The organism is Hyphomicrobium sp. 01T421, from assembly GCF_056398805.1.
The window spans coordinates 687971-918656 of the sequence record NZ_JBFTQC010000001.1 but is presented as its reverse complement, the minus strand read 5'-3'; the positions used below and the strand labels follow the sequence as shown (position 1 = coordinate 918656).

Genomic DNA, 230686 nt, shown 5'->3' with positions numbered 1-230686 from the left:
TACAGCGGCAATGGCTATGACGATGGTGGCGAGAACGACGACCGTCGAGTGACCGAGCGAGAAGAAAAAGCCCGCGGAATACGGCGCTTTCCCGTCCTGCATCAGCTTTCGAACGACGTTATCGATGGCCGCGATGTGATCGGCATCAAATGCATGCCGGAGCCCAAAAACATATGCGAGAAGAGCCGTTCCAAGCAGCGCCGGGCGCTCCGAGAAGGCGATGAAGGCCCAAACCCACGCGCCGATGTTGGCCGCCGCCAAGACTGCGTAAATAAGCGCCGCCTTTGCGTTGTCGCGATCCGGTTGGTCGTCGAACGGGTTTACAGTGATGATCCGGAGTGCACCTCGATACAAGCTTGCCATGAGCGCATGTCCTCAAGCGGTTCGTGCAGTAGCATGCCGATGTCCGCCCGAAAAATATGAAGATCTGCTCTCTAGAATTGGTTGCAATATCGATTTCTGCGTACATCGAAATGATGCGCCCGGCTGCAACGTGCTTCATCAGTAGAGAACGCTGACTTCGAAAAATCTGGGAGCCAGTGGTCCGCTGTGGCTTCTCCGGACCGGAGCAAATTTACTGCTATTTTTCCGGGCATTGCTGCGTTCGAAGCCGCCGGAACGCGACAACGGTCGAAGGCCTCGACGGAACTGGGTCGTCGTCTCCGCGAGGAACGGCTACGCGCCTCGATCAATCAAACTCTGCGGTCAGGATAGCCCGGGCGTTTCGGCCGGCGGGAGAGCGAAGGGCCTGCGATCGATCGGAAAGGGCATATAAAGTTCTTCCGCGGGCACGGACTTGTGCCACGCCTTATAAGCTTCTCGATATTGCACGCGGGGCGACGAAAATTTCAGCCACGACGCCTCCGTCTCGGGATTACCCGTAAGCGTCGCACCGGCGAATTGGCCTATGGAAAGAATTTCACTAAGCTGTTGCTCCGCCTGCGTTCCAAATCGTCGTTTGATTCTCTCGCGATACTCACTATCGGCCGATGTGCGCACGCTGTCCCAATAGCCGATCGCGTCGAACACTTCCCTGCGAATGAGCAGCGAGGAATAATTGTCTTGAACAAAACTTATAATACTCGTCGGCATGACGCGCCCACTTCGCTCCATCCGGATCCAACTGGAAATATTGGACGCGGAATTCTCGCCGCCCGTAATGGCCTGCATCTGGAGCGCCAGCCTTTCGGGATGAGCGATGTCATCCGCGTCGTGGCATGTGATGAATTCGCCCGTTGCAGCTGAAAGGGCCGCATTGCGTGATACGTATGCGCCGGCGTTTCGATCATGGCGTCGAATTTTTACTCTCTTGTCCTCCTCGGCCAACGCCGCAATCAATGACCCCGTCTCGTCGGTGCTTGCGTCGTCCGTGATAATGACCTCGACGTTGCGCCAAGTCTGATTCAGGATTGATTTGGTCGCGCGACGGATGCTCGACGCCGAATTGAAGGCGCTGATCAGCACGGTCACCAGCGGACCGTTTTCGGATTTCTTGCACGTCCGAAATTCGAACGGAATCTGCGCTTCGACCGCAACGAGACCGGCCGAGACGCCACTTGCAGCAAAGGCGCTCTCGATCCAGTGTGTCCGTTGAGCAGCGCGCGTCGATAAATTTGCTGCAAGCAGAGAAATATCTTCCCTATCCGCGTTTTCTGCACTCTGGGTGCACACGTCCGCGAGGCGACGTCTCTTCGCTCCATTGGCTGGCTGCCGCGAAGCCCACTCATCGACTAAGCCCAGCGGAAAGACCGCAACAATCTCTTCGATGTTGCAACCGTTCGCGATCGCAAAGATATCGTCGAGCAGCGGACGCAGCGAGCCCCCGCCGCTATGAGCGATAACCCAACGGACATCTTGAGCAAGCAACTGGCGCAGGCGCTTTAAGACGGCATCGCGGCGAACGTCATTGTCGAACAGGCGTCGAAGCACCAAAAGAGTTTCGCGGAACTCCATTTCAGTTTTGGGTTTTCGGACCGGCGTTTGGGCCAGCGTGGTCCTGAAGGTCCATTCTTCGGAAAGGCGCTGAAGAACTCCAGATCGTCGAGCCGAACCAAGCACGTCCACCTCTGAAATTATCCGCGCCGAGGTCTCGTTCAGAACTAGAGATCGGATGTCTAAGCTTGAACAAACGCGCTGTGCCGCTATTGTTCGGTTTTCGCGTTCGAGTTTGAAACGATGTTGCCCCAACAGGAATAGCCGATGAGGTGATGCGAGAAGCTATCCACGGAAATTTTTCCTTGCGCCGCTAACTTTTGTAGATACCTGCTAAAGGATTGATCATGCTCGCTAGGTCCCATCATCAAAAGCTGTTCCCCCTAACTGGATCGGGCGAGCGAAAATAGCTGATACGATACTGTAAATGGCGCGTTTCACAGTTGCAGTATGCACCTCCAAGCGGCCCCAAATGCTTAGCCGCGCGCTGGAGAGCTTGAGTCGGCTTTCAATCCCGAATGAGTCTTCGCTTTCTATCGTCGTCGTGGAAAACGATCACGAACAACGGTCGCTAAGCGTCGTCGATCAATTTCGCCGCTCGCACGCCATCCCCATAAATTATTATTTCGAACCGAAAATCGGCATTCCTCACGCTCGAAATCGCGCGATTGAAGCCGCAATCGCCGGGAATTGCGACTGGATCGCGATGCTCGATGATGACGAATACGCTGAGCCGGATTGGCTGCTTCAGTTGTTCGATGGGTGCATCCGGTTCGACGCCGACGTTGCGACGGGCCCGGTAACGCAGGTGACCGATAGCGAGCCGCCTCACTGGTGGAAGCCGATTTCGCAGTCACGGCGGGTGACGGGTGAATTCCGGCGAGACGCTTATACGAACAACGTCCTGCTCAACTCCCGCATCGTTGCCCGCGATGGGCTGGGCTTGCGATTCGACGATCGTCTCACGTTCGGCGCCGAAGACGTCGATTTCTTCAGGCGCGCAAACGCGAAAGGCGCGCGCATCGTATTCATCGCGGAGGCGATGGTTATCGAAACCGTGCCCGCCTCCCGGCTGACGCTCAGGCGCATTCTGCAGCGCACTTACATGGTCGCGGCGGCGGCTGTGTTTCTCGACATCATGCGCGACGGCTACCCGAAAACCTTGGCCAAGCGCTTGCCGCATGGCGTGCGGCGGTTCTTCATCGGTATTTTATTGATGCTTGCGGGTGCGTGTCTCTGGCCCCTGCGGAGATTTGCCGGCGAAAAAACAATGCTGAAGGGCATGATCAGCGTCACCAAGGCGTGGGGAAACCTCTCGGGATTCTTCGGACGAACGTCGACCTATTACCGGCGTGTCGATGGCGCGTAAGCCAGCAGCGAACCCGCAACACACCGGCGGCCTCGCTAGACTGCGCTCCTGGTCAAGAGGGCCGATGCGTCCGGCCGAGTTGGGGACTTAATCGCAGATCACCCCCGGCCTCCCGATCCGAGTGCATCGTCTGCATCGCGCTAGACCTCGTTGATCAAAGTCGCGGCACTTTTCTCAATTGCTTCAGAGCGAATTGCGGCTAGTGTGCAGCGCCAATTACGGGAATGCCATGCGGACCAATCTCAGCATCAATTCACGACGCCTGTGGGACAGCTTGATGGAGACCGCCAAGTTCGGCGGCACCGACAAAGGCGGCATACGCCGTCTCGCCCTCTCGGATGAGGACCGGAAGGTCCGCGACTGGTTCAAAGCCCAGTGCGAAGCTCTTGGCTGCACGGTGCGCGCCGACGAGGTCGGCAACATGTTCGCCATGCGGCCCGGCCGCAACAACGACCTGCCGCCGATCGCCATGGGCTCGCATCTCGATACTCAGCCGACCGGCGGCAAGTTTGATGGCATTCTCGGCGTGCTTGGCGGGCTCGAGGTGATGCGTACGCTCCACGAACAGGATTATGAGACGAACGCGCCGATCGAGATCGTCAATTGGACGAACGAGGAAGGTTCGCGATTTGCACCCGCCATGATGGCTTCCGGCGTTTTTGCTGGCGTACTCACGCGGGAGCACGCCTACCAACAGACGGATCGCGAAGGCGTCACGTTTCTGGAAGAACTCGAGCGTATCGGGTATCGCGGTCCAATGAAGGCCGGAGATCACAGGTTCTCGGCCATGTTCGAGCTTCACATCGAACAGGGGCCGATCCTAGAGGACGAGAAGAAGATCATCGGAATCGTGACCGGCGTGCAGGGCATGCGCTGGTATGAGATTTCGGTTACGGGCGTCGATGCGCACACCGGCGCGACGCCAATGTATTTGCGCAAGAATGCGCTGGTCGGCGCCGCTCGCATGATAGAGGCGGTGGACGCAATCGGACAGAAGCATCAGCCCGGTGTCGCGACCGTCGGCCTCATCGAGAACAAGCCGAACAGCCGCAATGTCGTGCCGGGCGAAGTATTTTTCACCGTCGATCTTCGCCATCCTGACGACGATGCGCTCGACATCATGGAAGCGGAGTTGCGTGCGGCTCTCAAAGCCAACCTCCCTCCCCTGCAGCTGAGCTACGAGGAAAAACGGATCTGGTCATCGCCCTCGGTGAAGTTTGCGCCGGAGTTGATCGATTGCGTTCGCCGCGCTGCCGTGAAATCGGACTTCGGCATGCGCGATATGGTGTCGGGTGCAGGGCATGACGCGGCGTACATCGCCCGCGTCGCCCCGACGACGATGATCTTCGTGCCGTGCGAAGGCGGCCTCAGTCATAATGAGGCGGAATCGACAAGCATGGACGAGTGTGCCGCCGGCGCGCAGGTGCTGCTCGATGCCGTGCTCGCATACGATGATCTACTGGCTAGCGAAACGAGAAAATGATCGAGCGTCCGGTACTTCGTTAGGACCGGCATTTCGTTACACTCACTTGTCACAGAGTTGGGATAAGCGACCCCTAACCGATCATTACGGTCGGCTTTCTTTGGGGGACTTACTCATGAAACTCACGGCAGTGCTCGCTCTGGCCGCTTTCAGCTTCTGCGGGACGGGCTTGGCGACGACCGACGCCTTCGCAAAGGCCAAGCCGCACAAAGCTGCGCATCATCACAAGGCGAAAAAGGACAAGAAGAAAGACTGCAAGGGCGCTTTCAAGTACTGGAAGGGCGGCAAGTGCGAAGATTCGCGCAAGAAGAAGTAACGGCCAGATCGACCCCGGAGGCCACTCTCGGGGTCGATCGACCTTTCACAACCGGCGGCGGAAGAGCCGCGCAGTCGCTGGCGCTCGTCTCTCCGCCGATCAGGCTCGCCACAGGGCGCCGAGAATGAAGCCCGCCGCCGCCGCGATGGCGAGCGTCGTATAGGGCTCCTTCTTCATCGATTTATTGATCGCGCGCCTCAACTCGGCGCCGACGCTTTGGACATCGTCGAATGCCGAGACGGCGTAATCGGCGGTTTGATCGATATTTCGCTTAGCGACGCTCGTTGCGCTGCGGACCGTCGAAGAAACGTCCTGCTCAGTTGTAGGCATCAAGTCTCTCCCTAAATCTAGTGCCAGGAAAATGATTGATCCTGATGCTTTGTTCCCGGCTGCGAGCCAGTTCTCGTCAATACGAGTGACGAGGAGCCGTGAAGATCGGCGAACGAACTCGTCCGCGCAGGTCGCGTACACCGCTTCATCGACCGTCAACGCACGCAGTGCCGCAATTTGCGCCCGGCGCTAGAAATTAGGACTAGCACTTAAGTGTTATCTGCTTTAACGCTAAGCGATCGCTTCGCGCGCGATCGTGGGTCGTTGGAGCGGAGTTGAGTGGCCATCCCCCCCAGCATGCGGTTTGGCGGCACTGATCTGAGCTGAAAAGCTACCGAAAAAGTTTTCCGCGTCCGGCAGCAACCAATGGGGAATTGCTTTGGACAGGATTCGTTCGGGAGCCTTCGCGCTATCCGGAGGCCTATGCATACGCGCCGCATTGCTCAGTCTTTCTGTTTGCTCAATCACCTCGCACGCGGGTGCAGCTGACCGTACCTATACGACCTTGAATTTCGGCGACTACAGCACGTTCCTCACCGGCATCCGCGGGAATACAATCGTCGGCAACTACGCGATCCCGAACTCGACCGCGACTGGTGGTCTTCTCTACGATATCCCCAGCGGCACGTTCACGCCGTTTCCCATTTCGACGGAAGATGGCGTCAATTATCCGGAAGCAATCAGCGCATCGCCTTACGGTCCGAGCTTCGGCTCCCTCGATGGAATTTTGCGCACCGTCGGCAGCTATCAGACCAGCGAATCTGCGCCTTACGATTTGAGTTATCTCTACGACGGCGCTTTGGGGCCAGGCGCGAACCTGACGACACTCGTTTATCCTAGCACGCAGATCGACTCGACCCTTTTCACCATCGCGCACAGCACTTTCGGCGACACTGTCGTCGGCAACTACGACACGCAGCTGGCGACGGGAAATGCATTCATCTACTCGATCAGCACCGGGACCTATGTCACCAACAATTTTCCTGGCGCGATCAGCACCACGGCGTACGGCGTCTATGGCAACTTGATTGCCGGCGGTTACTCGCCGGTTGGAGTTGGCAATGGCCTCGGATTGGACCGCGGCTACATCTACAATATGACCACGGACACCTGGAAAACCTACAATCATCCGGATGCCGTCATCACGCATTTTGAAGGCATTACCGGCGGCGGGCGCGCCGGGACCTACAATCTGGTCAGCGACTGGGTGGACATTCACGGGGACGTTCATGCGGCCGTCCTGCACATCGCCGCCAATGGAGACGAGACCTGGATCGAACTCGGCGTCGGCGATTTCCTGACCTCAGCCAACTCCATGTATGGCGAGCAGGTGATCGGGGTCTACGTCGACGACGCTCATAAGATCAACGGCTACGTGGTCAACCTTCCCGAGTTCTACGATCCCATTCGCAATTCCAGCACACTCGCGACGACGAACGCCGACAGTCCGGCGCTATCGGGCGTCGAAGGCGACGATATCATCAACGACGGGGTCATTCGCACGACCGGTGCAAATGCGCCGGGCGTTCGGAGCGATTCCTATGGCGTCGTCACCAACAACGGCTCCATCGCCGTCAGTGGTTCGGGAAGTGCCGGCGTCGAGATGAATGGCGCGTACGGCACGCTTCTCAATGCCGGTACGATCACGGCGACGCCGGGTGCCTATGCGATTCGAACTGGTTCGACCGCGGAGGGCAGCGTCATCGCGAACGCGGGCGTAATCGACGGTAAGGTTTCGGTCGCGGGCTCGATCCCCGCCCGTTTTGAGAACGGCGGTTGGATGGGCATCAGCGCTGTCGGCGCGGGCACGACGCATTCAATCAGCGGAACATTCGTTCAAACGTCCTCGGGGACACTCGCGCTGCGTGCAGGGCAAGAAAATGATGTACTGAAGATCACCGGCGTGGGGCGTATAGCTGGCGCGGCGCTTACGGTGTTCGAGCCGGCTGGGTTGCGAAATCAATACACGCTCATGACCGCAAGCGAGGGCTTAAGCGGCACGTTCGACACGTTCACACCCGTCGGGCTTGGGAGTTATATTTCGGCGGGGCTTGCCTATGGCGAGAACGACGTCACGTTGCATCTCAGCTCTGAAATCACAAGTTTCGGCGGTTTATCACCAAACCAAAATGCGGTGAGCCGGACCCTCGACAGGGCGTTTAATTCCAATGGCCGCCTGCCGGGTGATCTCGGCGCGATTTACGGGCTGACTGACAACCAGCTGCCCGGCGCGTTGAATGCGCTTTCAGGCGAAGTGTACGCGAGCGAGCATTCTGCTTTAATCGAGCAAGCGTTCTATGCCCGTCAAGCGGTGCTGTCTCGCCTCCGGCAATTTGGCAATGCGGATGGCGGCAGCGCCCGGGGCGCGCTCGCTCATGGGGGTCCAGCATCGCTATCGCACCTCGGCGGACCTGACCGCGGCGAAGGCTCCAACTCCGTGAACGAAGCAGCAGGTATCCCGATCACGGGCCCCGCGACAACGTTCTGGACGCAAGCCTTCGGCGCGCGCGGCAGCATTGATGGCAACGGCAACGCTTCAAGCGTGCGTAGCAATCTCGCGGGAGTCCTTACCGGCGCCGATATCCAATTCGAAGGGAATTGGCGCGCAGGTCTGGCGCTCGGATATTCTTCGTCGAACACCCAAGTCAATGCACAGCGAAGTTCAGCAGACGTCGAAGGTGGCCTGATCGCGTTTTATGGCGGCACCCATTCCGGCGCGCTGAACCTTCGGTTAGGCGCGACCTTCGGGTTCAACAGCATCGACACGTCGCGCACGGTTGCTTTCCCGGGGTTCGTGGATCGCATCCGTGCCAATAATAACGCGTCAACCGCTCAAGCGTTCGGCGAACTTGGCTACGCGATGTCCTGGGGCGCGGTTGCGCTCGAGCCCTTCACCAATCTCGCGTGGGTGCATCTCGATAGCTCCGCATTTACCGAGGCCGGCGGCGCTGCTGCACTCGCAGGTTCGTCGAGCAGCGAGGACGTCGGCTACTCGTCGCTCGGCGTTCGTGCCGCCACCAATTACTCGCTATCGAACGGCATAGCCTTCATTCCGTACGTGTCGGTAGCCTGGCAATACGCCTTCGGCGACTTGACACCGGGAACGTCGTTGGCGCTGGCCAATGTTTCGGGATCGAACTTCAGCGTGTCCGGCGTCCCGTTGGCACGCAACGCCGCTCTTATCGATGCCGGAGCCGACTTACTCATCAGCTCAGACGCCAAGATCGGTGTTTCTTATACCGGGCAGCTCGCGAAAGATGCGCGCGAAAACGCAATCGCGGGCAACGTTCGGCTCAAGTTTTAAGACCGCATTCGAGCCGTCAAACAAAGCTGCGCGCCCTTCGTTGGCGCGCAGAGTTTTTCGCGGGCGTGGATACTGCTTACTCAGCGAATGAACTGATTGACGAAATCGGCTCCGAGACCGACCTCTTCGTAGTGCTTGCGGCAAGCTTCGATGAGTTGGAAGTTGTCTTCGACGAGCGTGACTTTGTCTTGTTCGTCGATGTAAAGCGTCGCGCCCTGAATGAAAAACAAAGTCTGCATTTCGTCGCCGCTGTCGCACGTCAGCGTGTGCGTTTCGCCGGGCGGCTCCATAACGTAAGAGCCTTCCGTCGCGCGCCACGTATGCTCAAGATATCGCCAGCTGCCTTTTAGGACATATCCGTGGACCGGCGACGGATGGCGATGACGCGATAGAACTCCGCCCTTTTTAACTTTCAGAACTTCTCCGTGGGCGCCGGAGTTCATGTCGAAGAACAACGGACGAAACCACACGTTCGGTTCGAGGAGCACCCAAATGCGTTCGTCCTTGACAGGCAATACGACGAGCTCCGGGATCATTCCGAGATGGGCAAACTGCGGAGGATCGAAGGTGACGTGTTCAGATTTAACCGGGGCGATAAGTGTCATCAGCAGAACCTCTCAGGAAACGCGTGGAGTGTCGGCAACAATCGGATGGAACTCGCCGCGGAAGAAGACCAACGGGTTGCCCTTCGGCGCGCGCCGCATTTTCACAACTTCGCCGACGACGATTTCGTGATCGCCGCCATCGTATGTGGTCCACAGACGGCACTCGAACGTCGCGATGGCGTCCGGCAGAACGGGGCACCCTAATGATCCGCGATGCCATTCGACGCCATCGAAGCGATCGGCGATCGGGGCTGCGAAACGCTTTGCGAGTTCAGCATGTTCATGGCGAAGCACATTCACGCAGAACGATCCGCTGCCCTTAACAAGGCCGACGCTCGCCGCCCCTTTCCGGACGCTGTAAAGTACCAGCGGCGGGGTCAGGCTGACGGGCTGGAAACTCGACGCGGTCAACCCGAAGCGCACACCCTCTTCCGTCGTTCCGGTGATGATCGTGATGCCCGTCGCGAAACAGCTGAGAGCTTGCCGCAGATCCAGGGGATCTTCGGGAGATATCCAATCGTCGGCTGCCATCATTCTGCGGCGACCTTCTTGGTCTGAAGCTCGGAAGTCAGCTTCTCAATGATTTTCTGTTTGCCCGCGTCGTCGAGCTTGCCCAGTTCAATCATCAGAACGGGCTCATCGACTTTCTGATTCCACCAGTCGATCGCTTCGGCGCCGAACAGGCCCCATTTGCCAACGAGCTGGGCGGTAACTTCGTTGGACGGCGCCATAATCCAACCTGCCTTCGAGTCTCGTAGGAGACGCTCAAGCTCAACGTCGCGCATGTAGCCACGGCCGCCGCAAGCCTGGAGCATCTTGTCCGAAACCTCGAACGAGAATCGCGTGGCAAGAAATTTTGCCTTGAAGCACCAGAGCGCGAACTCGGCGCGCGGCATTGCCTTGGGATCGTCGTAGTAGATGTCCCAGCGGCCACCATCCGTTGCGTCGTCCAAAGCCTTTGCAACAGAGTAGGCATACAAACGCGAGGCTTGGGCATCCATGATCGCGCGGCCGAACGTATCCTGAATCGTCGGATAATCGGCGACGCGGCGGCCATACTGGACGTGCGCCTTACGCGTCACATGTCTTTTGGCGACGTCGATACACGCGAGCCCGACACCGTTATACGAGCCGGCGTACATGAGCATCGCCAGCGGATCGATCGCCTCGTCGTTAGACATGGCTCCGTCACCAGGCCAGCCGACGATGCGGTTTGCGGGAACCACCGTGTCGATCTCGACGGGGCCGGACTGGTTGCCGTGCATTCCCAGCGCGTCCCACTTGCCTGCGGAACCTTTCACTTCGTTCTTGTAAAAGAGGAATACGGAAAGGTTGCCGTAGTTGCCGTCGAAGTCCGGGCTCGTCGTCTGAGAGATATACCAGTCGGCGTAGCCGGACGACGTCGTCCAGGCGGCTTTCTTGTGCACGTGCCAGCCGTCTTCGACGCGTTTTGCGCCGGACATTTTGGGATACCAGAAATGGCCGCCGGTTTCGGGATCGGTGTATGATGCGGTGCCGATGAGGCATTCGCTGTCGATCCGCGACAACAGACTCTCGATCTCGGTATTGCCTTTGGCGCGATAGACGAGCCCGGCGACGGCCACCATGTGCATCATGTAGATCAGCGCGGTGGACGGACACCCGTACCTTGCGATGGTCTCGGCGATCATCGTGATGCCGACGTGATTTTCGCCTCTACCGCCGAATTCCTTGGGCACGATCGCAGCCAGAAGCCGAAGCTTGGCTAGCGCTTCAATGTTGGCGCGCGGATAAGCATTCGTCTTATCGCACTCGATCGCGTTCGGCCGCAGGACGTTGTGGCAAACCTCGATCAGCTCACGGCGAAGCTGTTTTTGCTCTGTCGTTAAAAACCAGTCCGGATTGAACTCTGCATCCAGTCCGCAATAGGCGCTATCGCCCCACATTGTCGTCATGCTCATCTCCCGCGAGCGGCCACCTCGCCCTTGCGGGGGGAAGATGGGCGGGAGAAGAGGCGCCGGTCTCTCGGAATATTGCCAATTTTGCTCAGGAAAGGGCGCGGCGGCGCCATTCGCGGGGAGGCATGCCGACGTGGCTAAGGAAAACCTGGCCGAAATGGCTCTGGCTTTCGAATCCGACGAGCGAGGCGACGTCGATAATCGTCGTGCTGCGGTTCAAGAGCAATTCTTTGGCGCGTTCGATGCGCAGCCCGACGAGCCAACGGTGGGGCGGCGTCCCGATGGCCGTCTTGAATGCTCTCACGAAGTGGAAGCGGCTCAACCCCGCGGCGCCTGCCAGGTCGTCGAGCGAGATATCTTCCGAGAGGCGATCCTCGACCAGCGACAGCACGCGGCGCAGTTGACGCGCCGTTAACGCGCCAGCCGTGTTCGCAACGGCTTTTCCGTCTTTCTGGCAATGGCGGAACAGGATGCGGCGCGCGATGACATCGGCGGCCATATCGAAGAAAAGCGGCGAAATGCTTCCCGGACGCTGCATTTCTTCGGTGAGTGCCAGGATCGTATGGCGAAGCGGCGTGTCCGTGAACGCGAGGCGATCGGAGATGTCCGCGCGGCCGTTGCCGGCCTCAGCCGCAATCCTGTCGAGAAAATCGGCATGCAAAAATACGTGCGCTTCTTCCGTCGGCCGGTCCCAGCGCCACACGTTGCTGCGCTCCGCTGCCATGATCAGGGATTGACCGGGCAGAACACGTCCTTTGACCTTTGCGCCGCCGAGGCACGCTTCGATGACCAACGGTCCGCCGAGCGCAACCGAGATATAATGAAAAGGGAGCTTCGGACATTCGACTTCTTCCGCCAAGCCGTCGAAGCGGAAATGACCGATTGCTAGAACCGGCGAGGCCGCGAAGCTCTGAGGCCCCACGGGGCTGCCGCCGAGTTTGCCTATCCACGCCTTCGCCGACAAAATATCGGGATGGCCATCACGCGCGGGCGCAGAGCTATCGGGCAAATTCATCATTGCGAAATTATGCCTTGCAAATTTCGCCTGACAAGATGAAATTTTAGGCGTGACTAATCAATGGCCTGGGGGAACGCAAATGCCGGCGTCAAACGAGAAGGCGGCGACGGCTTCGGAGGACGCGGATCTGACGCCGACGCGCGTAGGTGCGGAAATTCGCGACCTGCGAAAAGCCAAGCGGCTGACGATAAAGGAGCTTTCCCTCGCGACATCGCTGTCGATCGGGCATCTGAGCGAGATCGAACGCGGTATAGCCTCCCCCGGCATCAAGACGCTGCATGATATTGCCAAGGCGCTCGGCGTCACCATCGGATGGTTTCTGCATAACGCGGAGGGTGGAGATCCGGACGAGCGCGATTACATCGTGCGCGCGGGCAACAGGCGTACGCTGCGCTTTTCATCGGGGATAACCGACGAGTTGCTGTCGCCCAATCTGCGCGGCCAGCTCGAGTTGCTGATGTCGCGATTTCCGCCCGGATCAACGGAGACCGGATCGCCCTATACGCATCACGGCGAAGAGGCGGGGCTCGTTATCGCCGGGTCGCTCGAACTCTGGATCGGCGAACAATCGTTCACGCTGCGCGAAGGCGATAGCTTCAGCTTTCCTTCGACAACGCCTCATCGCTACCGCAATCCGGGCAGCGTAGAGACCGTCGTCGTCTGGGCAATCACACCGCCGTCTTACTGACGCCCCAAAGTGTGGCGCTCGAAACGTTGCCGCTCAAAAGATGGGTGGCGTGCATGCGCAGGCCACAACCGCTTCGGTCTTGCCGACGTTGCGTAACCAATAGGGAACGCGCCCGAAGAGCTGATAACCACCACCCTTGCGCAGGCGGTAAGTCTCGCCGCCGACTTCGACTTCGATCGTCCCTTCAATGACCAAGACTGCGGTTTCCCCGTCGTAAATGATGGGATCATCGCCGGTGCCGGCGCCAGGCTTATAGCGCTCAATGAACATTTGAAGCCTCTTTTCCCGGCGCTCACTGCCGAGAACGCGAAGATCGGCAGCGCCGCGGGAGACGACGGCGAGATCTTCCGCATTGTAAAAAAGTGCGTTTTTCTGCGACACCGGTAGCGCGAAGAAATCCGCAATTGAAATCGGTATGGCGGTCAGCAGACGATGAAGCGACGCGAGTGATGGTGCGTGTGTTTCCTGCTCTATCGTCGATACGGTCGCGTTGGTGACGCCCGCACGCTTGGCGAGTTCGCGTTGCGAAAGGCCTGCCGCCTCGCGCACCTGCTTGAGCCGCGACCCGACGGCAAGTTCGCTTGCCTCCGCGCGGGCGCGGGCCTTTGCGGTCACTTCAACTACCGCTTTTTTTCGCTCAGCCATCGTCTTCCCATCCACGCGAATGTCCGTGTTTCGCAAATACGTTCCAGCGCTTGCGCGTTACCCACGTCATCACGTTTGGATGCCGGGTCGTCAACGCTCAGATTGACGTCGCGAAGCGCGATGCCGATCATATTTTTGTAGCGCACTGTTCGATAAATTTATACACTGAGCTTCTGAACTCAGCAACGGAGTAGAGACCAATGGCGGCTCTGGACGACTTCGCATTCCTGTCCGGCAAGATCTATGTCGGGGGCAAATATGTTGCCAGCCGCGCGGGCGAGCATTTCGACGTCATAGATCCGGCGACGGAGGATAAGCTCGGGTCGATCGCCGACTGTCCCGACGACGAAGTCGACAGCGCCATCGACGTTGCGAATGACGCGCGCCGCGTTTGGATGGCGATGGACGCGCGAAGCCGCGCCGTCATTCTGCACGACATTGCATCGACGCTTCGCCGTGGCAGCCGCCCGTTCGCCGAATGCCTGACGCGCGAAGAAGGCAAGCCGTTCAAGGAATCCACCGACGAGGTTTCCTGGTGCGCGACCGCAATCGATTATTACGCCGAGCTCGCACGGCACGAGACCGGACGCCTCGCCGGCGCTACGGTTCCTGGGCAATTTCATTTCAGTGTGAAGGAACCGCTCGGCACGATCGTTATCATTCTGCCGTTCAACTATCCGCTCGTTCTGTTGTGCTGGGAAGCCGCGGCGGCGCTTGCAGGCGGAAACTCCGTCATCATCAAGCCGCATGAACAAACAAGCCTGACGACGCTCAAGTTCATGGAGGTTTTCGCGGGTCTGCCGCCCGGATTGCTGCAGGTCGTGACAGGCGGCGCGCGCGTCGGCCAGCGCCTCATCGCGAGCCCGAAGACGCATGGCGTTGCGTATACCGGCTCCGTTGCGGTCGGTCAGGCCGTGGCGCGGACGTGTGCGGAGAGTTTCAAACCGAGCCTCATCGAAGCTTCCGGCAACGATCCGTTTATCGTCATGCCGTCAGCACCGCTCGACATGGCTGTCAGAGGCGCCGCCTTCGCTGCGTATCTCAATTGCGGGCAGGTCTGCACATCGGCTGAACGCTTCTACGTTCATGAAGACACTCACGACGCCTTCGTCGAGGGCCTCGTCGCCGAGGCACGCAAGCTTCGCATCGGCAACGGTCTCGGCGCGGTCGATCTCGGGCCGCTCGCGACCAGCCGTCAGCGCGATCGTTTCGAAGGACTGATCGCTCGCGCACGCCAACAAGGCGCCAAAGTGGAAACCGGCGGCGGACGCCCCGCAGCGCTCAACCGCGGCTGGTTCGTCGAGCCGACCGTTCTCTCCGGCGTCACTCCCGACATGGAGATTCTCAACGAAGAGCCGTTCGGTCCCGTCGCGCCGATCTGCAAGGTGAAGAGCTTCGATGAAGCCATCACGCTCGCCAATCGTTCGCGGTTCGGGCTCGGCGCCAATCTCTATTCGCTCGATATGGATGAAGCTTTCCGCGCAGTGCGCGAAATCGAATCCGGCATCCTCTGGGTCAACGCGCCTCTTCTGGACAACGACGCGCTGCCCTTCGGCGGACGGAAGCTCTCAGGAAGCGGTCGTCAGCTTGGACCGGAAGGCCTCGCGCAGTTCCAGAATACCAAGTTCGTGATGATCGATCCGAAAGCTTCGAACCAGGACTTCTGGTGGTTCCCGTATTCCAAGGCGGAAAGCTTCGAGCCGGCCAAGTCGTAACATCTCGGCCACTCGTCCTCCTTGCTAACGGAGCGGGGGCTTCATGCGGCCGGTCGTTGCCATGTTATGATGGCGCGCCGGGCCCGGGGCCCCCGCAGTCCTGCCCTTCCCTTCACCGAGGATTACGCACGGATGAAAGTTCTGCTCGTCACCGCGCATCCGCGCTCTGACTCGCTCACGCATGCCGTTGCCAAGGCTTTCGCCGAAGCCGCGATGAAGAACGGACACGAGATCGAAGTTGCCGATCTCATGGCTGAATCTTTCGACCCCGTTCTGCGTGAACCCGACGAGCCTGACTGGGCCAATCCCAACAAGGTCTATTCGGCTGCGGTTCAGAGCGAGATGGCGCGAATTGAGCGCAATGACGCGACCGTGATGGTCTTTCCGGTATGGTGGTGGTCGATGCCGGCTCTACTCAGGGGCTGGATCGACCGCGTTTGGAATAACGGCTGGGCCTACGGCGATAAGAAATATCCGCAGTCGCGCGCCTGGATGCTGGCCATTGCGGGCAATTCGGCCGAATCCTTCGCGAAGCGCGGCTATGATGAAGCCATGCGCACGCAGCTCGAAGTCGGCATTCTCGGCTATTGCGGCGTAGCGGATACGCGCCTCGAACTTCTCCACGGCGCGATCGATGGCGCGCCTCAGCCAGAAATCATTCTCGCTAGGGCGCGCCAACTGGGTGCAGAATTCTAGCCCTTAGGCTTTGATGCGTTCGCTCTTCGGGTCGTACCAGGGCCCCAGCTGTGCGCGCGCCGGATAGCGCTTCCACGCAACTTCGACTTCGAGCGGCGCGGCGGCGAGCCATGCAGCGTCGACGCCCTCTTCGCAGCGCACGTAACCCATCCCCAGCGAAGCGCCGATACGGTGACCGTAGCCGCCGGATGTGATCGAACCGATCACCTTGCCGTCGCGCCAGATCGGCTCCTCATGATAGAGCAACGGCGCGTCGTCGCCTTCGAGTTGGATTTGGACCAACCGTCTTTTCAGCGGACCGCTTTCGCGCTGCTTCAGGAGCGCCTCGCGGCCGATGAAACCACCCTTCTTGTCCCAGGCGACGGCAAACCCGAGCCCACCTTCGAGCGGCGTGTCATCCTCGCCGATGTCGTGGCCCCAGTGCCGGTAGCCCTTCTCCATGCGCAGCGAATTCATCGCGAAATAGCCGGCCTGCTTCAGGCCGAAGGCTTTTCCTGCTTCAACCAGAACGTCGAAGATGTGTTGGGCGAATTCGGCCGGCATCAGAATTTCGAAGCCGAGTTCGCCGACGAAGGTCACGCGGTTCACGCGCGCCTTCGCGTAGCCGATCTCGATTTCGCGGCTGGTGCCGAACGGGAATGCGGCGTTCGAGAGATCCGCATTCGAGATGGAACTCAGAAGCTCGCGCGACTTCGGACCCATGAGCGCCAGCATCGGCAGTCCGGAAGAGATGTCGCGCGCGAAGACGTGCGCATCTTTCGGGAGGTGCCGCGTCAGCCACGCAAAATCGCGAACCTGCGATACCGCAATCGAGACCACCATGAACGACGTCTCCGAGAGGCGCGTGACGGTTACGTCCGCCTCGATGCCGCCGTGCTCGTTCAGCCATTGCGTGTAGACGAGACGGCCGACCGGAACGTCGATATCGTTGGCGCAAATGCGATTGAGCGCGGCGCAGGCGTCGCGTCCGTCGACGGCGAATTTCGTGAAGCAGCTGTGGTCGAACAAGGCGACGGCGTCGCGCGTCGCCCGGCACTCTTCCGCCGCCAAGTTGAACCAGTTCTGACGCCCGTAGCTGTATTCGATTTCGGGCTTCGTGCCGGGAAGACCGAAGAAGCCAGGGCGCTCGAAGCCCGCAGCCTCGGTCATGAACGCGCCTTGCGCGATCAGCCTGTCGTGGAACGGACTGCGGCGGACGTTGCGGGCCGTTTCGAACTGCCGATAGGGCCAGTGCATATCGAAAAGCAGGCCGAGCGTTTCAGTCGTCCGGTCATACAGATACTTGCTGTTCGACTGGAACGGCATCATGCGGCGAACGTCGACGTCGGTCAGCTCGACTGGCGGACGGCCGTCGCGGATCCATTGCGACAACGCCTTGCCGACGCCGCCGGACGACAGAATGCCGATGGAATTGAAACCGCAGGCGCAGAAGAGGTTCTCGACTTCCGGCGTTTCGCCGAGCAAATACCGGTCATCGGGCGTGAAGCTTTCGGGGCCGCAGAAGAAGAGCTGAATGCCGGCATCAGCAAGCATCGGTACGCGGTTCATCGCCCTTTCCAATATCGGCTCGAAATGCTCGAAATCTTCGGGCAGCGAGTCGAAACAGAAGTCAGGCGAAATGCCTTCATGTCCCCAGGGCTTGGCGTTCTTCTCGAAGCAACCGAGCAAAATCTTGCCCGCGTCCTCTTTGTAGTAGGCCTCCTCGTCGGTGACGAAGAGAACTGGAAGATCGCGCGGCAGGTTCGGCAGCTGTTCGGTGACGATGTAGAAATGCTCGGCGGCGTGGAGGGGAAGCGATACGCCGCTCAGCGCCGCGAGATCGCGCGACCACATTCCGCCGGAGATGACAACCTTATCGGCGCGGACTTCGCCCTGATCGGTGATCGCGCCGACGGCGCGGCCGCCTTCGACGAGGATGCGCTCGACGCGGATGTTCTCGAGGATCGTGGCGCCGGCCTTGCGTGCGCCCTTCGCCATCGCAATCGTCACGTCGACCGGATTGACCTGCCCGTCTTTCGGAGCCCAAAGGCCGCCGACGAGTCCGTCAGTGTTCAGTGGCGACCAGCGCTCCTTGAGTTCTTCCGGCCGCAACACCTCAACGGGTAGACCGAAATTTCGCGCCATCGAGGCGCCGCGCTTCAACTCTTCGAAACGTCCTTCCGTCTTCGCGGCGCGGAGCGCACCGTTCTGACGGAAGCCGGTTGCCTGTCCTGTTTCAGCTTCAAGGCTGGCGAAGAGTTCGCCCGTGTACTTCGCGAGCTCCGTCATGTTGCGCGTGGCGCGGAGCTGAGTGACGAGGCCGGCTGCGTGCCAGGTCGTGCCGCACGTCAACTGCTTGCGTTCGCAAAGCATGACATCGGTGATGCCGAGCTTCGCCAAGTGATAGGCAATCGAGACGCCGGCAACGCCGCCCCCGACAATCAGAACCTCAACACGATTCCGGAACGACGACATCAAACCTACCTATCGACTGATTTTCCCTACGCAGAATTTCATCCGTCATCGTGAAATTTTCAATCGAAATTTTCACGTTAGTGATTTTTGTTGGGGGTTTTTATTTTTTGCGGCGACGGGAAAGTCCGTACCAGACGTAGGCGAGACCAACGGCCGTGAACACCGAAGCGGCCAACACGAACGACGCGACCGCGATCTGAGGCGTCGCGCTCGAACGGAGCGACAGCCAAAGCATGACCGGCAGCGTCTGCGTTTCGCGCGTCGTCAAGAACAGCGCCATGATGAATTCATTCAGCGACGTGATGAATGCAAACAGGCCGGCCGACACGATGCCGGTCATCGCGACTGGCATGATGACGTTGAAGAAGGCCTTGAGCGGCGGAGCACCGAGATCGCCGGCCGCCTCCATCAAGCTTTTGTCGAGCGTTTCAAACGTCGGCACGAGAACCGTGATCGCCAACGGTAGCGCCCAAAGCGTGTGAGCGCACGCGACGAGGAATTTGGAGCCGAACAGATCTTGGCCGAACAAACTGACGGAGCCGAGGCCCATAGCCACCGATATGCCGAGCACGACGCCCGGAACGAAGAGAGGCAAGATCAAAAGCGTTTGCAAGACAGGCCGGGCTTTTTTGCCATTCGCCAGTGCGTAAGACGCCGGCAGCGCCAGGACCATCGACATGAACGCGGTCAGAATCGCGATGTGGAGTGAGTTCCAGGCGGCGTTGATCCACTGCGCGTCGTTGAAGAATTGTCCGAACCAGCGTCCGGAAAAGCCGCGGATCGGAAAGCGGATGACGTTGTCGTCGCTGAACGCCATGACTGCGGTGATGCCGAGCGGAATCAGCACGTACAGAATGAAGAGTACCGCGAAAGCGCGATGGAGATATCCGAAGGCGCGGTCCTCAAACATGGCTCGATGCCTTTCGATGCCGGAGCCATTGCGTCACGAGCGCCGTCGTCGCGATGATCGCGATCAATACGACGGAAATCGCGGCGGCCATCGGCCAGTTGCGGCGCGTCAGCATCTGAAGCTGTATTTCGTAGGGCATCGTCCAGAGCGAATCCGGTCCGAGCGCGTTCGTGGTCGCGTAGATGCCCATCGTGAAGACGAACGCCTGCGTGAACGCCGCTGCTATGCCGCCTTTGGCGAGGGGCAAAAGGACCGTGAAGAAAGTTCGCAGTGGCGATGCGCCGAGATCACCGCTGGCGGTTAGAAGATTGCGATCGATCCCGTTTAGAACGCTCAGAATCGAGAAGAAGCAATATGAAATCGAGATGTAGGAAAGGCCGACGACAGCCGCGATTTGCGTGCCGAGAAGGTTGACCTTCTGATCGCTGAGACCCGTCGAGATCAGCGTATAAGATAGGAGACCGTTCGAGGGGAAGAACATCCGCCATCCGATGATGACCGAGACCTCGGAGATCAGCATCGGCGCGATGGCAATGGCGAGCAACATTAGCTTGTTGCGGCCTTCGCGTAGCCAAACATATTGTGCGAAGAAAAATGCCGCGAAGACGGTGACGACAGCGGTGACCAACGAGATGTAGATCGTTCTGCCGATCATGGCGAGCATGTTGGGCTCGGTCAGCACGACCAGATAGTTGTGCAGCGACCAGGCTTCCACATAGACCCCTTGTGCAGGATGTATGTTGAAACTCATGCGCAGCAGATAGAGCAGCGGCCAGCCGAAGGCGAAGACGATGAACACCAGCGTCGGCAGCATCAGCCATGGGATGCTCGGCAGTGCTGCAGAGACCTTTGAGCGGCTCGGCACGATGTCAGCCTCGACGCTCATGAGTTGGGAAAATAGGTTGCGTCGGCGGTCTTCCAACCGACCTTGACCATGTGGTCGGGGCCGACGGCCGGAGCGGCCGGGCTGTCGAAGAAAAGATTGCCGCGATCCGTCTCGGCATGAATGCGATATGTGCCGCCGAGGTACTCGACCGATGTGATGCGCGCCACCACCTCGTTTTCGGCGCCGGCTCCGTTGACCAATCCGAGGTTTGTCGGACGGATGAAGACTTTTCCGCTGACCGCGTCAGGGCCTGTTGCGCCGGTTGCGGGCGGCAGCCGCAGCGAGCAGGACTCGCCGACGAAGGTGTAGACGAATTCGCTGGCAGGTCTTTCAAATATTTCGATGGGCGAACCGATCTGCTCGATTTTGCCCTTGTTCATGACTGCGATGCGATCTGAGAGCGCCATTGCCTCGCTCTGATCGTGCGTCACGAAGACAGCGGTGTAACCGAGTTCTTCGTGAAGGCGGCGGATTTCGCTGCGCAACTCGAGCTTCAGCTTGAGATCGAGTGCGCTCATCGGCTCGTCGAAGAGCAAAATACTTGGTTCGACGACCATGGCACGCGCCAACGCCACGCGCTGGCGTTGGCCGCCGGACATCTCTGCCGGATAGCGTTGGCTGAAGCTCTCCATCCTCACGACGTCGAGGATGCGCTTCACGCGCGGGGCGATATCGCCCTGCGATACGCCGCGCATCTTCAATCCGTAAGCGACGTTCTCCGCCACCGTGAGGTGAGGAAACAACGCTCCGGATTGAAAGACGGTGGCGGTATCGCGTTTATAACTCGGCAGGCGATCGACTCTACGCCCCATGATTTCGATGATGCCGCCGTCAGGACGATCCATCCCGCCGATGAGACGGAGTGTGGTCGTCTTCCCGCAGCCGCTCGGGCCGAGAAGGGTGAGAAACTCACCCTTCTCGACCGAGAGATCGATCTCATCGACTGCGGCGTGATTTCCATAACGCCTGACGACACGTTCCAACCGAAGGGCGCAAACCATATTCAGTCTTAGCCCTTCGAAGTCTTGAGCACCGCTTGTTGGAAGCGGGCGCCCATTGCATCGAAGTTCGGCAACAACCGCTCCAGGCCCTGCATCGTCATCAAGCGCACATTTTTCACCAAGTCTTCGTTCGTTACTGGATAGTTGTTCCAGAAGGCCGGAACCGTTACGTCCTTACGCGACATCACCGACATCTGCACCTGAATGAAACGATCCTGCGTTTCTTTTTCAAGCAAATATCCGAGGAAGGCGTCGGACAGCGCATCGTGCTGCGTGCCCTTAACCTTGATGTACCAATCGCCGTAGGCGACGGTGCCGTCGGCCGGAATGCCGGTCTTGAAGGTGGGGCCGCCGTTCTGCATGAGCCCAAGAGCGTCCGCCGAATAGATCTGCGCAAACGACGCCTGCTCCTGCAGCATGAGGAACGAGAGTTCCGCGCCATCCTTGTAGTACTTAGCAGGACGCAGCCGTTCAACCGCGTCGAAGATGGGATCGGATGCCATTCCGGGCTTCCAGTCGTAGAAGGTGTCGAGATCTTTCTTGGCGCCCCAGATCGTCGAGATGGCGATGAGCCACCAATAGGCGCCGGCATCGAGAGCGAGCTTGCCCTCGAGTTCTTTGTCCCACATCGTCGCCCAACCGAGCGGCTTGTCGCCGGTGAGCGCAGTGTTCAAAAGCGGCAGAGAAAAGCCGAGACCCAATGGCACGCCGTAGTCGCGAGCGGATTCCGGCCGTGCCGTGAGATAGAACGGCTGCACTTCGGAAAGCTGAGGAAGCTTGGACCTGTCGGTCTTCGCGTAGAGACCTTCGGCGAGCGCGCCGAGCGTGGTGTATTCTTCGGAGACGGTGATATCGAACGGAGGCTTGCCTGCCGGCGCCGCCTTCATCTGCGCGACCATCTGATCCCAGCCGCCGACCAACGACACCTTCGTGCCGTACTTGGCGTTGAACGGATCAGAAATTGCGGTCTTGAACGAGTCCAGATAACCACCCGACCAAGCGCACACCGTCAACTCTTCGCCCTTGAAGGCATCCTTAGCGTCGAGTGCATAAGCGCGCCCGATAATTGCGGGCATCGGCAAAAGCGCGGCGCCGGCCAGGACACTGCCGTTCTGCAGTATCTGGCGGCGGGACAGAGTCTTCTTGTTGGTCTTACCTTCACCGTCATTCATTTCAGAAACTCCCGATGGCTGCTGGTGCTGTTGCGAAGTGGGTCAGGTGGGATCGCGTTTCGCCCGAGTTCGATGACCGGAAAAAGCCTCGTCGCGCCGGTGCCTGGATCGGCATGATGACGAAGCCCTGTATGACGAAGGCCTGTATGACGAAGGCCGGTGCGCTGATGAGCCGGCGCGCGTTCCGCGGAGCGAAGAAGACGAATTGCCCGGGCTTTTGAAAAAGCCACGGCCGGCGCATTGCGCGGCCCGATCGCCACTTCGGCATTCCAAGACTGCATCGTGCCCCCGCGGCGCTTGGCCGACATTGAAGACCGTTCAATTAGTCCGCTCAACGCGCGTTGCGTCTCACGTCCGTCGAATTGCGCCTCGATTGGAATGTTTGTCCAAGTTCGAGGCAGATTGCGCATCAGGTAAGCAGCTGCGAACCGTAAAGCGTATTTGTGAAGACTTTGACGACCGTATTTCGCAAATTGATCTAAGTCAACGACCTCCTTCCGCTCTTATGGGCTTTCTTTTTACAGTGGGCGCCCTGATACCGGTCGCGCGTCGTCACCTGATTTCCATACGCATCCTGAGCGGGACGACGCGAAGCGTCTCTCGAAATATTGCGCAATGGTGCGGGCGGCGGGTTTATCCGCGCGCCCTCAGGCTTAGGGCGCGCGGTCCGGCTCAACAGTCCGAGACCTACTTGTAGTCGCCCTTCCGCATGCGGATGACGAGCAGACGCGTTACGGCGACGAACACGATCCCGGCAACGAGAGCGGCCGGCAACGAAGCGGTCGTATATTCGTAAGGCCACCTGCTCGCGTACGAGACGGGATTCAAAAGATAGAGATACGTGGCGAAACCTGCCGCCATCGCGAGCAGAGCAGCCGGATTGAAGCCGCCCCAGAATTCGTAAGGCGTGCCTGGTCCGTCTTGATAGATCCCGCGGACGTTGAGCAAATTGCGGCGCAGCAAAAAGGTATCGGCGATTTGGATCGCGCATAGCGGCGCAAAGAAGACTCCGATGAACGCCAAGAACGTGCCGAAGTTCGAGAAGAACTCTTCGGGGATGAGAATGCCGACGGCCGCGACCGGCACGATCGAAAACAGAATGAGCGTGCCCCAGCGCGCATCTCCGAGAGCCGGCACGCGGCGCAGGCCGATGGCCGTCGAATAGACACCGGCGAGCGATGGCCCAAGATTGGCGGCCATGATCAAAAGCAACGCAATGAGGCCATAGAGCGGGCCGCCGAGAGACACGAGCCACGCGGTCGGGTCCGGCACCTGCAGCACCAACATCGCTGCGAGCCCGACGACGCTCAGCAATGGCAGCGACAATCCCATCGCCAGCATGGACGGCAAGACGGACTTCGACGGAGAGGGCGATTCACGGACGATTGTGCCGAAGTATGCCCAGAACCCCAGAAGCGAAACGATACTGATCTCGACGCCCGTGACGTAATTCCAGGCCAAGCTCGGCGAAGCCATCGACGGCTTCGCGACGGCCAGGGCTTCGGCGTTCGAGGAGAGCAGCTGGTAGAGCATCCAAATGCCGATGCCCACGACGACGACGAAGAGCACGTTGGAGGCGGCCTCGAGGCCCTTAAGCCCGCGCAGCAGCACCAGATAGACGACGATACACGTCACCGCCGATACGATCCTGACGATCGTGAGCGAGCTTTCCGGATCGGCCAATCCAACCGTGATCAGAGCTTGAGCAACGGCTTTTCCGAAGAATACGAGTAGCAGGGTATTCCAGCCGATGATCGACGCATATTGAAGGAAGACGGTGATCAACCAGCCGCGATTGCCGAATTGGGGCTTCGACGCCGCGATCGAGTCGATGCCGTATTTCGTCGACATCGGCACGACGGCAAGCGTGAGCATCAGCATCCCGATCATCGATCCTGCGATCAACGCGGAGACACCCATTTTGAAATCGAGATAGAAGGCGACGTACTGGCCAATGAGGTAGGACCAGTTCCCGCAGGCGGTCACGAGCAGAACGACCGTCAACTGTCTTGTCGTCCACGTCCGGTCTTTGACCGTCAGCGGCCAGCCGGATTCGGCTACGCTGTCCTGCGTCGAACTCATTTTCCCCCCTTACGATTTCTTCGCGATTTTCTTGATTCCAAAGTCCATCGAGAGAACCAGCACGGCACCGGCCAGCATGAAGACAGCCAACAGCGCGATGGCATACTGCGAGGACGCGCCGTGCTGCTTGGCGAAGCCAACCAGATACGGGCCGAAAAAACCACTGCTGTTTGCGACCGAATTGATGAGAGCGATCCCGGCTGCGGCGGCGGGTCCTGTGAGGATCGCTGCCGGTACGGTCCAGAAGACCGGGAAAATCGACAGTGTGCAAGCGGACGCGATCGTCAGCAGGACAAGCATCAGAATTGGTGAAGATACGAAAGCGCACAGCCCAAAGGCCGCCGCGGCGACAAAGCCCGGGATCGCGATATGCCAAATGCGTTCGCCCGTTTGATCCGAATGGCGCCCCCATGCCCACATAAAAAGCGCAGAGATCAAGTACGGCACGGCGACGACGAAGCCCGTTTCAGTATTCGTCAAGGACATGCTCTTGACGATTTGGGGCAGCCAAAAGCCCAACCCATAGAGTCCGATGCCTGTGCCGAAGCACGACGCGGCGAGGACGAGCACGCGCCGATCCGTTAAAGCCCCACGGATCGAGTGACTGTGACTTGGGATATCCACTTCGCGGTCGGCCTTGAGCCTGGCGAGCAGTGCATCGCGCTCTTCTTCGGACAACCATTTGGCCTTAGCGGGCGTATCCACAAGAACGAAGAAGCAGATCACGCCAAGGATGATTGCGGGAACGGCCTCGAGCACGAACAGCCATTGCCATCCACGGAACCCCCAGACGCCGTTCCACGCATCCAGGATCCAGCCCGACAGGGGAGATCCGATCACCGTGGATATCGGAACAGCCATCATGAAAATGGAGACGACGCGGGCGCGTTCCGCCGCCGGAACCCAATTGGTGAGATAGTAAATGACGCCGGGGAAGAACCCCGCTTCGGCCGCGCCAAGCGTGAAGCGTAGAACTGCAAGAACTTTGACATCGGTGACGAATGCAGTTGAGGCCGACAACAGGCCCCACGTAATCATGATCCGTGCTAGCCAAATTCGCGCGCCTACCCGCGACATGACGATGTTGCTCGGAACCTCGAAGAGGCAATAGCCGAGAAAAAACACGCCGGCGATGAATCCGAACGCTTCAGGCTGGATCGAAAGATCCGCATTCATTTGAAGTGCTGCGAAGCTGACATTGACCCGGTCCAGGTAGGCCGTGAAATAAGCCGCGATCAGCAGAGGCAAGACTCGATACTGCACTTTGGCGAGCGCACGAGAGAGCGGTGGCGACATATGATGATGATCCGTGATGCGGGTTCTGAGAGATCAGCCGAGAGGCGATGCTCTGCTCGAAAGGGCTCGCTGGGGGTTGGCGGAGAAGCAGGACATGCAGGGCCGTCAGGCGCCCGCCCGTTCCTGCTGGTCGGATATCGTCTCATCGCGGATGGTCGAGAGACGCTTGTAAAAGAGATTGCTGTAGATCGACACTTCGAGCCGAGCGACGCCCTGAAGCGACCGGACGCTCTGGTCGATCACATCAAGCAATTCGCGATCGGTCTGGCAGATGAATTCCGTCAGGATGTCATAGCGCCCGGCGCAGATGACGATGTAGGTTGTATTCGCCAATCGCGCCAATGCATCGGCGACGTCCTTCACGCTATGCCCGGCCGCCACGTTGATCCCGACCCACGCCATCGACCGGAACTCGAGGCTCATCGGGTTTATCAACGCGATGACACTGACGGTGCCGGTATCAGACAGATTCTTGAATCGTAAACGCACTTGGCCTTCGGAAACGCCGAGCTCATCCGCGACTTGCAAAAATGGCTTGCGTCCGTCCTCGCTCAGCGAGCGAATGATGCGAACATCCATTCCATCTATCTCGCGCGGCCGCACGCCCGTCTCGCTCTCGGCCTTGTTCTGCGCGGCCGCGAAGTGCGCGAGCTGATAGTGGAGACTGAGGTAGGGCACTATTTCGATCGTCTGAATGCCCTCGATCTTACCGACCTCGTTTTCGATCGTCGCCTGCAGTGCGGCCCGGTCGCGACAAAGAACTTCGGCGAAAAGAGAAAAATGAGATGCCGAAACGACGACGTAATCGATCGAGGGAATGCTCTGCAGCTGCCGCGCAATTTCACTCGCTGGACGGTCCGGCCGGTTCGTCATGCAGAGGAGCGCCGCCGAGCCATAGCCCAGCACGGATGGATCGGTAACCGCAGTAATCTGCATCACCCGCTGCTCGATCAAATCGAGGACGCGCGTACGCGCGGTCTTCTCGGTCACTCCGACTTCGCGCGCGATGCGTGAGAACGGCATGCGTCCGTCCGCTTGCAGCAGCGAAACGATGCTCCGGTCGAGATTGTCGAGCGATGCAACGAGCCGGAGATAATCCGGCGTCGTCATAGTTCCCTTCATTCAAGCCTCCCCAACCCTCAGCATACACCGCTCCTGCGAAAGAGCCGAACCTCACGATTGGATCAAGCCCGGAATGCGTTTCCCAGTCTTGACACGGAAGTTAGTACGAATTACAGCATTATCTCATGATATTTTGACGAATTACGGTTATGGGAGCGGCCATCGGTGAAAGTCGGGATCTTGCAGGAAGGCGAGGTGATGCCGGGCATGAGTTACGCCCAGCGCTACCGGGACATCATCGAAGAGGCTGCTCTGGCAGACAAGTTGGGGTTCTCGACCTGGGGAACTTCGGAACAGCATTTCAGCCCTCCCCGGTTCACCGTCTCCGCTCCCGAGGTGCTCTACGCCGCCGTCTCGCAGCACACCAAGCGCATCAAGCTGCGCGTCATGTGCTCGGTATTGCTGAAATGGAATCATCCCATCCTCGTCGCCGAGCGCCTTGCAACGCTCAACATCGTTTCCAACGGCCGCGCAGAGATCGGTACGGCGCGCTCCAACAATCTCACGACGCTCGGTGCCTTCGGCGTGAAGCCGACGGAGACGGTCGAGCAATGGAACGATTCCATGGAAGTGCTGGCCAAGATTTTCGCCAGCGACCAGCTCGAGCATGACGGTCCTGTTTGGAAAATCCCCAAGAGAACGATCGTCCCCTCGTTCGATAAGGAAACGCATCCTCCTGTGTCCGTCGCCGCCTCCAGCGTCAAGACCCATGCTTCGGCGGGCGAGATGCAGATCGGCGCAATGTGCTTCGAGAATTACTTCGGGTTCGATTACCTACAGGAATGCATCAACGCCTATCGCAATGCCTATTCGACCGGCCGCAACGCGATGCCTAACCCCAATTCCTACATGGGGCTTTACGTGGCGACTTCGTTCTGCGGGAAGACGCGCGAGGAAGCGGTCCGTGTCGCCCGCGATGTGACGCTCGGATATTTCAAGTTCATTCTCGATCTCTACGTGCCGCTGTCCAAGAAGCCAAGCTACGAATACCTCGACCGGATTCAGCTGCTCGAGGCCAACGAGACCAACCTCGACTTCCTGCTGAGCGAGACGGCTTCGGTTCTGGTCGGCTCTCCGGCAGACTTCATCGAACGGCTTCGCAAGCTTGAAGCAATGGGCATCGATGAGGTTTTGCTGCGCATCGATGGCGTTCCTCACGAAGATATCATGAAGTGCATCCACTTGATCGGCACCGAGGTCATTCCCRCTGTCGACCGCGAGCATAAGATTGCAGCTGAATGACCGGAACCGATAGCACTCCAGAACCAGCAGACATCGTCGTTCTCAGCCGTCGCATCATAACGATGGATCCTGAGACCGATCCGCGGATCGAAGCCGTTGCCGTGCGAGGCAAGCGCATCTTGCGCCTGCTCCGCCGGGACGAAATCTCAGCGGTCACCGACGAGAAAACGCGGATCATCGATGTCGGCGACCGTCCCGTCATGCCGGGTTTCGTCGATCCTCATGCTCATATCGAAGTCGCCTGCCGCTCATCTTTCGGCGTGGTTGATTGCCGGGCGCCTCAGTGCGGAACCATCGACGCCGTCGTTGCGGCATTGTCTGCGAAAGCCGTCGAGACGCCGCCCGGCGAATGGGTTGTCGGCCAGGCCAATCTCTTTTTCGACCGCAAGCTCGCCGAGAAGCGCTTCCCGACGCGCTACGAACTCGATCGCGTGAGCACCGCGCATCCGGTCGCGCTGCGTGCCGGCGGCCACCTCACCATTCTCAACTCGAAGGCGCTTGCGGTCTGCATGATCGATCGCAACTATTCCCCGCCTCCCTACTCGATCACTGGGCTTCCGAGCGTCGAGCGCGACGAGTCGGGCGAGCCGACCGGCATCGTGAAGGAGATGGATAATCTTCTACCGTTCTCGGCGATGGATCGCGAGCAGCTGGCCGCCGCGTTGCAGACGGGCATTCCGAAGCTCTTCACGCAGTTCGGCGTCACGACGATCGGGGAAATCTCCGAGACGGTCGACGGACAGCAGATCATGAACGATATGGCGGCTCGCGGTGACCTGCCGGTATCCGTGCGCACCTACCTTTGGGCACCGGGAACACTGGCGCTCGAGGCTGCCTGCAATTGGAAGAAGAGCATTTCCGTCACGGCGCCGGACGATCTCTTCCGTATTCAGGGCGTCAAGCTGTTCGCCGACGGTGGCTTCTCGGCGAAGAGCGCGGCCGTCAAATTTCCGTATCTCGTGTGTGGATGCCGCGGCGGCCATACATTCCGCGGCGAGGTCGCGCTCGATAAGGGCTTTGCACAGCGCGCGATCGAACTGACGCAGAATGCGGGCTTGCAGTTGGCCGTTCACGCCAACGGCGACCGGGCGCAGGAATGGGTTTGCGATACGCTTCTCGAAATGGGCGGCGCTCCTACAGGGCGGGTCCGCACGCGTATCGAACACGCGGGCAACCTGATGCCTTCCGAGGTGACGGCGGACAAATGGGCTGCGGCGGGCATCATCCCCGTTCCCCAGCCGGTGTTCCTCTATACCTTCGGCGAATACTTCCCCGATTATCTCGGCGAGCACGGCAAGATCGGCCGCTTCTCGTTCTCCACGCTCATGAAGCAGGGTTGGCGGTTGTCGGGCAGCTCGGATGTTTGGGTCGGCTCGGAAAGCGACGCGACGAATCCGCTTTTCAGCGTCTGGTGCTGTCTCAAGCGGCAAACGTATTCCGGCGCGACGCTCGACGCCGACGAAGCGATCACGCTCGATCAGGCGCTTAGACTGCACACGCTCGACGCCGCATCCGTGCTCGGCGAAGACGATGTTCGCGGCAGCATTGCCCCCGGCAAGTTCGCCGATCTGATCGTCTTGGATCGCGATCCGCACGCCGTTGCCGTCGACGAGTTGCCGAAGCTCAAAGTCGATCTCGTGTTCAAGAACGGCAAAGAGATCTGGAACCGTACGACGGCTCCGGGGGATGGCGGCGCTGATGCTTCACACTAGCGAGTTCGCGATGGAACGCCCGCGGCCTGTCGATCCTGGTGAGTTTCGCTCGGCGATGGGCGACATGCCGGGCGCGGTCACGGTCATCACGTCATGGGGGCCCGACGGCGCGCCATCGGGGGCGACACTTTCCGCGGTCGTTTCGCTGTCGCTCGACCCGCCGCAGATGCTGGCGTGCTTCGATCATGGATCAAACACGCTCGCGGCCATCCAGTCTCATGGCCGCTTTCTGGTGCACGTGCTGGCGCACGGCCAGCAAAGCGTCGCAATGAAGTTCTCCGGCAAATCGCCGGATAAATTCAGAGGCGTGGAATGGGAGGCCGACGTTTTCGGGCTCCCGCGGATCGACGGCTGCGTCGTCGCGGTCGCATGCGAACTCGATAAGATCATCGAATCCGGTGACCACAAGATCGTCATCGGCCGGGTGGTCGAAATCGAGCGCGCGGGCGAGTTGAACCCAATGGTCTACGCGCGCAGAAAAATGCTGCCATTCGAAAGCGACGGAGCGAACCAATGATACGCCTCACGGTCATTTACAATGTCCCAGCCAATGTGGCTGCGTTCGACGCCTACTACAGAGACGTGCATTGTCCGCTGGTCGACACAATGCCCAACGTCCAAGGCTTCAGCTATAGCCGCGGCGCCGTCACCAGCAGCGATGCCGCGAAGCCGGTGCATCTCGTCGCGTATCTCGACTATGCTTCCATGGCCGATCTCGAGGCGTCTCTCAACTCGGAATCCGGCAAGGCGGCGGTGGCTGACGTCGCCAATTTCGCCGACGGCGGCGTGACGATCTTGACGACTGAGATTTAAGGCGCAGCGAACTTGGCAGGCGCACAGATATAGGGAAACCGGCATGCGTGGCTTCGATCCAGAACTTGAACGGCGCATTCGCGCTTTCGAAAATGCGCCTGCAGATGACGCAAGCTTCACCTTTTGGGATTGGCTCGCGCTCGTGGCGCTTGGAATCGTCTTTCCCGTCGGCCTTCTGATCTGGGGATGGCCTTGGTGATGCCCGCGTCCCGGCAATCAGCGTTTTTTCGATGAGCAGGCATCCTCGCTCGCTCGCACTCAACCAGCGTAGGTGAACCCCTAAATGTTGAATTCCGCTTCGAAGCAGACGACCGATTTTCTGTCCACGCAGCACAAGCTCGTCATTGGCGGAGCGGAGATCGGCAGCGCGTCGGGAGAGAGTTTCGAAACGTACGATCCGGCATTCGGAAAAGTGCTGGCGTCGGTTCCGCACGCCAAGCAGGCGGACGTCGATGCAGCCGTCGCTTCGTCACAAGCGGCGCTGCTGGTGTGGCAGAGAATGGCGCCGAGAGAACGCGCGACACTCTTGATGCGGTTCGCTGACCTGATCGAACGCGATACTGCGTGGATTTCGGAAGTCGAGAGCCTGGATTCCGGAAAGCCCAAGTTGCACATCGCAGCGGTCGACATTCCGTTGGCCGTCGGCGCGCTTCGCTATAACGCCGGCTGGTGCACGAAGCTCGCCGGCGAGACCATTCCCGTCAGCGCTCCCGACATGCACGTCTATACGCGCCGTGAGCCGGTCGGCGTCGTTGCCGCCATCGTGCCGTGGAATTTTCCGCTCTGCCAAGCTTGCTTCAAGATCGCGCCGGCTCTCGCCGCCGGCTGCACCGTCATCCTGAAGCCCGCGGAGCAGACGCCGCTTTCCGCTCTCATTCTCGGAAAGCTTGCCCTCGAAGCAGGCATCCCGCCCGGCGTTCTCAACGTTCTGACGGGTGAAGGCGCGACGACGGGCCAGGCCCTCGTTGAGCATCCGGGCGTCGCCAAGATTTCGTTCACGGGCTCTGAAGAGGTCGGCAAGCACATCGCGCGCAGCGCTTCCAAGACGCTCAAGCATGTCTCGCTCGAACTCGGCGGCAAAAACCCGAACATCATCTTCGCCGATTGCGATGTCGACGCGGCCGCTTCGGTCGCCGCGGGCGCCATCTTCTTCTACAGCGGACAGGTCTGCTCGGCGGGCTCGCGTCTCATGGTCGATGCGGCCGTCTACGACCGTGTCGTCGATCGTGTCGTATCGGAAGCCAAGCAACTCAAGCTCGGCCACGGTCTCAACGCCGACACGACGATGGGGCCGCTGATTTCCGAAGACCAGCTCGCGCGGGTCAACGGTTTCGTCGAACTGTCGCGCAAGGGCGGCATCGACGTTGCCATCGGTGGAACACGCGGCAAAGGCGATCTGGCATCCGGTTCGTTCTACGAGCCGACCGTCCTCTGCGGAGCGGACGATAACGCCAGCGTCGTCAAGGAAGAGATCTTCGGACCGGTTCTTACGATCCAGAAATTCAATTCTCTCGACGATCTCGTGCCGCGGGCAAACAACAGCAATTTCGGCCTCGCGGCCGGCATCTGGACACGCGACATATCCAAGGCCCACGCCGCAGCCGCAGCGATCCAGGCCGGCACCGTCTGGATCAATACCTATAACCAGTTCGATGCGGCGGTCGGCTGGGGCGGCTTCAAGCAATCGGGTTACGGCAAGGACAACGGACGCGAAGGCCTCGATAAATATCTTCAGACGAAGACCGTTTGGGTCAATTACGCTTCATAACATTGCCAAGTTTGCCATAGACGGCCCGATAGAAGGCTGTTTTTAAAGCGGTCGCGTCCGGTGATACGGGCGCGCCCAAGAAGCCAAGGGAGTGCAAATGAAAAAGTACATCATCGAGCGGAACATACCCGGCGTCGGCGATTCAAATGCGGAGCAGCTCAAAGGCGCGGCCGCGACTTCCAACGCTGCCCTGGCGAAATTGCCGGACGTGCAGTGGCTTCATTCCTACATCGCCGGCGACAGCACGTTCTGCGTTTATCTTGCGACAGACGAAGCGGCGATCCGCAAGCATGCGGAACTCAGCGGCTTCCCCGCGAACCGCATCATCGAGGTCAAGACGGTCATTGATCCCTCGGCGGCAGGCTGAACCGGCATTTGGTTGGGGCACTATCGGGGCGCGCGGATGAAAGTCTGCGCGCCCCACTTCGTTACGCCGGCCGAAATTCAGTCTGAACTGCTTTACAATCTTTCATATTGGTGAAAATCTCCATTCCGCTTCATAGGAGGCCGCTTCATAGGAGGCCGCTTCACGGGAGGAGAGGGATGGTTTCCGGCTACCAAGCAAAGTCCGCGTGGGCCGAGCGAACTTTCGAGCCTCTGGCTTCCCATGCTCTGAAGCCCAGCGAAAAAGTCGATCTCGCCATCGTCGGCGGCGGCATTCTCGGTCTTTCCTCCGCCCTTCACGCGGCGCGTTCCGGACTTTCCGTCCGCGTTCTTGAAGCGGCGAATGTCGGCGATCGCGCGTCGGGCCTTAACGGCGGCCAAGTCATCCCCGGACTGAAGTACGATCCGGATTGGCTGCTCCAGCATTTCGGCGAGAAGCGCGGCGAGTCTCTCGTTCGCTTCGGGGCGTCGCTCGCCGACGGCGTCTTCGATCTCATTGCGCGCGAGAACCTCGATGTGCCCGTCCAGCGAGCGGGTTGGATCCAGGCGGCGCACTCAGAGACGGCGGTGCGCGCCGCCGAGCAGCGCGCCAAGCAATGGACCGCAAGGGGCGTACCGGCAAAGCTTTTGAGTGCGGACGATGTCAGCCGCCTCACCGGCGCACGCGGATACCACGGCGGTTGGCTCGACCCGCGCGGGGGCGCTATCCAACCGCTGGCTTATACGCGCGAGCTGGCGCGAGTGGCCATCGATGCAGGTGCTCGCATTGCCGAAAACACGCGGATAACAGCGCTAAAACGTGACAATGCCGCTTGGGTCCTCAAGACCGCCGACGGCCGTTCACTCTCCGCGAAAGGCGTCATCGTCGCGACGAATGCCTACGCGGATGCTCTCATTCCGGGTCTCGCGCGAACGCTTCTGCCGCTGCATTCGTTTCAAATCGCGACTGCGCCGCTCCCCGATGCGCTTCTCGCAAGCATCCTGCCGGAGGGGCAGGTCGTCTCAGATTCCCGCCGTATCGTCATCTATTATCGGAAGGGTCCCGGCGGCCGTATGCTACTCGGTGGCCGCGGGTCGATGGCCGATCCAACGGATCAGAAAGCGTGGGCTCATCTCGAGCACGCCTTGAAGCGGCTCTATCCGGCGCTTTCCAATGTCCCGATCGAAAAGCGATGGTACGGACGTATCGCGATGACGATCGATCACCTGCCCCACGTGCATGAACCGGAGCCCGGATTGCTCGTTGCAGCGGGGTGCCAGGGCCGCGGTATCGGCCTGATGACCGGCCTCGGTCCTCGCCTCGTCGACTATTTCGTATCGAGGGACCCTGAGGTTCTCCCGTTTCCGCCGATGCCGATCCGGCCAATACCGTTTCACGCTTTTCGGAATGTCGGAATCGGAGTGGCTATCGCCTGGTATCGCGTCGTGGACATGCTGGAAAAGTGAGGACACGGATTGACAATTTCTCAAATGTGAAAAACTATCACGCAAATTCAGGAATACGCGCACATGTCCGTTTCCGCCAAATCTGACCTCGCGTTGCCGGCCGCTTCCGAGCGGCATCGCCGGCTATTCGGGCTCGGCATGACGGCGCCGGGCGCGCTCGCAACGTCGGTGCTGGTGCTTTTCGCACTTGGCGTCGTCCTGTTTCTCGGCTTCCGCACGAATGACGGCTCGCTGCTCGGCGGCGCCTTCACGTTCGACAATTTCAAAGCCGCACTGACAGACCCGCTCTACGCGACGGTGATATTGCGTTCGCTAGCGATCGCCGGGCTCGTCACGCTCGCGACCGTCGTGACGGCATATCCGGTCGCCTACTATCTGGCGTTTCACGCCGGCAAGCATCGCGGCCTCCTACTCTTCATCGTGACGCTGCCGTTTTGGACGAGCTATCTTTTGCGCGTTTTCGCGTGGAAGGTCGTGCTGGCGTACAACGGCGTCCTGAACTCGGCGCTCATGACGGCCGGCATAACGTCGGAGCCGATCCTCGCATTCCTCAACACACCCGCGGCTGTCGTGATCACGCTCGCGCACGCTTATGCCGCGTTTGCTATCCTGCCGATCTATGTCGCGCTCGAGAATGTGCCCCGATCCCTGATCGAAGCAGCCGAAGATCTCGGCGCGCGTCCCGCATCGATATTCCGCAGGATCATCTTGCCGATTTCGATGCCGGGTGTCATGGCCGCGGCGCTCGTCGTATTCGTACCGACGGTCGGCGACTACGTAACGCCGGCGCTGGTCGGCGGTCCGAACAGCACAATGATCGGTTCGATGATCCAGGCGCAGTTCGGAAAGGCCAACGACTGGCCGTTCGGCGCCGCGCTCTCGGTCATCGTCATGCTCGTGATCCTTGCGGTCGTGATCGGCGCGCGCCTTGCCGACAAGCGTTTTGGGAGCAGAACGTGAAACCGGCAGGCATCTCTAAAGCGCCTTGGCTCACGGTCTACGTCGTCGCGTATGTTCTGTTTCTATATCTACCAATCGCGATCATTCCGCTCTTCTCCTTCAACAATTCGATCCAAGCCGCTTTTCCGCTGAGCGGGTTCACGCTCGAATGGTATCGAAGCCTTTTCGGCAATGACAACCTGCATCGTGCCTTCCAGACGAGTTTGATCGTCGGCGTTTCTGCGGCGTTCCTCGCGACATCGATCGGCGTCACGGTCGGTTACATGGAAGTCGCCGGGGGTAAGCGTACGTCGCAGGTGATATCGGCGCTCTGCCGTCTGCCGATATTGATCCCCGGCGTCATCGTCGGGATTGCGCTTCTGATACTGGTCAATCTCGCGGGCCTTGGGCCGTCGCGAATGGCCATCGTGCTCGGTCACACGCTCGTGGCGCTGCCGACGGCCGTCGTCATCATGCGGGGCAGATTTGCGTCGCTGCCCAGAAGTTTCAGCGAAGTCGCTATGGATCTCGGCGCGCATGAATGGACGACGTTCCGCCGCATCGTTCTGCCGCTCGCGGCACCCGCCATCACCTCATCGTTCATGCTGTCGTTTTTGACGTCGTTCGACGAATTCATCGTCGCGTTTTTTCTATCGGGCGCGGAGCCGACGTTGCCGCTTTACGTCTGGGGGCAGCTCCGCTTCCCGAAAGCGCTTCCGAGTGTCATGGCGCTCGGCACATTCATTTTGCTTGCGTCGATCGTGATCGCGACCGTCGCCGAGATCATTCGGCGGCGCGGCGCGGCCAGCGACGAACTTCCCGTCACTACACCAAGACCTCTGCCGATTTCTTGAGCGCGAACAGGGAGTATAGAATCATGGACGGTTCGACGACACGCACAATGCTTCGCAGGGCCGCCGGCCTTGCGACGATCATCGCCTCACTCGCAACGCCCGCACTCGCCGCCGACAAGCTGACGTACTTCACGTGGTCCGGTTACGAATTGCCGGACTTCAACAAGAGCTTCCTCGGCGCTCATCCCGATGGCGTCGAAACTTCCGTCTTCAGCGATGACGACGAAGCCTTCACCAAGGTCAAGGCGGGCTTCCATCCCGACCTCGCGCATCCCTGCTACGACAAGATCGCGCGCTGGAACAAGGAGGGCCTGCTGCAGCCGATCGATACGAAGCGCATCAAGAACTGGGATACGATTTTCCCGGTGTTCAAGAACCTAGCCGACATCCAGGCGGGCGACGGCAAGGTCTGGATGGTTCCGTGGGATTGGGGAAACACCTCCATTCTCTATCGCACCGATCTCGTGAAAGATCCGGCACCTTCTTGGAACCTCCTCTGGGACAAGCAATACAGCGGGCGCATCGCAACGATCGATGCCGTGCACGATACGCCTGTCGTTGCGGCCCTTCTTGCTGGCGTCAGTCCGTTCGACATGTCGGCTGCGGAACTCGAGAAGGTCGCGGCGAAGCTGCGCGAACAGCGGCCGCTCCTTCGCGCGTACACAACGGACATGACATCCGTCGAGCAGTCGCTGGCGAGTGGCGAGCTCGTTGCCGCGATGACGTGGAACGCTTCTGCCACCACGCTCAAGAAGCAAGGCGTCAAGGTCGAATTCATGAAGCCTAAGGAAGGCATGCTGACCTGGAGCTGCGGGTTCGTGATGCTGAAGGACGCCAAGAACGTCGATCTCGCCTACGACTTCATCAACAGCCGGCTCGAAGGCGCTTCGGGCAAAGAGCTGATCACGCAGTATGGCTACGGCAGCGCATCGAGCGCGGCGTTTGCTCTCGTTCCGAAAGAGGAACTCGACCGGCTGCAGCTTCCGGCCGATCCGGACGTCGTTTTGAAGAGCACGGTTTTCACCGGACCGATGAAACAGAACGACGATCTTGCTAAAATGTTCGAGAAGGTGAAGGCCGGCGGCTAAGCAATAAGCTAGCTGGGGTTTCGAGCATCCGCAGTCCAAAACTCTGAAACTTTCGAAGGAAAGGAAGCAACGTGGTTCGGACGAAATTGAGCGAAGGGCGCGCGGAAGTCTCAGAGCAAATACCACCAGAGGCCGATGTCCGTCTTGGCCGCCGCATCCGCGCGGCGCGTCTCGAGCGGAAATTGGGTCTCGCAGACGTTGCGCAGCGCGCCGGCATTTCTGTCGGCGCACTCAGTCAAATAGAGCGGGGCATATCATCGTTGCGCGTGCGCGTACTGTGGCCGCTTGCGGCGGCTCTTGGCGTCGAGCCGCACAGCCTGCTTGCGGAAAGCCAGGACGACGGCGGCGATCTCTATGTCGTTCGGGCTGCGCATCGAAAAGAAATACCAGTTCGATCGGAAGGCATCCACAAGGAGCTTCTTTCGCCACCCGGGTCGGTTTTGACCGGGCTCATCGTCTCTGTCGATCCCGACGGGGGAACGGGACATTCCTACAGCCACGCCGGCCACGAGTTCGGCATTGTGAGAAAAGGCCAAATTGAATTGACCATCGACAGCGTCGTTTATCTGCTCAAGACCGGCGATAGTTTTGCGTTCAAGAGCACGCTCGAGCACTCGTTCCGCAATCGCGGCAAAGAGCGGTGCGAGATCGTATGGATCAATACGGCGAAGCCGAATGAGATCACCAATGGTGCGTGATCCGCTCCTGCGCCTCGATGCGGTTTCGAAGGTGTTCGAGGGCGGCACGGTCGGTCTCGACAACGTCGATCTCGATATCGGGCATGGCGAATTCGTCAGCCTTCTCGGCCCGTCAGGTTGCGGGAAGACGACGAGCTTGCGGCTGATGGCGGGATTCGAGCAGCCGACGAGCGGGCGCGTTTTTCTCGATGGGCAGGACATCACTGCGCTCCGCCCTTATGATCGTCCGCTCAATACTGTGTTTCAGGATTACGCGCTTTTCCCGCACATGGATGTCGCGGAGAACGTTGGGTTCGGCTTGACGCTCCGCAAAGTTTCGGGCGCAGAGATCGGCCGAAAGGTGAAAGACGCGCTCGATCTCGTCGGGCTTGGCGACAAAATTCACGCGCGCGTTTCCATGCTGTCGGGCGGTCAGCGCCAGCGCGTCGCCCTGGCGCGCGCGCTCGTCTGTTCGCCGCGCGTGCTGCTGCTCGACGAGCCTCTTTCGGCTCTCGACGCGAATCTACGCGAGCAGATGCAGATTGAACTGAAGCGTCTCCAGGCGCGCCTCGGCACGACCTTCGTCATGGTTACGCACGATCAGACCGAAGCGCTTTCGATTTCCGATCGCATCGTTGTGATGAACCGCGGCAAAATCGAGCAAATCGCATCGCCCGCGGAACTCTACGACGCGCCGGTGACGCGCTTCGTCGCTCATTTCATCGGAACGATGAACCTCATCGAGGGCAAGGCTCTGGAGACGACGGGCGAGTTCCATCGCGTGTTGGCTGGACCGATGACGCTCGAAGTGCCGGCGGATCGGGCAGCTGCCCCAGCGCCGGGCGCACCAGTTCTCGTCTGCATTCGCCCTGAGGAGTTGTCCGTCCTTGCGTCTCCTTCGGACGACGCAGTCGCTGCGCAAATCATGTCGACCGTGTTCTATGGCCCGATGCTGCGCTTATTCGTGGAAATCGGCGGCGGCCAGAAATTGATGATCGATACGCCACGGCGCACGGCGGCGGCGGCGGCGCTCGAAACCGGCGCGCTCGTCCACGTGCGCCCCAACCGCGGAAGCGGGCGGATCTTAAACGGGGATTGAACTGGAACTTTTCGGCCACGCTTCGGCCGCTTCGCGAGCGATGCCCGGAACTATTCGGCGTGGTTGGGCGTCTTGCTTGGCGGTTGATAGATAGCGAGCGTCGAAATGCCGTTTCCACGTGGGGTCATAGACAGCGAACATCTCAACATCATGCAGCAGGCGATGGACCTCGCTTGCGGTGAACTCGCCGTCAAAGAGACCGACACGGCCAGTCGCGAGCGCATCGCCTTTCTGGTCACGGGCTTCATGAGGGCGGGCGAACATGACCCCAAGAAGCTGACGATCTACGTGGTCGATCAGTTCAAGCTCCCGATCTGACCGACGAGGGTTTATTCCGCCGCGGCGGCTTTAGCGGCGGGCTCCAATTTCGGGTCGGTTATTTGTGACGTAGGCGCAGCTCCGGAAATTCGCAGCAGGCGGCCAAGCCGAATAAGTGCTTCGGGCAAAACACCCAGATTGAGAAGCGTCGCCGTCGTCAGGCCTCCGAGCACGGTGATCGCCATCGGGGCTTCGATTTCGTGTCCCGGCCGACCAAGGCCCAAAGCCAAAGGTACAAGCCCGAGCGCCGCCATCAGCGCCGTCATGAAGACCGGCGCCATACGTTCGGATGCCGCGAGGCGGATCGTTTCGGGGCTCCAGCCCTTCCCTTCCGCGTCCGCCACATGCTCGACGTGCGCCAGCATCATGACGGAGTTACGCGCGCCAATGCCGAACACCGTGATCAGGCCCACGAGGCTTCCAAGCGTCATTCCGATGCCACTCACGACAATTGCCGCGATGCTGCCGATCAGACAGAACGGCAAATTTATCAGCACCAACACCGCGAGACCTCGGCGACGGAACGCCATCGTCAACGCCGCAATGATGAGCGCGGTGCTCATGGCGGTTAGACCGGCGAGGCGGATTTGACCCTCGCGCTCCGCCTCGGCCTGGCCCGCGAAGGCGACGTAAACATCCTTGGGCAGATGAAGCGCTTCGACGCGCTGACGCGCTTCGGCGACGATCTCGCGGAGCGAATAGCCCTTCGCGCCGTTGAAGGTCACGGCGACGCGACGTTGACCGCCGTCGTGCTGAATGTTCGACCGGCCTTCGGTGATCTCTATCGTTGCGACGTTCTTCAGAGGCGTTCTGGTCGTCGCGTTGCCGACCATCAGCTTGTTGAGTTCGCTGATGCGGTTGCGGTCATCCGGCGACAGAATGACGACGACGTCCACGGTGCGCGCGCCATCGTACGTCTGGCCGACGGTCGTTCCGGCGAATGCGGTCTGAATCGTATCGAGAGCGTCGCGCGCGGAAAGGCCGTAGCTTGAGAGCGCGGCCGGATCGAGCTTGACCGACAAAGTCGGCACCATCGCGCTTCTCGGCATTCTGAGATCGGTGACGCCTGGAACATCCGCGACGGCTTTCTGGATCTCGGCGGCCGCGCTTTCGAGCGATGCGAGATCGGTTCCGAGAGAGCTAATGACGACTTGAGCCGTTTCGCCGCTCAGGCTTTCGCTGATGCGATCGCCGAGGAACGTCAATGTCTCGCTTCTGACCTCCGGGAAGCCGCGGAGCGTATCGCGGATGATGCTCTGGGCTTCTTCCTCGCTTTTATCGTGCACCGGCTTCAGCTCGATGTGAAATTCGCTCTTGTCGACGCTCCAGGTATCTTCGCCCGCTTCGGCGCGGCCGATCTGATGGCCGACGGTGTCGACGAACGGTAGCTTCAAGAGTGCCGCCGTCACGCGCTCGCCGACAGCCACGACGTCATCTGTCGACGTCCCGGGAGACGCCATCGACATCTGCAGCACGAAATGGCCTTCGCGGAACTGGGGGATGAGCTCGCTGTGGAGAAAGGGCACGGCCGCCGCGGCCGCCAGCGCGCTCGCCGTCAGCAGCAGAACCGTCGTACCCCAAGCACGTTGAACACGCGCCAAGACCCACCGCTGAGCGGCTTTGAGACTTTTCAGCAGCGGCGATTCTTTCGTGTCCTCACTCTTCGTCAGCAGCAGCGCGCACAACGCGGGCGTGACGGTCAGCGCGACGAGCATCGAGGCCAGCACCGCGATCACGAATGTCAACGCCATCGGTCCGATGAACCGGCCCTGCACGCCGCCCGCAAAGAGCACGGGGAAGAATGCAAAGATCACCGCGAGCGTGCCGTAAAGCATCGAACCGCGAATTTCGATGGACGCATCCTCGATAATATCAAGCCGGTTGGCGTCTGGCCCGGCGAGGCGCAATCGTCTCGCGATATTCTCGATATCGATGATCGCGTCATCGACAAGGACGCCGAGCGCGAGCGCGAAACCGCCCAGCGTCATGGTATTCAGCGATTGCCCGAATTCGCTCAACACGACCACTGCTGCGAGGAGCGATAACGGAATAGCGAGAAACGAGATCAACGACGCGCGTACGCTTCTAAGGAAGGCGTAGAGCACGAACAAGATCAAGGCCGATCCAAGTGTCAGAGCGGTTTCGAGATTTTTCAACGCGCGAACGACGAACGATGCCGGGCGGTGCAATGCCGGATATATCGTTACGCCGCGCCGCTCGAGCGCGGGCGTCAGCTCGGCAAGTGCCGCCTCGGTCGCGTTGGTGGCTTCGAGCGTATTGGCGCCGAACTGCCCGGAGACCGTAATCAAGACGCCAGGCTGCCCCATGATCGTCGCATCGCCGATCTTCGCAGCCGGGCCGATCGTCACCGTCGCGACATCAGCAAGGCGGACCGGCCGGTTGTTCTGCATCGTGACGACAGCTTGGGATATCGCGCGGGGGTCGGGCGCCGGAGGCGGCGTTTCGATCGTGATCCGTTGGGCCGTCGTTTCCACGATGCCGCCACCGCGAAGCGCGATCGCGGCGCTGGCTGCGTCCATGACATCGGTTACGGTCAGGCCGAGCGCGGCGATCCGCTCGAGGCCAGGCTGAATCTGGACCTGTCTGATCGCGCCTCCATACACGGTGACGCGCGCAATTCCCGGCACGGCAAGCAGGCGCGGCTTGACCGTCCAATCGGCGATATCGCGGAGTGTATAGGGATCAACCTGATCGGAGACGAGGCCGAGCTTCAGCACATCCATTGTGCTTGACGTCAATGGCGTCAGCTTCGGCGGTCCGATGCCCGCCGGCAATTTGCCATTGAGCGTCGTCAGACGTTCAGCAATGCCTTGTCTCGCGGCGGTGGCGTCGGCACCTTCTTCAAATGTGACGAGCACGACCGACAGGCCGTAGATGGATTCCGATCGAACCGTATCTATGCCTGGACCGCCGACGATCGCCGCTTCGATCGGGCGGGTGACGATTTGCTCGACTTGCTCAGGCGCGAGGCCGGGCGTCTCGGTCTGGATCGTGACTTGCGGTGGAACGAATTCGGGGAAAACGTCGAGCGGCGCCCTTAGCGCGAGAATGCTTCCGGCGATGAACCAGACGACGGACAGCAGTGCGACGAAGCCACGATAGCGGATCGACCAGCGGATGAGCGCGTTCATGCCGGCTTAGTCCGGATCATTAGTTGGTGCGGAATGGCCTTGTGCCACGGACGACGCAGCTGGCTTTGCCGTCCCCGCTGTTGCAGGTGCTTGACGCGGGGCGTCATCATCGTCGTCGTCGAAGCTTCCGGGTGCCGCTTCGCGTGCGAGCAGAACGGACGCGCCTTTCACCACGACGCGCGTGCCGGGATCGAAGCCGCTTTTTACGAAAAAGCCATCGTCAACCGGCGCTTCCAACGACACGAGCTTGCGTTCGTATTTGCGCGGTTCCGTTTCGACGTAGCACCAGGATTTGCTGCCAAAGACGACCAGAGCGGCGCTCGGAATGACGACACCGGTCAGTCTCTCCGGACTATCGGCGACGATACGCGCCCGATCACCGGCGCGAAGCCCAGGGCCCGCGTTGATCAAGCCGAAGAAAGACACCCCAGGCATCGCGAGATTTCCCGAGGGCGCGGCCCACAGGACATCGACCTTCGTTTCCGAACCACCGCGAAGTGGAACGACACGAACATTCCGGGGCACTTCTGCCGCCATGTCGGAGAAGTCGAGACGAAGCACAGCGCGCGAGCCGTTCGCAATATCGGCCATCAATGTTTGGCGAGCGTCGGCGTTCAGAAACGGGGCCTTATCGCCCCATGATTGCTGAAGGCGCGTCAGCAACAGCTTCAGCTGGGACGCGTCGATACCTTCCTGACGGACGGCGTTTTCGAGGGTCTGCCTCGACAGCATGGTGGACGCTTTGAAGCGCTCGAGCTGTCCGTGACTGAAATTGGCCGCGACTGTTGCAGAGCGGATGTCGGCGTCGAGTTGTAGGAGCGCATCGGGATTGAGAACCATCCCAATACCCTCGAGCTTCACAGGTTCGTTCGACGCGGCGAGGACGATCGTATGCACGGGAGGGGAAACAACGTCGGGAACGTTGTTTCGTTCTTCGGCCTCTTCGGAATGCGGTGCGTTGCAGCCGGCAAGAAAGGCGAAGCTGCCTACCATTAGTAGTGTTCTTATTATTGCGGGGACCTGCAAGCTCTCCTCCGTCGTGCCAGGATTAACCCCCGCTAAAGTCGGGATAAAATCCGCACGTTTTCGGGAGACAATGCTCCAAAGATCCGGCTCAGACTAGCTGTATTTGTGGGGGCGTGGTTTCCGGCGGGTGCGCAGCTATGGGGTGGCCGCCACAACGATAAGCGTGATCACCCGAGAGCAAGGCCGAAGCGGCCAAAGACGAGACATGTAGAATAATCTGACAAGCCGAGAAGTCGCCCGGCGCTTACACATGCTGCACAGCATCATTTTAATCGAAAACCTGCGGCTCTCGTAGTTGTACAGCAACCTACATTTACAATGATCGGGGATCTATACGGGTTGAGCAAATTCACCTAACGTTACCCCACCGCCTTTATCCAATTTCTTCTAACATTGTGGGTTTCACTATGGGTGACGAATCCGTACTGCGATCGTCCGGGCGCAGCTGCATGCAAGCCATCTCGCGTTCGCCGGGCTCCGGCCGCGGATGGCGCGCGACCGTTGCGTGCTTCGTTGCTTCAACACTCGCGCTTTCAGCGTGCGGCGATAAGAATACGTTCGTTCCACCGCCTCCCCCGAAGATTGATGTGGCGCTGCCATTGAAGGAATCGGTGACGCGCTACCTGACCACCACCGGCAGCACCGCGGCGGTCAACAGCACGACACTGGTTGCCCGCGTTCAGGGTTTCATCGAAGCGATCAAGTATCAGGATGGCGACTTCGTAAAGACCGGCCAGGTGCTGTTCGTCATCGAGCAACAGCCCTATCAGCTTGCGCTTCAGCAGGCCGAGGCGGGGCTTGCGAGTGCGACCGCGTCCACAACGCAGACGACTGCCGATTACAATCGCCAGATGGATCTCGCCGCCAAGAATATTGCTAGCCAAGCGACGCTAGACACGGCGACTGCAAATAAAGCCGCGGCAATCGCGAAGCAGCAGCAATCACAGGTCGATATCGATCAGGCGAAGCTCAATCTCAGCTACACGGAAGTTCGCGCGCCATTCGACGGCATCGTGACGTCTCGCGAAGTCTCGTTGGGGCAACTCGTCGGCGCGGGCAGCCCGACGACACTCGCGACCATCGTTCAGCTCGAGCCCATTTACGTCAATTTCTCCATCAGCGAAGTCGATGTTCAGGAGATCCGCTCCGAGATGAAGGCGCGGGGCATAACCAACGAGGAACTCAAGAAAATCCCCGTTGAAGTCGGCCTGCAGAGCGAGAAGGGCTATCCACATATCGGCACGCTCGACTATGTCGCGCCGAGTATCACGGCCGCGACGGGAACGCTCGCTGTCCGTGGTGTGCTGCCGAACAAGGATCGCGCGCTGCTTCCCGGCTATTTCGTTCGCGTTCGCGTTCCCAGAGCCAAACAGCCTGACTCGCTTCTCATTCCGGACCGCGTCATCGGCAGCGATCAGAGCGGCCGGTACGTGCTCATCGTCAACAAAGACGACGTCATCGAACAGCGCAAAGTCGAGCTCGGCCAGCAGGTCGGCGATCTGCGCGTCATCGAAAAGGGCATCACTCCAGACGATCGCGTCGTCATATCCGGGTTGATGACAGTCGTGCCTGGCCAAAAGATCGAGCCTGAGCTGAAGACTATCGCTAAGCCCGAAGCCGAGCCGAAAGCGGATGGCGCCCCATGATCTCGAAATTCTTCATCGAGCGTCCGGTTCTCGCGAACGTCATCGCGGTTCTGTTCGTCGTGATCGGCCTCGTTTCACTAATTCGGCTCCCTGTTTCCCAATACCCGGACGTCGTTCCGCCGACCGTGCAGGTGACGACGCGCTATCCGGGCGCGAGCGCGCGTACGGTGATCGATACCGTTGCCTTGCCGATCGAGCAGCAGGTGAACGGTGTGGAGCGGATGCTCTACATGCAATCCTATGCGGCGTCGGACGGCAGTTACTCGCTGACCGTTACGTTCGACATCGGCACCGATCTCAACGCGGCGCAAGTTCTGGTGCAGAACCGCGTTTCGGCCGCGATGGCGTCGCTGCCGCAATCGGTACAAGTGCAGGGCGTCGTCGTTCAGAAAAAGTCGACGGCGATTTTGCAGATCGTCACGCTGACCTCGCCCGACAATAAATTTGATAGCCTTTATCTCAGCAACTACGCGACCATCCGGCTGAAGGATGAAATCGCGCGGTTGCCGGGTGTCGGCAACGTCAACGTTTTCGGGGCCGGTCAATATGCGATGCGTATCTGGCTCGATCCGGAAAAGATGCAGGCGCGCGGGCTCAACGCGCAGGATGTGATCCAGGCGCTGCAGCAGCAGAGCCAGCAGGTGACGGCCGGACAGATCGGGGCGCCGCCGGTAGCCGGCGCGCAGACGTTCCAATACACGGTTGACGTTGTCGGGCGCTTCGAAGATGCGGAGCAGTTCGCGAATGTCGTCGTCAAAACCGGTACGGCCGGCGATTTGACCCGGTTGCGCGATGTCGGGCGTGTCGAACTCGGCGCGCAGACCTATGCGCAGATTTTCAATCTCAATGGAAAGCAGGCCGCCGGCCTCGCGATTTTCCAGACACCGGGCGCAAACGCCCTCGACGTCGCCACCGAAGTCGCGACGAAGATGAAGGCGCTCGCGAAAGAATTTCCGGAAGGCATGGCGTACTCCATTCCTTTCGACACCACGATTTTCGTGCAGCAGGCGGTATCGGAGGTTTACAAAACCCTGATCGAAGCCGGTTTTCTGGTGCTGATCGTCATCCTCGCGTTCCTGCAGGATTGGCGCGCGATGCTGGTTCCGGCCACCACGGTGCCGGTGACGATCATCGGTGCCTTCGCCGCCATGGCGGCATTGGGCTTTTCGGTCAATCTTTCGACGTTGTTCGCGATCGTTCTCGCGATCGGCATCGTCGTCGACGATGCGATCGTCGTCGTGGAGGGCGCCGCTCACAACATCGAGAAAGGCATGTCCGGCCACGACGCCGCGATTGCCGCCATGAATGCGTTGATGGGCCCGATCATCGGCATAACACTGGTGCTGATGGCGGTGTTTTTGCCATCCGCCTTCCTGCCGGGGCTCACGGGGCAGATGTACGCGCAGTTCGCGCTCGTCATCGCCGCGACAGCGTTGATCAGCGCCATCAACGCGGCAACGCTGAAGCCGACCCAATGCGCGCTTTGGCTCCGGCGTCCGGTGCCGCCCGAAAACCGGAACTTCTTCTACCGCGGCTTCAACGCCGTCTATCAGCGCATGGAGGACCGCTACGCCGGCTTGATCGGCGGCATGGCTCGCCACAGCGGATTGATGTCTCTCATCGCGCTGGCGATCATCGGTGGCGCCATATACGGAATGTCGCGCGTCCCGACCGGCTTTCTGCCGATCGAGGACCAAGGATATATGATCGCTGCCGTGCAGCTTCCCGATGGTGCGGCGCTCGGGCGAACGCAGAAGTCGCTCGAGCAGGTCGAACAGCTCGCCAATGCGGTTCCGGGCGTCGAGCGCGTCATTACCATCGCGGGCATATCGGCTCTCGACAACAGCGCGTCGCTTGCCAATGCCGGCGTTGCCTACATCATGCTGAAGGATTGGGATGCGCGCGGTCCCGGCCAGGACTTGGCGTCCCTCTATAAAACTCTCAACGAAAAGCTCGCAGTCATCCAGGACGGTCACGTTCTGGTCGTGCCGCCGCCGCCGATCCAGGGCATCGGCAATGCGGGCGGCTTTACGATGCAGATCGAATTGCGCGACAGCAGCTTCGATTTGGCCAAGCTCGAGAGTTCGGTCAACGCCATGGTGAAGGCCGCCAGCACTCAGTCGAGCATTGCGCGTGCTTCGACCACCTTCCGCGCCACCGCGCCCCAATACAGAGTTACGATCGACCGCGAAAAGGTTCAGACACTTCTGCTGACGACCGATCAAGTGTTCTCGACGCTTGCGAGCTATCTCGGCTCGAGCTACGTCGACCAGTTCAACAAGTTCGGCCGCGTCTTCCAGATCTACGTGCAGGGCGACTCTGCATTCCGGATGTCGCCCGACGACATTCTTGCTCTCAGGGTGCGCAATCAGAACGGCGACATGATCCCGCTCGGTACCGTTCTGACGATCACGCCCCACATCGGGGCCTCACTCATCAGCCTTTATAATCTCTATCCGTCGGCCGCTATCGTCGGCGTGCCGGCCAAGGGCTTTTCATCCGGGCAGACCATCAAGCTCATGGAAGAGATTGCCGCGAAAACGCTGCCGCCCGGCGTCGGCTATTCGTGGACCGCGCTGTCCTATCAAGAGAAGCTCGTCGGCGGCCAAATCTATTACGTGTTCGCGCTGGCGATGCTTCTCGTCTACCTGGTGCTCGCCGGTCAGTACGAGAGCTGGTACGCGCCTTTGTCGGTTCTCCTGGCGGTTCCGTTATCGCTTCTCGGCCCGGTGCTGGTGCTGACGTCGGTCGGCGTTGACAACAACCTCTATGTCCAGATCGGGCTCGTGCTTCTGATTGCCCTTTCGGCGAAGAACGCCATTCTGATCGTGGAGGTCGCGCGCGAAATGCGGGCCGAGGGCAAGCCGATCTTCGATTCCGCGTTGGAGGCAGCGCGGGCCCGTTTCCGGCCGATCCTGATGACGTCGTTCGCGTTTATCCTGGGCGTCGCGCCGCTGGTCTTTGCGACTGGTGCCGGGGCGTCCGCGCGCAAATCGATCGGCATCACCGTTTTCAGCGGCATGCTCGCTTCGACGTGTCTCGCGGTGCTGTTCGTTCCCTCGTTCTTCGTCGTCATTCAGCGCTTCGAAGAATGGCGCCGGTCCCGGAAGAAGCCGGCGGAGCCTGCCATGATCGCACCGAAGAGCAACTAGCGTCGCTGACTGCAGGCCGCTTTATCCGCGCCCTCAGTGCCACCACAACGCCGGGTTGGTCAGCAGATCGATGACGCTGGCCTTGTGCCCTGCGGCTGCGAGCGCCATCGCAGTTGTCGTGCCCGTCTCGCGTTCTTCGCGTTCCGCCATCCGAGAGTTTCGCGTCGCTTTGGCGAGGGCTTTCTGTGGAATGCGGTGCGTGTTCCCGTTGCCTTTCACGCGATTGGGCGGCGGCGCCTCCTTCAGCGGAGGCGCGTTCTTTTCGATCGTATCCTCCGCCTGCTGGTTCGACGCCAGCATGATCGAGCGTCCAGCCTGAGCTTCGGGCATTTGCGGCGGCACAAGCTTTTCCGGATCCGGCATTGCGGGACCAGGCTCAGCCGGCTCATGCTTGGCCGGAGCGACATCGTCACTTTTAGAAATCGAACCGGTTGTCATCCCGGCGAAGAGGGCGCTGATTTTTTCCGCCTCCTGTCGCGCGGCGACAGTCTGGCCGCGTTTGGCGTGCAAGGCGGATGCATATTTTTCCTGTCCCGATGACGGGACGAACGACGGCAACGGTGTCGAGCCTTCGGATTGCGGCTCGGCCGCCGCTAATGCGGGATCTGCAAAAGCCGGCTGTCCATAGGCGGCGAGCAAGGCCACAACCGGCACAACGACTGACGCAACTGATTTCATAACTGACGCCCTTTACTCCCCAGGGGCATTCAGCAATCCCAACGACGGCAATAGAAAGGCTGGAGTTCTCGCAGCGATACTAACGGGCGAACACCGGCGCGCTCGGGCGGTCCCGTGCTTCCTCGTCCGGCCTCTGGGCCTATTCTGCACGCGCGAATGCATTCGTTAACTTTTCTGACCGAGAGGTTACGCGTTTTCAATTCCGGGGCCGCCAAAATGAATAGCGTTAATTCGATCGGGATGCAGACAGCCTCGGTTAAGCTCAGAGTAACGCATTGCAAGGATGATATTCCGGGGGTCGAACAAGCGTGCCCCGCGCTGTTGATGAAACAATCATTTGCCCCCAATGAAGTCTCCAAATCTCGAGGCCTTGATTATCGACGAAGGCAAGGTCCTGGATGCCGGAAAGCTGCTGCGTATGCGCGGCTATCTCGATTTGGTCGGCTTTCGCGACATCATCGGCGAATTCGAGACCGCCATCGAACAACGCCTTCTCAATCTCCAATCACTAGAGCTATCTCCGTCTCAGATTGAAGCGATCTGCCACGATCTCATCAATTTCACCGGCACGCTCGGAATGTGCCAGCTGATGTCGGCAGCGGAGAGATTGAGAGAATTCGCCCGCCATCATGCGCGGGCAGATATGCTTTCGGCGCAGGTAGAAATGAAATGCGCCGGTGAACGCGCCATGGCCGCGTTGAGGGCGTATATGGAGGTCGCCAGTGACTAAGCTGCGCCTTCATCGCGATCAGTTGGCCGCCGTCGCCCGCGTCACGCCCTATGCAATGGCCGGCTATGGCGTCAATTTGGCGCTCGCCGCGGCCGCATTTTGGAACACCTTCCCGGCTCACCATCTTTTTCTTTGGCTTCTCTTCTCGTTCTCCGTTTGCGGCTTCGTGGGGCTGCGGTCGTTGCCTCGCGCGCCCTCCAAGCGCCGCCGTAATATCGACGCGACACGGAGCGCCCGGAACGCTCTCGTATTCGCGACCCTGCTTGCACTTCCCTGGTCCTTCTTGGCGGCGGCATGGGCTGGCGCCGTAAGTGGGACCAGCGAGGCGATCCTTATGGCGTTCGTCGTCGGCATGGCTGCAAGCGGCAGCATTCTGCTTGCGCCGATCCCCGCGGCTGCACTCACCTACGCGGTGACCATCCTCGGCCCTCTCATACTGAAACTGCTCATTCTCGGCGGCAGAGAAAATTTGGTCCTCGGCGCGCTCGCAGTAAGTTTTCTATTTTTCTTAGTCGTGCTCGTCATGACAAACGCTCGCATGTTCATGGAGCGGCTCAGGGTTCTGGACCGGCTCAAAGTGTCCATTGCCGATGCGAAGGCCGCGAATGAGGCGGCGCAGCGCGCGACGTCGGCGAAGTCAGAGTTCTTCGCGACGATGAGCCATGAAATCAGAACGCCGTTGAACAGCGTCATTGGCTATACGAGCCTCGTGCTGGCGCGACGCGGCCTCAATACCGAAGATGCGCGCGATCTCGAGATCGTGCGGGATGCGGGACGGTCGCTCCTCAATACCGTGAACGACATCCTCGACTTTTCCGCAATCGAAGCCGGGCGCATGAAGCTGCTGCTTGCGCCCACCCTGCTCCGTCCGATCATCGAGAGCTGCCTGTCGCTGATTCAGGTCGACGCGCGGGCGAAAGGCCTCATTCTGAGCGCCGAAATCGATAGCGCGCTGGATGAGGTGGCAGTTGCGGCGGATGCGCAACGCGTCAGGCAGGTGCTCGTCAATCTCGTCGGCAATGCCGTCAAATTCACGTCGGTTGGCCGTGTCGATGTCCGGGCCAAGTGGGTGAAGCGGTCGGATGACGACGTCGTCGTTCGCTTCGTCGTCAAAGATACCGGCCCTGGCATACCGCAGAAGTCGATACCGGAATTGTTCAACAGATTCAGCCAGCTCGATGGAAGTTACGAGCGGCGTTTCGCCGGATCGGGTCTCGGGCTCGCTATCAGCAAGAGCATCGTCGTTGCCATGGACGGCCAGATCGGCGTCGACAGTGTGCTCGGCGAAGGGTCCGCTTTTTGGTTTGAATTGCCGCTCGCCGTCAGCCGGTCACAGCCTTCAGCCGAGCGCTCTGCGGATTCGAAGCCGGCCGGGCCCGGCGGCCTCAATGTTCTGGTGGTCGACGACATGGAGCCGAACAGACGGCTTACGTCCACCGTGCTGCGACGTGCAGGGCATCGCGCGGTGACAGCCGCGAGCGGCGCCGAAGCCATTCTGCTGGTACAGTCGGAAACATTCGATGTCATCCTCATGGACATGCAGATGCCCGGGATGAACGGCCTCGCGGCGACGAAGGAAATCCGGAAGCTGCCGCCAAATCAAAGCCAGGTTCCGATCATCGCCATGACGGCGAACGTTCTCCCCAACGAAATCGCGAGCTGTTATGCGGCGGGTATGACGGCACACATCGGCAAGCCGTTCGAGATCGATGTGCTGCTTCATGCAATGGAAGCCGTGTGCGACGGAGCAGGAATTAGCACGCGCCATCGCGTTCCGGTCGCCGCATCGGGCGGAAGAAATCCTTTCTGATCATCGTCCACGATTGATCAGTTCGCAGGCGAGCCGCCGTCAAAGCGTGGCGACTAAATCACAACCTGTTACACGTTGCGTCGGATTGTGAATTGTTTGTGACTACGATTTTCTGTATTGGCTGCCACCTTCAGCGGGAAGAGCGTCGCTGCTTGAACGGTCGGCACAGCGGGAGCCGATACCGCCAAGCGTGAGGGTGACGTGTTCCTGTCAGCCCTGCCAGCGATGGCAGGGCTCTCTATTTTTCTACGGCTCGCGCGCATAAAAAAGCCCCGGATAACCGGGGCTTTTTCGTCAATAGTCATAGCCATAGCCGCAGATGCGCCGTCCGTAGCTCCAATAGCAGTAGTAATCATCATCGTAATAGCCGTCATAGCCGTACGCGAAGAATGGACCACCACCACGTCTGAAATGACCGTGGTGATCGTGACGATCTCCGTGGAAGTTTCCGCCCATGCGACCGCCGCGGAATCCGTACCCGGGACCGGCGAAGCCGCCACGGCCCATTCCACCCATTCCACCCATGCCTCCGTGGCCCATGCCACCATGACCCATGCCACCACCGAAGCCGCCGCCTCCGTGACCCATTCCGCCGCCTCCCCCGCCTCCTGCCGAGAAGCCGCCGCCTCCCATTCCACCGCCTCCGCCGTGACCGCCTCCGCCTCCCCCACCGCCTCCGCCGCCGCCACCGTGGGCATCGGCAGAAATGGAGAATGCCGTGACCGCAAGCGCCGCGGCAGCGACAGTCGCCAACTTACGAAGTGTTTGCATTTGGGTTTTCCTCATTCTTTGAGGAGCTGAAACAGCTCCGACAATGGGCAAACCTTGGCAATAAATGTTTGTTGCGTGCCGGCGCTCGAATAACGCAGCCGGCTGAACAACCAGTCGCAGAGTTCAATTCGGCGCCGCACTTTGAATACGGTGATCGGCCAGCGACTTATGTTCGGAATGCGCTGTTGCGGACGCTCTGGGCCTGTTGACAGCAATGCAAAATGTGAAAAGCACATGCGCGTTGCGATCGCGTAAAAAGATGCCCCCTCGCCTCAAAAACATATGTGACCGAGATAGCGGAACTGCGCATTCCTCGCCGGGCTTTCAGCATAAGCCAGACTGCGCGGGCGTCGGAGGAAAACAAAGAAATGTATGAGGACGATTGGATCGCGGAGTTCAACAACCGCGCAACCCCGCGGCTGCGGGAAATGTTCGAAACGGAACTGGGCAGCCTGCCGCCGTTAGTATCGGACTTGCTCGTCCGCCTGAGGCAGGCCGAAGGAGACTGAGGAGACGATCGGACCCGGCGGCCACGTCTTCATTTCACGATTTTCGTTGGGGATATCAAACGAGAAGACGCCGGCTTCGGGGGAAAGCCGGCGTCTTAAGGGACGACGCTATCGGGGGGATTAGCGCCTAGACTACAATCTTGGGGGAGATTGTATGTGGAGAACGACAACAGCGATCTCAGGTTCCACATCGCGCGTAAAATTATCGCCCCGAACTTTGGGACGTGAGAAGGGCTGCACGGCAAAAGCTGGAGGAAGCCAGCTTTGGCGGGAAGGAAGCCTAAAGTTTTCTCTGACATAGGGTGCCCAGCAGATGGGCCGGCCTCTCCCGCGCCTCAATCCATAGGATGACGATGAAGATCGCCGAGTTTGCCCGGCGCGCACGTGCGCATCGATTGCATATTAAAAATGTCCTGATGACGGGGCTCGAAGGATCGTGTCCCGATCGGCGCGTATTCATTTCGGCAGCCGTGAACCGGACCTCGGCCGTTAAATTTGATTCACAAACGAAGTGCCGAACGGAAGCTCTGATCCCCTATCCCCACCTCGTCGCTTCACATCGCCGGTAAAGCTGCGTCAATGCCGCTGACATACGGACGCGCGGCGCTCTAATTCCCCTCAACGCTGCCTGCGTCTTTAAAGCGGCTGCCGTTGGCAATGCCGAGAACCCCAAAATCCTGCGATCGAGAGTGTTCGTCGACTGTCCCAGTCGGCGCACTGGTTAGCCCGCGTTTCAACAGCTCGCGGACGGCTGCGGCACGGCTCGGCAAGCGATATTTGTAACGGAAGTCATCGACAGCTTTAAGCTCTTCCGGCTCAAGCATAATCTGAAGTCGTTCGTCCCGGTTTGCAGCTGGGCTCATCGCGAACCTCCTTCGCGCATTGGATAATCTCGCGGGCTCAAAGTTAGTAAGTCGCTCAGACTGAGCAACGGCCGGTGATAACGAGGATGATGCCAATACCGTTCCCTACGCCTGCTAACAATTTCAGGGCGGCACTGTAAGTTGCTGTTTCAACGGATTGATTAATGCCGGGAACGGCATGAGGATGGATCGTGGTTTCGGGTTGGGCTATGAATTATTCTGGTTTGTGTAGCATGGTGGAGACGAAGGTCCTCGGACATGTGCGGGCGCCGCGCGTACTTCTTGTCGAGGACAACACGCTTATCGCCCTCGACCTTGAAGAGATCCTCAAGGGATATGGCTGCCGGGTCGTCGGGCCATCCATGACGGTGCGAGAAGCGCTCGAAGTGCTCAATCGGGAAGAAGTCGACATCGCTGTGATCGATTATCTTCTCGAGGACGGGGAAGCGGCGCCGCTCGCGCGTGCGCTTAACGTCATGGGCATCCCTTTCGCGATTTGCACCGGCGCGGGGGGAGCTGAACTCTGCTCCCTTTATCCGAATACACCGATCCTCGGAAAACCCTATAATCCCGACGACGTGTCGATCGTTGTGAACAGTCTCATCGCCAGCCGGCTTGCCGCCGTCTGAAATTGGCCCGGCGCCGATGAAATGAGGTCGCGCACGACAGCCCGACAGCCCGACTTCCAATTCGTTGCTTGGTTGCGCCCACTCTTCGCGTGCGGGTTGTCAGCGCGCGGAACTTTCGATCGAAGCTTGGCGTTGGCAGCAACGTCATTTTTCAGGAGGTTACGATGGGCAGTCTCAAGAGCAAATTCGATACGGCAGTTGGCAAGATGAAGGAAAAAATCGGATACGCTGTCGGGTCAGATAAGCTTCAGGCCAAGGGCGCGGCACAGGCCGTGAAGGGGAAAGTCGAAGGAGCGGTCAGCGACGCCGCAAATAAAGTTCGCAAGACCGTCGACGACCAGATCCAAAAGCACTAAGCCGCCGTACAGGGTCCTGAGCTTGGCGATTGCGCCGCGCGACCATCGATGTAACGGTTCCGTTTGAAGACTATCGCTGCCGCCACGAAAAGACGATGTCAACCCGAACCCCTGACGAATATTATACTGGAGGGGATCAGCGAGTGGTTGGGAGACCAGCCCGACGGAGTTAGGACTTTCATTCACGAACGATGGGCAGAATGGTTGGGAGCAGCGACGGTTGAGCGGCCCAAATTTCAATAAGCTGCCCTTCCTCGCAGGCGGTGGGGAAGCGTCGCAGATCATTTCGGATTTCGACTGGTCGCGTACGTCGCTGGGTGCCATCACGGATTGGCCGCCAACCCGGCGGTCGGCGATATCACTCGTTTTGCGTTCGCCTATTCCCATGGTGACGCTGTGGGGCGAAGACGGGTTCATGATCTACAACGACGCTTATTCCGCTTTCGCGGGAGAGCGCCATCCGGCCTTGTTCGGTTCGAAAGTTCGCGAAGGGTGGCCGGAGGTCGCGGATTTCAACGATAACATTCTCAAGGTCGTGCTTGCGGGGGATACGCTGGCCTACCGCGAATTTCCGCTCACGCTCTACCGGCGCGGCGGTCAAGCTGAGCAGGTCTGGCTCGATCTCGATTATTCGCCGCTGCTCGATGAGTTCGGAACGCCCGTCGGCGTTATTGCGATCGTCGTTGAGATCACCGCGAAGGTACAGGCAGAACGCGAACTGAAAGCGGAGCGTGAGAGCCTTAGGCGGATGTTCGAGCAGGCGCCCGGCTTCATCGCGGTTTTGAGCGGACCGCGGCATAAATTCACGATGATTAACGAGGCCTACAAGAAGCTGATCGGAAATCGTCCCGTGCTTGGCCAAGCCGTGGCAGACGCCATTCCGGAAGTGGAAAAGCAAGGCTTCATCGAGCTTCTCGACCGCGTATACAAAACCGGCGAACCCTTCATCGGCAGCAGCTTCCCAGTCGACCTTCAGCATTTGCCGGGTGGCTCGTTCGCTTCGCACTATCTCGATTTTGTTTATCAGCCGATCATCACGAGCGACGGCAAGACCACGGGGATATTCATCCAAGGTCATGACGTCACCGAGCAGAAGCTCGTTGAAGCCGCCATTCGCGCCGAGACGCGCAAGCTCGACGTGTTGAACCGGACCGGCGCGGCTGTTGCGGCCGAACTCGCCGTCGGACGGATCGTTCAGATCGTCACGGACGCGTGCACCGAATTGGCCGGGGCGCAGTTCGGTGCATTTTTCTATAATGTGATCGACGACAACGGTGAGAGCTATATGTTGTATGCTCTCTCCGGCGTCCCAAGGGAGAGCTTTGAAAAATTTCCGATGCCGCGCAACACGGCCATCTTCGAACCCACTTTCAGGGGCGTCAGCGTCGTTCGCTCGGACGATATCTTGAACGATCCGCGGTATGGGAAAAGCGAACCACACTTCGGCATGCCGAACGGTCATCTTGCGGTACGCAGTTATCTCGCCGTGCCCGTGATCTCGCGCTCAGGCAGCGTGATCGGCGGACTGTTATTTGGCCATGAGGCGCCGGCAAAATTCGTGACGGAGCATGAAGAGCTTCTCGTCGGCATTGCCGGACAAGCCGCGACTGCGATCGACAATGCCCGCTTATATCAGGCTGCGGAACGGGAAATCGGGGAACGCCGGCGCGCGGAGGCTGAGCTCCAAGCCCTCAACAACACGCTTGAGCAACGGGTAATCGACGAGATCGCCGCCCGCTCAAAAGCCGAAGAGCAGTTGCGGCAGATCCAGAAGATGGAAGCCGTCGGACAGTTGACCGGCGGGATTGCGCACGACTTCAATAACATGCTCGCCGTCATTCTCGGCGGGCTCGACCTCTTGAAGCGGCGGCTGGCGAAAGGTGACACCGACGTAGAACGCTTTGCCGACGCGGCGATTGACGGCGCCAAGCGCGCCGCGAGCCTGACGCAGCGGCTACTCGCCTTCTCTCGCCAGCAGCCTCTCGCTCCCGAACCTATCGACGCCAACAAATTCGTGTCGCGCATCAGCGAGCTTCTCGCGCGCACGCTCGGCGAGCCGATCAAGATCGAGACCGTTCTCGCGGCAGGGCTGTGGCGCGCAACGGCCGATCCCGCTCAGCTCGAAAATGCGCTCATCAATTTGGCGGTGAATGCGCGGGACGCGATGCCGAAAGGCGGGCGGCTGACGATTGAAACGTTGAACTCGCTCGTCGATGACGGCTACGCCAAGGAATATGCAGTCACTCCCGGTCAGTATGTGCTGATCGCGGTCACCGATACCGGCGAGGGGATGACTCCCGAAGTCATGGAACGCGCGTTTGATCCCTTCTTCACAACGAAGGAAGTCGGAAAGGGCACAGGTCTCGGGCTAAGCCAAGTTTATGGATTTGTCCGCCAGTCGGGCGGGCACCTCAAACTCTATTCCGAAGTTGGTGTCGGGACGACGGTGAAGGTTTATCTTCCGCGCTTCTATGGCGAAACCAGCGAATCCCGGCAGTCGACCGACACGCCCAATCTGCGGCAGGGTTCGCGAAAGGAGGTCATTCTCGTCGTCGAGGATGATATTCGCGTTCGTGCCGTGTCTGTCGAAGCGCTGAATGAGCTTGGCTACAGCGTGTTGGAAGCGGCTGGCCCGCATCAGGCGCTCGCTCTCCTCAATGCACATGACGACATCGCACTTCTGTTCACGGATGTCGTCATGCCGGATATGTCGGGCCGAGAGCTCTCGGATCGCGCGCGTCAGAAGCAGCCGATGCTGAAGGTGCTCTACACCACCGGATATACGCGAAATGCCATCGTCCATAATGGGGTTCTCGATCCCGGCACAAGTCTCGTCAGCAAGCCGTTCAACTTGGAAGAGCTTGCTGCGAAGATCCGGAAAATTCTGGACGAATAGATCCATCGTCCGCACTTTGCATTGCGGAATATCGCGCACACGACGCTCGGTACAATTTTTCACGAATAGATATCGCGTCCGAGCGTCGAACATCATCGGCCATTAACCGGCCCACTCGATCGTGCAGTCGTTTCACATCTTTCGGATGATGAAACTACGCGCGGTGTCGAGCGTAACTCCATCAGCTAGCCTGCTTGGTCTTTTTTTGCGTCGTCCAGCGCGCGCGGCCAGCACACGGCAATCGTTCCAAGCCCGGCCTTTTAACAGAGCCTCGCGCAAAGGAACCTAGAACAACATCATCCGTATTCTGACGTCTTTCTCCGACGAGTCATGAGGTTTTATCAATGAATAATTTTAAGCGGATTGCGATTGCGGCTGTGGCGTCTCTGGCCGTCATTTCGATGACGCCGGTTGCGGAAGCTGCCCACGGAGGATTTGGGGGAGGTGGCGGATTCCATGGCGGACTTGGGGGAGGTGGTTTCCGTGGATTCGGTGGCGGCGGGTTCCGCGGATTCGGCGGCGGAGGCTTCCGTGGCGGGTTCGGCGGCGGGGGGTTCCGTGGCGGAGGGTTCCGTGGCGGCGGTTGGGGATTCCGCGGTGGAGGCTTCCGTGGATGGGGACGACCGGGGTTCCACGGTCATGGGTTCGGATTCCGCGGTCCGCCAAGATTCCGTGGCCGACCGTTCTTCCGTCGCGGCTTCGTTGGTGCCGGCCTGTGGTGGCCGTGGTGGGGATGGGGAGGCGGTTACTATCCATATTATTACAGCAACTACTACGGTGGTTACGGTGGTTATGGGTTCTGCCGTCGCTGCAGGCGCTACTGCGGTGGCTACTGATTATTTGTTGAATGCTGAGGTGTTGAACAGTCGGCCTGTGGCCCCGCTGCATATTGGCGGGGCGCACCCTTTGAACGAAGCTTCAGCGCCGGTCCGCCCCGCGCGGCTCGTCGCTCTGCGCTTTGGAACGTCAACTCTTGACCAGGGTTTACCTTCCAAATCTTGGAGGCAAAAATGGCTATTACCCGCGATCCGACCTCGCTGGAAATGCTTCAAGAAGAAGGCATCGAGCATGCGGCTATAGAGAAGCAGCCTTATGCGCCCGATGCGCAAGAATTCGAACAGCACATCGACACCTATCGCGGTTTCCTGCGTGGAGTGATGCTTTTCGTGGCTCACATCGCGGTCATTCTGATCGCGCTGGCATATTTCTTTGGTTGACCGAGGAATGGCGCGGAAGACCCCAACAGAAGTAAGACAGGGCAGTTCGCGAACGACAAATTTTCGCGTTCTCATCTTGTCGATGCTGATCACAGTGCTGGTTCTCGGTGGCTTTGCGCTTGCGTTCATTTTGAAGACTCCCGCCCGGATGGAGGGGATCACGAACAACGCGGCGCAAGATCAGCCTTCGCGCGGATCACCACCGGAATCGAAGCCGCTTCCCAAATAGCTGGCGATTCAAAATCCCGGGCTCAAAAAATCCATTGTTAACTAGTTGCTTCGGTTGCGCTTCGGCATGCGGAACCGAGCTTTTAGCGGTCTGTTGCCGAAGCGGAGCGCTCGCTCCGGCAAAACAAAGGATCACCATCATGAAGAGAATTGCGATGCCTATTCTCGCTTGCATTGTGGCCGTCACCGCTATTGGCGCCGTTGCTTCCCCCGCCAGCGCATGCGGTTGGGGTGGGGTTCACCACCCGCGCGGATGTGGTTGGGGATGGTAAGGTAATTCTGCCGATTGAAGCGTCGCCGACGCACCAAGCCAAAGCTGCGCCGGCGAACTTTCTTTGATCAAATTCGCTCTCGAAACATATTGCGGTGTGGCCTGAGACCAATCGCAACGTGCAAAGCGCGGCGGCACGCTCGTGAAATCACAAGCAAAATCTGAAGATGTGGCATACGTGCCGGAGGTATACCGATTTTTGAGGTCCGCTTGGCCCCAAACTGGCTGACCGCGAGGTCAAGTTGTTATATTCGTTGCCGGTTGGCACGAGACTGCAGACCCTCACGTTCCCTTTGCAGATTCGTTTGCTCGGTTCGTTGCATCGGTGAGTCGGCTTCGGAGATCTGACGATGGCCGCCGCCCCAGTTGAGCGGTTGTTGTAATCCGCGTCGACGATTGTCGGTGGCCCTTCTCAGGTTGGATGTCGCATGCGACCACAATGGATTTTAGGCACTGCCGCCGCAGCTATCATAGCGGCGGGTGCCACCGTTTTGTCTCCCGCGTACGCGGATGATGCGTGCCCCGCCGGAACGCTTGGCGTTTCAAGAACGATTGAGGTCGACACGACCGGCGGACCCTGGATCGGCTCGCCCCATGGCGATCCGAATTTCCTTGCTCCGAACGAGGTCGTTCTCACATTCGACGACGGCCCCTCGCCGAAGGATACGCGTGCGATTCTCGCCGCCCTCGCGAAGGAATGCACCAAGGCTGTATTCTTCATGGTCGGCGAAATGGTCGTCGTGCATCCGGAGATCGTCAAAGAGGTTGCGGACCAGGGGCACACGATCGGGACGCACACGTGGTCTCATCCCAATCTCGCGCGACTTGCGTTGCCTGAAATCACGCATGAGGTCGAAGCGACCTTCGACACCGTGCAAAAGTTTAGTCCACAGCCGGTCGCACCGTTTTTCCGCTATCCCTATCTTTCGAGCAGCAAACTCGCCGAGGATTACTTCAAGAGCCGGAATATCGCGCAATTCGCGGTCGACGTCGATTCATCCGACTGGCGCATGCGTAGCTCTGCACCTGTCATCGCGAGGGTTATGGCGGGGCTCAAGGCGCGCGGGCGCGGCATCGTCCTGATGCATGACATCCACAAATGGACGGCTGACGCGGTGCCTGGGCTGCTCGCGAAACTCAAGGCGGGAGGCTACAAGGTCGTCCTTCTGAAGCCGAAAACCACGCTGCAGCTCGTTGCAGACGTTACACCGCCGGAGCCGCAGAAGAGTTCAATCAAATCCGCTTCACGAAAAGGCAAGCACCAGAGAACGTCATCGCGCGCCAGAAAAGCGGTGCTTCTCGGCAAGAGGTCAGCGGCAATCCAATAGGGACTGCGCCGCTCGCCGGACGCAAATGTGAAGTGGGCTTACCGGCCGAGCCGATCCAGATAGAATAACGGCGCCGACTGGTGAGACGGCGCCGTGTTTTATAGATTAAGCAGCCTTCGCGACGGCGCCAGCCGGCACCGCAGAGATCGTCTTCAGGATCTGCGAAGCGATCTGGTATGGGTCGCCCTGCGAGTTCGGACGGCGATCCTCGAGGTAACCCTTGTAGCTGTTCTTGACGAACGAGTGCGGGACGCGGATCGAGGCGCCACGGTCAGCAACGCCGTAGCTGAACTTGTTCCACGGCGCGGTCTCGTGCTTGCCGGTCAGACGCTTGTCGTTGTCCGGACCGTAGACGGCGATGTGGTCCATCAGGTTCTTGTCGAACTCCTTCATCAACGCTTCGAAGTAGTCCTTGCCGCCGACCGTACGCATATACTCGGTTGAGAAGTTGGCGTGCATGCCCGAGCCGTTCCAATCGGTGTCGCCGAGCGGCTTGCAGTGATACTCGATGTCGATGCCGTACTTCTCGGTGAGACGCTCCAGCAGATAGCGGGCCATCCACATCTCGTCGGCAGCCTTCTTAGAGCCCTTGCCGAAAATCTGGAATTCCCACTGGCCCTTCGCCACTTCGGCGTTGATGCCCTCGTGGTTGATGCCGGCTGCGAGGCAGAGGTCGAGATGCTCTTCGACAATGGTGCGCGCGACGTCGCCGACGTTCTTGTAGCCGACGCCTGTGTAGTAGGTTCCCTGCGGCGCCGGATAGCCAGCGGCGGGGAAGCCGAGCGGGCGCCCATCCTTGTAGAAGAAGTATTCCTGTTCGAAGCCGAACCAGGCGCCGGCGTCATCCAGGATCGTGGCGCGCTTGTTCGTGGCATGAGGCGTGACGCCGTCGGGCAGCATGACTTCGCACATGACGAGAACGCCGTTGGCGCGGGCCGGATCCGGGTAGTGGGCAACCGGCTTCAGAACGCAGTCCGAGTTGCTGCCTTCAGCCTGTTGGGTGGAACTGCCGTCAAAGCCCCAGAGCGGGAGGTCTGCGAGATCCGGAAAGGCGCTGTAATCCTTGATCAGCGTCTTGCCACGCAGATTCGGAACCGGCGTGTAACCATCGAGCCAGATATACTCGAGCTTATACTTCGTCATTCGTTAGTGCTCCCTAAGTTTGACGTCTGAGAATTCCGTACTGCGTGCGCGGCCTGCGGGGGCGCCGCGAATGCGCTCGGGCATCCGATGAGAAGCTGCTTCATCCGAAGGGCCGTCCTGACGCTGCCGACGGGTAGCGATGGCGGCTTGAGACATGCATGCGGACGCGAGCTCGGCGCAAAGTCTCGTGCTCTCAACTTGAGACGCGCCGGTCAGCATCCATTCTCCCTCTCGTTTGATGCAGGCCCATACGAAGCCTGGCGCAATGTGGGGGAACACGACGGTTGCAGCGCGCGTTCACCACGGCACGGATGCTATCCAAAGACGCAAAACCAAGCATGCCCATAATATGTGCAAGTGCTGATTTTTATTGAGGCATCAGAATTATCGGGCGAAAATGGATGTCGAACCGGCTATAATGTGGAGCCGGTGAGACGTGGAGAGATAAAGATGACTGAGACACAGTATCGACAATCGGCAAAGATCTACCAATTCCCGAAGGGCGGACGGGCGTCCCTGCATGGACAGCGGCTCGTCAAGAAAGCTGCTGCGATCGTGCCCTCGCGCCTCGCGCGACACGCTGAGTTCGGCAGCTGCTGGTATCACGAAGCAGCCATCGAAGACGATGCCGAGCTGGTGCGTTGGAGCTGAAGCTCGAAGTTCGTCGGCGTCATGCGTAACGTGAATTCCACCGACTGCAGACACTGATCTATATCGCGGGAAAGGCATTTTTGGCCCTTCCCCGCGCGGCGGGCGATGATTGCCGCCCGGTTACAAAAACGGTTTATATTCTGGACACTTCCGGGCTCGCGGTTCTCTCGTCATTGCGGCTGCACCGAGAACTTGCGCGCGAGAAAATTCGGGCTCTTCGAAGCGCAATGCGTCGCGCCAGCCCGTCCCCTAGTCCTCATGCGCCGAAGATCGACCAGCCCATCCGGTGGGTAAGATGCTCGAGTGCGATCTGCCCCAGCCGCGAGTTGCCTGTCGTATCCAAACCGGGCGACCAGACGGCAATTGAGGCCTTGCCGGGCGCTACTGCCAGGATACCGCCGCCTACTCCGCTCTTGCCCGGCAGGCCGACGCGGTAGGCAAATTCGCCCGATCCGTCGTAATGGCCGCAGGTCAGCATGAGAGCGTTAATCCGACGCGCCCTCTCAGGCTGCACAACTGCATGTCCCGTAGACGGATTGCTGCCAAATTGTGCAAGAAAGCGTCCCGCCATGGCCAATTGTCTGCAAGACATCGCGATGGCGCAGTGGTGGAAGTAGACCCCGAGCGTGAAGTCGACGGGGTTATCTAGATGCCCGAAAGACTTCATGTAGTTGGCGAGCGCGGCGTTGCGGAAGCCGGTTCGTTGCTCGGAGGCGGCCACCTGCTGATCGATGGTTATGGTCGAATCGTCGGCCAGGAACTGCATGAACCTCAGAATTTCGCCCAGCGCCTCACGGGGCAAATGGCCGGAGAGGATCAAATCCGTCACCGCGATCGCGCCAGCGTTGATAAAGGGGTTTCGCGGAATGCCCTTCTCGTTTTCGAGCTGGACGATTGAGTTGAAGGGGCTTCCCGAGGGTTCGCGGCCGACCCGCTTCCAAAGCCTGTCGCCGACCTTTCCCAAAGCAAGGGTCAGCGTGAACACCTTCGAGATGCTTTGAATTGAAAACGGCGTATCGGCGTCGCCTCCCACCGCGACGTTTCCTTCGGCGTCGATAACGGCGATGCCGAAAGCTTTGGGGTCGATGCGCGCCAATTCGGGAATGTAGGTTGCGACCTCTCCCCGTTCGGGCATGCGCCGCATCTCGTCAGCGACTTCTTTGACGACGTCGTCGAGCTTACTCACGGCGTGCCTATCTCATGATTGCGATCCTCCCACGTACTAGCGGGCATTTACTCAATCGCACAAGCGGGCACACAAGCAGGCGAAATTGCTTCCGGCTTTGAAACTGGCTCTGCTTGCTCGCGACGCGCACCTGGTGTTTCCTACGAGACGAGCAGATCGGATCGATAGCATGCAGGTTGCTGAGCGCGTTGCGCGCGACGCTTCACGCGCGGAATATGCGCAAGAACGTTGAATGTTGAAATCTAGGAAAACCGGCCCAAATAGCCGCTAAATCGCGTGCGTATCGGCGCTGAAATCGACGTCGGCGATTGCCGAATCGGAGCTGTTGTTTTAGGGTTTTTCCATTGTACGCTCCCGTACATTCATTAGATGATATTGTCTTGGCCCCGAAGCTTCCCACTTCGGGGCCTTTTTAATTTTGTACTTTCGGTGCTCTATAAAATCTCGTCACCGCTAGCTGTGTGACCGCATCTTGTCATTGAGATCTTTGGCCATCGCCAGATGATGCTCAAGTGTTGGCAACAATGCGACGGCAAAGGCCTTCACCTCAGGCGTCGGTCCGTTCGCGGCATAATCCTTGAACTTAGCAACCGCATCCTCGTGAGCTTTCAGCTGATCGTATGCGTAAGAGGAATCGAAGCCGTCGTTGGTCGTGAAGAGGCGAAGCTTCGCGTATTTAGCTTCGTGCGCCATATCGAGTGCATTCTCGGGCGGTTCTATCTTGGCTTCGTTAAGCGCCTTCTTCAGATCCTCACCGGCCTTCGTGTGATCGGTGATCATTTGATGCGCAAAGCTTTGCACCTCGGGTGACTTTCCGTATTTCAACGCAAGCTGACTTGTGTCGATTTCAAATTTATTGCCGACGGTCGCGTTGGATACGAAATCCTTGGTCTGGCTCGGGACCTCCGCAGCCAGCACCGGCAACGCAAAGCCCATTGCGATGATTGCTAAAATTGCTCTCATATCGATCTCTCCTATGGTCGTCATAGTCGCTCGACCTGTGGCTCGTAACCGCTGCCGCGCAGCCAGCGTTCCCGGTCGTCACGGATGTCTTCGCCGGGCTTCGACAGGAACTTTTGGGGTTTCTGGCGGGTTTTGTCGTCCGGGTGCGGAGATCTGGTCTGGAGATCTGGGCCGTGGACCAATATTTGAACGAATTGCTTTTGCTGCTGTCCGTCATTGGGGCGCCCATAGTTCTCGGAGCGCTGCTATTTTACGGCATGACGATTTCGGAGCGCAGACACCACTCGGAACGGGACGATAGCCCATCGCACAGGGTCACCATCGGCGGCAAACGCCGACAGGGTTGAGCCCTTTGTTTTTACCGAGTTACCCGGCCGTCCGTTACTGATGCGCCAGTCGCGGGAGCCCCAGTTACGCGGACCTCAATTGGTCGCCTGAAATCGCCAGAAGGTTCCCGCCGGCGACTCCACCGCCAAGATGCTTTTCACGCGTTTGTCCGGTGGGCGGATGCCGAATGCGACCAGCGCCTTGACGTCATCAAGCAAGGCGGGATTTTCCGCATAGCCCGAGTGGTTGAGGCCGAGCGCGTCCGTCGAAACTGCCGTTACGTCGATGGTGTCGACGCCCGGGATGATCAACGGTCCCTCTTTTGGAATATCGCCGGCGCGCGGGACGCCTCCCCAGAACCGCGCCGAATAACCGAGCGCGCGATCGTTGGACGCGGCGTAGAGCGTTACGCCCTTCGCGAAGCTCGTAATCTCGCGGGCGATGATATTGAACTTATCGCGGTCGACGTCGGGCGCGGCGAGAATGACTTGGCTGATCACCACACCGCTTGGAATTTTGGGCTTCAGCCTTTCCAGCACACGCAGCAACAGCTCGTTACCCATCGAATGCGCGATGAGGCTGATGGATTTCGCGCCGCTCTTCTGAATGACCATCGTCAGAAATTCAGCCAGCCTCGGCTCTGCCTGTTCGACGCTGCCGCGATCATAGGTATAGCTCGCGACCTTGCCGCCAGACGGCCAACTATAGACGAACGGCACGCCGTCGAAGCCGAGGTCGTAGGAGATCTGCGCGGTTCGAAAGAGGGCGCAGTCGAAGGACGTATTGAAGCCGTGCACGAAGACGAACGCGTGATCCTTGAAGGTGGAGGATTTCGCGAGCTGCTCTTTGACGAGCACGAGCATCTGCTCTTCGCTCAGGCTCTTGATTTCCTGCAGCGTGAAATGCTTGTTCGGATCCTCTTTCTCTTCGTAAATCTTGTATTTGAAATACGGGATCTCGTAGACCGTCGGCCGCTCGATGTGGGGCACCTTATGGCTGAGAGGCACTGAGATAAGCGCGCGCCCCAACTGCAGTTTGTGACCCCGCTCCGATCCGAATTGCAGGCGGGCCGGATCAGGCTCGATGGCGCGATCGGTTCCATAAAAAACGGGAACGACTTTGAACTTCTTCGAAGGATCGCTCTCGATAGCCGCGCGCGCTGCGGCCGTCGGCGCGACGGGCGGCTGCAGGACCGGAGCCGGAGCGGGCGGAGGCGGCGGAGCCGGCATGGCAGCCGAAGGCGCGGGCCGCCGCGCATAATTCTCGTAGGGCTCAGGGGCCGGTGCTTCAGCGGAAGCCGCTGGAGGTTCGGGCGGCGCGGCACCACCGGACGGCTCCGAGGGTTCGGGCGGCGGAGGCGGAGCAGCGCCGACCGCTTTGGGCTCGACCTCCGGGGGCGGGGGAGCCGGGGCTTCCGCGTCTTTGGGCTCTTCCGCCGGAGGCGAAGCCGCGCCGCCACCGGCGATGTCAGAAGGCTCATCCGAATCGGAGGCTGAGGGTTCCTCGGGCGATGATTCCGCGCCGGGGGGACGCGCCGCCTTCTTCTTTTTGTAGGAATGCTTTTGCGGCTCGACGTCCTCTCTTCTCGCGCCTTCGCTTTGCTGCTCCGCTGCGGGAGGGGGCGCCGCTTCCGGCCATTCGGGTGCGGTGGCTTGCTTTGGCGAGGATGGTGGTAATGTTTCCTCGATTTGACCCCGCTGGTCTTGGACGGTCTTGCCGACTTTCGGAGCTTCGCTACAGGCTGCGAGCAATCCGCAGGCTGCGAGTATCGTCAGCCCCAGTCCCGTCCGGCGAACTGGTCTACGCCAGCCTTCAGCAACCCAAATCACGCTACCCTCCCCTAGGACGCGGCCCGGCCACAAGCTAGGCAGCTTAGGGCCGCCAAGCAACCGGCTCTATGGCATGAGATTGTGACGGGGAAGAGCGTCGAATTCCCGGCTTGCGGGAAAGCGTCTTTCCTGCCCATCGTCTCCGCCGATGAACGAACAGGATTCAGCTTCGCAGCCATGGCCGTTACAGCCCTCCCAGCCCACAAAATTTCCGTCGCCGACTATGTCTCCGGGATCGCCAACGGCGACCGGGCGCTTCTCGCTCGCGCCATCACGCTTGTGGAAAGCTCGAACCCGGACCACGGCCGCCTCGCCCAACAGGTGCTACAGGAGCTGCTGCCCAAAACCGGCAAGGCCGTGCGGCTCGGCATCACCGGCGTTCCCGGCGTCGGCAAGTCGACGACAATCGATCAGCTCGGGATGAACCTGCTCGCCGAAGGGCATCTGGTCGCCGTTCTCGCCATCGATCCGACTTCCAAACGCTCCGGGGGCTCGATCCTCGGCGACAAGACACGCATGAGTTCGCTGGCGCAGGAGAAGAATGCGTTCATCCGGCCGTCGCCGTCGTCCGGCACGCTCGGCGGTGTGACGCGGCGCACGCGCGAGACCATGGCGCTGGTCGAAGCGGCAGGCTTCGATGTCGTCATCGTCGAGACGGTGGGCGTCGGTCAGTCCGAAGTTGCCGTCGCCGATATGGTCGATTTCTTTCTGGTGCTTCTGCTTTCGGGCGGCGGCGACGACTTGCAAGGCATCAAGAAAGGCATCATCGAGCTTGCCGACATGATCGCCATCAACAAGGCGGATGGCGACAACATCAGGCGCGCAGAAAGCGCGGCTGCCGAATACAAAAACGCGCTGCAGATTTTCACGCCGCATGGCGCGACGTGGTTTCCGCCTGTGCTGACAATGTCGGGACGGGATAACCGCGGGCTCACGGAGCTTTGGACAAAGGTTCTCGACCACCGGAAGAGGATGACGGCGACTGGCGAATTCGAAACGCGCCGGCAATCTCAGGCCGTGTCCTGGATGCGCGATATGCTCGAAGACCGGCTCATGAGTGCGCTGAGAGCCAATCCGAGCGTCGCGGCGGAGCTTCCGAAAATCGAACAATCCGTTCGCAACGGCACGCTTCTTCCGACGCTCGCGGTTGAACGCATCATGACGATGATGGGGATTTGAGATCTCGTACAATCGGGCCCGCGCTAGATCCGAGGGGGCCCGACGATGCGTTGCGCAAGCCAGTTATTATCGCGCGATGCTACCGGTCACGATGGAACTCTGGCGAGACTTGACCTCGGACAGCGAGACTTCGATTTCGGCGTTTCGCGCGGCGGCGAATTCCGCTTCCCGGCGCGCCGTCTCGACTGCGGCCACTGAGGCTGCAATCTCAGCATTGCGTTCGTCCGCGAATTTGGCGTCCTGGTAGACGGCCATAGCGGCGTCTATTTCACGATTACGGGCCATTTCGAATTCGGCTTCCCGAATAGCGGCGACGCGAGCTATTGAGGCGTCAGCTTCGGCGTTTTGCTGACGTTCGAATTCGGCTTCCGCGACGTCTTGCGCTTCGCGTGTGCGCAGGTTTGCAACAGCGGCCAGGGATGCGTTGATCTCGTCGTTGCGTTCGCGCTCGAACTTTGCCTCGGCGTATGCAGCGAACGCCTTTTCCATTTCGGCGTTCTGGGCGCGTTCGAATTCTGCAGCCTGCAGAGCTTCGACGCGAGCAACCGAAGCGTCGATCTCGGCGTTGCGCTCACGCGCAAACGCGGCATCGGATTGCGACGGCATGGCGGCTTCAGCGAAAGCGGAAATCCCCTCGACGGGGAATGCAAGTCCTGTCAGGACAATTGCAAGCACAATGCGCATGTATGACATTGGATATGATCCTCGCTTGGCGATTAATTTGCGATTGTCGCAGCAGCGGCAGGATCGTATTTGAATCCATTATGTTTAAAATTGCGTGCATTGAAAACACCCGATATATATGCTCATTTATGGCATGAGGGCGATATCGGCGATTGCGAACCGTGACGGTTTTATTTCAACCGACCACAATCTCTTTTGTGACTTCGCCCGAATATCAAGAGGCGAGATGAGCTTCGAAGAATTTCGCAATTTCGGCGAACGCCTCTTCCGACTCGGGCAATGACGGGGTCAGATATTGGGCGTGGCTCTGGCCTTCAAAAACCTGCAGCTCAGCGACGACGCCGGCTTGGCGAAGCTTTCGATGCGTGCGCACCGTATCGCTCAGCAACAAGTCACGCGTTCCCGACGTCAGGATCGCGGGCGGGAAGTCACTAAAGTCCCCGAAGATCGGCGACACCATAGGATCGCGCGGATCCCGCTGCCCCGCATAGAGGGCGCTTGCCGAGGTTGCCCAGCTCCGCCGCGAGACCAAGGCGTTATCGACAAACCCGTTGGCCATAATCGTATCTCCCGACCACGTGAGATCAGCTAGAGGACTGCCGGGTGCGATGGCACCCGGAAGCGCAAGCCCTTCCGCCTTTGCCCGGAGCGTCGCGCACAAAGTCAGCGCTCCACCGGCTGAGGTTCCGAAGATCGCCATCTTGCGAGGATCGTAGGCGGCCATCAAAACGCGCCACACGGCCATCACGTCATCAAGCGCCGCGGGATATGGAAAATCTGGCGCCATCCGGTAATCGATCGAGACGACTTTGAATTTGCCGTGGCCCGCCATCATCATGCCTTCACCGGCTCCGGCTTCGCCCGGAAAGAGGACGTAGCCGCCGCCGTGAACGTGGACGAGAAGCCGGTCGCGGTTCTGCGGCGCGATCTCTTTCGGCGTGATGACGAAGACAGGGACGCCGGCCATCATTGTCTTCTCGACCGTCAGGCCGAAATGTTCGCGAATTGCGGCCACTGCCGGGGCCGCGCTTTCCGCGCTCTTGGCAGCAAGATCTTTCCAGGCTGCGGAATCCTCGGGGAGTGCGTTCCATTCGGGCGCATATGGAGCGGCGATGACGGCTTGCAGCTCCTTGCTGACTGTCGTCGGCACCGGCAAGCTGCGAGCCGGAAGCTGGCGAGGCTGGAGATTTCCAATAGGCGCTGCGTCTTGTGCTCGGGCGACCGCGGGTAGAGTTGCGGCTGCGAGCGAACTTCCGAGAAACATACGGCGCGAGAGCGATAGCTGTTTGTTCATCGCGGCAAACGAGTGATCGCTCATGGTTTTTCTATTCTCCATCTTGGCGAGAGGCGAAGGGACTCGTGTATTCACCTCCCGCCGTCAAGACTGAAGTGCGGGAAGCGTCCACTTGATGGCAATCGTAGCGGTCAAAAGGTCGCTCGATGTTCTCGCTTGGATGCGGGACAATTTCCTGCGCCAGCGGCAGCTCGCGGTCACTCAAGCGACGGCGCGCGACTTTCTCAGCAGCGCGGCCTGATCATGCGTAATAGGTTCGAAGCGGCCGTCGCCATCGTATAGATAGGCGAACTGATCGGCGGATGCATGCCAAGTGCCGAGGTCGAACAGATGGAACTTGTAGCGTTGATCTCCGATAGGCAGGACATCCATGTCGGGGCGTTGGCGGGGGTCAGCGAGCCCGGCCACCGGAAGATAGATGGTCTTTGCCGATGAGAGCCAGCACCCAAGCCACGCAAACGAGCTTACCGATGTGGCGATGTGCGTTGCGCGCCTCAGAATTTCGAAATCAAAAACAGGTGACGCGCGCGGTGAGAATACCGCCTCCGGATAGTGCGAGCGAAGCCTGCGGCAATATTCGTTGTTGTCGTGCGTCTGGCCGATGAATACTGGCCACAGCCCCGTCTCTTCGATCAGCTTGTCGAAATAGGCAAAATGCAGAGGCCAATAATTCTTGTGGCTTCCGTCGAGGATGTCTTCTGCGCGAATGTGAATGACGAGCGTATCGTCTCCATAGCGCGGCGCGCTTATTTTGCTTCAAAGAGCGGTTGAACCCACTCTCTATCGTAATACCCGATCCGAAAGGCGAAGCCGGACCATTCTATGGCCTGGTATCCGCCCTCGTGGAATTCGCGCACGATTGCGTCAATGTCGAATTCATGACCGCCTTCGACCCTGAGAGTACGGTCCCGAGGCACGGCTGGATAACCGGCCGGTATGGACCATTCCGCCATGCTTCCATTGAATACCGCAGCGCCCAGTATCCGGCGAGCCCGGGCCGTGCAGAACATATACTGGAGCATCTTATTGCCGAGCCGTGCCCTCGGACGCACGATGATCGGGATGGGACGTCTCTTCAAACCAAGAAGTGCCAACACATCCATGCATAGTCCCCCGGGAAGCGGGCCAAGCGTAACCCGGGCGAAGATTCAGTGTCCAATGTACGGCATTCCGCGATCCTCTCGCGCTCGCCGTTTTCCCCGCCCGGAGCGGCGGTGGGGCAATTCTGTCAGATTGTAGATGCCGAAATTTTGGTGCCGGGGAACTCGGCCCTCGTCTGGAGGAGCGTGAACGGCTTTTTCTATTCCGACCGTGCAGGGAGGGAGCCGCGAGGGCGATCTTATTATTGAAGTGCTGCCCGCAATACGTCATCCAACACCGGCGAGCCGGACGTCATCCCTTGCCCGTCGGCAACCGCTTCGAGCGCGTTCAGATCTTTCAAGCGCAGCCCATGGAGGGGAGCCGCTTCGATCAGTCCGCGCGCTTCGAGCTCAGTAAGCGCGACCGTCAACGCCTCGATGTCGAGGCCGAGGAAATCGGCGATGACACCGCAGTTCACCGTATCGTCGATGAATGTCGGATCGGCACCTTCGGCTTTGCTGCGTTGGGAGACGGCCGTCAGAAATGCTGCGAGGCGTACCATCGGCTGATCGCGTGAGGATCTCGCCAAGCTTTCGCGGCGAAACACGAACTCGCGCTCCACGGCCTCGTCGAATCTCGCCTTGTTATGAGCGTCGCTGGCGATCAGATTGTCAGTTGCATCGAGACGAAAGCAGCGGACGACGGTTTTCACAGAAGCGCGCGCGCTGCAGGCATGCCGCTCCAAAAAGCCGATACCCACGAGATCTCCGGCGAGCGCGTATTCGACGATCTCCATCGTCCCGTCACGGCGGGTGCAAGAGATACAAAGCGCACCGGCTTCGACGCGATAAACGTTCGTCTTGAGATCGCCTGTTTCAAAAAGGAGTTCGTCGCGTACGAGGCTGCGAACCTTGCCCGCCTCGCGGTGGCGCCCAGGCGCTTTTCGAACGAGGATTTTGCTGCCGGCGTCACCGGATCCTGGTCGCAGCATACTCAAACTCCACACAACACAAACCCGGACGCCTCGATTAATACGGGGCGCAACTGGAAACGGACGTTCGCAGAAGGAATGGCAGCATCCGCCGAAGTACCGGCGTCGTGAACATCACGATGTAGAAAAGCGACTATAATCTGTCTCATTTCTTCAAATATGTCCAATTGTTTCAGAAAACCGTCCGTCAGCGCCCCAATTCTTGGTAAAGCTTCGGGTGAAGCTTCCGGTGCCCCGATCCGCTCAAACTTCTCGCGGCGCCAACGGGTTCCGAGCTGGACACACGTCTAAAGTGGTAGCCGCTATGACCTGAGGTCGCGCCACGCCTGAGCTATGGCCCGATGGTCAACCCGCTCGCCGAAAAGGATCGTCCGGGCGGTGTTGAGGAGGATCAGCATATCGAGGGCGAACGACGCGTTCCTGATGTACCACAGGTCCAGCGCGGCCTTGTCCTCTATGGAGAGGTGCCGGCCGCCTTTTATTTGCGCCCAGCCCGTCAACCCGGGCCGAAGCTGCAAACGCGCCGCCGAAAACGAGGGCTGGTCGACTGGCAACAGCGGTCGCGGTCCCACGAGCGACATATGTCCGAGCAGCACATTGTAGACCTGGGGCAGCTCGTCGAGCCGAAGGCGGCGAAGGAGAGTTCCGATCTTCGAGACACGCTCCGCATCGGTCAACACGCGTCCGTTCTGGTCGCGCGCGCGTCCCATCGTGCGAAACTTCAGTATGCGTATCGGTTTCCCCAATGCCCCCGGCCGCTGCTGCCAGAATATCAGCGGATATCCGACATCCAGCATCACGATAATGCCGATGACCACCATCGAAGGCGCTAAGCAAATTATGCCTATCACCGCCAGCGTCGCGTCGATCAGGCGCTTCCATCGCAAATACGAACTTGGCGCAAGGTTGCCGCCGCCGGAGACCGGCACTAGCGGTGTGTTGACCTGCTCGGTCGAAACATCATCAACAGCCGCCGCAACATTGGACGTTAGCTCCCTCAAACCATATTGCGCCGTGAGATGGTCCACGCGAATGCCGTGGCTCTTTTCCAAATGGGCCAACGACCTCTGCGAGGCCGCAGACAGCTGATCCAACGACGTTGCAAGCACGATGCTGTCGATGCGGACGCCGTGAACCGAGAGGTCGTGAAATACGTCTTCTACGGCTTCGGGGCGACCGAGGATCCTGCATGAGTGCAACAATCGGCCGTGGTGCCGCTCGGCGTCGGATAAAATGCCGGCGACGTGGATACGCTCGTGTGCATTCTCCGCGGCGCAACGCAGGAAAAGATCGGCGACCGGGCTCAGACCGACGAGCAGAACGCTCTGCCGTCCATCGCGAACGAGTTCTCTCGCCAGCCGCGCGCGGCGCCTCAGCGCGTGGCGCAGGCGCATCGCTGCCCGCACTCCCACGAGCAGGCATAGAATGAGCAGCCCGTGCATCACTGGCAATGAAAGGGGAATGGCCTGCACGCCATCGAACGAAAAAACCGCCGCCATCGCCAGCGCCACGATCCAAATGGAGACGGCGAGGATCGGCAAACAATCATTCAGCGACGTGAACCGCCAAACGGTGCGATTCAACCCGAAAATCAATAGCGCAGGGACTGCAACGGCGATCGTGAAAGGGAGATACGTCCCCGCGAGGGCGGATGATGCCTGAGGGCTGCACAGAGCAATTGCCATCAAGGTCGAAATTGCAATCAACGCAACATCAACTGACAGCAAAACGAAACGGTGCATTCAGCGGCTCCGGAGATGCGCGTCGCGGCGGTGGACAGCGCCAGTGATGGACTAGTTCTTATTGATCATTTCAGCAAGTTCGAGATCTTGAGCAATTGTGGATAAGTGGTCACCGCATATGGCCCGGCAACGCTCCGTGGTGCTAGTTCTTTCGTGCTATTTGCGGAGGTGACACATGAACTGCCTTGTTTCCGAACGCGGCTCCGATCCCATCTGGATTGCGGTCAGCACTCATCCGAACCGCGAGCGAACGGCGGAGTTCAATCTTCGAAATCAGGGATACGACGTTTATGCGCCGGTGATCCGAAAGCAAATTCGGCACGCCCGGCGCGTGAGCGACGTGCTTCGACCTCTCTTTCCCGGCTATCTGTTTGTGTGCTTGGCTTCGACGCAAAGCCGCTGGCGCCCCATCCTATCGACGGTCGGCGTAAGATCGGTCGTATGCACGCGCGACTTGCCCTGCATCCTCCCCAATCAATTCCTCGCCGATCTGATGGCGCGCGAGAAAGATGGCGTGATCGCGCGTCCTGCATCATCTCCCCGGGTCGGCGAAAGCGTGCGCGTGGGCCGCGGCGCCTTCGATGGCTTGGTCGGAAAAATCATCGACCTAGCGGAAAATGATCGTCTCGTCGTATTGATGGACTTCCTCAACAGGCCGGTCAGGGTCAAGATTTCCGGCGACTTGCTGTCGGTTGTCTAGGAGGCTCTCGAGCAGTTTGCTCCATGCGGCTATGGCTTGTTTCTTGCCGAAGCTGGCCTCGCACATCGCTCGCGCGCGCTCACCCATGGCGCGGCAACGCTCCGGATCGTTTGCAAAAATGGCGAGCGTCTCGGCGAGGCCGCGCCCATCGCCCGAGGCAATCGTCGCGCCGCATCCGAATTGATTTATCAGCCGCGCAACCTCTCCGTCGTCCGCTCCCACAAACACTGTCGGACGCCCTGACGCGGCGATGCCGTAGAACTTACTCGGCACGATAAGCCCTTCGAGTTGGGGCTTCAGCAGGACGATGTGGACGTCGGCCACCGACAAGCTTTCCGCGAGCTTTTCGCGAGATTGATAGGGCCGGAACACAACATTGGCGATGCCTTGCCGTTCCGTCTCGCGTCTCAACTGTTCAAAGCACGCGCCCCCGCCGATGAACAGCCAGCAGATCTTCGCCTCTTCGCCAGCCTGACCGGTTGCGGCAATCGCGTCGAGCAATGTCTCAATGCCGTGAGCGCGCCCAAGGTTGCCCGAATACCCAACGACGAACTTTGCCGATAAGCCCCATTCGGCGCGCAATCGATTTTTCTTCGAAGGCACTGGCCATATCGCTTCGATATCCGACCAGTTCGGAATGACGGAAATACGCTCTTCGTTGACACCGAATTCTCTAAGGCGCTCGGCCATACGCGTGCCGATTGCGACGTTCATCGATGCGCGACGCAACGAGAGATTACGCGGCAGACGAAACGGCGCGAACAACAGAGATGAGCGCCTTCCAGCGACTTGAAGCGCTTCGGCGACCTCGGGGAAAATATCCTGAAGCCAGTTGACGGAGATCGCACCGCGGGCCCTGGCGATGACCGACACCAAAATCGACAGGGCCGGAGGATCCGTCATCGCTACGACGATGTCGCCCCGACGCGCGATGCGCGCCAACATCCAGGCCGCGGAGATGTAAAACGTCAAATAATCGAACATTCGAAGCGCAAGACCTGCCCGTCCGAAACGCGATGTCCAGACCCGCTCGATCTCTACGCCTCTTTGCTTTTCGCGCGACGGCAGCTGCGCGTCTGGTTCGTCGTAACGCAGCCGGCTTGCGATCACGGAGACCGCCTCGCCTCGCTCTGCGAGACCGAAAGCCAAATCCGTCAGCATCTGGCCGGTCGCCGAATGGTCCGGATAGAAAAAGCGATTGATGAAGATGATGCGCAAGGTTGGCTCAACAATTGAATGAGGGAGAGACGATCACGTATGCGCGGCCTCGCGTAACGCCATCACCGGTGATGAACGGGGACGCGATTTGATCGGCTTCGCAGGGTTTCCGCTGTTGATGCTCCAAGGCGGCGTCGTTCGCGTCGCGATGCTGCCCAATGTAAGAATGCAGCCCTCCCCGATTGTCACGCCGGGAGCTACGACGCTGCGTGCTCCGATCCAAACGCTGTCGCAGATGCGGATCGGCTCCGCGCGGAGATCAAAGGTGACGGCTGTCCAATCGTGATTTCCGGAGCAGAGATGTGCCCCCTGCGATATGCAGCAATGCGAACCTATCGCGACGGCGGCGAGATTGTCGATCCACACGTCTTCGCCGATCCAGGAGTGGTCACCGATCGTCAGCCGCCATGGAAACTTTACGCGGACACCCGGCTTGATCGTCACGCCCCTTCCGATACGTGCGCCGAACATGCGCAGGATCAGGCGCCGCTGTGGCGAACCCGGAATCTGAGACCGCAAGAAAGCCCATTGTGCGAATATCCAGAGCGCCTCGAACCAAGTCGGTTTGCCCCGCGAAAAGCCGCGGTTGTCATAGGCGTCAAGCCGCATCACGCGCGCTCTATCAGACGCGAACGCATGAAGGCGGTGTTCCTCCGTCAAGCAGCCACGCGTAAACTTGGAGGAACTGATYGGCGACGCTACTCCAACAGAAGCTGCGCTCGGTGAGCCGACGGCCGTTTCGCCCCATCTCTCGCTGTGCCTCCGGCGTCATTCCCATGAAGGCACGAATCTCGCGAGCAATCCGATCTGGTTCAGGCGACAGCCGGAACGCCGCCTTTTCGCGAAATCCCTCCGGCAGATTGCACGCTTCGGTTTGCAGCACCGGGAGGCCATACGACCACGCTTCGAGGACCGCAATCGGCAACCCTTCGCTGAGTGATGACAACACAAATGCATCGGCAGAGCGGAAGGCGGCGTCCTTGTCACTGCCGAACATTGGGCCGATGAAGTGGATGCGGTCTTCGAGATGTCGCACTTTTACAAGTTTGCGAAGAACTTCTGTATAGCCGCCCTCATCCCATCCGGCGATCGCGAGATGCCAATTTGCATTCGCCGTATCGGACGGCCACGCATCGATGAGGGCTGCGATATTCTTCTTTGGATGCAATCGGCCGAGAAAGAGCATGACGCGATGGTCTTCGGGCATGAGGTTTCGCCAAGGAGCCGGTTTACGATCTTCGAGCGACGGCAGCGCGATACCATTCGGGATGACACAGATAGGATTTCTAAATCCAAGTTCGCGGATGGCTTGCGCTTCGGCTTCGCAGAGCGCGTGAAAACAACCCGCGCGGCGAAGATGGGCGTTCTCGTAGAGTCGCGCAGCGATTTTCTTCTTCCAGGCGGAATGCTTCAACGCCCATGCGTCCAGCATGCCATGAGGCGACACGACATACGGCCGGCCAGTCGACGCCCCCCATCTCGCGACGGCGCGGGATGGATATTTCCAGATCCCGTGCGTGTGGGCGATGTCCGCCCCCGATCGCTCCAAACAACCGCGCGCTTCCGGCGCGTATCCGATGGCTGACGGACCGAGCACGCGAAGCAGTGAAGCGGGAATGCCTTGCCATTCCTCCGTGTCGCTCTCCCAGCCACTGTCTCGCAAGCCGACGACGTTTACGTCTGCATTCGTCGCCAACAGGCTTCGCGAAAGGGCTTGGACAGCGGTCGCCACTCCGCCGCCCGATCGCGAAAGGCTGCTGGTCACGAGCAACACCTTCATACTACGGCGAGCTTCAAACCCGAAGCGAAAGCGCGGTGGCGACCGCGCTGCTGATGCAGAAACGCTTTCGAAAATGCGATCGCTTAGCGATCTCAGCGGCCACGACGAACCCCGTCGCGAAGCGGTCGAGATCCCAATTGGCAACGACGCGCCGACTCGCGTCGCCCATTTCCTTCCGTCTGGCGGACGTCGCGATAACTCCCATTAGTCTCGAGAGCTCGGCGACATTCATCGGATCGAAGACGAAGCCGTTCACGCCGTTTTCCACGAGATCGCGATGGCATCCTGCGCCTTTCGAAACAAGCACCGGGAGTCCGGCCGCCATGGCCTCGTTCACAACGAGCCCCCATTCGTCGACGGTGCTCGGAAGGACGAATGCGCCAGCTCTGGCATAAGCGGCGGGCAGGTCTGCGTAGCTGCGGTGACCTAAGAAATAGACGCCGGATGCAACAGAAAGCTCGGCCGCGCGGCGGGTGATGGTGTCGCGCAGCGGACCGTCGCCGGCCAGGACGAGGTCCCACGCACCTTCCCCTTGCTCGCGGCGATAAAGCGCGAATGCCTCCAACAGGCCGAGCAAGTTCTTTTTGCTGATGAATCGGGCGCTGCAAAAGAAGTAAGACTGCGGGAGGTCGCATCGGGTCGACGCGTTGTTCGCGCTGCCGCTAATGGCGTTCGCAAAATGCCGGTTGTCCACGACATCAAAGCCGGTTTCGATTTTGTTTTCTGGGAAGCCGAGCGACGCCAGATATTCCGCGTGCGGTGACCCTGCGACGAGAGCCGACTGATAGAGAGGCAGAAGCTGCCTCTTCAATATTTCACGACTGAGGCTTCCGCTAACGCTCCCCGCATGCGTGTCGCTCATCAGGACGGCCGGTATTCCAAGCGCGTGGCTCACGCGGAGTGCCGCCAAAGCAAACGGCTCGGAATATCCGGGAATAGCGATGACGTCCGCCGAGAACCGGACAAGTTCGTCCGCAAGACTGGCCATGAAAGATGAACCGGTCTTGCTCTTGCCTTCACCTTTGGACAGCGAGACAACGCGCGCTTCGTGCTTTTGCTCAATCGCGTCCCAATTGTAATCAGGATCGTTACTGGAATGCTCCAGCGCGACAACCGGATGGCATAGCCGGAGAGCCCTTAGGCGCGCGATGTGATACGGCCCGTAGCTCCGAAACAGCAGCGCTATTCTCACTGCCGCGCCTGACGCGTTCGCGTGAGCGGATGCGCGTGCCAGATCTGCGCCGGCGTTGCGCTTGGGCGGCGCGCCAACATTTTCAGAAGTAGCATCGCCGGCAAGCCAAACAGCAAAGCCCTGAACAGCCATGCTTCGATGGTCTGCGTCAGTATATATATCGAAAGCGCGGCCAGTACTGCGTACACCGGCTGCAGTCTCTGGTCGGCTCGGCTCGCGCGCCAGAGCTTGCCGTAGAGCCATCCGATGGCGAACGCCGCGAGAGGCGCGAGCATTCCGAATTCCATCCAAAAGTCGCCAACTAGGCCCGGAGCCGCGCCGTTTGCGACTCTCCAGCCGGTGATGGTCGCGATGCTGTCTACCGGAATGCCGGCCTGCTGCGTCAAGTCGATGTCGAGCCCCAACGCTGCGACGATGTCGGAGTACTTGGTTGGCCAAATGGCTGACGGAACGATCCGGCCCGCCATGTGCGCGAAAATGCGCTTGCCGTAGAATGGCTCGCCCACTTCGCCGACGTATCTGACGATGCCGGAAGAAAAGAGATACTCGTTGCCCGACCAGTTTTCGAGCATCTCAGATGCTGGACTGTCGAGCGGCTTGTCAGATCCCAGATAAATCGCGCCGCGATTGGCGACGAGCCATAACATCAATATGCCGATTGCGAGCGCTGCCGTCGACGCAAGCAGAAAAGGTATGCGCGGGCGAAACGCGAGAACATAACTTGCCGTCAGCCCCGTTATCGCGAGAAATGTCGGCCCTCGTCGAGCACCCAAAAGCCCTTGGACAAGCAGAGGAAGAAGAAAGACGAACACGAGTATCCAGTCTTGTGTTCTCATTCCACCCTTGCGGCGCGACAGGACGAGCAAAGGTGCGGCCACGAACCCGAGCTGAGCTGCTTCACGAACGTAGCCGCTATCGTCCCATCCACCGCCGTACGCCCGTCCATAGGCGGCACCGAATCCGCCGACATTAATGATACCGGCGATCCAAGCCACCGATCCCAATGCCCCGATAAAAGCCGCCACGGCGAATATGGCCTTCGCGTCCCGCTCCCCGATCGAGATCGAGACGCCGCCGGTATAGCGCGCGCCAAACCATATTCCGCCGACCAATGCCATGCTCATGACGGCGGCGATCAATTGGAACTCGATCAGTAGATCCCAATAGCCGGCGCGCGATACGAATTCGAACTCGTCTGTCGCAAGTCCGAAGAGCGGCATCGCGACGTAGAGGAACAACAACTGCGGCACGCAGAATATCGTCGGATGGAAGACGTCACGCCAGCGCGTCCAATCGCGGAATATCGCGAATGCGCCGGCGGCGGCCGACAAGCCTAAGAGTGCGTAATACACGCGATTACGGAAGGCAGGGCTTGAACAAGGCGGTTGCTCGCATTGTTTCTCGCGGCCTAATTAATTGGCTGCAATTTGCAAAGCGCCGAAACGAGCCTGTCGCCATACCGCTCTAATGTGAACTCGGCGGCACGTTCCCTGGCATTGCGCGACATGGATTCGCGCAACTTGCGATCGGTCACGATGCGTTCGATTGCGTCGGCAATGGCGGTTGCGGACCGTATCGGAACGACGATGCCGTCGACGCCATCGCGGACGACAGAACCGCAATTCGGTGTTGTGACGACAGGCACGCCACATGCCATCGCTTCGAGATGGACCAACGCGGAGCCCTCGCATAGCGTCGGCAACACAAAGACATCCGCGGTGGCGAATTCCTCCCTCACCTTGGTTCGGGGAATTTGACCGACATAGTCCGGACCAAAGAACAAGGGATCGCGCAAGATGCGACGATCGACCGGGCCGACGACACGCACATCGCAGGAAACGCTTCTTTGCGCCAGCAAGCGAGTGGCTTCTGCGAGATAGTGGCTGCCCTTACGAAGCCCGACGCTTCCGACGAACAACGCGCGTCCTCGTACTGGATGCGGATCGGCATCACGCCAACTTTCGTCGATGCCATATGGAACGACGGCCACCCGTGAAACATCGGCACCCAGATCGACAACCGCCCTTTTCACAAAGTCCGACGGCGCAATTATCAGATCCGCAAGCCGATATTTCGTCCGGTCTCGTTCGCGTCCCGCGTGTACCCGGTCAACCGAGAATGCGCCATGTAGGCGGCCGGGAAATCGCTTATGTTCTTCCTCCAGCCAGAGGCCGACGTCAGGACCAAGCATCGCCTCATGCACGATTGTGCAACCGCCGTCCTTCGCCTCGCGGCAGGCTTCGATATCTTCGTTCACGAGAACGGTATAGATGGCGTTCGCGCCACCGAAGCGCTCCTTGCGCGCGACGGAGAGCATCGACGCAGCGCTATTCGAGGCGCCGTTCGAGAGTAATCTCACCACGCGCTCGCGAACGATATCGGTGCGAACTTCCCTTACTTTCGAGCGCGGTATTTCCGCCGGGACTTTTCTGCCGAGCATGCGACGGACCGGCGCCGGCTGCAGTGAGCGCGGCAAGAGCTTCTCAAGGTGGCGCAAAGGGCCGACGTTGGCAAAGTCCGTATACAAACGCTGAAGCATTCCGGCGCGTTGCAAAACAGCAGGCAGCGCATAGTGCAGGCGCGCGCCAGGTTGCAGCACCGCAAAACGCAAGGACGCCTGATCATGCATAAGACTTCATCCTCGCATATGCGTGCCGATCCGAGCCGGACCAGATTGCCTGCAATTTCTGGACGGCGGCGGCCCAGGTGAATTCCTGGCTTCTCCCGGCGACGGCCTCGCGCAGCGCCCAATATCGATCGGGATCTTGGACGTACGATTGGATCGTGTCTGCGACATCGCCCGCAGGTGCGGCGCGATCGAAAAGATAGCCGCATCCTTCCGGTATCGAATCGGGAATTCCTCCGACGTCTCGCGCGAGAACCGGCACTCCGAGCTGCAAGCTTTCTCGATTGGAGATGCCGAGCGCTTCGGCGTTGGAGAAGAGGCATGTGAAATGGCAGGAGCGGATGAGCCGCGCGATGTTTTTCATGTCGTGGCGCTTGTCGATGAAGCCCATGGCTTTCATGAGGTGATGCCGCGGGCCAGAATTTGGATCGAAGCCGGCGGCCACGACTTCAACAGGGATGCGCCGTGCATGCAGAACGTCCGCGATTTCCAGCACGAACTGAAGATTCTTGCGTTTCCAATCTTTACCCAAAAATCCCAATCTGACTGGGAAAAGCGGTCCGGCAAAACTTGGAGCGAATGAACCGTCACGATCCAATTTCAAATTCGCTCCCGGCGATACGACGTAGACTTTGCGGCGCGGAATTCGATAATGCTCGACCACCGAACGCGCGGCCCAGGCGCTCATGCATACGACGCGCTCCGCCGCTTCGTATTGGTCGCGCTCTCGCGCTATGGCGTCAGCCACCATCGACTTTCCCACGCCACCTCGTCCGGCCAAGCCGTAATCGCGGAAGTTCTGAGTGAGCGTCGCGTCGATGTAGTAGCTCATTCTGCACAGCCCGCTCTCGATTGGCGGGAAGAGCGGAAAATGACTTATGATTTCGGCGAAAGGATCTATCGGTTCGACCTGCGCCATGAGGCGGCGGAGAAAAGACGGGCTGTACTGAAAGCCGCCCATCTCAAGTCGTTGCATCGTTCTAGCCGCATTCCACGCCAGGCGATGATAACGAAGCACGCTCGTATCCAAACGCCAGCCATCATCGAGGAAACCGGCGCTTTTTCCGGCTTCCAATAGGAAGAATGGCGTATTGCTCCACGTATCGATCGACGTTGCATCGCCGAGGCACGTCAGAATGCGCATTGGAGATCCGGGACACGGGCGGGTTCGGCATTTGGAAACAGCAGAGCTTCCCAACGCATAGCGCATTTTGCGATTGTGTATTCGCGCTCAACGCGCGCTGCGGCGCTTGCTATTTTATTCGCGCGCAAGGCAGGGTTCTGCAGGAATTGAACGATTGCCCAAGCAAGTGCGCCCGCATTTCCGGGAGGAACCAGAATTCCGCCTTCGCCGTCGCCCAGAACTTCACGGCATGCAGGCACGTCGGATGCCACGACGGCAACTCCTGCCGCCATCGCCTCAACGAGCGCGATGCCGAAGCCCTCATCGCGTGTCGTACTGAAGGCGTAGACGTCCATTTTCCCCAACAGTTCGGGAATATTGGCGCAATCGCCGAGGAACTTCGTCCAATCCGCGATCCCATAGGCGCGTGACTTCGTTTCGAGCGTGCCTCTCAGTGCGCCATCTCCGATGATCCAAAGGCGGCAATCCGGAATTCGTGAGCGGACGAGGCCAAATGCCTGCAAGAGCGTGTCGTGATCCTTGATCGCGTCCAGCCGCGCGACCATGCCAATAACCGGCGTGTGATCTGACCGCGCTTGCCGCGAACGCGAGGCTCTCGCGGCGAGCGAAACGATGTCGATGCCGTTCGGAAGCGCTCGTGAATTCTTCGGCATGCCGACCCTGAGCTTTCTGAGCTCCTCATCGACGACTACAGAGCAGGACGCGATCGGACAGCGAAGCAATTGCGAGCCCAACGCCACGGCTGCCCATCTGCGGCGCAGCGCCTTTTGCAACGGGGGCGGATTTCCGGCCTTCACCGCGAGCAACCTCACACCGACGCTTCTTGCCGCCGACGCGGCGACCAAATGCGGAATGCCGAAGACATGGATGATGAGCGCGTCCGGCGATTTGTCTCTCACGACATGTCGTAGCCGCCGCCACATCGCGATATGGTTCAGCGGTCTTTCGGCTGCGACTGTAAGCTCGCTATTTGCAAGCTGACGAAATGCCTGCTCCAACGCGCGCGTGTCCGGACCCAATGCAACGATGTGCTGACGAAATCGAGATTGCCAATGCTGCGCCAAGCGCAAGCATGTCATCTCGGTGCCACCTGCACCCAATCCCTGTACGACATGCGTGAGATGCGGGCGCGCCGTCACGCCGTTTGCCCGATAAGCGCGGATGGTGCGGATCTTTCGACTGGCGAGACGCCCAAGAATTCGCTGTATGCGCGCGCCATCTCTTGCCCGGAAAATTGCCTCAGGGCTTTTTCGCGCGCACGAATTGCGCGTATGTTCGCCGCTTGAGGATCGGCGCGCACTGCGTCGATTGCATCGGCGAGGGCAACCGGATCGGCGGGCGTGACAAGCAGCCCGAGGCTACCGTCGTCGAGCACTTCGCGGCATGCGCCGACGTCGCTCGCAACGATCGGCACGCGCCCGATCATGGCTTCTGCGAGCGCTATGCCAAAGCCTTCGTCGGGCGTTGTCGAAAACGCGAAGAGATCGAGACCTCCGATGATCGCGGGCACATCGCGGCGCGCGCCAAGAAGGCTCACTATGTCGGTGAGGTTTTCGGTCTCTATCATTTGCTCGAGCACGCGCCGTTGACTTCCGTCGCCGACGATCTTGACCTGCACGTTGCGGCCGCGGTTCTTCAGTATTCTTGCTGCACGGATCAGCGTCGCTTGATCCTTATGCTTTTCCAGCCGAGCCACCATGCCGATCGTGAACGGCTTGGCCGGGTCGCTTGGCCCTCGTGCTGCACCTGTAGCGAAAGCCTCGACCGGGACGCCGTTGTAGACCACGGCCGTTTCACTTTCTCGAACGCCGAAGTGTTTCGTCGCGCCCTGTTGGACATAGCGGCTGCAGCAAACGAGCCGATCGGTGAGAGGCCGGCCCAGCTGGACCAGGATCTTGAACTTTGCAAAGGCAAAGCGGTTAGCGATGTTCGGATAATTGCCGACGTGCGCGACGACGTACCGAACTCCGCCTAACCGCGCTCCCAATGCGATGAAGGCGTGCCATCCGAAGGGCATCGAGAGAAGACCTATCGCGCGGTGCTTGCGAGCCAGTGCAAACACGCGGGCGGCGAGAACAAAATATCGTGTGCGACCCGTTGGCGGAATGTCCAGTGTGATGCAATCAATGCCGAGGGCAGCGAAATCCGGTGCGAGATCTGCCGGTTCAGCGTGCAGGACGACGACGACCGGACGCATTCCCCACGACAGCCAATGCCGGCATAGGACGAGGCCCATTCGTGGCGTGCCTTCTGCCGCGAGGGTCGACACCACAATGAGAAGCGATCGGCCCTCGTCTGCTCGACGCGCGGTGCGTTCGCCATTGCTTCCGCAGCCCGGGTGAAGGCCAACAGTTTCGATATTTTGCTGCGTATTGATGATCCGTTCGGACTACCACCTTGGCGGGTGTTTCGCAATGACGTTGCGGCATCAGTTGATCGTTTTTGTGTGGAACATCTTTTCGTGGGCATCACTGCCCGTCTCTTGTGATCCTGAGATCTGCGAAAGCAAACGACCCGGAAGCGAAGGTCTCGGAAGCCGAGCGAGCATCAAGAACAAGCCGAAGAACCTGAGATTTGCAGCCTGCGTGAATTTCAAAAGCTGCCGTAAATTCCGTCCAGCCGGAAGATCCGGCAAGAAACGGCTCGCTTACGCCAACGGCCTCTGATCGCTTTTCGAGGCACGCGATCTGCCATTGCAAGCCACGTAGTCCTTTGAGGTGTCCTTTCGAGAGACCAACAAGGCGATACCGGCCCGGCGCCAATAGGATGAGTTGATAGATCGGCCGAAAGTCGACACGGCCTCCGCCGAGTTCCAACGACAGAGCGTTCATTTCTTTCGGTCCTTGGCGGACTGCTATTTCCGCGATCGCGCCGCTTCCTCCTTCAATCGTCCAGTCGAAGGGAAGTCCCGAGGGCGGGAAGCGGAAACCGCCATTGGAGAGCAGTCCCGCCGATCCGAGCTGCTCTGAGGGAAGAAGTTGGAGCCAGGAATAATATGCAATCTCGTAACTTCTGCCGTCTATCAGATAGCGGAGATAGGCGCCGATCTCGCGCGCAGTCGGCGGATACTCCGATTTCTTGAGGCCCGAAAGCAACGTGAGCGGCGTCTCTCGATTGCGCGTTTTTCCGTTGAGAGCGTATAGGACTTTTTCACGCCACGGCGGCCGCGTTGTGAGCGTGGCGATCAATTGATCCGCACCGCTTGGCATCTCGACAATTTGAGCGAATGCCGGCACGACGCCGGATATGGCTTCCGGCTGAATGCGAAGCAATGCATCGCCATAGGAGATCGCCGCTTCGGTGTCGCCCTCCAAGAGTTTTCGATGCATCAGCCAGAGGAGAGCGCCCGGCGTCCTTCGCGATCTCGCTGAGGCTGCCTGCATGAAGGTCGTCGCCGATGCGGTATCGCCGGCTTGTGCGGAAACAACGCCGAGAAGCTCAAATCCCGCGGCATTGAGCGGTTCGGCCGAGAGCGCACGAAGAAGCCGTTGCCGAATCTGCTCAGTCGTTTCGCGTACGTCGCCGTCGCGCTCTTCGGCACTCGCGAGCCGAAGTCTTGCGAGCTTCAGTTCGGCTTCCGCGTCAGAACCGCGGATGGCGAGCGTCAAGTCGGGAGCGACGCGGTTGAGATAGGAAACGAATGTTCGCGTCAGCACGAGGTAGCACAGCAAAACCGCCAATGCTGCCAGCGAAGCCCTCAGGCAAAGACGCGCAAAATCCGACATCGCCGCGCCGGATTTCGATTCGCCCTGCAAACCTGCACTCACAGCGGCCAGATCCGCCTGCGAAATAGGCTTGCGAAGCGGGCGGCGCTCGCCCACTCCTTCGTGTGGCGTTCGCCTGGTGGCCGAGTCGCTCGCAATGCGCGCTGCCGACAGCTAGAATTTGCGGCACGTGTCAGATGCGGCGTGGAATCCTTATGGCCTTCGCGCGCACGCTTCCCGGCCTTCAGCTCATTCCAGGCAATAAGGACACGCTGCGCGAGCCGCGCTTTATGAGGATCGCTGCTCAAGTCTGGGTGAAGCCATTTGAGCAGATACGCCATATGGCGACGGAGTTCAGTGAGCGTCGCCGTATCGTCGAGGCCCAGTACACGGTAGGCATCCGAATTAGACGAGAGCAGAACTTGCTCGATGAAGAATATTGCTGCCTCACGATTGGCATCGGGCGCGCGGTTATTGATCCTGCCAGCTTCGCGCTCCGCCTCCAATTCAGAGGCGGCGAGGCGCAACAGCAGCAGCACGCCCGGAGGCAACGGCGCTGATCGCATGACACGAACTTGCGACGGCATGCGGAGCAGATCGAGCGCAGCCTTCAGTGCCTGTGCCTTACTTGCGCTCATGCCGGACCGGCGATTGTCTGCGAGGTGCCGCGCGTGCTTGAAACCGACGCGCCGTAACAGAACGCTTCGGCGCCGTATCCGTAGCCGTATCCATATTCGTAGCCTGCTGTTCTCGCATCCAATTTGGTAATGACGCTGCCGATCAGAGGGCCTTTCGAAATTTCAAGACGCTTGAGAGCGCTTCGAACCGCGCCGCCGCGCGCCAATCCGCTTCCCATCACGAAAATCGTCGCCTCGGACGCGTTCGACAACAATAAAGCATCGGCTATGCCGAGCACCGGCGGCCCGTCGATGATTACGAGATCGAACACTTCGAGACTTCCCGAGAGCAGCGACATCAGATGCGGGCTGCCGAGCAGATCGGCGGCGTTCGGCGGCAGGGGGCCGGACGAGAGGAAAGCCAGGTTCGGATCTGCCGTTTTCTGAATGGCGTCCGGTGGCGCACATGCACCGGCCAAACACGAGCTCAGTCCAATCGAGTTGTCCGCTTCGAGATATCTATGGAGCGATGGATTGCGCATATCCGCGTCAATAAGAAGAACCTTCAGACCGAGCCGCGCGAAGTGCTGCGTGATCGCGATCGAGCTGACGGACTTCCCTTCTTTCGCCCCCGCGCTCGTTACGAAGAGCGTTTTCGGCATGCCGCGCGACGTCGTGAATTGCAGCGAGGTGCACAGCGAGCGATAGGCTTCGGCGACCGGAGACCTGACGTCGAGTAGTGCATCCGTTACTCCGACGCCGGATTTGACAAGGGGGATGATGCCAAGCGTTGCGAGCCCTCCGACACGCTCGGCTTCTTCGACGGAATCGATGACGTCGTCGAAATTCTCGATGACCAAAGCCAGCGCGATACTACCTCCGAAGCCGAGGAACAGCGCGAGCAGCATGGATTTGAAAAGCTGCGGCGAAGATGGCGATCCTGGCAGATTTGCAGCATCGACGACGAAGATGTTGTTGCTTCCAACGCCCCCGGCCACGTCGACTTCTTTATATCGTTGTAAAAGTCCGTTGTAGAGATCCCTGTTGGTGTCCACCTCCCTCTTTAAGATGTTGTACTCGATGGATCGCTTCTGAAAGTCGAGAACGTCGGTCCGGAGTTTCGCGACGCGCGCCGCGATCTCGCTTTCCTGGCCAAGCGAGGATTCGTAGCTATTTTTCAGCGACGCGCGGATCGTCTTTACCTCAGCGTTAAGTTGCCGGTCCACTTCCGCAATCTTGTTTTTGATCTGAACCATCGCCGGGTAATTAGGCTTGAACGTCTGAAGCCGCTCCTGATACTCGGTCACGAGGTCGTTGCGCTTGGCACGCAATCCATCTACGGCGCTGCTCGCGAGAAATTGCGGAAAGTTCAGCGCATCGGACTTTTCCACCTGCCTCCAGAGCTGCTCATTCTTAATCCGCTCGCGCGAAATGTTGCCGAGCGCGGCGCTGGAGTTTGCGAGGTCCGTTTCAACCATCGAGGAACTTGAGCCGATGGAGACGATCTGTTCCTTTTCCGCGAAGGCCAGCAACGTCTTTTCGGACTGCTCCAAACGCAATTTCAGCTGCTTTAACTGGTCCTCGAGAAACGCCTTGGCGTAGGCATTCGCCTCGAAGCGCTTATCGAGGTTGGATGCAATAAAGGCATTCGCGTAGGCGGCTGCAATTTTCTGACTGCGCGCCGGGTTCGGATCGGAGTAGACGATGTCCACCAGCCGCGAGCCGGGTACGGGCCGCACAGTGACGTTCTGCTGCACGATGCCGGCCGCGATATCTATGAGCTTTCTCTGGCTTTTCGGCGGTCCCGACTGGGCCGGCTGAAGGAAGCCCATAATCGCGTTCAGGAATGAAAATGAACGCTCGGCGAAGAAGTCCTTATCTTCAGCCAAACGCGCCATTTGCGCCACTCTCTCAGACAGGCTTCGACTGAGAAGTAGCTCATATTGCGTTCTCAAGAAGTCGGCGTCCGCTCCCTCGACGGGCGTAATGTTGCCGCCTTCGACAATCTTCGCGACGCTCCGATCGATTTGAAGCCGGATTTTTGATGTGTAGAGCGGCGTCATCATAAACGTCCGCACGGTGCCGAGAGAAAGCACCGCCATGGTGACGGCGAAAATCAACCCCTTGCGTCTGCGTAATAGCCGGATCGCTGCCCTTACCGTGGTGGCGAAGCGGGCACCATTAGGTGACGGCTGATCGAGCGCCCGACCGCCGTACATCTCATATGCGTCATTGGGCTCGAGTGCCCGGATATCGGCATGCGTGAGGGGCGTGCTATTTGCGTCGCTGGCAGAGGTCATGGAGCCGTCATCATTGGAAGCGAAGAGGGCGGCGATCGCACCGCTTACAGAAACGGAACAAAAAAGTTGGTGACCGGGAGAACTTTCAGTAACGCTTGATAGGATTCCTTCATCGCCGAGCTGCTGACGACGACGACATCGCCTTCGACGATCTGTGGATCCTTGGCTTTTCCGGACCGAATTTCCCCGACGTCGAATTTTGCGGCAGACCTCGCGCCATTCGAATTCCGGAATATCGCGACCGACGCGTCGGCAGTATCGGTGAAGCCGTCGGCGGTCGCGATGACCTGCAGCAGTGTCGTCGGTCCACGGAGCGGATATACGCCCGGCTTTTTCACCGAGCCGTCGACGGTGACGCGCTGGCTGTTGTATTCCTTGATGTAGACATTCACCTGGGGCGACTGGAGGTAGTCACGGCCGAGCCGTTTCGTCAGGTCGCTTTCTACGTCTCGCGGTGTTTTGCCGACCGCTTGGATTTCTCCGGCGAGCGGAAGGTTGATCGTGCCGTTGGCTGCGACCTGAACTGTTTTGGAAAGTTCGGGCACCTGAAAAACCGAAACCTCGACGACGTCCATCGGTCCGATTTTGTATCCGGCGTTGGCCGGGTTCGACATCGACGTCAGCTGCGCGGCTTGCCGAGATTCGGTTTCGCCAAGAGCGATAGCCGGATGAGATGACTCTCCTGATGCCTCGCTTTTATTCGCGACTGAGGCGGTGCCCGTGAGATGTGAGCCTTCGCTCAGCGAGGCGCCGCAGCCCCCGACCATCAGCCCGAGCATCAACGCGAGAGCCAACGCTCCGCGAGCCGGCTTCCTGTTTTTTACGGCATCGGCACGGTCAGGCGCTTTTTGGTATGGCATTCGATCTTTGGGCCAATGGCAAAGTTAAATTTGCTGGGGACTGGTTGGCGAGAATGGCGCGGGGGCGCGCCATAACCAGGTTGTTCGCTTCGTCTTCGCCGACGCGCGCCGCGGCGGCGTCGCGCCCCCTCTTCAGGTCGGGCGCGCGGCGGTTCATGTCGTGAGCGTCGGTTGCGAGAAGATGCACGATGCCGTCGTCGAGCAGCCTCTCCGCCCAATATTTTGCAGGGCGGCCGAACTTTCCGAGTAGCGATCCCGACGTCAGCTGCAGCCAAACGCCGGTCTGGACCCAACGTTCAATCAATTTGTATTGGACTTCGATCCAGGGAAGGCGCTCGGGATGCGAAAGGATCGGAACATAACCCGCCACGATCAGCTCGAAGAATATTTTGTTCAGCGGCTCAGGGCGGACATGCATCGGCAGTTCAACCAACACGTAGCGGCTATCGGCGAGCGTGAGGATTTCTCCGCTTCTCAGCTTCGACACGAAGTCCAAGGAGACATGGGCGTCGGAACCGCTGAACAGATTTAATCGTAATCCGGATCGGGAGAGTGCCGATCTCAGCTCCTCGGTCGCCGCGCGAATTTGTTGTCCGGTGTTGTGGTAGAGGCCAGGGAGGATATGAGGTGTGCAAACGACCGCCTCTACTCCGTCATCAATCAGGGCGGCGGCCATTTCGAGGGATATTTCGAGACCGGCTGCGCCATCATCGATACCCGGAAGAATGTGGCAATGAAGATCGATCAAACGCCGCCTCCGCGCCGAGGATTAGTTATTTGGTGTTACTTCCTATTTCAGCTATCGGCATTCTTCTGGTCCGTGTCAAGGCTCGGAATCGGTCTGCTGTGGGCCGTGTCATCCTTACATCATTGGCTTTCTAACCGTCATTTTCCCCGGGGGCGATCAGCCGAAGCGCTTTCCTTTAGGGACGGTGCAATGTAGTTATATCGTATTAGTTTGATACCCCGAGGCAACACATGATGCTATCGCGCGCTGGCTTATCGGCGGCTTCGCTTCTGGTGACGATTTCCATGGCGCAGGCGGCGAGCGTGACCTTGATCCGAGGAGAGGCGCTCGTCAGTCGAGGCGACGGCTACGAGGCGCTGAAGGGACCCGCAGTCGTCGATGCGGGGGACATTGTTGTCCCCTCACCCGGAAGCTCGGTGAAGGTAACGTTCTCGAATGGCTGCGACGTGTTCCTTGGAGGCGGTATGGTGTTCAGCGTGCCGGAGGTTCCACCGTGCGGTGGCCCGTCCACGCCCGCCAGCAACGGCCTGCCATCGGCGGAGGCCGCGCTCCCTCAGGATTGGTCCGCCGTGACGCAAACGACGGCCTTCAACGCGACGCAGCCCAATTTCGTGCCCTACCTCCTCGGCGCGGCGGCGATCGGGGGCATCACGGCTGCCGTTGCCGGTCTTGGCGGCGGCGGTAATGACAGTCCGGCAAGTCCTTAGCGGCTCTCCGGAAAGCTATCGCGATGGCTTCACATTGTGACCGATGATTTCAAACGCAGAAATATTCGGCTCGAGATCGTCGCCGCTAATCGGCACTCCTCGGCGCTTCGCGTGGCGGGAGATCGTTTCCGAGCACGGGCTAGCGTGTCTTACGGGTGGCGTTTTAGCTGCGTCGATTGCGCTCGGCGGAGCGACGCGGAGTGGATATCCCGGAGATGTCCTGCTTCAAGTTCTTGCCATCATCCTTCTGATCGCAGCGCTTCGTGACATCGTCCTCTCCGGTTCTGTTCGTCATTTCAAATTGCCCCTGATCTTTTTGGGCTCGCTCGCACTCGTGCCGATGGTCCAGCTTCTTCCTCTGCCCGTGGACCTATGGTCTCGGCTGCCCGGACGCGCGATCATTTCACAAACGTATGCTCTCATCGGTCAGCCTCGTCCCGCGTTTCCACTCTCCTTAACACCATCCGCAACTTACCTTAGCGGCTTGGCGTTGCTTCCTCCCGCGGCTGTGTTTCTAGGAACTTTGACGCTCGGCTACGCGCATAGACGAAGCGTCAGCTTTGTCCTTATCGCAATGGGAATCGTCGGCGTTCTTCTCGGTTTGTTGCAACTGGCGCAGGGGCCGAACAGCGCGCTACGGTTTTACGAGATCACCAATAAGACCGAGGCGGTGGGCTTTTTCGCCAATAGAAACCACTTCGCGGCTCTTCTCTATGTCGCGACACTCTTCGTCTCCGCCCATCTTATCGATGCGATCGGACACATGGGGCAAAGAACACCGCGACGCAGAGCAGACGCGAACATGGCCGTCCCTCTGCTGACGTGGCTAACGGCGCTGCTGATGCTGACCGCCGCTCAGCTGATGGTCCGATCTCGGGCAGGACTGGTTCTGATGGACTTGGCTTTGGCCGCTGCAATCGCCATCGGCATGACCGATCGGCGAATGGCAACTTCGAACCCCGGCTTCGGTCGATTGATCGTGGGAACCGCTACCGGAATTATTCTCCTTCTTCTGCCGCTTGCGCTCTACCGCATTCTCGACCGGTTCGGAGCCGATCCTTTCGCGGATGCGCGGATCGGCTTCGCACGCAAGACGATCTCCGCCGCCGCTGCATACATGCCGTTCGGTTCTGGCCTCGGATCGTTCGTTCCCGTTTATCAGCTCTACGAGAAGACTTCGGATCTGGGCCTCACTTACGCAAATCATGCTCACAACGATGTTCTCGAGGTTTGGCTGGAGACGGGAATATTCGGCATCGCGATGATGGGTGTGTTCGGCGTGTGGATAGTCCGGCGCACCGCCTCGCTGTGGAACGAGGGTTCGGGCGTTATCCACGGCATCGACCTTGGGCTTGCGCGTGCAGCCTCGGTGGCAGTGCTATTGCTTCTCGCTCATTCGTCCGTCGATTATCCGCTTCGCACGACGGCGATGATGACTGTTGCGGCGGTGGCGGTCGCGTTCCTCGTCAAGCCCGCAAAATTACTTGAGCGACAGAACCCGCGTCATGGCACGCGCCGGCGCCCGCGTAACAGTACTCCATCACAGGGTGGCAGCAACGACGGCTTGAGGCATGGCCATTCCATGCAATCGCCGAGCGCGCGCGAAGTCTGGGTGGCCCAGGGTGAGTGGCCCGAAGCGTGGCGACCCATAGCAGCTCAGAGTCGTCTCCCAATTGCAGCCCAACCGGAGGACGCAAAGACATTCGCTGAACGCCTCGAACGGGATCGAGCCGGAGGGGCCAGCAATCCGCGATTAAGGCAATAATAACCCTTTCGGACTACGTCTAAAGGCGCGGAATAACGGGGGGCTATTCAAACCTCGCGCCTGTCCGCAAGCTCCCGGGGAAGCCGATGCAGCCTCTTTCGCCAATAACCAGAGCGTTGTGGGCCGCCGGCGTCTCTGCCGCGTTGGGAGCGTCCCTTTTCGTCGCGATTATGATCTCGTCCGATAATTTCGTCGCGTTTCTGCCAGCGCACGTCGTTCTGTTGATGGCGCTCATCCTTTCATCCGACGCCAAGTTGCGCTTGGTAATGGTTGGGTTCGCAGCCCTCACCTCCCTGATGATAAGTAGCGCGCTCGGGGGATCGCTCGTCGCCGCTGCGGCCTTTGCCATCGCGAACACGGGAGAGCTGTTGATCGCAGCCCTTCTTATCGAGAGACTTCGCCGCCCATCCGTTGTGAAGACCGCATTAGAGACGGAGAAAGATCAGAAGATGGAGTGGCGGCCGCAATATTCCGCCGATCGCGATTGCTTAACCGGCCTCGCGAGCAGGGCCCTCCTCATCGAGCTCATCGGCGCCGCCAAATCCAGAAGCGACGAGGTTGCGCTTCTATTCATCGATCTCGATAATTTCAAATCCGTCAACGACACCTTTGGACATAATATTGGCGACCACCTGCTCAAAACCGTTGCCGGGCGATTGCGCTGTAGCGTGAAAGCTACCGACATTGTCGCGCGTCTCGGCGACGATGAATTCGCCGTGCTGTTGGACAGGGGCACACAGCCCGCTGCGGCGGAGATCGTCGCAAGGCGAATTTCGGATTTACTGAATGCGCCGACGACGGTTGGCGGTCATGACATTCGTGTCGGCGCGAGCATTGGCGTTGCATGCTGGCAGCCCGATACGAGTTCGGCTTGGGAACTCTTCAGGCGCGCAGATGCTGCTCTTTACAGCACAAAGTCGACGGGACGCGGGAATTACAAATTTTTTGAACCCGACATGGACCGGCGACTGCAACAGCGGCAAGAACTCGAACAAGAGCTTCGAAAAGCCGTCGCCGATCGCAGCTTCGACGTGCACTATCAACCGATCGTGCGGCTGGCGACGAACGAAGTGATTGGGCTCGAAGCCCTCATCCGCTGGAGCCATGCCAAGCGCGGGATGATATCACCTGCCGAATTCATTCCGATCGCGGAGGAGCTTGGCCTGATTGCGCCGATCGGCGACTGGGTTCTTCGGCGGGCATGCCACGACGCGGCCAGGTGGCCAGATCATTTAAAAATATCCGTGAACTTTTCGCGGGCCCAGTTCGAATGTCCGCACGTCGTGGATCGACTGAAGTCGGCTTTGTCCGAAACCGGTCTTGCGCCCAATCGGCTGCAGCTTGAAATAACCGAGACGACAATCATGTCAGACTTTGCCAAGGCCAATGCGCTCCTCGGCGAACTTCGCGAACTCGGCGTCGAGACCGCCATGGACGATTTCGGAACCGGCTATTCGTCATTGAGCTGCCTTCGAAACTGCTCTTTCGACCGGCTGAAGATCGATCGCTCGTTCATTAACGACCTGACGACGAGCCTGGAAGCGAGATTGGTTCTTTCGACCATCGTCAAACTGGCAAAGACGCTCGGGATGCACACGACCGCCGAGGGCGTCGAAACGATAGAGCAGTACGATATCGTGAAGGCCGAGGGATGCTCTGAGATCCAAGGCTATTACTTCAGCGCTGCGAAATCCGCGTCCGAGGTATCAGCCTATTTCGCATCCGGCGGGAACGGCGTCGCCGCATCATCCGGCATCAAGCCTGCGAGCTTTACTCAATCGCTATCATGACATTTCCGATCGTAGAAATGGTGCGCATGGCCCTTATTAACTAGTCTTCAAGGCGCTCCATTCGTTGCAATTTAAAGTGGAATTGCCGCTGGCGTTGATTAAGGGTGTTCATTTCCCTATTGCAACAATGCGCCGCTAGCCATGGCGACCGGGGTTCGCTAATCCCTGCTCGTCGATCCGGGAGGGATGATTCCTATTCGCTAGTCACAAGCGATTTCCCGGATGCCATTGGTACGGGACCGCGATGAAATCTTCCACCTCGAGCGAACCACCCGTCTACGTCGTCCTCGTCGACAGCCGAGGTATGATTATGGACGTGAACGCTAAAGCCGGAACGCAAGACGGCAATCACAAGATTGCCCTCGCCCGGTACCCAGTCGGCGACTCCTATTTCGATCACTGCGATGACGATCAGCATCGCTCCGAAATTCAATCGCTTCTCAAGCGGAAGCGCAGCCTCATCTCATTCGTCGTACCTTCGCGGCCGAAGCAGAAGCAATGGTTCGTCGTCATCGGAGTTCCGGTCAGCCAGGACGTCGGCAGCGGCGCCGTTCTCATGCATGTCGATATCGCGGCTTGGGTGCCCGATGCGAAAGAGACCGACGCCCATCCCAAGGAGCCGAAGACGCCGGTGACGCTCAATCCCGGTTTTATCCAGGACACCATCACGCGGGCTCTCTTTCAACAATTCGGCCCCGGTTTTGGCGAGGCGCCTGCAGCGCCAATGCTGCATCCTGACGTCGACTCCTTGAGTCCAAGACAGCGCGAAGTTTTGATGCTGCTCGGGGCCGGCAAGAGCAATGCCGAAATCGCCGAAGAAATTTCCTGCTCGTTGAATACCGTCAAGCGGCACGTGACGGCCGTATTGCAAAAGCTGCGTTTGCCGAACAGAACGCGGGCCGCAATGCTTGCAAATCAACTGAATATCCGCGTCAAGGATTAGCTCGGGCATCACGCCTGCAGACTCATTTTTGCCCTGACGTCTACGGGCAGCTTTGCTGTTGTCCTTCGCTTCTTTCGTGCAGACGACAGCACCGTTTCGATAATGTCGGGCATTCGCGGTTCGCTTATCAGATGGACGATCGTCCTCGCGAAGGAAGCATCATCTTTGGAACGATCAGCCGGCGGCGACACAATGGACATTCGTATCCGCGGCGCCGTCGCTCGCGCCGCAGCAAACTTGGCCGCGAGAAACGCCGTCGCGATCGGTATCGTGGCAGCACCGGAAGCTGGCGCTATACACAGAAAGTGCAGATCCCGGTCGATATAAGGAAGCACGGCATCAAGGCAATGAAGCAGACGGCGTGTCTCCAGTTCGATCGCTTTTTCCGTCGTCATCCTCTGGCGCTTCGATGCAGCGATCTCGAGGACGACGACATCCAGCCGTTCGAACTGGGCGAATGCGATTTGAAAGAACTCGCTCACGGACTTCGGGCGATCCAAATCTATCGGTTGGCAGTAGACGCCATCGCGGCCATCGATTTTTGCGTCGAGCATTTCGAACTGGGTAGCCGATGCACCGAGGGCCAGCCTACCGCCCTGCTCGAGAACCAGTTCGTTTAACGGCTCGTCATACCGGGCGTTGGCGGACGGAATCGCTATGACTTTTCCCGTTAGCGCCCGAGCCGCCTCGTCATATTCTTGCTTCAGGAGCATCGCCGACTCCCGGCATCTTTAAATTGCATCATACGAAAACTAAGTCCATTTATAGATAATCACAACCATTGGTTGTGTTTACCGGGTGAGAGAGCCAGCATCCGAGAGGCGCTATTTGCTTTCTTTCAGATAGCCCGCGCAGGCATCCGGGAAACCGCGCGTCGAGAACGTGAAGTCGAGCGCCTGCTTCGATGTGTTTTGGACGACGGCGGATATTTTTGGGGCCTTCCGTATCTGCTCAAGCAGTGGCTCGGTAAGATCGAAGGACGCGAAACATCCCGTGCGTTGGCATGCGGTATAGGACACGGCGAACGAATTTTCCCTCTCAAGACCCACGACGACGCCTGCCGGCAGCGATACACCAACGGGCAGATGGAAAGACCCTTTGAGTTTGCCGGCCTGATCCCTGTGTATCGTCAGCACGCCGACCGGCTTCTTGAGTTTGTCGCTCACGAGCGTCTGTGACATCACGCAAGATTTGTGGCCCTTCACCGGGGGCGTGCATGCCAAGACCCAGTCGCCGATGATCTGGCGCGTTGCCGGGGCGACAGCAGCCTCGGCTGTGGGCGGAACTTCCGCGGCATTCGCAATACCGAACACGGCCATCGACGCAGCCCAGGTAGCGAAAAGCGACGCGTATTTTTTCATCCGAATATCTCCAGTTGAAGAGAGCACACTTTGAAGATCGTAGATCTTTGAAAGCCGGATACTTTGAAAACTGGATACTTTGAAAACTGGATTCTGGGCCGCCGCATTGCGGCACCAGAACCCCGTTGTGCGGCCGAAGAACGATAGGGAGCCGTTCGTCCTTAGGCCTCACCTCACCAATCGACCCTGACGCCGAGGCTTCCGCCGTATCCGACGAAATCATCCTTTCCGAATTGCACGTTGCCCTTGGCAAAGGCGCTGACCCCATTGCCGGTAAGGCTGAACACGTTGACACCGCCGGTGACTTCACCGAGCGCGCCGGAGAGGTTGTCCGTTGTCTCGAGCACGTAATCTCCGCTCTTCACGTCTGCCGTGTTGTTACCGAGAAATTCGTAGATGGCGCCGACACCGATGAACGGCTCATACTTTGCTTGCTCCTTCGCAATCGTCGTTCCGACGCGCACACCGAGACGACCGCGCAAACTGTCTCCGCTCGAGAAATTTACGGACGTATCGTAGATTTCCATGGAGTCGATGTTCGCGTTGACATACGAGAGCGTGAAGCCAGGCTCGATAAACGCGTTGTTATACGTCGCTCGATATCCGGCATCGATAACGCCGCCGACGGCGGTCACGTTCGCGTGCTCGTTCGTGGATTGGACGCCTGAGTATTTGACGTTTCCAAGGTTGGCCATGAACTGGCCATCGATGAACCAACCGCCTTGCAGGTAGGTCACGTACGCACCCACGGCACCGCTCTGGAAATCGGCGCTGTTTGCGGAGCCTTCAAAATTGAGCTGGGACCTCAGATAGCCACCCATTACGCCGGCCATCCAGATTCCATTTCCGCCTTCAGTCGTGCGGATAACGTCGTAGCCCGCGATCACGCCGCCACCGTCCAGCTGCGAATTGACCGAATGCCGCTCGACGGTATTCATCAGCGTAAATGAGTGATCCGTCGATCGCGATTCCGAAGCGCCGAGAACCTTCGCCCAAGCGCCAGACGCCGGCTTTGCGCATCCTGCGGTCGAATCCTTGAGGCTGACTGGCGCACACGTCGTATTTAATGCCGTGCGCAAATCCGCCGTTCGGTCGAGCCAGGCGCCGGACGCGTTGTGCCAGATCGACTGCGCCGCAGACGTCAGGCTTGGGAGTTCGAAGAATGAATGGCTTGGACTGCTGGCAAGGACCCATTCGTTCTCGCCCTTGAGATAGAGATCATACTGGAACATTCCCGTATCGATCGGGCCGTTGGCCAGGTAGAAACTGCCTTTCGGTAGAGATCCCGTGGCATTCACGACATCAATACCAGTGGGATTGTAGGCGCCAAACCCGGCTTTGACGTTGTTGACGTAGATCGCGGTAGAGCCGGTCACATCGCCGTTGATGACAAGCGTATCCGAGCTCGAACTCGATGGGCCGGCAAGGAAGGCATCGACCTTCAATGCGCTCTCGCCATCAGCTCCGTGGAATGTCAGCGTGCCCCCATCAGTTGGAATGAGCGTAAAGGTATCGCCCGTATATCCGTCCTGAAGATCGATCGTCCCGGTACCACCGACGCCGCCGTTGTTGAAGAATTCAACGCCCGCGAGAACGGTGTTGTCGTTGTAGGACGGTGAGTCCGGGTCAGTTGTATAAATCGTTCCCGTGTTGTTGAAGGCATCCGCCAAACCGTCGCCAAGCTCACTGGTGCCGGTGAAGTGCCAGCTGTCGTTGCTGGTGTTATTGAAAGTGTTCGCTGCGTCCGTATTACCTGCTTCCGACAGATCGATGCGCCCGATCATCGTGCCACCATTGTTGATGGTTACGGCGCCGCCGCGGGCATCAACGATGAGATCCGACGTCGACTCGCGAGAACTGCGGATGAGGCCTTCGGCATAGTTGTTGATTGTCGCCCCGTCATCGGTCGAAAGATCGATCGTCGCGCCGTACCCGCCGGAGCTTTCGATCAAGCCCGACGAATCGACGGTTGCGGAATCCGATGCTATCGAAATGGCTTTCTCGCGGCCCTTGATCGTCCCGTCGCCATTATCGATGGTGACGGATCCATCCGCTTCGACATCGATGCCGGCGTCACGGCGGCCCTGGATGATTCCGCCGTCGTTGTCGACCGTCACGTCGCCATCGACGTTCCGGATTTCGATGCCGTCATCACGACCCTTGATCGACCCGCTCTTATTGTAGATTCTGACGTCATCATCCACATTGCGGATATTGATGCCGTCGCCCTTCTCGCCACGAATCCTGCCGCCGTAGCTGTTTGATATTTTGACGTCATCGTCCACGTCTTCGATCTGGATGCCGTTGTCGCGTCCGGTGATTTTTCCGCCGAAGCGGTTATCTATGCTGACCTCGTCTTCGACGTCTTTGATGTCGATGCCGTCGTCATGTTCACCCGTGATTCTGCCGCCAAAGCGGTTATCGATGGTGACATGATTGTCGACGTCGTGGATCTTCACGCCGTCGTCATGGCCGGTAATCCTGCCGCCGAAGCGATTGTCGATGCTGACGTCGTCATCCACATCGCGGATATCGACGCCGTCGCCCCGCTCGCCGCTAATTCTGCCACCGAACCGGTTGTCGATCTTCACATCATCATCGGTATTCTTGATGTGGATGCCGTCGTCACGTCCGGAGATCCGGCCTCCGCCCTTATTCTCGATGCTGACGTCGCCGTCCGTATCCTCGACGCGGATGCCGTCACCGCGGCGCCCCGTAATATTTCCGCCGTAGCTGTTTGATATTTCGACGTCATCGTCCACGTCTTCGATCTGGATGCCGTTATCGCGTCCGGTGATTTTCCCGCCGAAGCGGTTATCGATGCTGACTTCGTCTTCGACGTTTTTGATGTCGATGCCGTCGTCATACTTGCCCGTTATCCTGCCGCCAAAGCGGTTATCGATGGTGATACGATCGTCGACGTCTCTGATGTGCACGCCGTCGTCATGGCCTGAGACCCGGCCGCCGAAGCGGTTGTCAATCTCGACCCTGCCCTCGGCGTCGTCGATGTAGATCCCGTCATCCCCATGACCRATGATTTTGCCCTTGAAGCTGTTATCTATCGAGATTTTCCCGCCGACATCGGTGATCCTCACGCCCTCGTCGGAGCCCTCGATTCTGGCATCGTCCCAGTGCGTACCGTAACGGTTCTTAACCGACACGTTGCCACTGATGTTGTCGATCCGAACGCCCGGCCCCTCCTCGTTGGAGATGTGATCACGGTCGTTGTCGACCTTGGCTTTATTCTGGTCGTGAATATAGACGCCGCCGGTCGAGTCCGCGGCCACTACTCCGCTGCCGACCATCAAGCTCAGCGCCAACGCGGGGATGAAGCAGGGCGGAGGTGCGAATTGCTGAAAATGACGTCGCTTCGGCAGCCATCGTGCAATCCCGGATTGCCCGTCATTGCGATTACGGTCCATGCAATAAGTCCCCTGAATGTTAGGACGCAGCACACGCAACATCGCGTTCGGAAAAGCGGACGCCTTCCGTTCGAATTGGCGGGCGCGGTGAATGACACCACGAATCGCAAGTTGTAGTTCTTAGGTACTATGTGAGTAGTAGTCGTGAAAGGTGCCCGCACACCTGGACTTCGTTCCGATTCACATAAATCTGTGCGCTGACCGGTTATTCGGGGAACAGTGGCCTAATCACCTCAGCCGCAGTCGCTGCATTGGCGAACATGTCAGCACGCAGGGATTAGATAGCGGTTTTTTGACGAGAGCTTAGCGCCACACCCTTGCGCGTGCGCCGATTACGGGCAGCGGCGACGACCATCAACATCAACACAGCCGTCTGGGAATCAAGCGATCGCCCGCCGCGGGTCACGCAGATCGAGCGGACCGAAGTTGGAGTCGCCTCCGAGCCTCTGAACGGCATCGGCTACATTGGCTTCGAGTGAAGCGGATGATTTGTTCGCCTCGTAAGGCGCTATCGATCGATGAGGACTCGGGACCGCTGCGCTCTGTTCCACCGGGTGCTGATATCCGATTGCACAAGGCTCCGTCGGCAGCGAGACCAAGGCGGCGCGCCATTCCTCGAGCTCGGAACAAAAGCGCTGGACGTCAAATTCCGGCCTACTGCGATGCTCGATCGCGTATTCAGACGCGCGTGGCTGATGCTCAGATACCGCAGCTCGCCGCAATGCCGGTTGACGGCGAGGCTGGTCGTTCGCGCGGCTTTTCGCGCTGCCTGGGGCGTTTTTGGGCATTGGCTCGTCCGCGCGCGGGTTCCGTCGCGACGCGTGACGACGGACACCGTCTGCGATGTTGCCCGTCATCTCGACAATGCCTGCGCTTACGCGGGCGACGGGAGAAAGAGAATTTTTCATCTTTTCATTTCTCATCGCGAAGGCTGGCTGCTTTGCTCATGAAAGGCCGGAGCTCGCGGGAGGCTTCGCGAGACCGCACGCTCCGCGCCCGCGCTACATCTGCCGAAGCGGCTGATGAAAATCGTAGCGGGCCAACTCTTCCGAGTTCTGACGATAGTCGCGGTCTTCGGCGGCCTTGATGGTGTGACGACTGACGACCTGCGATAGCTCCTGGATAGTCCGCTTGCGCGCCGCGCCGGTTACGGCGAGCACGGTCAAGATCTCCTGGATCAATTGTTCCTCGACAGCTGCATCCTGCCGGTAGGCTTCAAGTACGGCCTCAAGTTCTGGTCGCATAAACTTCTCCTCGAATCGAGAGTATTAACCTTAATTAACTAGTCCCTCGGGAGAAATGCAACGTTTTGTCGTGCCGGGCATTGTCCGAAGATGTGGAATGGGTCGCGGACGCCGGTTTTTCGGAATCATCGTAACGATCCGATAATTCTTAGATAGTACTTTGTAACCACTTTGAATCAGGTTCAGAGCGCGCGGGGATGCGAATTGCGTCTGCCGGCACGGTTTGAAAGCTCAACGACTGGTTGGGGGGCACATGCGGCAGATGGCTTTGTCACGAAATTTCTTGCGTCGACGGGATCCGCGGCAGCGCGTGAGCTTTACTGCAATCCTCGAATGCCGGGGTGTTAGTCAGAACGTGCGGGTCGTGGATTTTTCCGCGTCCGGTCTCCGCGTTGACGGAATTCAGGGGCTTGCCACCGGAGATCCCATCCAGATCTCTTTTTCTCCCGACATGGTTCTCGCCGGCGAGATCGCGTGGTGCGTGTGGCACAAGGCAGGGATCAAGCTTCTACCCGCCCTCGACGAGGCACACCCGGCGTACCTCTTCCTATCGGACCAGGCCTCCGCCGTTGAGCAACTGCACGTTCGGGCCATCGCAGCCATCGCTAAGGAGCGAGCGGGCAGCACCGGTCATTCCGGTTCCGGATCGCTCTAGGCCTGCGCTCGGGCGACAGTCTCGCGCATGGTTCCCGGTCTAAATCTCAAAAATGCGCTCGGCGGCTCCGCTTTTCGGCGAGACCTCCGTTTGAACGTGTTTGCCCGGAGAACTCGATGGCGACGAATCAATGGCCTTCGCTTTCTGACCTGATCGATGACGGCGAGGCGCCGGCGGAAGGGCTTCACGGCAACGTCGCGGCATTCGATGCCGCTGCGGCCTCGGCGACGGAACTGCTCCTCGAAGGGTTGCAGGTGGCGCGCGCCGGCGATCTCGATGCCGCCGCGGAGCTCTTCGCCAAGGCGATCGTGAAAGAGCCCGACGCGGCCGAAGCGTACGAAGCGCTGGCGACGGTTCTCATCCCCATGGGCCAGCTTGAGTTCGCGGCGCGAGCCAAAGCAAAAGCCATCAGCCTCGGCTACAATTCCGCACCGTCGTGGGAAATGCTGGGCGACATATTCATCAACCTCGGGCAGTTCGACGAGGCTGCGGAAGCTTACACCACGGCACTCGGTCTCGAGCCGAGCGCACTGGAGTTGCACAGCAAGCTCCAGTCTGCCGTTTCGCAACGGTCGGCTCGTCTCAAGTCCGCGCCCGCCGCGCCGCCGGCCGTTCATCCGGCTGCGTTGCCCGATGCGGACTTGTTTGGGCTGGAGTTCCTCAGCAACGACCTCATCCCTCCGGCATGGCGCCAAGTTACCATCGTGACGATCACGCCTGAGGGCAATCCGCACTCGGCTGCGTTCGACGACCTTACGCTCGGCTTCGAGCGCGCATTCAAATCGCTCGGCGTCGACGTTCAGCGCAAAACCAATGCGCTAGGAAACTCCGGCATCAATCTGCTGCTCGGCGCTCATCTCATCGATACGCCAGAACTTGCGGACCGGATTCCGTCGAACACGGTGATCATCAATCTCGAGCAGGTCACTGGATTCGATGTGCGCTCGCAGCCCGTCTATTTGAGCCTTTTGAGCCGGCTCGCGGTTTGGGATTACAGCGTGCGGAACATCGAGGCGTTGCGCCGCCTCACGGGCAGCCGGTACGTCCGCCATTTCAGCATCGGCTACACTCCGGAGATGACGCGCAATCTGCCGCCATCCGAGCAGACGACTGACGTCCTCTTCTACGGCAGCATTAATCCTCGCCGCCAAGCGATCCTTGCGGGTCTGATGGCAGCCGGACTGAACGTCAAGCACCTCTTCAGTGTTTACGGAGAGGCGCGCGACCAGGCGATTGCGGAAGCGAAAGTCGTTCTGAACTTGCACTTCTACGAAGACAGCATCCACGAAATCGTCAGGACCTCGTATCTTCTCGCAAACGGCAAAGCGGTCGTGTCGGAGTGCGGCCCCCGCACGGAGATCGACGAGGACATCAGAAGCGCAATGCTGGCTGTGCCCTATGACGATATCGTCAGGAGCTGCGTGGCGCTCGTTCGCGACGAGCCGCGCCGTCAGGAACTCGAGCGACGCGGGTTCGAGGTGTTCGCGAAGCGCGATCAGGCGAGAATATTGCGCGAGACGATCGCCGCGACGGAAATGCCAAATTTCGGCTAGCCGCGCAGTCGCGGCGATCAGCGGTTCTAGGCGGCGTTACGTAATTTGCCGCTCAAGGGCCTGAGCTTCGACCAGCGCCCATCAAGCTCGGCGATGTCAGCCTGATGCTGCGCGCCGAAACCGTTCTTGACGTCGAAGCTATCGCGCCGGTCCGAAATCTGAATCTTGCGCGCCTTGAATGCATTCGACCACGGACTGAACCCGTACCACCGGATCGATCCGAGTTCGCGGCTGCCGTTACATTGGCGCGGCAAATGCGAAGCGTGACGGCCGGGTGTGTAGGCGCCGATCGCGTAGCGATGATAGAGCCTGCTTCGGGTCGGAAATGTCAGCCCCGGTATGGCCAGAGCGGCGAAGTCGATCTCGTCCTCCCAAATGCCCGTTGCCTTTTGCTCGACCAGGGACCGCGACGGATCGGGCGGATTGTTCGGGTCGGTATCGACCATCACGGCACCCGGCAGGCGCACGCCGGTCAAGTCGTGCTGGGCGACTACGCGCTCCATCTTTTCCAGACCGGGCGCCACAAAAAATTCCGTGGTGTTGAGCACGAGTTTCCAGGCGTCCGGAAAACGCTGCTCATGTTTCATCACTTCGAAATCGCACAGAAGCGCGGCGAACGTGGCGTTTTCGGAGGAGACGATTTCCCAATGGGGCACGAGTTCGCGGCAGATCGCAACGGAGGCATCGGTCGAATGATAATCGATCAGGACGCCGTGATCGAATATCTCGCGATGATGGCGGAGCCACCAGGGCAACAGATAAGCTTCGTTGAAGAAATGCGAGATGACGACCCGCTTGGCCATTGTAGTCTCACCCGATCTCAACAAGCTTCGGAAAATAGATCACGAATTTCGGCGAGACGCCGCCGCTGTGCCGCCTGATCTTCGCCATCAGCTCATCGGCGAAGTTCCAGGCTCCGATCAGGAACGTCGTGTCGCCCGCGATGTCGGCGGCTTTGCTGAATGGCTCGATCGCATGCGGCGTGCCTGGAATGGTCAGCCCGACCTTGAGGGAGGCTTCGTCGAGATAGACGTCCGGAACAATGCCTGCAGCGCGAACGAACGTCAGGGCTTTCGCGGCGACGCCGACGAGCGCGATTTTCCGGCCCGCGGCTCGATGCTTCTTCACGACGGCAGCGGCGGCGCTCATTGCGGTCTTCGCACCGTCGGCGAATGTTGCATATGCGCTCAAGACCTCCGAGCCTCTAAGGTCGCGGGACAGCGAGGGTGGCGTCGGCGACGGCCACGCGACGGAAAAGGGTTTGCTGCCATCAAAAGCGAACGGCGCGACGTGGTCTTCCGCTCGCCGGAGGAACGATAGCAGGCTTACGCCGTGCACGGAGGTCAGCTGCGAAGCTTCGACGCGCAAGCCGTTGTTTTCCGCGAGGCGCGCCATCGAAGCGACGGTGTAGAACGAATAATGCTCGTGATAGACGGTATCGAATTCACCGTTGGCGATCATCAATGCCTGGCTGGTCTGGATGATCGCGACGCCGCCCGGCGCCAAGCATTCTCGCACGCCGCGCATGAACGTCGCCGGGTCCGGCGTGTGGGCCGCGACGTTCATCGCGACGATGATGTCGAACTGCCCCTCTGGCCGGGCGTCAGGGAAAAAGCCGGTGACGACTTTTCTGCCGGCCGCGGTGGCGATCTTGTTGAGGTTTTCCGCGGGATCGACGCCGACAGCGTCGAAGCCTCGTGCTTCCAGGCTCCCCAGGAGGCTGCCGTCGTTCGAGGCGATTTCCAGAACGCGCGCGCCGGGCCTACTCGCGCGCAGCAACGTGTCTGCGAACCATTCGAAGTAAGCTTTGAGCGTTCCGCTCGTGCCGCTCGCATAGAGGTAATGCTTGAACAGCTTGGCCGGATCGACGAAGTGGGTCAGCTGCCCGTGCGTGCAGGTAGGGCAGATCGCGAAACCCAGAGGAAAGGCTTCGTGCAGCTCATCAGGCCCTGCGAGCAGCAGATTAGCGGGCGCCTGAACGTCCAAGTCGAGCAATGGCTTCGCTTCGCCGCCGCAAACAATGCACGTGCGCCGTCGTTCGCAATCTGCGGTCATGATGCTGCTTGTAGCTTAGGATGATAGCTCTCGCGGAACCGCTCACAGCGTTCGGCGATGCTGATGGGTCGCGGTGCGCCGCACAGCGACTGGATCTTTTGGCAGTTCATCTGGAAGGAGTAGGTGAGCGCGTTGCCGTGGTCGACGACCGGCACGCCGTGGAAGGCTGCGATGCTGTCAGCCAGCTGGCCGATGCTGACGTTGAGCGAACCCGTGTTGAGGATCGGCGGCAGATCATGGCGCAGCTCGACGATCCTCAGGACGTAATGCGCGAGGTCTTCGAGGAAGAGAATGTTGCGATAAGATCTGCGATTACGCACTTGAACACAGCCGTCGCGCATGGCTGCGATATTCATCGCGTTGAAGATCAGCTCCGGCCGCAGGAACGGACTCATTCCGCACACCGTTCCGAGGCGCAGACCCGTTATCGCGTTGGCGAAACAGCGGGCGAGCGCATCCATCGAAACCTTGGAGCAGTCATAGGGATTGACCGGATCTAGCCTCGTCTCGGATTCGTCGAGCGAGGGCGGCGCGATGCCGTTCTCCGACATCATCACCGAATAGACGCTCGCGGTGCTGGCGTAGATCAAACGCGCATTGAGCGGCTTGCGGCGCGCAAAATGGAGAAGGTCGAGACAGTTGTTGGCGAGCGCGCCATCGGGATCGCTGAGCGACATCGGAACGCTCGAATGTCCGGCGAACCAAAGGATGACCGAAAAATCCGCGAGATCCGTGATGGTCAGTTCCTGGTACCGGCAGCGCATCGCGTTCGGGACGCCTGCGAGGCGGTCGACGTTCTGATCGCACACCGAGACGTCATGTCCGGCCAGAACCAGGGCCGGTAACAGGTAGGACCCCACGTAGCCATGTCCGACGAGAAGAATTTTCATGGCCAGCCCCGAGTCATGTGCACAGTAGCTGATCTGTTCCAGGTTTGCCTTGCGCGTGCCTTGTGACGATTGCCGGACTGATCATCCGGCTGGCGGCTTCTCCTTCTCCTGGCGCCGTACGGGCGATGCGGGACCCGCCCCGACCAGCTCCAGAAGCGCCAATTCGGCTTGGCTGACGTAGCGCTGCTTGTGTTGCAAAACGTAGAAGGAGCGGCGCGGCAAGGGAAAATCCGGCGAAACGAGCCTGCCCGAAAGTAGCGCCGATTCTACGACCAGATTTGAAATGGCCGTCGCCCCGACACCGGCTTCGACGGCGGCACACACTGCCTCGTTCGACGGCAACTCTAGAGCGACATCGAGATCGGCCAAGGTCAGCGACAATGCTTTAAGCGCTCGCTCGAATTCGGTCCTCGTTCCGGAACCCTGCTCGCGCAAAACCCACTTGATCGACATGATATCGGAGCGGTCAAGATTGGGCTTCGCAGCAAGAGCGTGAGCCGGCCCCACAACAATGACGAGCCTGTCGCCTTCGATGCTGCGCACCGAGAGGTTAGGATTGTCGATTGCGCCTTCGATGAAGCCGATGTCGGCCGCGCCCTCATGGGTCGCGGTTGCCACTCGTTGCGTGTTGCCCGCGCTGAGCTTCAACTTGATGTCGGGATAACGCTGATGAAACGTCGCGAGAAAGGGCGGCAGCCAATAGTTGATGATGGTCTGGCTGGCGACGATCGACAGCGTGCCGCGCTTCATTCCGGCCAGATCCTGCAGCGCCTTTTCAGCCGTCGCAGCGCGCGCGAGCACGCCTCGCGCTTCGCTTAGAAATATGCGGCCGGCGTCCGTCAACTCGATGCGGCGGCCGACACGATCGAACAGCTTCACCGCATAGCGCTCTTCGAGCGCGGCGATTGCGGAACTCGCTGCCGACTGCGTGATGTTGATTTCCTGTGCAGCTTGCGTCACGTGCTGACGCTCGGCGACGGCAACGAAGATGCGCAATTGCTCGAGGGTCATGTGGGCCTCTTCACATTCAAGTCACCACTTTAATCAGAGCCAGGCTGAAGCCCGCAATGAATAGCGACGATAGAGCGCCGAGCAAAAGCGGCTTGAGGCCCTTGGCCTTCAGCTTCGCGAAGTCGGTCTCGAGGCCCATTGCCGCCAGAGATATCGACAGCAGGAAGGTCGTTGACGGAACGATCACGGCCTTAACTTCGGATGGAATGACGATCAAACTGTTCAATGCGACGAGCGCGATGAAACCTAAAAGGAACCATGGCATCGGCGCATTTCGCGTGGCGGCCGCCGTCCCCGAGTGTTTCTGGCGCCGTGCTGCGAGAAGGCCGAGGCCGATCACCATCGGTGCGAGCAGCATGACGCGGCTGAGCTTGGCTATGGCTCCAAATTCGCCGGACGACTGGCCGTCTTGAAAGGAAGCTGCGACGACCTGGGCGATCTCGTGAATCGAAGCACCAGCCCATAAGCCGAATGCGTGCGGACCGAGGTGCAGCAGACCCGGCAGGAGCGGATAAGCAAACATCGCGATCGACCCGAAGATCGTTACGCAAGCGACGGCGTAAGCGACGTCTTCGTCGTGACCTCTGGTGACGGTGTTTGTTGCGATGATGGCGGACGCACCGCAGATCGACGTTCCGGCTGCGATGAGTTGAGTGAGCTTGCGATCAACGCCAATCATGCGCCCTAACCAGGTCGTGAACGTGAACGTTGCCAACAACGTCGCAACAATGATTGTAAATCCGTGCGAGCCGACCTCGGCGATCTGCTGTGCCGTCAACTGAAAGCCGAGCAGGATGATCGCGAAGCGGAGGATGCGGCGAAGCGAGAACGCGACGCCGTCCTTGGCCTGCAGGGGCGTGCCCACGATATTGTGAAAAGCCATGCCAATGACGATCGCGAGGATCATCGGGCTGAAGGTCGCGACGCCCGGGATTTCGCGAAGGGCAAAGGCGGCGCAGGCGATTGCCGTCGTTAGAAAGAGCCCTGGCCAGACGCCTCGCACAAGTCTCGCACGCACGTGCTTCTCTGGCGAGACGGGCGGAATGACTGTTACGATTGAAGGCATGAAATTCTCCGGCTAAGCTTTGCCGTAGCATGCTTTCCGTCACAACATCATTCCAACGCGAAATCCTTCTCGATTCAATCGATTTTACTTATCGATTGCTGCAAGGGTTGTGTTTTTGCGGAGCATTCCAGACGTAGCCGGAGGCTTCATGCGTGCGCGCTATGGCTAGCCGGAGTGCCGTTGCCCGCGGTGCAGCCTGCACCCAGGCCACACGGGGCATCGCTGCTGACTTCGAATTGAAGGGTCGCGTGACGGATCTCAAATTGGTCGTGAAGCATTTTCGTCGCCATTTCGATGAAGGCGTCGCCCGGGTGCCCGTCCGGCATGACGAGGTGGCACGTCAACGCCGTTTCAGTGGTGCTCATCGGCCAGATATGGAGATCGTGGATGCTTACGACGCCGGGCAGCTGCAACAGCCGGTTCTGCACGTCCGCAGCATTGATGTTCCCCGGCACTCCGTGCATCGCGAGCCGCATGGAGTCCTGCAGCAGTCCCCACGTGCTCCAGACGATCACTGCAGCGATGATGAGGCTGACGATGGGGTCCACCCAGTACCATCCCGTCAGCAATACGGTGATACCAGCGATCACAACGCCGAGCGAGACGGCTGCGTCGGCCATCATGTGCAGATAAGCGCCGCGGATATTGACGTCGCGCTCGCCGCCTGACGAAAACAGCCAAGCGGTGAAGCCGTTGACCAGGACACCGGCGAACGCCACGACGATCATCATGCCGCCGGCAACGGGCGCGGGCTCGATCAGCCGCTGAACGGCTTCGAGTACGATGGCTCCGACGGCGACGAGCAGCAGAACCGCATTGGCGAGTGCGGCTAAAATCGTCGAAGATCCGAAGCCGTAGGTGAAGCTCAGGGTCGGCCGGCGCTTTACGAGGACGCTTGCGCCCCAAGCCATCAGAAGACCAAGCACATCTCCGAAGTTATGCCCCGCGTCCGCGACGAGCGCCATCGAGTTGGCGAAGAAGCCGGCAATCGCCTCGATGAGGACAAAGCCGATGTTGAGCCCCGCACCCAGCGCAAACGCGAAACCGAAATCCTTCGGCACATGACTGTGGCCGTGAGATCCGATCCCGTGATTGTGACCGGCGTGGTCGTGCCCGTCATCGTGCTCGTCATGCGACTTGTTATGCGACTCTGGCACTTCCGTCATGATCCACCGCTCGCAAGGGGAATTACCAAGTCAACGTAGCCTGCGCCGCCCGATAAAATGGGACGTACGGCTGACAACGCAATCCCAGAGAACGCCGTGGGCCCCAGTCCGATCCAATCGTTTCGATCTACTAGCGCTTATCGATACCGCTTATGCGCTCAAGAAGGCGCGGTCGATGGGGAGCGGCTGCGGGACTGTCCGCGTTTTTATCGGCTTCGCCGGCCGGTAATGGCGGGGGCCGGTCGGCTCTCTCCGGGGCCGTATCGCCGGGTCCGCCGGCACCATTGCCGTTCAGGGCGCGGAGGTATGATCCTTGTCGCTGATCGGGGCGTTGATCGGCGCGCTGTTCGGGCGTTTCTGTGCCGTCGCCGTTCGACGGCTTGTCGGCGACATTCCCCGACACATTCCCAGCGGGTCGCGACCCGCGAGGCGTCGAAATGCGTTCAGCGAGCGACGGCCTTGCCGGGTTTGCCCTATCGGATGGCGTTTCGACAACCGTCTCGGGAGTTATCCGGCGCAGCTCTTCGTGGAAGCGGAGGGCCTGGCGCGACAGGCGCTCCTGCCCCGCGGCGATCTCGGCGCGAAGTTCCGTAATGACGCGGCGCTGGTTTTCGAGTTCGGCCTGCAGAGCGCTAAAGTCGGCCTTCTCCATCATACCGGCGGCCGGCGCATCCTTTTCTTCGTAGACCTTGAGTGCGGCCCGGAGCTTCGCCATTTCGGTCGACTTGGTATCAACGGCCGCCTGAAGATCGGCAACGCGATCCTCAAGCGCCATCCGCTCGGCGTCGTCGCCGCCGATGCTCGACTTCAGCGAGGTGAGTTCGGCTTCCGTCTTGGCGAGCGCGAGCAGAAGCCTCTTGATCTCCGCATTCTGTTCGTCGCGATCGGGAGACGATTGAGCGACGGCGGCCGCACCTTTGAGGCGTTCGATCAGCGCTGCCTGTTCGCGCGTCTTCTCGCGCATCGCTTCAAGCTCTGTGCGAAGAGCGACGTTGCTATCGGCACTCGCGCCTGCGGCGGCGCCACGATTGCGAATGGCTCGCGTGTCGAGCGTCGTGCGCAGCTGCGCCAGCTCTCTCTCTCGCTGCTTGTTGAGTTGCGATGCCTCCTCGAGCGCGGCGGCTTGCTTGGCGCTCGTTGCAGACAACGTCTTGATTTCACGATCGCGCGTTGCAAGCAGCTTTCGCGTTTCGGCGAGACGCTGCTCGACCTTCGGGAGCCTATCGAGGATCGCCTGTTCGAGAACGCGGCGGGCATTTTCATGCTCCTCGACGCTCATCTTCTGGTCGGCGATCGCCTCGGACAATTCCTGAATCTTCGCATCGCGCCGATTGACCTCGACCCGCTGGCGGGCAGCCGAAAGACCGGCTTCCTCGAGCTTGGACTCGAGGCGGTGCAATTCCATCGCGAAGTCAGCGCGCAAGCGGTCCTTGTCGGCGCGAATTTCGGCTTCGGTGAGCGGGAGTGTCCGCTTCAATGCTTCGGAGGTGAAGCGCTCGACGCGGCGGCGGTACGCAGGCAAAAGCACAACCACGATCAGGGCCGCGATCAGAAAGCCCAACATCACGAGCATCGCGGCGGAAAGGGTTATCAAGAAAACTCGCCCTGCAATGAAAAGCTTCGCGGCCCCCGCCGACAGCAACGTTCCCTGACCGGCAGAGAAACCCCCTTTTGGGTCTCACTGCAATATCGAACCAGCACTGAGCCGACCACCGGCATCAGAAGGGGTTCCAGGTCGGACTCCTTGTATACTTCAAATAACCCACGTTGGCACCCAGTCGGAGGCCTACCCCCGCCCTAATTGGCGCTAACGAGACATGGCCTGACTTCTGAAACTGCACGCTCACGCCGCCTACAAGATACGCCGAACCCTCAACGCCGCCGAAACGATCGAATATGTCGTTCGGATCGCGAAGGTTGTAGACGAGCGTCATGACTTTAGATCCGTCAGCGCCGAAATCATAGCCGACAGAAGGACCTTGCCAGTAGACCCTAAAGGAGCCGGCATCCTTCGTGTAGAGAGTTCCTTCTCCGTAGGCCAGACCAGCGACGAACGCTCCGGCCGCATCTTGTCCCAGAATGTAACCATTTGGCCTACCAGCCTTCTGGAAGGCCCATTCGATTGCCGACGCCAGTCCGCCGCTGATTTTTCCGAAGAAGCTGTTCCCTGCGCGGATGATTTCATCTTCCGAATACGAACTTCTTTCGGACGCCCCTGGGGGCGGACCGGGTTCATAGCGTTCGTCCCTGCCCGCGCCTTGCGGCGGCGGAGCGTAAGGGGCGCCGTAGCCGCCCGGATCACCACCCTGGTCGGCACCCTGATTACGGGGGCCGTTGTAGGGGCCATAGGGATCGCCGCCTGCCGCGCCTCGCGGCGGAGGGGCGTAGCTATTGTCGGGGGGCGGCGGAGCTGAACGGTACGTGTCGACGCCGCTTTGGCCGGTGTAGGTGTCGGCGGGCGGCCTATAGGCGTCGTCTTGCGCCCCAGCGCTCGAGCCGCCTACGATCAGGCACGTTATGAGACTGAAGATCGATGCGCATGCCGCTTTCCTGGCCGCATTCCTGGCCGCACCTTTAGTTCGCGCTATTCCGTCGAAGCCGCGGCGCCGCATCGGCGTGACCCCTCACTTGTTCTTTTTCGCAACACGTTTTTTGGCAGGACCGAGTTTTGACAAGATCTGGCCCGGTCGTCGCACGCGATGCGTGCACCCTCCAGAAGACCGAGCGTGCGCCCGAATCCTATTCTACAGATTCGCCGCTATGTGTTGCTAAAGTATGGCCGCTTCGCGTTGCTTATGCCCTCGGCGCTGCCAATTCGGCCTCGCCGCCGCTCCACAGCGGCTGGCGTCCCCAGGCGATGAAATAGGGATTGCGGTAGCTACGCTCGAAATGCCCGTACGTCAGTAGCGATCCGTCCAATTTCGTGACCGATCCTCCGGCGCCCTCGAGTATGGCTTGGCCGGCGGCGGTATCCCATTCGTATGTTTCGCCAAACCGCGCGTAGAGGTCGCCTTCGGCGGCTGCGATGAGGCAGAACTTCATCGACGATCCGAGCGGTCTCGTGTCCTGAACCTTGAGCGTTGCCAAGAGCCCGGCGCTCGCACTTCCAACGCCCCGGCTATTGAACGCTACGAGCGCAGCCGGATCAGGTGTTCGTGTGACGAGGCGCTTGAACTGCATTGCTGCAAACGGCAGTTCGTCTTTCTGGGAAAGCTTGGCTTCGTAAGCGAAGCCATCCGACCTCGTCACGAACAGGCGCTCAGACGGGGGCAGATAGATCAAACCAAACCGCGTCTTACCGTCCTCGACCAAACCGATGTTGATCGAAAACTCCGGCTTGCCGCGGATGAACAGCCGCGTTCCGTCGAGCGCATCGACGAGAAAAAATCGCTTCGCGTATTCGCATTTGGCGCCGGCCGCGATCCGCTCTTCCGCAACGACGGGCACATCCGGCGCAACCGCCGTCAACGCTGCCACCAGAATGTCCTCGGCCTCACGATCGGCAGCCGTTACGGGCGACCTGTCGGCCTTTTGCTCGAACTTCACGCCGTTCGTGAAATGCGCCATCTCGAGGCGGCCCGCCTCACGGACAGCCGGAAGCAAGGCTGCGATCAGTGCATCGTGATCGTTGACGTCGATTGGCGACATCTTGAAGCTAACCCCGTTCGAATCAGTTGGCGCGGACAGAGCCCGCGATTACGAATACGCTTGACCGCGCCCCAGCTCTTACCGTGGCGCGTAAGACCCATGTCTTCCATGAAAATCCGGGCCTGGACGGCCCACCGGCCGCGAGACTTGGCAACCGTCGTTCGGCGCATGTATCAGAGCATGGGGCATTATCGCAAGCCGCCTCCGCCGGTTCGCGTCGCGCTGTCGCGCTTGAGCTGCGGCACACTCTCGATCGAGAGAATCTCAGAAAAGGGTCACTAATGAACCAGCGCGTTCCGCCGACCGATCTCGAACTCGCGGCAATGATCTCGAGCAAGATCTGTCACGACATCATCAATCCGGTCGGCGCTATCTTCAACGGACTGGAAATCCTCGACGAGGAGGATGACGAACAAGCGAAGAGCTATGCGCTGAACGTCATCCGGAACGTCACGGAACAGGCCTCCGCGCGATTGGAATTCGCCCGTTTTGCATTCGGCGCCGCCGGATCGGCCGGCAGCATGATCGACCTGACGACCGCCGAGAAAATTTCTCGCGGCTTCGTCGCCATCACGCAGGGCAAGCACAAGCTGATATGGCGTGGCGCGCCGGGTCTTGTCGCCAAAGACAAGGTGAAGCTTCTTCTCAACCTCATCGCTTCCGCTGTCACGGCCTTGCCGCGCGGCGGAGAGATCGACGTTTCCATCGGCGGCTCATTCGAGCAACCGACGTTCCTCATCAGATGCAAGGGCACGGCTGCGCGGCCACCTCAGTATCTAACCGACTTCGTCGCCGGCAAGCCGCTGGCGCTCGATGCCATCACGATCCAGGCGTACTACACGTGGCGTATCGCGCCGTCGGCTGGGATGAGGCTCGAGATTCTGAAGGACGGCGCGGATATTCTTCTCGTCGCGAAACCAGCGAGCTGAGGTTGACCAGAACGGCTTGAGCCAGAAGCGATCGGGCCAGAAGCGATCGGCCTTCCGATCGCGGCTGCCTTTCCGCCATACATCTTAAGAGCACGTTAGTATTTTACGTGCACTTTTCAGAACATCGTTTGCTCTGGTCGCCTTGCTGTCGGTTGGTGCAGCACTCTGCTTGCGAGACGCCCTCGAAATGCTTCACTGCTTCATCATCGATGATTCCGAGATCGTCCGGAAATACACCCGGCTTATTTTCGAGAGCTTAGGCTTTCGTGTGAGCGAGGCGGACAGCCCGATCGCCGCGATTGAGCGGCTGGGCTCGGAAGCGCCGGATTATATCCTTCTCGATTGGCGCATGCCGGGCTCGAACAGCATCGAGTTCCTTGGGAAACTACGCGCGCTGCAGCTGAGCGTTCGGCCCTATATCATTTATCTGGTCACCGAAAATGATCCGCTCGAAATTCAGCGAGCGCTCACGCACGGCGCCGATAATTTCCTGTTGAAGCCGTACAACCGGCAGATCGTTGAAATGAAGCTGCAAGAAATTCGAACCGCCGCTTGATCAAACGGCGGTTCGCGAAACAAGCCCGAACTTCAATTAGCCGTTGGCTTTACTGAGCTCCGTCGCCGTCCGTCGGCGGCAGCGGAGTCGGATAGCCGCCTGCGTCGCCAGCATCCGCCTTGGGCGGAGCCGCGGCTGCGGCATCGGCCGGCGCCTTCTGCGCTTTGTGCTTGGCGGGCTTCGCCGGAATATCGGGCAACGAGCCCGTCTCGACCTTCGAGACGTTGTGGATCGGCTTCACGACGGCGTCAGACGACGCAGCGTCAGCGGTCGCTGCGCTGGTGTCGGGCGACGGCGCCGCGGCTTCCTTCTTCTCCTCAGGCTTCTTCGCCTTGTGAGCGAGGACCGATTTCGGATCCGGCACCGCTTGAGCGGCCGTCTTGTGGGTTGGCGCAGCACTGTCCGTGTGGGCCGTTGCTTCCTTCGTTACGCTCTTTTTCGCCGGTTTTGCTTCGGCCGGCGTGACGTCGGACGCTGTTTTCTTCTCCGGCTCAGCAGCGACGTCGTCGGCTGAGGATTGTTCGGAACCGGGAAGGGATGAGCCGCCCCAGCAAACCGTCGCTTCCGCGGTGCAGGTGTGCTCATCGAAAACGATGAAATTTAGAAACAGCTCGCAAGACACGGTCTTCTTGCCGGTGCGGAAATCGCTGACGCCGCGCTCAGTCATTTTCGATTGAATGAGCTTGTCGAGCAGTTCTTTGGCGTCTTTGGTCGGGCCGTCTTTGCCGTAATCGTTGACCGTGAAGCCGTAACGCTTGCACTCCGCATTTGCCGAAACGGTCGTTGCAACAGCGAAGGTCGCGGCCAATGTGAATGCGGAAACGAGTTTGACCGAGAAGCGCATAACGTTAGTTCTCCCTCAAAGCCCCACCTTGAGATCAGGCTGCCTTTCTATTGTCAGCACAATGGCAAGACGAGGGCGAGTGGCGCATCGGCACCAGTTGACAGGTTTGTCGCCGGAGGAGGGAAAAACCCACAGCATCCCGGCCGCCGGTGTGACCAGGCGGCCATTATGCTCAGCAATACCAATGGCCTATGGCTAGTGCATGTAGGGCGAGTTGCCGCCCCAGATGCTGCCCACGCCCGAGTCGAAGAAGAAGCTGTTGTCGAAGGGGCCAGCTATCGTCTGCTCACGAAATGACGGCGGCCCGACGTGGCGCTTCCGGCTGCGGTTGGTGCCGTAGGTGTTGATGGAGTCCGCCTTGTCGTAGGAGTAGCCGCCGCGCTTGTGGCGAATTGCATATCCATCCGACGAAGATTGGCCATCCGCAGCGATCGCGGGAGCGGCTATGCCGAAAAGCAAAGCACTGGCGAAGATGGCCGAAATAATCCTGATTTTCATCGCTATAGCCTCTCTGCGCCGTTCAATACCGAGCAATTCTATAACCCATAGATACTGAAATTATCATTGCACGAGCCGAAGAAATGGTCGCGCGCCACAATTGGCGCAAGGCTGTAACATCTCGACAACGGATCTGTGAGTTTGGTGACCGTCGCGAAGCGAGGCTTGGCGATTTATTCGCCGGGTGTGGTACGATTCCCACTGTGGGAGCGCCAAACGGCGCGCGGCTTCTCCGATGCGGAAAACCGCACGGCTTTCGCTGTTGTCCCACTGGCCTCGTGGAGACAGCGCATGGAATATCTTCCACTGATCATCCAGCTCCTCAGCGGTGCTCTCGGCGGCAATGCCACCGGTGCTCTGATGAAGAACCTGAGCCTTGGGACGCTCGGCAACGCCATTGCAGGTATCGTCGGCGGCGGCATCGGCGGGCAAATTCTCGAGCAAGTTTTCCATACAGCAGTCGCTGGCGGCGCCATGGATCCGACTGCCATCATTACTCAAATTGTGGGATCCGGCGTCAGCGGCGGCATTCTGACAGCGATCGTCGGCGCCCTTCGCAACGCGATGGCGAAGTAACATTCCGCCAGCAAAAAAACTCGCCGGCATGACGTGCCGGCGAGTCATAATTTATTGAGGGCTCGTCTCAGAAAGAATGGCGGCTCAGCCGCAAGCCCTCTGACGTGCGGTGCAGTGCGGCAAGCCGACCGACGACGTATCGCACTTGACCCTTACGGCGCCGCGCGCGGTCCAGCCGTGGTTTTCAATCGAGTGCTTGAGCGCCTGGCCAGCCATGAACTTCGCGAGATCTTCCGTCACCATGACGGACTCGCCGCCAGCGAGAACGCAGCCGGCGTATGCCGAGCTCGAAGCCATTCCAACCGTGGCCGCGAACGCGATGAGCCCCGTACGAATAAGTGTCTTCATGTCTTTAGTCTCCCCTGGACCGGTGCGTGATACCGGCATCCGAAAACTCGCCGACGACGCGCACATGATGTTGCGCATCTGACGAGCCGCTCCCCATCCCGGATATTCGGCCGTCGTCACACCTTTGTTCAAAGCCTCGGTTTCGAAGCTCTCAATGCGGAACAGACCAAATGCTTCGAAGTGCGTCCCCGAATCGTTCGGACTGACCGTACGCATCATAGCGCCGATGCACGCGCAGCGCTGTTCCCCAACTGCGGCAAGCGACCAGCAAATCGCGAATGCGTAAGACTCATCGTACGTCAAAGCGACGCGGAATTCGCGCGAACTTACCGCGGAGAATGCTCAAGCCAACACTTACCCAGCGCCGCGACCGAAGCCGAGACGCGAGCAAGTCAGTCTTCAAAGAACTTCAGCCTGCTCTTTGGAGATCGACGGCTTTCGGACCTTTGCCGCGCTTATCGGGCTCGGTCTCAAATGAAATTCGCATCCCCTCATTGAGATCACCAATTCCGGATCTCTCAACTGCGGTCACATGCACAAAAACGTCATTGCCCCCTGCATCCGGCTTGATGAAGCCGTAGCCCTTCTGGGAATTATAAAATTTAACGGTACCTGTCTGGCGCATACATCGTCTCCTGGCGGCCCGGCATTCGATGCAAGCTTGATCTAAGCTTCGCATCGACACCGCGGCGAGCCTCGGAGCCGAATGATCCCAAGCGCCTGCTGCCGGATCGCACTAACTCGCGCCGGACCCGTAGAACGCATCGGGAGCTACCGTGCCGCTGCCCGCCTTAGCGTGCGGCAATTTATCCTGTAAATACGGGCACCTTGCAAGGTGAAATGCTGCACAGCAACTATATGACGGTTATTGAACGGCGGAACGCAGCTCGAAGTTCGCGCCGGAACCCTCCGCCAACAGATCTTTCAGAACGGGCAAAATCTCTTCGAGCTCTTCTCTCAGCCGGTACGGCGGATTGATCACGAGAACGCCGGACGCGGTCAGGCCAAGTCCCGCAAAAGACTTCGAGACTGCCAGTCTGACGTCGAGAAATTCGAGCCCGTCCCGCGACGTAGCAGTCGCCACGAAGCGGTCCGCTGCGGCTTCATCCTTGAGCGGATACCAGATCGCGTAGGTGCCCGACGCGAAGCGCGTCATTGCCTCGCCGACGGCTGTCGCCAAGTCCGCAAATTCGCTTCTCGCCTCGAAGGGCGGATCGATCAGCACGAGCCCGCGCCGTTCTTTCGGCGGCAGCAGCGACTTCACGGCGTGGCGGGCATCGATGTTGAGAACCGTCGTCGCCTTGAAGCGACGCAGCTCTTCCTTGAGCCTCGCAAAATCCGCGACGTTCAATTCGTTCGCGATCAGCACGTCGTCGGCACGCATAAGGTGCCGGGCGATCAGGGGGCTTCCCGGATAATATCGAAGCTCATCGCCGTTCATCGCGCGGATGCATTCGAGATAGGGCGCCACCAATTCCGCAACGGCCGGTGGCAACTCGGCGTCGATGAGGCGGGCGATGCCGTCGCGCCATTCGCCCGTCTTGCTCGCTTCCGTTCCTGCGAGATCGTAGCGCCCGGCGCCCGCATGCGTGTCGATCACGCGAAACGGCCGTGGCTTCTGCTTCATGTACGTCAGGATGCGCGTCAGGACGATGTGCTTCAGGACGTCGGCGAAATTCCCGGCGTGATAGTCATGGTGGTAATTCATGGTGCAGCGATCGAGTTCGGGGTGTGCGGCAAACCGCAATGGCGCGGGCCGACTGCGTCAGGCTTTCTGTTCCCATCGCCCGGTTTCAGACTGCTGCCAATACGTGACGGCGCAGCCTGCAGCTTTGGCGGCCTTCCATTGGGCACGCGCGATGGCGACGGCATCCGGATCATGTCCGTCGAAAACATAGACAAAGCGTTCGGCTCCCTTGAACTCGCTCGCTTCGGCGCCATCGACGAGGAAGCGTACACCCGCGCCGTTCGGCGTCTCGTCGGTCAACGTCAGATAGACCGGCTGTTCGCTCGCATGACCGATGCGCGCCGTGCCGTGCGGCAAAAAACTGTCGTCGGTGTAGGTCCACAGCGCCTGATCGAGCGCCTCCAACCGTTCCTCGTTGCCGACCTGGACGACGGCACGCCAGCCGCGCGCGAGCGTCTTCTCGAGGAGGCTCGGTAGAACGCGGTCCAGCGTTTGCTGCTCAAGATGGTAGAAAAAGACGTCCATCCCGCTTGCATGGCGCACTGGGCGCCGGAACGCAACAATTTGCGGGCAGGTCTTGAACCCGGGCGCGGAGCACCCATCTAACCCCGTCCGGAGCGGCGCCAGTTCAATCGGCTGACGCCCGTGCGGGCGGTGAGCATGCGGCCTAAGCCGTTCGCTCCCGCCCGCTGCGATCTTCTTTCAGATTTTATTTTTTCAGATATTTCGCGGGGACTTCGCCCGCGTCAATCAGAGCCGTCACGCAGGTATGCGTCAGGCCTTTTCTGTTGCTTTCAATGCACCGCCGCAGTTCGACACTTTCAGGCGAATATTGAGCGCAGAAATTCTGATAGTCTCCCGCGCAAGCCTGTCTGACTTTCGCGGTGTAGGCAGCAGCAGCCACGCCGGCGAAAAGTGCAGTGCCAGCTGCCAAAACAACTGACATCAGCGCCGCATCAAACTTTCTCATTCGTCGATCCTCGAAGTTTCGTGGTTGGCATCCTCTACGCAAACGAATCCGATTCGAAAATTAACTTTTTTCGACTCTGCGAGCACGAGGTTTTGCTCGCACGGCATCAATTTGCCGGACGGATGTTGCGCGGAACTGTCTACCGCTTCTCGGGAGCGAATGGGTTTTCGCTTTTGCGGAGGTGGAAGCGAACGGGAACACCGGGTAGATCGAACGTCTCTCGCAGAGAGTTCGTCAGGTACTTCACGTACGACTGCGGCAATGCTTCCGCGCGCTGCGAGAAGGCGACGAACGTCGGTGGACGCGTCGACAGCTGCGTGACGTAGCGGATCTTGATGCGCCGCCCATGCACCGCCGGCGGCGAGTGGCGGGTCAGCGCCCCTTCGAGCCAGCGATTGAGATGCGCCGTCGAAACGCGGCGATTCCAGGTTTCGTATGTTTTCGCGATCGCCGACATCAGATGATCGAGTCCGCTCTCGGAACGTGCCGAGATCGCGATAAGCGGAACGCCTGGAACCTGAGCCAGGCTTTCGGCGACGCGGGCCTTGAGTTCGCGCAACGTCTTCTGCTTTTCGGGAACGAGATCCCATTTGTTGATCGCAACGACGAGCGCACGACCTTCCTCGACGACGCGGTGGCCGATCGTCAGGTCCTGATGCTCGAAGGGACGTTCGGCGTCGATCAGAAGCACGACGACTTCGGCAAACCGGATGGAGCGGACCGCGTCGCTCGCCGAGAGCTTCTCCGCCGTCTCGGTGATCTTGGCTTTGCGGCGAAGCCCCGCCGTATCGAAGAGCCGTATCGCCTGACCTTTGTATTCGAAATCGCTCGAGACGCTGTCGCGGGTCAGCCCGGGTTCGGGGCCCGTGATCATCCGGTCTTCGCCGAGAAGTGCGTTCACCAGCGTCGACTTCCCGGCGTTCGGGCGGCCGACGATCGCAACACGGATCCGCTTTTCGCGCTCCGGCTTTTCCGCCGGCTTCTCCTCAGCCGCTGCGGCGTCGCCTCGGCGCCTTCTCGCTGTCGTCGGTGCCGCCTTCAGTCCGAGAGCGGCCAGGACGTCGTCCGAGAGATCTGCGATGCCTTCGCCGTGCTCAGCCGAGATTGCAATCGGCGAGCCGAGGCCCAGCGAAAACGCATCGAGCACGCCGTCGGTGCCTTTATGGCCTTCGGCTTTGTTCGCAACCAGGACGACAGGCTTTCCCGAGTTGCGAGCGATGCGGGCAAACTCCTTGTCGGAGCCGGTAACGCCGGCGCGCGCGTCGATAACAAAAAGGATGAGATCGGCTGTCGCGATTGCCTGTTCGGACTGTTTGCGCATGCGGTCCGCAATCGAACCGCGTTGCGCCTCTTCGAGGCCCGCGGTGTCGACGAGGCGAATTTCCGTTCCGAAGATGTCAGCGACGCCATCGCGGCGGTCGCGCGTCAAGCCCGGCAAATCGGAGACGAGCGCGGCGCGCGTTCCGGTCAGGCGGTTGAACAGGGTCGACTTGCCAACGTTGGGACGGCCGACGATTGCAACGACGGGAGTTTGAGAGGAGGGATTCAAAAGGGAGCCAAAAAGAACTGATTGCTGGGGGGCGCTGCCTTTCCGCATGCGAGCGGAGAGCCAACGCTGACCTCCTAGCCCAATTCTCAGTTCAGGGCGATGAGTTTTGCCGAATCGGTCAAAACGAACATTCGCCCCTGAGCCACGATCGGCTGAATATAGACGGTGTCGTTGACGCTCATCTGGCCGCCAACCTTACCGGTTGCTGCGTCAACGCTGACGATGTCGCCCTTGCTCGACACGAGCCAAAGGGTTCCAGCGGCCATGACGGGACCAGAATAGCTTTTTGCCGCGGGTAGCTGCGTGGTCCAGCGCGTTTTTCCATCGGCACGCGTCAGGGCCATGAGGCGGCCCCCCGTGTCGACGACGTAAACCGCGTCGCCGACGACGCACGGCGGCTCGGCGCCTGGAATGCTTACCGACCACAGCCGGTCGCCGGTTTTGGCGTGGGCGGCGATCATGCGTCCCGCATGGCCGATGGCGAAGACTGTCCCATTATCGATCGCGGGCCGCGCAACGTCGCTCATCGAGGCGATCTGCGAAGTCTGGCGTGTACGGGAAAGGTTTTCGGTCCAGGCGGTCGAACCGTCCGTCAATCTGAATGCCATGATATCCCCGGACGGGTATGGCACCACAACGACGTCTTGATCGACGGCAGGACTCGTCGACGTCATCAAGCTCGCGCTTTGCGGCAGTCCGCGAGCGGACCAAATTTCAGCACCATCGACGCCGTTCAAGCAAAAGAACTTGCCGTCGATCGTGATCACGTAGAGACGGTCTCCAGACGCGGTCGGAGCGGCGCGCACGGGAACGTCGAGACTTTTGGTCCAGATCGATTTGCCAGTCGCCGGATCGAGAGCGGCGACGACGCCATATCCGTTTGCGACGTAGAGGCGGCCGTTTTCGGCGGCGAGGCCGCCACCATAACCGCCGAGGCCGACGGTCGTGTCAGGCTTCGTCGAGATCTTGAAGACACTGCTGCCGGACAGCGAAAAGGCTGCAACGTTCGCTGCCGCGTCGAGCGTGTAAATGCGGCCATCGAATATGATCGGACTTGCGGTGACGCGGCCGGTCTTCGACGACCCCTGCCCAGCGTTCGCACTCCACGTCTGACGCAACGCACCGTTCAGCGCGAGATTGCCCGGTGCATTACCCGGTTCGCCGCCCGGCTGCGCCCACGCATCGTTCGTGCGCGGCGACGGGATGACGATCGGCGCGTTCGCATCGGCCAGATTGGCGGAAATGCTTTCCGTCGTCTCGACGATGGGGACGCGGCGGCCGGGTAACGGCGTCTGCTTTTCCTTGAAGGGATTTAGGTCGCTCATCTTCGGGAGAGATGGACCGTCTCCCGCACAGCCGGCGAGCAATAGCGTAACGACGAGCGCGAAAAGCGACGACGCGCCGAAACGTGTCTGCGATCCCCCGTTGCCCAACCCCATTCTCCCCTCACCGCTTCGCGGTTTTTACTTCTTATCGGCCGCCCCGCCCGCGGCGGGCTGCGCTTCCGTCTTTGGTGGCTCGACCGCCTTGGCTGGTTCGGCCGCCGCTGCCGGCGTCGTGGCCGGTGGCTCCTTCGCAGCAACTTCAGAGCCGGCTATGCCGGACATGAGGACCTTGATGCGTTCCTGCGTATCGTCAGGAACGTTCGGATCGACGAGCAGAGGTTCGAGATGCTTACGCGCGTCATCGAACTTCTTGGCCTTGTATGCAGCTACCCCGAGCAACTCGCGGGCGCTGTTCGCGAACGGCGCGCCCTCGGCGATTAGAGGTGTCAGGCGATTCTGGATTTCGTCATAGTCCGCATCCGCCATGCGTAGTGAGGCTGCCTGCAGCTGTGCGAAGTTTTTCAACAGATCATCTGCGCCCGTCTGCTTCGCGAGCGAATCATAGGTTGCAACAGCATCGGCCGTCTTGCCCTCTTTAACCTGGGCTCCGGCCAGTTGCAGCTTTGCGAGGGCCGCGTAGCCTGCGGGGCCGCTTTCCGCGATCGCCTTGAAGGCTTTGTCCGCCTCGTCCTTCTTTTTCTGGTCGCTCAGATTCTCGGCAGCCGCGAATTCGGCTCCGCCCGTTTCGGCGGCCGTAATCCGATGGTGTTCGAGCATTTTATAGCCCGCCACGCCGAGCACGATGAGCACCGCAGCGCCCAGGATCACGCCGTTGTAGCGCTTCCAGATTTTATGCATCTGTTCGCGGCGGAGTTCTTCCTCGACCTCGCGGAGCAGACTGTCATTGTTGTCGGCCATTAACTCTTAAACCTCATTCAGTCGCCGGAGCTGAGGAGAATATCCTCACGATCAGCCCGGCTGGCGGGGCATAGATAGCGGAGCGTGCGCTCCGGGCAAGCCCTGGCCCGAAGTTTCCTTTGTGTAAGCGTGGCCGAACCCCAGCACAATACAGCTAAGTGGTCGGAGTCTTGGGCTTTTTCGTGGCCCGGACAACGTCGACCGGCGCCTCGGCCTCTGGGCTCTTAAGATTGTAAACGTGCTCTTGCGCGGGGAACGTCCGGGCGCGGACCTCTTGGGCATAGGAGGCTATCGCGCGGTCGATGGCGGCTCCGATCGCGCCAAATTTCTTCACGAATTTCGGGACGTTCGGCGACAGACCGAGCATGTCTTCCATGACCAGGATTTGACCATCGCACCCGGGCGACGCGCCAATGCCGACCGTCGGGATGGGAATGGCGTCGGTGATGCGTTCGGCGAGCGGCGCCGTCATGGCTTCAAGAACGACGGCGAAGGCTCCAGCCTCTGCGACCAGACGCGCGTCCTCTTCAATCGCTTGCCAGTCATCCACCGAGCGACCTTGCGTGTTGAATCCACCCAGCACGTTCACGGACTGAGGCGTGAGGCCGATGTGCGCCATCACCGGAATGCCGCGATCAACGAGAAAACGGATCGTCTCCGCCATGCGCCTGCCGCCTTCGAGCTTCACGGCGCCGCAATCGGTCTCCTTCATCACTTTCGCAGCGTTGCGAAACGCCACGGAAGGACTTTCCTCGTAAGTGCCGAATGGCATGTCGACAACGACGAGGGCCTTTTTAGATCCCCGCACGACGGCCTGGCCGTGCATGATCATCAATTCGAGCGGTACCGGCACGGTCGTCTCGAAGCCGTGCATCACCATGCCAAGGCTGTCGCCCACGAGCAGGAAATCGCAGTGGTTATCGGCAATCGCTGCGGTGTGCGCGTGGTAGGCCGTTAGCGCAACGATTGGCTCGCCGCCTTTGCGGGCGGCGATATCGGGCGCCATGATGCGGCGGCGCTTGACGTGAATGGACATTATACTCCGATCGGCGGTAACGCCGTGCATTCTCAGGTGAGCCGTTGGGCCGACGCGGGGCCTCGGGTCATACCCGTATCGGGCCAAAACACAGTTTACGAAACCCCGGGCTTTGTCGCCAGCATAGACGCCCGCTCAAAACCGGATCGTTTGGTAAATTTCTCCACTGACTATCCACAGTTAATGGCGCAATATCGCCGAAAGCGTTGAATTAGCGCCACATCGCAACCCCCGAATCGCCGGCGGTGCGGCACTGTGGTTGCGCCTTCTGACTGGCCTCTGATAGCCAACTTATAGCGCAAGTTGAGGGTTAACCATCTGCCCAATGCTTGGCGCTCTGACGGGTGTGGTTCATTTCACGTCGGGTGGGTCGCGTGCGTTGTTCGACCAAGTTCAAAGGCAGAGTTCCGCCGGCGTCGCGCTCCATCGCGATAAGCGCCCTCATTTTGAGCATTTTCGGATTGAGCATGTTCGTCGGCCCGTCCGCGGTCGATGCAAAATCCAAATCCGGCGTTTTGAAATCAGCCAGCGAAGCTGCGATCATCACGCCGCCGACGTCTCCGCTTCTGGTCGTCGTTTCGATCAGGCGGCAGAAGGTTCGCGTCTATGACGCGAACGGCGAAATCGCATCGTCTCGCATCTCATCGGGCCGTCCGGGCTTCAATACGCCGACAGGTGTGTTCTCGATCCTCGAAAAGAATGTCTACCACACGAGCAACATCTATTCCGGCGCGTCGATGCCTTATCAGGAGCGCATCACATGGTCGGGCATAGCGTTTCATGCGGGTGACATTCCGGGCTTCCCGGCGTCGCACGGCTGCATTCGCCTTCCCTTTGCTTTCTCGAAGAAGCTTTACGGCCTCACCAAGCTCGGCACCCGCGTCGTCGTGACGTCTGAAGAAGTCGAACCGATCGCCTTCGACAGTCCAAAACTGTTCAAGCCTCTTCCGGCCGACGAAGCGTCGGCGATGAAATCCGATCGGTCGAAGCCGGCACAGCTCGCCGTGAACGACCAGCCGGACGACATTTCGACGTCCGACGCTTTGCAAGAATTACCGCTCTTTATCGGCGTATCGCCTGCGCTCATCAGAGCGGTCGCCGATATGCCGCGCGATCCGCAGCGCCGTCCGACGACGCGCGCCGAGGCGGATCAGATCATGCAGGAGAAGCTTGATCGCGCGCGCGTATCGATCAAGACCGCAGAGGCGGCACTCGCAACAGCGCAAGAACGGGCCACCGCTACCGCGAAAGACTTCGACGGTTCAAGCCAGCGGTACGAAATGGCGCGACGTTCGGTCGAGCCGATCCGTGAAAACCTCAAGGCTGCAGAAGCCCGCCAGCAGGACGCGATGAAGGCATTCGCGGCATACATGTCGGGTGCGACCACGACGCTGCAGCTGGCGTCTGCCGATGCGAACATCTCCCTTGATCGCGAAACTGCGCTCGAGGAGGCGTTGCTCGATCTGACTATCGAAGCCGATCGGGCGCGGACCCAAGCAGCTAAAGGTGAGATGAGCTTCGCGGAAGTCCAAGCGGGTTATTCCGCGGCGCAGACGGCTCGCGATACGGCGGCTGACGTGCTGCGCGATGCGCAATCGGATCTTACGTCGGCGCAGGCCGCGCTCACTGACGCCAACAAGGAAATGCGGCTCAGATCCAAACCGGTTTCGGTTCTGGTCAGTCTTCGCGCCAAGCGGCTCTATATCCGCCAGGGGATCGATCCGCTTCTCGAGGCGCCGATCACGGTCGCACCGCTGCCGCACAAGGTCGGAACGCACGTGTTCACCGCCATGCGTTACAGCACCGATCCCAATACCTTCGATTGGAGACTGGTCAGCGCCCAAACGCCGGTTGCAGGGCAGTCTTTCGAAGAGGGCAAGAAAAAGCGCAGCAGGACGGCGTTGGCGCAAGGACGCGCGCTCAACGTGCAAATGGCGACTGAAGCGCTCAGCGCCTTCACGATCCCGGACGATATTCTTGCGACAATTACAGAGCTCGCACGCCCCGGGTCGTCGCTGATCGTTTCCGACGGCGAACTGCCGCTCAACGAAAACGGAAACGGCACGGAATTCGTCGTGCTGACGCGATAACCACACCTCCGCGGCTGTTTTACGAACCCGCGACGGCATTCGAGTTCGATATCGTTTCAGTGTCGTTGAACGGGGGGCTTGATAGGGCTATATCCCCGGACGCGAACACTCCGGCGGGGACACAACTTTTGCTGAAAAATGCCGGAACCAGGGCCCTTGGGTGGGAAACTTGGGCGACGTGGGCGATGCTTCTTTGCTCGGCCGGTCTCATCGCCCTTCTGCTCAACAGGATGTCGCCGCGAAGCGAGCCGTGGACGTTCGCGGTCAACGTTCCTGAAACGCCGGTGCGTGGGCCTCTCGAAACCCAAGCCGAAATCATCACACCGGCGGACCAGAAAAAATTCGTCCACGGGGCGTCGGTCATCGGCACCCCAGACGGACTTCTCGCCACTTGGTATAGCGCGACCTACGAAGGCGCCGTGGATGGCGAACTCGTTTCGTCGCGCTTCGACGGTTCGCACTGGTCGCCGAACGCCGTCGTCACGACAAGCACCCGAGTCAGCCACGACTTCGGCATCACGATCAAATCGGTCGCCAACCCAGTTTCTTTCCGGCGCTCCGCGAACGAGATCTGGCTCTTCTTCGCGGCCTCGAGGCTTAGCGGCTGGGCGACTTGCGAGATCGGACTGATACGCAGCTTCGACAACGGGCAAACCTGGGGCCCGGCGGAGCGGCTTTATGCGTCACCCTTCTTGAACATGTCGCATCTGACGAAATCGGTTCCGATACTCTTTTCCGACGGCCGGATTGGCCTTCCCGCGTATCACGAGATGAACCGGAAATATCCGGTCTTGCTCGTGCTCGACCAAAGCGGGCGCGTCGTTGACCGGCGGCGCATGGGGCACGGCGGAAAAGTCGGGTATCAGCCGTCCATCGTTCCAACGGGTCCATCGACGGCCATCGCGTTCGTCCGGCGGCTGAAGAGCCGGCATCCGCACAGCATCTTGATCACCCGAACGGCGGATGGCGGCCAGAGTTGGACGCCACCAGCGCCCATAGATCTTCCGAACCCTGGCGGACCGATATCGGCGATACGTTACGACGCGTCCCACATCCTCATGGCGTTCAACGACGATCCTGAGATCGAGCGCAACATCACGCTCGCGCTCACCGATCTCGAGGGGAAAACGTATCAACGCGTCGGCGTTGTCGCGCAGATGAATTCTGAGATCAAAAAGAGCGCGGTGACGTACCCGTATCTTATCGCTTCGGCGCCAGGCCAGTTCGATGTCGTTTATTCGCAACCGATAAAATCCATCAATCACGTCCGGTTTTCGAGCGCCTGGGTGCAACACGGCGCGCAAACTCCGGCGGCTGGGCAATGACAATGACCCTCGATTTTTTGCTGAACCGGTCGAGCGCCGTTTTGATAATTTTCTCCCTGTCTGCGACGGCAGCGGGCCTCGTCACCAAATCTCCGGCGTGGCGCACCGCTTCCGGGATCGCGGGCGTCGTCGCCGCTTTCTTCATCGCGATTTCGACGCGATCTCTTCTCGAGTGGACGGCATCGGCGGTGGAGCGGCCGTCGCCGCCTGGACTGCTGCTGCTCGTCGTTCTGGCGATTGCGGCGATCATGAACCGGCAGCCCACGGCATCAGCCGAATTCCGCTTCGGAACGCTGATGCTCGCCGTTCTGGGCCTCGTCCTTTATCCGGCGGCCGTGGGCTTTCTCAATTACGACAGCTACGTGCTCGGCTATAGCGGATATCTGCTGCCGATTGCGATTGCTGTCATACTCGCCTACGCCATCTGCCGTGGGTATTTCATCACGGCGTTGGCGATCAATGCGGCGATCATCGCGTTTCTAGCGGGCGCGGGACAAAGCCTCAATCTCTGGGACTATGTCGTCGATCCGGTCGCCTGGATCATCGCGACCGCAACGTCGATTGCGATCGCCATTCGATTTCTCGTCGTGCGCTTCAGCACAAAAAAGGTATTGGCCCCGGCTCAGCCACCAAGCCCGGGCATCGGCGAAACACCGATCAGCCACTGATGGCCGCCCAGCAGCAGCCAGGCATAAAGCGCCAGTCCGACGCCGATGACGAGAACGTCATTGAGTGCACTGGCCGGAGCCGCCGCGCCAAGCGGCCCTAAAGCGCCCCGCTTCTTCACCGAAATGCGGTCGTAAACCGCGAACGCCAGGAAGGACCCGAAAAGCAAAAGCGAGGCGAGATCGCCATTCGCGAGCAAGTGCGCGAGCGCCCAGATCTTGATCGCAATTAGCATCGGATGGCGCGTCGCGGTGCGGATCCGCGAGGGGATGAGCGAGGCTACGAGCAGGATCATTGCCGGCAGCATCAAGGCGACTGCGAGGTGGCGCGTCCAGATCGGCGGTTCCCACAGAATGGGATTTTTCCCCGGATGGAGCTGCAGCTTGTGGAAGCCGAGCACGATGACAACGAGCCCCACGAGCGACAACAGCGCGAAGAGGATTTTATACGGTCCCTCGCCGATGCGCTCCTTCAGGCCGTCCCGAAGTTCGGGTTGCGTCGGAATGAGATGAACGCCCAGAAATAAAATCAATCCGACGATCAAGACCATCATGGCGTGCGCTCTCCCTCAAATTGGCTCGCCCGCATAGCATCAAAAAAGGGCCAGCACCAATCGCGCCGGCGGTCAGGGGATATAGCCTTTGTCGAGTTCGAGGGACTGGCGCGCGATGACCTTGCCTTCCGGGTTTTTATGAACGGCGGTCCAGCCCAGGTCGGTGCCGCCTTCTTCGGACGAACTCGAGCGCAGATCTATCGAGACGACATCGCTCGGGCGGGCATCGATCGGCGCCAGAAGCGGGAAGTACAGTTGCTCCCAATGCGTGCGCGGCGACAAAGGTCCCGTCGAAAATCCGATGCCGGGGACCAGCTCGACTTTCCACCAAGTCGCAAAGCCGTAGATCTTCGCGGGGCGCGGGAGACGCCACTCGGCATCGCCGCGCCGTTTCGATTTCGTTTCGGTCGTGAGGTCGACCTCGTCCCACACCATCGCGCTTCGGCAACCGTCGAGAATTTCGGCCGGCTGCAGATGGCGGACGTAGGCGTTGTTCAGCGACATCGTCTGCGCGACGGCGAGATCGAGGCCGTGGCCGACGCGCCCCCAGGCCCGGAGTTCTTCATCGATGCGTGGCGTCACGACCGGCGCGACGTACTGAATTATTCCGTCGGGAATGACGTGGCCGCCCGGTCTCAGGAAGCGTTGGCGCGCGTCGGCGAGCGTCGCGATGATGTTCTCTTCGAGCGCGTAGTTACCGAGCGTTTCCGAGACGATGACGTCGACTGCGAGCTTGTCCTGAAACTCCGTCGAGTGGCACGGGATCAAATGGCAGCGCTTCGCCTTGTTCGCCTTCAGCACAGCCGCCGCGACGCCCGCGACCTCCGCGGTCTCGAACAGAAAAACTTCGCGGGCTCCGAGCTTCGACGCCATCAGGCCAAGCAGGCCTGTGCCTGCGCCGATATCCGCGACGACCGATTTGCCGGGCACAATCACGGCCTTCAGCGCCGCGAAGAACGCTTCGTTGCGAACCTGATCGGCGATCAGCGTGCGATGATATTCGATGCGCATATCACAGCTTCAAATATGGGCCGCGGATCTGATAGAGCATCAGTGCGGTTGCGATGGCGAGATTGAGGGAATCAAGATCGCCGGCCATGGGGATTTTGACGAGGTTCGTGCATGAGGCTGATGCTCCCGGAGAGAGGCCCGGACCTTCGCCGCCCATCACCACCAGCACCGGATCCGTGTATTCGACTTTGCGGAAATCCTCGCGTGCAGCAAGGTGCGTTCCGATGACGTCGCCGGGCCAAGACCGCGCCAACGTGATGAATGCCTGCTGATCCATCTTGACGACGGGGACGGCAAAGATAGAGCCCATCGTCGCGCGGATCGTTTCCATGGCGTATGGATCGCACGTCGTGCCGACGAGAATGACGCCCGAACAGCCGACCGCATCCGCCGTGCGAATGATCGTGCCGAGGTTGCCGGGATCGCGCACTTCCTCGAGCGCCAGCCACGTCTCTTGTCCAAGCTTGGTCGCGTCGGGAGGTTCGACAAAACGCTGACGATAGACGCCGAGCAGCGTTTGCGGATTGTCCTTCGACGCAAGCTTGCCGAGCACGGCTTCGGAAACTTCGAGCACTTCCGCGCCCGCATCGAGCGCGTGCCGGACGAGGCCGCGTGCGATGCCGCTCGTCGCGGTGCCCGATTGGTAGACGAGCGTTTCCGGCACGAAGCCGCTGTCGCGCGCCGTCACAAGCAGCGACGTGCCTTCGGCGACAAACAGCCCCGTCTCCTTGCGGACCTTGCGCATGTCGAGCGCGCGGATGGCTTTGATCCGGTCGTTCGTCAGGCTGGTGATGACCTTCGGCTCGTTCATGCGCTCTGCTTCCAGCGCACGAAGAGCGACGTCGGCACGAGCGGGCCGGCTTGCGAGCGGATCGCCAATTCACCGCTGTCGAATTCGCCGCTCCGTCCGTTCAGCCGTTCCCGCATCAGTTGATTGAAGGCGAGCGACGACGCGCGGATGGCGTAGATCGTCAACACCATAGCGGCGTTCTTAGGCGCGAGGAGTTTCGCAAGATCGCCGAGGAGCGCCGGCAGGTTCTGGAAGAGATCCCAGATTTCCCCTTCAGGACCGCGCCCGAACTTCGGCGGGTCGACGATGATCATGTGATAGGTTTTGCCGCGACGGACATCGCGCGCGGCGAACTTCGCGGCGTCATCGAGCAGCCAGCGAATTTTCGCGGCAGCGAGCTTCGAAGCTTCCTGGTTTTCCTTGCCCCATTGGATGGCTTTTTTCGACGCGTCGACGTGTGTGACTTCGGCTCCGGCTTCGGCGGCGAGAAGCGAAGCCGCGCCCGTGTAGCCGAAGAGATTGAGGACGCGGGGCGTCTCGCCTTTCACGCTCGCCAAGTGGTCGAGCATCCAGCGCCAATGCGGCTCCTGCTCGGGGAAGAGGCCAAGGTGCCAAAGGCCCGCGAGCTTGCAGAGCATCGTGACGCTGTGCTTTTCCGCACCTTTTGAATTTTCCGATTTCGGCGAGCGCGGCAACGCGAGCCTCACGGGCCAAGCGTCGGGCACGGGCTTGTCGATCCGCCATTTGCCTTTTTCGTCGTCCTCGCCGGATGCGGAAAAGACGGCGTTCGCTTTCGCCCACTCGGATTTCCCGAGTTTCGGCTGCCAGAGAGCCTGCGGCTCCGGACGATCGACGACGATTTTTCCGAAGCGCTCGAGCTTCCGCCCCAGCCCGCTATCGAGCAGCGCGTAATCGGGAAATCCGTCAGACGTGATGAGGTGCAGGTTATGGAGCGGTGACATCGGAGGCGGTTTTCGAAGGAAACATCGGACCGCGCTTTAACACGAATGTCGCTTATGTCGAGAAATCAAACCTGATGGCCGGGTCTCAGCCACCGGCTCAGGCGGAGATCCGGGAGATCTCCGCCCTTTGCATTCATCATGCTGCCAGGCATCATGCCGCGAGGCTGGCGATGGTCGATTGGGCGGCCTCGATGGACTTGGCTCGCTGGTCGGGACCGAGGGCCACGCCTTCGGCGCGGATGAACGTCACGTCGGTTATTCCGAAGAAGCCGAAGATGTTGCGCAGGTAGGTTTCCTGGTGATCGAGGAACGCAATCGGCGTTTGCGGGCCATAGAAGCCGCCGCGCGACGAGGCGATGATCACTTTCTTGCCGCCTGCCAGGCCTTCGGCGCCCTTGTCGGTGTAGCGGAAGGTTTTACCCGCGACCGCGAGCCGGTCGATCCAGGCTTTCAGCTGGCTCGGAATGGCGAAGTTGTACATCGGAGCGCCAACCACGACGATGTCGGCCGCCAGAAACTCTTCGAGGGCCGCTTGGCCGGCCGCGACATCCTGACGAAGCGGCAGCGCGCTGTCCGCGCCTCCCTGGGCGGCCGCAAGGTGAGCGCCCGAGAGATGCCCGACCGGCTCGCGGCCCAGATCACGGTAGACGACTTCAAGGCCCTGATGCAGCCGCTGCTCGGCGGCGACGATCTCAGCCGAGAGCTGACGGCTTACCGAGCCCGGGCCGAGAATGCTCGAATCGACATGCAAAAGTTTCATGGGCAAAAGCTTCATGGGATGTATCTCCCTCCAACGGTTTAGCGAAGGCCGGGAGCGATGGTTGACATGCGTCTCAGCCAGTCACATTTTGTGACCAACGCTAAAATGTTCACTGGCCGAAACCGCGCAAGGAGGCACTTTTTTGGAAGTACGTATCAAAGAAGGTACCGAGAATTGCCGTGCCGTCGCGGACGTCCTGGCCCGGATCGGCGACAAATGGACGGTCTACGTGGTCCAGCTCTTGTCGAACGGGCCGATGCGTTTCAACGAGATCCGCCGGTCCGTCGGAAGCATTTCGCAGCGGATGCTCACGCTGACGCTTCGGGGCCTGGAACGCGATGGGCTCGTCACGCGCACCGTCTTTCCGACGATCCCGCCACGCGTTGATTACGAGCTGACCGAACTCGGCCGGACCCTCATCTGCATTCTGACGCCGCTCGGTCAGTGGGCTATCGCAAATCGGGGGACAGTCGAGCAGGCGCGAACACAATTCGATGCTCGGGCCGAGAACAACAGCGCGACAAAGACCGCGATCAAACGACGGCTGCCGGGCCTTTGGCGTAGCGCTTCCTGAAGATGCGCCGCGCGCATAACGCATGCATTCTTAGAGTAGTATCAATGCAACACAGTTTCAAAATCAACGAGTTGGCCTAGATCCGTCCGCAAATTGCAGATAGCCGGAAACACTGGGGTGCGCGTTACGTGACGATGCTGGAGGGTTCTTAATGCGATTTGATCGAGGTATTGCCGCCGCGGTCTTTCTGTCGATGATCTTGTCCACCGCCGGAGCCCAAGCTTTCGAAACGACGTCGATCGGCGGAACGAATGCGGATGGCTCGGCGCGTTATCAGGACCCGGACGAGGCGTCCGCGCTGCTGTCGCCGTTCGGCTCCGGCTCTACTCAATCGAGCACTGATCCCAGTTCAAACTGGCGGGGCTCTCTCGGCGCTGGCGTCGGCTCCGGGTCTGCCTTCGGATTTACGTCGTCGCAGAACTCGTCGAACGAGCCGAGCACGCCCTTCAACACGCCCCTCCTGCGCGAACGCAACTAAAAGCGAAGCGCGCGACGCGTCGTCGAGGAGCCGCATCGAACGTTAGCGGCTACTCGAGATCTTCGACCGTGACGGCCTCGCCGCCGCCCTTGATGCGTTGTGACAGAGCCGCTTCGATAAATTGATCGATGTCGCCGTCGAGAACTTCGTCCGGGTTCGTCGACTGGGCGCCGGTCCGCAAGTCCTTCACGAGCTGATACGGCTGCAGGACATACGACCTGATCTGATGTCCCCAGCCGATATCCGTCTTCGCGGCCTGCTCGGCGTTGGCCTTGGCTTCACGCCTCTTCAGCTCCATCTCGTACAAGCGAGCCTTGAGGCGCTTGAACGCGATGTCCTTGTTCTGATGCTGCGAACGCTGTTCCTGCGCAAAGATGACGATGCCCGACGGCCTATGGACGAGGCGAACGGCCGATTCCGTTCTGTTGACGTGCTGACCGCCAGCGCCCGACGAACGCGCGAATGAAATGTCGATGTCGCCCGGATTGACCTCGATGTCGATCGTGTCGTCGATCACAGGATAGACCGTGACGGAAGCAAAGCTCGTGTGGCGGCGCGCGTTGGAGTCGAACGGCGAGATGCGTACGAGGCGGTGCACGCCCGCTTCCGTCTTCAGCCAGCCGTAAGCGTTTTCGCCTTCGATCTCGAACGTTGCCGACTTGATGCCCGCTTCTTCGCCGGGGCTTTCGTCGATCAGCTTCACCTTGTAGCCGCGCCGTTCAGCCCAGCGGACGTACATGCGTGCGAGCTTCGACGCCCAGTCTTGGCTTTCGGTGCCGCCCGCTCCGGCGTGGACTTCGATGTAGGTGTTCATCGCGTCGGCTTCGCCCGACAGCATCGCTTCGATCGACCGGCGCTGCGCCTCGTGATCGATGCGCTTCAGCGCGGTTTCGCCTTCGGCCACGCTGTCATTATCGTTCTCGGTCTCTCCGAGCTCGATCAGAAACAGCGCATCTTCATAGTCGCGCTGGAGGCGCTTGAACTCAGACACGGCGCGCTCGAGCGATTGCCGCTGGCGCATGACCTTCTGAGCGTTCTTCGCGTCAGTCCAGAGATTGGGGTCTTCAGCTTTCGCGTTCAGCGAGGCGAGACGGTCTTCGGCCGTCTCCCAGTCAAAGAGACCTCCTCAGGAGGGCAAACGCCTCCTGGATGCCATCGGAAAGTTTTTGCGCTTCAGCGCGCATGGCGGCCTCCGGGACCGGCTCGCGCCGGCGAAAAGTGATGGATCAAAAAAACAGGTGCGGACCTATAGAGATGTGCGGCGGCGCTGTAAACGATCGCGGACGCTGCGCGGCAATCGGCGCAACGTTAATTACCACATCCCATTTGGGGAAAGTGTCCCGCTATCCGGCCGGGAGGGGGGCGGCGCGGGGCGCGCCATCCGATCCCCGAAGGGCGGCGGCGGAGGCGGCGGGGGCGAAGCGTCGGCCGTTGCGTTCGCGATACCGATCATCGCGTAAGCGTCGTCCGGCTCTTCGTCGGGCTTGAACGCTTCCATGATGGAACGCGGGTCGTCGGCCGAGGCTCGTAGTCCGGTCTTCGGGTTGATGCGCACGAACTTGATGCCGGGCGGCACGCGGAACGGTGCGGCAGGCGTTGCCCCCAGCGCGTCCTGCACGAATTCGCCGAACATCGGCGCCGCGATGGCGCCGCCCGTGTTGCCTTTTCCGAGCGGCTTCGGTGTGTCGTAGCCAACGAAAACGCCGACGACCATCGTGGGCGTATAGCCGAGGAACCACACATCCTTTTCTTCGTTCGTCGTGCCGGTCTTGCCCGCAACCGGACGGTTGAGAGATTTCAGAACCGTTGCCGTGCCGCGCTGCACGACGCCTTCGAGGATACTCGTCATTTGATACGCAGTGTGCGGATCGATGATCTGACGACGGCCATCGACCAGTTCCGGTTCGGGCTGTCCCGCCCACCGATCGGCCATGCAGCCCATGCACTGGCGCTCGTCATGCCGCCAGATCGTGCGGCCGTAGCGATCCTGAATTCGGTCGATGAGGGTCGACGTGACTTCCTTGCCGCCGTTCGCCAGCATGCAATAGGCCGTCGCCATACGCAGGAGCGTCGTCTCGCCTGCACCAAGCGACATGGAGAGCACCGGCAGGAGATCGTCATAGATGCCGAAGCGTCTCGCGTATTCGGTGATGACGGGCATGCCAAGGTCTTGCGCGAGACGCGCGGTCATCTGGTTGCGCGAATGCTCGATGCCGAAGCGCAACGTTTCGGGGCCTATGGTCGAGTTCGTCTCGTAGTTCTTCGGCCGCCAGACATCCTGGTTGGGGCCCTGATCGATCTCGATCGGCGCGTCCAGAATGATCGACGTCGGCTTGTACCCGTTGTCGATTGCCGAGGCATAGACGAAGGGCTTGAAGGCCGAACCAGGCTGACGCTTCGCCTGAATGACCCGGTCGAACTGGCTCATGTCGTAGGAGAAGCCGCCCGCCACTGCGAGGACGCGGCCGGTGTAGGGGTCCATCGCGACGAGGCCGCCGCCGACCTCCGGAATTTGCATCAGCGACCAGGCGCCCTGGATGTTGCTGGCATCCTTGGGAGCGACGTAGACCACGTCGCCGGGCTTCAAGATATCGTTGGTCGATTTGGCGTCGATTTTCTTGGCGCCGGGACGTTTGGCCGCCCATTTCATCTCGTCGAGCGAGACTTCGACTGCCTCGCGGTCTTTGACGAGCGTGGCATCCTGCTGGCGCGCGGGCTTGAAGCCGATGATGGCCTTCGCTTTTTGCGTTTCCAGCACGACGCCGAGGCGCCATGGCTGAATGTCGGACGGGCTCGGAATCTTGCCGAGCGCGATACCCCAGTCGCCTGAAATATCGATGTGGGAGACGGGTCCGCGCCAACCTTGCGTGCGGTCGAACTTCGCGAGGCCGTTGATCAGGGCTTTCTTGGCATATTGCTGCAGTTGCGGATCAAGCGTCGTGCGGACGGACAAGCCGCCACCGTAAAGCTTGTCCTCGCCGTACTTGGCGAGAAGCGAGCGGCGCACCTCCTCGGCGAAGAATTCGGCCGTCGAGATATGCACCGCGTTGGGGCGCAGGTTGACGACGAGCGGCTTCTTTCTGGCAGCTTCGGCTTCTTCCTTGGTTATGTAGCCGTTCTCGGCCATCTGCCCGATGATCCAGTTCCGCCGCTCGGTCGCCTTTTCCTTCTGGCGGAACGGGTGGTAATTGTTCGGTGCCTTGGGAAGCGCTGCGAGATAGGCGGCTTCCTCGATATCGAGATCCTTCAGCTCTTTGTTGAAATAGGTGAGCGCGGCGGCGCCGACGCCATACGAGTTCATTCCGAGGAAGATCTCGTTCAGATAAAGTTCGAGGATGCGATCCTTCGAATAGGCGCCCTCGATGCGAACCGCGAGGATCGCCTCCTTAATTTTGCGCTCGATCGACCGCTCGTTGGTCAGCAGGAAGTTCTTCGCGACCTGCTGCGTGATCGTGGATGCGCCCTGGGCCCGCTTGTTGGAGCCGTGGACCTTGGATTCGACGGCGGCGTAGACCGCGCGCAAAATGCCCTGAAGGTCGACGCCGCCGTGCTCGTAGAAGCGGCGGTCCTCGGCCGAGAGGAAAGCACCCAGAACGCGTTTCGGGACCGTATTGATCGGAACGAAGATGCGCCGCTCGCGGGCAAACTCCGATATCAGCGATCCGTCATGGGCGTGGATGCGGGTCATGACCGGGGGCTCGTATTTGGACAAGCTCTCGTAATCGGGCAGATCGCGCGAGGCTTGCCAGATCATGAACCCAGCGCCAGCAGAGCCCGCGATGAATATCAGTACGAAGGTTCCAAATGCGAACCCAAGGAAGTTGAGCAGCAGGCTCCGTCGCCGCTTTTTTCTTCTCTTTGGCGCCGTTGGTGGCGGCAGCGTTGGCGCGCGCATCAAATTCGTGATTCCGTCAGTCTGGCGCTGGCTTAGTTTTTTCGATCGATCGCGGGCCTACGTCTATTGCCGCACCGCAACAATGACAATACCCTCAGAGGCTGCGCACATTAGCACGGAATGTGGCAGCACGTCGTCCGTACCCTATGTGCCGACCTATTGCCTCACGGCTGTGAGGCCGTTCTCTTGTTGAAGTAAATTTGCACAGCCTCAGTGATGGCCACTGATACCCTCGATTGCCAATCGGCCGTCAACATCTGCTGTTCATCCGTCTGGTTGCTGAGATAGCCCAATTCAACGAGCACTGACGGCGCGTGCGTTTGTTTCAGCACCTTGAATGCGGCGGACCGGCGGGGAATGCGCGACATTGCAATCGTCTTGCCCAATCGCTTCGCCAAGACCTGCGAAAAATCTGCGGAGAAATTAGAAGTCTCTCTTTTGAGCAGATCTATCAGGATGTTTTTGACCTGATCGCCGCCGCCACGATCGAAGTTCTCAATGCCGGCGATGAGGTCGGACGCGTTCTCTTTTTCGGCCATGATGCGCGCCTGCTCGTCGGACGCCTGGCCCGAGAGCGTATAAATTGTCGCGCCGCGGATCGTGTCCTTGGCGGTTTTCTCCTCGATTGAATCGGCGTGTAGCGAAATGAACAGGTCGGCGGCGTTATCGGCGGAAAACTTGAGCCGATGATCGAGCGAGATGAATACGTCGTCGGCGCGGGTCATTTTGACTTCGTAAAGGCCCGTTTTCGTAAGCGCCTCCTTCAGCTGAGCCGCGACGGCGAGCACGATGGTCTTTTCGGTCACGTTGTTCGCGCCGATGGCACCGGGATCGATGCCGCCATGTCCAGGGTCGATCACGATGACCGGCTTGCTGTGGGGCTTGCGCTTTACTTCGGAATTTTCGGGCGTGGCGGGCTCCGCATCCGGCTCGTAGGCTGCGGAATGCGTCATCGCTCCGGTCCCCGCGCCGAATGTTTCGGCATCAATCGGCATCAGCGCGATCGCAAGCTTAACGGCGGACGTGCCCTTGAGCCTCGTCATGTTGGCTGAGTTGATCTTCACCGGCCCCTTGGTGTCGATGACGATCCGCGATTTGTTCTTAGCGAACTGGCCGTAGCGGAATGCGGAAACGAGCCCTGCCCCTTTTTGACCGGCCGATGGGTCGAGGCGGAACGAAAGATCCGGCAAATCGAGGACGACGCGGTAGGGATTGGCGAGGGTGAAGACTTGAGCGGTCAGCCCCTCGCTCATCGTCAATTCGAAGATCGTAGACCGCCCCGTGACGGTCAGATGCGCATCCAGCGCCTCGGCCGCATACGCCGACATGCCGGCAAGCGTCCACAGCACTGCTAACGCCGCCGCGAGGGCGTTCCGCAAAAGTTCTACCGGGTGGCGCATCGCCGAATTGCTCTCCCTCGTCACCCCAATCGCCTCGTCCCCGGCGTATCGTTAAAGCTTTGTTTTCATTCGTATTATAAAATACTCATTCGCACTACTCGGGGACGTTTCGGCTCTAGGTTTATAGCACTTGCCAGGGCGGGGGCGACCTCGTACAGTTTGAATTGTATTCGGTGGCGTTCGAGACACACGCCTAGATGGTGTTTGTCGAATGGGCGCTTGCGATACCTGATCGGCCTGCTGCGGGGATAAAAAGCTCTGCTTTCCCAGGTAATTAGGTGAGCACGGATGACGCCTGCTCGAGGCTAGCGTACGGAAGTATCACGTCGCTCAGCAGGTTGCACGGCCTTGGCTTCGGGACCCCCGGCGGTCCCTTTGACGGGGCGTTAAGACTTTGTACCGGTCGCCCCGATTTGTCAGTCGGGTAAAAGCGCGGATTGCCGGGCGACCATTGTTGATCCATCGCGATGCCGGAAGGCGTCGAATTTTTTCACCTCGGCTGGCCGTCCCCCAATTCTGGACATGCAGCCGGGCAATACACGACAGGCCATGACGACAGCTTGCATCATCCACCACGGCGCCGCCCAACGGACCTCGGTCCACTCGGCACCCCTATGCGTTCCCGCGCGCGCTTCGCGCAGTGGCGGGACCGGGATGATGCAGAAAGCGGCGCGGTCCCCCACCACGTTTTCAGCGCCATCAACCAAAAGCACGCGCCGCCGCGCGAATCTCGCAATCCGCTCCGTTGTTCGCGGTTCGAGATGCGAGCCGCCGCCCCGGCGCGCCAAGGAACATAAGCAATGTCCAGCACGAAAATGCTCATCGATGCCACCCACCCCGAGGAGACTCGGGTCGTGGTTCAACGGAATGGCCGGGTAGAGGAATTCGATTTCGAAAGTGCAGCCCGCAAGCTGCTTCGCGGAAATATCTATCTTGCAAAGGTGACGCGCGTTGAGCCGTCGCTTCAGGCCGCATTCGTAGACTACGGCGGGAACCGTCACGGTTTCCTTGCCTTCAACGAAATCCATCCCGACTACTATCAGATACCGGTCGCCGACCGGCAGGCGCTCCTCGACGAGGAAGCGGCAGCCGAAGCCGAGCTCGAAGCCGCCGCTGACCGGCGTGCCGAAGCGCTCGCGCGGCGCTCGTCCTCACGCGGCGGCTCGGAAGTCGCCGAGCGGAGCGAAAGCGAAGCCAACGGCGACGAAGACTTCGGCGACCACGGCCCCGATGAAGTTGGTGCCGAGACGGCGCATATCGTCGACGTCGAGGAAGACGAACACATCGAAGAGATTGGCGGCGACGAGGACGAGGAGCCGGTCAGCGTCATCGCTGCGTCGGTCGCGACCTCCGATGACGACGTTCGCTCCGAGCTTCCCGCCAAGGAACGCCAGGACGCGCCTCCCGCTGCGCGCAACGACAACGATGCCGACGCCGACGACGAGGCGGCCAGCGCGAGCGAAGAAGCTCATCACGACGAGGCGTCCAGCGACGAGGACGATCAGCCCGACCACGACGAGAGCGACGCTGGCAGCGACGCCGACGACGAAGATCATATCGAACACCATCATCATTCGGACCACGATCACTCCGAGCACGATCACTCCGACCACGACCATCCCGAGCAGCACGCCTTGCGCGACGAGCGCGGCGGAGACGCAGAGGAAGGCGGCTCGGGCCGTGAATATCGCGAGGAAGCTCCTCAGCGCCAGCGCCGCCGCCCGCGGAGCTACAAGATCCAGGAAGTCATCAAGCGTCGCCAGATCATCCTCGTCCAAGTCGTCAAGGAAGAGCGGGGCAACAAGGGCGCCGCTCTCACCACCTATCTGTCGCTTGCCGGCCGCTACACCGTTTTAATGCCCAACACCGCCCGTGGCGGCGGCATCTCGCGCAAGATCACCAACCCGCAGGATCGCCGCCGGCTCAAGGCCATCGCTCAGGAACTCGAGGTTCCGGAGGGCATGGGGCTCATCATCCGCACTGCGGGTGCTGCGCGGACGAAGCAAGAGATCAAGCGCGACTTCGAATATCTGCTCCGGCTCTGGGAAAGCGTTCGCGAACTGACGCTGCAGTCCACTGCCCCGAGCCTCGTTTATGAAGAAGGCGATCTGGTCAAGCGGTCGATCCGCGACCTTTATAATAAGGACGTGGAGGAGATCGTCGTCGCCGGTGAAGCGGGGCATCAGGAAGCCGCCGACTTCATGAAGATGCTGATGCCGAGCCACGCGAAGAATGTCGTTCCCTACCGGGACCCGACACCGCTCTTCACGCGCTACGGTGTCGAGCGCCAGCTCAACGCCATGTTCCAACCGCAGGTGACGCTGCGCTCCGGCGGTTACATCGTCATCAATCAGACGGAGGCGCTGGTCGCCATCGACGTCAACTCCGGCAAATCGACCCGCGAGTTCTCGATCGAAGAGACGGCACTCGCGACGAACCTCGAAGCCGCCGATGAAATCGCCCGGCAGTTGAAGCTCCGCGACCTTGCGGGCCTCATCGTCATCGACTTCATCGACATGGAAGAAAAGCGCAACAACCGCGCTGTCGAGCGACGTTTGAAGGACGCTCTTCGTTTCGATCGCGCGCGCATCCAGCTCGGCCGCATTTCGCACTTCGGCCTCATGGAAATGTCGCGGCAGCGGCTCCGAACGGGCGTGCTCGAGGGCTCGACCTCGCAGTGTCCGCATTGCCAAGGCACCGGCATCATCCGTTCGACCGAAAGCATCGCGCTCGCGGTGCTCCGCGGTCTCGAAGACGCAATCACTGCGGGCGCAACCGGGCCGCTGACGGCGACGACGACGCCAGCCGTCGCGCTTTACATCCTGAACAGCAAGCGTGCCTACGTCACCGACATGGAAGCCCGTCACGGCCACACGATCACCGTGCTCGGCAGCGATCGGATTCAGGGCGCGAACTTCACCGTCGAACGTGGCGGCGCGGCTGCACCTGTGCGGCGCGTCGAGCGTGCGGCCGTCAATATGGATTGGGGCTTCGACGGCGAAGAAGATGCGCCAGCCTTCGAGGGCGGCGAGATCGAAATTACGCCCAGCGCAGACGATGCCGACGACGAAGCCGTTGGCCGCGAAGGCAGCCGTGGTGACGGCGACGAAAGTGGCGGCCGGCGCGGCCGTCGCCGCCGTCGTCGTGGACGCGGCGGACGGGATCGCGGCGAAGGCCGTGAGCGCGAGTCGTTCGAGCCACGCGGCGGAGATGCCGAAGGCGCAATCGCTGCCGAGCCTCATTCCCGCTCACAGGCCCATCCGCAGGGCGACGACGATGTCGAAGCCGGCGGCGGCGACGATGAAGATCACGATGGCCAGCCGTCGGCGGACGAAGCAAGCTTCGGAGAGCAAGGCAGTGGCGACAAGCCGGGCCGGCGCCGTCGCAGAGGCCGCCGTGGCGGCCGTCGCGGTCGAGAACGTGGTGGTCGCGAGGGCTCGAGCCCGACGACCGAAGGCAGCGACGCCGTAAGCTACGGCGGAGAGCAGCCGGACATCGTCGATGTCGAGTCGTTCGAACCCGACGTTGAGGACGGTATCGAGGCTGGCGAACCCGCTGAGGTGAAAAAAGCGCCTCGCAGCGCACCCGCGCGGGGAGAGGGCAGGACCGGCGGTTCAGCTGACAGATCCAGCGGTGGAGGTCATCGGCCGCGCCGTATCTGGGACGTTGCATCCCAGCCCTCGGGCGAAGGTGAAGGCGAGCCCGTGGACGCCGCGGCTTCTGCTCCGGCTGTCGCGGCACCTGCGGTCATGGCTCCGGCTGTCGAAAAGAAGGTCGAGGCGCCTGTGGTTGAAACTCCGCGCGTCGCCGAAGAAAGCGCGCCCGCTCCGGTGACTTCGCTTCGGCGCCGTCACGAAGTCGGATCCAGCGAGCCGCGTATCGAGCGCGTTGTCGTTCGGCCCGGCGAAGAGACCGACGGTACGGTTGCGGAAGCTCAAGCTGTTCCGCAGCGCAAGGGCTGGTGGCAGAGAAAGTTCAGCGGCGAATAATGATCGGGAGAGGCTGAAGCACGTGCTTCAGCCTCTTTCCTCATGTCGAGTTGCTCATGGCCGAGTTCCTCATGGCCGAGCGTCACCCATCGGGCGTCAGAGATCGACGGCGCTGAAGGCGTTGGATAATGTCCATTCGGCTTTCGTTATTCTCACTTGTCACGCGAATGCCCTAAAGTGATGACTGATGCGGTAATCGTTTGCGTCGTATTTGACCCCGCCGGGCTTGCTGCCTAGTTTGACCGCGCGTGGCGTCTCGACAGGTTCATCGAGATCGGGGCACATCCAATGCCTGAACTTCCGAGGACATTTGCGGCGTTCTCGGCCGCCAAAAGCGGCTTGCTTGTGGCTGCGGTGTTTTTCGCTTCGCTGCTGACGTTTACTGGCGGCGTTCGCGCCCAAGGCCTTCCGCTCATCCGCGATGCGGAGATCGAGGCCCTGTTGCAGGACTATGCCAAACCCATTTTCCAAGCTGCGGGTTTCGGTGGCGGCCGGGTGACGGTCCGCATCGTCAACAACGATGCGTTCAACGCGTTCGTTCTCGATGGCGGCAACGTGTTCGTGCACACGGGAACGCTGATGCAGGCCAACACTCCGAACGAGGTCATCGGGGTGATCGCGCATGAAAGCGGGCATATCGCCGGCGGTCACATGGCGGCGCTCAGGGCGCGGATCGCGAAGGATCAGACGCGCGCGTTGCTCACGCAGGTTCTCGGCATCGGTGCAATGGTCGCGGGCGGCGTCTCAGGCGGCACCGGCGGCCGCGAGACGATGCAGGGCGGCCAGGCGCTGCTACAGGGCGGCACCAGCGTCATCATGAAGGGGCTGCTGGCTGAGCGGCGATCGCAAGAGTCGGCCGCGGACCAAGCCGGCATTCAATATCTCACCGCGACGAAGCAATCGGGCAAGGGAATGCTCGACACGTTCGAGCGGTTCAAGGAACAGGAATATCTGACGGATCAGTTTCAAGATCCGTTCGTGCGGTCTCACCCGCTTTCCGTCGACCGCTTAGCACGATTGAACCAACTCGCGACGACGAGCCCTTACTTCGCGCAGAAGGACCCGCCGTCCCTGCAGCTCCGCCATGATCTCATGCGAGCGAAGCTTTCGGGCTATCTTGAAAACCCGCAGACCGTGTTCAACCGATACCCCGAAAGCAATACGACGCTTCCGGCCCGCTATGCGCGGGCGATCGGGAAATTCTTCAAAGGCGGTCCTGGTGCTCTCGAAGCTGCCTTACAGGACACCGAAGGGATGATCCGCGAGAACCCGTCGTACCCCTATTTCCATGAGCTCAAGGCAGACTTCCTGATGAGGTCGGGAAAAATGGCCGCTGCGATCCCAAGCCTGCGACAATCTCTCAAGCTGGCGCCGAACAGCCCATTAATTCGCGTCGAACTCGCGACTGCGCTGCAAAGTGGCGATGGCGCCGAGGCGCAAAAGGAAGCAGTGGAGCTATTGCGTAAAGCCCTCATAGACGATTCCGAGAACGGCCGCGCTTACAGGCTGCTCGCCAATGTATATTATAAGCAGGGGAAGTCCCCGGAAGCCGACGCCATGACGGCGCAAGCCTACTTCTACGAAGGAAACGTCAAGCAAGCGCAGCTTTTCGCGAAACGCGCGCAACCCCAGCTACGGGCGGGTTCACCCGAGTGGCTGAAAAATGACGACATCATCAATTACAAACCGCAGACTTAAGCGGCTTTAAGTCTGCGACAACGCGAGATTAGATCAAATGACCTTGAAGACCACATTCCGGAATACCCTCAACTTGGCCTCGACCGGCAAAAGGTGCGCCGCAGCCTTCCTCGGATTGGCCCTGTTGGGATCGGCTTTTTCTCCCGCAGTTCACTTTGTGTCCGGAGCCGCGCGCGCCGATACGATCGCTCCGACGGCGGGTGGAACCGCTTTCACGGATGACCAGAAAAAAGCCCTTGGCGACATCATCAAAGACTACCTCGTCAAGAATCCCGAAATCATGATCGACGTGCAGACCGCGCTCGATGAGAAGTCGCAGAAGGATCAGGAGGCTCGGCTCAAGTCGTTCATGGCCGAAAATGCCAAGTCGATCTATCGCTCGCCGGACAGCTCGGTTGCGGGCAACCCCGACGGCGACATCACGGTTGTCGAATTCTTCGATTTCAACTGCGGCTACTGCAAGCACGGACTTCCCGAGGTGCAGAAGCTGATCGCCGCCGACAAGAATGTGCGCGTCGTCTTCAAAGAGCTTCCCATCTTGTCGAAGGGCTCGGAAGAGGCTGCGAAGGCCGCACTGGCCGCCAAGCGGCAGGGCAAATATTGGGAATTCCACCAGGCCATGCTCAGCTCCAAGGGGCAGGCCAATGAGGCGTCGTCATTGAAGGCCGCGGAATCGCTCGGCCTCGACATGGCGAAGTTCAAAGCCGACATGGCGAGCGACGACGTGAAGAACGAGCTTTTGGAAATGATGAAGTTGGCCAAGACGATGGGCGTCAACGGCACTCCGCACTTCCTCGTCGGCGACAAATCGATTCCGGGCGCGCCGGAGGACCTCCACGAACAGCTCGAAACGCTCGTTACGGATTTCCGCAAGAACAAGTGCGCAACCTGCTGAGCCTGCCTGCTCGAAATATCGAGTTGCCACAGCTAGTTACCATATTTGCACGTCAAAGTGCGCGGCCCCGCCCGCGCACTTTGCGCATTCGTAGAAAGCTGATAGACCCAGGGCTCCGCAATTGGCTCGGGCGTCAGTCCGGTGCCCGAACGGCCTCCAAAACATGACATCCCACGTTTACGTTCTGAACGGTCCCAATCTAAATATGCTCGGCGTTCGGGAACCAGAAGTCTATGGTACCGAGACGCTCGACGATCTTCGCGTCCGCACGGAAAAGGCGGCGGCGAAGAACGGGCTTTCCATAGATTTCCGGCAGTCGAACATTGAGGGGGAAATCGTGAGCTGGGTGCAGGAAGCGCGCGGCAAAGCGAAGGGCATCATCATCAACGCGGGCGGGTACACGCACACGTCCGTCGCCATTCTCGATGCCTTGCAAGCCGTCAGCCTTCCCGTCGTCGAGGTTCATCTCTCGAACATCTTCCGGCGGGATCAATTTCGCCAGCATTCCTACATTTCACTCGCCGCGACGGGCGTGATCTGCGGCCTTGGCGCCAAGGGCTACGAACTTGCCATCGAGGCGATGGCCAACATCGTGAACAAATCCACAAGCAAAGCGTGACGCCGAACCCCGAGCTTACGCTATAAGACGCACGCCAACAAAATCGAGGACACGGGACTGATGAGCGCAAAAGACCAAGGGCCGAAAGCGGGAAGCGCCGAAGGTCAGATGATCCGCGAGCTCGCCGAGCTTTTGAACGCTACGGGGCTGACGGAAATCGAGATCGAAAAGAGCGGTCTCAAGGTTCGCGTCGCGAAGACCATCTCAATTACGGCCGCGCCGCAGGCTTATGCCCCGGCTCCCGTCGCCGCTCCGTCGGCTGCTGCGAGCGATGCAAAGCCGCCAGCCGCCGCTCCCGGCGATTTGTCGAAGCATCCAGGCGCCGTAAAGTCGCCGATGGTCGGTACCGCCTACCGCTCGCCGGAACCGGGCGCGCCATTGTTTTGTGAAGTCGGCAGCAAGGTCAATCAGGGCGACACGGTGCTGATCATCGAAGCCATGAAGACGATGAACCAAATACCCTCTCCGCGCAGCGGCACCGTCAAAGCAATCCTCTTCGAAAACGCTCAGCCCGTCGAATATGGCGAGCCGCTGATCATCATAGAATAGAGCGCTACCGGTAACCCCGGCAAAGACGCCCTGGAGTGCAAATGTTCGATAAGATACTGATTGCCAATCGAGGAGAGATCGCGCTGCGGATACAGCGCGCCTGCCGCGAACTTGGAATCGCAACAGTCGCCGTCCATTCAACCGCCGATGCCGACGCCATGCACGTCCGGCTCGCGGACGAAAGCGTTTGCATCGGTCCGCCTTCGGCGCGCGAGAGCTATCTCAACATTCCGGCGCTCGTCACGGCTTGCGAAATCACCGGCGCGGATGCCGTCCATCCCGGCTACGGGTTCCTATCGGAGAATGCGCGCTTCGCGGAGATTCTCGAAGAGCACAAGATCACGTTCATCGGTCCGACGTCCGAGCACATCCGGATCATGGGCGACAAGATCGAGGCGAAGGAAACGGCGAAGAAGCTCGGCATTCCAGTCGTGCCGGGTTCGGCCGGCGCGGTGACGAGCGAAACCGAGGCGATGAAGATCGCCAAGGAGATGGGCTTTCCCGTACTCATCAAAGCGGCGGCAGGCGGCGGCGGCCGCGGCATGAAGGTCGCGACGTCGGCTGCAGACCTCGGCATGGCGCTTTCGACGGCGCGGTCGGAAGCCAAGGCGGCTTTCAACGACGATGCGGTTTACATCGAGAAATATCTGCTGAAACCTCGGCATATCGAAATTCAGGTTTTCGGAGACGGCAAAGGCGACGCCGTCCACCTCGGTGAGCGCGATTGCTCGCTGCAGCGCCGGCACCAGAAAGTTCTCGAGGAAAGCCCGTCGCCGGCTCTCAACGCGGCCCAGCGCCAGAAGATCGGCACGACCGTCGCGGAAGCGATGAAGAAGATCAAGTATCGCGGCGCCGGTACCGTCGAGTTCCTTTTCGAGGACGGCGAATTCTACTTCATCGAGATGAACACCCGCCTGCAGGTCGAGCATCCGGTTACCGAGATGGTCACCGGGACTGATCTCGTACTCGAGCAGATCCGCGTGGCGGCCGGGTTGCCGTTAAGCTTCACGCAGGACGACATCGAGCTCAAGGGGCACGCGATCGAGTGCCGTATCTGCGCCGAAAACCCGAAGGATTTTCGCCCGTCGCCGGGCCAGATCACATATTGGCACCCGCCGGGCGGTCTTGGCGTCAGAGTCGACAGCGGCGTTTACCAGGGTTACCGGATTCCGCCCTACTACGACAGCCTCATCGGAAAGCTCATCGTTACGGGCAAGACGCGCAATGACGCCCTGATGCGTTTGCGCCGCGCCCTGGCCGAGTTCGTCATAGACGGCATTGAAACGACGATCCCGTTGTTCCAGGATCTCGTTAGAGACCCCGACATCGTAAATGGCGTCTACGATATTCACTGGCTCGAAAAACATTTAGGGATGAAGTAGACTTTGCCTCTGCGCGATATGTTCCGCGCGCGTCCGAGAGTTCGCTTGGCAATTGGCAGTATGGCGTCGCGCGACGACCCAATGTTCGAGATCACGCCGCAGGTTCTCCTGAAAGCCTATAGCTGCGGCATTTTTCCAATGGCGGAAAGCGCGGACGATCCGGCGCTTTACTGGATCGAACCGCAGCAGCGGGGCGTGCTGCCCCTCGATGGGTTGCATATTCCCCGCCGTCTCCTCAGAACGGTCAGAACGACCCCTTTCAGGGTCACGGTCGACAGCGATTATGAGCGCGTGATCGATGGTTGCGCGGCGCCGCGCGCGGGCCGGATGTCAACCTGGATCAACACGCGCATCCGCACGCTCTATCGCGAGCTGTTCGACATCGGCGCGTGCCACACCGTCGAGGTTTGGAACGGCGACGAGTTGGTTGGCGGGCTCTACGGCGTGGCACTGAAGAGCGCGTTCTTCGGCGAGAGCATGTTCTCGACCGAACGCGACGCCTCAAAAATCGCGCTCGTCCATCTGGCGGCCCGGCTGATCAAGGGTGGCTTCACACTGCTCGATACGCAATTCGTCACCGAGCATTTGCGTCAATTCGGAACCATCGAGCTCGACCGGACAGCCTTCCAGAGGCAGCTCGAAATGGCGCTCGAGAAAAATGCGGATTTTTATGCCTTGCGGCCTGACGCGTCAGGCGCCGAGGTCGCTGAGATTTTCTCCTCCGCGCCCGCAACCCGCAAATAGGCCGATACTTCGCGCCAAGCGGAGCAGATTGTGCGCGATCACCGCTATACCTATGCGCAAATCATGATGCGAAGCTGGTGGAGCGAGAGAGCGCATCCCAAGCGGCGATCTCGGCTTTCATCCCATCGAGCTTCTGTTCGACCAGCCCCAAAGCGTCCTCGCCCAGGAACAGCCGTACTGGCGGGTTCTCGGCCTCGACCAACGCGAGCAGCGTCTGCGCGGCCTTCGCCGGATCGCCCGGTTGATTGCCGTTCTTAGCCTGCCGCGCGGCGCGGATCGGGTCCATAACCGCGTCGTAATCGGCGATGCTGCGCGGTGTCCGATCCATCGACCGCCCCGCCCAATCGGTGCGGAACTGGCCGGGAGCGAGCGCTGTCACCCGGATACCGAACCCCGCGACTTCCTTGCCGAGCGCTTCCGAGATGCCTTCCAGAGCGAACTTGCTGCCGCAATAGAAGGTGATCCCCGGCATGGTGATGAAGCCTCCCATCGAGGTGACGTTGACGATATGGCCGCGTCGCCGCTCACGCATCCCCGGCAGCACCGCCTTCACCATCGCGACCGGACCGAACACGTTGGCAGCGAACTGGCGCTGGAGATCGTCGATGGAGGACTCCTCCATCACTCCCTCATGGCCGTAACCGGCATTGTTCACCAGCACGTCAATTGCGCCGGCCTGTCGCTCGGCAGCCGCAACCGCGCCCGGGATCTTGTCGAAGTCGGTGACGTCCAGCACGATCGGGTGGGCGCGATCCGGTGCGAGCACTGCGAAGGCTTCGGCATCGGCGGCCCGCCGCACTGTGCCGATCACCACGTGCCCTGCCCTCAGCGCGCCCTCGGCGAATGCCCGGCCCAACCCCGAGCTGACGCCGGTGATGAGGAAAGTCTTGGACGGCAACCGTCATGATCAAACTCCATGCTGGCACGTTATTTATATCTTGATATAGATACGAGCATGGCACACAGCAAGACCAAAACTTCATCGAAGGGCATGAGAGGCGAGCCGCTTCGCCAGCGCGTGATTGACGCGGCTGAACGGCTGCTCCGCGACGGCAAGGCTGATTTCTCGATGCGGGACCTGGCCGCCGAGGCGGAGGTCAGCTTCGCGACGCCGTTCAACCAGTTCGGCAGCAAGGCGGCGATCATGCACGCTCTGTCCGGACGGCGAATCGAGATGATGGAAGCGCGCTACCTCGCCGCGCCGCCATTGGGGGACGCGTCTGATCGCGTGCTTCTGGCCGTCGATATGGCGGCAGCTGTGATGTTGGAGGAACCGGGCGTCAATCGCGCGGTGATGGGATGGCTTGGCACCCCTGGCCCTGTTTCCGGACAGGTGTTGGCGCGCTCAACGGCTCTATGGGCGCTGGCGCTCGGCGCGGGCGATGGGTTGATCGCGACTCGGCGGGCAGAGGCGGTGCGCTGCTTGCCTGGGCAGCTCGCCTTCGGCTTCCGTGGCGTGCTTTCGTTCTGGACTGCGGGCGAAGTGCCGGACGCGGCACTTGTCACGAGTGCGCGAGAGGTCGCGAGCACCTTGTTGCTCGGCTTTATCGACTAGGCTCTCGATACAGCGCGTCCGCAAAGCTTCTGTCCGGCTTCTCGGCCGCGTTGTCAGTCGGTGGCGGTCTTCAAGATGGAAGCGCAATTGTTTTCCGCGGGCTTGCCCGCGAAGCGCGCTTTGATCCAGTCCTTGGCGGTTGTGCCACCTGAGACCATCGAACCATTGTGATCGGCTCCGTCGACGACTTTGTATTCGACGACATTGCCACCGGCGCACATCTGCTGAACCAGCGCGTTCGTCGTCGAGGGAAATACCGTCACGTCCTGCGTCCCCTGGATTACGAGAGTGGGCGCGGAAATTTTCAAGGTGCCGGGTTCATTCTTGGCACCGAATTTCAGGAGCGGTTCGAGATCCGGATTAGCGACGAATTGATCCTTTGCAATCGCGGTTGACCAATAGCCGGTCGTCAAAGCGTGGCTCATGCACTGCTCATGCAGGTCCGGCAAATGCGCGATCGCTTCCGGAGTGAGGATGCGCTTGAGATCGATCGCCGGATCGGTCTTCGCGTAAGATTGAATCGTGTAGAGCACGTACGGAAGCGACAGCTCGGTCTTTGCCGATTTCATGACGGCGGCGAGGCGTTCGGCGATCTGCGATCCCGGCGCGAATGCGACGTCGCCCACGAGTTCTAATTCAGGAACATACGAGGGTCCTTCGGATGCCGCGAAGAGATCGACTTGCCCGCCCTGAGAATGCCCCATGACGGCGTAGCGCTTGCCGATCTTCGGCTCAAGGATGCGTCCGGCGCGCAGCACGTCGAGCGCGTTCCGCGCCGTCGGTATGCCTTGCAAGAACGGATGGAAGCCCGCGACGCCCAAACCTTGATAGTCCGTCGCGACGACTGCGAATCCGTCCTTCACGAAGCCGTCGAGCAGGTGCGATATCGTCTCGATGTAGGGATGCTCGGGGCCCTGAGCGGTATCGCGAGAAGGCGCGCAGATGGCGTTGAGACCCGTCGTGCCGTGGGTCCACGTAATCACCGGCCAGCCGCCTTCCGGCGGTTCACCTTTCGGAACCGAAACCGTTCCGGAAACGACCGTGCTCTTTCCATTTTCGTCGAGCGAGCGATAGAGGACCAAACTATTCTGCGCCGCACTGGGCAGCGCCATCGTGCCATCCAGCGCACGCGAATAGATCACCGAGCCGCGCTCTCCGTCCGGCAATTTCTCCGGCGGTGTGTAGAATGCGTCACCTGCGGGGCCTTGAGGAATTTCGCCGGCTGTTACAGCGAGCGCGGCGATGCCAGAAACGAACGCGCATGTGCTCACGATCACAAAGTTCCGCACGCTGGTCATGGTTAAATCTGCCCCCGATCTCAACCAGCCGCTCTTAACGGATGAGGGCCTAATGGCGCGTAAACTCGTTCGACGTCGAAGTTTGAGAGGCCCTTAGGTTTGTGCCTGGCGACTCCGACTACGCGGAGCCGGCCGCCAGGCAGCTTTGGTTGTGCCTGGCGACTCCGACTACGCGGAGCCGGCCGCCAGGCACGGAGACTCGATTTCGGCGCATGTCAGCTGCGGCAAAGACAAAGTGGAGCCGGTCCATGGACAAACCCAACTTCGTACAATCGGAAGGCGCTGAGATCGCATACGACGTCGAGGGGACAGGGCCTTTCCTGCTCCTTGTTGCCGGCGGAAATGGCGACAGCAAACAATTCGACGGACTGATGAGTGAACTCGCGCACCACTACACCGTGATCAAATACGACCGGCGCGCGGAGGGCCGCAGCACCGGAGACAAAGATGCGGACTTGAAAATGGATCAGGCGGCGCACGACGCTGCCGCGGTCATCAAGGCCGCCGGCGCCGGCCGCGGAGAACCGGCTTATGTGTTCGGCAATAGTGCGGGTGCCGACATCGCGCTGAAACTCACCGAGGATTATCCGCTGCTCGTCCACGGCCTAGTCGCGCATGAGCCCCCGGTCATCAATCTTCTGCCGCAGCCAGACGCTCGCGACTGGCACAAATTCGCCGACCAGGTCTACCTCAAGTATCTGACCGAAGGCCCCGCGCCGGCCTTAAGTCTTTTTGCGAGATCCTTAGTCGATACGGACAAGGACGAGAGCAATAAGGAACTCGAGCGCTTTGATCAGGACGGCGACGAATACGATCGCTTCTTCGCGCACGAGTTCCAGACCTTCAATAACTTCATTCCGGACCTCGACACGCTGAAGCGCAATCGCGTGYAGATGGTGACCGCCGTTGGTTCCGACAGCGGGAATACGTTTTGCGCGCAAGCCGCGCGGGAGCTAGCGCGTCGCCGGCCGTGCCGATGCGAGACGATGGTGGGCGATCATCTGGCCCCCATGCTTCATCCCGAAACCTTCGCCAAACAATTGCACGAGGTCATCGAGAGGCTGCCTCATCGCAGGGAGCAATAGCGTTGTGGATCGCACCGCTGAGGGGTCAGCTCACTCCCACTCGATGGTGCCGGGGGGCTTAGAGGTCACGTCGTAGACGACGCGATTGACGCCGCGGACTTCGTTGATGATCCGCGTCGCGACGCGGCCGAGGAAGGCCATGTCGAAGTGGTAGAAGTCGGCGGTCATGCCGTCGACGGACGTTACCGCGCGAAGGCCCAGCACATGATCGTAGGTTCTGCCGTCGCCCATGACGCCGACGGTGCGCACGGGCAGGAGAACCGCGAAGGCTTGCCAGATGGCATCGTAGAGACCGGCCTGGCGGATCTCATCGAGATAGACCGCGTCGGCCTTGCGAAGAATATCGAGCTTCTCGCGCGTGATCTCGCCCGGGATGCGGATCGCGAGGCCCGGTCCTGGAAACGGGTGGCGTCCGACGAAAGCTTCGGGCAGCCCAAGCTCTCGGCCCAGCGCGCGGACCTCGTCCTTGAAGAGTTCGCGTAGCGGCTCGACGAGCTTCATGTTCATGCGCTCGGGCAAGCCGCCGACGTTGTGGTGCGACTTGATCGTGACGGACGGGCCGCCCGTGAACGAGACGCTTTCGATGACGTCGGGGTAGAGCGTTCCCTGAGCCAAGAATTCGGCGCCGCCGATCTTCTTCGCTTCCGCCTCGAAGACGTCGATGAAGTGCTTGCCGATCGTCTTGCGCTTCGTCTCGGGATCGGAAACGCCCTCGAGCGCTGTCAGGAACTGCTCGGACGCGTCCACGTGGACGAGCGGAATGTTGTAGTGGTCGCGGAAGAGGCCGACGACCTCGTCCGCCTCGCCTTGCCGCATCAGACCGTGATCGACGAAGACGCAGGTCAGTTGCTCGCCGATCGCCTCGTGGATGAGGACGGCCGCAACGGCGCTATCGACGCCGCCCGACAATCCGCAGATGACGCGGCCCTTGCCGACATGGCGGCGGATCTTGGCGATCATTTCGCGGCGGTAGGCCGACATCGTCCAGTCGGACTTCAGGCCGGCGATCTTGTGCACGAAGTTGGCGATGAGCTTGGCGCCGTCGGGCGTGTGCACGACTTCCGGGTGAAACTGCACGGCGTAGAAGTGCCGCTTCTCATCGGCGACCGCGGCGAACGGAGCGTTTTGGCTGGTCGCGATGACTTTAAAGCCGTCGGGCAAGCGCGTGACGCGGTCGCCATGGCTCATCCAAACCTGATGGCGTTCGCCGGGCGCCCACGCGCCTTCGAACAGCGGGCTTGAAGTCTCGATTGAAAGGAAGGCGCGGCCGAATTCACGGTCGTGGCCGGTCTCGACCTTGCCGCCGAGCTGCTCGGCCATCGTCTGCTGGCCGTAGCAGATCCCAAGGACGGGGACACCGGATGAAAACACGGCATCGGGCGCGCGTGGGGAATTTTCCTCGGTCACGGACGCGGGTCCGCCCGACAGGATCACAGCCTTCGGCTTCAACTTGGCGAACGCTTCAGCGGCGTTCTGGAACGGGTGGATTTCAGAATAGACGCCCGCTTCGCGCACGCGTCGCGCGATGAGCTGCGTCACCTGGCTTCCAAAATCGATGATGAGAACGGCGTCGGTCAAAGTCAGGGCGAGCCTCTGTTCAGGGCCATCCCCTACGCGAAGACGGCGGTTGCCGCAACGCCTGCCTCACGCCTCACGCTGCGACAGTGAAGCCCGCGGGTGCGGACGGCACCATCAACGCCGAAAGCCGTTTCAATTCAATTGCCAAACAGCGAAGTTAAGATATGCGGCGAACGAGACCCAGGCGAGATAGGGCATGAACAGGTAGCTCGCTCGCGGATCGATGGGCCACGCCAGGGCTATGAAGGCTGCGACGGCGAGCCAGAGTGCGGCGATATCCACAAGTGCCAGGAAAATATCGTGGCGGCCGAACATCACGTACGACCAGAGGGCGTTGAGGATCAGGCCGGAGCCCCAAACGACGAGAGCCGGGGTGATGCCCGCGGCTCTCCATGTCAGCCACCCTGCGATGGCGATCATTATATAGAGGATGGTCCAGGCCACGGGGAAAGCCCAGTTCGGCGGGGTCAACGCCGGCTTCTCGAGTGCCGCATACCATTCGCCCGGCATGAACGACGCGCCGGACGATGCCGCGGCAGCCACGATCATCGCAAAAATTATCAGTGATCCAAAGTCTCGCAACAGCCCTGCTCCCAATTTGTTTGTTCTGATCTCTCTGGACGGGAGGCGCGGAACTCTTTCGCCTCAACGATTGAACGCATAACTCCGCTGTCCGGATGCGCTGAGACGCATCAGGACGGAGGGACTAGTGGCTCCTCGCCGAGCTCAGGGAATTTGATGAACCGCTCCAAAAGCTCGGACCCAAACTGATTGACGTGGCCGCCGTTCTTATAGAGCAAAATCCCATCCATCATCGGGGAGCATCGCTGCTCCTGACACATGAAATCGGACGGCAAGGAAACGCTTACGCGGGGGTTGGCGGCTGCGACGCGGAGCAATGCCGCATTGGAGAGCTTCAGTTCTTCCAGGGCCGCCGTCTTCAACTTGCCGCACGTTGCAGCGTCCCGGTGATTTTCAATCGCACTTATTATGCAGCGAACCGGCAGCGGATCGTACGTCGGGATTTGACCGATCATAACGACCACGATGCCGCGATCGGTAAATGCACGTATTGTCCTCTCCAGTGCGGCATCAAAATTGAACTTGGGACCTCCGGCATGATCTGCCGATTTTGCGTCCTCAGCCGCTGCGGAATTTATGAGCCGCAGCCACTTTTCCCAGAAGCCCGAGATGACCGCGATCTTCAGCTTTGGATTCAGCTCGACGAACTTTTCGGCCTCGGCTTGATAGGAAGCGCACTCGGCCGTCTTGTCGTCTGTTTCAGCAGGGATTGGAACGTCGAACAGCAAGGGGCAGCCGCCGTTCGTAACTTGGCGTCCGGCGAGATTGCGATGTTCCGCGTACTTGGCGACGAGCGGCGCCCAATGGTCTCCCATGGAGTCGCCGAATAGGGCGAGTTCATAGGAGCCGCCGGGGTCCCGCCTTTTTCCAAAATTGCAGACGTCGTCATTGGCGAACACGTTTTCGAAGTTATCGCATTGCATTCGAACCGGGTTGCCGGCGACGAGCTGGCTCAATACGCGCCGGGAGTCGGCTGCGTATCGATTGGGGAAACCCTTCATGCCTTTGATGGTGCCGGCGAACATCGCCATGATCGCGACGCACGACAGCGCCGCGACAACGAACTTCCCGTCGGACAAGCCCCATGTTGCCGAGCTTCCCCGAGGCGCATCCGCGATCCGGCGCGAACTGCGAAACGGCCGCTCGATCCAACGCCACGAAAAAATGGCGACGGCCACGCTGATGAAGACGATCAGAGATGCTTCGCCGGCATCCAGCGGCCGCTCAAGGCGATAGCTCGCGAGCGCGAGCAGCGGCCAATGCCACAGATAAAGCGAGTAGGAAATCAGCCCCACGAACACCAAGGGACGGTAGCTGAGCAGGCGCGTCAATAGCACTTTCTGCGACATGCAGCCGGCGATGATGGCAGCGGTGCCGAAGCAGGCCGGAGCGGCGCTTAAGCCCGGGAAATTCGAATGCGGACTGAGCAGGAGGAAGCTCGAAAGAACGGCGACGATGCCGGCGAGGCTCAAGGCTTCGCTTGCCGCCCGTCCAAGCTTTATTTCAGACGCGACCAGGGCCAGAGCCGCGCCGGTGAGAAGCTCCCAGGCCCGGGTCGGCAACATGAAGAATGCGAATTCGTGGTCGACCGAAACCTTTACTTCAGCGAACCACAGGGACGCGCCAAGCGACAGCAGCACTAAGCCGAGGATGGTGCGTTTCGACAGAAAGGGCGAAGCCAGCATCAAGATGAGCGGCCACGTCAGATAGAACTGGTCTTCGACGGCGAGCGACCAGGTGTGCAGGAGCGGCTTCTCAAGCGCGGGGGCCGAGAAATATCCGCCCGTCAGGTAGAAAAAGACATTTGAGAAAAGACCAATAAACGCCAGAAGACTGCGGCCGTAGTACCAGAATGCATCCGGCAGCAGGATGAATGCCGAGAGCACGGTCACCACGACGACGCAGGCAAATGCCGCCGGTAAGAGACGCCGGGCGCGGCGGACGAAAAAGCGATAAAGGGAAAATGTGCCGTCGGATATTTCGGTGACGACGAGCGATGTGATCAGGAATCCCGAGATAACGAAAAAAACATCGACGCCGGCGAAGCCCCCGGTGATCACGCCCGGAAAAGCGTGGTACGCGACGACGGCGATTATCGCCAACGCCCGCAACCCATCGACAAACGGTAGATAGACCATCCCCCGATCCCGCTCCGATGGCTGCCTCTCAGGCCTTCAGGACGATAAGAGTGGGCAGTCCGGCGGCAGTCAACCGTTCACTTCGGGTTCCCCCGAGAAACGGGACACGGGTGAGGTTTTTGCCAGGGGCGATGCGAGTTGGAGACGTTTGTGCATGCTAACGGTCAAAACACGGCTGGGCGTCAGCGCCATTGCAGGGATTGGTCTTTTCGCGGAACAGGATATTCCCAAGGGCACTGAAACGTGGCGGTTCATGCGCCATTTTGACAGGCTGCTGACGGAGCGCGAGATCGACAGCCTGCCGGAGCCCGCGCGCTCGAGCATTCTCGATCATACCTACCTCGATGCCACGAGCGGCTTATTCGTGCTCTGCGCCGACAACGCCCGTTTCATGAACCATGCGGACGAGCCCAACACGGCAGGCGTCCACGAGAAGGGTGCGATCGAGGGTTACGACATCGCCCTTCGCGATATTCGCGCGGGTGAAGAAATGACCTGTGACTACCGAACGTTCGACGCGCACGTCGGACAGAAGCTCGGCGGAAAATAGCGGGCGTCGGCCGGCTTACTCGCCGGGGGCGACAACGGGCTCGATGGATTTCCGCGCGGAACGCCGGCGCCTGGCGGCCAGCGCCCGCATGGCTTCGGCAGCCAAAATACGACGCTGCAGGTAGGGCGAGAAATAGCCCGCGTAGCGGCGCCAAAGATCCGACCGCATCCAATCGTCTCCCGACACGTGGCCGCGGCAGTGGGGCGCGCCGCAGGAGCACGAGAACTCGTCGTAGGGAGATCCGTCGCTCGTCGCGTAGTCGTAGGTGATTTCCTCGCCGGGCCCGATATCGCGCATGGCGACGAGCGTAATCTGGCCCGAGAGACCGGAATTTGGATCACAGCTGTGATTGACGTAATCCGGCGGCTCACAGTCAGAAAGCGAGACGAGGTACTGGTTTTCCTCGACTTGCAGCGAATAGCGCCGAACCGTCTGAGGCATCTCGTTCAATTCCTCGCCGGTGACGAGCGTGCCGCTCCAGACGACGATCAGTTCGCCCTTGGCGATCGCTTCCCGTGCGACGACGGTGTGGCCGCCGCGATCGGGTGTCGGATGAACTTCGCATTTGGGAGTGAGGAAAGAGTGGGGCCTGTCGCTCATTCAATGACCTCAATTGGCCTCACGAGCGTGGGCACGGCGCAACCGCAAAAAGCGAACCATGACACCTGTCCCTCGATTTGCTGCTAGCCGTCAGCAAACGTCGCATCAGATAGTTTCGTCGCGCGCGATGTCAACGGCGAAAAGTAGGCATTTGCATGATGAAAGTACGCGGACATTTTGTGTCTCGCGTGCGTGGGCGGAAAAAATGTTCCGAGAAAAGCTGAATACTGACGATATTCGGCATTCGCCGACTGGAGGGCGCAAGAGCGTCCCTCCACTGATCAATCCACAGAAACTTCGCTCACGCCTTGCGCGAGAGGACGGCGATGAAGAAGCCGTCGGTCCCGTGCTGGCCCGGCGTCAGCAGCAGCGAATCGGACCGGCCGTCGGCCGACGGCGGAAGTTCGCCCGAGGCCGCGTCCCAAAGTCCGGCGGCGGGGACGGGTGCGAAAGCGGGATTCTCCTCGAGAAAACGCGCGATTTGCACGGTATTCTCCTCGGGAAGAAGTGAGCACGTGACATAAACCAGCCGGCCGCCGGGCTTCACGAGTGCTGCCGCGCGCTTCAGAACAGTCCGCTGCTCATCCGTTCGCGCCTTCAGCGCTTCGGGCTTAACGCGCCACTTGGCGTCCGGACGCCGGCGCCATGTTCCCGTTCCCGTGCACGGCGCATCCACGAGCACGACGTCGAAGCGGGGACCGAGAGCATCGATCGCGGCTTCGTCTCCGGCTCTCAAAACCTGCAGATTGCGAACGCCTGCGCGCTTCACCCGTTCGAAGATGGGCTTCAGCTGGTTGCGGTCGTGGTCGTAGGCGTAGAGCTGACCGGTGTTCTGCATCAGCGCCGCAAGCGCCATCGTTTTGCCGCCCGCACCGGCGCAAAGATCGAGCACCTGCTTCCTCGGTCCGGCACCAGAGAGAAGAGCGGCGACCTGCGAACCCTCATCCTGAATTTCGAACCAGCCCGCCTGGAACGCCGCTTCGGCTTGCAGGTTGGGCGTGCGCTGCGCGCCGACGGGCGGCGGCACTCGGACGCCGATGGGAGAAATGGAGCACGGCTCGGCGCCGAAGCTTGCGAGCGCTTTCAGGACCTTTTCGCGCGTCGCCTTCAGGGTGTTGACCCGCAGGTCCGCGGGCGCGCGGCGCGCCATCGCTTGACCTTCCGCGACGGCGCGATCTCCGAACTGGGCGGAAAATGCAGGCCACAGCCATTCTGGAATGTCGGCTTTGACGTGGTCGGGTGCGTCGTCCAGAGGACGGGTCAGGCCAATCCGCTCGGCGTCGGTCAAGGGCTCCGGCGAATGATCCGCTCCATCGCACGCGGCGATGACAGCGTCCGTCGTCAGATCCAACGCCGACGACGCAGCGCCGATTGCGAGTGCGCGCGGCGTGTCCGATCCCAGCGCCCAGGCGATCGACGAGCGGCGGCGCAAAGCGTCATAGACCATTCCGCCTATGGCGTTACGGTCGCCGGAACCGGCAAAGCGGTGTGCCTTACCCCAGTCGGTCAACGCGATAGAAACGGGCTGATAGCGACTGAGGATGGATTCCAATACCTCGATCGCCGCGGCGATGCGGGCTCCGGCTTTCATTTGTGGTGCTTTCAAACGGCCGTGAGTATCTTCGTGGCGAAGATCACCCACATGACAATTAGGACAATCACCCCAGCGCCATACGCTCTAAAGCGCCAATTGAGGTCATTGCTGGTGGTGTGGATGTAGGCGTGCGCATAGCGCAAGAGCACGAAAGTCCAAGCCAACGCCAGCAGCAAGATGTCGCCCACTCGCGTGATCATGATGAAAGCGATCAACACGAAGAAGAGCATCGGCAATTCAAACTGATTGCGGAAGCAATTGCTGAACTGCCGCGCGCGAGGCGTGTAGTTCGTGTCGGTCAACAGAACATCGTCGGCTTTGACTTCGCCGCTCGCCAAGCTGCCGAGGCGCTCGCGGCCCATCCGGGCGAGAAGCAGGAAGATCAGTAGAACCTGGACGAAAACCGGCATCAAGAAATCGGTGACTGTCATCCTTGTCCCCCTCGCCGGCTTTGCTCGAACGTCCCTCTCATTATCTCAACTGCCGACGCCCGGATAGTTCGGACTTTCGCGGGTGATCATGACGCCGTGGGCGTGGCTTTCGCGAATTGCGGCTGGAGAAATGCGAACGAACTTCGCGCGCTTCTGCAGCTCGGGGATCGTCTTCGCGCCGAGGTATCCCATGCCGGCGCGCAAGCCGCCGACAAGCTGGTGAACGACGGCTTCCATCGGACCCTTGTAAGGAACCTGCCCCTCGATGCCTTCCGGGACGAGCTTCAGCGTGTCGCGCACTTCGGCCTGGAAGTAGCGGTCTGCCGAGCCGCGCGCCATCGCGCCGACCGAACCCATGCCACGGTAGGATTTGTAGGTCCGTCCTTGATAAAGGTAGGTCTCGCCCGGCGCTTCGTCGGTGCCGCCGAGAAGCGATCCGATCATGACGCAGGCCGCGCCCGCTGCAATCGCCTTCGCGATATCGCCGGAAAAGCGAATGCCACCGTCCGCGATGACGGGGACGCCGGAGCGTGAGGCTTCCTTCGCGCAATCCATAACGGCGGTAAGCTGCGGAACGCCGACACCCGCCACGATGCGCGTCGTGCAGATCGAGCCCGGGCCGATACCGACCTTGATCGCGTCGGCGCCGGCGGCGATCAAAGCTTTGGTTGCATCGGCCGTCGCGACGTTGCCGGCGATGACCTGGACGCTGTTCGACTGGTGCTTGATGCGAGCGACGGCCTCGATGACCTTCGCGGAGTGGCCGTGTGCGGTATCGACGACGATCACGTCGCAGCCGGCGGCGATGAGGCGTTCCGTACGCTCAAAGCCATCTTCGCCGACTGTCGTCGCGGCGGCGACGCGCAAGCGTCCCTGAGCGTCCTTCGAGGCGTTCGGGTGCTTCGCGGCCTTCTCAATGTCCTTGACGGTGATGAGGCCGATGCAATTGCCGGCGTCATCGACGACGATCAGCTTTTCAATGCGGTTCTGGTGGAGGAGGCGCTTGGCTTCTTCCTGCGAAACGTTGCGCTTAACGGTCACCAGATTTTGCTGGGTCATCAACTCCGAAACCGGCTGATCCAGTCTCGTTGCAAATCGGACGTCGCGATTGGTCAGGATGCCGACGAGCTTGCCTTTCCCGGCACTCCCGTCGTGCGCTTCCGTTCCGCCCGCAACGACCGGAACACCCGTGACACCCTTATCGGCCATCAGCTTCAGGGCTTGGCGCAGCGTTTTTTGGGGTGCGATCGTCACCGGGTCGAGGACGATGCCGCTTTCGTAGCGCTTCACCAGACCGACGTGGCGTGCCTGCTCTTCGATGGTGAGGTTGCGGTGGATCACGCCGATCCCACCCTCTTGAGCCATCGCGATCGCCAGCCTCGCCTCGGTGACGGTGTCCATCGCCGACGACAGAAGGGGAATGTTCAGGCGGATAGACTTGGTCAATTGGGTCGAGACGTCCGCCTGTCCCGGCATCACGTCGGACGGCCCGGGGACGAGCAACACGTCATCAAAGGTAAGCGCGATCCCCGAATCGAGCGCCGATAGGCTCGAAGTCATGCGGACTTCTCCAAATTTGGGGGGGCGACACGTTCGGGCCCCCTGGGGCGGAACATTGTCGCGGGGTCTATAGCACCAAGGTTCCGCGCTTGGAAGCGCCCCGAGCCGCGTCAAATGGGGATTGCGCTAACCAATTAACAGAGAGCGTAAACGCCGACCGTCATTGCGGTGTCGCAGGATGCTGCCAGATTGCTCTCACGGGGTTCAAAGCCCCCATGAGATTCGCTTCAAATTCGGGCTGTTGGCGGGCGCTGCACGCGTAATCCCACCTCCGGCCTGAGGTAAGCAAGCCAGCGTGAAGCCGTTAGTCGGCCTCTGGCTCCGTCCGTCCTCGAAAGCCTGTTGCCAGCACGTAAAGCTCCGAGCTTTCGGCGCGGCTTGCCGGCGGCTTGACGTGGCGCACCGTCTTGAAGTCGCGCTTCAAGGCGTCGAGCAGGTCACGCTCGGTGCCTCCTTGAAAGACTTTGCAGAGGAAGACGCCGCCGGGCTCCAGCACGTCGGCCGCAAAGGCGGCGGCGGCTTCAGCGAGTCCCATGATGCGCATGTGATCGGTCTTGGCGTGGCCGACAGTCGGCGCGGCCATATCCGACAGGACGACATCGGCCTTGCCACCCCGCAGGCGCGATTTCAGAAGGTCTTCGGCCGTCGGATCGGTGAAGTCCATTTCGATGATCTCGACGCCAGTGATCGGCTCGAAATTCAAGTAGTCGATGGCGACCACCTGCCCTTTGCCCTCAGCAGCCTTGACGCGCTCGGCCGCTTCCTGCGACCAGCCGCCAGGAGCCGCCCCAAGGTCGATGATCCGCTGACCTGATTTTAGAAAATGATATCGCGCATCGATCTCACGGAGCTTGAACGCCGCGCGCGAGCGCAGCCCTTCCCGCTTCGACGCGGTCACGTAGGGATCATTCAACTGGCGTTCGAGCCAGCGCGCAGACGAAACGGAGCGCTTGCGCGCCGTCTTGACGGTCGTGCGCATCTGGCGCTGACCGCCGCTCAGACTGCTCGCGCGATTGCCGCTGCCGCCCTTTTTGTTGCCTTTGTCTGCCACGATTATTTAACGCCGCTTGACTGCTTCGAACGTCCACGCCGGCGACGTCCGGCACGCCAGACACCGTCTTCCATCATCAGTCGCATCAAAATGCCTTCTCTAAGTCCGCGGTCGGCTACCCGCAGGCGCTCCGCGGGCCATTGCTTCAGTATCGCGTCGAGGATCGCGCATCCGGCAAGAACGAGATCGGCCCGTTCCCGTCCGATGCAAGGCTGCATTACGCGCTCTTCGTAGGTTTGTCCGAGAAGCGTCGACGTTACGTCGTCTATCTCGGGGACGTTCAACCAGATTCCATCGACGCGCTTGCGATCGTAGCGTTCGAGCCCGAGCTTCACGCCGGCGATCGTCGTGACCGTTCCGGATGTGCCGAGGAAGTGGATGGACTTGCCAGCCATCTGCTCGGAAAATCGATGCTTCGCTTCGAACGGGACGAGCAGCTCGGTCACGGCACGCGACATTGCCTTGAACGTTCCCGGGGTGACGTCACGGCCGCCGTAGTGCTCCGCCAATGTCACGACGCCCACCGGAAGAGATTCCCACCCGACGATCGCATCGTTCACGTCGGAGCGTCCGGTTAGCACATCGCGGCGGGTGCCGAGCCGCGTCATATCAAGCCAAATGATCTCCGACGAGCCGCCGCCGATGTCGAACACCAGAACATAATCCGCGGCGGCATCGATCAGCGTCGCGCAACCCGCGACGGCCAAGTGTGCTTCGAGTTCCGGCGTCAGTATCTCGATGTCGAGATCGAAGATGTCTTTGACCTTTTTGACGAAGGCGGCTCCGTTGTCCGCGACCCGGCAGGCCTGCGTCGCGACAAGGCGTGTCCGCGAAACATGATGACGTTGCAATTTGCCGGCACAGATCTTCAGCGCCTCCAGCGTGCGGTTCATCGCGAGCTCGGAAAGACGACCCGTCTGGCTGACGCCTTCGCCGAGACGAATAATGCGCGAGAAAGCGTCCACCACGCGAAAGCCGCGCCGCGACGGGCGCGCGAGAAGCAGGCGGCAATTATTGGTGCCGAGATCGAGCGCGCCGTAGATCTGTTCGCCGAGATGATCGGGTCCGACGGCGAAAGCCCGCTCATCGAAGCTCTGGCGCTGCCACTCGTTCGGGCTGTCGCGCCACGGCGACGACGCCAACCGGTTTGACAGCACGCCCCCCGGCGCCGCACGGTTTCTCTGGCGAAACTGGCGCTCGCCGCCGTTGATGACGCGCGTCACCGGCACTATCTTTTCGTGCCCCGCGGCAATGCCGACGTCGTCGTCAGAGCTGTCTGGGAGTCCTGCGCCGTCAGACCGGTCAGGACCTGAGTGTTCAGGCTTCAACGTCGTTCTCCAGGACCTGGTATAGCATCGGCTTGCCGCGGTGCAGCCGAGCTCGTCAGGCCGTTTAATCTGGACCTCTGTTGAGGCGAGTGTAGCAGGTCGCGCCCCGCCGTAAAGCTCTGGCGGGGCATTCCTTAACGATGCGAAGCAAGCGGAGCGTTATTTTGTCCGAACCGGCCACGTTTTATCGATGCTGAGGCGAAAGAGATTTTTGCTCGCTCTATTCGCCGCGGCGGGACTTTTCCGAGTTGCTTCGCCGACCTTGGCGGACAGCCTCGGCAATGGTGAAATCGCTTCTCATCTGCAATCGGCGTATCCCGCATTCGTCTCGGGCGTCGAAGGGAACGAGGTCGTCTTTAAAGATGGCTCGAGACTTCCACTTGCCGACGGCCGGGACAAACCGTTCGACGCGTGGCTCGCCAATCCCGATATCCGAGACATGTTCCGATTTAAGTATCCGCGTGGCGCACCGGCTCTTCCTCCCGCCCGCGACTTCGACCCCGGCCGCGCACGCAACGGCCAGTTCTTTTCGAAGATCTATGGCGACTGCCGAAAGCCGGAATTCGCTTCATCGCTGACGACGATCACGTGGCTCCCTTCGAAGGCCGCACAACATATCCATATTTCCCGGTTGAACGGCGTTGCTGAACATCTCAGCGCAGTCAGCCGCGAGCTCGATGCTCTTCCGGCGAAATTCGATGTGTTTCTCGTGCCCGCCGCCGGAGGCTACGTGTGCCGGCCGATCGCGGGGACCGAACGGCGCTCGGGTCACGGCTATGGCATCGCGATCGATATTGCGACGAGACGCTCTCACTACTGGCGGTGGGCCAGTGGTGGTCCGGGCGGTAGCCGCTACCGGAACGACATTCCGATGGAGATCGTCGACATCTTCGAGAAGCACGGGTTCATCTGGGGCGGCCGGTGGTTCCATTACGATACGATGCACTTCGAATACCGGCCCGAGCTGCTGCCGCCACAAAAGTAGCTTGGGCTGCGCCGGGGAGCCTCCCGGCGAGCCGCGGTTTTCCACTGCTGAAAGGTTGGCGCTCAAACCGTCGTCGCCACCATCACCCACCAAATTGCGGGCTTTGGCGCCGATCGGTCGCTCTCGATCTTTAAAAGACGGCCCGCGACGGGAAGACCATGGATGGCGAGCTTGCAGACATCGGAGGCTGCTGCTATGACCCGCGCTCCGGCGGCCAACGGCCCGTCCGATCCCGGCTTTGGGGGATCGTCTAATGGTAGGACTGCAGACTCTGACTCTGCCTGTCTAGGTTCGAATCCTAGTCCCCCAGCCAATCTCAAAAGTCTCCCGAACGATCAAAGCGTTAATGCGCGGTGATGGCCTCTTTTCCCAGAGTAGTCTCCCGCCATCGCGCCTTGTGAATCAAATAATCCTCGCGAAGGCCGCTGCTCCGGTAGAGAGTTCCACAGTCGGAGCCTGGGCTTTGACGGCACGCGGACTCGGCTGATCCTGTCGCTTTGCCGGCCCGACGATCTCATCACGACCAAACATCGCTTCGAGCGTACGCACGCAAAGCACCACGTTATCGCTCGCAAGGCGATAGTAGACGAGTTTCGCTTCGCGGCGCGTGACGACGAGGTCTGCACGGCGAAGCTCTGCGAGTTGCTGACTGAGCGTTGGCTGACCGATGCCCGTCGCTTTCTCGATCTCCGCTACGCCCCGCTCACCGCCGAGAAGATAAGAAAGGATCATCAGTCGCTGCGGCTGTGCGAAGACACGAATTTTTTCGGTCGCCGCATCCGCGAGTTCACGAGACTGGAAAAGCGCGGTCATCTGTCTGCTTTCAAACGATAGAACCAGTCGTGCGGAAGAGCCGCCGGTAAGCGGCCCTGCGGTACGACCAGCGGGACAAGAACATCGTCGCCGGGCTGCCAATCGGCAGGAGTAAGCGCGTCTCCGTTCTGCGACCGCCGAAGCGCCGCCACCGTGCGCAGCATCTCTTCGACGGATCGTCCGACGCTCATCGGATACCAGTTCATGGCGCGAATGACCCCTTTGGGATCGATGAAATAGACTGCCCGGACGGCGGAGGAATCCGCCGCATTTTCATCAAGCATCCCGTAAGCGCGTCCGACCGCCATCGACGGATCTTCGACGACAGGAAACGGAACCTCGACACCGGATAGCTCCCTGATCGCATTCAACCAGGCGACGTGGGAGAACAGACTATCGACTGACAATCCGAGCAAGGCACAGTCCATCTCGGCAAACCGCGGCGCCGCCTTGGCCAAGGCCACGAATTCGCTCGTGCACACCGGCGTGAAATCGGCGGGGTGCGAGAAGAACACCACCCATCTTCCGCAAAACTGATCGAGGGTCACCTCGCCCTGGGTCGTGCGCGCCCGGAAATTGGGCGCCAAATCTCCAATTCGAAGAGGCCTATCGCCCGTCGTCACTGTGTTTTCCATGGCGCCTCCTTGCCACATCAAGCCCCCTTGACGCAAGCAAAATACACAATTACATAAATTATGAAATTATAGGAGCTATGCCCATGGACCCCGTTGCCAGTCAAGCCGACGCCTTGATCCGCAGTTCGCGCGAATCCGCGGCGAAACCCGCGATTCAGGCCTTCTTCGACGAACCGACGAACACGGTGAGTTACATCGTGCATGATCCTGCCACCCGCGCGGCGGCGATCATCGACAGCGTATTGGACTTCGACCAAGCGGCTGGCCGCACCGACACGAAGTCGGCAGACGCGATCATCGCCTATGTCCGCTCCAACGGGTTGAAGGTCGAGTGGCTGCTGGAAACGCACGCGCACGCCGATCACCTCTCGGCCGCGCCGTATCTGCAGAATGTTCTGGGCGGCAAACTGGCGATCGGACGCGAGATCGTTCGTGTTCAAAACGTCTTCGGCAAAATCTTCAACGTCGGCACCGAATTCGAGCGCGACGGATCGGAATTCGATCGGCTGTTCGCCGATGGCGACCGCTTTCAGATCGGAGAGATCGAGGCCATAACGCTCCACGTACCGGGCCACACGCCCGCGGATATGGCGTATGTCGTCGGTGACGCTGTCTTCACGGGCGACACGTTGTTCATGCCTGATTACGGCACCGCTCGTGCGGATTTCCCGGGCGGCGATGCGCATCAGCTCTATCGCTCGATACGCCGCCTCATGACACTGCCGGACGATACCCGTCTTTTCCTCTGCCACGACTACAAGGCTGTCGGGCGGGATGAATATGCCTGGGAAACGACGGTCGGCGCCGAGAAAACCGGCAACATCCACGTCCACGAAGGCGTGAGCGAAGTCGAATTCGTGAGCATGCGAACGAGTCGGGACGCGAGGCTCGGGATGCCCAAGCTCATTTTGCCTTCGGTCCAAGTCAACATGCGCGGCGGCCGTCTCCCCGAGTCTGAGGAGAACGGGACGCGTTATCTCAAGCTCCCGCTGAACGTGTTGTGATGCCGGGCTTTCCTCAGGCTGCTCCGGTAGAGGGCCTCGCCGGCGGGCTTCTCATCGGTCTTGCTGCCGCAATCATGCTGCTCGGCAACGGGCGCATCGCTGGCGTTAGCGGGCTGTTCGCACGGGCGCTCGGCATATCGTCCGGTGAAACGCCGCGACAGCTGGCGTGGGCCTTCATCATCGGCTTGCCCATCGGGGCCGGATTGGTCGAGCTTGTCGTCGGCGTGAATGCGAAGTTCCCCACTCCGACCTTGCTGCTCATCGCGGGCGTGCTCGTCGGCTTCGGCACGCAGCTCGGATCGGGTTGCACGAGCGGGCATGGCATTTGCGGCCTTTCCCGGCTTTCCATGCGCTCGATATTCGCGACGCTCACCTTCATGAGCGCAGGCGTGATCACGGTCACGATGATGCGACTGCTGGGATTGTCCCCATGACCAGAGAGAACGTACTCGCCCTCCTTAGCGGCGTACTCTTCGGCGCCGGTCTTGCCATATCCGGTATGATCGATCCCGCGAGAGTCCGCGCGTTTCTCGACGTGACCGGCAATTGGGATCCGACCTTGGCATTTGTCATGGGCGGCGCGCTGCTTCCGATGACCGTTGCTTGGCAGGTGGTGAAGCGCCGCCAAAAGCCCCTTGTGTCGAATAGCTTTCATCTTCCTTCGGCGAGCAATGTCGATTTCCGATTGATCAGCGGTGCGGCGATTTTCGGAATCGGCTGGGGCGTTGCCGGCATTTGCCCGGGTCCCGGCATAGCAGCCCTCGCGGTCCAGCCGATGTCGGCGCTGCTCTTCTTGCTAGCCATGGCTGCAGGCATGCGACTGCACAGTTTCATTTTTTCAGCGCGAAGCCTCAGCCGAGCGTAGAGCGGGAGATTTTTTACATGTCCTTCAAGGAACTCAGTCCGACATTCTCGGTCGCGCCGCAATTGACGGAAGCAGACATTGCCGAAGCCGCAAAAATTGGCTTCCGCTCGATCGTATGCAATCGGCCCGATGGCGAAGAGATGGGACAACCCACGGCGTCGGACATGTCCCGCGTTGCCGAAAGCAACGGCATGGCGTTCGCGCATGTGCCTGTCGTTCCCGGGCAGATCACAAGCAACGATGTCGACGCGATGCGGGATGCACTCGCGCGTCTCCCTCGCCCGATATTGGCATTCTGTCGAAGCGGCACGCGTTCGGCGACGCTGTGGGCGCTAGCCGATTCCGACCCGAAAGAACCCGCAGTCGCAATCGAAACCGCGAAGCGCGCGGGTTACGACCTGAGTTCCATCATGCCGTCGCTCGAGCGACGCGCTAAAGCATCCCGCGCGATGACCTATGACATTCTCATCGTCGGCGGCGGATCGGCTGGAATTTCTACAGCGGCAAGCCTGCGCAAGCGCAACCGGAAAATTTCCATCGCCGTCATCGATCCTGCCGAGACTCATTACTATCAGCCGGGATGGACGTTGGTCGGTGCTGGCGTGTTCTCGCCCGAGCAGACGCGGCACAGCGAAGCCAGCGTCATTCCGAAAGGCGTCGAATGGATTCAGGCGGCCGTCACCGGCTTCCTTCCTGAGCAGAACCAAGTCCAGCTCGCCGATGGGCGCGTCGTGAAATATCACGTGCTGGTCGCCGCACCGGGCATCAAGCTTGCTTGGGACGCCATCCCAGGCCTTGCTGAAGCCCTGGGCTCCAACGGCGTGACGTCCAACTATCGCTATGATCTGGCGCCGTACACGTATCAGCTGGTGCGAGAACTGCGTCGCGGTCGTGCGCTATTCACTCAGCCGCCGATGCCGATCAAATGCGCAGGTGCGCCGCAAAAGGCGATGTACCTGTCTTGCGACATCTGGCGCGACGCCCGCCTGCTTCAGGATATCGACGTGGAATTTCATAACGCGGGCGCGGTGCTCTTCGGTGTTCCGGCCTATGTGCCGGCGCTCAAAAACTACATCGAACGATACGGCATAGACCTTCGCCTGGAATCAAAGCTGGTCGCCGTCGATGGCCAAAGGAAAATAGCGACCCTCGAAAGCAAAACCACCGATGGCACCGTTGAACGCATCGAGCGATCGTTCGACCTCCTTCATGCTGTGCCGCCCCAGGTGGCGCCCGAGTTCGTTGCCAGCAGCCCGCTCGCTGGTCCCGGTGGCTTCATCGAAGTCGACCCGGCGACGCTGCAGCACGTGCGCTATCAAAACGTCTTCGCCCTGGGCGATGCAGCAGGAACGAGCAACGCGAAGACAGCGGCCGCCGCCCGCAAGCAGGCGCCCGTCGTCGCCGTCAACGCGCTCGCTGTGCTGGAGGGCAAACAACCCGCCGCCGATTACAATGGCTACGGCTCCTGCCCTCTCACCGTCGAACGCGGCAAGATCGTGCTCGCGGAATTTGGCTATGGCGGCAAGCTGCTTCCAAGCTTCCCAACCTGGTTGATCGACGGCACGCGCCCGAGCCGCACCGCGTGGTTCCTCAAAGAGCGACTGCTGCCGCCGATTTATTGGCGGGGAATGCTCAAGGGGCGCGAATGGATGGTTCATCCGCACCTCATCGAGACGCCGGCGTGACGTTGGAGCCTCTCCAATATTTACTCGGCGCCGCTTCGGGATCACTGGTCGGCTTCACGCTTGCCCTTGTCGGCGGCGGCGGGTCCATACTCGCCGTGCCGCTGATGGTTTACCTCGTGGGCCTTGCCAATCCGCACGTCGCCATCGGAACGAGCGCGTTCGCCGTCGCCGTAAATGCGGCGACCGGACTCATAGGTCATGCCCGTGCGCACACTGTGAAATGGCGCTGTGGCGGAATGTATGCAACCGCCGGCGTGATCGGCGCCCTGCTCGGTTCGACCATGGGCAAGGCGATTGACGGCCACAAGCTTCTCATTCTGTTTGCGATTGTCATGGTGCTCATCGGCATTCTTATGCTGAGGGGGCGTGGCGATCCCGGCAACCCCGGCGCCGAATGCAATCGCGAGAAAGCTCCGAAGGTTCTGAGTTACGGCCTTGGCACCGGACTCTTCTCCGGGTTCTTCGGCATCGGTGGCGGCTTTCTGATCGTGCCGGGTCTCGTTGGCTCAACGGGAATGCCGATACTGAACGCGGTAGGCACGTCGCTGATTGCCGTCGCGGCGTTCGGGCTGACGACCGCGATAAATTACGCCTATTCAGGTCTCGTCGACTGGCCGCTCGCATTTGTATTCATCGCGGGCGGCGTTGCCGGAGGATTGGTTGGCACCCGCGTCGCCAGTCACCTAGCCAAAGAGCGGGGCATGCTGACGACCGTATTCGCAGCACTCATCTTCGTGGTCGCCGCCTACATGATCTGGAAAAGCCTTTCCGCGATAGGATTGTAGCGAGAGAAACCACAGGGCGCCTCATCACCGATTCCAAAGAACCGACGACGGAGAGAATCCACCAGAGGACGGGGGCGGAGATTGATTTCGATGTGCACTTACTCGACCAGTTCTGTTGCGACGTTCGCTGCAATCAGCTCCTTCGGGCTCGGATACCAAGCGCTCTCGGCCGGCGTCGCCAGCATTCGCTGAATGAATGGTTCAGGCACATTCGCCGTCCGATAAACCGACAACACTTTTTCGGTGCCTGCTGTAATCGAGTTGCCCGCCTCGCCACCGACGGCGTGGAACCCCAACTTCGCGCCCTTCTGCAGATACCTGTTGTTGCCCGCGAGGAACGGTATGATGCACGCGCTCGCACACTGCTCCGTCGTATAGGTATCGAGCCCGCGCGACTTGATCATGTCGTAGAGACGCGTACCGACGCCGACATGCCCGCCCGGACTGTTCAAGATAAACGTCTGAATGCCGGGATTAGCGGAGAGTTCACGCGACACGGCACTGAGCACGCCCCACGCGAGATATCCTGAGATGACGAGATTCTCATCCTCGATCGAAACCGAATAGCCGTTCTGGCCGATCCAGTCTTGATCCGTCGCCTGCAGATAGAGCGATGACATACCTCGAGGGATCGCGCTCAGCATCAATAGCCCGCCGATGCAAACGATGGCCGCCACCGAACGCGCGATCCAGCGGCTGATCCACCAGCGCTGCGGCGCCTTCGTGCTCACACTCGCCCGCCATGTGCCGACGAGCTGCCAGATCGCAACGCTTGCGATCAGCACCGCTACGATCACGCCCTGCGTCATGCGCGAGACGGGCGTATCCTGCAGCGACCATTGCGTCAGCCAAAGCGTGGCAATTATGTAGACCGATATCGTCAGCGCCAGCGTCCACCCGAGCAGGCTCAGCCAGAATGGCGCTTCGCCCTTCCAATGCCGGCCGATGAACGCCGACGGGAGACGCCATCGCGACCGGTCAGCGCTTGATCTCTGCAGCATCGTAGCGTCCCCCCATAAGGCTCGGCATCGATCACAATAATGTCTGCGGCATCATAGGCGTCGCGATAGCCGCGAACACTCCATAGATCGCAATTGCTGTCAAACCGCCAAAATCGATCGTCGCAATAAGTCAGCACACGATTGATATTTCACCCATTCGTCCGCGCTTTATGGAGTCTAGGGATAGATTTTTGAAGTCGCCCGCACAATCGGGCCTGGGAACCTCAATTGCGGGCAAGAGAACTGTTCGAGGGACGCAAAGACGAATAAGCCGTACCGAAACTAAACTGCACGGGGGAGAATTTCGGCCGACATTTGGTTTCATGTAGCTGCCGTAGAGCAGATACTCGACATCTATCGGGGTGAATATTGGGGTGAACATGCAATCGTCGAACGCACCATCTATCGTCAACGACGCCACCGAAATCGCGAGCGAAGCCGCAACGCACGGAACGGGCAATTGGCTGGCAGTTCTGATATCGGGATTGGCGCTGACCGGATCTGCCGTATCTTTGTGGGAGACCACGCTGAGGCAGCCGGAAATCAAGCTCTATGTTTCCGAAAACATTCAGTATACACGCGATCCCTATGGCCCTTTCGAGGTCCTAGCTGTACCGGTGACCATAACCAACAGCGGAGCGCGCGATGGCGCCGTTCTCTCGCTTCAATTTGAAGCGAAGAATCCAACGACTGGCCAAATAGAGAAATTCAAGAGCAGCTATGTGGCTGACGCCCAATATTTCGGGAGCCGAGATGACGTTGCGGAGCGCCTGAAGCGTCCGAAAGTTCCGTTTGCCCCGATCTCCGTGTCGGGCCGCAGCGCCTTCACCGGCACGATATTATTCTATCGTTCGGGCTCGAGCGGCAAAAATTTCATTGAACCCGCCTCGAAACTCGACATGACTCTTTCCGTCACGCTACCCGCCCAGAGCGGATGGCTAGACAAAGCCCTGGCTACCGACCCACCAGCCGTCACCATCAAAGCTGACGTGCCGACATTCTTCCCCGGCGCCCTGCTGAGCGGAGACAACGCGCCGCTGCTAGTAACATCAGGCGCGTTCTGAAGATTGATGCGGCCAGACTGCTCCGCTGCCGACTTGGCTCCTATTGGACTTTCACACCACGATCAGGGCACACAGGAAAATCCGTCATGAATATTCTGACGTGTACCGTCGCTTCCTTTCTCCTGGTCCTCGTAGGATTGCAAACGGCGACTGCACAGGCGGGTGACATCTCCGAGGCCGGAAAGCGGCTCGCTGAAAAGCTCGATAGCTTTGAAGTCGAGAAGCATTGGCCTGCCGGCCAACACATTAATTGGGAGACGGGTGTCCCAACCGGGGCGCCAGAAAAAACCGAGGGCAAGCATACGCACTGCAGTGCGTTCGTAGCATCAGCGGCGAAGCAATTCGGTGTCTACATTCTCCGACCACCTGAACACGGTCAAAAGCTTCTTGCCAATGCCCAGAGCGAATGGCTCGCGAGTGAAGGGCCGGCACAAGGCTGGCGTCCGCTCAAAGATGGTTTCGAGGCGCAGAACGCCGCCAATTCCGGCCAGCTCGTCATTGCCTCCTATCACAATCATCACGACGATAAGCCAGGCCACATTGCCATCGTTCGGCCCAGCGCCAAGAACACCGAAACAATTGCAGAAGAAGGCCCCGACATTGTCCAGGCCGGCGAGCACAATTACAACGTCGTCAGTACCAAGAAGGGTTTTTCCGGCCATCCCGCCGCGTGGCGGGACAATGAAATCGAGTATTACGCGCACAACCTCGATTGAAGCAGCAGATCTTCACGCCGGCGCCGTAAGATCAGGATCGAAAGCGGAAGTCGATTTGAGCTATTCGACGCCGGTCGCCGAGGTAACCTCGTTGACATAGTGGCGGCACAACGGCAGCGCAGCAAAACTCCCGTCGATTTACCAGATTCTTGGGCAGGGGGACCTCGAGACGACCTCCGTTTATGCCAACTCAAGCACCACGTGGGCGTAGTTAGAAAAAGAGATGCCACGTCTGGCTAATTCCCGATATCCTGGCGGCGTGGTGGGGGTTTCCTTAATCGGGTTATACCGCTCGCAAATTGCGTTGTGCCCTCCGTTGTCACCCATCTTGCAAGGTGGGCACCCAAGTTGTCGTGAGTAATGAAAAATGTCCCATATTAAAACGCAAATGGCCCAGTCAGGCGATGTGACGAAGGTCAGCCCTGGAAGAACACGGCGCAATGTCATTGCAATTGCGGGTATAGTTGGCTCTACGGCTCTCGCATCGACTATCACAGCGAAAAGCGCTTTCGCCGGATTGGCCAGTGCAGCCGACGGCCCTGGGAATAGCGCAAGCAAGAATGATCGATTTTGCGACACCCGTAGCGAAAGCGGCGGCAATTTGGGCGGCAATTCGGATTCTTCCCATCATGTCTGCCAAGGCGGCGGTGGTGGTGGCGGCAGTAATTCCGGCGGCGGTAGTGGCAACTCTGGCGGCGGGAGCTCCGGCGGTGGCGGCGGTGGTGGCGGTGGTGGCGGCGGCAATTCCGGCGGCGCCAGTGCCAACGCCGGTGGCGGCGGCAATTCCGGCGGCGGCAGCGCCAAGGCAGGCGGAGGGAAGTCCGGTGGTGGCGGTGCCAACGCTGGTGGCGGTGGCCATTCCGGCGGCGGCAGCGCCAACGCCGGTGGCGGTGGCAATTCCGGCGGCGGCAGCGCCAACGCCGGTGGCGGTGGCAATTCCGGCGGCGGCGGCGCCAACGCTGGTGGCGGGAATTCTGGCGGCGGCGGTGCCTGGGACTTTGGTTTTGGAGGTGACGGCCCTAGTTCCGGTGGCTCGGGCTGGGGCGGCGGTGGGGGCGGTGGCGGCCGGTTGGCTTGCTTTCTAACGGGCACCAAGATCCTCACGGCAAACGCCGAGAAAACGGTGGAGGACCTTCGACCGGGAGATACCCTCCCGACGATTTCAGGCGGCACCCGAGGAATTAAGAAAATTCGAAGTTGGACGGCTGAACGTCGTGGCGACGAGAAATGGAGTGACGACGTTGCTCCGATCAAGGTGTGTCAGGGTGCGCTTGGTCCGAATATCCCTCGGAGAGATCTCTACCTCTCGCCCAATCACGCTCTCTACGTCGATGGCGCTCTTATACCGGCCCGCAATTTGGTCAATGGCAGGTCGATCGTGCGGTGCTCGGATTATGACCGCGACTTGATCACGTATTTCCACATCGAGTTGGAAGATCATCATGTAATTTGGGCGAATGGCGCGCCAGTCGAGTCTCGGTTTGCAGAATCGATGACGCCATTCGCACCAATCTGGACTGGAGGCCGTCGCTTCGAATTAAATTCGCGGCTGAGAAGTGCAATTTCACCTTGGTTCGATACCCGCACGACATTCGATAAGATTCGCGATCGAATTGAAGATCGATCGGAATCCGACTTTGCGATTGCATAGTGCGGGCCGCCGAAAGGCGCCGCCTACCATCGTTCAGCCTACGATCGCACCGAAGCCATGATCGGCGAGAGAAAACGGGTCGCCAAGCCTATGCGCGGCAGTCTGGGAGTTTTCCTATGGTTGGTGGGTGATCACGGGCTCGAACCGCGGACCCGCTGATTAAGCGTCAGCGCTATAGCGATCCACTGGATACGCCGCGCGGTCACGGGGGAGCAGCGTGAACTTCACCAGCTCCTCCATTACGTCCACACGCGATCGTCGTGAGACGACGCCTTCATGCGGCAATCCTCATCGAATTCGTTGAAGGCCTTCGCCACCGACGATTGGATCGGCGTGCTCCGCACGCTGACCAGTTCGCTTGTGCACCTCCAGAGCATTTGCCCATATTTGCGGAGTGAACCAAGAAGGATTTCATCGCTGGGGACGACTGCATCTTCACCCGAGGATAGTGGCGGTCTGAGCCTATTCCTGCCGTTTGGCCTAAGCTAAAAGATATAGCTTGTCGTGGTTTCGCTAGAGGTCTCGGATGACAGGGACAAATGATCAGTCCGCGGATCCGCGCATCGAAGTCGAAAAGGCATACGAGTTAGCTGGGAAATTATTACGACAAAGAAAATTCAAGAACATTCAAGGTCTTCTCGCAGGGTTCAACGATTCAGTTGCCGAACTCGCGGAAGTGCAAAAGATCGGCGATCCACCGTCGACGCCGCTTTATTCGATTGTACTCGTCAGCCACGCGCACTCCCCTGATGTTGTTGAGATGCTCGAATCGGTCGCAGCGGATTCGAGTCATTCGGCACCCCGCGAAGTTGTGATTGTCGATAACGGCAATCAGAAGCTTTTTTCCGTAGCGGAAAAGATATTTCCAGATTTCACCTTTGTTCGCGCGCCGTTGCTACTGGGCGCGTCGGGCGGGCGTAACCTTGGTGCGAAAGTGTGTTCCGGTCGCTACGTCGTCTTCATCGACGATGATGGGAGCGTGTGTATCGGGTGTATTGGGTCTCTCATTCAGTCGCTAGAGGAAACAGGAGCCGTTGCTGTTCGGGGCCGTGTTATTCCCAAATCAAGTGGGATGAAGGCGCCTGGACATTATGATCTGGGAAGCCTTCGAATACCTGCGCTTACATCGTGTGAAGGCGTCTCCGCTTGGAGCCGCGAAGACTTCCTGAGATTTGATGGATTCGATGTCGCTTTGTTCGGGCATGAAGGGCTCGAGCTTTGTGCACGAATGTTTCCCTTCTATGGTCCACTCGGCTTTATTTATGAGCCGAAGGCGATACTCCGGCACAACCCGTCTGTTGGCGAGAAAGCCGCGGACAAAGAAAAACGCTATTCCATCAACAAGGATTACGTCGACTTCAAGTCACCCGAGACGTTCGGGATTGTCGGCAAATTCGATGCATACCGAAACCATCCAACAGATTTGTATTTGGCTCGGACGAGCGTTCTTCCCGGAGAGAAGTCAGTCCCCGATGCGCCAATATCGGTTTTGACGACGGCGCGGAATGCATCGCTGTTTTTGGACGACTACACGTGGTCGTGGAAGCGGGTGCTCCCTCAAAACGCAGAACTCGTTTACGTCGACGACAACTCGGATGATGGCAGTTTTGATGCCATCAAACAGTTATGGGACGGCGATCGCAGGTTCATAGCGATCAGTAATCCGCGGCGAGGGCGCGGGGCGGCATTGAATACCGCTCTTTCCTGCGCAAATAATGATATCTGTTTGATCGCAGACGTCGATGATATCAGCACGCGCGATCGCATACCGAGTACCATTCGCGCGTTCGAAAATGCGCCGGATTTAGACTATTTGTCGTTTCTGCTTTTTAACGAGAAGGATCTGTTCCGCGCTCCGCGAAAGAGTGCACCCCTGAACGCCGAGGTTGGTATTGAAGCGCTCTTCGGTATGCCGGCCCCCTTCCCGGCATTTGCGTTCAGAAGATCTCGTTTCGATCTTACCTTTGACGAATGCTTGAGCGGGGGCATCGACTGCGATTGGTTCCGCAGAAGCCTTGCGGTCGGAGGCCGTCGGGGTTTGCTCATACAGCGCCCGGTCACATATTATAGGCAGCATTCCGGGCAGATCACACGGAACCACAATCCGGTTCAGAAGACCGTTCGCAAAGAGCTAATCTATCAAGAGTTTGACCGTATCCTTGGCGGACTCGCCACTGCGGATCATCGCTTGATAGATATTCTGGTCGATCTCCGCGAGGCGACAGCTCCCGAGAAGAGCGAATTGCTCAAGTTCATTATTCGCACCATTGATGCGAATGGAGGCACGAGAATCCACGACCACGACGTCTTGGCTCAGACCCTTCTTGATGCGTTTAAATCGGTCAGGATGGTTGTCCCAAGTAAAAACATCCCGCCGGATGACAAATTGCGATTCGAGCAACTGTGCGCGGTCGCGCGACGGCACATCAAATTGGGGGAATTCAAGCAGGCGCGGCGTACTCTCCGCGAAGCTCTACAAATCCGTAAGGATCGAGAGGTGCAAAGGCAGTTGCTTGTCGCGAGCAAATACTTATTCATCCGAGCACTCGCCGGCAAGCTTTGGCGACAGCGCTCAGCACACATCGACGGCAGATAAATGTATCCATTTATGACTGATGCCGAGGCCGCCGTTCTCTCCAGGCATTTTCTTGGCGCAAGAAATATCATCGAGTATGGCTCGGGGGGCAGCACCTTTCTTGCCGTCACTCAGACTTCAGCGAACGTCTCATCCGTAGAATCTGACTGGGAATGGCTTGCCAAGATGCGCGAGATGCCGGAGATCGCCGCTGCGGAAGCTGAAGGCCGGCTCCGTCTCATGCACGTGGACATCGGTCCCACCAGACGCTGGGGATTTCCGATTGATGAAAGCCGACGCGATAATTGGCCGACCTATGCAGCATGCCCCTGGGATGCGCAATCGTCTGATACCGACCTTGTCTTCGTGGACGGGAGATTTCGTGTTGCGTGCATTCTGACGGCAATTTCCAAGGCGAAGTCGGGCACCCGCATCCTGGTTCACGACTTCTGGAACAGAGAACGCTACCACATCGTGCTTCCGTACCTAGTTGAGGTGGAAAGGGTCGATACGTTGGCCGTATTTCGAAGACCAGACGTGATCGATACACATGCGGTGAGCGAGATCATCGAAGAGTTCTCGCACTGCTTCGAGTGATTGGTCGCTCTGCCAGTTCATGCGGCCGACAACGTTGGGCCAATTCCGTGGATGAACGCGGGCCTGGCAAATGACAAATGCATATCGTCATCCTACCTTTCGTCTCGGATGAGTCTTCGTTGAGACCCCCAACCCATCGTTCTCCGCTCTACGGCTATCACGTGAAATGACCATGCCTCATCAGGAATCAGACCGCGTATTCTGGGTATCGCTGCTTGAAAAGCTTGCGCGACCCGTTTTGGAAGCGGCAAGCCAAGGAGCCCTGATATCACGGATGCCACGCGAAGGCGGACCGACGCTATCGGTCGCTCAGTTGGAGACCACATATCTCGAGGGCTTCGCGCGCCTAGTCTGTGGCATCGCGCCTTGGTTGGAATTGGATGGGGTAGATCCAAGTGAAGCACGATTGCAGTCCGAGTTTCGGGCGTTCGCCCAAGAAGGTCTCCGGCTTGCCGTCGACCCGAGTTCTCCCGGTTATCTCCGCATTGGCGAAACTCGACAGTCCTTGGTCGATGCGGCGTTCCTCGCACTTGGGATTTTAAGGGCCCCGAACTGCTTGTGGCGCAATCTCGACGGGGAAACGCGGTCGAGACTTGTCGAAGCTCTGATCCGCACAAGAGATATTCCTCCGTACTTCAACAATTGGCTTCTGTTTTCGGCGCTGATCGAAAGCGCGCTGCGTTTCATGGATGTAAATTGGGATAAGATGCGTATCGATTACGCTCTGCAACAGCATGAGCAATGGTACGCTGGTGACGGAACGTATTGCGATGGCGAAAAGTACCACTGCGATTACTATAATAGTTATGTGATCCATCCATTTCTGCTGGCCATCGTCGACCATTTGCCGGGCAATTGGCCCAAACTCGAAGACTGGAAGCGAAGGATCAACACAAGGGCGCTGAGATACGCAGCTATTTTGGAAAGAATGATTTGTCCTGAAGGAACCTTTCCTGTGATCGGAAGGTCAATCACATACAGATTTGGCGCGTTTCATCTTGTTAGTGATCTGTCCCTGCGCCGTAATTTGCCTGAGGGTGTCACACCAGCCCAAGTGCGGTCTGCGCTTACGGCGGTGATCAAGCGCACTATCGGCAACAGATCCACTTTTGATGATAAAGGATGGCTACGTATTGGGCTCGCCGGCCATCAGCCAGGACTGGCAGAATCCTACATATCCACCGGCAGCCTGTATCTTTGCTCGACGGTGCTGTTGCCGCTTGGATTAGAAGCGAAGTCTAATTTTTGGTCGGCGCCTCATGCGGCTTGGACATCAGCCAAAGCGTGGAATGGAGAAGCGGTTACGGCCGACCACGCGTTAATTGCCTGAGGTTTATTAGGCTCAATCGTACGTCGATCAAGATGCCTTCCAGTCCCGTTGGCCGTCCTCCGAGCCTGTAGTCAGACCTGCGCGGGCACGGCCCATTCTCTTCGCATAGACGGCAGCGAAATGCGCAGAAGGAGGAAGATTGCGCACCACCCTCGCGCGAATTCCACCGAGATTTATCCCTAACCGGGTGCGAGGACGGCGCAACCATTATCCAGATCTCCCCAAAACTGGGGATGGTCGGTCGACGCGGCATCGGAGACAAGCAATGCGGGTGAGCCCGATCACGGGGGTGGGGAACGCTATGCGGGCTCAAAGGCCGAGAGGTACGGAAAGGAGATTTTCTCCCATTGTCCCTCTCGGCTCTTCAAATGGTCCATTTCCGATGCAGGTGAGCAGCACCGAATGATAACTGACCTGAGCGTTTACCATCGAGCGCTCCTATACGAGATGCGTTGGCAGGGCGGTGTGCTTTCGGTGTCGAAAGACGTTGATGCCCATTTATTTGAAGAACTTGTTAAGGCTCGCTACGTTTTCAGAGAATCAGCAGGCCCCGGAAAATATCGCTACGAACTTACTCTTCGGGCTCGCAACGAGCTGTAAGGGATCGGCTTCGAAACGGCGTTACTACAAGCGTCAGGGAATAAGCCGTAGGCGAACTGCCTGAGCCACAGCATGGATCGGGGTCCGGACGCCTAATTTCGTCTGAGCCTTCTTGATATGGCTGCGCACGGTTTCCTCACCAAGTTCCAAATCTCTTCCGATATCTGCCGCACGCCTGCCGAGCGATAATGCGCGCAGGACGGCCAGCTCACGCGGGGTGAGGAATGCCCCGTTCCCAAGACGCGCGGCAAATGGCGGCGCGAGTTGCTGCAAACGCTTCGTTGCGAATGCCGCGCCCAGATACAAAAGCGATTTTTCAGATGCCTGAAGGTGCGTTACTTTTGGAGACCAAAAAGCGAAAATCCAACGCCCTCCGATCGGGCATCCAAGGCTGTCTCGGATACCATATTTCAAATTCAACTCCATGGCCCAACGGTCGATACCGATGGGTTCGAGCGATTTCATCAGATCTGAAAAAGTAAAGGGAGCCATCGCGAGTCGCGCTGCGATATCGCCGGGCGCCGGCGACCGCTTTGATAGCTCTACGCGCTCCTCCCACCATTCCTTCGGCACGCTTTTGTGAATGAATACGGTCTTTCCGACGCAGAAGGATTCAGTCGTTCCGAACTTGAGCGGCAACAAACAGCCGCCAAGGACATGCATGTGTGCGTGGGGCCAAGTAATGTCATCGAGCGAATTCAAAACCGCCGCCGGGTCCGGAAGGACATCGACTTGCTCCGTATAGTGGAGCATTTCAGTTGCAAGCGGCGTCGGCATTGGCTGCACCTTTTGCAAATATTGCCGGAAACGCTATTTCACTCGATAGCCGGCGCTGACGATCACATCCTGTGCTCTGTCTTAGCCGAGGGTAAAAAATTGACCTGTCGTCACCGGAGGCGGAGTTCGACTGGGTTGGCAGCTTGGAAACTTCCATGGTCGTGCGCCGTAATTGACCAAAAAGGCTTCGGAGCGGCAACTGCATGTCGATGCAATCACCCAATCGCCCTTTATTGCATTATATGATTTTGCGCGAAATTACGGATCGCGGTAGGGTGTATTTGCCTTCAATTTATTAATTTAATTCCGTCTGGAAAATGGGCACAACCGCGTATCGCGATAGTATTCGCCAAACCCGCATCTCGAATACAGGCGGCGTCGGGTCAGGGGGCGTCGGTTCTTGTCGCCGACGGTCCCCCGCCATTTCTTCGAGGCGCGTTCCGCGTTTCTGCCTATCCGGGCTACGATCGTTCCGGCGGCGCCGCTGCGCGGTCCGAGCCGGAGCTGTAAATCGATGGTGCGATAGAGGGCAAACCCGCATCACTTTTGTTGAGAAGCCGAATCCCAGACGGGCTCCTGCCAAAGCCGCACCCCGCCGGTGATGCCGGCATCGTTCGAAGCGATGTGAACGTTCGGAGGCAAATCGCGGGCTTCCACGTGAACCGAGTTTCCGCCACCGAGATACAGAACGTCGAAGTGAATGAGTGAAGAGACGACATCTACCATATGGCGAACGTGGCTATTCCATTTCTCGCGGCCGTGAGCTTTCCGGGCCGCCTCACCGGCATATTCGTTGTACGTTTCATCCTTGTGTATCGGGTGGTGAGCAAGTTCGAGATGTGGCGTGAGCCGTCCCTTGGAAAATATTGCACTTCCAATGCCGGTCCCCAACGTCAGCACGACTTCCAAACCCTTTCCGGTGACGATGCCAAGTCCCTGGACTTCGGCATCGTTGAGAACCCTTGCTGGCTTGCCGAACCGCTCCGACAGCGCTTGCGCAAGAGCGTAATTTGACCAGCCCGGTCCGTCGAAATGCGGCGCCGTCAGAATGTGACCGTCGCGAACGACCCCTGGAAAGCCTGCGGAAATCCTGTCGCTGGTCGGCAGCGGTGCGACCAGTCTCTCGAGCGCCGCCAAAAGAGATTCGGGTTGACACGGGTGAGGCGTGTCAACCCGAACTCTGGGCGCGATCATTCGACCGGCGCCGTCCAGAACCGATGCCTTGAGTCCGGTTCCCCCGATATCGATTGCAAGCGTGAGGGGACCGCTCGCCTCGGCGCGGCTCCGATCAATTTTGGGTGCGTTCATGCAGATCGCGTGCTCCGGCGGCCCTCTCGTCGGCAACGACCCGCAGTTCTCCGAGAGGCTTGAAATGCACTGCGGGTAGCGTTTCATCGTGGCGGCGAAACCGGCCCAGCATCTTACTTTTTTGGTCACCCGCGACGAGGAACGCGCTGTTTGCGCTGTTCTCGAGCGCAGGATAGGTCAGCGTGATGCGAGCTTCCGGCTTGACGCCCGTGACAGCGACGACCCATCGCTCCCTTTCCTGTAGTGCATCTGTTCCGGGAAAGAGCGACGCTAGGTGCCCGTCCTCGCCCAGACCGAGGAGCGTTACATCAAACAACCGTCGCATCGTCTCGCCACGGGTCGCTTCATAGAATGACTTCAGCTCCTGCTCGTATCGCCGTGCAGCTTCTTCCGGAGTGAGACCTTCCGTCGGGATTGGATGAATGTTGGCCGCCGGGATCGGCACCAGCGAGAGCAAGGCGTTATTCGCCATGCGATAGTTGCTGAGCGGATCGCCGTGAGGCACGAAACGCTCATCGCCCCAGAAGAAGTGCGTTCGTGACCATGGAAAGCGATCGCGGTAGGGCGCTTCGGCGAGGCGCTCATAGAGCTTTCGCGGCGTAGACCCACCGGACAAACAGATGCCAACCGTGCCCGAAGTTCCGGAGGCTATATCGAGAAGCCAGTCGGCAACATGCTTCGATAGCGCGCCGACATCCGCGACGGTCTCATATTTTATCTTCGGAAGCTCTGCCACGAACCTGCAGTCCTGTTGAGCAACGAAACACCGGATACTCGCCATGTCTCTTGGCCGCGAAGCCGATCATTGAACGCCTGTTTGAGCCAAGACATATCGACTTACAGCTTTAGCGAACCCGTCGTTTTCGTTGCTGTCGGTGACGGCATCCGCCTTGCCCTTCACGTCGTCGCTCGCCTGGCCCATCGCGATCGAATAGCCGCTTTCGTTGAACATCGGGATGTCGTTCGGCATGTCGCCAATCGTTGCGATCTCTGCCGCCGGAATTCCGAGAAGCCTCGATAACGTTTTGACTACGCTGCCCTTGTTGGCTTCAGAAGGCGTGATGTCGAGATAATAGGGTTGAGAATGCGCAACGCTCGCGTCTCGTCCCAAATCTTTTGCCAGAGCGCGTTCGCTGTCCGTGATGAGCTTCGGATTGTCGGACACACCGACTATTTTTGCGGCGTGCGAAAGATGATCGGCAGTAAAAGAGCTGACGACTTTCGGCCCGAATTTCACGGTGTTCGTCTCACGTTCGACGTGCGGAGCGCGGAGGTCCCGGATCAGCCATTCGTCCTCGGTGTAAACCCAGACGTCCGTTCCGCGATCAACGAGAAATTGAAGCGTATGCGCGGCCACTTTGGGCGGGAGGAGATGGGCTTCGATCACCGAGAGATCCGGCTTCACGAATATGCCGCCGTTGAATGCAGCTATTGGTGTGCGAAGCGCGAGAGGCGCGACGAGCATGGCCATTCCGCGGGGCGGACGGCCACTCGTTATTGCGAAGGTGATGCCCGCATCAGCGAGATCGCGAACGGCACGCTTGGCCGCCTCCGTCAGAACCTTCTCGGTTGTCACAAGAGTGCCGTCGACATCGGCAAGCAGCAGACGTATGGCGCGGTTCCCGCTCATGTCTTGCATTTCGCTGGTTGATCGATCGGACGCCAGGCGCGGTTGCCATCGCGTGCCAACAACTCGTCGGCAGCAACGGGGCCATTGCTGCCTGATGGATACGAGGGAATATCCGCTTGTTTCTTGCTCCACTCGTCGAGCACTGGTTGCACGATGCGCCAGCTATCCTCGATCATGTCTGCGCGCATGAAGAGCGTTTGATCGCCGATCATCACGTCATAGAGCAGCGTCTCGTAGCCGACATTCGGCTCCTTGGAAAACCAATCGTTGTAGCAGAAATCCATCTTGACCGCTGCGAGATCGACGACAGGCCCGCGACGCTTGACTTCGAATTGCAGAGAAATGCTTTCCTCCGGCGCGATGCTCAACACCAACCAATTGGGGCGCAGTGCATCGACAGGCGTATTCTGAAAAGCCGTATAAGGCGCCGGCTTGAAGCAAATGGCGATCTCCGTCATGCGCGCAACCAGATGCTTTCCCGTGCGAATGAAGAAGGGAACGCCAGCCCACCGCCAATTGTCGATTTCGACCTTCAATGCGGCGTATGTTTCGACATTCGACTGCGGCGCAACGTTCGGTTCCTGCCGATACCCGTTGACCGACTTGTCGAGCACTTTGCCGGCTGTGTATTGACCGCGCACTGGACATTTGGGATCGATCGCGGGGATGGCGGCAAGAACGTCAGCCTTCATATTGCGAATGGCGGCCGCGTCGAAGCCGACCGGCGGCTCCATGGCCACCATCGACAGAAGCGAGAATGCGTGGTTCGGAATCATATCGCGAAGGGCGCCAGTCGCTTCATAAAAGGCACCGCGTTGTTCCACGCCCAACGTCTCGGCCGCCGTGATCTGCACGTGATCGATGCGGTCACGGTTCCAGATCGGCTCGAAGATCCCATTGCCGAAGCGGAAGGCCATAATGCTCTGGACGGTATCTTTTCCGAGGAAGTGATCGATCCGGTAGATCTGGTCCTCCTGCAAAGTTCTGCGGATGCGCGTGTTGAGCTCCCGCGCCGAGTCGAGGCTATGGCCGAAGGGCTTTTCGATAACGACCCGGCGCCAACGGCTTCGTTTGCCGTCACGATCCTCGGACTGCTCCGCGAGTCCCGACTTGCCGAGTTGACCCACCGTCGGACCGAATAGTTGGTCCGCCACCGCGAGGTAAAAGATCGCATTCCCGTGTGTGTGGTGAGTTTTTTCGACCTTATCAAGTTCGCGACGAAGGCCGGCGTACATCTCCGGATCGTTCAAATCACCCTGCAAATATGAGATGGACCCTGAGAGGCGCTTCCATGCCGCCTCATCGACACGATCGATTTCGAACTCCCCGGCCGGATCCCCCACAAAATGCTTCAGCATGTCGTAGAGTTCGTTGCGCCAGCTTTCGGCGGTAATTTCCTTTCGCGCCACGCCTATCAAGGCGAATTGCGCCGGGAGCAATCCGGTCCGAGCTAAATTATACAGCGCGGGGACGATCAACCGCTTCGTCAGATCACCCGAGGCGCCGAAAATCACCATCGCGCACGGATCAGCCGGTTTCGGCTTGCGATACGGCGGGCACTTGATGAGAGCGGATGTTTGAGAAGGCCGGATGAGCGTGTCGAGTGTCATTTTCTACTCTGCCGCGTTTTGTGCCGTTGACTGACCTTCTGGTGCATGAGCTTCAAGCTCGCCGCCTTCGATGTGTCCGCCAAATCCGAGACGCATGGCCGACAGCATTTTCTCGGCGAAGGTGTGCTCCTGCCGCGACCGGAAACGCGTGTAGAGCGCGCTCGAAAGGACTTCGGCCGGCACTGACTGTTCGATTGCCGCCTCGATGGTCCAGCGGCCTTCGCCGGAATCCTGGACGAATCCGGAAAAGCTTTTGAGTTGCGGATCCTTCGCCAAGGCCGCTGCGCCGAGGTCCAAAAGCCAGGAGGATATGACGCTGCCGCGACGCCAAACTTCCGCGATATCCGGAATGTTGAGCGTGAACCGTTCCTCTTCGGGCAGCTCGGCCGAGTCCTTGCTCCGCAGGATATCGAAACCTTCGGCGTAGGCCTGCATCAGCCCGTATTCGATGCCGTTGTGGATCATCTTGACGAAATGTCCGGCGCCCGCGGGCCCAGCGTGGATGTAGCCGCGCTCGGCGCGTTGATCGTATTTGGCGCGGCCAGGGGTTTTCGTGATGCTGCCCAATCCAGGAGCGAGCGCCGTAAAAATTGGATCGAGGTGCTCGACAGCTTCCTTCGGGCCTCCGATCATCAGGCAATAACCACGATCCAAACCCCAGACGCCGCCGGAAGTCCCGCAGTCCACATAATGGATGCCGCGCTCGGCCAATCGCTTCGCGCGCCTGATGTCGTCCTTATAAAATGAATTGCCGCCATCGATGATGATGTCGCCGGACACGAGAATCCGCGAGAAATGCTCGACTGTCTCTTCCGTGATCGGCCCGGCCGGCAACATGATCCAGACAGCGCGCGGCTTGCCGGTTAACGCTGCGGCGACGCCCTCCAGCGATGCTACATCCTTGGCGCCCTCATGTGCGAGCGTGTCTCGCGCTTTGGAGTCGACATCGAATACGATGCAGCGATGGCCGGCCTTCATCAGCCGGCGTGCGATATTGCCGCCCATGCGGCCGAGGCCAATAACGCCGATCTCCATGACCACAAACTCCATTTGTCTCGCCCGGTTCAGGCGAGCGCTTCGGCGACGGCTCGCTCCAACTCGGCCAGACCGGCATCGACATCTTTCAGATGAATTCGCAAGGCACGCCGGCCACGTTCGACGAGAACATCGAGATCGCCCTGCGCCTGCGCGGCTTTGACGACGCCGAAACTCAAACGGTGACCCGGTATCTCGATATCTTCGGGGTCATCGGTCGTAATTTGCATGAAGACGCCGGTATTCGGTCCACCCTTGTAGGCTTGGCCTGTCGAATGCTGAAAGCGCGGGCCAAAGCCAAGACAGGTCGCAGCATGCGTTTTGTCGCGAATGCTTTCGCGCATCGCACTCATAGCTTTCGTGTGGGCTTTGTTGCGCTCGATATAGGCGAGGAGCGCAACATAATCGTTCGGCTCGACGCGATCGAAATAGCTCTTTAAAATGCCTTGAAGGGTATTGTGGCGACCGAGTGCCGACGCGTTATGTGGATCAACATAGACGGCAATTCCGTTCTCGCGAAAGAGAGGATGCTCGGCCGGAAGCTCTCGCGTTTTTTCGTACGCGCTAGTCAACGCCGCCGTCTTGACCTTGCTCGCCTCGACGTCCGGTTGATCGAACGGATTGATACCGATAACCGCGCCAGCAACCGCGGTCGCAATCTCCCAGCGGAAGAATTCCTGGCCGAGATGCCAGATGTCTTTGACCCTGATCCGTGCAACTGGATGACCGGCCTTTTCCAACGCCGATATCGCTTCGCGCTGATGCGTATCGGCCATTCCCTCAAGTTCGACGTAGACGAAAAACCGATCGGCGCTGTACTTGTCCGGCGTGCCGAGCGGCTCGTCCGTGAGCGGGATAAGTCCCCGTCCGCTTTTGCCGGTGCTTTCGGCGAGGAGTTGTTCGAGCCATGCACCAAGATCATCGATCTTCGGCGATGCGACGATCGTCACCTTGTTGCAGCCGAATGAGGCGGCCGCAACGCCGAGCGCAATGCCAAGTTCGACGCCGGGATTCTCTGACGGCGGAACATCAGGACCGCACGATCGCTCCATGACCGATGCTGTTTCAAGCAGGCGCTTGATATCTACGCCCATGAGAGCGGCAGGAACGAGCCCAAAATTCGATAGCACCGAATAGCGGCCGCCGATGCCCGGCAAGCCATAAAAGATGTGACGGAAGCCCGATCGCTTCGCACGTTGCTCCAGCGAGGAGCCCGGATCCGTCACGGCGACGAAATACTCTCCGGCGCGATCTCTGCCGACCGCTGCGCTGACGCGCGCGAAGAAATAATCGAGGAGAATATTGGGCTCGACCGTGCTTCCCGACTTCGACGAAACGATAAAGATCGTCTTATCCAACTGCACCGACTCTTCGATCGTGTGGATTTGAGCAGGATCCGTGCTGTCCAAGACATGCAGAAGCGGCCATCCTGATTGGCGGCCGAACGTCTCGGCGATCACCTCGGGTCCGAGACTGGACCCGCCCATTCCTAGAAGAACAGCATCACCGAAGCCTTCTCGTCTCACGTTGTTTGCGAAGGCCTCCAGTGCGCCGACGTCTCGAAGCTCGCGATCGACGATCTGCAGCCAGCCCACCCATTTTTCTTCGCCTTTGTTGGTCCAAAGCGCTGCATCGCCGGACCAAAGAGACCTTACAAGCCCCTTCCTGCGCCAATCGTCGCGTTCACGATCGATGGCTGCCTGCATCTCGGGGAAACCAGCGGAGATTTTTTGGCTAATGTGATCGCCTTCCATCAAAGCGAGGCGCCTTCGCGCGATGGCTCCGCAAAGCTTGTCGAAGGCGTCCGCAAACTGCTGCACTCCATCGACAACGAGCTGATCCGTAATGTCCTTGAGCGAAATCCCTTGTTTGCCGAGCGTCTCAAGAACCGAACGGGCGTCGGCAAGACAATCTTCGATGGCGTCCGCCTTCGCCTCACCATGATCGCGGAATGCATCCATCGTCGCGGGCGGCATCGTGTCGACCGTATCGCGCCCGATCAAAGCCTCGACGTAAACAGTGTCTTTGTAGGCGGGATTTTTCGTGCTCGTCGAAGCCCACAGCAAACGCTGGGTCTTGGCTCCGGCTCCTGCGAGCCGGTGCCAACGCTCGCTTGAGAAAATCGACTTGTATCGTTCGTATGCGAGTTTCGCATTGGCGATCGCCACTTTGCCGCGCAATGCGTCCGCTGTTTTTTTGTCCGGGAGAGGGTCCAATTTCTTGTCCGCAGCGACATCGATGCGGCTCACGAAAAAGCTTGCAACACTTGCGACGCGCGAGACGTCGCCGCCCGCCTTCGAAAAATTTTCGAGGCCCGCGATATATGCTTCCGCAACCTCCTCGTAGACGGCGATCGAGAAAAGCAACGTGATATTGATATTGAGGCCAGCGCCAACCAGAATGCGTATCGCAGGGATTCCGGCCGGCGTGCCAGGGACCTTCACCATCAGATTCGGGCGATCGACCGCAGCCCAGAGCCTCTTCGCTTCGGCAAGTGTCGCCTCGGTATCGTTAGCGATATAGGGCGAGCATTCGAGGCTAATATAGCCGTCTCGGCCGCCCGTCCGATCGTAGACGGGGCGTAAAATGTCCGCCGCGTCTCGAATATCGGCCAGCGCCAAATGCTCGTAGATGTCGATGACGCGATGATCGCCGCGCGACTGGAATTGCTTCAGCGCACTGGCGTATTCCTCAGTCTCGGCGATGGCTTTCTCGAAAATCGACGGATTCGATGTGATGCCCTTCAAGCCGTCGCGTTCGATCAGCGAGCGAAGTTTTCCGCTCGTGATGAGGTCGCGCTTCAAATCATCCAGCCAGATCGACTGGCCGAAGCTTTCGAGTTGTTTCAGCCGGTTCACTTCGCGCTCCCTTCCATCAGGGCCATCTGATGTTTGGCTGCGGCGACAACAGCTTCTGCGGCGAAGCCGAATTTTAGCATGACATCTTTGATCGGCGCCGACGCTCCGAACGTACGCATTCCGATCCGCGAGCCATCAGCGCCTACATACCGGTCCCAGCCGATCACCGAGCCTGCTTCGACGGAAACGCGCGCCTTGACGTCTCGCGGTAAGACGCTCTCGCGATACGCGGCGTCCTGTTCTTCGAAAAGCTCCCAAGACGGCATGCTCACGAGACGTGCGGCAACGCCCTTCCGCTTTAGCTCTTCGAACGCTTCCGCGCAGATCGATACCTCGCTTCCGGTGCCAATCAGGATCACGGCGGGAGTGCCCTGCTTGGCATCCGCCATCACATAGGCGCCGCGGGCAACGCCTGTCGCGGGAGCATACTTCTTGCGATCGAAGGTCGGCAGAGGTTGGCGGCTAAGAGCGAGGCACGCGGGGTGCTTCTTCAGCCGCATCGTCACGCGCCAGGCCTCAACCGTTTCGTTCGCGTCGGCGGGTCGCAATGTGACGAGCCCCGGAATGCTTCGCAAAGCCAGCAGCTGTTCGATTGGCTGATGCGTCGGGCCATCTTCGCCGAGCCCGATCGAGTCGTGCGTGAAGACGTATATCGCCGGAATTTCCATCAACGCGCTCAAGCGAATGGACGCTTTCATGTAGTCGGCAAAGTTGAGAAAGGTGGACCCGTATGCTCGCACGCCGCTGAGCACGAGCCCGTTGACGATGGCGCCCATTGCGTGTTCGCGAATACCAAAATGCAAATTGCGCGCGCCGTAGTTGTTTGCCTCGACGTCGCCACCGCCCTCGATGTTGGTTTTCGTCGAGGGAGCAAGGTCGGCAGCGCCGCCGATAAAGAGCGGATCGTGGGCGGCGATCGCGTTGAGGGCCTTGCCTCCGGAGGCTCGCGTCGCAATGCCTTTGGCGTCCGCAGGAAAGCTCGGCAGAGCCGCATCCCATCCTTCCGGCAACCCCCTGGATTCGAGCAGGTCGAATTCCGCAGAGAGTCCGGAATACTTGGATTTGAAGTCCTTGAGAATTTTGTTCCAAGCTTGCCAAGCTTGTTTGTTACGTGCGCCGATACCGGTCTCGAAATGTTTCGTGACGCCATCCGGGACAAGGAACGTCGCATCCTCGGGCCAACCGTAGCTGCGTTTTGCCAGACGAACTTCTTCCTCGCCCAGCGGTTCGCCATGCGCCGCGCTGGTGTCGTGCTTGTGCGGAGCGCCGTAGCCGATGTGGCTGTCGACGATAATCAACGACGGAACATCGGGCGTATCTCGGAATTTCGTCAGCGCCTCGGCAAGTCTCTCGGTATCGTTGACATCGCCTACGTGGTCGACGTTCCAACCATAGCTGAGAAAGCGGGCGCCGACGTTTTCACTAAAAGCGAGATCCGTGTGGCCTTCGATGGTCACGCGATTGTTGTCATAGATCCAGCAGAGATTGCCGAGCATCAGATGACCGGCGAGCGAGGCCGCTTCGCTTGCCACGCCTTCCATCATATCGCCATCGCCGCAGACGGTGAAAACATCGTAGTCGAATAAGGTGAGGCCGGGCTTATTGAACTTCTTTGCCAGCCATTTGCCGGCGAGAGCCATGCCCACACTCATGCCGCAGCCCTGGCCGAGCGGTCCCGTCGTCGCTTCGACGCCGGTTGTGCGGCCATACTCCGGGTGTCCCGGGCATTTGCTGTCGAGCTGGCGGAACGCTTTGATATCTTCCAATGTGACAGCTAAGCCGTTCGGTCTACCTCCTTTGGCGTCCCGCTCCTTGACTCCTGCAAGATGCAGAATTGAGTAGAGGAGCATCGAGGCATGGCCGTTCGATAAAACAAAGCGGTCGCGATTGGGCCAATGCGGATTATCGGGATCGAAGCGCAGAAAGCGCTGCCACAGAGTATAAACGAGGGGCGCCAGCGCCATTGGCGTGCCGGGATGACCAGAGTTCGCCTTTTGCACGGCGTCCATGGATAACGTGCGGATCGTATTGATGCACACATCATCGATATTCAGTTCAAACGGCGAAACTTGCGGTATTGTTGCGGTGCCGCGGCTCATCGGGCAGATCCAGAAGACTATTCGTCGAACGGCAGCAGTTGGAGCGGGTTAAAAACATAACTTACGAACAGGGCCGGCACGACAGCCGCCACAATGATCGACGTCGAGGGGGAAACGGATCGGCGCTCAACTCGTTCCGCAACAGATGTGGCGACTTTCAAAAAGCCACAACCTCTCTCGCTGGCTTCATCGATGTCGTTCAAAGTACAGGTTGGTCCGGCTCAAATTGCCATTCATCAGGGGCAGACGGTTTTCGTTACGCGTCCCGATGGCCAAGTAACATCTCCCGGCAACCACGGGCTCTATTTTCGCGACACCCGGCTCATCAGCACGTGGGCGATTTACGTAAACGGCGAGAAATGGGATCTACTCAACGGCGGCGCCGTGGCCTCCAACGCCGCGCGTATCCACGCGACGAACCCCAGCTTCATGAGCGAAGACGGACCCATCGCGGCCCGAACCTTGGGTTTGCTCATCGGCCGTCATATCGAAGGAGGAATGCACGAAGACATCTACGTCTCGAACAATGGGCTCGGAGCCGTCCGTTTCAATTTGGAAATTGCCATTCGCGCGGATTTTGCGGACATATTCGAAGTGAAAGCCAACGCTGTCGTCCGTCGCGGCTCTATAACGACGACGTGGTCGCCGCAGAGACAGATGGTTCACGATAGTTACCGGAATAAAGATTTCCATCGCGAAATTATCGTGCGAGCGGACGCCGGCGACGGTGAACATGCCGTCTACGCCAATGGCCGCCTGACTTTCGAGATTGCCCTAAAGCCCGGCGAGTTTTGGCATCGCTGTCTGTACTACGAATTCATAGACGGGAAAGAACGCATTCTGGCGCCGCGCGGGTGCATCGATACAAGCGGCGAGGAGCGACACTCCCAGAAAATTTCGGAATGGCAAACCACGGTTCTCAAAATCGTGACCAGCAACGAGGAATTCTACCGCAACTTCAATCAAGGCGTGCTCGATATGGCCGCGCTGCGGTTGCCGCTCAAGGGAACGAGCGGAATGGTATTCGTCCCCGCAGCGGGCCTGCCTTGGTTCTTGGCTTTATTCGGCCGCGATACTTTGATCGCTTCGTTGCAGACCATGATCGTCTATCCCGAATTCGCAGAAGGGACGCTCGACGTCTTGGCGCAATACCAAGCGCATGAACGTGATGATTACCGTGACGCCGAACCGGGGAAAATTCTGCACGAGCTTCGCTACGGCGAGCTCGCCCATTTCCGCCAAATTCCGCATACGCCGTATTATGGCACGGCCGACGCCACGCCGTTATATCTCGTGGCGCTGCATGCCGCCTGGCGAGCGACCGGCGACGCTGATCTTATCGAGCGGCTTCTCCCCACCGCAGAAGCCTGCCTCGACTGGATCGATAAATACGGCGATCGCGATGGCGATGGATTTCAGGAATACCAGACGCGGTCGCCCGCCGGTTACGAGAACATGGGCTGGAAGGACGCCGGAAATTCAATCGTCTATCCCGACGGCGCGCTTGTCGACGGACCAAAAGCACTGTGCGAATTGCAAGGCTATGTTTACGACGCGTGGCTCCGCATGGCCGAGATCTATGATGCTTTCGATAACAAACGGCGAGCCGGTGCCTTACGCCGAAAAGCGGAGCACCTGTTTGAAAAGTTCAACGAAGACTTCTGGGATGAGGAGTTGGGCTTCTATGCGCTCGCGCTCGATGGCACGAAGAAAAAGGTCCTGACGGTCGCTTCCAACGTGGGGCACTGCCTCTGGTCCGGCATCATCGCGCCGGAGCGAGCAGAGCAGGTCGTGAAACGTTTAATGCGCAAGGATATGCTTTCGGGCTGGGGCATCCGCACGCTATCGGCGGATCATCCAGCGTTTAACCCGTACGATTACCAGACAGGCGCCGTCTGGCCGCATGACAATTCCATCATCGCACTCGGCATGAAGCGATATGGTTTTCCGCGCGAAGCCGCCGTCGTCGCACGGGAACTGAGCGGCGCGGCGAGCCATTTCCTTCTGAACCAACTTCCAGAGCTCTATGGCGGATTGCAGCGCGAGGAGGATGGCTTCCCGGTCCAATATCTCGGCGCCAATGTCCCGCAAGCCTGGGCGGCGGGCACGCCGTTTCTGCTACTTCAAGCGCTTTTGGGACTGCAGCAGGATGCTCCTCGCGGAAAAATTTACGTCGATCCCGTATTGCCCGATTGGTTGCCCGATATCACGCTGATGGACCTACGGCTTGGCCGAGCGCGGTTCGATATCCACTTCTGGCGAGATGGACGAGAAACCCTGTTCGAGGTTCTCAAGGGGGATGCCGCAGCCATTGAAAAGGCCGCGCTCGCCGCACTCGTGTCCGTCGGAGGCGTGGAGCATGTCCCAACCTGATCAACTGTGGATTGAAGATTACGCGCTGATCAGCGATTGCGAATCTGCCGCTCTGGTCGGACGCAACGGTTCGATCGATTGGCTTTGCTGGCCGCGTTTCGACTCCAGCGCGTGCTTTGCCGCTCTCTTGGGAAACCCCGAGCACGGGCGATGGCTCATCGCGCCGAAGGATCCTGCCAAACGGATCATACGCCGGTACATCGACAGCTCCCTGGTCCTCGTCACGACATTCGAAATAGCGAGTGGGACCGCAGAACTGATCGATTTCATGGCGCCGCACGACGAGAGCGCGGATCTGGTCCGCATCGTCCGCGGTGTCGAAGGGCATGTCCCGCTGCATATGGAGTTCATTATTCGCTTCGAGTACGGCGCGTTTGTCCCGTGGGTCGAACGTCTCGACGGGGAAGGGCTCCGCGCGATCGCCGGCCCCGATATGGTCATTTTGCGCGCGCCGGTGGATTTGAGTGGAGAGGGACTGACGACCGTCGCAGACTTTAACGTTTCGGCCGGTGAAAATGTGCCCTTCGTTTTGAGCTACGGTCCCTCGCAGCGCAAGCTGCCCGAGGGCGTGGACCCGGAGGTCGCGCTCAAAAGCACGGAAGCGTATTGGCGTGGCTGGTCAGGCCACTGCGTATCGGCCGGACGTTGGACACCCCTCGTCAAACGCTCGCTCACCGTATTAAAAGGCCTGACCTATGCTCCAACCGGCGGCATCGTCGCTGCCGCTACGACGTCACTGCCGGAGGAAGCGGGCGGCGTTCGGAATTGGGATTATCGATACTGCTGGTTGCGCGACGCGACGTTGACTCTGCTCGCCCTTGGAAGCGCCGGCTACTACGAAGAAGCGCGCGACTGGCGAGATTGGCTTGTCCGCGCCATTGCAGGCAGCCCGGATCAGCTGCAGATCATGTACGGGATCAACGGCGAGCGCCGTCTGCAAGAATGGGAGGTCGAATGGCTGCCTGGCTTCCGGGGTGCGCGGCCGGTCCGGGTCGGAAACGCCGCCGCCACTCAACTCCAGCTCGACGTTTACGGCGAGATCGCCGACGCCATCTTCCAAGCGCGCGCGCACGGATTGCCCCCTGCGGATCGTTGGCACGCAATCTCTCTCGCACTCCTAGATCACCTCGAAACGGCCTGGCGCCAGCCCGACGAAGGGATTTGGGAAGTGCGAGGGCCGGCACAGCATTTCGTACATTCGAAAGTCCTGGCATGGGTCGCGTTCGATCGTATGGTGAGATGGGTCGAAGAGCACGGCGAAGAGGCGCCGCTGGATCGATGGCGCGCGTTACGCGACGAAATTCACAACGACGTCTGTTGCAACGGCTTCGACACCGAGCTGAACAGTTTTGTGCAGGCCTATGGCTCCAAGTTTCTTGACGCGAGCCTGTTGTTACTCCCCATCGTCGGCTTCTTGCCGCCGTCCGACCCGCGAATACAGGGCACTGTCAAAGCGATCGAGCACCGTCTTCTGCGCAACGGATTGATCTATCGCTACGCGACGACCGAGACCGAAGATGGCTTGCCAGCCGGCGAAGGGGCGTTCCTTGCATGCAGTTTCTGGTTTGTAGACAACCTTGTCATGCAGGGTCGCATCGACGAAGGGGAAGCAATGTTCGAACGCCTCGTCGCGCTCTGCAATGATGTCGGACTTCTCGCCGAGGAATATGATCCCGTCTCGAAGCATCAGATGGGCAATTTTCCGCAAGCCTTCAGCCACGTCTCCCTCATCAATTCCGCCTACAATCTCACGCTCTACAAGGGCATGTCCGAAGAATGCTCGGACTGGAACTCGCGACGAGCGACAATGCGGCGTGGCAGCTCATCGACCGGGTGTTGAAAGTTTCACTCACAATACGCTTGGAACTTTCTCAATTGCGATGGAGCCGCTTCGGGTTAGGATAGACGGTCATATCGCGGGGACGTTAGGGGGAATAGTTTGTTAGATACCGGCAAATTGGCGGGCGACGCATCACCATGATCGAGAACCCGGTTCCCTGGCCGAATGGTGCGCGATGTGCTGTCGCCCTGACGTTCGATATCGATTCCGAAAGCCCGCTGCACCTCGAACATCGCAATCGGGTCCCCGATCTCGTGGCGACCACGTCCTGGATGCGTTACGACGAAATTGCGGTGCCTCGCATCCTGCGCCTTTATCGCGATCTCGGATTGAAGCAGACGTTCTTCTATCCGGCGTGGTGCATGAAGACCTATCCGCATCTCGTCGAGCAGATCCTCGCGGGCGGTCACGAAATCGGCCATCACGGCTATATTCACGAGAACTACAATCAGCTGCCGCGCGACGAGCAGGAGGCGTTCTTCGTGCGCGCGCTCGAGACCATGGTCAGCATTACGGGAGAGAAGCCTCGCGGATTTCGCGCGCCCATTTATAATTTCTCACGCTACACGGCGGAGATGCTCGTTCGGCATGGCTTCGAATATGACGCATCGCTGATGACCGACGACGTGCCTCATCTCGTGGATGCCGCCGGCGGCTCGTTCGTGGAGATTCCATCCCATTGGTCGCTCGACGATTGGCCTCAATACGTCCACGCGACGGACTTCGGCTATCAGATGACGATACGGTCGCCGGACGAAGCGTGTGCGGTCTACATGGCCGATTTCGAAGCGGCGTATCGCTATGGCGGACTCTGGGTCGGGGTATGGCATCCGTGGGTCAGCGGTCGTCCCGCGCGTCTCGATGGCATTGCGCGGATGGTGAAGACGATGCAGTCGCGTGGCAACGTCTGGTTTGCGCGGCTGGACGAGATTGCGGCGCACGTCCGAAAAGTGACCGAAGAGGGCAGCTATCAACCCCGTCGCATTCGGCTTCCCTACTACGAGGAAGGTCTGCCGGAGAGTGAGTTTCCACGCTTGTAGAGACGTGTCTCGCGTGAAGCGGCGCGGAACGGCTCAGGCACCTAACGCCGGATGGGCGACGAAGGTCGCGCGCCCGGCTAGCGAATGATGTGGCCACCGTCGATCACAAGATCGCTGCCCGTCACGTACTTCGATTCATCCGATGCGAGATAGAGAATGCCGTCCGCGATGTCGCTGGCTTCGCCGATGCCCAACGGGCAGATGCGGCCCCATTCGCTTTCGACGGCGCTGGCATCGGGCAAGCCGCGATCGGCCGTCACCGCGGCGATCTCGCGCTCCAACATCGGCGTCATCACAACGCCCGGATGCACGGCGTTGACACGAATGTTGTATTTCCTGTCGGCACAGTAGAGAGCGGCGGCCTTCGTGAAATGCCGCGACGCGGCTTTGGACGCGCAATAGGCGGCGTTCAATCCGTCCGCCACCATCGAGTACGTCGAGGACACGTTCACAATCGAGCCGCCACGATCTTTCATGCTCTCGACTGCGATACGGGTTCCGATGAAGGTTCCCTCGGCGTTGACGCTGAACACTCGGCGCCAGTCGTCGAGCGTCGTCTCCTCCAAGCTTCGCGTGAGCTGGATACCGGCGTTGTTCACCAGAATATCCGGCGTTCCAAAACGCTGCATCGTCGCGTTGATGATCAGGCGCCAATTGGCTTCGCTTGCAACATCGTGCTGTTCAAAATGGACGGTGCCGACACGCGCCAGCTCCTTTGCGGCAGCGCTTCCCAAGACCGTATCGCAATCGGTCATCATCACCGAGGCGCCCTCGCGCGCGAAGACTTTCGCCGTCGCGAGGCCTATTCCTGCTGCCGCCCCCGTGATGATTGCGACTTTACCGCTCAACCGGTCCAAAGCTTCTCTCCCCTTCAACCAATGAAACTGCCGCGATCGACGCCGAAGCATTGGCCGGTGATATCCGCGGCCGCCTCTGAAGCCAGAAAAAGGTACGTCGGCGCGATTGCCGTTGTCGGCATGACGCCCGGTATCGGCTGACCGCGCAGATGGCTTTCGACCACGGCTTCTACCGAGGTGCCGGCTGCTGCGGCCTCGTCTCGTATGGTCCACATCGCGCCATCCGTCTCGACCAAGCCTGGGCAAACGGCGTTGACGGTGATGCCTTCGCGGCCGAGCTCCATGGCGAGCGATCGCATGAAACCCACAACCGCGTGCTTCGAGGCGGCATAGCCGGAATATCCCGCGGCCCCTGTGCGGCCCCATATCGAAGCGGTGATGATGATGGAGCCGCCGCGGGGAATACGCGGGAGCGCTTCGCGCGTGACGTAGTAGGTGCCCATGACGTTCACGTCGATGACTTTGCGAAATTCGGCATCGACTTTGTCATTGGCTGCTAAAATCGGCGTCGCGGGCTGATATCCGGCGTTGTTGATGACGACGTCAAAGCGTTCGATACCGGCAAGCGACGTTCGCACCTGCTCCTGATCGGAGATATCGCATTTCAGCGCCCGAACCGGCCGTCCGAAGCGCTTCTCGAGATCTGCACCTGCTTTGTGGATGCCGTCATTCTCGGCGAGTATGGAAATGTCCGCGCCGGCCTCTGCGAATGCTTCAGCGATTGCCAAACCAATTCCTTGGCTTGCTCCGGTGATCAGGACTGACTTTCCTTCAAAGGCGAATTTGACCATTCGTCAGCCTCTGTAGCGCGTGAGTTTGAACGCGATGACGCTGAGCCCGAGCGTCAGGACGAGCACCAGGGTGCCGAGAGCGTTGATCGTCGGGTCCAGGTGCGTTCGCAGCATTCCCCAGATCAAGGTGGGCAGCGTCATGCCGCCGCCGATCGTGAAGAACGTGATGACGAAATCGTCGAGCGAGATTGCCATCGCGAGAAGCGTCGCGCCGATGAGACTCGGTGCAATCAGCGGCAGCGTTATCGTGCAAAATATCTGTGGCGAGGAGGCTCCAAGATCTCGGGCGCTGTCGATGAGGGAGCGGTCGAACGCGGTCAGCCGCGCGTATATGATCAGGATAACGAACGGCTGGGTGAAGATGAGATGGCTCGGGATGACGGTGCCAAGTCCCAACGGGATACGGCTCGCCGAAAATGCCGTGGCAAGCGCTAAAGCGAGCACGAGCGGCGGCAGCATCACGGGAAGCGAGATCAATTGGACGCCCAGTCGCGACAACTTCCGATCGAGGGCGGTAAAGCCGAACGCGGCGGCTGTTCCGAGGACCGCTGAGAGCACGCCGACGCAGGATGTTACTATCGCGCTGTTGCGAAGCGCGGCCAGGAAATCGTCTCCGGCGAAGAGATCGCGATACCACTGCAGAGTGGGATTTCCGAAGGGCAGCGTCGCGTGCGGGTTCTCGCCGAACGAGAATGCGACGACCAACGCGAGCGGAGCGACGAGAAACGCCGCCGATAAGATCCCAAATGTCAACCAACAGGCGGCGCGCAGGGTCATGTTGCGCATGCCTTCAATATGCGCCGGTAAAGCAGCGAGGCCAGCGCCACAACGAGCAGCGTCATCAGAAGCGTGGCAAACGCGAGGGCTGCGCCGACCGGCGCGTTCATGCGGTTGACGAACTGGCTCTGAATGAAGTTTCCGATCATGAACGTATCCGTTCCGCCGACCAGTTGCGGCGTGACGTAATCCCCAGCGCTGACGAAAAACGCGAGCGCGAACGCTGTGAGAATTCCCCGCTCGCACTGAGGCAAGATCACATCGACCAGAATTCTCGAAGAGCGGGCACCGAGATCCCGCGCGGCTTCTATCGGCGCATCATCAACGCCGCGAAGCGCTGCATTGATCGGGAGTAGCGCATAGGGCAGCAGAAAGTGGACGAGCGTTATCACGACCGCGAATGGGCTATAGAGAAGCCACGAGATCGGCTCCGCTATGAGCCCGACGGCCAGCAGCGCCTGATTGATGATGCCGGTCGAACCCAGCAGTCCTTTCCACGCGTAGATTTTGACGAGGTAACCGCCAAACAGGGTGGTCAACGCGATAAACAGCAGGACATTTCCGAAGCGGCCCGCGTGAAAGCGGATCATGTAAGCCATCGCGAACGCGAATATCGTTGTGATGACACCGACGACTGCGGCGAGAGCCAAGGTGAAAACGATCGCGTGACGATATTCGCCGGCGGCGAGAAGATAATTGTCGAAACTCGCGTCGGTCACGAGTTTGTACTGGCGAACGCTCCAGAAGCTCACAACGAAGAGATAGAGGATGGGCGCGAAGAAAAATCCTGTCCAGACGAGGAAGGACGGAGCAACGGCTGCCACATCTCGCGACCGTATGCTGCTCATGACTCTTCCAGAATATGGCAAGCGTCGCGCGACCAAGACGCAAACACTCGCTTGCCACTTTCGAGCGGGTCGCTGTGCCATTCCTGACGAGACCGATGCACCGTGAGCATATCGCCTGTCTCCGCCGCAATGATCAGCTTCACATGGTCGCCCATGAAGACGGCGTCGGTGAGTTGTCCGTATAGCGAGATATCGGCCGCGGGCTTGACCTCAACCAAGCTTATGTCGTCGGGTCTGATCATCATCGCGACCGTGCCATCTGGCCCGGACGATGGAATGATATTGCCCGCCAGCCGGCAGCTTCCAGATTGCCGTGTCAGTGAAAGAATATTGCTTTCGCCGACGAAGCCCGCAACGAAGGCGTTCGACGGGCGCTGGTAGATATCTTCCGGTGTTCCCTCTTGAACGATCCGCCCCGCGTTCATCACGGCAACGCGGTTGGCCAGCGCAATCGCCTCACCCTGGTCATGGGTCACGCAGATGAACGTGCCGCCGATCTCGCGATGAAGATTGCGCAACTCGATTTGCATGGACTTGCGGAGTTGTAGATCGAGTGCGGCCAGCGGCTCGTCCAGCAGAAGAACGCTCGGCTTCATGACGAGTGCGCGCGCCAGCGCGACGCGCTGTTGCTGACCGCCGGAAAGCTCGCGCGGCAGACGGTCGGAGAGCCCAGAAATGTGCATCATTTCGAGTATCTCGCCGACGTTCCGGTTCCGCTTTTCCGCCGGAACGCGCGCGATCTTCAAGCCGTAGGCAACATTCTCCCGCACGGTCATGTGGGGAAAGAGCCCGTATCCTTGAAACACCATATTCGTTGGCCGTTGCTCGGGACCGAGATCCGTCACATCCGCGCCGTTGATCTCGACCCTTCCCTGGTCGGAACGAAGAAAGCCACCGATGACGCGAAGAAGTGTGGTCTTGCCGCAACCTGAAGGCCCAAGCAGCGCCACGAAATCTCCGCGAGCGACCGACAGATCGAGCGGATGAAGCGCCACTTGGGTGCCGAAGGACTTGGAAATTCCAGTTAAGCGCAACAGCTGCGTGTGCTCACTTGCAGACGATATCAACTCTTGAGCACCTTCTCCCATGCTTCCTGATAATTGTCCCAGATTGCCAAATCACCCTTGCTCTCGAGCGGGTACATCGGAACGATCATCGTCTTTTGGGCTAGATAGTCGTCAAGATGGTCGTAGTCGTAAATGGCTTTGTTGGCGGCGTCTGCGGCCTGCATGGCTTCATCCGTTACGACCGGCATCGAGTTTGCGGTCGCACCGGCGAGCTGTCCCTCCTTCGTAAGGGCATTATTGATGAAGCGGTGTGCTTCGTCGACGTGAGCAGCACCCTTGCCGATCGCATACCCTTCGATAAAGCCCATGCTCTTTTCCTTGGGATAGGCGACCTTGATGTTCGCGGCCGCACCGACCCACGTCGGTACGGGCTCCCAACCCTGACTGATGACCACTTCCTTGCTCGACAGAAGCTGAACCAGATCGCCGTAGCTTGGCGCGATGGTGCGCAGGTGATTGCGTTTCAGATCGATCAGCAGGTCGGTGACCTTCGTCAGCTCGGCTTTCGTCATCCGGTTCGGTTGCTCGATGCCCGCGACGCGTGCCCAAGCAAAGATGTTACCGACGTAGTCAGCGGTGATCGCGCATTTTCCTTTGTATTCCGGCTTAAGCATGTCTGCCCAAGACGTCGGCGTGGCTGCGAGATCTGCGTTGTAGAGCATGCAAATCGAGCCATAGGTCATCGGCACGGCGTACCAATGATCCTTTACTTTCATGTTCGGTTCGCAATAGCGGAGGATCGTGGCGTTGATCTTCGAAAAGTTCGAGATCTTGGCGAGATCGATCGGCTCCAGCAGTCCCTGCTCGGCGAGAAATCCATCGTGAATGAAGTAAGGCGTGCAGATGTCGAGCTGAGATGAGCCGAGCCGCAGCTTTGCGACGACCTCGTCGGCACTCGATATGAACGTCTTTTGCAACGCCAGACCGTCGGACTTGCCGAAATCGCCCGCGGCCAGAAAAGAATCGTATCCTTCCCAACCAACGTACTTGAGCGCTGTCGCGGCAGATGCCGTGCCGCTCCGCAATCCTGCCGCCCCCACAATGCCGAGACCAGCGGCGCCTTTCAGCAGCTGTCGGCGATCGAGAGAGACGTATTGCAGAACGCGCGTTACACCGTCAGGCTTTGCTGTATCCGACTTCATCTGTCCCCCTCGTCACCAAGATTTTCGAAGACTCTTGCGTTAGACTTGCGTGCTTGTTTGCGCCGACCTCATTCCGGGAGCCGTCTCAGCTCATGGCACGAGCAGTGGACGCCGCCACCGCCGAGCGCGAACATGTCATAGTCGACCGCGAACACCTCGAAACCTTCGTCCTTGAGGCGCGCGTTGACGTTGAGATTGTGTGCCATCGAGAGCACGCGCTTGTTGCCCAAGCTGACGAGATTGCCGCCAAGCTGGACGCAGTCAGCGTATTCGACGCGAATGGATTTGATCCCGTGCTTCGATTTGATGAACTCGAGCGCATACGCCGGTAGTGCGTCTTCGCAGATCAACGCGAGGTCTTTCTCGAGCATCACAACAACGGCATCCATATGCACGAACTGGTGCGGGATGGGCACGACGAAGACTTCCCATCCTTTATCTCTTATCCAGCCCGCGACCTGCTCGGCGCCTTCCTTGGTCGAGCGGCTACCGGAGTAGCCAAGAAGAGCGACGCCCGGCTTCAGGATGACGAAATCGCCGCCTTCGAAATGTCCGGCTGTCACCCATTTCCAAATCGGGATGCCGGCGTTGCGGTAGAATTCGGAGACGACGGCATAGTCCCGGCGCCGCGGCGGCGTCTGGATGCTTGCGACGACGGCGCCCCATGGCGTCATGAAGCTCGAATCGCGGGTGAACACGCTCGCCTTCAGGCCCTCGTCGGCTTCAACGAAATGACAGCGGACGCCATTCGCCTCGTAGATGTCGACCATCTGGCGGTGCTGGCGCATCGCCTTCTGCTTGTCGAAGACGTAGCCCATGCGCTCCTGGTTTTCCTGGGCGACATCAGAAATTGCGTTGAGCTTGGTCCATTCGAAATAGTCGGGCTTTCCGAGCAGGACGTCGGTCAGCACTCCGGTTTGCGCCGTGATGCCCCACTTGAGTTCCGTGCCGGCGGTGTTGCCCCGCTTCTCCTTCGTCGACGTCTCACTCAAATGACCGTCTCCTGGCATGTGCGGACCCGGTCCGCGTTTTCTTCATGCGCAGGCTAAATGCAAATGAACTTGCTGCAATTGAGAAAAATATCCGTCTTGTGTAAGCTGAACTTACAATGGGCCATCTGCGGGGAAACTATGCAGGCACATTTCGTCGATGCCCGGAGAATAGGCAGATGAAGAGATCGCGACTGCCCCTTCACGCTTTCCGGGCTTTCGAGGCCGCTGCGCAATTCAAGAGCCTCACCTTGGCCGCCGACGAACTTGGCGTAACGCACGCAGCGATCAGCCATCACATCAGGGGCCTCGAAGACCAACTCGGAGTGACGCTCTTCGATCGCTCAACGCGTCCGATGAAGCTGACGGATGCGGGTGACCGGCTTCTAGAGGCGGTTCAAACCGGATTTGATCGCATTTCCGGAGCCATCGCAGAGTTCAGGGGCCAAGAATTCGAGGGCAATCTCGTCATCGTCAGCGTGCCGGGTCTCGGCGCGAATTGGCTGGCGGAGCTCATCGGCGAGTTCATCCTGATGTTTCCGCGGGTCAAGATAAGGATGATGACTACCCCCTGGCATCAGCCGAGCCCCATCGAGCATCCGGATATCACGATCTCATACGGCAGCGCGGAGCAGGCGGGACGGCGCGTGACGCTGCTCGGACAGTCCGATTTTTTTCCGGTCTGCAGTCCGCGGCTCTCCATCGCGCATCAGAAGAATGTCCGGCCGAAGGATCTACTCGAATACACCATCATCCACGAGCACAACACCGATACGTGGACTCGGTGGTTCATCAGCTGCGGCGTCGCCATCCCAAGCCTGATGAGGGGCATCTATTTCGATGGCGCACACTTGACGATCCAGGCTGCCCGCGCCGGAGCCGGGCTCGCCATGGGCGACATGCCGACGATTGGCAACGATCTCAGAGAAGGCCGTTTGGTTCGATTGACGAACCTATCCGTGCCGATGGCGCATCCTTATTACGTTACGACGCCGCCGATCGAGCGGCTGAAGCCCGCAGCGAAGGCCTTCGAGGCATTCATTCTCGAACGCTACAAGAAGTTCGAATTGGGCCAAGGCTGAAGGCGTCAACCGAAGAAGGAGTGTCGAGCGATCCCCTCAGCTCTTTCCACCCTCTCGCGCGCGGCGGAGAGCTGCGGCAAGTGCCGATTCTCCCTCGGGGGCTTTCGTGCTTGGCGCCGGAGCGCTTGAACGACGGACATCAGAACGGAGATCGCGCGGGGGCGAGTGACTCTCGATTGCTCCGGACTTCATGGTGAGCGCCACGCGCTTGCGGTCGACGTCGACGTCCTTCACCCGCACCTTGACGACGTCGCCTGCTTTGACCACCTCGCGCGGATCCTTCACGAACTTGTCGGCGAGTTCCGATATGTGGACCAGCCCGTCTTGATGCACGCCGACGTCGACGAAGGCGCCGAAAGCCGTCACATTCGTCACCACGCCTTCGAGCATCATGCCTGGACGCAAATCGGCGATTTTCTCGACGCCCTCCTTGAATTCGGCCGTCTTGAACTCGGGACGCGGATCGCGGCCGGGCTTTTCGAGCTCGGTTAGAATGTCCACGACAGTCGGAGTACCGAAGCGTTCGTCGGCGAACTGTTTGGGGTTCAGCGATTTCAGAAAGGCGCTGTCGCCAATCATGGCCTTGATCGGTCGCTTCATTTCTTTGGCGATGCGCTCGACGACCTCGTAAGCCTCCGGGTGAACCGCGGAAGCATCGAGCGGATTGACGCCATTCGCGATCCGCAAGAAGCCAGCGGCCTGCTCGTATGCTTTGGGCCCCAGGCGCGCGACCTTTTTGATTTCTGTACGTCTCTTGAAGGCGCCGTTCTCATTCCGGTGCAAGACGATATTGCTTGCGATCGTCGCGTTCAGTCCGGCAACGCGCGCCAGCAGCGGCGCCGACGCCATGTTGATATCGACACCGACGGAGTTGACGCAGTCCTCGACCACAGCGTCGAGTGAGCGTGCAAGTTCGGTCTGGTTGACGTCGTGCTGATATTGGCCAACGCCGATGGCTTTCGGTTCAATCTTGACGAGTTCCGCCAACGGGTCCTGCAAACGGCGCGCGATCGACACGGCGCCGCGCAGAGAAACATCGAGGTTCGGAAACTCTTGTGCACCGATCTCGGATGCGGAATAGACCGACGCGCCCGCTTCCGAGACCATCACTTTCGTCAGCTTGAGGTCCGGCATTTTCTTCATGAGATCGCCGGCAAGCTTGTCGGTTTCGCGGCTCGCGGTTCCATTGCCGATGGCGATGATATCAACCTTGTGTTTCATGCTGAGCGCGGCCATAGCCGCCAGCGCGCCGTTCCAATCGTTGCGCGGCTCGTGCGGATAGACGGTTGCGGTATCAAGGACCTTGCCGGTCTGATCGACGACGGCGACCTTGACGCCGGTGCGTATGCCCGGATCAAGCCCCATCGTCACGCGCGCGCCGCCCGGAGCCGCCAGCAAGAGATCCTTGAGGTTCGTCTTGAATACGCCGATGGCGGCGGTGTCGGAGTCTTCCTTGATGCGCGCCAGAAGATCGGATGCAAGCGATCCATGCAATCTGGTTTTCCAGGCGAGCTTGGCTGTTTCGATCAGCCATTTGTCGGCCGCGCGATTGCGCTCGGCAATGTTGAACGCCGTCATGATTTTCGCTTCGGCGGGATGCGCCTGCCCCGGCGCCAATTCGACATCAAGATCGAGGCCGAGAAACCCTTCGTTGCGGCCACGCAAAAGAGCCAAGGCGCGATGCGACGGGATCTGGCGGGCTGCCTGACGAAAATCGAAATAATCGGAAAATTTGGCTCCCTCGGTCTCTTTGCCTTTCAGCACTTTCGACGTGACGAGCCCTGTCGACCAAAGCCACTGGCGTAAATCGCCGACGAGCTTGGCGTTCTCGGTCATCCGCTCGATCAGAATGGAACACGCGCCCTCCAGCGCCGTCTTGGCATCGCTCACGCCCTTATCGACGGCGACGAACTTTTCGGCCTCTTTCGATGGATCGAGCGTGGGATTGGCGATCAGCGCGTCAGCCAGCGGTTCAAGTCCGGCTTCGCGTGCGATCTGAGCTTTTGTTCGCCGCTTCGGCTTGAATGGCGCGTAGAGATCGTCCAGGTCGACCTTGGTATCTGCCGCGCGGAGTGCGCGCTCGAGTTCCGGCGTCAGCTTGCCTTGTTCGGTGATCCTCTTGAGCACAGCCGTGCGCCGGCCTTCGAGTTCGGTCAGGTATCCAAGGCGTTCGTCAAGCTTGCGCAACTGCGTGTCATCGAGGCCGCCGGTCTTCTCTTTGCGATAGCGCGCGATGAACGGCACAGTCGCGCCATCGCCGAGGAGTTCGACGGCTGCCGTTACTTGGGCAACCTGAACGTTTAGCTCTTTGGCGATGCGGGTGTTGATCGAGTCCAAGCGATATCCTCTAGCGCAGTTTGGTTCGGACGATACGCGGCCGGACGGCGGAACGACGAAGCGCTCGCCCCAGCGGTGATCGATTGAAGAAAGTTATAGCACCCGATCGCTCACATCAAAGCGGGCAAAAGACTACTTGCCGCTTTGGCGCGCTATTCTGCCAGCCAGCGTGGGCGATCCTTCAGCGCGTCATCTCCAAGCAAAAACCTGGAAGAGCTTGTTGCGGCTCGGTGGATGTTGGGCGTCATCGCGAGTGCCCCGAAAGCGGAGACGGACGTTTCGCACGATCAAAGAAATTTTCTTACGTAACGGCAGTTCTTTCCAAAGCACTTTGTTTTGAAGCAAAAGGCCCATGCTCCGTTTCGATGTTCCGATCCTTTTGACAATCCTGTAAAGGTCCGTTGCATCTATGCATGAGGCGACAATTGCGGGTTCGCGCGCCAACACCTTCGCGAATTCCTCATTCATAGCGTCGATTTGTTCGGTGGAATTCTTAGCGCCCTTGATCCGATCGCCTAGGATTTCAAACCGCGAAAAGTTGTTATTGCCGTGAATCCTGTAGAATCCGAGGACCGTCGGGATAACCAACGATCCCCCCACGACGTGCGCGAAGCGCGCGAAATAGTTGTCGGCCGATATTCTGATCATTTCGGGCCGCTCGGGACGGATGAGCTTTATCACTGACGTTCGGAACATCATTCCCGACGTCGCCGACCAAGCCCAATTCCGATATCCCTTTGGAAGTAAAACCGCGGTCTCCGGCTCCCGATCGTGCGAGAGGGGCCGAATTTCGATATCTCCACTTTGCGGTCTCAAAACGAAACTGTTCGACAGAAAGGGAACCGCACCAGAAATCATTTGGCCGCGAAAATCTATCACCGCCATATTCGAACTCGTAAAGGCGCATCCAGCCGTGGCGTTCAAATGATACCGGATATGCGTTTGGACGAAATCGGGCTTCAGCAGATCGTCGCCATCGACCCAAACAATAAACGGAGAGGTCGAGGCCGCCAAAGCGTCGAGCATTGCAGCCATCTGGCCGCCGTTACTTTTGCGCCGAATGAATTTCACATTCATTTCGGTCGCGTCGAGAACCTCTTGGATTTTGTTCGGCGTTCCATCCGACGAGTGATCGTCGACGACGACGAATTCGACATTTTCGTAGGATTGGCCGAACGCAGAATTCAGGGCCGCTTCGACATACTGCGCCTGATTGTACGCGCAAACGGCGACGGTCACGCGCGGCATCGTGTATTGGCTTCGGTCGACGATGTTCGTCATGCGCTCTATCTCGAAGGTGCCCGGGCCGCACGGCCTTTAACAGTCTTCCGATGCGGCTCATCGAAACATTCGATCGCCGTCAAAAGCCTTTGTCGAGTTGCATCTTCGAGCCAGCAAAGTCCAGATCTCAGCTCGTCGCACTGCGATGCTTCCACCGAATTCGCAGAAGATGCCGTTTAGACGATGTGGAGGACTCTCGTTACGCCCCAGAGGATAACGACAACGGCGAGGATGCCCAGCCAGATGTTTTCGCGCCGGACAAACGCCGCAAGAACCAGCGCAACGCACGCGATGATCGCGATAACGTCAATTGCTTCGAAATAGTCGGTGAAAAATGTCATGTGAGATTCGCCGCGTTTGCCCATTGATAATTGCATTTACTGCGCATGCCCGATCGTTCGCAAGGAGCGATGATACAGTCATCCACCATCGTGAAGCGATTGATCAATCCGTGCCACGCACGAAGAAGTGCTCGGCCGCGGGGAGCTTTTTGACGTCATCCATCGGGAGACCGAGATTGGTCGATATGACGTCGGGCGGGTTCGAGCTAATCCACGCGGACAGGTCATTGGCTTGATAGCGGCCATTGTTGAATCCAACGAGGACCCTCAACAGGCCGCCTCCGGTATTCTTGATGTAATGGCCGGTCCCCATCGGGGCGTACCCGACATCACCTTGTTCGAACTCGTTCATGACGACGCTTCCTTCGGCGAGGAACACTGCCATCTCTGCCGATCCTTCAAGATAGTACTGCCATTCATCGGCGCTCGGATGCCAGTGGAGGTCTCGCATGCCGCCCGGTTCGATTTCGAGGACGGAGCCTGCCATCGTCGCGGAGATCGGGAACTCATCGACGGTCACCGTGCGCTGCGTGCCGCCACCGGGAGAACGCCGCGGCTGCTGCGCCATGAGTGGATAGCGATGCGTGCTCAATAGCGCCGGATCATGACGAGGGGCTGCATGTGGAGAGACATCGTTTGGTATGGGGCCCGGTCCTCCGAAGTAGACCTCGCCTTTCGGAAGCTTGGCGACGACGTCGGCGCCGACACCGAGGGCCTGCGCGGCGATCGCGGCTGGGGTTCGCGACAACCAGTCGGTTATGCTGAATGTGTGATCTTCGGAGAAATATCCGTTATCGAAGATGAGAATGAAATGGCACTCGCTGGGGCCGAGACATTGGATCGAATGGCCATACCCGCGCGGAAAATACCAGACATCGCCCGGATTGAATGTGTCGATGTATGATGTGCCGTCCGGATGCAAGCACGTCGTGCGGACGCTGCCTTTGACGACAAATCCCCACTCGGCTGCATTGGCGTGCCAATGTAATTCCCGCATACCGCCCGGGGCGAGCCGCATCGAGACTCCGGCAATTCCCTGGCTGACGGGAAATTGCTTCGCGGATGCTTCGCGCGTGCTTCCACCCGGCTTGACGTGAGTTGCCGCCTCTTTTTCCAGGCGATAGCGGTATACGTTTTTCGGGGTGTCCACGTCCCTTTCCTCCGCGCTGTCAAAGATCCAGCACCTAGAAAACACCGCGTCGGGTTAGTGGATGCTTTAGTTTCGCTGATAAAGTCGAAGCTTCGAGCTGTCGCCCGTCCGGTGGACACCGATAGTATCGCTAGCTGGACTCCTCGACGCTTTGAAGGGCTAACAACCGGCGAATATAGTCTTCGACGACCTCCGGTTCGTAGGGCTTTGCAAGATGGGGGCCCTCTTCGCAGAGCTTGCCCGCCGCTTTTGCAGCGGTCTTCGGAGAACCTGCCAAAACGACTTTTATCTGCGGACGGTTTTTCCGTGCCCATTGAGAAAGACCAAACGCGTCGTCGGCGCCAGCCACATTGACGTCGCTCAACAGAACATCGACAGTCGTATGGTGTTGCAGAACAAGCAGAGCCTCGTCGCTGCTCGCGGCCTCGATTACCCGGTATCCGCAATCGCGAAGGTAAGTCGCGATCGGCATCCGAATCAGAACGGCTTCCTCAACGATCAATACCGTCGCGGGGCCGGGGGTTTTGGCTTCAGTTTTCACGCATCTTTAACGACTGCGCGAATCGCCGTGTTCCGCCTGAGGTAGCAATTGCCGCACGTGACGGACCAGTTCGTTGATACGGACCGGTTTCGTGAAACCGCCGTCGAACTCCATGAAATTCTCGGAATAGAATTCCGCAGAGACGAGCACGATTTTGATGTCAGGGAACTTGGTGCGGATCCAACGGCCAAGAGCCACGCCGTCGATGCTGCCCGGCATTCGTATATCCGTCAGCACAAGCCCAATATCATCGCGGTTCGTCAACACGAGCATCGCTTCACGGCTGTCGGTTGCTTCGACGACCGCGTATCCAGCGGCTCGCAATTCCTCAGCCAGGTGCAGCCGAATAAGGATCTCATCCTCTACAACGAGGATAGAACGCTGTGTCAGCCCTTCGCTCTTTCCTGCAGCTGCCAGTTCGATTGCAGTTCTCCCGCGCGCGTGACGCTCAACGGCGTGGCGCCAAATCAGTTCCAGTAAATGGAGCGTGCCGCGGGATAAAACTAGACCATCCCCGCGGACGCGAGATTGTCGCTTTATGCGTCGCGGCCGTCAAATTCCATAGAGGTTGAAAGCCGGCGATTACTACGGGAACACATATGCCAGCGGATCACTTGCCCTCAACGCGACCGACCAATACCCGCCGCCCCTTCCTATTCTCAATCAATGCGTTGGAGCATTCCATCGGGACAACACGGCATCGTTGTGCCGGAGGACGATATAACGGTCTGGAAATTCGACCGTTGCCGCATGATACGCGGCATATCCGATACTGCCGCTAACCGTCATGGCAAGGACAAGCTCTACGTTCGCTTTTGCCTGATCCCACAACTCGACCCGATAGGGAAGATCTCGCAAACGGGACGAGCCGCGGGATGAACATATGGGCCCCTCCGGTCCGTCATCCCGGTTACCGGCGGCCGAAAGACGATAGAAGGCTCGTGTGCCCATAGTTAGGGGTCCGCGACGAAAAAAGGGAGGGAGATAGTGAGGTTTAACCGGTACTTACCGTAGATCCGTGTCGGGCTTGACGCAGCAAAAAGTATTCCCGGCTCGCTCGAGCGCATGTTATATTCTAAAGCTACGAACTCGTTCAAGACATCGCATATCGAAGTAGTATAGCCACCGATGCCGACGCCCGATATTGCAGGACTTCGTCAATTTGACCATGGCCGGCAATTCGAATTGCTGGTTAAGACGCTTAGCGATTATGCAATTTACATGGTCGATCCGGATGGCTTCATCTCCACCTGGAACGCTGGCGCCCGGCTGATCAAAGGCTACGAAGAGCAAGAAATCATCGGGCAGCACTTCTCGCGCTTTTTTTCCGAGGACGATCGACGGCAGGATCTCCCGCAGAAGATTCTATCCATTGCACGGGGAGCCGGGCGCTATGAGGCGGAGGGCTGGCGGGTCCGCAAGGACGGAAACCGGTTCCGGGCCCTTTCCGTCATTCAAGCGATCAGGGACGACGCGGGAACGCTTCTCGGCTTTGGCAAAGTAACCCGCGATATCACCGACAAGTATGAGAGCGACAAAGCTCTCATGGAGAGCGAACAGCGCTTCCATCTGCTCGTCGACAGCGTCGTCGATTACGCCATTTACATGCTGGATCCGAGCGGGGTGATTACCAATTGGAACGCGGGCGCCGCTCGTATCAAGGGGTTCCCCGCCAAAGAGGTCGTGGGCACCCACTTCAGCAGGTTTTACACGAAAGAGGATCGCGCACGGGGTCTACCGGCGATCGCGCTCGAGACTGCCCGGGTCGAAGGAAAGTTTGAAACCGAAGGCTGGCGCCTGCGCAAAGACGGAGGCCGTTTCTGGGCTTCGGTCGTCATCGAACCCATTCGCAACGAAGCCGGCGATCTCGTCGGATTTGCCAAAGTCACGCGTGACATCACGGAGCGTCGAAGCGCGCAAGAAGCGCTGCGCGAGAGCGAGCGGCAGTTTCGCATGCTCGTCTCAGCCGTTATCGATTACGCGATTTTCATGATCGATCCGAACGGCGTGGTCGTGAGCTGGAATGCCGGTGCCGAAAAGATCAAGGGCTATAGCCCCAAAGAAATCATCGGAAGTCACTTCTCCCGGTTTTATACCGAGGAAGATCGATTAGGCGGCGGCCCAGCCCGCGCGATCCATGCGGCCGCCCACGAGGGCCGGTTCGAGGGCGAAGGCTGGCGCGTTCGCAAAGACGGCACGCGGTTCTGGGCGAACGTCGTTCTCGATGCCATTCGCGACGAAGCCGGCCATCTCATCGGGTTTGCCAAGATCACGCGCGACATCACCGAACGCCGCGATGCGCAAATCGCCCTCCAGCGCGCCCAAGAGCAACTCGCTCATGCGCAAAAGATGGAAGCGTTAGGACAGTTGACGGGTGGCATCGCGCACGACTTCAACAATCTGCTGACGATCGTCGGCGGGCAAGCCCGCATCCTCAAGTCGCAAGTGACAGAGCCCCGAGGCACCAAGGCGATCGAGAGCATTGAGGCGACCGTCCAACGCGGCGCTTCCCTCACGCGACAGTTGCTGGGCTTTTCACGCATGCAGCGGCTGGAACCTCAGCCCGTTTCGTTCTCAGAGCGCCTGCCCGGTCTACAGTCCATGCTCGCCACCTCGCTGCCGGCCAACACACGCCTCATCGGTGCGGCGCCGCCCGACACCTGGAGGGTGATGGCGGACCCGAACGAGCTCGAGCTCGCAATCATGAACCTTGTGCTGAATGCGCGAGATGCACTGACTCTTGGTGGCTGCATCACTATTTCGGCTGAAAACGTCTCGCTCCCGGCAGAGGGGAGTTTGGAAGGCCTGCGAGGCGAATTCGTTGCGCTCAGCGTTTCCGATACGGGCATGGGCATCCCCAAGGACGTCATCAACAAAGTGTTCGATCCGTTTTTCACGACCAAGGCGTCCGGCAAGGGGACGGGCCTCGGCCTCTCGCAGGTTTACGGCTTCGCGCACCAATCCGGCGGCACGGTTTCAATCGACAGCGAAGTTGGGGCCGGGACGCGCGTGACGATGTTCCTGCCGCGCGCGTTCCCGGAAGCTCAGAAGGCTGAGGTGGCAAAGGATCAGCCCGGCCCGCGCGGAAAGGCGCGTATTCTCCTCATTGAAGACAATCCCGACGTTACCGAGGTTACGGCCGCGCTCATCATGCAACTCGGTCATACGGTTCAGCTGGCCAGCAATACAGACGACGCGCTGCGCATCCTCCAGGAAGAGGCGTTCGATCTTGTTTTCAGCGACATCATGATGCCCGGCGCCATGGATGGATTGGAATTTGCAAAATACATCCGCCGGGCTTGGCCGGGCCTTCCCGTCATACTCGCAAGCGGCTCCAACAAGCGCGTGGAAGAAGCGCAAGGCCAGTTCGTCACCTTGCAAAAGCCGTATCAGATGGCGGAACTCGATCGAGCAGTGCAGAACTTGTTACAGGCGCGCAGCGAGCAGCTGCAAAATCGGAATTTGGTCGACCTCCAAGACGCCAAGCGGCTCCGCGCCGCGAAGACGGACAAATCATAAATGAACTCGCCTTCGGCACTCTCTTCCGAGATGGCCCGGGGCCGACCGAGCGAGAGCTGAACAGTTTGGCACGCATTCTGATCGTCGAGGACGAGGCTCTGATTGCAGAGATTCTCGGAATGTATGTCGAAGAGCTGGGGCACGAGATCGTCGGCCCTGCGTCGACTGTCGAGCATGCGCTCTCGCTGTTGAACGACGGCCGCCCGGATTGCGCAATTCTTGACTGCGCGCTCGGACCGCAGGAGAGCACGCCGGTTGCGGAAGAACTTGCGAAAGCGGCGGTTCCTTTCGCATTCGCGACGGGGCGCGGCGCTGACTCCTTGCCGAAGGACTTCAAGCAACGTCCGATGATCGCCAAGCCCTACATCTTTGAAGATGTGGAGCGGGTGTTGGCGGCTATGATTTCATAACCGTTATTCGATGAGCGGGATTTCATAAAGGGAACGAAAGCGTGGCGCGGGTGCCTTGCGTCCCGGCTGTAAATCGCAGCTCTCCGCCGAGGTTCGTTGCCATCGATGCAATAACCTTCGAACCCAGGCCCGTGCCGCTCGGCGCCTGCGCATTCAGCCCCACGCCATCGTCTTCGACGGCGAGCGAGCCCCGGCCACCTTCCGTAGTAACAATGATGCGGATTTCGCCCATGCGGTTTTCCGGATACGCATATTTATAGGCGTTCGTGACAAGCTCGGTCGTTATAATCCCGAGCGAAACAGCCTTGTCGGTCGGAAGAAGCAGTTTTGTGCAGTCGAGCCGAATGGAATGGTTCCGGCCCTCATCAGCCATCGCGGCTTTGAGATCCTCGACCAAGCCGTCCAGGTAATCGCATACATCGACGTTACGAACGTCCGGCGACGTGTAAAGCCGGCGGTGGACACTGGCGATGGCGATTATTCTTGCCTGCACGCGGGCGAGAAGATCGCGCGCGGATGAATCCTTTATCGAGTTGCGTTGAAGCCCGACGAGGCCCGCCACGATTGCAAGCGAATTAGCGACCCGGTGATTGACCTCCTTCAGCAATAGTTCCGCCCGGTCACGCGCGAGGCGAACCTCCTGATCGGCGGCCTCCTTTTCGCGGCGCAGCTTTTCCTGATCCAGCGCCGTTGCTATGGCCTTCGCAAGTAGCTCGCGAAAGTGGCCTTGCACGTCCTTCCAGACGTAGTCTACGGCGCCCGATTTCAAGGCGGTGACGGCGATGTGGCTGTCTTCCGACCCTGTCACATAGATCACGGGGGGAGCGCCAGGGAGCGTGCGGATGTCTTTCAGGACTTCAAGGCCCGTATGGCCGGGCATATGATGGTCAAGCGCAACAATATCGAAGAGCTGGCTCGTCAAAAGCTCCAAGCCCTCGGGGCCGGACGCTGCGATCACGACGTCGTAACCGCGCGTTTCAAGCGTCTTTTGGATCAGCCTCGAAATGCCGGGATCGTCATCGATGTACAGGACCTTCGAGCGTGACATTGTCACTGGGTTTCCGGAACCTGTATTACAGAAAAGAACAATCCGAGCTGCCGAATGGCGTTGGAGAAGTTGTCGTAGTCGACCGGCTTCGTAATGTAAACGTTCGCCCCCAGATCATAGCAGCGCTTGATTTCGCGCTCGTCGTCGGTCGTTGTCAGGACGACCACCGGAATGCGGCGGGTATGCTCATTCGCTTTGATTTTTTCGAGGATACCGACGCCCGTCATGTCCGGTAGATTGAGGTCCAACAACACCAACAAATGCCTCTTGGAGCTGACTTCGCCAGTGCCGTCAGCTCCAAACACGTAATCCAGGGCATCCGTTCCTGTCGTGAACGGAATAATTTCGTTGTTAACGCCCGCCCGGCGAATATTCCGCTCGATGAGCCGGGCATGTCCCGCGTCGTCTTCGATCATTACGATCCGCACTGCGTCGCCGCTGTTGGTCATTGGATCATTATCCCCGGATATTCAACTTACTCGGCAGCGTCACACGGAATGTGGTGCCACGACCTAATTGCGATGTCATCGTTATCTCACCGCCTAGCCTTCTGACCAGGGTCCGGACGTGGGCAAGGCCTATGCCCTCCCCCTGCTGATCCTGGGGTCCGGCCCGGCGGAACAGGTCGAATACCCTCTCGCGGTCGTCGTCGCCAATGCCGCGGCCGTTATCTTGCACCTCAATGTCAACGGCGCCCCAGCGGTTCGAGACCTGGCTGATCTTAATGACCGGCGGGCGATCCTTGGCGCGGTATTTGAGGGCATTGTCCACGAGGTTTCCGAAGATTTGTTCCAGGGCGAGGCGATCTCCCTCGATGGAGGCGAGAGGCTTCACAACGCGAATTTCTCCCCCGGCAGACGAAACGCGGTGCTGCACGCTGTCGGCGACGGAATCGAAGAACTCGGCAAGGTTTATCCGTTCCGGCGCCAGCACCCGCTGCCCCTCACGGGAAAGCTTCAATATAGCTTTTATGAGGCCATCCATTTTCTGGGTAGAGGTGCGGATGAAGCCGATCGATTCCGGCAGATCCGTTTCCACTGCCGCTTTCGCCGCCCCGGCAGTCGCCAGGTGATTGATCTGAGGATCGTTCGTTAATGCCCGCAACGTCTCGAGGCTGGCCTCCAGCTCGCTGGTGTACCCCATAACATTGACCAGCGGCGCCCGCAGGTCATGGCTTACAATGTAGGCGAAGCGTTGGATCTCTTCGTTGGCGCGCTGCAGATCGCCTGTTCTCTCAGCGACGCGATTTTCCAAACCGGTGTTGAGCTCTTGAAGTTCGTTGCGAGCCGATACAAGCTGCCGCGTATACCTGACGATGGTTGCGATTGCGCCCAAGGCCGTGAGCAGAATGAACATGCCGGCTAAGACCGAGAACTGCCGCGCGGCAGCCGCGTCGAAGCGCTGTTGCTCGACGCCTTTGCTCAGCATCTTATCGACGCGCTGGAACGCCTCACCGATCGAGACGCGGATGTGGTCCATCAGGTCCTTGCCGCGATCGGTTTTGACGATATCCAAAGCTTCGGACGGTTTGCCCGCTTTGAATGCGGTAATGGTCTGCGCTAATTCCTCAAGCTTTTGATCAATCGCTTTATCGATTTCCTCGATCGCCGGGCCTTCCTCCGGATTTTCCTTGAAAGCTGCCCGAACATCCCTGAGGCGTTGGTCGATATCCGCGATGGCGGTCTCGTAGGGCTTGAGATAGCGATCTTCGCCCGTCAGCAAATATCCGCGCTGCCCCGTTTCCGCGTCTTGCACCGTCGAGAGCAACCGCACGAGGACCGTACGCTGTGCGCGGGCCTTCAAGACATCCTCGGTCGTCGACTGGGTGCGCTGAGCAAGCCAGAACGATGCTAACATCAACAGCAAGAGGGCCGCGAACCCCGCGGCGCCAAAGGCATATGTTGTACGAAGAAGTCTTTTAGGGTCGGAGGGCATTTCGCTCTTGGCGATACTTCAGAGGGAAGCCTTATTACCAAGCGCATTTCCCGGTGGCTAGCCGCCAAGGATCGGGCGGCCGAACAATATTAATTACGGCAGGATAACGGCGCGAGGCCGGGCTCCCAGTCGCGGCGTCCGTGCAGGAACCAATTCCCTCGCTCCCTTGTTTTCTTTGTAGGTTGGGGTTGCGCCGCGAGGCTGTAGCTTATGTCGCGTAGGTCCGGCGAGCGGAACTGGTCGGGCGCCCTGAGGATCTAACTGTCATGAGTGAGTGCGACCAGGACGACGCCCGGAAGGCGTTTTTATTCGTCAATTCGGCTCGCACACTGAGCGCCGTCACGCTCGATCGCGAGGGGCGCAACTTACCGCATCCCGCAATTTGCCGATGGAATTTTAAGGGTGAATTCCCGTTGGGCGTACAGGAAGTAACGCCCTTTGGAGTGGACCCGGAGCCGATACTTCGCGGAGTTGCCGCAAATGGCTATTTCGTCTGGCCCGTTGAAAATTTGCAGCCGTTTGGAACATCCCAGTGAGCTTGAGTAACTTGAGTGACCGGCGTCTTCCGCGAAAGCGTTCGGAGTTCGCTCCCGCTGACGAGCATCAGAAACACTGGGTCGAGATCTTCAAAGATCGCGTGACCGAACCTCTGAAGGAAGTCCTGCAAGAAGATATGGATTGGATGACGTCTCGGCCGATCCTTGAGCGGCTCAACCGCTTGCACGATGTCGAACAGGCGCACAGAGGCGATACCCTCCCGGATATCATCCGTCCTTCGACCCGAAGACCAGGATCCAGCAAATAATTGCGCCCGCTATCGACTGCAGGGCGAGGATGATTTCAAGCGGCAAGAGGTTGGGCGTCATGGCGGTTTTCCTTCTCCGTTCCTAAAAAAAAACGGCACGGCGCCATGACAGTTCCTACTCCGACAAAAGGCGGTTGTGGATAAGCGCTTCCGTCTCGAAGATCCCGAAGGGCTACCTGAATAAAAAAAAACGCGCGGCCGATATTTTCGTCCGCACGCTTTCATTCACTGGTCGATCGCTTTTATGCGCGCCGCACCAAGCCCACGACAAAGAGAAGGATGAGCGATCCGACGACGGCGGCCACGATGTTTCCGGCCGTCGATTCCGTATAAAGCCCCATGCTTTGCGCGAGAATGCCGGCGATACCGGCGCCAAGAATGCCGATGATGATGTTGCCGATCAATCCGAAGCCATACCCCTTGACGAGAAGTCCCGCGAGCCACCCCGCGATTGCACCGATGACTATCCAGGCAAGAAGCGATTCTGGGGCAAGCATATATGTTTCTCCGTGCTGTGGGCTGTTCCCGATAAGCCTCCATCAATGCTTGACGCGTCATTAAGTTCCACAACGCAGGGAACCGGCGGCTCTGCGCAGCGTATGCGACGCAAATTATCTGCGCGCGCCCGACGGCTCCGTAACGCGCACGACGACTTCAGCAAAAGTAGGGAAATAGCTTTCGTGCGGCCCGCTGAACGATCATCAAATCAGCTCGTGAACGCTGAATTGATTATCGGCGTCGGTCCAAACGCGATTGGTTTTCCAACCGGCCTTCTCGGCAAGCTCGCGAAACTCGGGAACAGTGTACTTATAGGAATTCTCGGTGTGGATGCTTTCGCCCTCAGCGAAATGAAACGGACGGCCGCAAACCATGATGTCCTGCGCGCGATCCGTCACGAGGTGCATTTCGATGCGGCCCGCGCGCGGATTATAGAGCGCCTTATGGCGGAATGCTTCCAGATCGAACGTGCCGCCAAGCTCGCGATTGATGCGCACAAGCAAGTTCAAATTGAAGTCTGCGGTGACGCCGGCCGCGTCATTGTAAGCGCGGATAAGGACGCGCGGATCTTTCTTCAGATCGACGCCGATGATCAATCGTCCGCTCTGTCCCAGAACTTTCCTGAAGTTCGACAGCAGCCCGACCGCTTCCTTTGGCGGAAGGTTTCCGATCGTCGATCCCGGAAAAAATCCGGTTATGCGCGAATTCGAAAACTCCTTTGGAAGCGTCACCAGCTTTGAAAAATCGGCAACGATCGGCCGGATTTCGAGCGCAGGATAGCGCTCCACCAGTCGAGCGGCGGCGTCGGCCAATGCCGCTTCGGAAACATCGAGCGGAACATAGACGACGCGATCAGCGATGCGGTCGAGGAGAATTTCCGTCTTGATGCTCGAGCCTGAGCCGAACTCGAGAAGTACGTCGCCGGCCGAAAATCCCTCAACGATCTCAGAAGCACATGCTTGGAGGATTCCGATCTCGGTCCGCGTCGGGTAATATTCAGGAAGTCGCGTGATTTCTTCGAAAAGGCTGCTCCCGCGCGCATCATAAAAGTAGCGGCACGGAAGTGTTTTCTGCGTTCGCGACAATCCTTCGATGACGCTCAGCCCGAAGTCGTCCGCAATCGTCGTATCGCTTGCGGACAACCTCTCAAGCGTTGGCATGTGACGCATTACTCGACCTCCGCCGCGAGGCGCAAGCCGAGGAACTGCCAGCGCTGATGTGGATAAAAGAAGTTGCGATAGGTCGCGCGGGAATGACCCGACGGCGTTGCGCACGACGACCCGCGCAGGACGTGCTGTCCAACCATGAATTTGCCGTTGTATTCGCCTATCGCGCCGGCCGGCGGCCGATACCCCGGATAGGGAAGATACGCGCTCGCGGTCCATTGCCAGACCTGGCCGAAAAGCTGGTTCGGCCCGGTGCCCTGCGAGGCATCGCTTCTTTGTGGCCGTAGCACGCCGGGCGATTTCGCCGTCTGTTTGGAAGTCGAATTGGCTGCGACTTCCCATTCGAATTCCGTCGGCAAACGCTTGCCCGCCCACCGCGCGAAGGCATCCGCCTCGTAATAGGAGATGTGCGTAACGGGCTCGGCACGTGCGACGGGAAGCAACCCCTGGAGCGACATCTGCGACCAGCCGCCGACTGTCTTTTCCCAATAGAGCGGGCTGTCCCAGCCCTCGCGATTGACTGCCGACCAGCCGTCCGCCAGCCACAACGTAGGCGTCGCGTAGCCGCCGTCTTCCATGAATGCCAGCCATTCGGCGTTGGTCACCAGCCTATTCGCGAGCTTGAACGGCTGCACCAGCGCGTCGTGCGACGGCAGCTCGTTGTCCCATGAATAGCCTTCACCGGAATGGCCTGTTCGTACGATGCCGCCCGGGAATTCCGTCCAGCTCAGCGGCGTTGGTTCCGCGCTGTCGAGCCCGACGGGTTGCGCCTGATAAGCGGGGCGCAACGGATTAGATGCAAAGAGCGCAAGAATATCGGTGAGTAGCAGTTCTTGATGCTGCTGCTCGTGATTGATGCCGATTTCTATGAGCCGGCTAACTTTGTCACGATCGATATCGTCTCGCGCAAGAAGTCGGCGAAGACCATCGTCGACGTGCCGACGATACGCGAAGACCCTCTCCGACGTTGGCCGCGTCAGCATCCCGCGCTTAGGACGCGGATGACGCGGCCCTAGCGTTTCGTAATAAGAGTTAAAGCAGTAATTGAACTTGTCGTCGAAGACCCTGTAATCGGCCAAGTGCGGCGTTAAAACGAAATTCTCGAAAAACCAGGTTACATGCGCCAGATGCCATTTGGTGGGACTGGCATCGTCGGACGCTTGTACCACCATATCTTCAGCCGACAGCGGTTCGGCGAGGTTAAGAGAGTGTTGCCGCGTCTCGAACAGACGAGATTCCAACGCTTCGCTGATAGGCGCACTCGCCTCGCCGTCAGATTGCGAAAACGAGACGTTGCATTGGTTTGGGGGAGCCTTATCGGCCGCAGGATGTTCCAAACGAAATTCTCTGGATTTCTAACCCGCGCCGCCGCGCGCAGACCACTGAGACCAAACCGTCAAACGCCATCCCATCCTGGATGGTTCCCTCGCTCGCTGCAATAGCGAACAAACGGTGCGGCTTCATTTCTTGGCCGCTGCATTACTCCCATGTTTCGTCTCGGTTTTTTCGTGTTTCTCGCCGTACTTCATGCCCTCGAGCTTGATGCCGTCGGGGTCGAGAAAGAAAACCGCGTAGTAATCGTCGTAATACTCATCGGCAGGATCCACGATCGTGACGTGGTGCTTCTTCAAGTATGTTTGGAGTTCATCGACGTCTTTTCTGTTGCGAAGCTGGAACGCGTAGTGGTGCAGACCCACGTCGCCGGTTCTGTGCTTGTGCTTTCGTCCGACGGCGTCGGCTTGGGAAATCCAATATCTCGTTTCCCCGTTCGTCCAGCCAATCGAGTCTTCGTATTCGTCCAACACTTCGAATCCGAGAAAATCGAAAAGCCCGCTGTAGAAGGCCTTCGATTTCGAAAAGTCGCTCACGCGGACGGAGATATGGTCGATCCCGACGACACGCGACATGGGTGCTTCAGATCCTTTCGAGTGCGCAGATCCGCTCTAACGAATCCGGCCGGCCTCAATCGATCTGCAAACCCTTCGGCCACGGCGGAGTTCCGAGGCAGCGCCGGGAATAAGCCCAGCTTTTTTAGTTGCGGCGCAGGTAGATCGCATCGAGCTCCCGCGCCATATCATCGAAGGTCCGTTGCGGGCGAATATTGCTGCGAAGCCTGCGGAGCTCGCTCGGGGCGGCGAGAACGTACTCAATCGTCTTCGCTAGGTCTGTTGCGTTTCCGGGCGAGAATAGCAATCCATCAACGTCATCGCGAATTCGCTCCGCGATCCCTCCGAGGCGACTGCCGATCACTGGAAGTCCCGCGGCCATAGCCTCATAGACGGCAAGCGGCCCCGTCTCGAGGCACACCGACGGCACCAGGCAGGCATCATGCGTGACGAGTTCGGGGAGCATTTGCTCCGCAGCAACGACCCGCGGCGCGCGTAGTCTTTTGTCTCCTGCAAACGGCCCGAGCAGGCGCCTGCCGTAATCGGAGTTCCAGCCCGATCCAAGCAGCGAAATCGATATGGGCGCCCGTTGATCGATTTGTTTCAAGGCGCCGAGGATCGTCTCTATTCCCTTGACGTCGCTGCATCGCCCCGCGAACGCCAGCCGCAATGGCCGCGCATCAGTGAACGTCTCGCACTTCCGATCGCCGATCGCGACAGGCTCTTGCGAGACGCCCATTTCGACGAAGGCCATTTTCTTTTCGGGCACGCCGTTTCGGCGGAGGACCTCAGCGATCCACCGAGACTGGATGTGGAAGACATCTATCAACTCGATTGCCGATTGAAACGACGCGATAAAGGCTTTGGTCATCGAACGCGACGAGATGAGGCGACCGATGAGGGTCCCATCGCCTCCGCTGCTGTCTCCGACTTCGATCCGCGCGAGAAGGTCCGCAAGCCTCACCGGCATGCCGCGATTTGCCAGCCGGCAGCGCGTGCAGCGAGCGACTTCAAGACGTCCGTCGCAAGGCGAGAAGCCGTTTTCCAGCAAGCCGGTTTGCGGGCATGATATGCCTCCGGTGTGGTAGGTTACGACTGTCCGAGCGCCAATCGCCTTCGCGGCCTCGAGGTGCAGTATGCCCGCCGCGAGACCGAGCGTATGAAAGTGCACGACGGCCGGCATCGTTTCTGCAAATAATTCGCGAACGCCGGGCGCGGCCTCCGGACGGCGCGCATAATATGCTTTTCGGCCCGTGCCCAGAACGGGCGGCAGGACGCGTATGTCCAGCGTTGAGATATTTTGCTGCGGCGACGCGATAAGAGGAGATGGCGCCTCATCATCTCCGTGAGCTTGATTGACGACAATGATGGGTTTCCAACCGAGATTGGCCTGTCGCCTTGCCAGCGCACGCACGAATGTATTCGAGCCTCCGCCGCCTGTGACGCTCGAAGCACCAACCAAGTGAAGACAGGTCAGAGGCAAAGCGCCAGATGGCTGTTCGACGTCGAGGACGTTCAACGTTACGTATATCTACGCGGCGCTAAGCCAGGTTTTCCGAGGCTACGTTTCGCAGTGCCGGCCGCGCTGACTTATGCGGCACTGAACCCCGCGCACGAACGCTCTGTACCGTCCGATAAATTTGCCTCTGATCACTCGTCATCAATCCGGGCAGGCGCAGCGCCGTGAGCAGCGAGAGGAACGATTCTCGATTCAATCGGCGAAGCAGAACGTGTTTGACGATACGCGCGCAGCCAACAGCCGCCGCGCGCGACGGAGATTGGAAAGCTGCGATGATCTTCGTGTATTGACCGGTGACCGCAAAGCCCTCTTCGAAGCTTGCGAATAGGCGTTTCGCATACGCCGTCGTCAGCCGTGACGGCGCGATGGCGTGCTTGAACCGTAGTCTTTCGCTGAAAATCAGTTTGTATCCAGCGCACGCTACGCAGGCGGAGATCTCAATATCTTCTCCGGACAGGAGCTTCCCGCCTTTGCGCCCGCTCAGCACGGGAAACCCTGGCAACGTGTATAGAAATGCGATGAGATCTCGCCGCGTGACGAGGCCGGCACCCCAAAGGACATCAACCTGTCTTTCCGTTTCCGGTGCATCAGGCAGAAGCGCAATTCTCGATATCGGAACACCAACCGCGAAGCCCCAGGAGAATGTATAAAACCAGGGCGGCAGGCCATCCGGGTTCGCCGGAGTCGAGCAGCCGCCTGCCGCCCCGATTGTGGGATCCTGCATGATCCTCACGGCGTTGATCAGGTAGTCTTCGGCGAGCCAATTATCGTCGTCACAGAATAGAATGACGTCGAATGATGCGGCGCGCGTTCCCGCGCGGCGCGCGTACGATAAGCCAGCCTGCGGTTCCCTGATGATCGTGAAAGAGTAGCGGACGTTGCCGCAATCGTTCCAAGCGGCTTTCGCCCGCTCTGCCGTGTCGTCGCTCGAATTATTGTCGACGAGAATGATCTCGACGGGAAACTCCGCCTTGCATCGGGCGAGCGCCTGGATCGTTGGAGCAAGACGCTCGCCGCTATTATGCGCGCAAATAACGACGGAGATGCCGTTCGACACTTCGTGTTCCTCTCCGGCGACGCGGCGCTCGTACGTCAGCGAATGGGTAGCCGCATTCCGAAGCGCTTGCCGACCGATCGGTTGAGCAGTCGCAAATAATGAGACGGATGATATTTGCCCTGAGAGAGGTCCAGATGCCGCTTCGCGATGGGCGAATCGGGGAAATCCATATGCGGTGTCATTTCGGGATGAATGAGATGCTGGATGCGCGGCTCCCTGCCTGCGTTTTCGGGATCGAAGCGCGCGGAAAAGATATTCTGCCGGTACCAAGGTTCGATCATACCGTCGTTCCAGATCATCGGACGCACATCATCTTGGCAGACGAAGCCACGCTCGTTGAATAGGGCTTGCCAGTATGTCGGCCAACGGCAGTTCACGTGATGCTCGCCGTGCTGGCCCGGCGCTGCACCGGAGAAGAATATGAGCTCTCCGTGCGTGCAGAGCGTCCGCACCAGCGTACTGGCCCATTCCTCGTGAAGATGTTCTGCCACCTCGAGACAAAGTACGATGTCGAAGCGCCTGCCGAGCCACACGGGTTCGCGCAGGTCAAACATCTTGATGGAACTGGCTTCGACATGAAGCTCCGTCAAATCAGCTGCAACGCCGTCGATGCCGAGCACGTCGTCGATGCCCATCTCGCGCGCAGCACGCAGCCAGTTTCCGACCCCCGCTCCAACATCCAGAAGGCTCGAATATTCGTTCCCGGAAAGTAGATAGGCCAGCGCGTGTCTCGCGCCGGAAAGCGAATGCAGGTTGCTGTGAAAGTTGTAGGGAACGTTTCTCATGGGAAGATCTCGACCGGATATGATGGTGGGAGAATTCTCGATTGACGGACTTCGGGTAGCTTACACGCGCGCTTAGAAATTTGTGGCGACACACGGCTCAAGCCGCTGAAGCGCGGACGCTGCGTCGGCCGTGCCCCATTCCGCGGGCCAATCGAGGTGACCCACCGCGGACACTGGCGGACGCAGAACGTGCGCGTCATCTTCTCCGATGACGAAACTCAGAACATCGATCCTGGCGTCGTAGTCTTCGTGCCAGTCGCCGAGCCATGCCGACAGGGAATATCGGCCGGGGCGAAGCGGTAGTTGGCGCGCCTCGCATCGCAGAACTCCGTGCGTGAGGCCCTTCACGAGCTTCACGTTCGGATGAAACCGCCCATTGGAGCCCCAGACGGGCTCGCCGGTATCGGCTCGCAGCACAACGCCGCCGACCGCGGTGTGCAGAGGCCGAGGCGACGCAAAATGGATGTCGACGATCAAGTCGCGTTCGATGAGTGCTTCACCATTTACCTCGATCGCCGAGATCGCGGGCCGCGCTTTATTCTCGTCGAACGAAATCGAATGGGCGGAATCGCTCGCACTAACGTATTGCTTGATGACGGCGTCGACTGAACCGTCGCACTCGACGCGGCCGGCTGCGAGGAGAATGCTTCGGGTACACAGCGCTTTGACTGCCGCGAGGTTGTGGCTGACGAAGATGACCGTTCTCCCTTGTCCGGCGACGTCCTTCATCTTGCCGAGACACTTTCTCTGAAATTCCGCGTCGCCGACCGCCAGCACTTCATCAACGACCAGAATCTCCGGCTCCAGGTGGGCTGCGACAGCGAAAGCCAAGCGCACATACATGCCGCTCGAGTAACGCTTCACAGGCGTGTCGAGGAATTTCTCCACTTCCGCGAACGCGACGATTTCATCGAACTTTCGTTCGATCTCAGCGCGCCTCATGCCGAGGATGGCGCCATTGAGGAAGATGTTTTCTCGCCCTGTCAGTTCGGGGTGAAAGCCGGTGCCGACTTCCAGAAGGCTCGCGATGCGACCCTTGATTTCGACCCTGCCGCTCGTCGGTTCGGTAATGCGTGACAGGACTTTCAGAAGCGTCGATTTGCCTGCTCCGTTACGACCGATGACGCCGACGACATCGCCGCGCTTGAGCTCGAACGAGACATCTTTCAGCGCCCAGAATTCCTCGATTTCGTCGCCTGAAATGAGCTGACGACCCCGCGCAACGTCGAAGGCGGTGCGCAAAAATCGCGTCGTCGTGCGCGCTACCACATCACGCAGTGAGGTGTACCGCTCGCGCTTGGCATGGTGTCCGATGACGTAGCGCTTGCCGAGATGTTCGGCGCGAATGATGACGTCCTTCATCAACGGAACGACGCCTACACGAGATCCGCGAACGCACGTTCGGCGCCGCGAAAGTACCTGAGCCCGTACCACATCATAAAAGCCGTAACGCCGAGGCTCGCCAAAATGCCCGGGATGTAGAGTTGGCTCTCGCCCCCGAGAAGGCACCAACGAAATCCATCGATAACGCCGACGACCGGGTTGAGGCTGTACCAGAACCGCACGTCGGCGGGGATGATCTCGCTCGAAAAGCCGACGGGCGAAACATAGAGGCCGAATTGAATCACAAAGGGGATCGCATAGCGGACGTCTCGGTATTTGACGTTCAGCGCGGTGATGAAGAGGGCCGGCCCAAGGCTCGCCACGACGGCAAATGCGATGAATGCGGGAAGAAACACAATGTGCCAGCCCGGTACAAATTCATACCATGCCATCAAGCCAAAGAGGATGACGAGGTTGATCATGAAATCGACGAGCGCGACGACGCCTGCGGACGCCGGCACGATCAGGCGCGGGAAATAGACCTTGCTGATCAGGCTGGCGTTGCTGATGAGGCTGTTCGAAGCTTCGCTGAGAATGCTTGAAAACAGGAACCACGGAAGCATCCCGGCGAACACCAGGATGGGATACGGCACATCCCCGTCGCTCGGCAGTTTTGCGAGCTTGCCGAACACGACTGTAAAGATGATCATCGTCACCAACGGCCGGACGATTGCCCAGGCGATCCCCATGACGGTCTGCTTGTACCGCACCGCGACGTCGCGCCAAGCGAGGATGGCGAACAGCTCGCGGTAATGCCAAATGTCGGACCAGTAATTCCGCTCGCTTCGCGATGCTTCGAGAACAAGGACGCGCGTTTGCTCAGATTGTGAAATAGGACAATCCACTCGCTATCAGCTTGTTATGTTTGATGAGCACAGACGGCGGGTTTTGGGCCTGCCAAACGGGCAAGCGAATGCGTCACAACGTTTGACTAGGGAGAAAATCTTCCGAACGACGGGTGAAGCATGTTCACCCGCTTTCAGGTCAGCGGCTATTCAACCGCAGATACGAACAATTCTTCATTCGCTGACAGCGCTTGTCGCAGATAACAACCTCTGCGGTCAACCATATTTTGGCGCCACCTGTGGACACTCCAATCGGCCCATCGGTGACCGGTTTCAACTTCTGATGTGCGGGAATGGCTTCGCTGAACATCCGTCAGATGCCTGATATTGGCCTTTGAAATTAATTATCTGCCGTACACTGAACGTTGGCAAGATTCCGTCAACCCTGCTGAGTAATACATCTGCAACGATCTATTCCGCGGTCTATTGCTTTCAGAAGCGCATCGGATTTTTCGCTAATTTACAGCCCAATCGAGCATTTCTTTAATCAGGAACCACCACGTGGCGGCCGACGGTCATAAAGGCGATGGCAGCGACACCGTGCGGCGGCTTCGCAAGCTGCGCTTCGCGCAATCGGCGGAATCCAGCGAATTCCAGCCGGAGCGCCGCGACCTTCCTGTTTTTCTCAGCGCCTCTACTGATGTTCCACAAGCTGATCCACGAGCCGATGTTCCGCCGTCGGCCGCCGTCGCTGGCTTTGCAGAGACCTTCGCAAAAATCTTCGACGGCTGGAGTGTCGACGCTTGGAGAGATCATCTAAGCCAACGCTTCGCCGGTCTTTCGTTCGAGCGGTTGCGCCCCAAAGATGCGGAGCTTACCGCGCGGGTCGCGCTCATCTTACTATTGGTTCCGCTCGCATTCGCTTTCACGCCAACCCGATTGCCTCGAACGGTGAAAATCGAGCCACCCAATTTTATATTGGAAGATCGCCTGAGTTTTGCCGAGGGCTTGCGGCAGCGATTGGCGTCGCAGACCGTCTCCTTTCGCCCGGACCGCGAAGGCTTCTCTTCGGTAACGGCTGAGGCAGCGACGACCGAAGCACCGCCCGCCGCTTATGAAGGTTCGGCGGGGGCTCCTTCGCCGGAGGCCCACGAGACGGCGGCTAGGACAGCGACCGAAACAAGCAGCCCCGCGTTGCCGGCGATTGTAATGGACGAAAGACGCTGGAGCCTGCCGTTCAACAGCCAGGATTACGCGATCGCCGATTTGCCCGCGAGCCCCCAGGCGTCATTCAAGACGGAGGTCGCGCTTTCGAGCTTTCCAGAAGGGTTCGGGAGTATTGTTTCTGACAACGATGATCCGGCCGTTGATCCGCTCCTCCAGAGCAAGCGTTCCGCTGAAAGGCGGAAAAGTCGGGTTCTTGCCTATTCCCGGCGTGTTCCCCGGATCAATCGGCCGGCGCCGGTCGTTGTCGAAACAGTGATCGTCCAGCAAGAGAAGCCTGCACTTCCGCCGCTGCTCTTTTTCCTGGGCAATCCGCCGCCGCCGCCGGAGGGACCTGTTGTTCAGGAGATCGAGCCGCCCAAAAGCGAACCGTGGTTCCCACAATCGCTTCAGGATATTATCAAGAACCAGTACTGAGGCTTTCGCGCGCGATTGGAGCAGCCTCAGTTCCGAGAAGCTCTATCGATTTCATCATCGCCTGGTGTTCCGTTGACGCGGAACTCATCTGGAACGTGAAACGCGAAACGCCGCCGAGATCGGCGCTCGCTTCGATCATCTTCCGCGCAACGGTTTCGGGATCGCCAATCAGAAATGCGCCGCCGGGACCGCACATGGCATCGAACTGAGCGCGCGTAACGGGCGGCCATCCTCGCTCGCGTCCGATTTGGGTGAACATGTGTGACCACCCGGGAAAGAATGTGTCTCTCGCTTCGGCCGAACTCTCCGCGACGAAGCCGAGAGCATGAACTCCTACTCTTTGGCGTTCTACCGGATGGCCGGCGCGGCGCCACGCCTCGCGATAGAGATCGACGAGCGGGCGGAAACGGCGAAATTCGCCGCCGATGATTGCAACCATCAAGGGCAACCCGAGGAGACCGGCACGAACGAAGGATTGCCTCGTGCCGCCGACACCCAGCCACACAGGAAGTTCCGCTTGGTAGGGCCGCGGATAGATGCCCTGCCCAGTAAGTTCGGGGCGAAATTTTCCGGACCAATGAACTTGGGTGTTGGCGCGTATTTGCAACAGCAGTTCAAGCTTCTCGACGAACAACGCATCGTAATCGTCGAAGCGCAGCCCGAACAAGGGATAAGCCTCGCCGAACGAACCCCGGCCGACGACGAGTTCTGCGCGGCCTTTTGAAATCAGATCGAGCGTTGCGAACTCTTGAAAAACCCGCACCGGGTCTGCCGCGCTTAGAACCGTGACGGCGCTCGTCAGCCGGATCGTTTTGGTTCGCGCTGCGGCGGCGCTGAGGATAACGGCTGGCGCTGAATCAAGAAATTCGGGGCGATGGTGCTCGCCGATGCCGAATACGTCGAGCCCAGCCCGGTCGGCCGTCTCGATTTCTTCGATGAGATTGGCGATCCGGCCGGCAGGCGACAGTGTCTCAACCGAAGCGCCCGGCATAATTGCCGCAAAACTGTCGATGCCAACTTCCAAACGAGAGTCTCCGATCATCTGTCTTTGCCGGAAAATATCATGTCGAGTTGTGCTTCAAACATCTCTCCGATATCGACCGGATTGGACTTATCCAAAAATTTGTTGATGACGATGCCCGCCCAAATCGGAGCCAGAAGAAAATGCGGATTTTTTATGAGGTGATCGTCGACCATCTCTCCTGACTTTTTCGCCGAAAGCGCAAGGCGCTTGATCTTCTGCACGAGCGGATCGATCACATCGCGGCGATAAATTTCGACGAGCGCGGGAAATCTCGCGCCCTCCGCAATTACGACGCTGGCTATGACCGCGCGGCTCTTCTTGTCGATGTTGTGAATAGACGGGACAAGCGTCCGACGCAGGAACGCCTCGACGCTCTCGCCGGC

The 230686-nt window shown here is 59.6% G+C and carries 207 protein-coding genes, 1 tRNA gene and 1 pseudogene (2 of these 209 cut by a window edge); 81 read left to right on the top strand and 128 right to left on the bottom strand.

Annotated elements, in window-relative coordinates:
• Both AC1DK3_RS04225 and AC1DK3_RS04220 read right to left on the bottom strand, forming a co-directional pair.
• Nucleotides 1–330, bottom strand: the beginning of a protein-coding gene (locus AC1DK3_RS04225) for a HoxN/HupN/NixA family nickel/cobalt transporter (protein WP_477192867.1). 765 nt of this gene lie to the left of the window's left edge; the window shows 330 of its 1095 coding nt (coding positions 1–330); the start codon lies at nt 328–330; its stop codon lies off the left edge, out of view.
• Nucleotides 331–705: 375 nt separating this feature from the next.
• Nucleotides 706–1953 (bottom strand): glycosyltransferase family 2 protein, encoded by a 1248-nt coding sequence (locus tag AC1DK3_RS04220; RefSeq protein WP_477191031.1) that lies wholly within the window; start codon nt 1951–1953, stop codon nt 706–708.
• A 406-nt stretch (nt 1954–2359) separates the two neighbouring features.
• Here AC1DK3_RS04220 and AC1DK3_RS04215 point away from each other — a divergent pair, with 406 nt between their 5' ends.
• The 3 genes from AC1DK3_RS04215 to AC1DK3_RS04205 all read left to right on the top strand — a co-directional run bounded on the left by AC1DK3_RS04215 (nt 2360) and on the right by AC1DK3_RS04205 (nt 5100).
• Nucleotides 2360–3301 carry a glycosyltransferase family 2 protein gene (locus AC1DK3_RS04215; RefSeq protein ID WP_477191030.1) on the top strand — a complete coding sequence of 314 codons (942 nt, stop codon included), beginning with the start codon at nt 2360–2362 and terminating at the stop codon, nt 3299–3301.
• A 229-nt stretch (nt 3302–3530) separates the two neighbouring features.
• A complete protein-coding gene (locus AC1DK3_RS04210; protein WP_477191029.1) occupies nt 3531–4784 on the top strand; it encodes an allantoate amidohydrolase in 1254 nt (417 codons plus the stop codon).
• A 115-nt stretch (nt 4785–4899) separates the two neighbouring features.
• Complete coding sequence (locus AC1DK3_RS04205) at nt 4900–5100, top strand: hypothetical protein (protein WP_477191028.1); 201 nt, start codon at nt 4900–4902, stop codon at nt 5098–5100.
• A 99-nt stretch (nt 5101–5199) separates the two neighbouring features.
• On the opposite strand, the gene AC1DK3_RS04200 is transcribed toward AC1DK3_RS04205, so the two are convergent.
• Entirely contained in the window at nt 5200–5430 is a 231-nt protein-coding gene (locus AC1DK3_RS04200) for a hypothetical protein (protein WP_477191027.1), read from the bottom strand.
• A 379-nt stretch (nt 5431–5809) separates the two neighbouring features.
• Between AC1DK3_RS04200 and AC1DK3_RS04195 the strand changes: the two genes are divergently transcribed.
• Nucleotides 5810–8734 (top strand): autotransporter outer membrane beta-barrel domain-containing protein, encoded by a 2925-nt coding sequence (locus AC1DK3_RS04195; protein ID WP_477191026.1) that lies wholly within the window; start codon nt 5810–5812, stop codon nt 8732–8734.
• Nucleotides 8735–8814: 80 nt separating this feature from the next.
• Here the strand turns inward: AC1DK3_RS04195 and AC1DK3_RS04190 are convergent, their stop codons facing one another.
• From AC1DK3_RS04190 to AC1DK3_RS04175, 4 genes are all read right to left on the bottom strand, one after another.
• Nucleotides 8815–9339, bottom strand: a complete 525-nt coding sequence (locus AC1DK3_RS04190) for a 2,4'-dihydroxyacetophenone dioxygenase family protein (protein ID WP_477191025.1) — start codon at nt 9337–9339, stop codon at nt 8815–8817.
• 12 nt (nt 9340–9351) lie between these two features.
• On the bottom strand, nt 9352–9873 hold the full coding sequence (locus AC1DK3_RS04185) for a flavin reductase family protein (protein WP_477191024.1): 522 nt from the start codon (nt 9871–9873) through the stop codon (nt 9352–9354).
• Nucleotides 9870–11273: an acyl-CoA dehydrogenase family protein gene (locus AC1DK3_RS04180; protein ID WP_477191023.1), complete on the bottom strand. Its 1404-nt coding sequence runs from the start codon at nt 11271–11273 to the stop codon at nt 9870–9872. The genes AC1DK3_RS04185 and AC1DK3_RS04180 overlap by 4 nt, the downstream gene beginning before the upstream one ends.
• Nucleotides 11274–11364: 91 nt before the next feature.
• Complete coding sequence (locus tag AC1DK3_RS04175) at nt 11365–12294, bottom strand: helix-turn-helix domain-containing protein (RefSeq protein WP_477191022.1); 930 nt, start codon at nt 12292–12294, stop codon at nt 11365–11367.
• A gap of 79 nt (nt 12295–12373) precedes the next feature.
• Between AC1DK3_RS04175 and AC1DK3_RS04170 the strand changes: the two genes are divergently transcribed.
• Nucleotides 12374–12982, top strand: a complete 609-nt coding sequence (locus tag AC1DK3_RS04170; protein ID WP_477191021.1) for a helix-turn-helix domain-containing protein — start codon at nt 12374–12376, stop codon at nt 12980–12982.
• A gap of 33 nt (nt 12983–13015) precedes the next feature.
• Here the strand turns inward: AC1DK3_RS04170 and AC1DK3_RS04165 are convergent, their stop codons facing one another.
• The gene (locus AC1DK3_RS04165; protein WP_477191020.1) at nt 13016–13627 is read right to left on the bottom strand and encodes a helix-turn-helix domain-containing protein; all 612 of its coding nucleotides are present in this window, start codon (nt 13625–13627) and stop codon (nt 13016–13018) included.
• 200 nt (nt 13628–13827) lie between these two features.
• Here AC1DK3_RS04165 and AC1DK3_RS04160 point away from each other — a divergent pair, with 200 nt between their 5' ends.
• Both AC1DK3_RS04160 and AC1DK3_RS04155 read left to right on the top strand, forming a co-directional pair.
• Nucleotides 13828–15342, top strand: a complete 1515-nt coding sequence (locus AC1DK3_RS04160) for an aldehyde dehydrogenase family protein (protein ID WP_477191019.1) — start codon at nt 13828–13830, stop codon at nt 15340–15342.
• A gap of 132 nt (nt 15343–15474) precedes the next feature.
• Nucleotides 15475–16038: an NAD(P)H oxidoreductase gene (locus AC1DK3_RS04155; protein WP_477191018.1), complete on the top strand. Its 564-nt coding sequence runs from the start codon at nt 15475–15477 to the stop codon at nt 16036–16038.
• Nucleotides 16039–16041: 3 nt separating this feature from the next.
• On the opposite strand, the gene AC1DK3_RS04150 is transcribed toward AC1DK3_RS04155, so the two are convergent.
• From AC1DK3_RS04150 to AC1DK3_RS04130, 5 genes are all read right to left on the bottom strand, one after another.
• Nucleotides 16042–18492 (bottom strand): GcvT family protein, encoded by a 2451-nt coding sequence (locus tag AC1DK3_RS04150; protein ID WP_477191017.1) that lies wholly within the window; start codon nt 18490–18492, stop codon nt 16042–16044.
• Between the two features lie 100 nt (nt 18493–18592).
• A complete protein-coding gene (locus tag AC1DK3_RS04145) occupies nt 18593–19402 on the bottom strand; it encodes an ABC transporter permease (RefSeq protein ID WP_477191016.1) in 810 nt (269 codons plus the stop codon).
• Nucleotides 19395–20267, bottom strand: coding sequence for an ABC transporter permease (locus tag AC1DK3_RS04140; protein ID WP_477191015.1), 873 nt, complete (start codon nt 20265–20267; stop codon nt 19395–19397). The genes AC1DK3_RS04145 and AC1DK3_RS04140 overlap by 8 nt, the downstream gene beginning before the upstream one ends.
• Nucleotides 20268–20284: 17 nt before the next feature.
• Complete coding sequence (locus AC1DK3_RS04135) at nt 20285–21289, bottom strand: ABC transporter ATP-binding protein (protein ID WP_477191014.1); 1005 nt, start codon at nt 21287–21289, stop codon at nt 20285–20287.
• 8 nt (nt 21290–21297) lie between these two features.
• Complete coding sequence (locus AC1DK3_RS04130; RefSeq protein ID WP_477191013.1) at nt 21298–22461, bottom strand: ABC transporter substrate-binding protein; 1164 nt, start codon at nt 22459–22461, stop codon at nt 21298–21300.
• Nucleotides 22462–22475: 14 nt separating this feature from the next.
• On the opposite strand from AC1DK3_RS04130, the gene AC1DK3_RS04125 reads away from it, so the two are divergent.
• Entirely contained in the window at nt 22476–22682 is a 207-nt protein-coding gene (locus AC1DK3_RS04125) for a hypothetical protein (RefSeq protein WP_477191012.1), read from the top strand.
• Nucleotides 22683–23148: 466 nt separating this feature from the next.
• On the opposite strand, the gene AC1DK3_RS04120 is transcribed toward AC1DK3_RS04125, so the two are convergent.
• The 3 genes from AC1DK3_RS04120 to AC1DK3_RS04110 all read right to left on the bottom strand — a co-directional run bounded on the left by AC1DK3_RS04120 (nt 23149) and on the right by AC1DK3_RS04110 (nt 26961).
• The gene (locus tag AC1DK3_RS04120; protein ID WP_477191011.1) at nt 23149–24543 is read right to left on the bottom strand and encodes a cytosine permease; all 1395 of its coding nucleotides are present in this window, start codon (nt 24541–24543) and stop codon (nt 23149–23151) included.
• A 9-nt stretch (nt 24544–24552) separates the two neighbouring features.
• Nucleotides 24553–25839, bottom strand: coding sequence for an MFS transporter (locus AC1DK3_RS04115; RefSeq protein ID WP_477191010.1), 1287 nt, complete (start codon nt 25837–25839; stop codon nt 24553–24555).
• A 105-nt stretch (nt 25840–25944) separates the two neighbouring features.
• The gene (locus AC1DK3_RS04110) at nt 25945–26961 is read right to left on the bottom strand and encodes an Lrp/AsnC family transcriptional regulator (RefSeq protein WP_477191009.1); all 1017 of its coding nucleotides are present in this window, start codon (nt 26959–26961) and stop codon (nt 25945–25947) included.
• 165 nt (nt 26962–27126) lie between these two features.
• Between AC1DK3_RS04110 and AC1DK3_RS04105 the strand changes: the two genes are divergently transcribed.
• From AC1DK3_RS04105 to AC1DK3_RS04040, 14 genes are all read left to right on the top strand, one after another.
• Nucleotides 27127–28203: an LLM class flavin-dependent oxidoreductase gene (locus AC1DK3_RS04105; RefSeq protein ID WP_477191008.1), complete on the top strand. Its 1077-nt coding sequence runs from the start codon at nt 27127–27129 to the stop codon at nt 28201–28203.
• Entirely contained in the window at nt 28200–29915 is a 1716-nt protein-coding gene (locus tag AC1DK3_RS04100; protein WP_477191007.1) for an amidohydrolase, read from the top strand. Before AC1DK3_RS04105 ends, AC1DK3_RS04100 begins: the two co-directional genes overlap by 4 nt.
• Nucleotides 29902–30432 carry a flavin reductase family protein gene (locus tag AC1DK3_RS04095; RefSeq protein ID WP_477191006.1) on the top strand — a complete coding sequence of 177 codons (531 nt, stop codon included), beginning with the start codon at nt 29902–29904 and terminating at the stop codon, nt 30430–30432. Before AC1DK3_RS04100 ends, AC1DK3_RS04095 begins: the two co-directional genes overlap by 14 nt.
• Nucleotides 30429–30728: an EthD family reductase gene (locus AC1DK3_RS04090; RefSeq protein WP_477191005.1), complete on the top strand. Its 300-nt coding sequence runs from the start codon at nt 30429–30431 to the stop codon at nt 30726–30728. Before AC1DK3_RS04095 ends, AC1DK3_RS04090 begins: the two co-directional genes overlap by 4 nt.
• 43 nt (nt 30729–30771) lie before the next feature.
• On the top strand, nt 30772–30927 hold the full coding sequence (locus AC1DK3_RS04085; protein ID WP_477191004.1) for a hypothetical protein: 156 nt from the start codon (nt 30772–30774) through the stop codon (nt 30925–30927).
• Between the two features lie 84 nt (nt 30928–31011).
• Entirely contained in the window at nt 31012–32496 is a 1485-nt protein-coding gene (locus tag AC1DK3_RS04080) for an aldehyde dehydrogenase family protein (protein ID WP_477191003.1), read from the top strand.
• Between the two features lie 97 nt (nt 32497–32593).
• The gene (locus tag AC1DK3_RS04075; protein WP_477191002.1) at nt 32594–32863 is read left to right on the top strand and encodes a DUF4242 domain-containing protein; all 270 of its coding nucleotides are present in this window, start codon (nt 32594–32596) and stop codon (nt 32861–32863) included.
• 176 nt (nt 32864–33039) lie between these two features.
• Nucleotides 33040–34326, top strand: a complete 1287-nt coding sequence (locus AC1DK3_RS04070; RefSeq protein ID WP_477191001.1) for an NAD(P)/FAD-dependent oxidoreductase — start codon at nt 33040–33042, stop codon at nt 34324–34326.
• 63 nt (nt 34327–34389) lie between these two features.
• The gene (locus tag AC1DK3_RS04065; protein ID WP_477191000.1) at nt 34390–35286 is read left to right on the top strand and encodes an ABC transporter permease; all 897 of its coding nucleotides are present in this window, start codon (nt 34390–34392) and stop codon (nt 35284–35286) included.
• Nucleotides 35283–36119 (top strand): ABC transporter permease, encoded by an 837-nt coding sequence (locus AC1DK3_RS04060; protein WP_477190999.1) that lies wholly within the window; start codon nt 35283–35285, stop codon nt 36117–36119. Before AC1DK3_RS04065 ends, AC1DK3_RS04060 begins: the two co-directional genes overlap by 4 nt.
• Before the next feature lie 47 nt (nt 36120–36166).
• On the top strand, nt 36167–37207 hold the full coding sequence (locus AC1DK3_RS04055; protein ID WP_477192866.1) for an ABC transporter substrate-binding protein: 1041 nt from the start codon (nt 36167–36169) through the stop codon (nt 37205–37207).
• 71 nt (nt 37208–37278) lie between these two features.
• The gene (locus AC1DK3_RS04050; RefSeq protein WP_477190998.1) at nt 37279–37905 is read left to right on the top strand and encodes a cupin domain-containing protein; all 627 of its coding nucleotides are present in this window, start codon (nt 37279–37281) and stop codon (nt 37903–37905) included.
• Nucleotides 37895–38983, top strand: a complete 1089-nt coding sequence (locus AC1DK3_RS04045; protein ID WP_477190997.1) for an ABC transporter ATP-binding protein — start codon at nt 37895–37897, stop codon at nt 38981–38983. The genes AC1DK3_RS04050 and AC1DK3_RS04045 overlap by 11 nt, the downstream gene beginning before the upstream one ends.
• 105 nt (nt 38984–39088) lie before the next feature.
• Entirely contained in the window at nt 39089–39301 is a 213-nt protein-coding gene (locus tag AC1DK3_RS04040; RefSeq protein WP_477190996.1) for a hypothetical protein, read from the top strand.
• A gap of 11 nt (nt 39302–39312) precedes the next feature.
• On the opposite strand, the gene AC1DK3_RS04035 is transcribed toward AC1DK3_RS04040, so the two are convergent.
• Both AC1DK3_RS04035 and AC1DK3_RS04030 read right to left on the bottom strand, forming a co-directional pair.
• A complete protein-coding gene (locus tag AC1DK3_RS04035) occupies nt 39313–42453 on the bottom strand; it encodes an efflux RND transporter permease subunit (protein ID WP_477190995.1) in 3141 nt (1046 codons plus the stop codon).
• Nucleotides 42454–42459: 6 nt separating this feature from the next.
• Complete coding sequence (locus tag AC1DK3_RS04030; protein WP_477190994.1) at nt 42460–43446, bottom strand: efflux RND transporter periplasmic adaptor subunit; 987 nt, start codon at nt 43444–43446, stop codon at nt 42460–42462.
• Between the two features lie 482 nt (nt 43447–43928).
• Here AC1DK3_RS04030 and AC1DK3_RS04025 point away from each other — a divergent pair, with 482 nt between their 5' ends.
• Complete coding sequence (locus tag AC1DK3_RS04025) at nt 43929–45125, top strand: efflux RND transporter periplasmic adaptor subunit (protein ID WP_477190993.1); 1197 nt, start codon at nt 43929–43931, stop codon at nt 45123–45125.
• Nucleotides 45122–48277, top strand: a complete 3156-nt coding sequence (locus AC1DK3_RS04020) for an efflux RND transporter permease subunit (protein ID WP_477190992.1) — start codon at nt 45122–45124, stop codon at nt 48275–48277. The genes AC1DK3_RS04025 and AC1DK3_RS04020 overlap by 4 nt, the downstream gene beginning before the upstream one ends.
• 33 nt (nt 48278–48310) lie before the next feature.
• Here AC1DK3_RS04020 and AC1DK3_RS04015 read toward each other — a convergent pair whose 3' ends face one another.
• Nucleotides 48311–48955 carry a hypothetical protein gene (locus AC1DK3_RS04015; RefSeq protein ID WP_477190991.1) on the bottom strand — a complete coding sequence of 215 codons (645 nt, stop codon included), beginning with the start codon at nt 48953–48955 and terminating at the stop codon, nt 48311–48313.
• Nucleotides 48956–49301: 346 nt separating this feature from the next.
• Here AC1DK3_RS04015 and AC1DK3_RS04010 point away from each other — a divergent pair, with 346 nt between their 5' ends.
• Together AC1DK3_RS04010 and AC1DK3_RS04005 are read left to right on the top strand one after the other, a co-directional pair.
• On the top strand, nt 49302–49685 hold the full coding sequence (locus AC1DK3_RS04010) for a hypothetical protein (protein WP_477190990.1): 384 nt from the start codon (nt 49302–49304) through the stop codon (nt 49683–49685).
• The gene (locus tag AC1DK3_RS04005) at nt 49678–51495 is read left to right on the top strand and encodes an ATP-binding protein (RefSeq protein WP_477190989.1); all 1818 of its coding nucleotides are present in this window, start codon (nt 49678–49680) and stop codon (nt 51493–51495) included. Before AC1DK3_RS04010 ends, AC1DK3_RS04005 begins: the two co-directional genes overlap by 8 nt.
• Nucleotides 51496–51789: 294 nt before the next feature.
• Here AC1DK3_RS04005 and AC1DK3_RS04000 read toward each other — a convergent pair whose 3' ends face one another.
• A complete protein-coding gene (locus AC1DK3_RS04000; RefSeq protein WP_477190988.1) occupies nt 51790–52266 on the bottom strand; it encodes a hypothetical protein in 477 nt (158 codons plus the stop codon).
• Nucleotides 52267–52634: 368 nt separating this feature from the next.
• Here AC1DK3_RS04000 and AC1DK3_RS03995 point away from each other — a divergent pair, with 368 nt between their 5' ends.
• Nucleotides 52635–52775: a hypothetical protein gene (locus AC1DK3_RS03995; protein WP_477190987.1), complete on the top strand. Its 141-nt coding sequence runs from the start codon at nt 52635–52637 to the stop codon at nt 52773–52775.
• A 608-nt stretch (nt 52776–53383) separates the two neighbouring features.
• Here AC1DK3_RS03995 and AC1DK3_RS03990 read toward each other — a convergent pair.
• Complete coding sequence (locus AC1DK3_RS03990) at nt 53384–53638, bottom strand: hypothetical protein (RefSeq protein WP_477190986.1); 255 nt, start codon at nt 53636–53638, stop codon at nt 53384–53386.
• Nucleotides 53639–53871: 233 nt separating this feature from the next.
• Between AC1DK3_RS03990 and AC1DK3_RS03985 the strand changes: the two genes are divergently transcribed.
• The 5 genes from AC1DK3_RS03985 (at nt 53872) to AC1DK3_RS03965 (ending at nt 60563) form a co-directional block, all read left to right on the top strand.
• Nucleotides 53872–54267 carry a response regulator gene (locus tag AC1DK3_RS03985; protein WP_477190985.1) on the top strand — a complete coding sequence of 132 codons (396 nt, stop codon included), beginning with the start codon at nt 53872–53874 and terminating at the stop codon, nt 54265–54267.
• 164 nt (nt 54268–54431) lie between these two features.
• On the top strand, nt 54432–54623 hold the full coding sequence (locus AC1DK3_RS03980) for a CsbD family protein (protein WP_477190984.1): 192 nt from the start codon (nt 54432–54434) through the stop codon (nt 54621–54623).
• A gap of 220 nt (nt 54624–54843) precedes the next feature.
• Nucleotides 54844–57519 (top strand): ATP-binding protein, encoded by a 2676-nt coding sequence (locus tag AC1DK3_RS03975; RefSeq protein WP_477190983.1) that lies wholly within the window; start codon nt 54844–54846, stop codon nt 57517–57519.
• 1010 nt (nt 57520–58529) lie between these two features.
• The gene (locus AC1DK3_RS03970; protein ID WP_477190982.1) at nt 58530–58736 is read left to right on the top strand and encodes an aa3-type cytochrome c oxidase subunit IV; all 207 of its coding nucleotides are present in this window, start codon (nt 58530–58532) and stop codon (nt 58734–58736) included.
• Nucleotides 58737–59663: 927 nt separating this feature from the next.
• Nucleotides 59664–60563: a polysaccharide deacetylase family protein gene (locus AC1DK3_RS03965; protein ID WP_477190981.1), complete on the top strand. Its 900-nt coding sequence runs from the start codon at nt 59664–59666 to the stop codon at nt 60561–60563.
• 105 nt (nt 60564–60668) lie between these two features.
• On the opposite strand, the gene AC1DK3_RS03960 is transcribed toward AC1DK3_RS03965, so the two are convergent.
• Nucleotides 60669–61706, bottom strand: coding sequence for a glutamine synthetase beta-grasp domain-containing protein (locus AC1DK3_RS03960; RefSeq protein WP_477190980.1), 1038 nt, complete (start codon nt 61704–61706; stop codon nt 60669–60671).
• A gap of 450 nt (nt 61707–62156) precedes the next feature.
• On the opposite strand from AC1DK3_RS03960, the gene AC1DK3_RS03955 reads away from it, so the two are divergent.
• Nucleotides 62157–62357 carry a DUF2735 domain-containing protein gene (locus tag AC1DK3_RS03955; RefSeq protein WP_339085328.1) on the top strand — a complete coding sequence of 67 codons (201 nt, stop codon included), beginning with the start codon at nt 62157–62159 and terminating at the stop codon, nt 62355–62357.
• A gap of 256 nt (nt 62358–62613) precedes the next feature.
• Here the strand turns inward: AC1DK3_RS03955 and AC1DK3_RS03950 are convergent, their stop codons facing one another.
• From AC1DK3_RS03950 to AC1DK3_RS03940, 3 genes are all read right to left on the bottom strand, one after another.
• On the bottom strand, nt 62614–63501 hold the full coding sequence (locus tag AC1DK3_RS03950; protein WP_477192865.1) for a glutaminase: 888 nt from the start codon (nt 63499–63501) through the stop codon (nt 62614–62616).
• 495 nt (nt 63502–63996) lie between these two features.
• Nucleotides 63997–64506 carry a DUF4142 domain-containing protein gene (locus AC1DK3_RS03945; protein WP_477190979.1) on the bottom strand — a complete coding sequence of 170 codons (510 nt, stop codon included), beginning with the start codon at nt 64504–64506 and terminating at the stop codon, nt 63997–63999.
• Nucleotides 64507–64928: 422 nt separating this feature from the next.
• Nucleotides 64929–66662 (bottom strand): alpha/beta hydrolase, encoded by a 1734-nt coding sequence (locus AC1DK3_RS03940; protein WP_477190978.1) that lies wholly within the window; start codon nt 66660–66662, stop codon nt 64929–64931.
• Nucleotides 66663–66839: 177 nt separating this feature from the next.
• Between AC1DK3_RS03940 and meaB the strand changes: the two genes are divergently transcribed.
• Nucleotides 66840–67841 carry a methylmalonyl Co-A mutase-associated GTPase MeaB gene (gene meaB, locus AC1DK3_RS03935; protein WP_477190977.1) on the top strand — a complete coding sequence of 334 codons (1002 nt, stop codon included), beginning with the start codon at nt 66840–66842 and terminating at the stop codon, nt 67839–67841.
• 66 nt (nt 67842–67907) lie between these two features.
• Here meaB and AC1DK3_RS03930 read toward each other — a convergent pair whose 3' ends face one another.
• The 6 genes from AC1DK3_RS03930 to AC1DK3_RS03905 form a co-directional block, all read right to left on the bottom strand.
• Nucleotides 67908–68534, bottom strand: coding sequence for a hypothetical protein (locus tag AC1DK3_RS03930; RefSeq protein ID WP_477190976.1), 627 nt, complete (start codon nt 68532–68534; stop codon nt 67908–67910).
• Nucleotides 68535–68739: 205 nt separating this feature from the next.
• Nucleotides 68740–69843 carry an alpha/beta hydrolase gene (locus AC1DK3_RS03925; protein ID WP_477190975.1) on the bottom strand — a complete coding sequence of 368 codons (1104 nt, stop codon included), beginning with the start codon at nt 69841–69843 and terminating at the stop codon, nt 68740–68742.
• A 177-nt stretch (nt 69844–70020) separates the two neighbouring features.
• The gene (locus AC1DK3_RS03920; protein WP_477190974.1) at nt 70021–70191 is read right to left on the bottom strand and encodes a hypothetical protein; all 171 of its coding nucleotides are present in this window, start codon (nt 70189–70191) and stop codon (nt 70021–70023) included.
• Between the two features lie 374 nt (nt 70192–70565).
• Nucleotides 70566–70922, bottom strand: a complete 357-nt coding sequence (locus tag AC1DK3_RS03915) for a hypothetical protein (RefSeq protein ID WP_477190973.1) — start codon at nt 70920–70922, stop codon at nt 70566–70568.
• A 239-nt stretch (nt 70923–71161) separates the two neighbouring features.
• Nucleotides 71162–71890, bottom strand: a complete 729-nt coding sequence (locus AC1DK3_RS03910; protein WP_477190972.1) for a Crp/Fnr family transcriptional regulator — start codon at nt 71888–71890, stop codon at nt 71162–71164.
• A 302-nt stretch (nt 71891–72192) separates the two neighbouring features.
• Nucleotides 72193–73632 carry a sugar transferase gene (locus tag AC1DK3_RS03905; RefSeq protein ID WP_477190971.1) on the bottom strand — a complete coding sequence of 480 codons (1440 nt, stop codon included), beginning with the start codon at nt 73630–73632 and terminating at the stop codon, nt 72193–72195.
• Nucleotides 73633–73807: 175 nt separating this feature from the next.
• Between AC1DK3_RS03905 and nusG the strand changes: the two genes are divergently transcribed.
• Nucleotides 73808–74332, top strand: coding sequence for a transcription termination/antitermination protein NusG (gene nusG / locus AC1DK3_RS03900; protein WP_477190970.1), 525 nt, complete (start codon nt 73808–73810; stop codon nt 74330–74332).
• Here nusG and AC1DK3_RS03895 read toward each other — a convergent pair.
• From AC1DK3_RS03895 to AC1DK3_RS03830, 14 genes are all read right to left on the bottom strand, one after another.
• The gene (locus tag AC1DK3_RS03895) at nt 74240–75550 is read right to left on the bottom strand and encodes a glycosyltransferase family 4 protein (RefSeq protein ID WP_477190969.1); all 1311 of its coding nucleotides are present in this window, start codon (nt 75548–75550) and stop codon (nt 74240–74242) included. The genes nusG and AC1DK3_RS03895 overlap by 93 nt on opposite strands.
• 33 nt (nt 75551–75583) lie before the next feature.
• Nucleotides 75584–76159 (bottom strand): WcaF family extracellular polysaccharide biosynthesis acetyltransferase, encoded by a 576-nt coding sequence (locus AC1DK3_RS03890; RefSeq protein ID WP_477192864.1) that lies wholly within the window; start codon nt 76157–76159, stop codon nt 75584–75586.
• Between the two features lie 13 nt (nt 76160–76172).
• The gene (locus AC1DK3_RS03885) at nt 76173–77330 is read right to left on the bottom strand and encodes a glycosyltransferase (protein ID WP_477190968.1); all 1158 of its coding nucleotides are present in this window, start codon (nt 77328–77330) and stop codon (nt 76173–76175) included.
• A 13-nt stretch (nt 77331–77343) separates the two neighbouring features.
• Nucleotides 77344–78522: a glycosyltransferase family 4 protein gene (locus AC1DK3_RS03880; protein ID WP_477190967.1), complete on the bottom strand. Its 1179-nt coding sequence runs from the start codon at nt 78520–78522 to the stop codon at nt 77344–77346.
• Nucleotides 78519–79853: an oligosaccharide repeat unit polymerase gene (locus AC1DK3_RS03875; protein WP_477190966.1), complete on the bottom strand. Its 1335-nt coding sequence runs from the start codon at nt 79851–79853 to the stop codon at nt 78519–78521. Before AC1DK3_RS03875 ends, AC1DK3_RS03880 begins: the two co-directional genes overlap by 4 nt.
• 77 nt (nt 79854–79930) lie before the next feature.
• Entirely contained in the window at nt 79931–81151 is a 1221-nt protein-coding gene (locus AC1DK3_RS03870; protein WP_477190965.1) for a glycosyltransferase family 4 protein, read from the bottom strand.
• Complete coding sequence (locus AC1DK3_RS03865; RefSeq protein WP_477190964.1) at nt 81144–82292, bottom strand: glycosyltransferase; 1149 nt, start codon at nt 82290–82292, stop codon at nt 81144–81146. Before AC1DK3_RS03865 ends, AC1DK3_RS03870 begins: the two co-directional genes overlap by 8 nt.
• The gene (locus AC1DK3_RS03860) at nt 82280–83431 is read right to left on the bottom strand and encodes a glycosyltransferase (RefSeq protein ID WP_477190963.1); all 1152 of its coding nucleotides are present in this window, start codon (nt 83429–83431) and stop codon (nt 82280–82282) included. The genes AC1DK3_RS03865 and AC1DK3_RS03860 overlap by 13 nt, the downstream gene beginning before the upstream one ends.
• Nucleotides 83428–84528: a glycosyltransferase family 4 protein gene (locus tag AC1DK3_RS03855; protein WP_477190962.1), complete on the bottom strand. Its 1101-nt coding sequence runs from the start codon at nt 84526–84528 to the stop codon at nt 83428–83430. Before AC1DK3_RS03855 ends, AC1DK3_RS03860 begins: the two co-directional genes overlap by 4 nt.
• 232 nt (nt 84529–84760) lie before the next feature.
• On the bottom strand, nt 84761–86047 hold the full coding sequence (locus tag AC1DK3_RS03850; protein WP_477190961.1) for a tetratricopeptide repeat protein: 1287 nt from the start codon (nt 86045–86047) through the stop codon (nt 84761–84763).
• Nucleotides 86048–86055: 8 nt separating this feature from the next.
• On the bottom strand, nt 86056–86634 hold the full coding sequence (locus tag AC1DK3_RS03845; RefSeq protein ID WP_477190960.1) for a J domain-containing protein: 579 nt from the start codon (nt 86632–86634) through the stop codon (nt 86056–86058).
• Entirely contained in the window at nt 86631–88913 is a 2283-nt protein-coding gene (locus tag AC1DK3_RS03840) for a GumC family protein (protein ID WP_477190959.1), read from the bottom strand. The genes AC1DK3_RS03845 and AC1DK3_RS03840 overlap by 4 nt, the downstream gene beginning before the upstream one ends.
• A gap of 44 nt (nt 88914–88957) precedes the next feature.
• Complete coding sequence (locus tag AC1DK3_RS03835) at nt 88958–89773, bottom strand: polysaccharide biosynthesis/export family protein (RefSeq protein WP_477190958.1); 816 nt, start codon at nt 89771–89773, stop codon at nt 88958–88960.
• The gene (locus tag AC1DK3_RS03830; protein ID WP_477190957.1) at nt 89751–90521 is read right to left on the bottom strand and encodes a tyrosine-protein phosphatase; all 771 of its coding nucleotides are present in this window, start codon (nt 90519–90521) and stop codon (nt 89751–89753) included. Before AC1DK3_RS03830 ends, AC1DK3_RS03835 begins: the two co-directional genes overlap by 23 nt.
• A 230-nt stretch (nt 90522–90751) precedes the next feature.
• Here AC1DK3_RS03830 and AC1DK3_RS03825 point away from each other — a divergent pair, with 230 nt between their 5' ends.
• The 4 genes from AC1DK3_RS03825 (at nt 90752) to AC1DK3_RS03810 (ending at nt 95726) form a co-directional block, all read left to right on the top strand.
• Nucleotides 90752–91228 (top strand): hypothetical protein, encoded by a 477-nt coding sequence (locus AC1DK3_RS03825; protein ID WP_477190956.1) that lies wholly within the window; start codon nt 90752–90754, stop codon nt 91226–91228.
• A gap of 43 nt (nt 91229–91271) precedes the next feature.
• The gene (locus AC1DK3_RS03820; protein WP_477190955.1) at nt 91272–92993 is read left to right on the top strand and encodes an O-antigen ligase family protein; all 1722 of its coding nucleotides are present in this window, start codon (nt 91272–91274) and stop codon (nt 92991–92993) included.
• An 86-nt stretch (nt 92994–93079) separates the two neighbouring features.
• A complete protein-coding gene (locus tag AC1DK3_RS03815; RefSeq protein WP_477190954.1) occupies nt 93080–94783 on the top strand; it encodes a putative bifunctional diguanylate cyclase/phosphodiesterase in 1704 nt (567 codons plus the stop codon).
• 244 nt (nt 94784–95027) lie between these two features.
• Nucleotides 95028–95726, top strand: a complete 699-nt coding sequence (locus AC1DK3_RS03810) for a response regulator transcription factor (RefSeq protein ID WP_477190953.1) — start codon at nt 95028–95030, stop codon at nt 95724–95726.
• Nucleotides 95727–95734: 8 nt separating this feature from the next.
• On the opposite strand, the gene AC1DK3_RS03805 is transcribed toward AC1DK3_RS03810, so the two are convergent.
• From AC1DK3_RS03805 to AC1DK3_RS03790, 4 genes are all read right to left on the bottom strand, one after another.
• Complete coding sequence (locus AC1DK3_RS03805) at nt 95735–96439, bottom strand: SDR family oxidoreductase (protein WP_477190952.1); 705 nt, start codon at nt 96437–96439, stop codon at nt 95735–95737.
• Between the two features lie 111 nt (nt 96440–96550).
• On the bottom strand, nt 96551–97087 hold the full coding sequence (locus AC1DK3_RS03800) for an invasion associated locus B family protein (protein ID WP_477190951.1): 537 nt from the start codon (nt 97085–97087) through the stop codon (nt 96551–96553).
• A 173-nt stretch (nt 97088–97260) separates the two neighbouring features.
• On the bottom strand, nt 97261–100509 hold the full coding sequence (locus AC1DK3_RS03795; RefSeq protein WP_477190950.1) for an autotransporter domain-containing protein: 3249 nt from the start codon (nt 100507–100509) through the stop codon (nt 97261–97263).
• 1001 nt (nt 100510–101510) lie between these two features.
• Nucleotides 101511–101753 carry a hypothetical protein gene (locus AC1DK3_RS03790; protein ID WP_477190949.1) on the bottom strand — a complete coding sequence of 81 codons (243 nt, stop codon included), beginning with the start codon at nt 101751–101753 and terminating at the stop codon, nt 101511–101513.
• 253 nt (nt 101754–102006) lie between these two features.
• On the opposite strand from AC1DK3_RS03790, the gene AC1DK3_RS03785 reads away from it, so the two are divergent.
• Together AC1DK3_RS03785 and AC1DK3_RS03780 are read left to right on the top strand one after the other, a co-directional pair.
• Nucleotides 102007–102408 (top strand): PilZ domain-containing protein, encoded by a 402-nt coding sequence (locus tag AC1DK3_RS03785; protein ID WP_477190948.1) that lies wholly within the window; start codon nt 102007–102009, stop codon nt 102406–102408.
• A 116-nt stretch (nt 102409–102524) separates the two neighbouring features.
• A complete protein-coding gene (locus AC1DK3_RS03780; protein ID WP_477190947.1) occupies nt 102525–103961 on the top strand; it encodes a tetratricopeptide repeat protein in 1437 nt (478 codons plus the stop codon).
• A gap of 26 nt (nt 103962–103987) precedes the next feature.
• Here AC1DK3_RS03780 and AC1DK3_RS03775 read toward each other — a convergent pair whose 3' ends face one another.
• The 9 genes from AC1DK3_RS03775 to AC1DK3_RS03735 form a co-directional block, all read right to left on the bottom strand.
• Entirely contained in the window at nt 103988–104764 is a 777-nt protein-coding gene (locus AC1DK3_RS03775; protein WP_477190946.1) for a glycosyltransferase family 2 protein, read from the bottom strand.
• A 7-nt stretch (nt 104765–104771) separates the two neighbouring features.
• Nucleotides 104772–106016 carry a class I SAM-dependent methyltransferase gene (locus AC1DK3_RS03770; RefSeq protein ID WP_477190945.1) on the bottom strand — a complete coding sequence of 415 codons (1245 nt, stop codon included), beginning with the start codon at nt 106014–106016 and terminating at the stop codon, nt 104772–104774.
• Nucleotides 106013–106906: an NAD-dependent epimerase/dehydratase family protein gene (locus tag AC1DK3_RS03765; RefSeq protein ID WP_477190944.1), complete on the bottom strand. Its 894-nt coding sequence runs from the start codon at nt 106904–106906 to the stop codon at nt 106013–106015. The genes AC1DK3_RS03770 and AC1DK3_RS03765 overlap by 4 nt, the downstream gene beginning before the upstream one ends.
• An 81-nt stretch (nt 106907–106987) precedes the next feature.
• Entirely contained in the window at nt 106988–107917 is a 930-nt protein-coding gene (locus AC1DK3_RS03760) for a LysR family transcriptional regulator (protein WP_477190943.1), read from the bottom strand.
• A 16-nt stretch (nt 107918–107933) separates the two neighbouring features.
• Nucleotides 107934–108983 (bottom strand): YeiH family protein, encoded by a 1050-nt coding sequence (locus AC1DK3_RS03755; protein ID WP_477190942.1) that lies wholly within the window; start codon nt 108981–108983, stop codon nt 107934–107936.
• Between the two features lie 146 nt (nt 108984–109129).
• Nucleotides 109130–110149, bottom strand: a complete 1020-nt coding sequence (locus AC1DK3_RS03750) for a cation diffusion facilitator family transporter (RefSeq protein WP_477190941.1) — start codon at nt 110147–110149, stop codon at nt 109130–109132.
• 130 nt (nt 110150–110279) lie between these two features.
• Nucleotides 110280–111743, bottom strand: a complete 1464-nt coding sequence (locus AC1DK3_RS03745; protein WP_477190940.1) for a coiled-coil domain-containing protein — start codon at nt 111741–111743, stop codon at nt 110280–110282.
• A 124-nt stretch (nt 111744–111867) separates the two neighbouring features.
• Nucleotides 111868–112761, bottom strand: coding sequence for a DUF1134 domain-containing protein (locus tag AC1DK3_RS03740; RefSeq protein ID WP_477190939.1), 894 nt, complete (start codon nt 112759–112761; stop codon nt 111868–111870).
• Between the two features lie 181 nt (nt 112762–112942).
• Nucleotides 112943–113797: a 3'(2'),5'-bisphosphate nucleotidase CysQ family protein gene (locus AC1DK3_RS03735; protein WP_477190938.1), complete on the bottom strand. Its 855-nt coding sequence runs from the start codon at nt 113795–113797 to the stop codon at nt 112943–112945.
• A gap of 99 nt (nt 113798–113896) precedes the next feature.
• On the opposite strand from AC1DK3_RS03735, the gene AC1DK3_RS03730 reads away from it, so the two are divergent.
• From AC1DK3_RS03730 to AC1DK3_RS03720, 3 genes are all read left to right on the top strand, one after another.
• The gene (locus tag AC1DK3_RS03730) at nt 113897–114079 is read left to right on the top strand and encodes a hypothetical protein (protein ID WP_092867886.1); all 183 of its coding nucleotides are present in this window, start codon (nt 113897–113899) and stop codon (nt 114077–114079) included.
• Nucleotides 114079–114726 carry a histidine phosphotransferase family protein gene (locus AC1DK3_RS03725; protein ID WP_339085371.1) on the top strand — a complete coding sequence of 216 codons (648 nt, stop codon included), beginning with the start codon at nt 114079–114081 and terminating at the stop codon, nt 114724–114726. Before AC1DK3_RS03730 ends, AC1DK3_RS03725 begins: the two co-directional genes overlap by 1 nt.
• A 187-nt stretch (nt 114727–114913) precedes the next feature.
• Nucleotides 114914–115282 (top strand): response regulator, encoded by a 369-nt coding sequence (locus tag AC1DK3_RS03720; RefSeq protein WP_092867888.1) that lies wholly within the window; start codon nt 114914–114916, stop codon nt 115280–115282.
• A gap of 49 nt (nt 115283–115331) precedes the next feature.
• On the opposite strand, the gene AC1DK3_RS03715 is transcribed toward AC1DK3_RS03720, so the two are convergent.
• Together AC1DK3_RS03715 and AC1DK3_RS03710 are read right to left on the bottom strand one after the other, a co-directional pair.
• Nucleotides 115332–116126 carry a hypothetical protein gene (locus tag AC1DK3_RS03715; RefSeq protein ID WP_477190937.1) on the bottom strand — a complete coding sequence of 265 codons (795 nt, stop codon included), beginning with the start codon at nt 116124–116126 and terminating at the stop codon, nt 115332–115334.
• A 195-nt stretch (nt 116127–116321) separates the two neighbouring features.
• Nucleotides 116322–116624, bottom strand: coding sequence for a hypothetical protein (locus AC1DK3_RS03710; protein WP_477190936.1), 303 nt, complete (start codon nt 116622–116624; stop codon nt 116322–116324).
• Nucleotides 116625–116915: 291 nt separating this feature from the next.
• On the opposite strand from AC1DK3_RS03710, the gene AC1DK3_RS03705 reads away from it, so the two are divergent.
• Nucleotides 116916–117200 carry a hypothetical protein gene (locus AC1DK3_RS03705; protein ID WP_339085374.1) on the top strand — a complete coding sequence of 95 codons (285 nt, stop codon included), beginning with the start codon at nt 116916–116918 and terminating at the stop codon, nt 117198–117200.
• An 84-nt stretch (nt 117201–117284) separates the two neighbouring features.
• Here AC1DK3_RS03705 and AC1DK3_RS03700 read toward each other — a convergent pair whose 3' ends face one another.
• From AC1DK3_RS03700 to panB, 9 genes are all read right to left on the bottom strand, one after another.
• A complete protein-coding gene (locus AC1DK3_RS03700) occupies nt 117285–117548 on the bottom strand; it encodes a hypothetical protein (RefSeq protein ID WP_477190935.1) in 264 nt (87 codons plus the stop codon).
• A gap of 409 nt (nt 117549–117957) precedes the next feature.
• Complete coding sequence (locus AC1DK3_RS03695) at nt 117958–118173, bottom strand: cold-shock protein (RefSeq protein ID WP_477190934.1); 216 nt, start codon at nt 118171–118173, stop codon at nt 117958–117960.
• A 240-nt stretch (nt 118174–118413) separates the two neighbouring features.
• Nucleotides 118414–119256 carry a 23S rRNA (adenine(2030)-N(6))-methyltransferase RlmJ gene (locus AC1DK3_RS03690; RefSeq protein WP_477190933.1) on the bottom strand — a complete coding sequence of 281 codons (843 nt, stop codon included), beginning with the start codon at nt 119254–119256 and terminating at the stop codon, nt 118414–118416.
• 57 nt (nt 119257–119313) lie between these two features.
• Entirely contained in the window at nt 119314–119760 is a 447-nt protein-coding gene (locus tag AC1DK3_RS03685) for a DNA polymerase III subunit chi (RefSeq protein WP_477190932.1), read from the bottom strand.
• 184 nt (nt 119761–119944) lie between these two features.
• Nucleotides 119945–120205 carry a hypothetical protein gene (locus AC1DK3_RS03680; RefSeq protein ID WP_477190931.1) on the bottom strand — a complete coding sequence of 87 codons (261 nt, stop codon included), beginning with the start codon at nt 120203–120205 and terminating at the stop codon, nt 119945–119947.
• A 139-nt stretch (nt 120206–120344) separates the two neighbouring features.
• Nucleotides 120345–121754, bottom strand: a complete 1410-nt coding sequence (der, locus tag AC1DK3_RS03675) for a ribosome biogenesis GTPase Der (RefSeq protein ID WP_477190930.1) — start codon at nt 121752–121754, stop codon at nt 120345–120347.
• Between the two features lie 86 nt (nt 121755–121840).
• Nucleotides 121841–123193, bottom strand: a complete 1353-nt coding sequence (locus tag AC1DK3_RS03670) for a PQQ-binding-like beta-propeller repeat protein (protein ID WP_477190929.1) — start codon at nt 123191–123193, stop codon at nt 121841–121843.
• A 24-nt stretch (nt 123194–123217) separates the two neighbouring features.
• Complete coding sequence (locus AC1DK3_RS03665) at nt 123218–123997, bottom strand: tetratricopeptide repeat protein (protein ID WP_477190928.1); 780 nt, start codon at nt 123995–123997, stop codon at nt 123218–123220.
• Nucleotides 123998–124151: 154 nt separating this feature from the next.
• Nucleotides 124152–125033 (bottom strand): 3-methyl-2-oxobutanoate hydroxymethyltransferase, encoded by an 882-nt coding sequence (panB, locus tag AC1DK3_RS03660; protein ID WP_477190927.1) that lies wholly within the window; start codon nt 125031–125033, stop codon nt 124152–124154.
• A gap of 467 nt (nt 125034–125500) precedes the next feature.
• On the opposite strand from panB, the gene AC1DK3_RS03655 reads away from it, so the two are divergent.
• The 3 genes from AC1DK3_RS03655 to AC1DK3_RS03645 all read left to right on the top strand — a co-directional run bounded on the left by AC1DK3_RS03655 (nt 125501) and on the right by AC1DK3_RS03645 (nt 129116).
• Nucleotides 125501–127123, top strand: a complete 1623-nt coding sequence (locus AC1DK3_RS03655; RefSeq protein ID WP_477192863.1) for a L,D-transpeptidase family protein — start codon at nt 125501–125503, stop codon at nt 127121–127123.
• Between the two features lie 185 nt (nt 127124–127308).
• The gene (locus AC1DK3_RS03650) at nt 127309–128448 is read left to right on the top strand and encodes a sialidase family protein (RefSeq protein ID WP_477190926.1); all 1140 of its coding nucleotides are present in this window, start codon (nt 127309–127311) and stop codon (nt 128446–128448) included.
• A 2-nt stretch (nt 128449–128450) separates the two neighbouring features.
• Nucleotides 128451–129116 carry a hypothetical protein gene (locus tag AC1DK3_RS03645; RefSeq protein WP_477190925.1) on the top strand — a complete coding sequence of 222 codons (666 nt, stop codon included), beginning with the start codon at nt 128451–128453 and terminating at the stop codon, nt 129114–129116.
• Here the strand turns inward: AC1DK3_RS03645 and AC1DK3_RS03640 are convergent.
• The 5 genes from AC1DK3_RS03640 to AC1DK3_RS03620 all read right to left on the bottom strand — a co-directional run bounded on the left by AC1DK3_RS03640 (nt 129071) and on the right by AC1DK3_RS03620 (nt 133190).
• On the bottom strand, nt 129071–129667 hold the full coding sequence (locus tag AC1DK3_RS03640; protein WP_477190924.1) for an NnrU family protein: 597 nt from the start codon (nt 129665–129667) through the stop codon (nt 129071–129073). The two genes, AC1DK3_RS03645 and AC1DK3_RS03640, sit on opposite strands and share 46 nt — an antisense overlap.
• A 72-nt stretch (nt 129668–129739) precedes the next feature.
• On the bottom strand, nt 129740–130678 hold the full coding sequence (locus AC1DK3_RS03635; protein WP_477190923.1) for a 50S ribosomal protein L11 methyltransferase: 939 nt from the start codon (nt 130676–130678) through the stop codon (nt 129740–129742).
• 1 nt (nt 130679) lies between these two features.
• Nucleotides 130680–131489 (bottom strand): TrmH family RNA methyltransferase, encoded by an 810-nt coding sequence (locus AC1DK3_RS03630; protein WP_477190922.1) that lies wholly within the window; start codon nt 131487–131489, stop codon nt 130680–130682.
• Nucleotides 131486–132430, bottom strand: a complete 945-nt coding sequence (locus AC1DK3_RS03625) for a class I SAM-dependent methyltransferase (protein ID WP_477190921.1) — start codon at nt 132428–132430, stop codon at nt 131486–131488. Before AC1DK3_RS03625 ends, AC1DK3_RS03630 begins: the two co-directional genes overlap by 4 nt.
• 151 nt (nt 132431–132581) lie before the next feature.
• On the bottom strand, nt 132582–133190 hold the full coding sequence (locus AC1DK3_RS03620; RefSeq protein WP_477192862.1) for an FMN-dependent NADH-azoreductase: 609 nt from the start codon (nt 133188–133190) through the stop codon (nt 132582–132584).
• A 142-nt stretch (nt 133191–133332) separates the two neighbouring features.
• Here AC1DK3_RS03620 and AC1DK3_RS03615 point away from each other — a divergent pair, with 142 nt between their 5' ends.
• Together AC1DK3_RS03615 and AC1DK3_RS03610 are read left to right on the top strand one after the other, a co-directional pair.
• A complete protein-coding gene (locus AC1DK3_RS03615) occupies nt 133333–133764 on the top strand; it encodes a winged helix-turn-helix transcriptional regulator (protein ID WP_477190920.1) in 432 nt (143 codons plus the stop codon).
• Nucleotides 133765–133915: 151 nt separating this feature from the next.
• Nucleotides 133916–134242, top strand: coding sequence for a hypothetical protein (locus AC1DK3_RS03610; protein WP_477190919.1), 327 nt, complete (start codon nt 133916–133918; stop codon nt 134240–134242).
• A 49-nt stretch (nt 134243–134291) separates the two neighbouring features.
• Here the strand turns inward: AC1DK3_RS03610 and prfB are convergent.
• From prfB to AC1DK3_RS03595, 3 genes are all read right to left on the bottom strand, one after another.
• Nucleotides 134292–135426, bottom strand: a protein-coding gene (prfB, locus tag AC1DK3_RS03605) for a peptide chain release factor 2 (RefSeq protein ID WP_477190918.1) whose coding sequence is annotated in 2 segments (ribosomal slippage) — nt 134292–135356 and nt 135358–135426 — 1134 coding nt in all. Because the reading frame shifts where the segments join, the coding sequence is not laid out codon by codon here.
• A gap of 128 nt (nt 135427–135554) precedes the next feature.
• Complete coding sequence (locus AC1DK3_RS03600; protein ID WP_477190917.1) at nt 135555–138137, bottom strand: penicillin-binding protein 1A; 2583 nt, start codon at nt 138135–138137, stop codon at nt 135555–135557.
• A gap of 164 nt (nt 138138–138301) precedes the next feature.
• Entirely contained in the window at nt 138302–139537 is a 1236-nt protein-coding gene (locus tag AC1DK3_RS03595) for an N-acetylmuramoyl-L-alanine amidase (protein ID WP_477190916.1), read from the bottom strand.
• Nucleotides 139538–140337: 800 nt separating this feature from the next.
• Between AC1DK3_RS03595 and AC1DK3_RS03590 the strand changes: the two genes are divergently transcribed.
• The 7 genes from AC1DK3_RS03590 to aat all read left to right on the top strand — a co-directional run bounded on the left by AC1DK3_RS03590 (nt 140338) and on the right by aat (nt 149413).
• Nucleotides 140338–143526 (top strand): Rne/Rng family ribonuclease, encoded by a 3189-nt coding sequence (locus AC1DK3_RS03590; RefSeq protein ID WP_477190915.1) that lies wholly within the window; start codon nt 140338–140340, stop codon nt 143524–143526.
• A gap of 288 nt (nt 143527–143814) precedes the next feature.
• On the top strand, nt 143815–145224 hold the full coding sequence (locus AC1DK3_RS03585; RefSeq protein ID WP_477190914.1) for a M48 family metalloprotease: 1410 nt from the start codon (nt 143815–143817) through the stop codon (nt 145222–145224).
• A gap of 37 nt (nt 145225–145261) precedes the next feature.
• Entirely contained in the window at nt 145262–146119 is an 858-nt protein-coding gene (locus AC1DK3_RS03580) for a DsbA family protein (RefSeq protein WP_477190913.1), read from the top strand.
• Nucleotides 146120–146282: 163 nt separating this feature from the next.
• Nucleotides 146283–146738: a type II 3-dehydroquinate dehydratase gene (gene aroQ, locus AC1DK3_RS03575; RefSeq protein ID WP_477190912.1), complete on the top strand. Its 456-nt coding sequence runs from the start codon at nt 146283–146285 to the stop codon at nt 146736–146738.
• Between the two features lie 60 nt (nt 146739–146798).
• Nucleotides 146799–147287, top strand: coding sequence for an acetyl-CoA carboxylase biotin carboxyl carrier protein (gene accB / locus AC1DK3_RS03570; protein ID WP_477190911.1), 489 nt, complete (start codon nt 146799–146801; stop codon nt 147285–147287).
• 41 nt (nt 147288–147328) lie between these two features.
• Nucleotides 147329–148669 carry an acetyl-CoA carboxylase biotin carboxylase subunit gene (accC, locus tag AC1DK3_RS03565; protein WP_477190910.1) on the top strand — a complete coding sequence of 447 codons (1341 nt, stop codon included), beginning with the start codon at nt 147329–147331 and terminating at the stop codon, nt 148667–148669.
• 60 nt (nt 148670–148729) lie between these two features.
• Nucleotides 148730–149413 carry a leucyl/phenylalanyl-tRNA--protein transferase gene (gene aat / locus AC1DK3_RS03560; RefSeq protein ID WP_477192861.1) on the top strand — a complete coding sequence of 228 codons (684 nt, stop codon included), beginning with the start codon at nt 148730–148732 and terminating at the stop codon, nt 149411–149413.
• A 61-nt stretch (nt 149414–149474) separates the two neighbouring features.
• Here aat and AC1DK3_RS03555 read toward each other — a convergent pair whose 3' ends face one another.
• Entirely contained in the window at nt 149475–150311 is an 837-nt protein-coding gene (locus AC1DK3_RS03555; RefSeq protein WP_477190909.1) for an oxidoreductase, read from the bottom strand.
• 57 nt (nt 150312–150368) lie between these two features.
• Here AC1DK3_RS03555 and AC1DK3_RS03550 point away from each other — a divergent pair, with 57 nt between their 5' ends.
• The gene (locus AC1DK3_RS03550) at nt 150369–150968 is read left to right on the top strand and encodes a TetR/AcrR family transcriptional regulator (protein ID WP_477190908.1); all 600 of its coding nucleotides are present in this window, start codon (nt 150369–150371) and stop codon (nt 150966–150968) included.
• A 53-nt stretch (nt 150969–151021) separates the two neighbouring features.
• Here the strand turns inward: AC1DK3_RS03550 and AC1DK3_RS03545 are convergent, their stop codons facing one another.
• Complete coding sequence (locus AC1DK3_RS03545; RefSeq protein WP_477190907.1) at nt 151022–152266, bottom strand: alpha/beta fold hydrolase; 1245 nt, start codon at nt 152264–152266, stop codon at nt 151022–151024.
• Nucleotides 152267–152514: 248 nt separating this feature from the next.
• On the opposite strand from AC1DK3_RS03545, the gene AC1DK3_RS03540 reads away from it, so the two are divergent.
• Nucleotides 152515–153351: an alpha/beta fold hydrolase gene (locus AC1DK3_RS03540; protein WP_477190906.1), complete on the top strand. Its 837-nt coding sequence runs from the start codon at nt 152515–152517 to the stop codon at nt 153349–153351.
• 30 nt (nt 153352–153381) lie between these two features.
• On the opposite strand, the gene guaA is transcribed toward AC1DK3_RS03540, so the two are convergent.
• The 3 genes from guaA to AC1DK3_RS03525 all read right to left on the bottom strand — a co-directional run bounded on the left by guaA (nt 153382) and on the right by AC1DK3_RS03525 (nt 157649).
• A complete protein-coding gene (guaA, locus tag AC1DK3_RS03535; protein WP_477190905.1) occupies nt 153382–154929 on the bottom strand; it encodes a glutamine-hydrolyzing GMP synthase in 1548 nt (515 codons plus the stop codon).
• Between the two features lie 132 nt (nt 154930–155061).
• On the bottom strand, nt 155062–155478 hold the full coding sequence (locus tag AC1DK3_RS03530) for a TspO/MBR family protein (RefSeq protein ID WP_477190904.1): 417 nt from the start codon (nt 155476–155478) through the stop codon (nt 155062–155064).
• A 143-nt stretch (nt 155479–155621) separates the two neighbouring features.
• The gene (locus AC1DK3_RS03525; RefSeq protein ID WP_477190903.1) at nt 155622–157649 is read right to left on the bottom strand and encodes an acyltransferase family protein; all 2028 of its coding nucleotides are present in this window, start codon (nt 157647–157649) and stop codon (nt 155622–155624) included.
• 154 nt (nt 157650–157803) lie between these two features.
• Between AC1DK3_RS03525 and AC1DK3_RS03520 the strand changes: the two genes are divergently transcribed.
• Nucleotides 157804–158199: an SET domain-containing protein gene (locus AC1DK3_RS03520; RefSeq protein WP_477190902.1), complete on the top strand. Its 396-nt coding sequence runs from the start codon at nt 157804–157806 to the stop codon at nt 158197–158199.
• 15 nt (nt 158200–158214) lie between these two features.
• Here the strand turns inward: AC1DK3_RS03520 and AC1DK3_RS03515 are convergent, their stop codons facing one another.
• The 6 genes from AC1DK3_RS03515 to AC1DK3_RS03490 form a co-directional block, all read right to left on the bottom strand.
• Nucleotides 158215–158799, bottom strand: coding sequence for an SET domain-containing protein (locus tag AC1DK3_RS03515; protein WP_477190901.1), 585 nt, complete (start codon nt 158797–158799; stop codon nt 158215–158217).
• A gap of 301 nt (nt 158800–159100) precedes the next feature.
• Entirely contained in the window at nt 159101–160390 is a 1290-nt protein-coding gene (locus AC1DK3_RS03510; protein ID WP_477190900.1) for an RsmB/NOP family class I SAM-dependent RNA methyltransferase, read from the bottom strand.
• Nucleotides 160391–160401: 11 nt separating this feature from the next.
• Nucleotides 160402–160824 carry an MAPEG family protein gene (locus AC1DK3_RS03505; protein ID WP_477190899.1) on the bottom strand — a complete coding sequence of 141 codons (423 nt, stop codon included), beginning with the start codon at nt 160822–160824 and terminating at the stop codon, nt 160402–160404.
• 45 nt (nt 160825–160869) lie between these two features.
• The gene (guaB, locus tag AC1DK3_RS03500) at nt 160870–162384 is read right to left on the bottom strand and encodes an IMP dehydrogenase (protein WP_477190898.1); all 1515 of its coding nucleotides are present in this window, start codon (nt 162382–162384) and stop codon (nt 160870–160872) included.
• A 304-nt stretch (nt 162385–162688) separates the two neighbouring features.
• Entirely contained in the window at nt 162689–163363 is a 675-nt protein-coding gene (locus tag AC1DK3_RS03495; RefSeq protein WP_477192860.1) for an RlmE family RNA methyltransferase, read from the bottom strand.
• 74 nt (nt 163364–163437) lie between these two features.
• Complete coding sequence (locus AC1DK3_RS03490) at nt 163438–164763, bottom strand: Ppx/GppA phosphatase family protein (protein ID WP_477190897.1); 1326 nt, start codon at nt 164761–164763, stop codon at nt 163438–163440.
• A 211-nt stretch (nt 164764–164974) separates the two neighbouring features.
• Here AC1DK3_RS03490 and AC1DK3_RS03485 point away from each other — a divergent pair, with 211 nt between their 5' ends.
• Both AC1DK3_RS03485 and AC1DK3_RS03480 read left to right on the top strand, forming a co-directional pair.
• Nucleotides 164975–165748: a M15 family metallopeptidase gene (locus AC1DK3_RS03485; RefSeq protein WP_477190896.1), complete on the top strand. Its 774-nt coding sequence runs from the start codon at nt 164975–164977 to the stop codon at nt 165746–165748.
• Nucleotides 165749–165987: 239 nt separating this feature from the next.
• Nucleotides 165988–166061 (top strand) — tRNA-Gln (locus AC1DK3_RS03480).
• An 89-nt stretch (nt 166062–166150) separates the two neighbouring features.
• On the opposite strand, the gene AC1DK3_RS03475 is transcribed toward AC1DK3_RS03480, so the two are convergent.
• Both AC1DK3_RS03475 and AC1DK3_RS03470 read right to left on the bottom strand, forming a co-directional pair.
• Nucleotides 166151–166561 (bottom strand): ArsR/SmtB family transcription factor, encoded by a 411-nt coding sequence (locus AC1DK3_RS03475; protein ID WP_477190895.1) that lies wholly within the window; start codon nt 166559–166561, stop codon nt 166151–166153.
• A complete protein-coding gene (locus AC1DK3_RS03470) occupies nt 166558–167196 on the bottom strand; it encodes a peroxiredoxin (protein ID WP_477190894.1) in 639 nt (212 codons plus the stop codon). Before AC1DK3_RS03470 ends, AC1DK3_RS03475 begins: the two co-directional genes overlap by 4 nt.
• 77 nt (nt 167197–167273) lie before the next feature.
• Between AC1DK3_RS03470 and AC1DK3_RS03465 the strand changes: the two genes are divergently transcribed.
• The 5 genes from AC1DK3_RS03465 to AC1DK3_RS03445 are packed head-to-tail and all read left to right on the top strand — an operon-like array spanning nt 167274 to nt 171535.
• Nucleotides 167274–168200 carry an MBL fold metallo-hydrolase gene (locus AC1DK3_RS03465; protein WP_477190893.1) on the top strand — a complete coding sequence of 309 codons (927 nt, stop codon included), beginning with the start codon at nt 167274–167276 and terminating at the stop codon, nt 168198–168200.
• Nucleotides 168200–168634, top strand: coding sequence for a YeeE/YedE family protein (locus tag AC1DK3_RS03460; RefSeq protein ID WP_477190892.1), 435 nt, complete (start codon nt 168200–168202; stop codon nt 168632–168634). The genes AC1DK3_RS03465 and AC1DK3_RS03460 overlap by 1 nt, the downstream gene beginning before the upstream one ends.
• Nucleotides 168631–169065, top strand: a complete 435-nt coding sequence (locus tag AC1DK3_RS03455; RefSeq protein ID WP_477190891.1) for a DUF6691 family protein — start codon at nt 168631–168633, stop codon at nt 169063–169065. The genes AC1DK3_RS03460 and AC1DK3_RS03455 overlap by 4 nt, the downstream gene beginning before the upstream one ends.
• A gap of 17 nt (nt 169066–169082) precedes the next feature.
• Nucleotides 169083–170750, top strand: coding sequence for a bifunctional protein tyrosine phosphatase family protein/NAD(P)/FAD-dependent oxidoreductase (locus AC1DK3_RS03450; protein ID WP_477190890.1), 1668 nt, complete (start codon nt 169083–169085; stop codon nt 170748–170750).
• Complete coding sequence (locus AC1DK3_RS03445) at nt 170747–171535, top strand: sulfite exporter TauE/SafE family protein (protein ID WP_477190889.1); 789 nt, start codon at nt 170747–170749, stop codon at nt 171533–171535. The genes AC1DK3_RS03450 and AC1DK3_RS03445 overlap by 4 nt, the downstream gene beginning before the upstream one ends.
• Before the next feature lie 98 nt (nt 171536–171633).
• Here the strand turns inward: AC1DK3_RS03445 and AC1DK3_RS03440 are convergent, their stop codons facing one another.
• A complete protein-coding gene (locus AC1DK3_RS03440; protein WP_477190888.1) occupies nt 171634–172536 on the bottom strand; it encodes a COG3904 family protein in 903 nt (300 codons plus the stop codon).
• Nucleotides 172537–172916: 380 nt separating this feature from the next.
• Here AC1DK3_RS03440 and AC1DK3_RS03435 point away from each other — a divergent pair, with 380 nt between their 5' ends.
• The 3 genes from AC1DK3_RS03435 (at nt 172917) to AC1DK3_RS03425 (ending at nt 175967) form a co-directional block, all read left to right on the top strand.
• A complete protein-coding gene (locus tag AC1DK3_RS03435) occupies nt 172917–173600 on the top strand; it encodes a hypothetical protein (RefSeq protein ID WP_477190887.1) in 684 nt (227 codons plus the stop codon).
• 86 nt (nt 173601–173686) lie between these two features.
• Complete coding sequence (locus tag AC1DK3_RS03430; protein WP_477190886.1) at nt 173687–174316, top strand: hypothetical protein; 630 nt, start codon at nt 173687–173689, stop codon at nt 174314–174316.
• A gap of 367 nt (nt 174317–174683) precedes the next feature.
• A complete protein-coding gene (locus AC1DK3_RS03425) occupies nt 174684–175967 on the top strand; it encodes a Hint domain-containing protein (RefSeq protein WP_477190885.1) in 1284 nt (427 codons plus the stop codon).
• Between the two features lie 159 nt (nt 175968–176126).
• Here the strand turns inward: AC1DK3_RS03425 and AC1DK3_RS03420 are convergent.
• Nucleotides 176127–176299: pseudogene (locus tag AC1DK3_RS03420) on the bottom strand (arsenical resistance protein ArsH); the annotation flags it as partial.
• Between the two features lie 194 nt (nt 176300–176493).
• Here AC1DK3_RS03420 and AC1DK3_RS03415 point away from each other — a divergent pair.
• The 3 genes from AC1DK3_RS03415 (at nt 176494) to AC1DK3_RS03405 (ending at nt 180469) form a co-directional block, all read left to right on the top strand.
• Nucleotides 176494–178563 carry a glycosyltransferase gene (locus AC1DK3_RS03415; protein WP_477190884.1) on the top strand — a complete coding sequence of 690 codons (2070 nt, stop codon included), beginning with the start codon at nt 176494–176496 and terminating at the stop codon, nt 178561–178563.
• Nucleotides 178564–179139, top strand: a complete 576-nt coding sequence (locus tag AC1DK3_RS03410) for a hypothetical protein (RefSeq protein ID WP_477190883.1) — start codon at nt 178564–178566, stop codon at nt 179137–179139.
• A 166-nt stretch (nt 179140–179305) separates the two neighbouring features.
• Nucleotides 179306–180469, top strand: coding sequence for a DUF2264 domain-containing protein (locus tag AC1DK3_RS03405; RefSeq protein WP_477190882.1), 1164 nt, complete (start codon nt 179306–179308; stop codon nt 180467–180469).
• Nucleotides 180470–181102: 633 nt separating this feature from the next.
• Here the strand turns inward: AC1DK3_RS03405 and AC1DK3_RS03400 are convergent.
• From AC1DK3_RS03400 to AC1DK3_RS03360, 9 genes are all read right to left on the bottom strand, one after another.
• Complete coding sequence (locus tag AC1DK3_RS03400) at nt 181103–181561, bottom strand: response regulator transcription factor (RefSeq protein ID WP_477190881.1); 459 nt, start codon at nt 181559–181561, stop codon at nt 181103–181105.
• 825 nt (nt 181562–182386) lie between these two features.
• Complete coding sequence (locus AC1DK3_RS03395; protein WP_477190880.1) at nt 182387–183154, bottom strand: ROK family protein; 768 nt, start codon at nt 183152–183154, stop codon at nt 182387–182389.
• Nucleotides 183135–183890: a 6-phosphogluconolactonase gene (gene pgl / locus AC1DK3_RS03390; RefSeq protein ID WP_477190879.1), complete on the bottom strand. Its 756-nt coding sequence runs from the start codon at nt 183888–183890 to the stop codon at nt 183135–183137. The genes AC1DK3_RS03395 and pgl overlap by 20 nt, the downstream gene beginning before the upstream one ends.
• 66 nt (nt 183891–183956) lie before the next feature.
• Complete coding sequence (locus tag AC1DK3_RS03385; RefSeq protein WP_477190878.1) at nt 183957–184784, bottom strand: Cof-type HAD-IIB family hydrolase; 828 nt, start codon at nt 184782–184784, stop codon at nt 183957–183959.
• Nucleotides 184781–186301 carry a glucose-6-phosphate dehydrogenase gene (gene zwf, locus AC1DK3_RS03380; protein WP_477192859.1) on the bottom strand — a complete coding sequence of 507 codons (1521 nt, stop codon included), beginning with the start codon at nt 186299–186301 and terminating at the stop codon, nt 184781–184783. The genes AC1DK3_RS03385 and zwf overlap by 4 nt, the downstream gene beginning before the upstream one ends.
• A 96-nt stretch (nt 186302–186397) precedes the next feature.
• Nucleotides 186398–187429 (bottom strand): phosphogluconate dehydrogenase (NAD(+)-dependent, decarboxylating), encoded by a 1032-nt coding sequence (gnd, locus tag AC1DK3_RS03375; RefSeq protein WP_477192858.1) that lies wholly within the window; start codon nt 187427–187429, stop codon nt 186398–186400.
• 29 nt (nt 187430–187458) lie between these two features.
• The gene (locus AC1DK3_RS03370) at nt 187459–190287 is read right to left on the bottom strand and encodes a bifunctional transaldolase/phosoglucose isomerase (RefSeq protein WP_477190877.1); all 2829 of its coding nucleotides are present in this window, start codon (nt 190285–190287) and stop codon (nt 187459–187461) included.
• Entirely contained in the window at nt 190284–192386 is a 2103-nt protein-coding gene (gene tkt, locus AC1DK3_RS03365; RefSeq protein WP_477190876.1) for a transketolase, read from the bottom strand. The genes AC1DK3_RS03370 and tkt overlap by 4 nt, the downstream gene beginning before the upstream one ends.
• 17 nt (nt 192387–192403) lie before the next feature.
• Nucleotides 192404–192589, bottom strand: a complete 186-nt coding sequence (locus AC1DK3_RS03360; protein ID WP_477190875.1) for a hypothetical protein — start codon at nt 192587–192589, stop codon at nt 192404–192406.
• On the opposite strand from AC1DK3_RS03360, the gene AC1DK3_RS03355 reads away from it, so the two are divergent.
• From AC1DK3_RS03355 to AC1DK3_RS03345, 3 genes are all read left to right on the top strand, one after another.
• A complete protein-coding gene (locus tag AC1DK3_RS03355) occupies nt 192579–194759 on the top strand; it encodes an amylo-alpha-1,6-glucosidase (protein ID WP_477190874.1) in 2181 nt (726 codons plus the stop codon). The two genes, AC1DK3_RS03360 and AC1DK3_RS03355, sit on opposite strands and share 11 nt — an antisense overlap.
• On the top strand, nt 194746–196599 hold the full coding sequence (locus AC1DK3_RS03350) for a glycoside hydrolase family 15 protein (RefSeq protein ID WP_477190873.1): 1854 nt from the start codon (nt 194746–194748) through the stop codon (nt 196597–196599). Before AC1DK3_RS03355 ends, AC1DK3_RS03350 begins: the two co-directional genes overlap by 14 nt.
• 137 nt (nt 196600–196736) lie before the next feature.
• Nucleotides 196737–197639: a polysaccharide deacetylase family protein gene (locus AC1DK3_RS03345; protein WP_477190872.1), complete on the top strand. Its 903-nt coding sequence runs from the start codon at nt 196737–196739 to the stop codon at nt 197637–197639.
• A 77-nt stretch (nt 197640–197716) separates the two neighbouring features.
• Here AC1DK3_RS03345 and AC1DK3_RS03340 read toward each other — a convergent pair whose 3' ends face one another.
• The 7 genes from AC1DK3_RS03340 to AC1DK3_RS03310 all read right to left on the bottom strand — a co-directional run bounded on the left by AC1DK3_RS03340 (nt 197717) and on the right by AC1DK3_RS03310 (nt 204113).
• Complete coding sequence (locus AC1DK3_RS03340; protein ID WP_477190871.1) at nt 197717–198496, bottom strand: glucose 1-dehydrogenase; 780 nt, start codon at nt 198494–198496, stop codon at nt 197717–197719.
• A 14-nt stretch (nt 198497–198510) separates the two neighbouring features.
• Nucleotides 198511–199287 carry an SDR family NAD(P)-dependent oxidoreductase gene (locus AC1DK3_RS03335; protein WP_477190870.1) on the bottom strand — a complete coding sequence of 259 codons (777 nt, stop codon included), beginning with the start codon at nt 199285–199287 and terminating at the stop codon, nt 198511–198513.
• Between the two features lie 3 nt (nt 199288–199290).
• Nucleotides 199291–200064 (bottom strand): ABC transporter permease, encoded by a 774-nt coding sequence (locus AC1DK3_RS03330; RefSeq protein ID WP_477190869.1) that lies wholly within the window; start codon nt 200062–200064, stop codon nt 199291–199293.
• A complete protein-coding gene (locus AC1DK3_RS03325) occupies nt 200061–200912 on the bottom strand; it encodes an ABC transporter permease (RefSeq protein WP_477190868.1) in 852 nt (283 codons plus the stop codon). Before AC1DK3_RS03325 ends, AC1DK3_RS03330 begins: the two co-directional genes overlap by 4 nt.
• The gene (locus AC1DK3_RS03320; protein ID WP_477190867.1) at nt 200909–201979 is read right to left on the bottom strand and encodes an ABC transporter ATP-binding protein; all 1071 of its coding nucleotides are present in this window, start codon (nt 201977–201979) and stop codon (nt 200909–200911) included. The genes AC1DK3_RS03325 and AC1DK3_RS03320 overlap by 4 nt, the downstream gene beginning before the upstream one ends.
• On the bottom strand, nt 201976–203121 hold the full coding sequence (locus tag AC1DK3_RS03315; protein WP_477190866.1) for an ABC transporter substrate-binding protein: 1146 nt from the start codon (nt 203119–203121) through the stop codon (nt 201976–201978). Before AC1DK3_RS03315 ends, AC1DK3_RS03320 begins: the two co-directional genes overlap by 4 nt.
• Nucleotides 203122–203189: 68 nt before the next feature.
• Nucleotides 203190–204113: a dimethylarginine dimethylaminohydrolase family protein gene (locus tag AC1DK3_RS03310; RefSeq protein ID WP_477190865.1), complete on the bottom strand. Its 924-nt coding sequence runs from the start codon at nt 204111–204113 to the stop codon at nt 203190–203192.
• Between the two features lie 176 nt (nt 204114–204289).
• Between AC1DK3_RS03310 and AC1DK3_RS03305 the strand changes: the two genes are divergently transcribed.
• Nucleotides 204290–205192, top strand: coding sequence for a LysR substrate-binding domain-containing protein (locus AC1DK3_RS03305; RefSeq protein ID WP_477190864.1), 903 nt, complete (start codon nt 204290–204292; stop codon nt 205190–205192).
• Nucleotides 205193–205228: 36 nt separating this feature from the next.
• Here the strand turns inward: AC1DK3_RS03305 and AC1DK3_RS03300 are convergent, their stop codons facing one another.
• The 6 genes from AC1DK3_RS03300 to AC1DK3_RS03275 all read right to left on the bottom strand — a co-directional run bounded on the left by AC1DK3_RS03300 (nt 205229) and on the right by AC1DK3_RS03275 (nt 211166).
• Complete coding sequence (locus AC1DK3_RS03300) at nt 205229–207529, bottom strand: Tex family protein (protein WP_477190863.1); 2301 nt, start codon at nt 207527–207529, stop codon at nt 205229–205231.
• A gap of 189 nt (nt 207530–207718) precedes the next feature.
• A complete protein-coding gene (locus AC1DK3_RS03295; protein WP_477190862.1) occupies nt 207719–208810 on the bottom strand; it encodes a glycosyltransferase in 1092 nt (363 codons plus the stop codon).
• A gap of 176 nt (nt 208811–208986) precedes the next feature.
• Nucleotides 208987–209151 (bottom strand): hypothetical protein, encoded by a 165-nt coding sequence (locus AC1DK3_RS03290; RefSeq protein ID WP_477190861.1) that lies wholly within the window; start codon nt 209149–209151, stop codon nt 208987–208989.
• Between the two features lie 103 nt (nt 209152–209254).
• The gene (locus tag AC1DK3_RS03285) at nt 209255–210301 is read right to left on the bottom strand and encodes a cupin domain-containing protein (RefSeq protein ID WP_477190860.1); all 1047 of its coding nucleotides are present in this window, start codon (nt 210299–210301) and stop codon (nt 209255–209257) included.
• Between the two features lie 130 nt (nt 210302–210431).
• Nucleotides 210432–210842 (bottom strand): response regulator, encoded by a 411-nt coding sequence (locus tag AC1DK3_RS03280; protein WP_477190859.1) that lies wholly within the window; start codon nt 210840–210842, stop codon nt 210432–210434.
• 6 nt (nt 210843–210848) lie between these two features.
• Nucleotides 210849–211166 (bottom strand): response regulator, encoded by a 318-nt coding sequence (locus AC1DK3_RS03275; protein ID WP_477190858.1) that lies wholly within the window; start codon nt 211164–211166, stop codon nt 210849–210851.
• A gap of 861 nt (nt 211167–212027) precedes the next feature.
• Between AC1DK3_RS03275 and AC1DK3_RS03270 the strand changes: the two genes are divergently transcribed.
• A complete protein-coding gene (locus AC1DK3_RS03270) occupies nt 212028–214361 on the top strand; it encodes a PAS domain S-box protein (protein WP_477190857.1) in 2334 nt (777 codons plus the stop codon).
• Between the two features lie 65 nt (nt 214362–214426).
• The gene (locus AC1DK3_RS03265; protein ID WP_477190856.1) at nt 214427–214771 is read left to right on the top strand and encodes a response regulator; all 345 of its coding nucleotides are present in this window, start codon (nt 214427–214429) and stop codon (nt 214769–214771) included.
• 22 nt (nt 214772–214793) lie between these two features.
• Here AC1DK3_RS03265 and AC1DK3_RS03260 read toward each other — a convergent pair whose 3' ends face one another.
• The 3 genes from AC1DK3_RS03260 to AC1DK3_RS03250 are packed head-to-tail and all read right to left on the bottom strand — an operon-like array spanning nt 214794 to nt 217676.
• Nucleotides 214794–215819, bottom strand: coding sequence for a response regulator (locus AC1DK3_RS03260; RefSeq protein ID WP_477190855.1), 1026 nt, complete (start codon nt 215817–215819; stop codon nt 214794–214796).
• Between the two features lie 2 nt (nt 215820–215821).
• On the bottom strand, nt 215822–216268 hold the full coding sequence (locus AC1DK3_RS03255) for a response regulator (RefSeq protein WP_477190854.1): 447 nt from the start codon (nt 216266–216268) through the stop codon (nt 215822–215824).
• A gap of 7 nt (nt 216269–216275) precedes the next feature.
• The gene (locus AC1DK3_RS03250; RefSeq protein ID WP_477192857.1) at nt 216276–217676 is read right to left on the bottom strand and encodes a sensor histidine kinase; all 1401 of its coding nucleotides are present in this window, start codon (nt 217674–217676) and stop codon (nt 216276–216278) included.
• A gap of 610 nt (nt 217677–218286) precedes the next feature.
• Between AC1DK3_RS03250 and AC1DK3_RS03245 the strand changes: the two genes are divergently transcribed.
• Nucleotides 218287–218559, top strand: coding sequence for a hypothetical protein (locus tag AC1DK3_RS03245; protein WP_477190853.1), 273 nt, complete (start codon nt 218287–218289; stop codon nt 218557–218559).
• 242 nt (nt 218560–218801) lie between these two features.
• On the opposite strand, the gene AC1DK3_RS03240 is transcribed toward AC1DK3_RS03245, so the two are convergent.
• The 9 genes from AC1DK3_RS03240 to AC1DK3_RS03200 form a co-directional block, all read right to left on the bottom strand.
• On the bottom strand, nt 218802–219056 hold the full coding sequence (locus AC1DK3_RS03240) for a GlsB/YeaQ/YmgE family stress response membrane protein (protein ID WP_477190852.1): 255 nt from the start codon (nt 219054–219056) through the stop codon (nt 218802–218804).
• A 204-nt stretch (nt 219057–219260) separates the two neighbouring features.
• Nucleotides 219261–220226, bottom strand: a complete 966-nt coding sequence (egtD, locus tag AC1DK3_RS03235) for an L-histidine N(alpha)-methyltransferase (protein WP_477190851.1) — start codon at nt 220224–220226, stop codon at nt 219261–219263.
• A complete protein-coding gene (gene egtB, locus AC1DK3_RS03230) occupies nt 220226–221476 on the bottom strand; it encodes an ergothioneine biosynthesis protein EgtB (protein ID WP_477192856.1) in 1251 nt (416 codons plus the stop codon). The genes egtD and egtB overlap by 1 nt, the downstream gene beginning before the upstream one ends.
• A gap of 207 nt (nt 221477–221683) precedes the next feature.
• Nucleotides 221684–222130: a VOC family protein gene (locus AC1DK3_RS03225; protein ID WP_477190850.1), complete on the bottom strand. Its 447-nt coding sequence runs from the start codon at nt 222128–222130 to the stop codon at nt 221684–221686.
• 124 nt (nt 222131–222254) lie between these two features.
• The gene (locus AC1DK3_RS03220) at nt 222255–223628 is read right to left on the bottom strand and encodes a glycosyltransferase (RefSeq protein ID WP_477190849.1); all 1374 of its coding nucleotides are present in this window, start codon (nt 223626–223628) and stop codon (nt 222255–222257) included.
• Nucleotides 223629–223650: 22 nt separating this feature from the next.
• A complete protein-coding gene (locus tag AC1DK3_RS03215; protein ID WP_477190848.1) occupies nt 223651–224685 on the bottom strand; it encodes a glycosyltransferase in 1035 nt (344 codons plus the stop codon).
• Nucleotides 224686–224720: 35 nt separating this feature from the next.
• Nucleotides 224721–225470 carry a class I SAM-dependent methyltransferase gene (locus tag AC1DK3_RS03210; protein WP_477190847.1) on the bottom strand — a complete coding sequence of 250 codons (750 nt, stop codon included), beginning with the start codon at nt 225468–225470 and terminating at the stop codon, nt 224721–224723.
• 72 nt (nt 225471–225542) lie between these two features.
• Nucleotides 225543–226832, bottom strand: a complete 1290-nt coding sequence (locus AC1DK3_RS03205; protein WP_477190846.1) for an ABC transporter ATP-binding protein — start codon at nt 226830–226832, stop codon at nt 225543–225545.
• A 14-nt stretch (nt 226833–226846) separates the two neighbouring features.
• The gene (locus tag AC1DK3_RS03200) at nt 226847–227698 is read right to left on the bottom strand and encodes an ABC transporter permease (protein WP_477190845.1); all 852 of its coding nucleotides are present in this window, start codon (nt 227696–227698) and stop codon (nt 226847–226849) included.
• Between the two features lie 501 nt (nt 227699–228199).
• On the opposite strand from AC1DK3_RS03200, the gene AC1DK3_RS03195 reads away from it, so the two are divergent.
• Nucleotides 228200–229279 (top strand): hypothetical protein, encoded by a 1080-nt coding sequence (locus AC1DK3_RS03195; protein ID WP_477190844.1) that lies wholly within the window; start codon nt 228200–228202, stop codon nt 229277–229279.
• On the opposite strand, the gene AC1DK3_RS03190 is transcribed toward AC1DK3_RS03195, so the two are convergent.
• The gene (locus AC1DK3_RS03190; RefSeq protein ID WP_477190843.1) at nt 229263–230303 is read right to left on the bottom strand and encodes an LLM class flavin-dependent oxidoreductase; all 1041 of its coding nucleotides are present in this window, start codon (nt 230301–230303) and stop codon (nt 229263–229265) included. The two genes, AC1DK3_RS03195 and AC1DK3_RS03190, sit on opposite strands and share 17 nt — an antisense overlap.
• 14 nt (nt 230304–230317) lie before the next feature.
• Nucleotides 230318–230686 carry the 3' portion of a TetR/AcrR family transcriptional regulator gene (locus AC1DK3_RS03185; protein WP_477190842.1) on the bottom strand. Its footprint extends 303 nt past the window's final position, so the window shows 369 of its 672 coding nt (coding positions 304–672); its start codon lies off the right edge, out of view — the gene reads right to left on this strand; it ends in the stop codon at nt 230318–230320.

Excerpts from the sequence above, each read along its gene's own strand:
- AC1DK3_RS03735 (WP_477190938.1), bottom strand. The coding sequence starts at position 113,797 with ATGTCGCCAATCGACGTCAACGATCACGATGCACTGATCGCAGCCTTG.
- AC1DK3_RS04175 (WP_477191022.1), bottom strand. The coding sequence starts at position 12,294 with ATGATGAATTTGCCCGATAGCTCTGCGCCCGCGCGTGATGGCCATCCC.
- AC1DK3_RS03805 (WP_477190952.1), bottom strand. The coding sequence starts at position 96,439 with ATGCTCCTGAAGCAAGAATATGACGAGGCGGCTCGGGCGCTAACGGGA.
- AC1DK3_RS04025 (WP_477190993.1), top strand. The coding sequence starts at position 43,929 with ATGCAAGCCATCTCGCGTTCGCCGGGCTCCGGCCGCGGATGGCGCGCG.
- AC1DK3_RS03290 (WP_477190861.1), bottom strand. The coding sequence starts at position 209,151 with ATGACATTTTTCACCGACTATTTCGAAGCAATTGACGTTATCGCGATC.
- AC1DK3_RS03750 (WP_477190941.1), bottom strand. The coding sequence starts at position 110,149 with ATGACGGAAGTGCCAGAGTCGCATAACAAGTCGCATGACGAGCACGAT.
- AC1DK3_RS04045 (WP_477190997.1), top strand. The coding sequence starts at position 37,895 with ATGGTGCGTGATCCGCTCCTGCGCCTCGATGCGGTTTCGAAGGTGTTC.
- AC1DK3_RS03635 (WP_477190923.1), bottom strand. The coding sequence starts at position 130,678 with ATGCGCATCGAATATCATCGCACGCTGATCGCCGATCAGGTTCGCAAC.
- AC1DK3_RS04015 (WP_477190991.1), bottom strand. The coding sequence starts at position 48,955 with ATGAAATCAGTTGCGTCAGTCGTTGTGCCGGTTGTGGCCTTGCTCGCC.
- AC1DK3_RS04100 (WP_477191007.1), top strand. The coding sequence starts at position 28,200 with ATGACCGGAACCGATAGCACTCCAGAACCAGCAGACATCGTCGTTCTC.
- AC1DK3_RS04035 (WP_477190995.1), bottom strand. The coding sequence starts at position 42,453 with ATGAACGCGCTCATCCGCTGGTCGATCCGCTATCGTGGCTTCGTCGCA.
- AC1DK3_RS03980 (WP_477190984.1), top strand. The coding sequence starts at position 54,432 with ATGGGCAGTCTCAAGAGCAAATTCGATACGGCAGTTGGCAAGATGAAG.
- accC (WP_477190910.1), top strand. The coding sequence starts at position 147,329 with ATGTTCGATAAGATACTGATTGCCAATCGAGGAGAGATCGCGCTGCGG.
- AC1DK3_RS04150 (WP_477191017.1), bottom strand. The coding sequence starts at position 18,492 with ATGTCGTCGTTCCGGAATCGTGTTGAGGTTCTGATTGTCGGGGGCGGC.
- AC1DK3_RS04180 (WP_477191023.1), bottom strand. The coding sequence starts at position 11,273 with ATGACGACAATGTGGGGCGATAGCGCCTATTGCGGACTGGATGCAGAG.
- AC1DK3_RS03210 (WP_477190847.1), bottom strand. The coding sequence starts at position 225,470 with ATGAGAAACGTTCCCTACAACTTTCACAGCAACCTGCATTCGCTTTCC.
- AC1DK3_RS03820 (WP_477190955.1), top strand. The coding sequence starts at position 91,272 with ATGATTTCAAACGCAGAAATATTCGGCTCGAGATCGTCGCCGCTAATC.
- AC1DK3_RS03495 (WP_477192860.1), bottom strand. The coding sequence starts at position 163,363 with ATGCGCACGACCGTCAAGACGGCGCGCAAGCGCTCCGTTTCGTCTGCG.
- AC1DK3_RS04085 (WP_477191004.1), top strand. The coding sequence starts at position 30,772 with ATGCGTGGCTTCGATCCAGAACTTGAACGGCGCATTCGCGCTTTCGAA.
- AC1DK3_RS03815 (WP_477190954.1), top strand. The coding sequence starts at position 93,080 with ATGCAGCCTCTTTCGCCAATAACCAGAGCGTTGTGGGCCGCCGGCGTC.
- AC1DK3_RS03680 (WP_477190931.1), bottom strand. The coding sequence starts at position 120,205 with ATGAGAAAGTTTGATGCGGCGCTGATGTCAGTTGTTTTGGCAGCTGGC.
- AC1DK3_RS03550 (WP_477190908.1), top strand. The coding sequence starts at position 150,369 with ATGGCACACAGCAAGACCAAAACTTCATCGAAGGGCATGAGAGGCGAG.
- AC1DK3_RS03970 (WP_477190982.1), top strand. The coding sequence starts at position 58,530 with ATGGCTATTACCCGCGATCCGACCTCGCTGGAAATGCTTCAAGAAGAA.
- gnd (WP_477192858.1), bottom strand. The coding sequence starts at position 187,429 with ATGGAGATCGGCGTTATTGGCCTCGGCCGCATGGGCGGCAATATCGCA.
- AC1DK3_RS04090 (WP_477191005.1), top strand. The coding sequence starts at position 30,429 with ATGATACGCCTCACGGTCATTTACAATGTCCCAGCCAATGTGGCTGCG.
- AC1DK3_RS03355 (WP_477190874.1), top strand. The coding sequence starts at position 192,579 with ATGTCGTTCAAAGTACAGGTTGGTCCGGCTCAAATTGCCATTCATCAG.
- AC1DK3_RS03865 (WP_477190964.1), bottom strand. The coding sequence starts at position 82,292 with ATGCGCATTCTGACGTGCCTCGGCGATGCAACGTCGATCGATACGTGG.
- AC1DK3_RS03695 (WP_477190934.1), bottom strand. The coding sequence starts at position 118,173 with ATGCGCCAGACAGGTACCGTTAAATTTTATAATTCCCAGAAGGGCTAC.
- AC1DK3_RS03685 (WP_477190932.1), bottom strand. The coding sequence starts at position 119,760 with ATGGACGTCTTTTTCTACCATCTTGAGCAGCAAACGCTGGACCGCGTT.
- AC1DK3_RS04185 (WP_477191024.1), bottom strand. The coding sequence starts at position 9,873 with ATGATGGCAGCCGACGATTGGATATCTCCCGAAGATCCCCTGGATCTG.
- AC1DK3_RS03205 (WP_477190846.1), bottom strand. The coding sequence starts at position 226,832 with ATGAAGGACGTCATCATTCGCGCCGAACATCTCGGCAAGCGCTACGTC.
- AC1DK3_RS03620 (WP_477192862.1), bottom strand. The coding sequence starts at position 133,190 with ATGAAACTTTTGCATGTCGATTCGAGCATTCTCGGCCCGGGCTCGGTA.
- AC1DK3_RS03790 (WP_477190949.1), bottom strand. The coding sequence starts at position 101,753 with ATGCGACCAGAACTTGAGGCCGTACTTGAAGCCTACCGGCAGGATGCA.
- AC1DK3_RS03835 (WP_477190958.1), bottom strand. The coding sequence starts at position 89,773 with ATGCCATACCAAAAAGCGCCTGACCGTGCCGATGCCGTAAAAAACAGG.
- AC1DK3_RS03715 (WP_477190937.1), bottom strand. The coding sequence starts at position 116,126 with ATGCGCTTCTCGGTCAAACTCGTTTCCGCATTCACATTGGCCGCGACC.
- AC1DK3_RS04040 (WP_477190996.1), top strand. The coding sequence starts at position 39,089 with ATGCCGTTTCCACGTGGGGTCATAGACAGCGAACATCTCAACATCATG.
- AC1DK3_RS03840 (WP_477190959.1), bottom strand. The coding sequence starts at position 88,913 with ATGACCTCTGCCAGCGACGCAAATAGCACGCCCCTCACGCATGCCGAT.
- AC1DK3_RS03930 (WP_477190976.1), bottom strand. The coding sequence starts at position 68,534 with ATGTCATACATGCGCATTGTGCTTGCAATTGTCCTGACAGGACTTGCA.
- AC1DK3_RS04020 (WP_477190992.1), top strand. The coding sequence starts at position 45,122 with ATGATCTCGAAATTCTTCATCGAGCGTCCGGTTCTCGCGAACGTCATC.
- AC1DK3_RS03725 (WP_339085371.1), top strand. The coding sequence starts at position 114,079 with ATGAACCAGCGCGTTCCGCCGACCGATCTCGAACTCGCGGCAATGATC.
- AC1DK3_RS03910 (WP_477190972.1), bottom strand. The coding sequence starts at position 71,890 with ATGCTGCGACCAGGATCCGGTGACGCCGGCAGCAAAATCCTCGTTCGA.
- AC1DK3_RS04130 (WP_477191013.1), bottom strand. The coding sequence starts at position 22,461 with ATGAATGACGGTGAAGGTAAGACCAACAAGAAGACTCTGTCCCGCCGC.
- AC1DK3_RS03325 (WP_477190868.1), bottom strand. The coding sequence starts at position 200,912 with ATGAGCAGCATACGGTCGCGAGATGTGGCAGCCGTTGCTCCGTCCTTC.
- AC1DK3_RS03630 (WP_477190922.1), bottom strand. The coding sequence starts at position 131,489 with ATGAACGAGCCGAAGGTCATCACCAGCCTGACGAACGACCGGATCAAA.
- AC1DK3_RS03655 (WP_477192863.1), top strand. The coding sequence starts at position 125,501 with ATGTTCGTCGGCCCGTCCGCGGTCGATGCAAAATCCAAATCCGGCGTT.
- AC1DK3_RS03920 (WP_477190974.1), bottom strand. The coding sequence starts at position 70,191 with ATGGATGTCCTGCCTATCGGAGATCAACGCTACAAGTTCCATCTGTTC.
- AC1DK3_RS03515 (WP_477190901.1), bottom strand. The coding sequence starts at position 158,799 with ATGAGCGACAGGCCCCACTCTTTCCTCACTCCCAAATGCGAAGTTCAT.
- AC1DK3_RS04165 (WP_477191020.1), bottom strand. The coding sequence starts at position 13,627 with ATGGCTGAGCGAAAAAAAGCGGTAGTTGAAGTGACCGCAAAGGCCCGC.
- AC1DK3_RS03385 (WP_477190878.1), bottom strand. The coding sequence starts at position 184,784 with ATGAGCGGGAACCGCGCCATACGTCTGCTGCTTGCCGATGTCGACGGC.
- AC1DK3_RS03945 (WP_477190979.1), bottom strand. The coding sequence starts at position 64,506 with ATGAGAGCAATTTTAGCAATCATCGCAATGGGCTTTGCGTTGCCGGTG.
- AC1DK3_RS03315 (WP_477190866.1), bottom strand. The coding sequence starts at position 203,121 with ATGAAGTCGGATACAGCAAAGCCTGACGGTGTAACGCGCGTTCTGCAA.
- AC1DK3_RS03530 (WP_477190904.1), bottom strand. The coding sequence starts at position 155,478 with ATGATCGTGGCTGCCGCGGCATCGTCCGGCGCGTCGTTCATGCCGGGC.
- AC1DK3_RS03255 (WP_477190854.1), bottom strand. The coding sequence starts at position 216,268 with ATGACCAACAGCGGCGACGCAGTGCGGATCGTAATGATCGAAGACGAC.
- AC1DK3_RS04155 (WP_477191018.1), top strand. The coding sequence starts at position 15,475 with ATGAAAGTTCTGCTCGTCACCGCGCATCCGCGCTCTGACTCGCTCACG.
- AC1DK3_RS04200 (WP_477191027.1), bottom strand. The coding sequence starts at position 5,430 with ATGCCTACAACTGAGCAGGACGTTTCTTCGACGGTCCGCAGCGCAACG.
- AC1DK3_RS04160 (WP_477191019.1), top strand. The coding sequence starts at position 13,828 with ATGGCGGCTCTGGACGACTTCGCATTCCTGTCCGGCAAGATCTATGTC.
- AC1DK3_RS03545 (WP_477190907.1), bottom strand. The coding sequence starts at position 152,266 with ATGACCAGCGTGCGGAACTTTGTGATCGTGAGCACATGCGCGTTCGTT.
- AC1DK3_RS04190 (WP_477191025.1), bottom strand. The coding sequence starts at position 9,339 with ATGACACTTATCGCCCCGGTTAAATCTGAACACGTCACCTTCGATCCT.
- AC1DK3_RS03990 (WP_477190986.1), bottom strand. The coding sequence starts at position 53,638 with ATGAGCCCAGCTGCAAACCGGGACGAACGACTTCAGATTATGCTTGAG.
- AC1DK3_RS04135 (WP_477191014.1), bottom strand. The coding sequence starts at position 21,289 with ATGGTTTGCGCCCTTCGGTTGGAACGTGTCGTCAGGCGTTATGGAAAT.
- AC1DK3_RS04080 (WP_477191003.1), top strand. The coding sequence starts at position 31,012 with ATGTTGAATTCCGCTTCGAAGCAGACGACCGATTTTCTGTCCACGCAG.
- AC1DK3_RS03450 (WP_477190890.1), top strand. The coding sequence starts at position 169,083 with ATGTCCTTCAAGGAACTCAGTCCGACATTCTCGGTCGCGCCGCAATTG.
- AC1DK3_RS03765 (WP_477190944.1), bottom strand. The coding sequence starts at position 106,906 with ATGAAAATTCTTCTCGTCGGACATGGCTACGTGGGGTCCTACCTGTTA.
- AC1DK3_RS03455 (WP_477190891.1), top strand. The coding sequence starts at position 168,631 with ATGACCAGAGAGAACGTACTCGCCCTCCTTAGCGGCGTACTCTTCGGC.
- AC1DK3_RS04115 (WP_477191010.1), bottom strand. The coding sequence starts at position 25,839 with ATGTCGCCACCGCTCTCTCGTGCGCTCGCCAAAGTGCAGTATCGAGTC.
- AC1DK3_RS03780 (WP_477190947.1), top strand. The coding sequence starts at position 102,525 with ATGGCGACGAATCAATGGCCTTCGCTTTCTGACCTGATCGATGACGGC.
- AC1DK3_RS03640 (WP_477190924.1), bottom strand. The coding sequence starts at position 129,667 with ATGATGGTCTTGATCGTCGGATTGATTTTATTTCTGGGCGTTCATCTC.
- AC1DK3_RS03870 (WP_477190965.1), bottom strand. The coding sequence starts at position 81,151 with ATGCATGATCAGGCGTCCTTGCGTTTTGCGGTGCTGCAACCTGGCGCG.
- AC1DK3_RS03720 (WP_092867888.1), top strand. The coding sequence starts at position 114,914 with ATGCTTCACTGCTTCATCATCGATGATTCCGAGATCGTCCGGAAATAC.
- AC1DK3_RS03590 (WP_477190915.1), top strand. The coding sequence starts at position 140,338 with ATGTCCAGCACGAAAATGCTCATCGATGCCACCCACCCCGAGGAGACT.
- AC1DK3_RS03825 (WP_477190956.1), top strand. The coding sequence starts at position 90,752 with ATGATGCTATCGCGCGCTGGCTTATCGGCGGCTTCGCTTCTGGTGACG.
- zwf (WP_477192859.1), bottom strand. The coding sequence starts at position 186,301 with ATGGTGATTTTCGGCGCCTCGGGTGATCTGACGAAGCGGTTGATCGTC.
- AC1DK3_RS03350 (WP_477190873.1), top strand. The coding sequence starts at position 194,746 with ATGTCCCAACCTGATCAACTGTGGATTGAAGATTACGCGCTGATCAGC.
- AC1DK3_RS03240 (WP_477190852.1), bottom strand. The coding sequence starts at position 219,056 with ATGCTTGCCCCAGAATCGCTTCTTGCCTGGATAGTCATCGGTGCAATC.
- AC1DK3_RS03710 (WP_477190936.1), bottom strand. The coding sequence starts at position 116,624 with ATGAAAATCAGGATTATTTCGGCCATCTTCGCCAGTGCTTTGCTTTTC.
- AC1DK3_RS03965 (WP_477190981.1), top strand. The coding sequence starts at position 59,664 with ATGCGACCACAATGGATTTTAGGCACTGCCGCCGCAGCTATCATAGCG.
- AC1DK3_RS04075 (WP_477191002.1), top strand. The coding sequence starts at position 32,594 with ATGAAAAAGTACATCATCGAGCGGAACATACCCGGCGTCGGCGATTCA.
- AC1DK3_RS03305 (WP_477190864.1), top strand. The coding sequence starts at position 204,290 with ATGAAGAGATCGCGACTGCCCCTTCACGCTTTCCGGGCTTTCGAGGCC.
- AC1DK3_RS03520 (WP_477190902.1), top strand. The coding sequence starts at position 157,804 with ATGCTAACGGTCAAAACACGGCTGGGCGTCAGCGCCATTGCAGGGATT.
- panB (WP_477190927.1), bottom strand. The coding sequence starts at position 125,033 with ATGTCCATTCACGTCAAGCGCCGCCGCATCATGGCGCCCGATATCGCC.
- AC1DK3_RS03510 (WP_477190900.1), bottom strand. The coding sequence starts at position 160,390 with ATGAAAGCCGGAGCCCGCATCGCCGCGGCGATCGAGGTATTGGAATCC.
- AC1DK3_RS03610 (WP_477190919.1), top strand. The coding sequence starts at position 133,916 with ATGCGATTTGATCGAGGTATTGCCGCCGCGGTCTTTCTGTCGATGATC.
- accB (WP_477190911.1), top strand. The coding sequence starts at position 146,799 with ATGAGCGCAAAAGACCAAGGGCCGAAAGCGGGAAGCGCCGAAGGTCAG.
- AC1DK3_RS03925 (WP_477190975.1), bottom strand. The coding sequence starts at position 69,843 with ATGAGCGATCACTCGTTTGCCGCGATGAACAAACAGCTATCGCTCTCG.
- guaB (WP_477190898.1), bottom strand. The coding sequence starts at position 162,384 with ATGACTTCGAGCCTATCGGCGCTCGATTCGGGGATCGCGCTTACCTTT.
- AC1DK3_RS03800 (WP_477190951.1), bottom strand. The coding sequence starts at position 97,087 with ATGAAAAAATACGCGTCGCTTTTCGCTACCTGGGCTGCGTCGATGGCC.
- AC1DK3_RS04055 (WP_477192866.1), top strand. The coding sequence starts at position 36,167 with ATGCTTCGCAGGGCCGCCGGCCTTGCGACGATCATCGCCTCACTCGCA.
- AC1DK3_RS03430 (WP_477190886.1), top strand. The coding sequence starts at position 173,687 with ATGAATATTCTGACGTGTACCGTCGCTTCCTTTCTCCTGGTCCTCGTA.
- AC1DK3_RS03985 (WP_477190985.1), top strand. The coding sequence starts at position 53,872 with ATGGTGGAGACGAAGGTCCTCGGACATGTGCGGGCGCCGCGCGTACTT.
- meaB (WP_477190977.1), top strand. The coding sequence starts at position 66,840 with ATGGCCGTTACAGCCCTCCCAGCCCACAAAATTTCCGTCGCCGACTAT.
- AC1DK3_RS03730 (WP_092867886.1), top strand. The coding sequence starts at position 113,897 with ATGTCTTCCATGAAAATCCGGGCCTGGACGGCCCACCGGCCGCGAGAC.
- AC1DK3_RS03460 (WP_477190892.1), top strand. The coding sequence starts at position 168,200 with ATGCCGGGCTTTCCTCAGGCTGCTCCGGTAGAGGGCCTCGCCGGCGGG.
- AC1DK3_RS03665 (WP_477190928.1), bottom strand. The coding sequence starts at position 123,997 with ATGGCCGACAACAATGACAGTCTGCTCCGCGAGGTCGAGGAAGAACTC.
- AC1DK3_RS04125 (WP_477191012.1), top strand. The coding sequence starts at position 22,476 with ATGGCTGCTGGTGCTGTTGCGAAGTGGGTCAGGTGGGATCGCGTTTCG.
- AC1DK3_RS04145 (WP_477191016.1), bottom strand. The coding sequence starts at position 19,402 with ATGTTTGAGGACCGCGCCTTCGGATATCTCCATCGCGCTTTCGCGGTA.
- AC1DK3_RS03400 (WP_477190881.1), bottom strand. The coding sequence starts at position 181,561 with ATGGCTCCCTTTACTTTTTCAGATCTGATGAAATCGCTCGAACCCATC.
- AC1DK3_RS04205 (WP_477191028.1), top strand. The coding sequence starts at position 4,900 with ATGAAACTCACGGCAGTGCTCGCTCTGGCCGCTTTCAGCTTCTGCGGG.
- AC1DK3_RS03395 (WP_477190880.1), bottom strand. The coding sequence starts at position 183,154 with ATGAACGCACCCAAAATTGATCGGAGCCGCGCCGAGGCGAGCGGTCCC.
- AC1DK3_RS03905 (WP_477190971.1), bottom strand. The coding sequence starts at position 73,632 with ATGCACCGTTTCGTTTTGCTGTCAGTTGATGTTGCGTTGATTGCAATT.
- AC1DK3_RS04215 (WP_477191030.1), top strand. The coding sequence starts at position 2,360 with ATGGCGCGTTTCACAGTTGCAGTATGCACCTCCAAGCGGCCCCAAATG.
- AC1DK3_RS04030 (WP_477190994.1), bottom strand. The coding sequence starts at position 43,446 with ATGGTAGGCAGCTTCGCCTTTCTTGCCGGCTGCAACGCACCGCATTCC.
- AC1DK3_RS03760 (WP_477190943.1), bottom strand. The coding sequence starts at position 107,917 with ATGACCCTCGAGCAATTGCGCATCTTCGTTGCCGTCGCCGAGCGTCAG.
- AC1DK3_RS03415 (WP_477190884.1), top strand. The coding sequence starts at position 176,494 with ATGACAGGGACAAATGATCAGTCCGCGGATCCGCGCATCGAAGTCGAA.
- AC1DK3_RS03440 (WP_477190888.1), bottom strand. The coding sequence starts at position 172,536 with ATGCTGCAGAGATCAAGCGCTGACCGGTCGCGATGGCGTCTCCCGTCG.
- AC1DK3_RS03960 (WP_477190980.1), bottom strand. The coding sequence starts at position 61,706 with ATGACGAAGTATAAGCTCGAGTATATCTGGCTCGATGGTTACACGCCG.
- AC1DK3_RS03295 (WP_477190862.1), bottom strand. The coding sequence starts at position 208,810 with ATGACGAACATCGTCGACCGAAGCCAATACACGATGCCGCGCGTGACC.
- AC1DK3_RS03915 (WP_477190973.1), bottom strand. The coding sequence starts at position 70,922 with ATGGATGTGTTGGCACTTCTTGGTTTGAAGAGACGTCCCATCCCGATC.
- AC1DK3_RS03595 (WP_477190916.1), bottom strand. The coding sequence starts at position 139,537 with ATGCGCCACCCGGTAGAACTTTTGCGGAACGCCCTCGCGGCGGCGTTA.
- AC1DK3_RS04120 (WP_477191011.1), bottom strand. The coding sequence starts at position 24,543 with ATGAGTTCGACGCAGGACAGCGTAGCCGAATCCGGCTGGCCGCTGACG.
- AC1DK3_RS03955 (WP_339085328.1), top strand. The coding sequence starts at position 62,157 with ATGACTGAGACACAGTATCGACAATCGGCAAAGATCTACCAATTCCCG.
- AC1DK3_RS04210 (WP_477191029.1), top strand. The coding sequence starts at position 3,531 with ATGCGGACCAATCTCAGCATCAATTCACGACGCCTGTGGGACAGCTTG.
- AC1DK3_RS03690 (WP_477190933.1), bottom strand. The coding sequence starts at position 119,256 with ATGAATTACCACCATGACTATCACGCCGGGAATTTCGCCGACGTCCTG.
- egtD (WP_477190851.1), bottom strand. The coding sequence starts at position 220,226 with ATGCGTCACATGCCAACGCTTGAGAGGTTGTCCGCAAGCGATACGACG.
- AC1DK3_RS03855 (WP_477190962.1), bottom strand. The coding sequence starts at position 84,528 with ATGGGCCTCGTCCTATGCCGGCATTGGCTGTCGTGGGGAATGCGTCCG.
- AC1DK3_RS03645 (WP_477190925.1), top strand. The coding sequence starts at position 128,451 with ATGACCCTCGATTTTTTGCTGAACCGGTCGAGCGCCGTTTTGATAATT.
- AC1DK3_RS03670 (WP_477190929.1), bottom strand. The coding sequence starts at position 123,193 with ATGGGGTTGGGCAACGGGGGATCGCAGACACGTTTCGGCGCGTCGTCG.
- AC1DK3_RS03785 (WP_477190948.1), top strand. The coding sequence starts at position 102,007 with ATGCGGCAGATGGCTTTGTCACGAAATTTCTTGCGTCGACGGGATCCG.
- AC1DK3_RS03425 (WP_477190885.1), top strand. The coding sequence starts at position 174,684 with ATGTCCCATATTAAAACGCAAATGGCCCAGTCAGGCGATGTGACGAAG.
- AC1DK3_RS03950 (WP_477192865.1), bottom strand. The coding sequence starts at position 63,501 with ATGCGGCGCATGCCCGAACGGGGAGAGGTCGCAACCTACATTCCCGAA.
- AC1DK3_RS03740 (WP_477190939.1), bottom strand. The coding sequence starts at position 112,761 with ATGCGGCGCCGCGGCTTCGACGGAATAGCGCGAACTAAAGGTGCGGCC.
- tkt (WP_477190876.1), bottom strand. The coding sequence starts at position 192,386 with ATGAGCCGCGGCACCGCAACAATACCGCAAGTTTCGCCGTTTGAACTG.
- AC1DK3_RS03345 (WP_477190872.1), top strand. The coding sequence starts at position 196,737 with ATGATCGAGAACCCGGTTCCCTGGCCGAATGGTGCGCGATGTGCTGTC.
- AC1DK3_RS03845 (WP_477190960.1), bottom strand. The coding sequence starts at position 86,634 with ATGAGCGCAAGTAAGGCACAGGCACTGAAGGCTGCGCTCGATCTGCTC.
- AC1DK3_RS04095 (WP_477191006.1), top strand. The coding sequence starts at position 29,902 with ATGCTTCACACTAGCGAGTTCGCGATGGAACGCCCGCGGCCTGTCGAT.
- AC1DK3_RS03260 (WP_477190855.1), bottom strand. The coding sequence starts at position 215,819 with ATGTCACGCTCGAAGGTCCTGTACATCGATGACGATCCCGGCATTTCG.
- AC1DK3_RS04010 (WP_477190990.1), top strand. The coding sequence starts at position 49,302 with ATGAAGTCTCCAAATCTCGAGGCCTTGATTATCGACGAAGGCAAGGTC.
- AC1DK3_RS04065 (WP_477191000.1), top strand. The coding sequence starts at position 34,390 with ATGTCCGTTTCCGCCAAATCTGACCTCGCGTTGCCGGCCGCTTCCGAG.
- AC1DK3_RS03475 (WP_477190895.1), bottom strand. The coding sequence starts at position 166,561 with ATGACCGCGCTTTTCCAGTCTCGTGAACTCGCGGATGCGGCGACCGAA.
- AC1DK3_RS03410 (WP_477190883.1), top strand. The coding sequence starts at position 178,564 with ATGTATCCATTTATGACTGATGCCGAGGCCGCCGTTCTCTCCAGGCAT.
- AC1DK3_RS03600 (WP_477190917.1), bottom strand. The coding sequence starts at position 138,137 with ATGCGCGCGCCAACGCTGCCGCCACCAACGGCGCCAAAGAGAAGAAAA.
- AC1DK3_RS04070 (WP_477191001.1), top strand. The coding sequence starts at position 33,040 with ATGGTTTCCGGCTACCAAGCAAAGTCCGCGTGGGCCGAGCGAACTTTC.
- aroQ (WP_477190912.1), top strand. The coding sequence starts at position 146,283 with ATGACATCCCACGTTTACGTTCTGAACGGTCCCAATCTAAATATGCTC.
- AC1DK3_RS03505 (WP_477190899.1), bottom strand. The coding sequence starts at position 160,824 with ATGACAGTCACCGATTTCTTGATGCCGGTTTTCGTCCAGGTTCTACTG.
- AC1DK3_RS03580 (WP_477190913.1), top strand. The coding sequence starts at position 145,262 with ATGACCTTGAAGACCACATTCCGGAATACCCTCAACTTGGCCTCGACC.
- AC1DK3_RS03755 (WP_477190942.1), bottom strand. The coding sequence starts at position 108,983 with ATGCCTTCAATCGTAACAGTCATTCCGCCCGTCTCGCCAGAGAAGCAC.
- AC1DK3_RS03405 (WP_477190882.1), top strand. The coding sequence starts at position 179,306 with ATGACCATGCCTCATCAGGAATCAGACCGCGTATTCTGGGTATCGCTG.
- AC1DK3_RS03770 (WP_477190945.1), bottom strand. The coding sequence starts at position 106,016 with ATGACCGCAGATTGCGAACGACGGCGCACGTGCATTGTTTGCGGCGGC.
- AC1DK3_RS03705 (WP_339085374.1), top strand. The coding sequence starts at position 116,916 with ATGGAATATCTTCCACTGATCATCCAGCTCCTCAGCGGTGCTCTCGGC.
- AC1DK3_RS03775 (WP_477190946.1), bottom strand. The coding sequence starts at position 104,764 with ATGGCCAAGCGGGTCGTCATCTCGCATTTCTTCAACGAAGCTTATCTG.
- AC1DK3_RS03810 (WP_477190953.1), top strand. The coding sequence starts at position 95,028 with ATGAAATCTTCCACCTCGAGCGAACCACCCGTCTACGTCGTCCTCGTC.
- AC1DK3_RS04000 (WP_477190988.1), bottom strand. The coding sequence starts at position 52,266 with ATGCAAACACTTCGTAAGTTGGCGACTGTCGCTGCCGCGGCGCTTGCG.
- AC1DK3_RS03700 (WP_477190935.1), bottom strand. The coding sequence starts at position 117,548 with ATGAAGACACTTATTCGTACGGGGCTCATCGCGTTCGCGGCCACGGTT.
- AC1DK3_RS03995 (WP_477190987.1), top strand. The coding sequence starts at position 52,635 with ATGTATGAGGACGATTGGATCGCGGAGTTCAACAACCGCGCAACCCCG.
- AC1DK3_RS03625 (WP_477190921.1), bottom strand. The coding sequence starts at position 132,430 with ATGTCACCGCTCCATAACCTGCACCTCATCACGTCTGACGGATTTCCC.
- AC1DK3_RS03650 (WP_477190926.1), top strand. The coding sequence starts at position 127,309 with ATGCTTCTTTGCTCGGCCGGTCTCATCGCCCTTCTGCTCAACAGGATG.
- AC1DK3_RS03250 (WP_477192857.1), bottom strand. The coding sequence starts at position 217,676 with ATGTTAGCATCGTTCTGGCTTGCTCAGCGCACCCAGTCGACGACCGAG.
- nusG (WP_477190970.1), top strand. The coding sequence starts at position 73,808 with ATGAACTGCCTTGTTTCCGAACGCGGCTCCGATCCCATCTGGATTGCG.
- AC1DK3_RS04170 (WP_477191021.1), top strand. The coding sequence starts at position 12,374 with ATGCCGGCGTCAAACGAGAAGGCGGCGACGGCTTCGGAGGACGCGGAT.
- AC1DK3_RS03585 (WP_477190914.1), top strand. The coding sequence starts at position 143,815 with ATGCCTGAACTTCCGAGGACATTTGCGGCGTTCTCGGCCGCCAAAAGC.
- AC1DK3_RS03335 (WP_477190870.1), bottom strand. The coding sequence starts at position 199,287 with ATGGTCAAATTCGCCTTTGAAGGAAAGTCAGTCCTGATCACCGGAGCA.
- AC1DK3_RS03465 (WP_477190893.1), top strand. The coding sequence starts at position 167,274 with ATGCCCATGGACCCCGTTGCCAGTCAAGCCGACGCCTTGATCCGCAGT.
- AC1DK3_RS04110 (WP_477191009.1), bottom strand. The coding sequence starts at position 26,961 with ATGAAGGGAACTATGACGACGCCGGATTATCTCCGGCTCGTTGCATCG.
- AC1DK3_RS03225 (WP_477190850.1), bottom strand. The coding sequence starts at position 222,130 with ATGTCGCGTGTCGTCGGGATCGACCATATCTCCGTCCGCGTGAGCGAC.
- AC1DK3_RS04220 (WP_477191031.1), bottom strand. The coding sequence starts at position 1,953 with ATGGAGTTCCGCGAAACTCTTTTGGTGCTTCGACGCCTGTTCGACAAT.
- aat (WP_477192861.1), top strand. The coding sequence starts at position 148,730 with ATGGCGTCGCGCGACGACCCAATGTTCGAGATCACGCCGCAGGTTCTC.
- AC1DK3_RS03435 (WP_477190887.1), top strand. The coding sequence starts at position 172,917 with ATGCAATCGTCGAACGCACCATCTATCGTCAACGACGCCACCGAAATC.
- AC1DK3_RS03890 (WP_477192864.1), bottom strand. The coding sequence starts at position 76,159 with ATGCGGCTTGACGCCTATGACAACCGCGGCTTTTCGCGGGGCAAACCG.
- AC1DK3_RS03330 (WP_477190869.1), bottom strand. The coding sequence starts at position 200,064 with ATGACCCTGCGCGCCGCCTGTTGGTTGACATTTGGGATCTTATCGGCG.
- AC1DK3_RS03470 (WP_477190894.1), bottom strand. The coding sequence starts at position 167,196 with ATGGAAAACACAGTGACGACGGGCGATAGGCCTCTTCGAATTGGAGAT.
- AC1DK3_RS03525 (WP_477190903.1), bottom strand. The coding sequence starts at position 157,649 with ATGGTCTATCTACCGTTTGTCGATGGGTTGCGGGCGTTGGCGATAATC.